This window comes from Lactobacillus amylovorus DSM 20531, from assembly GCF_002706375.1.
Classification (GTDB): Bacteria; Bacillota; Bacilli; order Lactobacillales; family Lactobacillaceae; genus Lactobacillus; species Lactobacillus amylovorus.
On the sequence record NZ_CP017706.1, the window covers coordinates 922,747 to 1,153,432 of the forward strand.

Annotated in this window: 205 protein-coding genes, 10 tRNA genes, 6 rRNA genes, 13 pseudogenes and 1 riboswitch (1 of these 235 cut by a window edge); of the genes and pseudogenes, 75 read left to right on the forward strand and 159 right to left on the reverse strand. The window is 38.5% G+C overall.

The window, feature by feature from the left end; genetic code table 11:
- Window positions 1-76: 76 nt before the first annotated feature.
- The 14 genes from LA20531_RS04860 to LA20531_RS04925 all read right to left on the reverse strand — a co-directional run bounded on the left by LA20531_RS04860 (window position 77) and on the right by LA20531_RS04925 (window position 16,304).
- The gene (locus LA20531_RS04860) at window positions 77-1,711 is read right to left on the reverse strand and encodes a peptide ABC transporter substrate-binding protein (protein ID WP_056939648.1); all 1,635 of its coding nucleotides are present in this window, start codon (window positions 1,709-1,711) and stop codon (window positions 77-79) included.
- Window positions 1,712-1,783: 72 nt separating this feature from the next.
- Window positions 1,784-3,415 (reverse strand): peptide ABC transporter substrate-binding protein, encoded by a 1,632-nt coding sequence (locus tag LA20531_RS04865; RefSeq protein WP_056939647.1) that lies wholly within the window; start codon window positions 3,413-3,415, stop codon window positions 1,784-1,786.
- 169 nt (window positions 3,416-3,584) lie between these two features.
- Window positions 3,585-4,238: an HD domain-containing protein gene (locus LA20531_RS04870; RefSeq protein WP_056939646.1), complete on the reverse strand. Its 654-nt coding sequence runs from the start codon at window positions 4,236-4,238 to the stop codon at window positions 3,585-3,587.
- On the reverse strand, window positions 4,238-5,551 hold the full coding sequence (locus tag LA20531_RS04875; protein WP_056939645.1) for a C1 family peptidase: 1,314 nt from the start codon (window positions 5,549-5,551) through the stop codon (window positions 4,238-4,240). Before LA20531_RS04875 ends, LA20531_RS04870 begins: the two co-directional genes overlap by 1 nt.
- Window positions 5,552-5,622: 71 nt before the next feature.
- Window positions 5,623-5,695 (reverse strand) — tRNA-Thr (locus tag LA20531_RS04880).
- A gap of 138 nt (window positions 5,696-5,833) precedes the next feature.
- Window positions 5,834-6,181 (reverse strand): hypothetical protein, encoded by a 348-nt coding sequence (locus LA20531_RS04885; protein ID WP_056939644.1) that lies wholly within the window; start codon window positions 6,179-6,181, stop codon window positions 5,834-5,836.
- A gap of 426 nt (window positions 6,182-6,607) precedes the next feature.
- Window positions 6,608-7,870: a tyrosine--tRNA ligase gene (tyrS, locus tag LA20531_RS04890; RefSeq protein ID WP_013437047.1), complete on the reverse strand. Its 1,263-nt coding sequence runs from the start codon at window positions 7,868-7,870 to the stop codon at window positions 6,608-6,610.
- A 259-nt stretch (window positions 7,871-8,129) separates the two neighbouring features.
- Window positions 8,130-9,224 (reverse strand): hypothetical protein, encoded by a 1,095-nt coding sequence (locus tag LA20531_RS04895; protein WP_056939643.1) that lies wholly within the window; start codon window positions 9,222-9,224, stop codon window positions 8,130-8,132.
- 97 nt (window positions 9,225-9,321) lie between these two features.
- Entirely contained in the window at window positions 9,322-12,312 is a 2,991-nt protein-coding gene (locus LA20531_RS04900) for an LTA synthase family protein (RefSeq protein ID WP_056939642.1), read from the reverse strand.
- A 41-nt stretch (window positions 12,313-12,353) separates the two neighbouring features.
- Complete coding sequence (locus tag LA20531_RS04905) at window positions 12,354-12,971, reverse strand: glycerol-3-phosphate acyltransferase (protein WP_052542736.1); 618 nt, start codon at window positions 12,969-12,971, stop codon at window positions 12,354-12,356.
- On the reverse strand, window positions 12,971-14,068 hold the full coding sequence (locus tag LA20531_RS04910) for an LCP family glycopolymer transferase (RefSeq protein ID WP_056939641.1): 1,098 nt from the start codon (window positions 14,066-14,068) through the stop codon (window positions 12,971-12,973). The genes LA20531_RS04905 and LA20531_RS04910 overlap by 1 nt, the downstream gene beginning before the upstream one ends.
- A gap of 101 nt (window positions 14,069-14,169) precedes the next feature.
- Window positions 14,170-14,730, reverse strand: coding sequence for an aldose epimerase family protein (locus tag LA20531_RS04915; protein ID WP_056939640.1), 561 nt, complete (start codon window positions 14,728-14,730; stop codon window positions 14,170-14,172).
- Between the two features lie 63 nt (window positions 14,731-14,793).
- On the reverse strand, window positions 14,794-15,396 hold the full coding sequence (pcp, locus tag LA20531_RS04920; protein WP_056939639.1) for a pyroglutamyl-peptidase I: 603 nt from the start codon (window positions 15,394-15,396) through the stop codon (window positions 14,794-14,796).
- Between the two features lie 215 nt (window positions 15,397-15,611).
- Complete coding sequence (locus LA20531_RS04925) at window positions 15,612-16,304, reverse strand: 2,3-diphosphoglycerate-dependent phosphoglycerate mutase (protein ID WP_013437040.1); 693 nt, start codon at window positions 16,302-16,304, stop codon at window positions 15,612-15,614.
- 168 nt (window positions 16,305-16,472) lie between these two features.
- Here LA20531_RS04925 and LA20531_RS04930 point away from each other — a divergent pair, with 168 nt between their 5' ends.
- The 3 genes from LA20531_RS04930 to LA20531_RS04940 all read left to right on the forward strand — a co-directional run bounded on the left by LA20531_RS04930 (window position 16,473) and on the right by LA20531_RS04940 (window position 19,102).
- A complete protein-coding gene (locus LA20531_RS04930; RefSeq protein ID WP_056939638.1) occupies window positions 16,473-17,237 on the forward strand; it encodes a DUF6612 family protein in 765 nt (254 codons plus the stop codon).
- 73 nt (window positions 17,238-17,310) lie between these two features.
- Window positions 17,311-18,126 (forward strand): hypothetical protein, encoded by an 816-nt coding sequence (locus LA20531_RS04935; protein WP_056939637.1) that lies wholly within the window; start codon window positions 17,311-17,313, stop codon window positions 18,124-18,126.
- Between the two features lie 10 nt (window positions 18,127-18,136).
- Window positions 18,137-19,102: a Gfo/Idh/MocA family protein gene (locus LA20531_RS04940; RefSeq protein WP_056939636.1), complete on the forward strand. Its 966-nt coding sequence runs from the start codon at window positions 18,137-18,139 to the stop codon at window positions 19,100-19,102.
- A 194-nt stretch (window positions 19,103-19,296) separates the two neighbouring features.
- On the opposite strand, the gene LA20531_RS04945 is transcribed toward LA20531_RS04940, so the two are convergent.
- The 3 genes from LA20531_RS04945 to LA20531_RS04955 form a co-directional block, all read right to left on the reverse strand.
- Complete coding sequence (locus LA20531_RS04945) at window positions 19,297-21,156, reverse strand: monovalent cation:proton antiporter family protein (RefSeq protein WP_056939635.1); 1,860 nt, start codon at window positions 21,154-21,156, stop codon at window positions 19,297-19,299.
- 90 nt (window positions 21,157-21,246) lie between these two features.
- Window positions 21,247-22,356 carry an SLAP domain-containing protein gene (locus tag LA20531_RS04950; protein WP_056939634.1) on the reverse strand — a complete coding sequence of 370 codons (1,110 nt, stop codon included), beginning with the start codon at window positions 22,354-22,356 and terminating at the stop codon, window positions 21,247-21,249.
- Between the two features lie 14 nt (window positions 22,357-22,370).
- Entirely contained in the window at window positions 22,371-23,600 is a 1,230-nt protein-coding gene (locus LA20531_RS04955; RefSeq protein WP_056939633.1) for a glucosaminidase domain-containing protein, read from the reverse strand.
- A 476-nt stretch (window positions 23,601-24,076) separates the two neighbouring features.
- Between LA20531_RS04955 and LA20531_RS04960 the strand changes: the two genes are divergently transcribed.
- Together LA20531_RS04960 and LA20531_RS04965 are read left to right on the forward strand one after the other, a co-directional pair.
- Window positions 24,077-25,585 carry an SLAP domain-containing protein gene (locus LA20531_RS04960; protein WP_236704134.1) on the forward strand — a complete coding sequence of 503 codons (1,509 nt, stop codon included), beginning with the start codon at window positions 24,077-24,079 and terminating at the stop codon, window positions 25,583-25,585.
- 129 nt (window positions 25,586-25,714) lie between these two features.
- Window positions 25,715-26,236: a hypothetical protein gene (locus LA20531_RS04965; RefSeq protein ID WP_236704133.1), complete on the forward strand. Its 522-nt coding sequence runs from the start codon at window positions 25,715-25,717 to the stop codon at window positions 26,234-26,236.
- Window positions 26,237-26,392: 156 nt separating this feature from the next.
- Here the strand turns inward: LA20531_RS04965 and LA20531_RS11560 are convergent, their stop codons facing one another.
- The 4 genes from LA20531_RS11560 to LA20531_RS04985 all read right to left on the reverse strand — a co-directional run bounded on the left by LA20531_RS11560 (window position 26,393) and on the right by LA20531_RS04985 (window position 29,413).
- On the reverse strand, window positions 26,393-26,737 hold the full coding sequence (locus LA20531_RS11560; protein WP_236704132.1) for a hypothetical protein: 345 nt from the start codon (window positions 26,735-26,737) through the stop codon (window positions 26,393-26,395).
- A 289-nt stretch (window positions 26,738-27,026) separates the two neighbouring features.
- Window positions 27,027-28,349, reverse strand: coding sequence for an S-layer protein SlpH (gene slpH / locus LA20531_RS04975; protein ID WP_056939632.1), 1,323 nt, complete (start codon window positions 28,347-28,349; stop codon window positions 27,027-27,029).
- A gap of 528 nt (window positions 28,350-28,877) precedes the next feature.
- Window positions 28,878-29,147 carry a DUF2922 domain-containing protein gene (locus LA20531_RS04980; protein WP_056939631.1) on the reverse strand — a complete coding sequence of 90 codons (270 nt, stop codon included), beginning with the start codon at window positions 29,145-29,147 and terminating at the stop codon, window positions 28,878-28,880.
- A gap of 50 nt (window positions 29,148-29,197) precedes the next feature.
- Window positions 29,198-29,413 (reverse strand): DUF1659 domain-containing protein, encoded by a 216-nt coding sequence (locus LA20531_RS04985; RefSeq protein ID WP_014565523.1) that lies wholly within the window; start codon window positions 29,411-29,413, stop codon window positions 29,198-29,200.
- A 333-nt stretch (window positions 29,414-29,746) separates the two neighbouring features.
- Here LA20531_RS04985 and LA20531_RS04990 point away from each other — a divergent pair, with 333 nt between their 5' ends.
- The 5 genes from LA20531_RS04990 (at window position 29,747) to LA20531_RS05010 (ending at window position 34,228) form a co-directional block, all read left to right on the forward strand.
- Window positions 29,747-30,898, forward strand: a complete 1,152-nt coding sequence (locus tag LA20531_RS04990; protein ID WP_056939630.1) for an RNA-guided endonuclease InsQ/TnpB family protein — start codon at window positions 29,747-29,749, stop codon at window positions 30,896-30,898.
- Between the two features lie 197 nt (window positions 30,899-31,095).
- Window positions 31,096-31,509 carry a hypothetical protein gene (locus LA20531_RS04995; protein WP_056939629.1) on the forward strand — a complete coding sequence of 138 codons (414 nt, stop codon included), beginning with the start codon at window positions 31,096-31,098 and terminating at the stop codon, window positions 31,507-31,509.
- 124 nt (window positions 31,510-31,633) lie between these two features.
- On the forward strand, window positions 31,634-32,911 hold the full coding sequence (locus tag LA20531_RS05000; RefSeq protein WP_056939628.1) for an AAA family ATPase: 1,278 nt from the start codon (window positions 31,634-31,636) through the stop codon (window positions 32,909-32,911).
- On the forward strand, window positions 32,892-33,506 hold the full coding sequence (locus tag LA20531_RS05005; RefSeq protein WP_056939627.1) for an RloB family protein: 615 nt from the start codon (window positions 32,892-32,894) through the stop codon (window positions 33,504-33,506). The genes LA20531_RS05000 and LA20531_RS05005 overlap by 20 nt, the downstream gene beginning before the upstream one ends.
- A gap of 284 nt (window positions 33,507-33,790) precedes the next feature.
- Entirely contained in the window at window positions 33,791-34,228 is a 438-nt protein-coding gene (locus tag LA20531_RS05010) for a hypothetical protein (protein WP_056939626.1), read from the forward strand.
- Between the two features lie 73 nt (window positions 34,229-34,301).
- Here the strand turns inward: LA20531_RS05010 and LA20531_RS11840 are convergent, their stop codons facing one another.
- From LA20531_RS11840 to LA20531_RS05020, 3 genes and pseudogenes are all read right to left on the reverse strand, one after another.
- Complete coding sequence (locus LA20531_RS11840; RefSeq protein WP_257790272.1) at window positions 34,302-34,433, reverse strand: hypothetical protein; 132 nt, start codon at window positions 34,431-34,433, stop codon at window positions 34,302-34,304.
- A 9-nt stretch (window positions 34,434-34,442) separates the two neighbouring features.
- On the reverse strand, window positions 34,443-34,628 hold the full coding sequence (locus LA20531_RS05015; RefSeq protein WP_056939625.1) for a hypothetical protein: 186 nt from the start codon (window positions 34,626-34,628) through the stop codon (window positions 34,443-34,445).
- 480 nt (window positions 34,629-35,108) lie between these two features.
- A pseudogene (locus LA20531_RS05020) lies at window positions 35,109-36,097 on the reverse strand (RNA-guided endonuclease InsQ/TnpB family protein).
- A 297-nt stretch (window positions 36,098-36,394) separates the two neighbouring features.
- Between LA20531_RS05020 and LA20531_RS05025 the strand changes: the two are divergent.
- Window positions 36,395-38,413 carry a KUP/HAK/KT family potassium transporter gene (locus LA20531_RS05025; protein ID WP_056939624.1) on the forward strand — a complete coding sequence of 673 codons (2,019 nt, stop codon included), beginning with the start codon at window positions 36,395-36,397 and terminating at the stop codon, window positions 38,411-38,413.
- Between the two features lie 486 nt (window positions 38,414-38,899).
- Here the strand turns inward: LA20531_RS05025 and LA20531_RS05030 are convergent, their stop codons facing one another.
- The 13 genes from LA20531_RS05030 to LA20531_RS05085 all read right to left on the reverse strand — a co-directional run bounded on the left by LA20531_RS05030 (window position 38,900) and on the right by LA20531_RS05085 (window position 53,522).
- A complete protein-coding gene (locus LA20531_RS05030; protein WP_056939623.1) occupies window positions 38,900-40,852 on the reverse strand; it encodes a M13 family metallopeptidase in 1,953 nt (650 codons plus the stop codon).
- An 84-nt stretch (window positions 40,853-40,936) separates the two neighbouring features.
- Window positions 40,937-42,154: an MDR family MFS transporter gene (locus tag LA20531_RS05035; RefSeq protein WP_056939622.1), complete on the reverse strand. Its 1,218-nt coding sequence runs from the start codon at window positions 42,152-42,154 to the stop codon at window positions 40,937-40,939.
- 98 nt (window positions 42,155-42,252) lie between these two features.
- Complete coding sequence (locus LA20531_RS05040) at window positions 42,253-43,461, reverse strand: DUF438 domain-containing protein (protein ID WP_056939621.1); 1,209 nt, start codon at window positions 43,459-43,461, stop codon at window positions 42,253-42,255.
- Complete coding sequence (locus tag LA20531_RS05045) at window positions 43,461-44,042, reverse strand: iron-sulfur cluster assembly protein (RefSeq protein ID WP_056939620.1); 582 nt, start codon at window positions 44,040-44,042, stop codon at window positions 43,461-43,463. Before LA20531_RS05045 ends, LA20531_RS05040 begins: the two co-directional genes overlap by 1 nt.
- 70 nt (window positions 44,043-44,112) lie before the next feature.
- Entirely contained in the window at window positions 44,113-44,826 is a 714-nt protein-coding gene (nrdG, locus tag LA20531_RS05050) for an anaerobic ribonucleoside-triphosphate reductase activating protein (protein ID WP_056939619.1), read from the reverse strand.
- Window positions 44,810-47,005: an anaerobic ribonucleoside-triphosphate reductase gene (nrdD, locus tag LA20531_RS05055; protein ID WP_056939618.1), complete on the reverse strand. Its 2,196-nt coding sequence runs from the start codon at window positions 47,003-47,005 to the stop codon at window positions 44,810-44,812. The genes nrdG and nrdD overlap by 17 nt, the downstream gene beginning before the upstream one ends.
- Before the next feature lie 108 nt (window positions 47,006-47,113).
- Window positions 47,114-47,449 (reverse strand): hypothetical protein, encoded by a 336-nt coding sequence (locus tag LA20531_RS05060; protein WP_056939617.1) that lies wholly within the window; start codon window positions 47,447-47,449, stop codon window positions 47,114-47,116.
- A complete protein-coding gene (locus LA20531_RS05065) occupies window positions 47,397-47,876 on the reverse strand; it encodes a BspA family leucine-rich repeat surface protein (RefSeq protein WP_082589000.1) in 480 nt (159 codons plus the stop codon). Before LA20531_RS05065 ends, LA20531_RS05060 begins: the two co-directional genes overlap by 53 nt.
- Before the next feature lie 75 nt (window positions 47,877-47,951).
- Entirely contained in the window at window positions 47,952-48,110 is a 159-nt protein-coding gene (locus LA20531_RS11135) for a hypothetical protein (RefSeq protein ID WP_156399024.1), read from the reverse strand.
- A 116-nt stretch (window positions 48,111-48,226) separates the two neighbouring features.
- Window positions 48,227-49,495, reverse strand: coding sequence for a carboxylate--amine ligase (locus LA20531_RS05070; RefSeq protein WP_056939615.1), 1,269 nt, complete (start codon window positions 49,493-49,495; stop codon window positions 48,227-48,229).
- A gap of 21 nt (window positions 49,496-49,516) precedes the next feature.
- Entirely contained in the window at window positions 49,517-51,466 is a 1,950-nt protein-coding gene (gene asnB, locus LA20531_RS05075; protein ID WP_056939614.1) for an asparagine synthase (glutamine-hydrolyzing), read from the reverse strand.
- A 117-nt stretch (window positions 51,467-51,583) separates the two neighbouring features.
- A complete protein-coding gene (locus LA20531_RS05080) occupies window positions 51,584-52,981 on the reverse strand; it encodes a metallophosphoesterase family protein (protein ID WP_056939613.1) in 1,398 nt (465 codons plus the stop codon).
- Between the two features lie 55 nt (window positions 52,982-53,036).
- Window positions 53,037-53,522, reverse strand: coding sequence for a hypothetical protein (locus LA20531_RS05085; protein ID WP_014565506.1), 486 nt, complete (start codon window positions 53,520-53,522; stop codon window positions 53,037-53,039).
- A 150-nt stretch (window positions 53,523-53,672) separates the two neighbouring features.
- On the opposite strand from LA20531_RS05085, the gene LA20531_RS05090 reads away from it, so the two are divergent.
- Window positions 53,673-54,245 carry a DNA-3-methyladenine glycosylase I gene (locus tag LA20531_RS05090; RefSeq protein WP_056939612.1) on the forward strand — a complete coding sequence of 191 codons (573 nt, stop codon included), beginning with the start codon at window positions 53,673-53,675 and terminating at the stop codon, window positions 54,243-54,245.
- Window positions 54,246-54,292: 47 nt separating this feature from the next.
- Here the strand turns inward: LA20531_RS05090 and phnE (LA20531_RS05095) are convergent, their stop codons facing one another.
- From phnE (LA20531_RS05095) to LA20531_RS05115, 5 genes are all read right to left on the reverse strand, one after another.
- On the reverse strand, window positions 54,293-55,105 hold the full coding sequence (phnE, locus tag LA20531_RS05095) for a phosphonate ABC transporter, permease protein PhnE (protein ID WP_013436996.1): 813 nt from the start codon (window positions 55,103-55,105) through the stop codon (window positions 54,293-54,295).
- Window positions 55,105-55,896 carry a phosphonate ABC transporter, permease protein PhnE gene (gene phnE / locus LA20531_RS05100; RefSeq protein WP_013436995.1) on the reverse strand — a complete coding sequence of 264 codons (792 nt, stop codon included), beginning with the start codon at window positions 55,894-55,896 and terminating at the stop codon, window positions 55,105-55,107. Before phnE (LA20531_RS05100) ends, phnE (LA20531_RS05095) begins: the two co-directional genes overlap by 1 nt.
- The gene (gene phnC, locus LA20531_RS05105) at window positions 55,896-56,669 is read right to left on the reverse strand and encodes a phosphonate ABC transporter ATP-binding protein (RefSeq protein ID WP_056939611.1); all 774 of its coding nucleotides are present in this window, start codon (window positions 56,667-56,669) and stop codon (window positions 55,896-55,898) included. The genes phnE (LA20531_RS05100) and phnC overlap by 1 nt, the downstream gene beginning before the upstream one ends.
- A gap of 29 nt (window positions 56,670-56,698) precedes the next feature.
- Window positions 56,699-57,628: a phosphate/phosphite/phosphonate ABC transporter substrate-binding protein gene (locus tag LA20531_RS05110; protein WP_056939610.1), complete on the reverse strand. Its 930-nt coding sequence runs from the start codon at window positions 57,626-57,628 to the stop codon at window positions 56,699-56,701.
- A gap of 353 nt (window positions 57,629-57,981) precedes the next feature.
- Window positions 57,982-58,467 (reverse strand): universal stress protein, encoded by a 486-nt coding sequence (locus LA20531_RS05115; protein ID WP_056939609.1) that lies wholly within the window; start codon window positions 58,465-58,467, stop codon window positions 57,982-57,984.
- 144 nt (window positions 58,468-58,611) lie between these two features.
- On the opposite strand from LA20531_RS05115, the gene LA20531_RS05120 reads away from it, so the two are divergent.
- Window positions 58,612-59,415 (forward strand): tyrosine-protein phosphatase, encoded by an 804-nt coding sequence (locus tag LA20531_RS05120; RefSeq protein ID WP_056939608.1) that lies wholly within the window; start codon window positions 58,612-58,614, stop codon window positions 59,413-59,415.
- A gap of 3 nt (window positions 59,416-59,418) precedes the next feature.
- Here LA20531_RS05120 and LA20531_RS05125 read toward each other — a convergent pair whose 3' ends face one another.
- Window positions 59,419-59,922: a PTS sugar transporter subunit IIA gene (locus tag LA20531_RS05125; RefSeq protein WP_056939607.1), complete on the reverse strand. Its 504-nt coding sequence runs from the start codon at window positions 59,920-59,922 to the stop codon at window positions 59,419-59,421.
- 120 nt (window positions 59,923-60,042) lie between these two features.
- Between LA20531_RS05125 and LA20531_RS05130 the strand changes: the two genes are divergently transcribed.
- Window positions 60,043-60,519 carry a nucleoside 2-deoxyribosyltransferase gene (locus LA20531_RS05130; RefSeq protein ID WP_056939606.1) on the forward strand — a complete coding sequence of 159 codons (477 nt, stop codon included), beginning with the start codon at window positions 60,043-60,045 and terminating at the stop codon, window positions 60,517-60,519.
- A 388-nt stretch (window positions 60,520-60,907) separates the two neighbouring features.
- Here the strand turns inward: LA20531_RS05130 and nagA are convergent, their stop codons facing one another.
- Entirely contained in the window at window positions 60,908-62,062 is a 1,155-nt protein-coding gene (gene nagA / locus LA20531_RS05135) for an N-acetylglucosamine-6-phosphate deacetylase (RefSeq protein ID WP_056939605.1), read from the reverse strand.
- A gap of 156 nt (window positions 62,063-62,218) precedes the next feature.
- On the opposite strand from nagA, the gene LA20531_RS05140 reads away from it, so the two are divergent.
- Window positions 62,219-65,233, forward strand: coding sequence for a TIM-barrel domain-containing protein (locus LA20531_RS05140; RefSeq protein WP_056939604.1), 3,015 nt, complete (start codon window positions 62,219-62,221; stop codon window positions 65,231-65,233).
- Window positions 65,234-65,288: 55 nt separating this feature from the next.
- The gene (locus tag LA20531_RS05145) at window positions 65,289-66,110 is read left to right on the forward strand and encodes a helix-turn-helix domain-containing protein (protein WP_056939603.1); all 822 of its coding nucleotides are present in this window, start codon (window positions 65,289-65,291) and stop codon (window positions 66,108-66,110) included.
- Between the two features lie 595 nt (window positions 66,111-66,705).
- Here LA20531_RS05145 and LA20531_RS05155 read toward each other — a convergent pair.
- The 5 genes from LA20531_RS05155 to LA20531_RS05175 all read right to left on the reverse strand — a co-directional run bounded on the left by LA20531_RS05155 (window position 66,706) and on the right by LA20531_RS05175 (window position 71,383).
- Entirely contained in the window at window positions 66,706-67,527 is an 822-nt protein-coding gene (locus LA20531_RS05155; protein ID WP_056939602.1) for an alpha/beta hydrolase, read from the reverse strand.
- Window positions 67,499-68,284 (reverse strand): YibE/F family protein, encoded by a 786-nt coding sequence (locus LA20531_RS05160; protein ID WP_056939601.1) that lies wholly within the window; start codon window positions 68,282-68,284, stop codon window positions 67,499-67,501. The genes LA20531_RS05155 and LA20531_RS05160 overlap by 29 nt, the downstream gene beginning before the upstream one ends.
- Entirely contained in the window at window positions 68,281-69,414 is a 1,134-nt protein-coding gene (locus LA20531_RS05165) for a YibE/F family protein (protein ID WP_056939600.1), read from the reverse strand. Before LA20531_RS05165 ends, LA20531_RS05160 begins: the two co-directional genes overlap by 4 nt.
- A gap of 109 nt (window positions 69,415-69,523) precedes the next feature.
- Window positions 69,524-70,273: a MerR family transcriptional regulator gene (locus tag LA20531_RS05170; protein ID WP_056939599.1), complete on the reverse strand. Its 750-nt coding sequence runs from the start codon at window positions 70,271-70,273 to the stop codon at window positions 69,524-69,526.
- Between the two features lie 27 nt (window positions 70,274-70,300).
- Entirely contained in the window at window positions 70,301-71,383 is a 1,083-nt protein-coding gene (locus tag LA20531_RS05175) for a D-alanine--D-alanine ligase family protein (RefSeq protein WP_056939598.1), read from the reverse strand.
- Between the two features lie 150 nt (window positions 71,384-71,533).
- On the opposite strand from LA20531_RS05175, the gene LA20531_RS05180 reads away from it, so the two are divergent.
- Window positions 71,534-72,775 (forward strand): CAP domain-containing protein, encoded by a 1,242-nt coding sequence (locus LA20531_RS05180; protein ID WP_056939597.1) that lies wholly within the window; start codon window positions 71,534-71,536, stop codon window positions 72,773-72,775.
- A 33-nt stretch (window positions 72,776-72,808) separates the two neighbouring features.
- Here the strand turns inward: LA20531_RS05180 and LA20531_RS05185 are convergent, their stop codons facing one another.
- The 9 genes from LA20531_RS05185 to LA20531_RS05225 all read right to left on the reverse strand — a co-directional run bounded on the left by LA20531_RS05185 (window position 72,809) and on the right by LA20531_RS05225 (window position 81,360).
- Window positions 72,809-73,546 (reverse strand): amino acid ABC transporter ATP-binding protein, encoded by a 738-nt coding sequence (locus tag LA20531_RS05185; protein ID WP_056939596.1) that lies wholly within the window; start codon window positions 73,544-73,546, stop codon window positions 72,809-72,811.
- Complete coding sequence (locus LA20531_RS05190; RefSeq protein WP_056939595.1) at window positions 73,539-75,023, reverse strand: ABC transporter substrate-binding protein/permease; 1,485 nt, start codon at window positions 75,021-75,023, stop codon at window positions 73,539-73,541. Before LA20531_RS05190 ends, LA20531_RS05185 begins: the two co-directional genes overlap by 8 nt.
- A 129-nt stretch (window positions 75,024-75,152) precedes the next feature.
- Entirely contained in the window at window positions 75,153-75,977 is an 825-nt protein-coding gene (locus LA20531_RS05195) for a hypothetical protein (RefSeq protein ID WP_013436978.1), read from the reverse strand.
- Window positions 75,978-75,989: 12 nt separating this feature from the next.
- Complete coding sequence (locus LA20531_RS05200; protein ID WP_056939594.1) at window positions 75,990-76,673, reverse strand: TetR/AcrR family transcriptional regulator; 684 nt, start codon at window positions 76,671-76,673, stop codon at window positions 75,990-75,992.
- Window positions 76,674-76,832: 159 nt separating this feature from the next.
- Complete coding sequence (locus LA20531_RS05205) at window positions 76,833-77,819, reverse strand: ribose-phosphate diphosphokinase (RefSeq protein ID WP_056939593.1); 987 nt, start codon at window positions 77,817-77,819, stop codon at window positions 76,833-76,835.
- An 86-nt stretch (window positions 77,820-77,905) separates the two neighbouring features.
- The gene (locus LA20531_RS05210; RefSeq protein WP_056939592.1) at window positions 77,906-79,006 is read right to left on the reverse strand and encodes an ATP-binding protein; all 1,101 of its coding nucleotides are present in this window, start codon (window positions 79,004-79,006) and stop codon (window positions 77,906-77,908) included.
- Between the two features lie 145 nt (window positions 79,007-79,151).
- On the reverse strand, window positions 79,152-79,790 hold the full coding sequence (locus LA20531_RS05215; protein ID WP_046432985.1) for an NAD(P)H-binding protein: 639 nt from the start codon (window positions 79,788-79,790) through the stop codon (window positions 79,152-79,154).
- An 83-nt stretch (window positions 79,791-79,873) separates the two neighbouring features.
- Entirely contained in the window at window positions 79,874-80,530 is a 657-nt protein-coding gene (locus tag LA20531_RS05220) for an alpha/beta fold hydrolase (RefSeq protein WP_046432982.1), read from the reverse strand.
- Window positions 80,531-80,541: 11 nt separating this feature from the next.
- On the reverse strand, window positions 80,542-81,360 hold the full coding sequence (locus LA20531_RS05225) for a glycosyltransferase family 2 protein (protein ID WP_056939591.1): 819 nt from the start codon (window positions 81,358-81,360) through the stop codon (window positions 80,542-80,544).
- 150 nt (window positions 81,361-81,510) lie between these two features.
- Here LA20531_RS05225 and LA20531_RS05230 point away from each other — a divergent pair, with 150 nt between their 5' ends.
- Window positions 81,511-82,470 carry a DUF1002 domain-containing protein gene (locus LA20531_RS05230; RefSeq protein ID WP_056939590.1) on the forward strand — a complete coding sequence of 320 codons (960 nt, stop codon included), beginning with the start codon at window positions 81,511-81,513 and terminating at the stop codon, window positions 82,468-82,470.
- A 45-nt stretch (window positions 82,471-82,515) separates the two neighbouring features.
- On the opposite strand, the gene LA20531_RS05235 is transcribed toward LA20531_RS05230, so the two are convergent.
- Window positions 82,516-83,280 (reverse strand): ribonuclease H family protein, encoded by a 765-nt coding sequence (locus tag LA20531_RS05235; protein WP_056939589.1) that lies wholly within the window; start codon window positions 83,278-83,280, stop codon window positions 82,516-82,518.
- Window positions 83,281-83,372: 92 nt separating this feature from the next.
- Between LA20531_RS05235 and LA20531_RS05240 the strand changes: the two genes are divergently transcribed.
- Together LA20531_RS05240 and cls are read left to right on the forward strand one after the other, a co-directional pair.
- Entirely contained in the window at window positions 83,373-84,299 is a 927-nt protein-coding gene (locus LA20531_RS05240) for an alpha/beta hydrolase (protein ID WP_056939588.1), read from the forward strand.
- A gap of 18 nt (window positions 84,300-84,317) precedes the next feature.
- Window positions 84,318-85,775 carry a cardiolipin synthase gene (gene cls / locus LA20531_RS05245; protein WP_056939587.1) on the forward strand — a complete coding sequence of 486 codons (1,458 nt, stop codon included), beginning with the start codon at window positions 84,318-84,320 and terminating at the stop codon, window positions 85,773-85,775.
- On the opposite strand, the gene LA20531_RS05250 is transcribed toward cls, so the two are convergent.
- A complete protein-coding gene (locus LA20531_RS05250; RefSeq protein ID WP_056939586.1) occupies window positions 85,776-86,252 on the reverse strand; it encodes a hypothetical protein in 477 nt (158 codons plus the stop codon).
- Between the two features lie 87 nt (window positions 86,253-86,339).
- Here LA20531_RS05250 and LA20531_RS05255 point away from each other — a divergent pair, with 87 nt between their 5' ends.
- From LA20531_RS05255 to LA20531_RS05265, 3 genes and pseudogenes are all read left to right on the forward strand, one after another.
- Window positions 86,340-87,044: an NAD-dependent protein deacylase gene (locus LA20531_RS05255; RefSeq protein WP_056939585.1), complete on the forward strand. Its 705-nt coding sequence runs from the start codon at window positions 86,340-86,342 to the stop codon at window positions 87,042-87,044.
- Between the two features lie 51 nt (window positions 87,045-87,095).
- Window positions 87,096-87,604: pseudogene (locus LA20531_RS05260) on the forward strand (methylated-DNA--[protein]-cysteine S-methyltransferase).
- Window positions 87,591-88,382: a TerC family protein gene (locus tag LA20531_RS05265; protein WP_056939583.1), complete on the forward strand. Its 792-nt coding sequence runs from the start codon at window positions 87,591-87,593 to the stop codon at window positions 88,380-88,382. Before LA20531_RS05260 ends, LA20531_RS05265 begins: the two are co-directional and overlap by 14 nt.
- A gap of 156 nt (window positions 88,383-88,538) precedes the next feature.
- On the opposite strand, the gene LA20531_RS11565 is transcribed toward LA20531_RS05265, so the two are convergent.
- The 3 genes from LA20531_RS11565 to LA20531_RS05275 form a co-directional block, all read right to left on the reverse strand.
- The gene (locus tag LA20531_RS11565) at window positions 88,539-89,045 is read right to left on the reverse strand and encodes a transposase (protein ID WP_236943789.1); all 507 of its coding nucleotides are present in this window, start codon (window positions 89,043-89,045) and stop codon (window positions 88,539-88,541) included.
- A gap of 3 nt (window positions 89,046-89,048) precedes the next feature.
- Window positions 89,049-89,897: a transposase gene (locus LA20531_RS11570; protein WP_236943790.1), complete on the reverse strand. Its 849-nt coding sequence runs from the start codon at window positions 89,895-89,897 to the stop codon at window positions 89,049-89,051.
- Window positions 89,898-90,086: 189 nt separating this feature from the next.
- Entirely contained in the window at window positions 90,087-90,446 is a 360-nt protein-coding gene (locus tag LA20531_RS05275) for a DUF488 domain-containing protein (RefSeq protein ID WP_056940221.1), read from the reverse strand.
- Between the two features lie 68 nt (window positions 90,447-90,514).
- On the opposite strand from LA20531_RS05275, the gene LA20531_RS05280 reads away from it, so the two are divergent.
- The 4 genes from LA20531_RS05280 (at window position 90,515) to LA20531_RS05295 (ending at window position 94,860) form a co-directional block, all read left to right on the forward strand.
- On the forward strand, window positions 90,515-91,147 hold the full coding sequence (locus LA20531_RS05280; RefSeq protein ID WP_056940222.1) for a DNA-3-methyladenine glycosylase: 633 nt from the start codon (window positions 90,515-90,517) through the stop codon (window positions 91,145-91,147).
- Window positions 91,148-91,194: 47 nt separating this feature from the next.
- A riboswitch (Lysine riboswitch) is annotated at window positions 91,195-91,368 on the forward strand.
- Window positions 91,369-91,478: 110 nt separating this feature from the next.
- Window positions 91,479-93,092, forward strand: coding sequence for an ABC transporter permease subunit (locus LA20531_RS05285; RefSeq protein WP_056940223.1), 1,614 nt, complete (start codon window positions 91,479-91,481; stop codon window positions 93,090-93,092).
- Window positions 93,092-93,847, forward strand: a complete 756-nt coding sequence (locus LA20531_RS05290; protein ID WP_056940224.1) for an amino acid ABC transporter ATP-binding protein — start codon at window positions 93,092-93,094, stop codon at window positions 93,845-93,847. The genes LA20531_RS05285 and LA20531_RS05290 overlap by 1 nt, the downstream gene beginning before the upstream one ends.
- A gap of 80 nt (window positions 93,848-93,927) precedes the next feature.
- The gene (locus tag LA20531_RS05295; RefSeq protein ID WP_056940225.1) at window positions 93,928-94,860 is read left to right on the forward strand and encodes a DUF805 domain-containing protein; all 933 of its coding nucleotides are present in this window, start codon (window positions 93,928-93,930) and stop codon (window positions 94,858-94,860) included.
- Between the two features lie 98 nt (window positions 94,861-94,958).
- Here LA20531_RS05295 and LA20531_RS05300 read toward each other — a convergent pair whose 3' ends face one another.
- Both LA20531_RS05300 and LA20531_RS05305 read right to left on the reverse strand, forming a co-directional pair.
- The gene (locus LA20531_RS05300) at window positions 94,959-95,873 is read right to left on the reverse strand and encodes an HNH endonuclease (RefSeq protein ID WP_056940226.1); all 915 of its coding nucleotides are present in this window, start codon (window positions 95,871-95,873) and stop codon (window positions 94,959-94,961) included.
- Window positions 95,874-96,518: a YfbR-like 5'-deoxynucleotidase gene (locus tag LA20531_RS05305; RefSeq protein WP_056940227.1), complete on the reverse strand. Its 645-nt coding sequence runs from the start codon at window positions 96,516-96,518 to the stop codon at window positions 95,874-95,876. It abuts the gene before it with no gap.
- Window positions 96,519-96,743: 225 nt separating this feature from the next.
- Here LA20531_RS05305 and LA20531_RS05310 point away from each other — a divergent pair, with 225 nt between their 5' ends.
- Window positions 96,744-97,850 (forward strand): OFA family MFS transporter, encoded by a 1,107-nt coding sequence (locus LA20531_RS05310; RefSeq protein WP_056940228.1) that lies wholly within the window; start codon window positions 96,744-96,746, stop codon window positions 97,848-97,850.
- A gap of 39 nt (window positions 97,851-97,889) precedes the next feature.
- On the opposite strand, the gene LA20531_RS05315 is transcribed toward LA20531_RS05310, so the two are convergent.
- The 6 genes from LA20531_RS05315 to LA20531_RS05345 all read right to left on the reverse strand — a co-directional run bounded on the left by LA20531_RS05315 (window position 97,890) and on the right by LA20531_RS05345 (window position 103,819).
- Window positions 97,890-98,951, reverse strand: a complete 1,062-nt coding sequence (locus LA20531_RS05315; RefSeq protein WP_082589027.1) for a family 8 glycosyl hydrolase — start codon at window positions 98,949-98,951, stop codon at window positions 97,890-97,892.
- An 81-nt stretch (window positions 98,952-99,032) separates the two neighbouring features.
- A complete protein-coding gene (locus LA20531_RS05320; protein ID WP_056940230.1) occupies window positions 99,033-100,286 on the reverse strand; it encodes a glycosyltransferase family 2 protein in 1,254 nt (417 codons plus the stop codon).
- Window positions 100,287-100,499: 213 nt separating this feature from the next.
- Entirely contained in the window at window positions 100,500-101,351 is an 852-nt protein-coding gene (locus LA20531_RS05330; protein ID WP_056940231.1) for a hypothetical protein, read from the reverse strand.
- 103 nt (window positions 101,352-101,454) lie between these two features.
- Complete coding sequence (locus LA20531_RS05335) at window positions 101,455-101,595, reverse strand: hypothetical protein (RefSeq protein ID WP_099202282.1); 141 nt, start codon at window positions 101,593-101,595, stop codon at window positions 101,455-101,457.
- A 60-nt stretch (window positions 101,596-101,655) separates the two neighbouring features.
- Window positions 101,656-103,407: a glycerophosphoryl diester phosphodiesterase membrane domain-containing protein gene (locus tag LA20531_RS05340; protein WP_056940232.1), complete on the reverse strand. Its 1,752-nt coding sequence runs from the start codon at window positions 103,405-103,407 to the stop codon at window positions 101,656-101,658.
- A gap of 10 nt (window positions 103,408-103,417) precedes the next feature.
- On the reverse strand, window positions 103,418-103,819 hold the full coding sequence (locus tag LA20531_RS05345) for an iron-sulfur cluster biosynthesis family protein (RefSeq protein WP_013436950.1): 402 nt from the start codon (window positions 103,817-103,819) through the stop codon (window positions 103,418-103,420).
- 197 nt (window positions 103,820-104,016) lie between these two features.
- On the opposite strand from LA20531_RS05345, the gene LA20531_RS05350 reads away from it, so the two are divergent.
- The 3 genes from LA20531_RS05350 (at window position 104,017) to htpX (ending at window position 106,678) form a co-directional block, all read left to right on the forward strand.
- Window positions 104,017-105,123, forward strand: a complete 1,107-nt coding sequence (locus tag LA20531_RS05350; protein ID WP_056940233.1) for an SLC13 family permease — start codon at window positions 104,017-104,019, stop codon at window positions 105,121-105,123.
- A gap of 98 nt (window positions 105,124-105,221) precedes the next feature.
- Window positions 105,222-105,782: a LemA family protein gene (locus LA20531_RS05355; RefSeq protein WP_056940234.1), complete on the forward strand. Its 561-nt coding sequence runs from the start codon at window positions 105,222-105,224 to the stop codon at window positions 105,780-105,782.
- 11 nt (window positions 105,783-105,793) lie between these two features.
- Window positions 105,794-106,678, forward strand: a complete 885-nt coding sequence (htpX, locus tag LA20531_RS05360; protein WP_056940235.1) for a zinc metalloprotease HtpX — start codon at window positions 105,794-105,796, stop codon at window positions 106,676-106,678.
- Window positions 106,679-106,722: 44 nt separating this feature from the next.
- Here htpX and LA20531_RS05365 read toward each other — a convergent pair whose 3' ends face one another.
- Window positions 106,723-107,664, reverse strand: coding sequence for a helix-turn-helix domain-containing protein (locus LA20531_RS05365; RefSeq protein WP_099202372.1), 942 nt, complete (start codon window positions 107,662-107,664; stop codon window positions 106,723-106,725).
- Window positions 107,665-107,828: 164 nt separating this feature from the next.
- Between LA20531_RS05365 and LA20531_RS05370 the strand changes: the two genes are divergently transcribed.
- Genes LA20531_RS05370 through pepI form a run of 3 tightly spaced genes read left to right on the forward strand, consistent with a single transcriptional unit; the run spans window position 107,829 to window position 110,724 of the window.
- Window positions 107,829-109,178, forward strand: coding sequence for an ATP-binding cassette domain-containing protein (locus LA20531_RS05370; RefSeq protein WP_082589028.1), 1,350 nt, complete (start codon window positions 107,829-107,831; stop codon window positions 109,176-109,178).
- A gap of 2 nt (window positions 109,179-109,180) precedes the next feature.
- Entirely contained in the window at window positions 109,181-109,834 is a 654-nt protein-coding gene (locus LA20531_RS05375; protein ID WP_056940238.1) for an energy-coupling factor transporter transmembrane component T family protein, read from the forward strand.
- A gap of 8 nt (window positions 109,835-109,842) precedes the next feature.
- A complete protein-coding gene (pepI, locus tag LA20531_RS05380; RefSeq protein ID WP_056940239.1) occupies window positions 109,843-110,724 on the forward strand; it encodes a proline iminopeptidase in 882 nt (293 codons plus the stop codon).
- Between the two features lie 33 nt (window positions 110,725-110,757).
- Here pepI and LA20531_RS05385 read toward each other — a convergent pair whose 3' ends face one another.
- The 13 genes from LA20531_RS05385 to yycF all read right to left on the reverse strand — a co-directional run bounded on the left by LA20531_RS05385 (window position 110,758) and on the right by yycF (window position 123,195).
- Window positions 110,758-111,372, reverse strand: a complete 615-nt coding sequence (locus LA20531_RS05385) for a sugar O-acetyltransferase (RefSeq protein WP_013436940.1) — start codon at window positions 111,370-111,372, stop codon at window positions 110,758-110,760.
- An 89-nt stretch (window positions 111,373-111,461) separates the two neighbouring features.
- A complete protein-coding gene (locus tag LA20531_RS05390) occupies window positions 111,462-112,145 on the reverse strand; it encodes a hypothetical protein (RefSeq protein ID WP_056940240.1) in 684 nt (227 codons plus the stop codon).
- A 67-nt stretch (window positions 112,146-112,212) separates the two neighbouring features.
- The gene (locus LA20531_RS05395) at window positions 112,213-112,854 is read right to left on the reverse strand and encodes a helix-turn-helix domain-containing protein (protein ID WP_056940241.1); all 642 of its coding nucleotides are present in this window, start codon (window positions 112,852-112,854) and stop codon (window positions 112,213-112,215) included.
- Between the two features lie 50 nt (window positions 112,855-112,904).
- The gene (locus LA20531_RS05400) at window positions 112,905-114,269 is read right to left on the reverse strand and encodes an SLAP domain-containing protein (RefSeq protein ID WP_056940242.1); all 1,365 of its coding nucleotides are present in this window, start codon (window positions 114,267-114,269) and stop codon (window positions 112,905-112,907) included.
- Window positions 114,270-114,380: 111 nt separating this feature from the next.
- A complete protein-coding gene (locus LA20531_RS11575) occupies window positions 114,381-114,869 on the reverse strand; it encodes an Rgg family transcriptional regulator (protein WP_233995095.1) in 489 nt (162 codons plus the stop codon).
- Entirely contained in the window at window positions 114,860-115,261 is a 402-nt protein-coding gene (locus LA20531_RS11580; protein WP_224429940.1) for a helix-turn-helix domain-containing protein, read from the reverse strand. Before LA20531_RS11580 ends, LA20531_RS11575 begins: the two co-directional genes overlap by 10 nt.
- A gap of 52 nt (window positions 115,262-115,313) precedes the next feature.
- Window positions 115,314-115,793 (reverse strand): 23S rRNA (pseudouridine(1915)-N(3))-methyltransferase RlmH, encoded by a 480-nt coding sequence (gene rlmH / locus LA20531_RS05410; protein WP_025015279.1) that lies wholly within the window; start codon window positions 115,791-115,793, stop codon window positions 115,314-115,316.
- A gap of 466 nt (window positions 115,794-116,259) precedes the next feature.
- Window positions 116,260-117,507 carry a S1C family serine protease gene (locus LA20531_RS05415; RefSeq protein ID WP_056940243.1) on the reverse strand — a complete coding sequence of 416 codons (1,248 nt, stop codon included), beginning with the start codon at window positions 117,505-117,507 and terminating at the stop codon, window positions 116,260-116,262.
- 71 nt (window positions 117,508-117,578) lie between these two features.
- The gene (locus tag LA20531_RS05420; protein ID WP_056940244.1) at window positions 117,579-118,376 is read right to left on the reverse strand and encodes an MBL fold metallo-hydrolase; all 798 of its coding nucleotides are present in this window, start codon (window positions 118,374-118,376) and stop codon (window positions 117,579-117,581) included.
- Window positions 118,377-118,385: 9 nt separating this feature from the next.
- Window positions 118,386-119,210: a two-component system regulatory protein YycI gene (locus LA20531_RS05425; RefSeq protein WP_056940245.1), complete on the reverse strand. Its 825-nt coding sequence runs from the start codon at window positions 119,208-119,210 to the stop codon at window positions 118,386-118,388.
- Between the two features lie 4 nt (window positions 119,211-119,214).
- Window positions 119,215-120,570 (reverse strand): YycH family regulatory protein, encoded by a 1,356-nt coding sequence (locus tag LA20531_RS05430; protein WP_056940246.1) that lies wholly within the window; start codon window positions 120,568-120,570, stop codon window positions 119,215-119,217.
- Window positions 120,560-122,416, reverse strand: coding sequence for a cell wall metabolism sensor histidine kinase WalK (walK, locus tag LA20531_RS05435; protein WP_056940247.1), 1,857 nt, complete (start codon window positions 122,414-122,416; stop codon window positions 120,560-120,562). Before walK ends, LA20531_RS05430 begins: the two co-directional genes overlap by 11 nt.
- 62 nt (window positions 122,417-122,478) lie before the next feature.
- A complete protein-coding gene (gene yycF / locus LA20531_RS05440) occupies window positions 122,479-123,195 on the reverse strand; it encodes a response regulator YycF (RefSeq protein ID WP_025015284.1) in 717 nt (238 codons plus the stop codon).
- Between the two features lie 135 nt (window positions 123,196-123,330).
- On the opposite strand from yycF, the gene LA20531_RS05445 reads away from it, so the two are divergent.
- From LA20531_RS05445 to LA20531_RS05465, 5 genes and pseudogenes are all read left to right on the forward strand, one after another.
- Window positions 123,331-123,403, forward strand: a tRNA-Lys gene (locus LA20531_RS05445).
- 119 nt (window positions 123,404-123,522) lie between these two features.
- A complete protein-coding gene (locus LA20531_RS05450) occupies window positions 123,523-123,744 on the forward strand; it encodes a hypothetical protein (protein WP_056940248.1) in 222 nt (73 codons plus the stop codon).
- 139 nt (window positions 123,745-123,883) lie between these two features.
- Window positions 123,884-124,892 (forward strand): annotated as a pseudogene (locus LA20531_RS05455) (IS30 family transposase).
- Window positions 124,893-125,053: 161 nt separating this feature from the next.
- Window positions 125,054-125,126 (forward strand) — tRNA-Lys (locus tag LA20531_RS05460).
- A gap of 170 nt (window positions 125,127-125,296) precedes the next feature.
- Complete coding sequence (locus LA20531_RS05465; RefSeq protein WP_056940747.1) at window positions 125,297-126,025, forward strand: SLAP domain-containing protein; 729 nt, start codon at window positions 125,297-125,299, stop codon at window positions 126,023-126,025.
- A 56-nt stretch (window positions 126,026-126,081) separates the two neighbouring features.
- Here LA20531_RS05465 and LA20531_RS05470 read toward each other — a convergent pair.
- The 8 genes and pseudogenes from LA20531_RS05470 to LA20531_RS05505 form a co-directional block, all read right to left on the reverse strand.
- A pseudogene (locus tag LA20531_RS05470) lies at window positions 126,082-127,215 on the reverse strand (SLAP domain-containing protein).
- 122 nt (window positions 127,216-127,337) lie between these two features.
- Window positions 127,338-127,769, reverse strand: coding sequence for a hypothetical protein (locus tag LA20531_RS05475; protein ID WP_236704203.1), 432 nt, complete (start codon window positions 127,767-127,769; stop codon window positions 127,338-127,340).
- Window positions 127,770-128,065: 296 nt separating this feature from the next.
- Window positions 128,066-128,350 carry a hypothetical protein gene (locus tag LA20531_RS11585; RefSeq protein ID WP_099202284.1) on the reverse strand — a complete coding sequence of 95 codons (285 nt, stop codon included), beginning with the start codon at window positions 128,348-128,350 and terminating at the stop codon, window positions 128,066-128,068.
- Window positions 128,351-128,422: 72 nt separating this feature from the next.
- Entirely contained in the window at window positions 128,423-129,427 is a 1,005-nt protein-coding gene (locus LA20531_RS11360; protein WP_099202286.1) for a transposase, read from the reverse strand.
- A 164-nt stretch (window positions 129,428-129,591) separates the two neighbouring features.
- Window positions 129,592-129,981 (reverse strand): annotated as a pseudogene (locus tag LA20531_RS05490) (SLAP domain-containing protein); the annotation flags it as partial.
- 131 nt (window positions 129,982-130,112) lie between these two features.
- Window positions 130,113-131,024, reverse strand: coding sequence for an SLAP domain-containing protein (locus LA20531_RS05495; protein WP_013436928.1), 912 nt, complete (start codon window positions 131,022-131,024; stop codon window positions 130,113-130,115).
- Window positions 131,025-131,109: 85 nt separating this feature from the next.
- A complete protein-coding gene (locus tag LA20531_RS05500) occupies window positions 131,110-132,048 on the reverse strand; it encodes a helveticin J family class III bacteriocin (RefSeq protein ID WP_056940606.1) in 939 nt (312 codons plus the stop codon).
- A gap of 20 nt (window positions 132,049-132,068) precedes the next feature.
- Window positions 132,069-132,392, reverse strand: coding sequence for a hypothetical protein (locus tag LA20531_RS05505; RefSeq protein WP_003628386.1), 324 nt, complete (start codon window positions 132,390-132,392; stop codon window positions 132,069-132,071).
- A gap of 303 nt (window positions 132,393-132,695) precedes the next feature.
- On the opposite strand from LA20531_RS05505, the gene LA20531_RS05510 reads away from it, so the two are divergent.
- Both LA20531_RS05510 and LA20531_RS05515 read left to right on the forward strand, forming a co-directional pair.
- Entirely contained in the window at window positions 132,696-133,049 is a 354-nt protein-coding gene (locus tag LA20531_RS05510) for a helix-turn-helix domain-containing protein (protein WP_014565477.1), read from the forward strand.
- A complete protein-coding gene (locus LA20531_RS05515; RefSeq protein WP_056940605.1) occupies window positions 133,046-133,468 on the forward strand; it encodes a M48 family metalloprotease in 423 nt (140 codons plus the stop codon). Before LA20531_RS05510 ends, LA20531_RS05515 begins: the two co-directional genes overlap by 4 nt.
- Window positions 133,469-133,544: 76 nt before the next feature.
- On the opposite strand, the gene LA20531_RS05520 is transcribed toward LA20531_RS05515, so the two are convergent.
- Complete coding sequence (locus LA20531_RS05520) at window positions 133,545-134,216, reverse strand: hypothetical protein (RefSeq protein WP_082589048.1); 672 nt, start codon at window positions 134,214-134,216, stop codon at window positions 133,545-133,547.
- A gap of 154 nt (window positions 134,217-134,370) precedes the next feature.
- Here LA20531_RS05520 and LA20531_RS05525 point away from each other — a divergent pair, with 154 nt between their 5' ends.
- Window positions 134,371-135,612 (forward strand): RNA-guided endonuclease TnpB family protein, encoded by a 1,242-nt coding sequence (locus LA20531_RS05525; RefSeq protein ID WP_056940604.1) that lies wholly within the window; start codon window positions 134,371-134,373, stop codon window positions 135,610-135,612.
- 155 nt (window positions 135,613-135,767) lie between these two features.
- Window positions 135,768-136,526: a lysophospholipid acyltransferase family protein gene (locus LA20531_RS05530; RefSeq protein ID WP_056940603.1), complete on the forward strand. Its 759-nt coding sequence runs from the start codon at window positions 135,768-135,770 to the stop codon at window positions 136,524-136,526.
- 55 nt (window positions 136,527-136,581) lie between these two features.
- Here LA20531_RS05530 and LA20531_RS05535 read toward each other — a convergent pair whose 3' ends face one another.
- Entirely contained in the window at window positions 136,582-136,977 is a 396-nt protein-coding gene (locus LA20531_RS05535) for a hypothetical protein (RefSeq protein WP_236704187.1), read from the reverse strand.
- On the reverse strand, window positions 136,974-137,114 hold the full coding sequence (locus LA20531_RS11590) for a helix-turn-helix domain-containing protein (RefSeq protein ID WP_236704186.1): 141 nt from the start codon (window positions 137,112-137,114) through the stop codon (window positions 136,974-136,976). Before LA20531_RS11590 ends, LA20531_RS05535 begins: the two co-directional genes overlap by 4 nt.
- Before the next feature lie 95 nt (window positions 137,115-137,209).
- Here LA20531_RS11590 and LA20531_RS05540 point away from each other — a divergent pair, with 95 nt between their 5' ends.
- From LA20531_RS05540 to LA20531_RS05565, 6 genes are all read left to right on the forward strand, one after another.
- Window positions 137,210-138,046, forward strand: coding sequence for a glycosyltransferase (locus LA20531_RS05540; RefSeq protein ID WP_056940602.1), 837 nt, complete (start codon window positions 137,210-137,212; stop codon window positions 138,044-138,046).
- A gap of 17 nt (window positions 138,047-138,063) precedes the next feature.
- On the forward strand, window positions 138,064-139,020 hold the full coding sequence (locus LA20531_RS05545; RefSeq protein WP_056940601.1) for a glycosyltransferase family 8 protein: 957 nt from the start codon (window positions 138,064-138,066) through the stop codon (window positions 139,018-139,020).
- Between the two features lie 13 nt (window positions 139,021-139,033).
- Window positions 139,034-139,981, forward strand: a complete 948-nt coding sequence (locus LA20531_RS05550; RefSeq protein WP_056940600.1) for a glycosyltransferase family 8 protein — start codon at window positions 139,034-139,036, stop codon at window positions 139,979-139,981.
- Window positions 139,978-140,847 (forward strand): lysophospholipid acyltransferase family protein, encoded by an 870-nt coding sequence (locus LA20531_RS05555; RefSeq protein WP_056940599.1) that lies wholly within the window; start codon window positions 139,978-139,980, stop codon window positions 140,845-140,847. The genes LA20531_RS05550 and LA20531_RS05555 overlap by 4 nt, the downstream gene beginning before the upstream one ends.
- Window positions 140,848-141,263: 416 nt before the next feature.
- Window positions 141,264-142,418 (forward strand): IS110 family transposase, encoded by a 1,155-nt coding sequence (locus tag LA20531_RS05560; RefSeq protein ID WP_236943792.1) that lies wholly within the window; start codon window positions 141,264-141,266, stop codon window positions 142,416-142,418.
- A gap of 101 nt (window positions 142,419-142,519) precedes the next feature.
- Window positions 142,520-142,726, forward strand: coding sequence for a cytochrome b5-like heme/steroid binding domain-containing protein (locus LA20531_RS05565; RefSeq protein WP_082589071.1), 207 nt, complete (start codon window positions 142,520-142,522; stop codon window positions 142,724-142,726).
- Between the two features lie 79 nt (window positions 142,727-142,805).
- On the opposite strand, the gene LA20531_RS05570 is transcribed toward LA20531_RS05565, so the two are convergent.
- Entirely contained in the window at window positions 142,806-144,659 is a 1,854-nt protein-coding gene (locus tag LA20531_RS05570) for a flavocytochrome c (protein ID WP_201779582.1), read from the reverse strand.
- 126 nt (window positions 144,660-144,785) lie between these two features.
- Between LA20531_RS05570 and LA20531_RS05575 the strand changes: the two genes are divergently transcribed.
- A complete protein-coding gene (locus tag LA20531_RS05575; RefSeq protein ID WP_056940743.1) occupies window positions 144,786-145,709 on the forward strand; it encodes a LysR family transcriptional regulator in 924 nt (307 codons plus the stop codon).
- Window positions 145,710-145,795: 86 nt separating this feature from the next.
- On the opposite strand, the gene LA20531_RS05580 is transcribed toward LA20531_RS05575, so the two are convergent.
- The 13 genes from LA20531_RS05580 to LA20531_RS05640 form a co-directional block, all read right to left on the reverse strand.
- Window positions 145,796-145,868 (reverse strand) — tRNA-Asn (locus tag LA20531_RS05580).
- A gap of 13 nt (window positions 145,869-145,881) precedes the next feature.
- Window positions 145,882-145,998 (reverse strand): 5S ribosomal RNA (rrf, locus tag LA20531_RS05585).
- Window positions 145,999-146,067: 69 nt separating this feature from the next.
- A 23S ribosomal RNA gene (locus LA20531_RS05590) occupies window positions 146,068-148,975 on the reverse strand.
- 118 nt (window positions 148,976-149,093) lie between these two features.
- Window positions 149,094-149,166, reverse strand: a tRNA-Ala gene (locus LA20531_RS05595).
- A gap of 52 nt (window positions 149,167-149,218) precedes the next feature.
- Window positions 149,219-149,293: transfer RNA gene (locus tag LA20531_RS05600), tRNA-Ile, on the reverse strand.
- A 131-nt stretch (window positions 149,294-149,424) separates the two neighbouring features.
- Window positions 149,425-150,988: ribosomal RNA gene (locus LA20531_RS05605) — 16S ribosomal RNA — on the reverse strand.
- A 1,173-nt stretch (window positions 150,989-152,161) separates the two neighbouring features.
- Window positions 152,162-152,234: transfer RNA gene (locus tag LA20531_RS05610), tRNA-Asn, on the reverse strand.
- Window positions 152,235-152,247: 13 nt separating this feature from the next.
- A 5S ribosomal RNA gene (gene rrf, locus LA20531_RS05615) occupies window positions 152,248-152,364 on the reverse strand.
- Window positions 152,365-152,433: 69 nt separating this feature from the next.
- Window positions 152,434-155,341, reverse strand: a 23S ribosomal RNA gene (locus tag LA20531_RS05620).
- A gap of 118 nt (window positions 155,342-155,459) precedes the next feature.
- A tRNA-Ala gene (locus LA20531_RS05625) sits at window positions 155,460-155,532 on the reverse strand.
- A 52-nt stretch (window positions 155,533-155,584) separates the two neighbouring features.
- Window positions 155,585-155,659 (reverse strand) — tRNA-Ile (locus tag LA20531_RS05630).
- A gap of 131 nt (window positions 155,660-155,790) precedes the next feature.
- Window positions 155,791-157,354 (reverse strand): 16S ribosomal RNA (locus LA20531_RS05635).
- Together the 16S, 23S and 5S rRNA genes with 6 tRNA genes alongside form the textbook arrangement of a ribosomal RNA operon.
- 562 nt (window positions 157,355-157,916) lie before the next feature.
- Window positions 157,917-158,330 (reverse strand): peptide deformylase, encoded by a 414-nt coding sequence (locus tag LA20531_RS05640; RefSeq protein ID WP_056940293.1) that lies wholly within the window; start codon window positions 158,328-158,330, stop codon window positions 157,917-157,919.
- Window positions 158,331-158,394: 64 nt separating this feature from the next.
- Here LA20531_RS05640 and LA20531_RS05645 point away from each other — a divergent pair, with 64 nt between their 5' ends.
- Window positions 158,395-159,618: a DUF2075 domain-containing protein gene (locus LA20531_RS05645; RefSeq protein ID WP_056940294.1), complete on the forward strand. Its 1,224-nt coding sequence runs from the start codon at window positions 158,395-158,397 to the stop codon at window positions 159,616-159,618.
- 207 nt (window positions 159,619-159,825) lie between these two features.
- Window positions 159,826-160,839, forward strand: a complete 1,014-nt coding sequence (locus LA20531_RS05650; protein ID WP_201779577.1) for a serine hydrolase domain-containing protein — start codon at window positions 159,826-159,828, stop codon at window positions 160,837-160,839.
- Window positions 160,840-160,876: 37 nt separating this feature from the next.
- On the opposite strand, the gene LA20531_RS05655 is transcribed toward LA20531_RS05650, so the two are convergent.
- From LA20531_RS05655 to LA20531_RS05665, 3 genes and pseudogenes are all read right to left on the reverse strand, one after another.
- Window positions 160,877-163,702 carry a DEAD/DEAH box helicase gene (locus LA20531_RS05655; RefSeq protein ID WP_056940296.1) on the reverse strand — a complete coding sequence of 942 codons (2,826 nt, stop codon included), beginning with the start codon at window positions 163,700-163,702 and terminating at the stop codon, window positions 160,877-160,879.
- A gap of 66 nt (window positions 163,703-163,768) precedes the next feature.
- Window positions 163,769-164,801, reverse strand: a pseudogene (locus tag LA20531_RS05660) (amino acid permease).
- 68 nt (window positions 164,802-164,869) lie between these two features.
- The gene (locus tag LA20531_RS05665) at window positions 164,870-165,697 is read right to left on the reverse strand and encodes an exodeoxyribonuclease III (protein ID WP_056940297.1); all 828 of its coding nucleotides are present in this window, start codon (window positions 165,695-165,697) and stop codon (window positions 164,870-164,872) included.
- 624 nt (window positions 165,698-166,321) lie between these two features.
- Here LA20531_RS05665 and LA20531_RS05670 point away from each other — a divergent pair.
- Window positions 166,322-167,335 (forward strand): D-2-hydroxyacid dehydrogenase, encoded by a 1,014-nt coding sequence (locus tag LA20531_RS05670; protein ID WP_052543307.1) that lies wholly within the window; start codon window positions 166,322-166,324, stop codon window positions 167,333-167,335.
- A 59-nt stretch (window positions 167,336-167,394) separates the two neighbouring features.
- On the opposite strand, the gene LA20531_RS05675 is transcribed toward LA20531_RS05670, so the two are convergent.
- Window positions 167,395-168,000: a histidine phosphatase family protein gene (locus tag LA20531_RS05675; protein WP_056940298.1), complete on the reverse strand. Its 606-nt coding sequence runs from the start codon at window positions 167,998-168,000 to the stop codon at window positions 167,395-167,397.
- 26 nt (window positions 168,001-168,026) lie between these two features.
- Between LA20531_RS05675 and LA20531_RS05680 the strand changes: the two are divergent.
- Window positions 168,027-169,129: pseudogene (locus tag LA20531_RS05680) on the forward strand (endonuclease/exonuclease/phosphatase family protein).
- Window positions 169,130-169,156: 27 nt separating this feature from the next.
- Here LA20531_RS05680 and LA20531_RS05685 read toward each other — a convergent pair.
- The 3 genes from LA20531_RS05685 to LA20531_RS05695 all read right to left on the reverse strand — a co-directional run bounded on the left by LA20531_RS05685 (window position 169,157) and on the right by LA20531_RS05695 (window position 172,790).
- Entirely contained in the window at window positions 169,157-169,975 is an 819-nt protein-coding gene (locus LA20531_RS05685; protein WP_056940299.1) for a Cof-type HAD-IIB family hydrolase, read from the reverse strand.
- Window positions 169,976-170,093: 118 nt separating this feature from the next.
- A complete protein-coding gene (locus LA20531_RS05690) occupies window positions 170,094-172,019 on the reverse strand; it encodes a GTP-binding protein (RefSeq protein WP_056940300.1) in 1,926 nt (641 codons plus the stop codon).
- A 63-nt stretch (window positions 172,020-172,082) separates the two neighbouring features.
- Window positions 172,083-172,790: a YjjG family noncanonical pyrimidine nucleotidase gene (locus tag LA20531_RS05695; protein ID WP_056940301.1), complete on the reverse strand. Its 708-nt coding sequence runs from the start codon at window positions 172,788-172,790 to the stop codon at window positions 172,083-172,085.
- Between the two features lie 363 nt (window positions 172,791-173,153).
- Here LA20531_RS05695 and trpX point away from each other — a divergent pair, with 363 nt between their 5' ends.
- The 4 genes from trpX (at window position 173,154) to LA20531_RS05715 (ending at window position 176,401) form a co-directional block, all read left to right on the forward strand.
- Entirely contained in the window at window positions 173,154-174,146 is a 993-nt protein-coding gene (gene trpX / locus LA20531_RS05700) for a tryptophan ABC transporter substrate-binding protein (protein WP_056940302.1), read from the forward strand.
- Complete coding sequence (locus LA20531_RS05705; protein ID WP_056940303.1) at window positions 174,143-175,042, forward strand: ABC transporter permease; 900 nt, start codon at window positions 174,143-174,145, stop codon at window positions 175,040-175,042. Before trpX ends, LA20531_RS05705 begins: the two co-directional genes overlap by 4 nt.
- A complete protein-coding gene (locus LA20531_RS05710; protein WP_056940304.1) occupies window positions 175,039-175,800 on the forward strand; it encodes an ABC transporter ATP-binding protein in 762 nt (253 codons plus the stop codon). Before LA20531_RS05705 ends, LA20531_RS05710 begins: the two co-directional genes overlap by 4 nt.
- Window positions 175,801-176,044: 244 nt before the next feature.
- Window positions 176,045-176,401, forward strand: coding sequence for a hypothetical protein (locus LA20531_RS05715; protein ID WP_056940305.1), 357 nt, complete (start codon window positions 176,045-176,047; stop codon window positions 176,399-176,401).
- Window positions 176,402-176,488: 87 nt separating this feature from the next.
- Here the strand turns inward: LA20531_RS05715 and LA20531_RS05720 are convergent, their stop codons facing one another.
- Entirely contained in the window at window positions 176,489-177,772 is a 1,284-nt protein-coding gene (locus LA20531_RS05720; RefSeq protein ID WP_373282151.1) for an SLC45 family MFS transporter, read from the reverse strand.
- 255 nt (window positions 177,773-178,027) lie between these two features.
- Between LA20531_RS05720 and LA20531_RS05725 the strand changes: the two genes are divergently transcribed.
- On the forward strand, window positions 178,028-178,210 hold the full coding sequence (locus tag LA20531_RS05725) for a hypothetical protein (protein ID WP_013436886.1): 183 nt from the start codon (window positions 178,028-178,030) through the stop codon (window positions 178,208-178,210).
- Between the two features lie 40 nt (window positions 178,211-178,250).
- Here the strand turns inward: LA20531_RS05725 and LA20531_RS05730 are convergent, their stop codons facing one another.
- Both LA20531_RS05730 and LA20531_RS05735 read right to left on the reverse strand, forming a co-directional pair.
- A complete protein-coding gene (locus LA20531_RS05730) occupies window positions 178,251-178,823 on the reverse strand; it encodes an SGNH/GDSL hydrolase family protein (RefSeq protein WP_056940306.1) in 573 nt (190 codons plus the stop codon).
- Window positions 178,820-179,857: an AI-2E family transporter gene (locus LA20531_RS05735; RefSeq protein WP_056940307.1), complete on the reverse strand. Its 1,038-nt coding sequence runs from the start codon at window positions 179,855-179,857 to the stop codon at window positions 178,820-178,822. Before LA20531_RS05735 ends, LA20531_RS05730 begins: the two co-directional genes overlap by 4 nt.
- A 258-nt stretch (window positions 179,858-180,115) precedes the next feature.
- Between LA20531_RS05735 and nrdJ the strand changes: the two genes are divergently transcribed.
- Genes nrdJ through LA20531_RS05755 form a run of 4 tightly spaced genes read left to right on the forward strand, consistent with a single transcriptional unit; the run spans window position 180,116 to window position 183,857 of the window.
- On the forward strand, window positions 180,116-182,350 hold the full coding sequence (gene nrdJ, locus LA20531_RS05740) for a ribonucleoside-triphosphate reductase, adenosylcobalamin-dependent (RefSeq protein WP_056940308.1): 2,235 nt from the start codon (window positions 180,116-180,118) through the stop codon (window positions 182,348-182,350).
- A 17-nt stretch (window positions 182,351-182,367) separates the two neighbouring features.
- Entirely contained in the window at window positions 182,368-182,766 is a 399-nt protein-coding gene (locus LA20531_RS05745; RefSeq protein ID WP_056940309.1) for a DUF4430 domain-containing protein, read from the forward strand.
- A gap of 3 nt (window positions 182,767-182,769) precedes the next feature.
- The gene (locus LA20531_RS05750; RefSeq protein ID WP_056940310.1) at window positions 182,770-183,294 is read left to right on the forward strand and encodes an ECF transporter S component; all 525 of its coding nucleotides are present in this window, start codon (window positions 182,770-182,772) and stop codon (window positions 183,292-183,294) included.
- The gene (locus tag LA20531_RS05755; protein WP_025015541.1) at window positions 183,294-183,857 is read left to right on the forward strand and encodes a cob(I)yrinic acid a,c-diamide adenosyltransferase; all 564 of its coding nucleotides are present in this window, start codon (window positions 183,294-183,296) and stop codon (window positions 183,855-183,857) included. The genes LA20531_RS05750 and LA20531_RS05755 overlap by 1 nt, the downstream gene beginning before the upstream one ends.
- An 18-nt stretch (window positions 183,858-183,875) precedes the next feature.
- Here the strand turns inward: LA20531_RS05755 and LA20531_RS05760 are convergent, their stop codons facing one another.
- From LA20531_RS05760 to LA20531_RS05770, 3 genes are all read right to left on the reverse strand, one after another.
- Window positions 183,876-184,673 carry a putative ABC transporter permease gene (locus tag LA20531_RS05760; RefSeq protein WP_056940311.1) on the reverse strand — a complete coding sequence of 266 codons (798 nt, stop codon included), beginning with the start codon at window positions 184,671-184,673 and terminating at the stop codon, window positions 183,876-183,878.
- A gap of 93 nt (window positions 184,674-184,766) precedes the next feature.
- A complete protein-coding gene (locus tag LA20531_RS05765) occupies window positions 184,767-186,137 on the reverse strand; it encodes an LPXTG cell wall anchor domain-containing protein (RefSeq protein WP_056940312.1) in 1,371 nt (456 codons plus the stop codon).
- Between the two features lie 189 nt (window positions 186,138-186,326).
- The gene (locus LA20531_RS05770; protein ID WP_056940313.1) at window positions 186,327-187,727 is read right to left on the reverse strand and encodes a C69 family dipeptidase; all 1,401 of its coding nucleotides are present in this window, start codon (window positions 187,725-187,727) and stop codon (window positions 186,327-186,329) included.
- Window positions 187,728-187,873: 146 nt separating this feature from the next.
- Between LA20531_RS05770 and LA20531_RS05775 the strand changes: the two genes are divergently transcribed.
- On the forward strand, window positions 187,874-188,353 hold the full coding sequence (locus LA20531_RS05775) for a hypothetical protein (protein ID WP_236704160.1): 480 nt from the start codon (window positions 187,874-187,876) through the stop codon (window positions 188,351-188,353).
- Between the two features lie 167 nt (window positions 188,354-188,520).
- Here the strand turns inward: LA20531_RS05775 and LA20531_RS05780 are convergent, their stop codons facing one another.
- Window positions 188,521-189,852, reverse strand: a complete 1,332-nt coding sequence (locus LA20531_RS05780) for an RNA-guided endonuclease InsQ/TnpB family protein (protein ID WP_099202288.1) — start codon at window positions 189,850-189,852, stop codon at window positions 188,521-188,523.
- Window positions 189,853-189,950: 98 nt separating this feature from the next.
- Between LA20531_RS05780 and LA20531_RS05785 the strand changes: the two genes are divergently transcribed.
- Window positions 189,951-190,799, forward strand: coding sequence for a restriction endonuclease (locus LA20531_RS05785; protein WP_236704199.1), 849 nt, complete (start codon window positions 189,951-189,953; stop codon window positions 190,797-190,799).
- 78 nt (window positions 190,800-190,877) lie between these two features.
- Here the strand turns inward: LA20531_RS05785 and LA20531_RS05790 are convergent, their stop codons facing one another.
- Entirely contained in the window at window positions 190,878-191,480 is a 603-nt protein-coding gene (locus tag LA20531_RS05790; RefSeq protein ID WP_056940726.1) for a sugar O-acetyltransferase, read from the reverse strand.
- A 191-nt stretch (window positions 191,481-191,671) separates the two neighbouring features.
- Here LA20531_RS05790 and LA20531_RS05795 point away from each other — a divergent pair, with 191 nt between their 5' ends.
- Window positions 191,672-192,496 carry an AAC(3) family N-acetyltransferase gene (locus LA20531_RS05795; RefSeq protein ID WP_056940725.1) on the forward strand — a complete coding sequence of 275 codons (825 nt, stop codon included), beginning with the start codon at window positions 191,672-191,674 and terminating at the stop codon, window positions 192,494-192,496.
- 55 nt (window positions 192,497-192,551) lie between these two features.
- Here LA20531_RS05795 and LA20531_RS05800 read toward each other — a convergent pair whose 3' ends face one another.
- Complete coding sequence (locus tag LA20531_RS05800) at window positions 192,552-192,752, reverse strand: hypothetical protein (protein WP_046434019.1); 201 nt, start codon at window positions 192,750-192,752, stop codon at window positions 192,552-192,554.
- Window positions 192,710-192,928, reverse strand: coding sequence for a DUF3923 family protein (locus LA20531_RS05805; protein WP_046434020.1), 219 nt, complete (start codon window positions 192,926-192,928; stop codon window positions 192,710-192,712). The genes LA20531_RS05800 and LA20531_RS05805 overlap by 43 nt, the downstream gene beginning before the upstream one ends.
- A gap of 206 nt (window positions 192,929-193,134) precedes the next feature.
- On the opposite strand from LA20531_RS05805, the gene LA20531_RS05810 reads away from it, so the two are divergent.
- Together LA20531_RS05810 and LA20531_RS05815 are read left to right on the forward strand one after the other, a co-directional pair.
- The gene (locus LA20531_RS05810; RefSeq protein WP_056940724.1) at window positions 193,135-194,394 is read left to right on the forward strand and encodes an ISL3 family transposase; all 1,260 of its coding nucleotides are present in this window, start codon (window positions 193,135-193,137) and stop codon (window positions 194,392-194,394) included.
- Between the two features lie 237 nt (window positions 194,395-194,631).
- Window positions 194,632-195,844: pseudogene (locus LA20531_RS05815) on the forward strand (IS110-like element ISLhe4 family transposase).
- A gap of 423 nt (window positions 195,845-196,267) precedes the next feature.
- Here LA20531_RS05815 and LA20531_RS05820 read toward each other — a convergent pair.
- The 6 genes from LA20531_RS05820 to LA20531_RS05845 all read right to left on the reverse strand — a co-directional run bounded on the left by LA20531_RS05820 (window position 196,268) and on the right by LA20531_RS05845 (window position 202,321).
- Window positions 196,268-197,107, reverse strand: coding sequence for a DUF4145 domain-containing protein (locus tag LA20531_RS05820; RefSeq protein WP_007125833.1), 840 nt, complete (start codon window positions 197,105-197,107; stop codon window positions 196,268-196,270).
- Between the two features lie 96 nt (window positions 197,108-197,203).
- Window positions 197,204-198,061 (reverse strand): IS982 family transposase, encoded by an 858-nt coding sequence (locus LA20531_RS05825; protein ID WP_099202290.1) that lies wholly within the window; start codon window positions 198,059-198,061, stop codon window positions 197,204-197,206.
- A gap of 266 nt (window positions 198,062-198,327) precedes the next feature.
- The gene (locus tag LA20531_RS05830; RefSeq protein WP_099202292.1) at window positions 198,328-199,698 is read right to left on the reverse strand and encodes an IS4 family transposase; all 1,371 of its coding nucleotides are present in this window, start codon (window positions 199,696-199,698) and stop codon (window positions 198,328-198,330) included.
- Window positions 199,699-200,038: 340 nt separating this feature from the next.
- Entirely contained in the window at window positions 200,039-201,250 is a 1,212-nt protein-coding gene (locus LA20531_RS05835; RefSeq protein ID WP_007125835.1) for an MFS transporter, read from the reverse strand.
- The gene (locus LA20531_RS05840; RefSeq protein WP_007125836.1) at window positions 201,247-201,984 is read right to left on the reverse strand and encodes a HesA/MoeB/ThiF family protein; all 738 of its coding nucleotides are present in this window, start codon (window positions 201,982-201,984) and stop codon (window positions 201,247-201,249) included. Before LA20531_RS05840 ends, LA20531_RS05835 begins: the two co-directional genes overlap by 4 nt.
- A 64-nt stretch (window positions 201,985-202,048) precedes the next feature.
- Window positions 202,049-202,321 carry a MoaD/ThiS family protein gene (locus LA20531_RS05845; protein ID WP_007125837.1) on the reverse strand — a complete coding sequence of 91 codons (273 nt, stop codon included), beginning with the start codon at window positions 202,319-202,321 and terminating at the stop codon, window positions 202,049-202,051.
- Window positions 202,322-202,788: 467 nt separating this feature from the next.
- Here LA20531_RS05845 and LA20531_RS05850 point away from each other — a divergent pair, with 467 nt between their 5' ends.
- Window positions 202,789-203,646, forward strand: a complete 858-nt coding sequence (locus LA20531_RS05850; protein ID WP_056940763.1) for an IS982 family transposase — start codon at window positions 202,789-202,791, stop codon at window positions 203,644-203,646.
- Between the two features lie 117 nt (window positions 203,647-203,763).
- Here LA20531_RS05850 and LA20531_RS05855 read toward each other — a convergent pair whose 3' ends face one another.
- From LA20531_RS05855 to LA20531_RS05915, 12 genes and pseudogenes are all read right to left on the reverse strand, one after another.
- Window positions 203,764-204,597: a helix-turn-helix domain-containing protein gene (locus LA20531_RS05855; protein WP_007127152.1), complete on the reverse strand. Its 834-nt coding sequence runs from the start codon at window positions 204,595-204,597 to the stop codon at window positions 203,764-203,766.
- A 112-nt stretch (window positions 204,598-204,709) separates the two neighbouring features.
- Window positions 204,710-205,568 (reverse strand): annotated as a pseudogene (locus LA20531_RS05860) (IS982 family transposase).
- 69 nt (window positions 205,569-205,637) lie between these two features.
- Entirely contained in the window at window positions 205,638-206,543 is a 906-nt protein-coding gene (locus LA20531_RS05865) for a hypothetical protein (protein WP_056940691.1), read from the reverse strand.
- Complete coding sequence (locus LA20531_RS05870; protein WP_056940690.1) at window positions 206,543-207,601, reverse strand: DNA methyltransferase; 1,059 nt, start codon at window positions 207,599-207,601, stop codon at window positions 206,543-206,545. Before LA20531_RS05870 ends, LA20531_RS05865 begins: the two co-directional genes overlap by 1 nt.
- Window positions 207,602-207,633: 32 nt before the next feature.
- A complete protein-coding gene (locus LA20531_RS05875) occupies window positions 207,634-208,863 on the reverse strand; it encodes a tyrosine-type recombinase/integrase (protein WP_056940689.1) in 1,230 nt (409 codons plus the stop codon).
- Window positions 208,864-208,908: 45 nt separating this feature from the next.
- Complete coding sequence (locus tag LA20531_RS05880; RefSeq protein ID WP_056940688.1) at window positions 208,909-209,088, reverse strand: helix-turn-helix transcriptional regulator; 180 nt, start codon at window positions 209,086-209,088, stop codon at window positions 208,909-208,911.
- A gap of 1 nt (window position 209,089) precedes the next feature.
- Window positions 209,090-209,473 carry a hypothetical protein gene (locus LA20531_RS05885; RefSeq protein ID WP_056940687.1) on the reverse strand — a complete coding sequence of 128 codons (384 nt, stop codon included), beginning with the start codon at window positions 209,471-209,473 and terminating at the stop codon, window positions 209,090-209,092.
- Window positions 209,473-210,294 (reverse strand): replication initiation factor domain-containing protein, encoded by an 822-nt coding sequence (locus LA20531_RS05890; protein WP_003624854.1) that lies wholly within the window; start codon window positions 210,292-210,294, stop codon window positions 209,473-209,475. Before LA20531_RS05890 ends, LA20531_RS05885 begins: the two co-directional genes overlap by 1 nt.
- An 86-nt stretch (window positions 210,295-210,380) precedes the next feature.
- Complete coding sequence (locus LA20531_RS05895) at window positions 210,381-211,175, reverse strand: FtsK/SpoIIIE domain-containing protein (protein ID WP_003624855.1); 795 nt, start codon at window positions 211,173-211,175, stop codon at window positions 210,381-210,383.
- Between the two features lie 178 nt (window positions 211,176-211,353).
- On the reverse strand, window positions 211,354-212,211 hold the full coding sequence (locus tag LA20531_RS05905; RefSeq protein ID WP_056940763.1) for an IS982 family transposase: 858 nt from the start codon (window positions 212,209-212,211) through the stop codon (window positions 211,354-211,356).
- A 79-nt stretch (window positions 212,212-212,290) separates the two neighbouring features.
- Window positions 212,291-212,689 carry a hypothetical protein gene (locus LA20531_RS05910; protein WP_236704190.1) on the reverse strand — a complete coding sequence of 133 codons (399 nt, stop codon included), beginning with the start codon at window positions 212,687-212,689 and terminating at the stop codon, window positions 212,291-212,293.
- A 17-nt stretch (window positions 212,690-212,706) separates the two neighbouring features.
- On the reverse strand, window positions 212,707-213,147 hold the full coding sequence (locus LA20531_RS05915) for a hypothetical protein (RefSeq protein ID WP_056940629.1): 441 nt from the start codon (window positions 213,145-213,147) through the stop codon (window positions 212,707-212,709).
- Between the two features lie 182 nt (window positions 213,148-213,329).
- On the opposite strand from LA20531_RS05915, the gene LA20531_RS05920 reads away from it, so the two are divergent.
- The 3 genes from LA20531_RS05920 (at window position 213,330) to LA20531_RS05930 (ending at window position 216,597) form a co-directional block, all read left to right on the forward strand.
- Window positions 213,330-214,046 (forward strand): helix-turn-helix transcriptional regulator, encoded by a 717-nt coding sequence (locus tag LA20531_RS05920; RefSeq protein ID WP_056940630.1) that lies wholly within the window; start codon window positions 213,330-213,332, stop codon window positions 214,044-214,046.
- A gap of 179 nt (window positions 214,047-214,225) precedes the next feature.
- Entirely contained in the window at window positions 214,226-215,587 is a 1,362-nt protein-coding gene (locus LA20531_RS05925; protein ID WP_056940631.1) for an IS4 family transposase, read from the forward strand.
- Window positions 215,588-215,790: 203 nt separating this feature from the next.
- The gene (locus LA20531_RS05930) at window positions 215,791-216,597 is read left to right on the forward strand and encodes a hypothetical protein (protein WP_007125838.1); all 807 of its coding nucleotides are present in this window, start codon (window positions 215,791-215,793) and stop codon (window positions 216,595-216,597) included.
- 204 nt (window positions 216,598-216,801) lie between these two features.
- On the opposite strand, the gene LA20531_RS05935 is transcribed toward LA20531_RS05930, so the two are convergent.
- Window positions 216,802-216,874 (reverse strand) — tRNA-Thr (locus LA20531_RS05935).
- Window positions 216,875-217,037: 163 nt separating this feature from the next.
- Here LA20531_RS05935 and LA20531_RS05940 point away from each other — a divergent pair.
- Window positions 217,038-217,739, forward strand: a complete 702-nt coding sequence (locus LA20531_RS05940; protein ID WP_056940632.1) for an MgtC/SapB family protein — start codon at window positions 217,038-217,040, stop codon at window positions 217,737-217,739.
- Between the two features lie 60 nt (window positions 217,740-217,799).
- Complete coding sequence (locus LA20531_RS05945) at window positions 217,800-219,032, forward strand: DUF2974 domain-containing protein (protein ID WP_056940633.1); 1,233 nt, start codon at window positions 217,800-217,802, stop codon at window positions 219,030-219,032.
- A 77-nt stretch (window positions 219,033-219,109) separates the two neighbouring features.
- Here LA20531_RS05945 and LA20531_RS05955 read toward each other — a convergent pair.
- The 5 genes and pseudogenes from LA20531_RS05955 to LA20531_RS05980 all read right to left on the reverse strand — a co-directional run.
- Window positions 219,110-219,544 (reverse strand): annotated as a pseudogene (locus LA20531_RS05955) (replication initiator protein A); the annotation flags it as partial.
- A 630-nt stretch (window positions 219,545-220,174) separates the two neighbouring features.
- On the reverse strand, window positions 220,175-220,354 hold the full coding sequence (locus LA20531_RS05960; RefSeq protein ID WP_236704191.1) for a hypothetical protein: 180 nt from the start codon (window positions 220,352-220,354) through the stop codon (window positions 220,175-220,177).
- Window positions 220,355-220,356: 2 nt separating this feature from the next.
- Complete coding sequence (locus tag LA20531_RS05965) at window positions 220,357-221,706, reverse strand: ParM/StbA family protein (RefSeq protein ID WP_211138012.1); 1,350 nt, start codon at window positions 221,704-221,706, stop codon at window positions 220,357-220,359.
- A gap of 46 nt (window positions 221,707-221,752) precedes the next feature.
- Window positions 221,753-222,340 (reverse strand): recombinase family protein, encoded by a 588-nt coding sequence (locus tag LA20531_RS05975; RefSeq protein ID WP_056940758.1) that lies wholly within the window; start codon window positions 222,338-222,340, stop codon window positions 221,753-221,755.
- 261 nt (window positions 222,341-222,601) lie between these two features.
- Window positions 222,602-225,517, reverse strand: coding sequence for a starch-binding protein (locus LA20531_RS05980; RefSeq protein ID WP_099202294.1), 2,916 nt, complete (start codon window positions 225,515-225,517; stop codon window positions 222,602-222,604).
- A 283-nt stretch (window positions 225,518-225,800) separates the two neighbouring features.
- Between LA20531_RS05980 and LA20531_RS11595 the strand changes: the two are divergent.
- Window positions 225,801-226,381: pseudogene (locus LA20531_RS11595) on the forward strand (IS5 family transposase); the annotation flags it as partial.
- An 84-nt stretch (window positions 226,382-226,465) separates the two neighbouring features.
- On the opposite strand, the gene LA20531_RS05995 reads toward LA20531_RS11595, so the two are convergent.
- From LA20531_RS05995 to LA20531_RS06025, 8 genes and pseudogenes are all read right to left on the reverse strand, one after another.
- Entirely contained in the window at window positions 226,466-226,651 is a 186-nt protein-coding gene (locus LA20531_RS05995; protein ID WP_010620892.1) for a hypothetical protein, read from the reverse strand.
- A gap of 46 nt (window positions 226,652-226,697) precedes the next feature.
- Window positions 226,698-226,979, reverse strand: coding sequence for a type II toxin-antitoxin system RelB/DinJ family antitoxin (locus LA20531_RS06000; RefSeq protein WP_003660204.1), 282 nt, complete (start codon window positions 226,977-226,979; stop codon window positions 226,698-226,700).
- 225 nt (window positions 226,980-227,204) lie between these two features.
- Window positions 227,205-227,813, reverse strand: a pseudogene (locus LA20531_RS06005) (replication initiator protein A); the annotation flags it as partial.
- A 51-nt stretch (window positions 227,814-227,864) separates the two neighbouring features.
- Window positions 227,865-228,035, reverse strand: a pseudogene (locus LA20531_RS11905) (GlsB/YeaQ/YmgE family stress response membrane protein); the annotation flags it as partial.
- A gap of 48 nt (window positions 228,036-228,083) precedes the next feature.
- Entirely contained in the window at window positions 228,084-228,275 is a 192-nt protein-coding gene (locus LA20531_RS06010; protein WP_056940277.1) for a CsbD family protein, read from the reverse strand.
- A 145-nt stretch (window positions 228,276-228,420) separates the two neighbouring features.
- Window positions 228,421-229,299: an ROK family protein gene (locus tag LA20531_RS06015; protein WP_056940278.1), complete on the reverse strand. Its 879-nt coding sequence runs from the start codon at window positions 229,297-229,299 to the stop codon at window positions 228,421-228,423.
- 118 nt (window positions 229,300-229,417) lie between these two features.
- Window positions 229,418-230,347: a DegV family protein gene (locus tag LA20531_RS06020; RefSeq protein WP_056940279.1), complete on the reverse strand. Its 930-nt coding sequence runs from the start codon at window positions 230,345-230,347 to the stop codon at window positions 229,418-229,420.
- A 103-nt stretch (window positions 230,348-230,450) separates the two neighbouring features.
- On the reverse strand, window positions 230,451-230,686 hold the 3' portion of the coding sequence (locus LA20531_RS06025; protein WP_056940280.1) for a phosphate/phosphite/phosphonate ABC transporter substrate-binding protein. Its footprint extends 712 nt past the window's final position; the window shows 236 of its 948 coding nt (coding positions 713-948); the start codon falls outside the window, past its right edge; its stop codon occupies window positions 230,451-230,453.

Here is a 230,686-nt window from a genome sequence, read left to right on the forward strand (position 1 = left end):
GGTAAAAATAAAAGCAGGCTGAATTTTTTCAGTCTGCTTTTCACTTAAGAGAGGAGTTTATTGGTTATTAAAAAGATTAGTTTGCAATGTATGCTTCCTTAAAGTTGTAAGGAGCACCGGCACCGTTGTAGACAACGCCCTTGACGGTTGAACGAACCATCCAAGCTTCTTCTGGGTGGTACAAAGGAGTAACACCCTGAGTGCTGATAATTCTTTGTTCAGCCTTAACCAAGTCGTTCCAACGAGTGGTTTCACTAGGAGTTACCTTAGATTCTGCGACAAGCTTATCATAAGTAGAATCTGAGTACTTTTCCCAGTTTTGAGAGTTCTCAGAAGTGTTCAAGTCCAAGAATGAAATTGGGTCTGAGAAGTCGGCAGTCCAACCCATCAAGAAGACATCGTAGTCACCGCTTCCGGCGTGGTCTAAGGCAGTCTTCTTAGGAATGCTTTGAACTCTGACGTTGACACCCTTCAAAGCGGATTCGATTGAACTTTGCAAGAATTCGCCACCCTTCTTTGAAGCATCGTCATCGTAAGTCAAGATTGAGAAGCTTACGCTCTTCTTGCCCAACTCTTTTTGAGCCTTCTTCCAGTAGGCTTGAGCTTGTTTCTTGTTGTAGGTATTAAATTGCTTAGTAGCAGTACCTCTAACAAGGTTGGTGTAGTCTTTACCCTTCACTTCGGTCATGTTTTCTGGAGAAAGCGTGTCGGCAGGTTCTGCGGCCCCACCAACAGAGTTAGCCAATTCTTTTCTATTGATTGCTAAAGAAAGAGCCTTTCTGAAGTTTTCGTTGTTAAATAGCGCTTTCTTTTGGTTCATTTCAAGGTAAATCGTAGATGCAGTCTTTCTCAAAGTGTAGCCCTTTTGATTCTTCAATTCCTTTGAAGCTTGAGGACCAAGCAAAGCTGCATCAAGCTTGCCTGATTGGTACAAGTTGTAGTCGGTTGATGGCGTCTTTTGCACGCTGTAGTTAATCGTATTCAGCTTGACGTTCTTCTTGTCCCAGTAGTTTTTGTTCTTAACTAACTTCCAGGAAAGGTTTGAACCAGTCCAGCCCTTTTGCACAAATGGACCGTTGTAGACAGTTGTCTTGGATGAAGTACCGTAACTCTTGCCGTATTGTTCAACTGCCTTTTGGCTTTGTGGGAAGAACAACGGGAAGCCCATCAACAGCTTGAAGTATGGAATTCGCTTGTCCAAAGTTACGACCAATTTGTCATCGCCGACAGCTTTAACACCCAAAGTATTTGGCTTCTTTTTACCGGCTACGATGGCATCGGCGTTTTCAATGCCGGAGAACAAGTATGAATATTGTGAACCGGTACTTGGGGTAACGGTTCTACGCCAGGAGTAGACGAAATCTTTCGCAGTTACTGGATCGCCGTTTGACCACTTATCGTCTTTACGCAAAGTGAAGGTCCAAATTTTGCCATCTTTACTGGTTGTGGTCTTTGTTGCCAAGGCATTTTCAACTTTAGAGTTTTTGCCTAAACGATAAAGACCTTCCATCGTGTTGTTCAATTGGGTAAAACTAGTGGCATCAGTAACTTTTGAGACATCCATGCCTTCAATTTCAGTTTTATCCATCCAGTTTAAAGTCTTTTTACTGCCGCCGGCTGATGAGGAACTACTGTTGTTGCCACAGGCTGCAAGTGCAGCTCCGGCCAAAGTTACAACACCGGCTGCCATTAATTTTCGGAATTTACTCATTTTCTTACCCTCCGAATGTGCAAAAAAGAGTAGCCGTCTAAAGCTACTCTTTTTCTGTCAATGTACTATTGATTAGTTGCCTGATACGTAAGCTTCCTTGAAGTTGTAGTTCAAACCAGCACCGTTGTAAACGATGCCCTTGATGTCTGGACGTACAAGCCAAGCTTCAGTCTTGTAGTAAAGTGGTGCAATACCTTCTTCATTAAGCAAGATCTTTTCTGCCTTTTCAAGGTCGTTCCAACGCTTAGCAGTGCTTGCTGTAGTCTTAGAATCAGCAATCAACTTGTCGTATTGAGCGTTGCTCCACTTACCGTTGTTGTTAGCGTTCTTGCTAGTGAACAAGTCAACGAATGAAATTGGATCGGCGAAGTCAGCTGACCAACCTGATACTACGAGGTCGAAGTTACCGTTAGTTGAACGGTTCAAACGAGTCTTAAATGGTACGTTTGCGACAGATACCTTCATGCCCTTCAAGTTTTCTTCTAATTGACTTTGAAGAGTTTCAGTAGTCTTTTGACCTGCATCAGTATCGTCTGAAAGGATTGAGAATGAAACGTTCTTTACGCCTAATTCCTTCAAAGCCTTCTTGTAAAGCTTCTTAGCTTCAGTTGGGTTGTAAGAAGCACTTTCCTTATCGCCAACTACTGAAGCCCAATCCTTACCGTCGTGGTTAACGACACCCTTAGAAGTTAAACTATCGGCTGGAGTGTTTGAACCACCTAAAGCGTTAGACAAAGCTTTTCTGTTGATTGACATTGAAATAGCTTTACGCAAGTTTTCGTTCTTGAAGATCTTTCTTCTTTGGTTAAATTGAACGTAGAATGTTGCAGCTGTGTCACGCAATGTGTAGCCTGCATTGTGTTTCAAGTTCTTAGTTTGTTGTGCGTCCAAAACAGTTGCATCAAGCTTGTTTGATTGGTACAAGTTGTAAGCTGTTGAAGGAGTCTTTTGAACACTGTAGTTAATGGTGTTCAACTTAACATTCTTCTTGTCCCAGTAGTTCTTGTTCTTAACTAACTTCCATGAAAGGTTTGAACCTGTCCAGCCCTTTTGTACGAATGGACCGTTGAAAGCAGTGGTGCCTGATGAAGTACCGTACTTAGAACCGTTAGCTTCGACAACCTTTTGGTTTTGTGGGAAGAATAGTGGGAAGCCCATCAAAAGCTTAAAGTATGGAATACGCTTATCCAATGTAACAACTAACTTGTTATCACCAACGGCCTTGATACCTAAGCTGTTAACTGGGGCTTTACCAGCTGAAATTTGAGTGGCATTATGAATTCCCTCAAATAAGTAGGCATATTGTGAAGCAGTCTTTGGGTTGACAGTTCTACGCCAAGAATATACGAAGTCCTTAGCAGTTAACTTGTCACCGTTTGACCATTTTGAAGGACGTAAAGTAAAAGTCCAAGTCTTGCCGTCTTTAGAAACCTTGGTGCTAGTTGCCAAAGCATTTTCAACCTTGGAGTTCTTGCCTAAACGGTAAAGACCTTCTTCAACGTTACCCAATTGGTTAAAACTAGTAACGTCGGTAGCCTTTGAAATATCCATAGTTGGAATTTCGGCTGAATCCATCCAGTTGATGCTTTTCTTTGCAGAAGAGTTGCCTGATGAACTGCTGTTACTGTTGCTACCACACGCTGCTAGTGTGGCACCAGCGATAAGAACTGTTGCCCCTGCAGCAAATAATTTTGTAAACTTCATATTATTGCCCCTCTCATTTATGAGAAAATTAATAAAATCTCTTAAGTTGTTTATAAGTATATATTATCAATTTTTAATTTGCAAGTTTTTTTAATCTTTAGTAAATATTTAAGTAAAGAAATAAGCCTCGATGCTACAGCATCAAGGCTTATTAATTATTAAACTTTTTTCAGACATTCCACTCATCCATGAACTCTTGAACGAAATTACGCATGTAATCGGTCCGTCTTTCAGCCTCTTTTTTAGCGGCTGAGGTGTTCATTAAATCGGTTAAATGAAAAAGTTTCTCATCAAAGTGGTTAATCGTTGTCTCGACATGACCACGATATTGGTCATGACTCACTAACTTGACTGGCTTAATCTCAGGATCATAGATTTTGTTACCATGCTTACCACCATAGGTAAAAGCACGAGCGATGCCGATGGCACCGAGACTTTCCAAGCGGTCCGCATCTTGAACATACTTGCCTGACAGAGGCAAATTATAGTGATGTTCAATATTGGCAGAAAAGGACATGTGCTGGATCGTAAACAAGATGTCCCAGATTTCCAAATCATTAAAGCCCACTTTAGGCAATAATTCTTTAATCTCGGCAACGACCTTTTCTGGATCGGCACAAATCTTTTCATCAATCGTGTCGTGCAAGTAGCCGCCAGTTTTAATAATGGCCACTACCCGGCTATCCTCATGAGCATCAGGATGATCTTCCAGATACATCTTGCTAGCCAAGTTAGCTACACGTTGACCGTGATAAAAATCATGGCCGGTTTTTTCGTCTTTTAAATGATCCTTGGTAAATTGAATGACTTGATCGATGTCCATTATGCCATTGAGTCCCATGCTTCTACTGGGGTAGCTTCGCCTTCCCAGATCTTAACCAATTTTTCTGGTACGTATTGCTTCTTTACGACCACCTTGAAGAGGTATTCGTTGAACCAATCATCGTCCATGACGAAGTAGCCTTTTTCGCCGACTTTTGTGCCCCATGAGTTTTCGATCTTCCATTGACGAGGCTTGCCGTCAACAACATCGACACCAACCAAAGTCATAGCGTGAGTTGAACCAGATGCCCCAGTTTGCAGGCGCTCTTTTTTATTCAACTTAGTTTCAATGTTGAAAATGGCATCAGTTTGGTAAAGGCCTTTAGATAAAATACCCTTTTGACGGTCGCTGTCTTTATCAACATCACAACCGAACCAAATAGTTTCACCGGCTTCAAGTTGCTTAATTGCAGCTTCCTTCAAGTTATCGATTTCGGTGTTCAAGAATTGAACAGGAGTGCCACCTTCGACGTTGTCTTCAAATGGCAGTGCGTAAAGCTTGTCGAATTCATGATCTGGAGCGTTGAACAAAACAACATAGTCATCGAGATCATCAGTGAAGTAATTGTGGAAGAAATCAAGTGGAGTCAAATCACCATCAAAGTGATATTTGCCATCGTCATCCTTGAATTCAAGGTCAAACTTTTGGACAGGTTCACCGAAGGCGATCACAGCCATGCGGTAAACTTCGCTCAAGAATTCTTGACGCTTAGTTTCAATTTCAGCGAATTTCTTTTCTTGATAAAATTTACGCAAAACCAAACCATCTTCACGCAGCTTCATGTTCAAAGTACGGTTAAACATGGCGGTGTTGTTGGCAGAAAAGCTTTCGTCTTGAGCATAGGTTGGTACTAAGCCGTATTTTCTAATTAAGGAAACGGCCATGGCCCATTGACCACCATCGGTGTCGGGACCTTGCATGTAAGTGTGCACTGTTCTGTCATCAAGTGGACGATCAGCAGTATTCAAAATATTATCGAAGAAAATATTTGCACGTTCTACTCTGTCCCAGAAAAAGAGGTAATTTTGAGAGAAGGTAAAATTCTTCACATTGTACTTTTTAGCAAAGCCATGACGCAAAGTATTGAGTGCCGCAAACAACCAGCAACGACCTGATTGCTTTTGATCAGTGACGTTGTCAGTTGGAATTTCAATTGAAAAAGTGCGATTTAATTTTCTTACGCCTTCGTTGTTAAAACTAGCCTTTTGCACACCGTTATTAACAACAGCAAGTTCAGCCACGCGGTTTTGTGGCTGCGCTTCATAATCTTTTTGGAATTTGGCAATTTCTGCCATTGTCAGCTCGTGTTTCATATGAGATCCTTTCTCGTTAAAATCAATCACTACATTGTCATCATTTTAGCATTATTTTGCCCACGAAAAAAAGCCGCTTCCCAGGTTTGAACTGGGAACCTCCTCCTTACCACGGCGGTGCTCTACCTATTGAGCTAAAGCGGCGTCTCTATTGTAACAAAAAAGACAAAGACAATCATTTCGAATGTCTTTGTCTCTTTTTTCATTTTCCTAATCCAAGAGTTTGAAAATAAGAAATAGTTTGAGATTATTAAATTGTAAAGTAGCTAGATTGAGTTAAATTTAGTTCTTAACAACGTCCTTGCTGTTCAACCATTGACTCTTGTTGATCTTAACAATCTTCTCCTTCTTAACTGCCTTAGCGGTGTAAGTTGAACCCATGGTAACCTTAGCACCGGTCTTCTTAGCGTTTTGGTTGTAAACAGCAACTTTTTGATTATTAGTATCTTTTACAACTACGAAGATCTTGTCGCCTTTCTTAATTGAAGGGTCAGTTGGAACAACTTCTGCAGTTCCTAACTTAGGAGCAGTGAATAAAGTAGCTTGTGCAACACCACTGCCGACACCGACAATACTTAAACCAATTATCAAACTTGAAATAACTTTTAAAGTTTTTCTTGATTCTAGCATTTTAATAACCTCTTTCTATTTACTCGTTTTCTCTTTACACTTTTACTATAACACCTTTTATGAAAAATAAAACAACATAGTTGTTGTTTTCACAAGGTTTAATAATAAGGATATATCTTTAAATATTGCTTTATAACGCTATTTTTAAATCGTATACATGTATATTTTCTACGGAGCATTATTTATGTTTCTATTATCGTATAGGCATCATGTGAATTTGTGAGCAAATTTCACGAAAGCTTTTGGAAATAAATAAAATAACAGGCAGATTTTCAGTAAATTATTCCACTTTTTAGGCAAAATTAGACCAATTTCAGCATAAAAAATCTTTTTTAAATATCGTATAGCACTAAAAAAGACAAAAAAATAGAGGGTTTTAACACTCTATTTTCGATACTATATTTTGCTTTAAAAATATATTTTTAATTATTTGATAGTTACCAAAGTGTACTTTCTCTTACCCTTACGGATAATTACGTACTTCCCATCAAAGGCGCTTGATGGATCAACGTCGAAGTCTACGCTTTGTTCACGGTCACCGTTAACGTAAATAGCACCGTTCTTGATGTCTTCACGAGCTTGACGCTTTGAAGGTTCGATCTTGGTATCAACTAAGAAGTCAACCAAGTTCTTCTTTTCGCTACCTGCTTCAGCACTTGGAGCATTCTTCAAACCTTGTTCGATTTGAGGTACTGATAAGTTCTTGATGTCACCTGAGAACAAAGCGTCGGTGATCATTTGAGCTTCCTTCAAACCAGCTTCACCGTGAACGAACTTAGTAACTTCTTCAGCAAGTTTCTTTTGAGCAGCACGCTTCCAAGGTTCCTTTTCAGTCTTTTCAGCCAAATCTTCGATTTCTTCATGGCTAAGGAAAGTGAAGTACTTAAGGTACTTAACAACGTCACGGTCGTCTTGGTTAATCCAGAATTGGTAGAATTCGTAAGGACTAGTCTTTTCTGGGTCAAGCCAGACAGCACCACCAGCTGACTTACCAAACTTAGTACCGTCAGCCTTAAGCATCAATGGAATGGTCAAACCAAATGCTGGACGATCTGCACCTTCAAGCTTGTGGATCAAGTCGATACCAGCGGTGATGTTACCCCATTGGTCACTACCACCAATTTGTAATTGAACGCCATCTTCCTTGTTCAAGTGGTAAAAGTCGATGGCTTGCAAAATTTGGTAAGTGAATTCAGTGAATGAAATACCATTTTCAAGACGGCTAGCAACAACATCCTTGTTGATCATGTTGTTAACTTGGAAGTACTTACCGTAGTCACGCAAGAAGTCGATCAAATTAAGCTTGCCAAGCCATTCTGCGTTATCACGAATTTCGAAGTTTTCAGTACCAAACAACTTCTTCATTTGGTTAGTCAAACTTTCTTCGTTGTGCTTAACTTGGTCAGCAGTTTGAAGAACACGTTCAGTCTTACGACCTGATGGATCACCGATTGCACCAGTACCACCACCGATTAAGATTACTGGGTGGTAACCTGCCATTTGGAATCTCTTCAAGATCATGAATGGAATAAGGTGACCGATGTGAAGTGAGTCACCAGTTGGATCAGTACCACAGTAAAGGGCCAAATCATCGTGTTCAGCCAAGTACTTTTTTAAGCCTTCTTCGTCAGTTTGTTGGTTAATGGCGCCGCGCCACTTTAAGTCTTCTAAAATATCAAATTTTGCCATATTTTTCCTCCAATAAAAAACGCCCCTCGAGAATAAATCTCAAGGGACGACTAATTATCATCTTTAGCCGTGGTACCACCCACGTTCATGCCTATTCGGCATCTCTATTGGTTGATAAAGAAACCACCCTATCAGTATTTCGTCAAAATCGACCTGTCTAGCTCACACCAACCGCTAGTTCTCTGAACGCTGAATCGATTTGCTACTTATCGTTAAGTACGATCTTAACTAGAAAAACGGTTTTAGTCAACCGTTTAATTTAATTTTTAGGTGCATGGTAGGTAAATTCATATGGATCTGACCATTCACCTACTGGTGTTTTGTCTGCATCGATTTGACCACGATAAGTGTCACTATTTATGCCACGTACACGCACTAAATATGTTTGTCCATCAACTGGCTTAAAAGTCATGCCGTATGAAGGATTATGAAAAACTGGATCAGTTACTATTGTTGTGCTTGTACCTAATGCTTGACCTACAAGTCTTTCATTTTGGAATGGAATACCAATAGTGGCATTACCGTTAGTTGCCTTTTGGGTGAACATTAATTCATATTTCTTGGCATTATCCGCTTGAGCTACATTAACTCGTACAGCATCCTTTTCATCGGTAACTGATTCAATCTTAGATGCACTTGGGACAGTATCACTACCATCTTCAATCTTGAAATCAAAGTTATACCGACCACGTAGATTAGACAATCTTACTGTATAAGTACCTTGAGGCAAATTGTAAACAATTTTTTGGCGCTTGTCCTTAGTAAAGATGTTCAATGGATAGCCGTTACTATTAAGTTCCCAGCGCAAACTGTAATATTGGTAATGGCCTGGGTAGATTGGCAAAGCATTAACGTCAAAAGTTACTTTGGAAGGCTCATCCAATTTAAACGTATAAGCATCAGTTTCATCGTAGTTGTAGAAGCCTAGCATCCCCTTGATATGATCACCACTCTTGATTTCCATTGGATGATTTACATCATTGACGTTCTTCTTAGTCTCAACTACTGTTTCAAAATCTTTGCGAATCTTAGTTAAATTCGTAAAGTTAGAGTTAACGCTAGCCGTATTAGTTGGGGTTAAATAATAGTTACCCTTGCGCAAATAAAATACTTGGTTCTTGCTTGAACCATAGTTGGCAATTTTATTGCGTGAACTATTGGTCATCGTAAACTTAGCATTACCGTTAATTCGGACACGACCAGCTGCATTAATGTAAAAATGATATTTTTGGCCTTTTTGTAAAGTTTGTCGTTGGCCAATTACCATGTTTGGTTTGCTTGCAGCATTAACTGGAGTAGTCATAAAAGCTAAACCAGCAGCACTAGCAAGTGCCATTGCTAAAATTCTCTTCATTGTTTTCACCTTTTAATCTTTATACTCATATCTATTATTTTATCATTACATAAACAAAAAGGACTAAAGCAGTGCTCTAGTCCTTTTCTTATTTATTTTAATTGTTCATCTTGTAGAAGCCCTTAGCCTTCAAACCATAAGCTTGACCAGCGGTCATATCATATTGAACCATTTCGTAATCGTTCAATATAGCTTGTTGTTCTGAAGTCAACTTCTTAGGATCTACAAAGTGACCCTTTTGGTCAACCAATTGGAAGCCCTTGTCACCATTGAAGTTAATGGTAATTGCAGGAAGCTTCTCGTGAACTTCAGTCAAAAGCGCTTGGTAAGGAGTTACCTTAGTGTTTGTTTGTTCAAGCATCATAGCAGTGAAGTCACTAGTGTTGACGAAGTTAGTGTTGTGGGTCAACTTGTTCTTAGCACCATGTTCTCTTGCGTACTTGTTTGAGTAAATGAAGTAGCGAGTTGAGTGCATTTGAACTGGATACTTGCCAGTGTAGTTTTGTGACAAGATGCTTGGGTAGTGGTCACCGTAGAAGACAATAGTAATTGGCTTCTTGATCTTATCGATTTGACCAATAAACTTCTTAACTGCCTTGTCGGTGTATTGCGTACCCTTGATGTAAGTTGCCATTTGTTCACGAACGGCAGCAGTGTTGAAGAGTTCACCAGATACCTTGCCCATGTATTCGTTGTTTGGATACCAGTTGTTGTAAGGCATGTGGTTTTGAATTGAGATCAAGTTAATGAATTGACCACCCTTCATGCTGTTGATTTGTTTCAAACCGTTAGCATAAGCAGTGAAGTCAGAGTTGTAAGTACTCTTACCAAGTTTCTTTTGATCAATGATCTTGTATTTAGAACCAAGGTAAACGAACTTGTTAAACTTAAATCTCTTGTAGTCTTCTATTCTTGAGTAGTAAGTACCAATGAATGGATGAACAGCTGACTTGTAGTTGAAGTCCATACCAATGGTTGGGTAGAAGTCGTAGTTTGGTACGATTTGTACATATGGAGTCAAGGTTGACTTGAACATACCCATGTTGAATCCGGTCAAAGTTTCCCATTCCATGTTGGCAGTACCACCACCGTAACCGGCACTAAGCATGCTACCGTATGTGGCACGTTTCTTCATTGATTGGATAAACTTAACTGGGTTTGGAGTTTTTGGATCAATCTTAATTGTTGGGAAAGTATATGGATCAACAAAACTTTCACTCAAGTTGTAGACAATAGTTTGATCCTTTAAAGTATTCTTTCTTGTCTTGTTAATTTTATCAGCAAGTTTGCTGTACTTTTGGTCCAAATGCTTGATTGTAGATTCTGAATAGTTGGCTGGCTTGTTCATAATTTGCAAGTCGAAGTAGTTCAAGAAGTTCAATAATGGACCGTTAATTTGAATATCACGTTCAGGGTTTCTGAATGATTGCTTGTTGTCAAAACCACGGTTGATGTGGTAGATCATACCGCCATCGTGGTTAAAGCGCATTGGTGTCATGAATAAGAGCAAGCTGAGTAATGCCCAAATACCACGACGTTTCCATGAACCCTTTTTCTTAATTGGAAACTTGATTTCAAGGAAGACACATAATGCAATGATAATGACCAATGCAACGGCAACCATAATGACTGTCTTTTGACCAACCATTGGAAGCAAGGTCTTCCAGTTTACGATTTCGTCAATTTCGGTTGGGTAAATTGGTTCACCACGAAGGTTCAATTTAATCTTGTTGGCAATAGCCCAACCAATAGTAATTACGCTGACTAAAACTGTTGAAGTCCAGTAACGCGTAGTAATGAAGTAGAAGATCGCAAACATTGCATCGAGGAAGATAGCCGTCAAAATGATGGCGAAGAATCTAGTCCCGAGCAAGAAGATAACTGCGTTGATGTCTGTAGCAGTAGTAATTTGAATACGTAAATTGTCTGATTCGATCAAGAATGAGACGAAACTCAAGATGTAGAACCAACCCCAAGTAAGAAGTCTTACTCTGTTTTCTACAACCCAAGCAGTAAACTTGCCCCAGAGATCTTCGACAATTTGCGCCAGATTATCATGTTTATTAAAGAATGTAATTGCATTTTTGACCGGCTTAAATTTGAACAGATATCGTTCATACAGATAGTCCAAAATAAAGGCCGCAATCGTCATGATGATAATCATCAAGAACTTGTTAAATCCGGCGCTGTTAGTGAAGCGGAATGATCTTACAAAGCCGCCGATAATTGGGGCATCCATAAAGATTACAACCGGAATAAAGAAGCGCATTTCCTTAGCAGAGAAACTAACGATTACTTTTCTAAAAATCAAAAATGCGGCAAGAACCATTAAGAATAGAAATGGTGATGTAACGTTGCTTAAGAATCTTGGATTCCAAGAATAAACACCACTACGACCAGATAAACGTTGGTACCAGTAAACACCGTTAAATCCGGGAACACCGATGAACATTACAAAGAATGATACGATGCCGGCACCAATCGTCCAGCCAAATACCTTCTTAGGGATTTTGACATTAGCTAAAAACATACCCCATGCGAAGTACAAGATTAGGTAAACACCATAGATGGAGTAGTTGAAAATCATTGTACCAGCGTTAGTGGCAAATCCTACCAAAGTCAATGCACTAAGCAAAAGCAAGTTTTGCTTAGTAGTAATGCGATGTTGCAGTTCATAGATGTATGGCTGAGCCAACATACTGAAGATTAATCCAGCAAGTAGTACTGATGTACTAGTTAGTACTGGGAAAAATACGCCCCACAACTTCCACATATTAAAGCTGCCTGGTCGCTTCATAAAGTTGACCAAATACAGCAACACTAGTGTGACAACTGCCATAATCCAGAATCTGAAAGCCTCAGTTGGATGGACCTTCTTCTTGCTGTAGACAGCCCCAAAGACCATTGGCACAAGCACCATCGTGCTGCAGTCTAGCAGTCCAGGGATGTATCTCATTAAAGTGCTGAGTGGAAGTCTACCAAACAGGCTACTCCATGAGAACATTTGCACTAGCATGAAAAATGCTGCCACAATTATACAGATAATTTGGACAACACCTAGTGATTTTTTTTTCTTAATCTCACTCATTTTCTTAGTCTATGTCCTTACTAAAAAATTCTTTTTTGCCATTACTTACTCTTGATCCCCAGCTTCTTCTTGATCGAGTATAAAATATCGACCTTCTTGCCGTGTCCGGTAAAGAAATCTACAATATCCTTCCAAAACTTGAAGACCATGATTAAAGTAATCACCATGAAGATAATTCCTGCCTCTTGGTTTTGCAGAAATTCATAAACACTGAATAAAAGCATAAACACTAAAGGCGGAATCGTCAAATTTTGCATGATTGCTGTCAGCACGAGGGCCACCAGCAATGTCGCAAAACCAGCCTTCCAATCATAGAACACTGTGATCTGAGCTGCAACCGCAACTCCCTTGCCGCCTTGGAAATGATTCCAGAATGGGAAGCAATGTCCTAAAATCAAGCCTAGTCCGGCAAAAGCAATATTAATGTGACCTGGAAAAGCAAAGTAAACAATAAATAAGGCAATTAAGCTTTTAAGCAAATCACCGAGACATGTTAAGATGCCCCATTTTTTACCAAAAACAGCACCCATATTGGCTGTTCCAGGATTATGTGAACCATATTGAGTAGGATTTATTTTCAAAAAGATTTTTCCGACAACCATCGCAGTCAGAAAATTACCAAAGAGATAACCGATCAGCGTCGCATAAATAGGCGTCATCAATTATCATCATCTCCCGTGTAGTCATAAATATGGTAGTCTTGCGTCTTACCGCTCTTGAAACTAAAGCCATGAGCAATATTGCGCTTATTTTGGTAAGTTTCGTTATTGCTGATGGTTTCTTTTTCAAGACCTAGTTCTGTGCGAACCTTATTAGAAATTCGTTGCAATTCACTGGTTGGCTGTACTTGATATGCGGCATCGTCGATCATCGCATTATAGCCGTGCAAGTAGTCACTAGTAGACGTCTTGGCACAGCCACGATAATTCGTCGCGATCTGTTGCAAAGCGCTGAATGGCAAGTTAGTCCGCACGTTACTTGAAACTGACGTTAAGATTGAATCCAAGTTTGAAAGCGAGCTGACAGAGATAGCCTTTTTAATCAAAGTCGTAATAACTTGACGCTGTCTTTCTTGTCTGCCGTAGTCGCCTCGTGGATCATCGTAACGCATTCTTGAATAGGCCAGTGCACCAGCACCACCCATGTGCGTTAACTTACCCTTCTTAAAGATATAACCGCCATATTCAAAACTGAGCGTTGGCCGAATGTTAATACCACCAACATAACGGATCATCTTCATGATTCCGCCCATGTTAACCACGGCATAATACTTAATCGGCACATTAATCAATTTCGAAACGCTGTCCATTGACATCTTGGCACCGCCGAATTCATACGCGGCATTGATCTTTTCAGTTTGGAAAGAATCGGCACCAATCATCTGTGCCATCGTATCACGCGGAATAGAAATCAGCGTGTAGCGCTTCTTTGCAGGGTTAACTACAGCTAAAATCATGGTATCGGTTCTACCCCGCTTCTCCGTTCTATCCAAGGCGCCGGTATCCGTACCCATCAGTAAAACGGCAAAATGTTTCTTTCCATTAAATTCACCTGTAGTTTTCACTGCAGTATGGGGATCATAGGTCTTATCAACTGCATTCTTCGTTTTAAAGTAAACAGAAGTAAAGTACGCAATTGCTGCGCCAACTGCAGCTAGCACAACTAAACCAACAATCCGCGGCCAAATGTGGTATTTTCGATATTTATGATTTTGCACTCGCGTGCTTTTCGGATGATATTGTCTTTTTTTCTCCATAAGTCATACCTATATGTAAATTCACATTGAGTGTATTATAACAAAAAAGGCAAATCATCGCTGACCTGCTTCCTATATCTTATTAAAATCGTTACTTATTTTTACTTCAAAGTCAAGTTTAAAGCAAAAGTCTTGCTACTTTCTGCTTCAAGCTTGATCTCATCAATAAATGCGGTAACATGATCTTCTTCTACATTTAATTTAAAATCAGTTGAAGCAACATCAATTTCATGTTTTCCATTATTTAAACTAATTTTGTTAATCCCCTCTTCAGTAGGCCAATTATTTGGTAGAACAAAACCTAATGAAAATGGCATTTCTTTATGCGAAGAGTTCTTTAGAAAAAAGGTTATCTCGACTTGATTGCCCTCTAAGGCATATGTAGTCATCACTTCAAAGTGATACGGGAATTTCTTATAGCTTTCCGGTGTATCAATTAAAGTCAAACTCACTCGAGTATCGCCTTTATCAACGACAGTCCAAGGCATTTTGCTGGCCCAGTCATTATCATGATTGATCACTGGAAAAGCAATTGCCGTACCCTCTTTAGTCCCTTCTTCGCCGAGATAATCATAATTATCAGTTACTGATATTAAGTGGGCCACCATGGCCCCATTCTCATCGACAGAGACTTGAAAGAGAGAATCATCAATTGTTTGCATATTTTTCTCCCAACTTTAATTCCAAAGACAAAAATAGCACTTGAAAGGGGTCACTGTCAATTTTTAGTCAGCTACTGCCACTTTAATGGAAGCGGTTAGCCCTTCTACCATATCACTTAAATTCATGGATGGACGACGACCATTTTTCGCTTGGCTAGGCAAAAATGGAATGTGAATGAAGCCGGCTTTTAGGTTAGGAAATTCGCGTGCGCGCATGTATTGCACCTCGTAGAAAAGGTGGTTGCAGACGTACGTGCCAGCGGAATTTGAAACTTCGGCAGGGATGCCTATTTTTCTCATGGCAGTGACCATCTTTTTAATTGGCAATTGGGTGAAGTAACCGTCGGCACCATCTGCTTCAATTTTGCCTTCTTTTGGACCCTTGCCTGAATTATCGGGAGTTGAGCCCGCTTGAAAATTAATGGCAATTCTTTCAGGTGTAATGGCAGCTCGGCCACCTGCTTGGCCGACGTTGATGACCATGTCTGGTTGATATTTTGTTATTGCTTCTTTAACTACCTTGGCGCTTTGATAAAAAATCGTCGGTACTTCTAGTTTAATGATTTGATTGCCGTCGATTTCATCTGGCAGCTTCTTTACGGCTTCGATAGCCGGATTAATTTTTTCACCGCCAAAAGGATCGAATCCAGTTACTAAGATTTTCATAATTTTTGCCTCTTTCTTAGAAAAAAATGGCAGTTTTTCTTTGTTTATAATATAATATACTTGTTTCAAAAAATATGAAATAGAATAATATATTAAAATTTTTGGAGCAAGTTGATGAAAATGGGCATCCCTTCCGGGGATGTCTTTTTTTACCCTAAAAAATAAAAGAACTCCGAAAATTCGAAGTCCTTTTTGTGTGAATAACCACTATTTAATTAGTCGTCCAACTTTTCCTTGTTAACAACATCAAGGTTTTCGTCGAATGTGTAAACAACTGGTTCACCAGTCTTCATTTCGAGGTTCATGATGTCGTCGTCAGAAATGTTTTCGATGTACTTAGTCAAAGCACGAAGTGAGTTACCGTGAGCTGCGATAATTACATTCTTGCCGTCAAGTAAGTCTGGAGCAATGTGATCTTCCCAGAATGGCATTACACGGTCAAGACATACGTGTAAGTTTTCTGCCTTAGGCACGATGTGTGGGTCCAAGTTTGCGTAACGACGGTCGTGAGCTTGGCTGTACTTGTTGTCGTCATCAATAGCTGGTGGCAAAACATCGTATGAACGACGCCAAATGTGAACTTGTTCATCGCCGTACTTTTCAGCAGTCTTCTTCTTGTTCAAACCTTGAAGAGCACCGTAGTGACGTTCGTTAAGTCTCCAGGTCTTAGTTTCTGGAATCCAAAGTTGGCCACTTTCTTCAAGTGCGTAGTGCAAAGTCTTGATAGCACGAGTTAATAATGAAGTGTAAGCTTGGTCAAATTCAAGACCGTGTTCCTTGATTAAACGACCAGCCTTCTTAGCTTCTTCAACACCTTTTTCTGAAAGGTTAACGTCAACCCAACCAGTAAATTGGTTTGAAAGGTTCCATTCACTTTGACCGTGACGGATTAAAACTAATTTTGACATGAAATATCTCCTTTTAAATTCAATGTTTCACCCATATTTTACACATTTCGCAGTTTTTTTCATAGAGATATGACAAAAAAACATTAATTTTTAGACATTGTTTCAAATATTTACCCTTTTGTGCTAACTTAGAACAGAAAATATTAATCAAAAAAGAAGTGCGGAATTATGGTATTCAAAAATAAAAAAATTATCATCGGCCTCATTGGCATTTTTGTCTTGCTGTTAGCAGGCTGTTCAAATAATAAATCTACTACTAAAAAAGAAAATACTTTGCCAAGTGCCAAAACGATTTTGACTAAGGCGCAAAAGACCAAGTTCGATTCGATGCATACTACTTGGAACGAAACTGAAAATGGGCAAACGATTCAAAAAGCAGAAGCTCAATACGTTAAGGATCCAACAGTCATCTACGCTAATGTGGCCACAGCTTCCAACCACTATAAGATGTGGATTGAAGGTAAAAACAACTACATCCAAATGAAAGGCACCAGTTCTAGTCACTGGTTTAAGACCAAACTAGGCAAAAGCAGTTCATATGCTGTATTAACAGACAGTTTAGACAACATGCTTGATCCATTCGTTGCTACCAGCAAGAGTTTTAAAGTTAAACCAAATGGCAACGATTATGTCCTCTCTTATAAAGGAAACAATAAGAAAATTTGGAATGCCATCGTCTCCGATTCTGCGATCACGGCTTTGATCGGCATCGATTTAGACAACGTGAAACCAATCAACAACGAAATTTTGATCGACGTTGATAAGAGCTACCACATCACTGATGTGAAGGTGGTTTCTACCTATAAAGATGAAGGCACAAAGAGAACCTTTACCATGAATGCTGATCAAATTGACCAGATCAAGAACTTAGAGGTTCCTGCCAATGTTAAAAAAGGCGCAGTCGATTTAGGAAAAATGAGCACGAACAATTAATACTAAGTCCGAATCCGAAGAGATTCGGGCTTTTTTCGTATATAATAATAGGTGTAACTATAGGAGAAAAATCATGAATACAAAACTTAAAAAAGCATTTATTGGTATTTCACGCGCTACCCTATTCTTACTGGGTGGCTGCAGTCAGCAAAAGAAAAACACTGCCGACCCAGTTTTAACTAAAAGTCAGGTAGTGCAAAAGGCTAAAAAGAGCTTCAGAAGTGGCCAAGTCATCCAATCTGTTACCTTGGGCACTGACACTTCTAGCCAAGTAGCCTTGGCAAGCACTACCTTTGGTGGCGAATCAACTGTCTACCATATTACTAACCAAACAACCAGCAAGGGCAAGACTCGTTCAAGCGAAGAATGGGTCAACCTGAACAACGTCTACATCAATGGTCGTGATACTTGGTACAAGGCTGATCTTGAAAAATTAACGGGTCACTCATACGCAGATTTGACTGACGCGATTATGAATAATCGTTTGATCCATAATCCAAGCGACACTTTGGTTAACGCCTACAAGATGAAGCGTAATAAGAAGGAAAAGACTTACACTTTGACTGCTAATATCAAAGACAAGGACTTAATGAAAAAAGCAGCAGCGCCAGTCTTCAATACTGTGCCTCAAAGCACTAACCAAGCTAGAGTTTTCAAGCAAATTCAAAAGTATGGCAAGTACAAGGACATGACAGTTAAGGCTGTAGTAAGAGACAACAAATTGGCTGGCTTCAACGTCTTCGTGAACATGAAGCTGGGCAAGATGATGACGGTTAAGGTTGGTCAAAGTTACGGCAACTTTGGCAGCCACGACTTCTTAAAAGTACCAACTTCCGCAACTAATGCTAAGCCATTGCCAACAACTGATAATAATAGTAAGAAAAAGTAGAGGTTGAATTATGAAATTAGGAATTATCGGAAGTGGAATGATCGTCCACGATTTTTTGAAGACTGCTGATAAGATCAACAATCTAGAACTCACAGCAATTTCATCAACTGTCCGTAGCAAAGATATTGCCCGGGAATTAGCTAACCAATATGGCATTAAGAAAACCTACACTGATAACGAAAAAATGATGGTAGATCCAGATGTCGATACGGTTTACGTGGCTGTGCCAAACTTCTTGCACTATGAGATTGCCAAAGAAGCATTAGAGCATGGTAAAAACGTAATCTGCGAAAAGCCATTTGTCGAAAGCACGGCGCAAGCAAAAGAATTAAAGCAACTTGCCGACGAAAAAGATTTGATCATCCTTGAAGCAATCACCAACCTTTATGTAGAAAACTTCAAGGCAATTCAAAAAGAGATCAAGAATATTGCACCAATTCATATCGTGAACATGAACTACACGCAATACTCAAGCCGTTATGATGCTTTCCTTAAAGGCAAGATTGCACCAGTCTTTGATCCAAATAAAGATGGTGGTGCTTTGATGGACTTAAACATTTACAACATTCATCTTGTAGCGGCCTTGTTCGGCTTGCCTGATAAGGTGCAATATTACGCTAATATGCAAAAAGGCGTTGATACATCAGGCATCTTGCACTTGTCCTACCCTGACAAGCAAGCATCCCTCACCGCATCAAAGGATAGTTACGTAACGCCACGTTCATTCATTGAAGGTGAAAAAGGCAGTATCTGTATCGATGGTTCAACTGGCGAACTTAACAACTTTACAGTACAAATGCGAGGCAAAGAACCTAAGCGTTACAACTTGAATAAATACGACCACCGTATGACGAGCGAGTTTAATGCGTTTAGTGAGATCATCGATAATCATGATACGGTGAAAGCTGATGAAGCATTTGTGAATACGCTTGAGTCAATGCAAATTTTGACTGCTGCAAGAAATTCTGAGGAATAAAAAATCAAACTAAAAAAGATTGATTGTCTTCGTTACAAAAAAACGTTGATAATCAATCTTTTTATTTTTGTCTTACTTTTGTTTGGAATATACTCCAATAAAACCTGATTTTTAGTATTTATTTGGAATACTTTCCAAATAAATACCATTTTTGTCTCTCATTTGGAATACATTCCAAACAAAAAGGAACCATCTTATGATAGTTCCTTCTTATCTTGATCATGACTACTTAACAAATTCCGTACCTGATCAGCATCCTTGAATTCACCAGAGAAGACCAAAACATCCCCCGGCTCAATCACAGTCCAGCCGTGCGGAGCCAGCCACTGATCTCCACGCCAAATTCGACTGACCGTAATCTTGTCGATAAAGTCCAAATCGGCCAAAGGACGCCCAGTGTAATGCGTATTCGTAACCTTAACTGAGTAAAGAATATTCTTCGTATCCGTAATAATCCGGTAAACGGTTGGCGATTCAATCAACGCACGCATCAAGGCAGAACGAATATTGGTAAAGTTAAAAATTTCAATATCTCTTTGGTTAAATTCGTCAACAATATCGCTATCAACCTGACTGAGTCGTGCAATTACACGCTCTACTCCAGCTTCTCTAGCATCCCTTGCCAAGTCGGCATTGTTCTCATCCGTGTGACTGGCAGCCACAAAGATATCACAATCATATGCGCCGGCCTTCTCCAAGGTCTCCTTATTCAAATCAGGCAACAAGGTAATATTATCAACGCGGCTATCATAAGTTTCGTAGCCGACTTTGTTAGCAGTATAAATCTTGACTGAGTACCAATTATCGTGCAAGTCGTGGGCAACCGGCACCGTGAAGGCGTTGGCCCCAATAAAGGTAACGGTCTTCTTGATTCTGTCTTCCGGTGACAAAACGAAACTCGAGTTAAAGACGATCGGACTCAAAATACATACGATAACTGCGGCCAAAATAAAGGCATCGGATTGTGTTGAAGTAATGGCGTGCAATCTTCTCGCAACTTGCAAGGTTGGCAAAACAATCGTAATGGTTGTAGCAGTTAAGAAGCCGCCGGCAAAAGCATTGCGCTTTTCAAAGAATCTCATGTAGGTTAAAACAACCGGCAACTTGGCGAGCAATAAGAAAATAACCAAGACTGGCAAAAGCATTAAGGCTGAGGGATGGGTCAAGAATGAACGCAAATTCAATCTTACCCCTGTCATAATGAAGAAAATAGGAATAAAAAAGCCATAACCAATTGAGGTCAACTTATCCTTAGTTGCTTCACTTGGTTCAAGCAGCTTCATGACCATCCCAGCCAAAAAGGCACCTAAGATGTTCTCAGCCCCAACAGTTTCGGCAACAGTAACTAGTGCAAAAATTAAGAAAAATGCCAAACGAATATCTAGTTGCGTCGTTGACTTCGTCACCTTGGCAAACCACAAATATGGTTGCTTAAATCGACGCAAAAGAATAATTGCGGCCAAGAACAACAAGATGATCAACCATAATTGTCCTGCGTTACCACCGTTGATTGATGCATAAATGGTAAGCAAAAGCAATGGAATAACTTCACCAAGCACAGCTGTTAACAAAATCGTCTGGCCAATTGGCCGACCCAAAATGTCCTTTTCCTTCAAGGTGGCAATCACCACGCCGAGAGCAACGGTCATCAAGATAATCGCAGCCAGCATAACTTCGCTGAACAAACCGATCCATTTCAAAACAAAGGCCAGGGCCACAGCCATGACGACGATTCCACTAAAGGCAATCACGGCTGTCTTCAGCGGATCAACCATTTTTCCGGCTTGTGATCTACCCTTCGGATTATTCTTTCTTTGCAATAAATCGAAGTCGATTTCCATCCCTGATAAAAACATCAGTAAGATCACGCCCAGATTAGACAAAAAAGTCAGATCGTGCGTCGAAGAAATCAGGTTGAAACCACTCGATCCCATGATAATCCCCACGATAATTTCGGCTACCGCGGTTGGGACATTGCTAATTTGAAAACGAGCCATAAATATTGGAATAATTAATGCCAATAATACGACTAAGAATAGCGATAATTGTGCCATACTCTTCCCCTTTTTTCATTCAATCAACATGCATTATACAAAAAAATATGCCTCATTCCCATCGTTTTAGGAATAAGACATATTTTTCTCTTAATTTACGTCACTTGCTAAAACATATTGTGTAGCATTCAGTGCATAGTACTTTTGACCTTTAATAGTAATCTTGCTGCCGTAGACTAATACTCGGCTGCCCTTCTTGACCTTGTTTTGCTTTTCGATCTCACCAGTGCGAGTACGTAAGTAAGTATCCTTGTTCACGGTTTTAGGCGTTGCGTCGATGTTTGAAGCAACTACGTATTGGTCCTTGCCAATCTGGTAGTACTTCTTGCCATTGATCATCTTGTAACCCATGACCACAACAGGACTGCCGGCGTACTTGAGCTTCTTGGTGTTCTTGCCCTTAGCATCATAGATGTAGGCATCGTGACCTAAAGTTACAGCACCTTGAACAACTGGAATTTCTTCCTTAGTCTTGTTTGGATCCTTATCCTTGTCCTTCAAGTTAGATTGAGATTGAGTATTCTTCTTTTGCAAGTCGTAGTAATACTTAATCAATGAATAAAATTGATCCATGCTGTAGCCCCATTTTTCAAAATAGCCATCGGGGTCAACGTGGTCAGTGCCACCAAGGAAGTTGCTGACGGCGTGGTGCGACCAAATCGTACCTTGACCATCATCGCAGGCATTGTCCGGCTGCAAATCGTAACGGTGTAAAAGCTTAGCAATGTAGATCGCATCATTATTAATTGACTTAATAAATGCATCCCTACTATCTTCTTCACACAATTCAACTTGAATAAATCGGTTGTTCGCCTGCTGACCCGCACCCCAGGTACCCATGTCGGGTGAGCGCATCTGAATTACTTGCTTACTGTCGACGAAAGCATGAACATAGGCCTGGATGTTCTGCCATTCACGGTTGAAGTAAATTGCTTCATCGTGGGCAGTGGCACCAGGGTCATCGGTTTCGTGAACGACAATTCCCTCTGGTTTACCATTTTGGTATTCAACGCCAGGGAATTTGTTGTACTTGATACCCTCAAGTTTGAGCATCTTGTATAAATAAGTAACACCGCTGTACTTATATTTCTTAGCTTCAGTGTTAATCGATGCCGCTTGAGTTTCTTCATTATTAAAACTAAACGTATCGATTAAACTGATGGCCGCAATAAATGCGATCGTTAATTTCTTTAGCTTCACTAAACCATCCTTTATTACATGAAGTTAGATTTCTTGATGTATTGACGGATACCAACTCTGTAGTACTTGGCACCGTTAATAGTTACGGCGCTACCGTAGGTAGCAACTTGTTCGTTCTTCTTGCGCTTCAAGTTGTTGTCGCGGTTGCCATATTGGTTGTAAACGTAAGAATTACGCTTCAAGAACTTAAGGGTACCGTCGATGTTGCCGGCTGCGATGTATTCATTTTCGCCAATACGGTAGTAGCTCTTGCCCTTGATGGTCTTGGTGCCGTAAGTGTTGATTAACTTAGCGCCTTCTTCGTCGTTAACCTTGAACATCTTGCCAGCGAGCTTCTTGCCGTTCTTGTCATATACGTAGGCATTGTGCATCAAGTTCTTTTGGATCTTGGTTACACCCTTTGGAGCTTGAGTGATTGGTTCACTGCTACTGCTCTTCTTGCCCTTGCCAAGAGCACTGCCGTTGATCCAGCCCTTGCCGTCGATATACATTCTGGATGAGCCATTATTATAGGTAATGGTCTTGGTCACAGTAACCTTTTCGCCTTGCTTAACTGAGCCGACTGGACTAGCAACTGAGTGGTCGGTTGGCCAGTTGTAGACTGAGCCGCCCTTTTCGACGGTGTAAACCTTAGCAGTCTTAGTGACAACTGGATCATACTTGCTCAAATTGTGAGCGGTGATTCTTGAGTTAAGTGCGGAATCATATTGGGTATCGGTTGCGTAAGTACCGGTCAAAGCCTTGGTAGCTTGAGCATAGTTATCGGCGTTTTCGATCCAGGCACCCTTGTAGCGAAGTGGTTGCCAGGACACACCTTCACGCAACTTTTGTCCGTTGTCTTCGAATGATTCTTCCAATGTATTGTATTTTCTAAATTTAGCGGTGACGTAGTAACTCTTGCCGTTCTTATCTTCTTCACGCGTCTTAGAGGTATAAGTGGCACCAGTCCAACTATCATCAGCCTTCATACCAAAAAGATTGTTCGCATTAACTGCCAATCCTGATTGGCCCCAGCCGCTTTCAACGATGGCTTGAGCAATCATGACTGATGGATAAGTACCGTACTTCTTAGCAGCTCTTACTGCTTGCTTGGCGGCCTTATTCAAAAATTCTGCTTGTTCATCGGTTGTTGCTGCGGAAACTTTTTGGCTATGAACAATATTTATAGCATTGCTTACAACTGGCGTAGCTACTGAAGTCAACATAACTGCGCTAGCAATGCTGGTCAAAAGTCTCTTCTTCATAAGTTGGTTCCTCCTATTATTAACAGTTCTATTGTATCTAGCAAGTTATTTTAAAACAAGGGATTCGGCTGATTTGTATGATAAAAGTAATATTTCAATTATGTTATTTTAATAGAAATAAAACATGCATATTTGCACTTTAATTTTGAGGACGATGTTATTGTTGGAAACCTTTTTTGTTTTTGCTGTGCTCTATTCACAGCTAGCGAAAAGCCGCGGCGGAAAGAACCCACTCAACCTCCCCTTAGCAAATAAGAGGAAGGATCACTCCCACACCACACCTACTCTAGTATCGCGTACTCAATATACGTGCTTCAGGCGTGCAGCCTGTTGATCCTTCAGCAAGATTACTACCTCGCGAGAGTTATAAACTCGTGGATCTTGCTTTGAATGATTTTGTACATTATAGGCTCCTATCACCATGCTGAACCTATGGCCTATTACATTTTTTTATATTTCAAGGAGGAAAAGACCACATGAAGAAAAATTTAAGAATTGTTAGCGTTACTGCTTTATTAGCTGTTGCTCCAGTTGCTGCTTCTGCCGTATCTACTGTTTCAGCTGCTGACGCTGCTACAACTACTACTGCTACTCAAGTAAAAGATCTTGGTACTTTAAAGGGTACTATTGTGCTTGACCGTGGCTCAAACACTCAATTTAGCGTTAAGTTAAGCGATGCTCAAAAAGATGCTATCTTGCAATTAGGTGGTGCTGATTTAAGCAATGCTAAGCCTGAAGACATGAAGGACATTGCTGTTAAGTCAGCAACTGGTCAAAATGCAAATGGTGTATTCCAACAAACTATTACATTTACTGTAAACAACAAACCTTACCAAGTTACTGTAAATGCTAAGTTTGCTAGCCAACAAGGTACTCCTTACTTCTACAACAAAGATACCAACACTGTTGTAAATGATGGTAGCACTGTTTCATTAAATGAAATTGCTAACGGCTTTACACCAGATTCACTTTTGACTGCTATTAAGAAACACTACGCTTGGAAGACTAGTGATCAATCAAACGATAACATTGAAATGACTACTACTGCTTCAGATGTTGAAAGCCAATTAGTAGCTCAAGACTTGAAGCGTGCTTCAAACGGTAGCTTTGATTACCCAGCAAACGGCTTCAACCTTAAGTTAACTGCTAAGACAGAAAATGGTAACACTGCTTCAATCACTGTAAGAATTAACGCTTCAGTAAACTACAACGCACCAGCATTTGTATTTGATGGAAATGTTTACTACAATGACAACGTTATGTCAAACGGTAAGACTTCTGGCAATTTAGTACTTAAGGATACTGATAAGACAAAGGTTATTGTAAACGGTAAGTTTAACGATGCTATTGTAACTGATTCTGTCAAAACTTACGTACAAAGCGCTTTTGGTACTACTTTTGACAAGACTGCAGCAGACTTAGCTGCTCACCAACAATTAATTAACCCAAGCAACATCAAGATTGATTCAAGCAAGGTTAATGCAAGTGTTGCAGGTTTGTACCCAGTAACTATTACTGCTACTAACCCAGCTGGCTTCACTTCAAAGCTTGTTGTTTACGCAATTGTAATGGGTCCTACTGAAAAGGCTCCACAAGAATACGTAAAGGCTGATAACACTAAGGTTTACAACATTAACGGTAACGTTGTTTCAGAAGCTGCTAATATTTCAACACTTTCAAAGGGTGCAACTGTTTACACCTTCGGCAAGGTAACTGTTAACGGTGTTGAATACACTCGTATCAACAAGGAAGGCTCAAACGAATTCGTAAAGAGCTCAGACTTAACTGCAACTAAGCCAGACACTACTGTTCCAAGCCAAAGCAAGACTATTATGCACAACGCATACGTTTACAAGTCTTCAAAGAAGCGTGCTAACAAGGTTACCTTGAAGAAGGGTACTGTAGTAACTACTTACGGTGGTACTGACACATTCAAGATCGGTAACAACACTGAAAAGACTTACGTAAAGGCTTCAAACTTTTAATTAAGTCTTGTAGGACACACTGATAAATAAGAAAGGCAGGGCGAAAGCTCTGTCTTTTTTTGGAGAAAATTATAATGAAAAAACGTTTTAAATTTACCAGGATTATTCGCTACAGCTCCAGTGTTTTCATTGAAAACTAGTGTTCCCAACACTACTCAAGCTGCATCGACTATAACTAAAAAGAATGTTATAACTCATCTTCTTGGTGAACGAAATGTATATATTAATAGCACTAAAATTAACGGCTCTGCTTCAATTAATAATATTAGTTTAGTCAATAATTCTGGAACTGAGATTGAAACAAATGATACTGTTTTAACCGATGGTAAATATACTTTGAAAGCTCAGGCAACAGTAATAGGCTTGACACCCACTTCAACTGATCGATCAATTATTATTGCGAATAATAATGGCGAAATTCTGGGATCAGCGAATGTTAGTGCACACGGTGCCATTGCACAAGGCGGAATTGAATTTGATTTTACTATTAAAAATGGTAAGTTAAGTTGTACAAGTTTAGGAAATGTTGCTAAAAATACCAAGAAAACCACTAAGAAAAAAGCCAAAAAGAGAAATAAAAAAGTAACACATAAGAGAAGTCACAAAAAAGCTCATAAGAAAGTTGCCAAACATACTAGAAAAAGAAGATAGGATTTTATAGTACAACTAATAAAATCCATTACTCAACCGGAATTCGAGTAATGGCCTTTGTTTGCACTTTTTTGAATAAAATGCAGTTTTCTTAATATAACCTACACCTAATAACGTAATTTTTTCTGTATAGTCTAGCACCTAGTTCATTGTTTACTATTTTTCCATTACATTACGCAGCTTCTGCAATAACTGCTTCTTCAATCGTTTCAACGCAATGCGTGGCACGCCACATTCTTCGACTAATTGCGTGATCGTCTTCTTCTCAAGCAAATGTTCAAACAGAATTACCTGTTCAAGCTGACTAAGCTTCTTAGCTTCATTCTTTAATGCAACAAGGTTATCCCAAGCTGCGGCTTCACCGAGATCATAGACGAGATACTGCGCTAGTTGTGAGTCGTTCTCAATTTTCCACTTAGTAAGGTCCTTGGACCAATTACGATATTCTATGTCAGTGGGCAAGCTGATAACCCCCATGTTACGACGCTTGTAGGCTGACATATTCATCACACTCCCTTATGTCTAAATATATCTATATTTATTATATTTCTAATAATTATATACATATTTTATAAGATATATGTTATTAAACTAGAAGAAAAAAGTATAAAACATTGGCTTTTGTCATCTATAAGGTGTACCGTGATGATAGAAGGCATGGCAGAGTAAAATGATTTAACCTAAAAAATACCGTAGCCAAATTAAGCTACGGTATTTTTAGTACTATTTATTAGAGCAAAAGGAAAACGAGGCATTTGCCTCGTTTTCCTTATATACTACTTAGACTTAATTAAAAGTTTGAAGCCTTTACGTAAGTCTTGTCAGTGTTGTTACCGATCTTGTAGTATTGCTTACCGTTCTTGAAGGTGTATGAACCACCGTAAGTAGTTACTTCAGTACCCTTCTTAAGAACAACCTTGTTAGCACGCTTCTTTGAAGTCTTGTAAACGTATGCGTTGTGCTTCAAAGTACGCTTAGTACCATCGATGTTGTCTGCGTTGATGTACTTGCCAGTTGCCTTGCCGTTTTCGATTACTTCGTAGTATGAAATACCGTTAGCAAGCTTAGTAGTGTTCATAGCAACAGTTACAGTGTTGTAACGAGTTACCTTGTCAGTACCAACACGCTTAGCGTCCTTGTCGTAGAAGTATGCGTTGTGCATAACAGTCTTGCTTTGACTTGGAACAACAGGTTCTGCAACGTTAGGAACAGTTACAGTTACTGGTAAAGTAGCTGACTTACCGTTAATTTTTGAAGTTGCCTTAACATTAACAGTGAAAGTATGTGGAGCCTTGAAGTAACCTACTGGGCTTACTTCAATCTTTTGAGCCTTTAAAGCATCCTTGACAGCAGTTTCAGTGTTAAATGTAACATTATCCTCAGTCAACTTCTTATCAGCATATTGTGCTGCAAAGTACTTAGAATTAATTGCAGCTACAACAGATGCAGTGTTAAGTTGACCTTGGTTGTCAGCGTCAATAGAAACAGCACCAGTTGTTACAATAGCACCAGTTGTTACATCGTAGAAGTTTACATTGCTGTTGTAAGTAGTGTCAATTGCGTAAACATTCTTAATTTGTACACTTGAAAGCTTAGCAACACCATCTTGGTCTAACGTAACCTTTACAGTTGAAGCAGGTTGGTCACCTTTATCTTTAGTAAAGGTTACATTTGGGTTAGCTGAACCAATAGTAATATCCTTACCTGCATTTTCTGAACCAAAGTTAAATGAAACACCAGGAACAGTTACTGTGTAAGGCTTGCCAGCTTCTAATGCAGCTGGCTTAACAGTCGTATTATTACTATCGGTAATAGTAGCATTTTCTGAATCCGTTGGTAAGTTAGCAGTGTATGACTTACCATTGTAACTTGCTGAAATACTACCAGTAAGGCTACCTGAGATAGCTGGCATAGTATCGCTCTTAGCAACTGCAGCAACAGCAGATATGCTTGGAGTTACGTCAACATCGTACTTAGCATTAGTATTAGTATTGATAGCTGAACCAGCGTTAATAGTAGTAGCAGCGTTAACTGGCATAGCAGTTGCAACAACAGGTGCAACAGCTAATAAAGCAGCAGCAGCAAAGCTAACAATTCTTGAATTTTTCTTCATGTGGTCTTTCCTCCTTGAAATATAAAAAATGTAATAGGCCATAGGTCAGCATGAGAAAGGAGCCTATAATGTACAAAACTCTTCAAAACAAGATCCATGAGTCTATAACTCTCACGAGGTAGTAGTCATTGCTGAAGAATCAGCATGCGTACAGGCGTCATGCCTGAAGTACGTCCTATTACTTACCACGGTTCCTATTTTACTAACCTGAGCAAAAAATAGCAAGTTAAATAAACTGAAATCTTTCTTTTGTAATATTTTTCACCTTTTCCGTCACATCAACGTTTAACCGACCTCTTTTTTAATAAATAGCCAAATCCTAGCTATAACAAGAAAAAGGCGGACTCCAGTCCGCTTTTTTCTTTAAGAATCTTTACCTTTTTTTACAAAAGTATAACAAACTTCAGCAAAAAAGTAATATTTGTATTAATGTTTCTACAAAGATTTCGTATTTAAACTAGTGTGATACTTCACTTTTTAACAAGTTTGTTTTTCAGTAAATCTATGACCTCAAATAACAACTCAAGATTAGTCTTGCTCGTCTGCAGATTCTGCTTGATCAGCATCCCCATCGTTAAAGATGTCGCTAACAGTACGTTCAATATATGAAGCATATTGAGGAGTAACGTAATTCTTAACACCGTCTTTCTCAAATACGTTAGCTGACGCAATAGTAGTCATCGCACCGCGAACTTGTTCTGCAGTAAAATTATCCATTGCATCCCCCAACGTAACACTTGTCTTCTTGTTCTTACCATTCAAAAAAGTTAACTTCAAAGTCTTAGTAGTCTTAGCCATTTAAATTTTCCTTGTTTTCCTTATTATGTTAACTAACTTATCTTGCCTAATTATTCAGCTGCTTCGACAATACGTCTTCTCTGAATTAAGATCGCATCATCAAGTGAATCGTCTTGAAGACTTGCAATTGCCTTACCCACATTTTGAAGGGCATCAGCTTGCGCATCCTTAGACACATTCTTGAAGCTACGGTTCTTAAGTCCGCTCTTGTATTCCTTGTTACCGAAAGTAAATTGGATTGATTGTTCAGTTAATTCAAAATTCATGTTTAATTTCTCCCCATCTTAATATTTGTTAAATTTTGAGCTTTTTGTAATCAACCTGCCGGCCAGATGTCTTACACTATTACTAACAATTTGAAACCTAAAAATGGGCCAAATTTGTTGAAATAATTTTTCTAATCAAGGGAGAGGAAGTAAAGAATAATAATTCAATATAATAAAGGAATGAAGTGAAACTAAAATATAAATACTACCAAGTCTATTCAGAAAGATAAAACATAGAAGTAGACTTGTGGCCTACTAAAGATTTAATATTTTGTTCGCTTGTTGACACATCTCTCCTTTGCTAAACTTATGTTTGCATTGGAGGTGAGACAATTGATTAAGACTCAAGTAGTTGAATTAAGACCAAATAAAACGATGAGAAAGCAATTGGATAATCTTTGCGATTATCGTAGATATTGTTGGAATCTAGCTTTGGCTACCTGGCAGACAATGTATGATGCTCATACTTTAAATAAGACTGATAATCCCAGTCCTAATGAGCGACGAGTTCGAGATGAACTTGTTGCAAATAAAGCAGATTGGCAATTTTCTTTGTCTGCTAGATGTCTGCAACTAACTGTTAAGGATCTAGCAAATGCTTGGAAGGCCTTCTTTGATAAAGCTCAAACTGATTGGAGTAAGCCACAGTTTAAATCAAAGAAAAATATTAGACAAGGCTTTAAAACCGATCGAGCTAAGGTAATTAATGGCAAGCTTCGATTAGACAAACCGAAAAATATTTCGTCTTGGTATAATATTTCAACCTATGAGAAGCTTAAAATGACGCAGATAAAAATTGCTAGTATCTTCAGAGAAAGACACCATTATTATGCAGCCCTTTCTTACGAAGAAGACATTCCAGCTAAAACAAAGACTGGCACAAAAACAGCTATAGATGTTAATGTTGGTCATTTTAACTATACCGAAGGTCAAATCAGTGTTTTACCAACTAAATTGCAGAAAATATACAAACGAATCAAGCATTATCAAAAAGTGCTAGCAAGAAAAAGAAAGATCAATGGTAAATTAGCTACTCAAAGCAATAATTATGTACAAGTGAGAACCAAACTTCAACGTGATTATCGCAAGGCGGCAAATATTCAAAACGATCTTTTGCAAAAATTTACTACTTATTTGGTAAATAACTACGATCAAATTGTTATTGAGGATCTACAAGTTAAGAAAATGATGATGTCGCATGTTGCTTCAAAAGGAATGCAAAGATCGTTATTTGGTAAATTTAGGCAGGTTCTAACATATAAATGTGAGTGGTATAAAAAAGGGTTAATTTTAGCTGATAAAACATATCCTTCAACACAAAGATGTGCTAAATGTGGTTATGTTAAAACAGGTGACGAAAAGATCACTTTATCTGGTAATAAAAAATATGGTACCAAGCACAACGAATATGTATGCTATAAATGTGGTTATCAAAATGATCGCGATGATAATGCAGTATTAAATCTTTTAGTTTTAGCAAAATAAGAATTATTTGGGGATGGCTAAGCCCTTAAGCTGCAAGAACTAGTCAATGCGGCTACTCCTTAATTGGAATGTTGGAATACTAGTGTAGACGGCAGTAAATAAAACGTGGAAAGGAAAATATATTTCTTTCTGGTATGTAAGAAATATAATTATCTCTTACATATTTCTGTGTTTTATATAGCAGAGTTACTTTTACAATGAAGAAATTAATCTTTTGGGGTGTTATTTTTGCGCTATTCGTCTTAGGTGGAGGCGGCGCCGGTGCTTACATTCACCACACCAACGCTGTGCAACACGAGAACACTACCAACACATCCGGCTCCAGCAAGGGTCAGAATCCTAAGTCCGGCCCTGCCGATAATAATGGTAAGAACAATAATAAGGAAGATAATTCTTCTAGCGATTCTAATGCAAGCAAGTCATCTGATAGCAGCAATTTTTCCAGCTCCAGCAGCGACAAGAAGCAAGACAAGGATAAGAACAGTTCTGCGCAATCATCTTCAAGCGATGACGACAAGCAACAATCTAGCACCACGCAATCTTCTACTCAGTCATCAACCCAATCTTCAGCCGCTCAATCTAACACCCAAAGTGGCAAGACTGGAAAATAAGCACCATTCTTCATCTTCGGATGAGAAATGGTGTTTTTTATTACATTTTAGTACAGAATCACATTTTTATGTGATCTTAGTACAAATGATGCTAAAATTTAAGTAACTACATGAGGTGAAGACAATGCTAATAGAATTCAGACTAAAGAACTATGCTTCCTTTAAGAACGAAGCAATTTTATCCGCTCAAACCGGCGAAAGATTATATAAGTACAAGGACACCAACACATTCCAAGGCAAGGATGTTTCTCTGCTCAAGAATCTCCTGATCTTCGGGCCTAACGGTGCCGGAAAATCTAGATTGCTCCGCGGACTAGATGTAATGAAGCATCTTGTTCTCAATGGTGGCGCTAAGGCTGTGACCGATCCCCTAATATACACCCCATTTATTTTTAACGAGAGGAATCAACATGAAGACACAACCTTTGGTATTGTCATTCAATTCAACAAGCAGATCTATGACTATTCTTTCAGCTATAATAATGAACAGATTTCCACTGAAAAGCTTGTACTCATCAACGGCGACAAGGAAGAAACATACTTTGAAAGAACTGGGCAAGATTTTTCAATTATTCCTGATAATCTGAAAGATCTCATCCCTCGCCTAAGGAAGAATGCCCTCTTCTTGTTCTTAGCCCAGCAAAACAACGATAGCCCTGCAAGTGATATTTACAAGTGGTTCGCCGAAGATTTATCTATCATCCTGTCTGGCAACCACGTAATCATCGACAAGGAATTCGCAGAGCTATTGAAAAATAAGCAAATAAAAGATGAACTACTCTCCTTCTTGCAAGCTGCTGACTTTAACATTTCTGACATCACAGTAAGAAACATTCCATATTCAACTGGTAGTGATCCTTTAGACACCAGTCCTAGAACCGTCCCTATGCTTTTCACCAGTCACAAGGTCTACAACGATGACGGTGACTTGCTAGGGCAAGCCGAACTTCCATTAACTGAAGAATCCGACGGAACCAAACGCATTTTGTACATTGCCTTGGTAATTCTGGATGCTCAAATGCATGGTAATCACAGAACTATCTTGTTTGACGAATTTGATTCTTCATTGCATCCCGAACTCGCCAGAACATTAATCCAAATCTTCAACTCAAAAGAGAATTTGAATCAGTTCATTTTGACTACTCAAGATGTGCAACTACTAGATAATCCAATCCGAATCGACCAAATCTATCTCGTCGACAAGAACTTCCAAGGCGTCAGTGATTTGAAATCAGTCTTTGACTTTAGCAATCCCCGAACCAGTGGCAGACTCGATGTCAACTTGGCCAAGAAGTACATCGAGGGCAAATTCGGCAGTATGCCTGTAGTTGATACAGAAGGATTGATGGATATTTTGCAAGAGATTCATAAAGGAACCGACAATGAGAAAACGAAAGAGTAAAAAGTTAGACCTACGTCCAACAATTAGAATTTACTGCGAAGGCAAAACTGAAGAGAATTACTTCAACATGCTCAAGCAGAAATATCATCAAAGCAATGTATCCGTAAATTCACGCTACTCTATCAAAGTAAAATCAATGGCTCGTTCAGGAATGGCTTTGTTGCACGATGTGCTAGAAGACCCTAAATTAAATAAGCAAGACAAGATATTTTTAGTTTTTGACCACGATGAACACACTCCACAAGAATTATCGGAATGCTTTGATCAAGCCAAAAAATCTAGATATGATATTACGATTCTATTCTCAAACATTTGCTTCGAAGTTTGGATCTTAATGCACTTTGAACCAGTAACTGCTGCTTACACTAGAAAACAACTTTTTGCTAAATTATCAGGCGAGAAATATTTCAATGAAGAATACTCTAGAAACAAAGGACAAAAGATAAACATCCTTCGTGATAGAATATCAACCGCAGTTAAGAATGCTAATCGAATTTCTTCACCTAGTGATGAATCTACTAAGATCATCAAGAAAGATCCTTACACCAACGTAAATTTATATCTAAAAGATATTTTCCAAACGGAACAATATTAATTCTCACATCATTGCCCCAATTTTCATCCCATACATACGGTAGTTTGCTTTAAAGTTCAATATCTATTAGAATTATAGAAAGATCAATCCCCTTGCTCTAATGGATACGTCCTATCGCAAGGTTTTTTTATTGCTTTAGAAAGTTCCTACTTTATATAATCCAATATTTCCCCACATCATCCTAACAAGTGTAGTAAAATAGATTAGTTGCTTTTATTTGCAAAAGTAGATAGAATTATTATTGACTTTGTACTACTTATTTTCTAAATAAAGGGGTAACAACTTTGACTGAAGAAGAAAAAAACGCACAAGCTCAAGCAAATAAAGAAAATGAAGAAGAAAACGACGAACTTAAAGTCGTAATGCCAAAAGCTAACAAGACTACCATGCCAGCTGAAGAATTCAAGGAACAACCTGACTACTTGAAGGTTTTCGCTAACTTTTACATCGCTGAATTCGATGAAGACGATCTTGAAGTAATCAACCTTTACGATACTAACCACAACATGGTTGATATCAACGGCTACCTTTTGAACAACATTCACTTCCCACGCAAGAAGTTGGTTGACCACGTATTGCAATACCACGACTACAACTTCAAGAACTTGCTTAAGGTGATGGCTGAAAAGACTGGTGTTAAGCCAGAAGAAATGCTCACTTACGAAGCATGGGAAAAATGGGATGAAGATCAACGTAGACAAATTCCTTCATCACTTTCATAATTTGCTATTGAAAAAGCTCCCGATTGGGAGCTTTTTTTTGTTACTTTTCAGTCTCACGCATTAACTCTTCAAATTATTCTGGAGTTAACGCCCTTTCTTTTTTTACTTGATGAATTGATTCCATTAGGTTTTCTCTATTTGCCTTATTACCTAACAAGTAGTTCGTTTCCTGAATGGATTTAAGTTCTTTCTCTGAGATTGCCATAGTATCACTTCACCTATCTTTCAAAGCATCAAAAGCTTCTTTATGCTCTGCTATAAACTTCTTTGCAAAATCGCTGGCTGCTTGATCGTCTTCTAGTTCTTTCATAAGATCACTATGCTCATTGTAAAATTCATTCATAAACTCTTTCACTTCGGGATCTACTGCATCCCCTTTTTTATTTTTATCTTCTTTCATAGTTTTTAACCTTCACCTTATATCAAAAAAGCCCTGCTTTCGCAGAGCCTTAATTCGAATGAATTTCCAATTCACTCTATCAATAAATGCTAGAAGGAGTTCCTTCCATGATCCATTTTTAGTTTCTTATTCGTTTATCATATCATAGCACATTTCGACAAATATTTTTGGGTAACGAAAAAGGCTGGTTCAACAACCACCCTCAAGACGTCTTTCGGTAAGTAATCAGCTCACCTTTGTTGCGCACCCGCTCAACATACTTTAATTGCCACTAATTATTTTACTATGCTATTTCTCCAGGGTGTTCGATATACCGCTGAACTACACTGATACTAAAATATCGGGTTTCTGGGAACACTAAGTAGTGTTTAGGATTTTACTAGCCTTAATGCTATACCTAACCCACAGAACTCAGCTATTTACCAAGGCCAGTTCCTGACCAGTTGGCTCTTCTATGTCTATGCTATATAAACTAAATTTTTATAACGTAGACATTGCTCTATTCAAGATATTAACTGCCGCATTAATATCTCTATCGTGATGAACTTGACATTTAGAACATGTCCACTCACGAATATCCAGTGTTTTTTCACCGCTATTATGACCACAGCTAGAACAAATTCTAGAAGTATTTCTAGGATCAACGATAATTAATTTTTTACCATACCATTCACATTTATATTTCAACATCTGACGAAACATACTCCAAGAAGCATTGGCAATTCCTTTAGCCAAGCGGTGATTTTTTTGAAGATTTTTGACTTTCAAATTTTCAATTGCAATCACATCATATTGCTTAACTAAGTGTGTTGTCAGCTTATGGAGATAGTCTTTTCTCTGTGCAGCTACTTTAGCTTGATAAGTAGCCTTAGTCTTTTGAGCTTTTTTCCAGTTAGAAAAACTGTTCAAATTTCTAGGGCAAAGAGCCTGGCGATATTTATCTTGCAAACAAAGCATCTGAGCTAAATGCCTTCTACGCGAATACTTTTTCTGCCAGCTAATTACTTTCTTTTCATAGTAAGCACTTTTAAAAGAAGGGTACTTAAGACCATTAGATAAAATAGCTAAATCAGCTAACCCAACATCAATTCCCACTTTTTTACCAGACTGTTCGAAACACCCAACTGGTTTAGTTTCCACTTGCAAGCCTAGATAATATTTTCCAGTTGGTTCAAGCACAATAGTATAACGCTTAATCCTAGTCTCCTTTAAGATATCTGTCTTACTGGTTTTAATATATCCTAGTTTAGGTATTTTTAGATATCTTTTACCGGTTACATGGACGACTGCTTTGCCTGTATAAGAGAACCTTAAAAAGATAAAAACGGTAAGTCTTTATTGTTTTTATAGCGCTCCTTCATCATGCCAAGCATTTGATTCCAAACGAAACGATCATTACTAAATATTTGCCAGAGTTGATCTTGTTGATTGTGGTTGGGATATAGTCGTAATTTTATTCCTTTTAGCACGTTTGTTCCCCTCCTTTTGATAAAAATTATATCAGAGGGATAAATAGAACACCAGTTTTTTAAAAGTAATCAATAAAGTTTATTACTAATAATGTGCCTTAAAATTTGATAATCCATAGTAAAATTTCTTTTTTCCTTTACACATTTTACTGAACTGTCGAGTAACATTAAAACATAATTATTTTCCTTGCAATGTGACCTCAAATGGAAGAAAATGGGTTTATCAAGAAAATGTCAGCGTGGCATTTTCTTTTTTTATATTAATGCTACAAATTATTTTGTGGGAGATATTTGATAATGAATAATACGTCCAAACGCATGAGTGCGGCTGGCTTACTTATCGCCATTGGTATCGTCTATGGTGATATCGGAACAAGTCCGTTATATGTAATGAAATCAATTGTGACTGAAAATGGTGGGATTGCCAACGTTAATCGAGAATTGATCGTTGGTTCAATCTCGTTAATTCTTTGGACAGTAACTTTGTTGACTACTGTCAAATATGTCATGATTGCTTTGAAGGCAACTAATCATGGCGAAGGAGGAATCTTCTCTCTTTATGCTTTAGTTAGAAAAAGAGCCAAATGGCTGGTCATCCCGGCTCTGATTGGTGGTGCAGCTCTGCTTGCCGATGGTACTTTGACACCAGCAGTGACCGTTACCACTTCGATTGAAGGGTTAAAGAATATGCGCTTTGGTGATGTGATTCCGGTTCCTTCTCAAGAAGTTGTAATTATGATTACTATCATCATTTTGGTAATTTTATTCTCAATTCAGAGGATGGGAACCAGCGTTATTGGTAAAGCATTTGGTCCAATTATGTTGGTATGGTTTACCTTTTTAGGAGTAGTTGGCATTGCTAACTTGAGCCATGATTGGAGTCTTTTGGAAGCGATTAATCCCATTCATGCTATTCGAATTTTGTTTAGTCCAGCTAATAAAGTCGGGATCCTAATTTTGGGTTCTGTCTTCTTGGCTACTACTGGTGCTGAAGCGTTATATTCGGATGTTGGACACGTAGGTAAAGCGAATATTATAGGCTCTTGGCCATATGTATTTGTTTGTCTTTCATTAAACTACCTAGGCCAAGGCGCTTGGATTTTGCATAATGCTAGCTATCATACTGGTAATGGTGACTTCAATCCATTCTTTGAAGTTGTTCCTAGCAATTTGCGTCTTTTTGCCATCGCCTTGGCTACGATCGCAGCTATCATTGCTTCCCAGGCATTGATTACTGGATCGTTTACTTTGGTCGCTGAGGCCAGCAGTTTAAAGTTTTTACCAAGAATGAATATTATTTATCCTTCAACTGAAAAAGGACAAATTTATATTCCATCAATTAACAAAATGATCTGTGTGGTAACTGTAGCAATTGTGTTCTTATTCAGAACTTCACACCACATGGAAGCAGCATATGGTTTGGCAATTACTGTCACTATGTTGATGACTACAATATTATTGTTTGAATACTTGGGTAAAAAAGGCAAACCACTTTACTTACGCTTGATCTTTTTGATTGCATTCGCTTTTATTGAAGGGATGTTCTTAATCTCCAGTTTGACTAAATTCTTACACGGCGGTTACGTAACTGTTTTAATTGCTGGCTTTATCTTGGCAATCATGTACGTTTGGTACTACGGTAACAAGGTTCGTGACAAGCGTGAATCACGCAATGCCTACGTTCGTCTTGACGAATACACCGACATGTTGACTAACTTGAGTCACGATGAAGATTACCCTACCTACGCAACTAACTTGGTTTACATGGCCAACGTTAAGTACAACAAGTTCATTAAACGTGAAATCTTGTACTCAATTTTGGATAAACATCCCAAGCGTGCGAAGGCTTACTGGTTCGTCACTGTTAACGTAACTAACGAACCATTTACCGCCGAATACGCAGTAAATACGTACGGTACTAAGAACGTAATCAACGTTCAGCTTTACTTAGGGTTCAAGAAGCAGACTAGCGTTAACGTCTACTTACGGCAAATTGTTCATGAATTGATTGCAGATGGTACGATTGAGGCTCAACCACAAAGATTCACTACTACTCCTGGTAGAGATGTAGGTGACTTCTCATTCGTTATTGTTAACGACGTCATCAGTCCACAAACCCAATTGGTTGGTTATGAAAAGTGGTTGGTTGAAGCACGTGTTCGTTTGCAGAACTTGTCATCCAACCCTGCCTCATGGTTCGGCTTGGAATATGCGGACACTGTGATCGAACGTGTTCCATTGATCTTAGGTCGTCCAAATCCATCTTACATTAAGAGAATTAAGCCTAAGGATTATTCCAACGCTAAAAGTAAATAATAGATAAATCAAAAAGGCACCCGTGATGGGCGCCTTTTTTAGTGCAATAAACTTATTATATGGGTAGTAAGTAAGTTATAAAGACTTCAGCGTAGTAGCGGCACTGCAATCAACTCTATTATAGTGTTGAAAATGTAAAATGGCTAACATTTGTGCTTTTTAATATTAATAAAGAGTAAATATTATAGTTGTATTCAATTTTCTAACGACAGAAAAAAGCGGTCTTTCGACCGCCCACAATTCTTTCGAGTCGATAGCTAGTCGACTCTCAACACACGTTATAGTGTATCATCTCTTCATACTATTACTATTATAACATGATGAAAAAAGCTCTGCACAACGGCAGAGCCACTTGCAAGTTATCGTCTTGCATGCATGCATCCATGATCAATGAGATCACAACACTTATTCTACAATATTTTACCATGACAAAATAAAAGCACGAAGTTCTAAATCAAAAGAACCTCGTGCTTATTTTTATCTAAACTACCAAATCACTACACGTTTTTCAGGATCAAGCCACATACCGTCGCCTTCCTTAACGTCAAATGCCTTGTAGAATTCTTCTTGGCATTGTGATTGGACGTTAGCACGTTCTGGACCAGGTGCGTGAACGTCAACTGAAACTTGCGTCTTAATAGACTCAGTAAGTTGCTTATTAGCCCAAATACGAGCAAAGTTTTCAAACAACTTCTTCATATCGCCGTTTTCACCCTTGTTAGCTTGAACAGCAGCAGTCAAACCACCTTGGTCAGCAATGTTTTCTGAAACAATTTGCTTACCGTTCAAAGTTACAGGACCATACTTGATGCCGTCGAACAAGTCGATTTCAGCTTGCGTACGCTTCTTGAATTCTGCGTAGTCAGCGTCAGTCCACCAGTTCTTCATGTTACCGTATTCGTCGAATTGCGCACCGTTGTTGTCGAATGCGTGTGAAACTTCGTGGGCGATAACAGTACCGATACCACCGAAGTTTTCAGCACGATCTTGCTTCAAGTCGTAGAATGGTGCTTGCAAAATTGCGGCTGGGAAAGTTAAGTCGTTTCTTTGTGGGTCGTAACAAGCGTTAACCAAGTTACCTGGCATGAGCCATACACTACGGTCAACTGGCTTGTGCAGCTTCTCTACGTTGTACTTAACTTGTTCAATTTCAGCAGCTCTAGCGTTTGAGTAAAGGCTACCACCTTCGCTAGCTGGGGTTACGTGCAAACGATCGTAGATTTCTTCAATCTTGTCTGGATAACCGATCTTCAAGATCAAGGCACGTAACTTAACGATTGCCTTGTGCTTAGTTTCTTCAGAAAGCCAGTCATTGTTCTTGATACGTTCTTCGTAAACATCAAGCATCTTGTGAATCATTGATAAAACGTCTTTTTTAGCGTCTTCGCCAAAGTAAGTCTTACCGTAGTAAACACCAACAACTTCACTAAAGATGCCGTTAGCAAGGTGGTATGCTTGCTTTTCTTGGCTTTGAAGTTCTGGTTGACCTGACAAAGCTTGGCTAAATGGGAATGATGCTTCACGGAAGTCTTGTGACAAGTAGCTAGCAACACCATTGATGAACTTAACGATCATCCAACCCTTGATTTCATCGAAGTTGTCCTCGTTAATCAATTCATCGAAGTGATCCAAGTAGCGAGGTTCTGCGACGATTACGCGGTCTGGAACTTCACCCAAAGCTTCCTTCAAGAAGTAGTCCATCTTGAAGTTAGTAATCTTCTTTTCAAAGTCTGAGATTGGCATTGGGTTGTACATTGCTGGGTAGTCTGCCCATTCTTCAGATGACTTAACTACCTTAGATACCTTGTCATCGAACTTCATGGCATCGTCAACGTATTCTTCAGCTTGACCTGCTGAAAGACCTGCCATCTTAAGAAGCTCAATTGATTGCTTCTTCAAAACGTCGAGCAATTTTTGTGCCGCATCAGTCTTATAAGTAGTTGTATCTGGCAAGAAAATTGATGAACCGAAGAATTGCAATACATTGATCTTAGTGTTCTTCATATCGGCATCAACGTCGAAGCTGAATGGCAATGCAAAAGCCGCCTTGAACAAGTCTGGAGCCTTCAAGTTGAAGTCAGCAAAGTCACGAATACCTTCAAGCAAGGCTAAATCAGCTTGGATAGGCTTAGCACCATCTTCATCACGACGCTTAAAGTCACGCGCTAACTTGTAAAGTTCAACTGCCTTCTTCAAGTTAGGTACATCAGCAACTTCTTTTTTACCATCGGCAAAATCTGCGAAGTCCTTCATCAACTTCTTTTCAACATCAAGGTCAATGTTGTCGAAGCTGGCAATTCTTGAACGGTCTGATGGAATCTTGACGTTTTCAAGCCATTCAGAGTTAACTGCTAAGTATAAATTATCTTGTGGACGAGTACCTACTTTTGGTTCGAGGATGTCGCCGGCACCGCCGCGAACGGCCATTTTATTATTCATTCAGGAAAATCCTCCTTTTTTGGTGTCTAAAAAATTAAATCAAGCTAATTATATCATTTTAATTTAATTTTGTATGCTTTTTACTTACTTATAAATAGTTAATTCTTTGTGCACTCTCATGTAAGTTGGAATCATGACTACGATCATCAAGGCAATCACGATAGCGGCTACCCAGAAGAATGGAATATAACCAGCATGGTCGATGATTAAACCACCAAAGAGCGGTCCAAACGCACGCCCGATCCCGGAAGCCACCATGTTGGCACCTTGGTACTTGCCTTTACTGGTGAGTGGTGACAAGTCGTTGACGTAAGCAGGAATAGCTGGGAACGCGGTTGATTCACCCAAGGTCAAGATGAACATTGATAAAGCGAAGTGCGCGAAGTCTTTGGCAAAAACTAATGTGATAAACGATAGTGAGAACATGCAGATCCCAAAGATGATCTGATGGAAGAGATTTTTAAAAATATTAGGAAAACGAGCCAGGATCCCTTGCATGATGACGATAACGCCGGCATTAAGGGTCCAAAGCAAGCTGTACAAGTGGAATGGAATTCCAAGTGAAACCATGTAAACGGACAAGTTGGATTCCCAGTTCATGTACATCAACCACGTTACGCCCAGGGTGGTGAAGAAGACCATCGTCATAATGAAGTTGCGCTTTGGCATTGGTTCTGCCTTGTGCTTTTCGCCCTTCTTATGCTTGGCCATTCTTTCCTTGTGGAAGGCGATAATTGGCTTGTAGTTGAAGACTGCATTGATGAAGGCAATTACAAAGAGTAGTGCCGCAATCACGAATAGAAGCGTAATTGAGAAGTCGTAGAGGTATCCTACGATCAAAGTACCGGTTACCACACCCAAGTTTTGTGAGAAGTACAAAACGTTGAAAACGTAGCGGCCCGGATATTTTTTCAAACTAGTGGCAACGGAGTTGATCAAAGTTCCGTTCCAGCCGCCCAAGAAGCCGGTCAAAGTCAGCCAGACCCAATATTCTGGCCAGCCATGAAATGCGGCCATCAAAAATAAGACTGCGGCATCTAGACCTAAGCCCCAGAGCATCAATGGGTACGGATTGTATTTATCATAAAGACGTCCTGAAATAATTGAGCCGAGGATGTTGCCAGCACAGTTACAGAACAGGACCACACCAATGATTGACAGACTGATGTGCAGCTGTTTGTTTAAGTAAACAGAAGTTAATGGCCAAATGAAACTAGCACCGATCCAAGTAGCTAATACACCTACGATCAGCCAAATTAACTTAATTTCATCAGTTTTAATTTTTCCATGTGCATTTTTCATATTTGCCTCCCTAATGTTCTTTTTCTCCATTGTCTAGCTTATCAAGAAGTACAAAAAAAGAACAGTGCCAAGCTGACACTGTTCGTAAACTATTTAACTTATTCTGTTTTCTTTTGTCCCGTCAATTTTTCAATGTCGGTGATATCTTGCGCCACCTCGAGGCATCCCAGATACTGATCATCGTCATCATGGACGGCGTAGTAACGCAAATAGAGCTTTCTACCCATCTTTCTTGGCGTGAACCAATATGAGATCTCGTTCTTCTTACCTTCATGAAATTCCTTGAAGATCTTCTCGATGATTGGCTTGCTGGCCGGTGTGTGGCAGGAGAAGACGGAGTTGCCGATCGCGTTTTTAGAATGAGGGAAAATATTCGCACCGCCGCCAAAGTAGGCAACTTTGTCGTTGGCATCGACGAAAGTTAAAGCAAATGGCAACATATCTAAAATTGCGGACAGTTGTTTTAGATTCAATGATCCTTCCTTGAAGTTAATGAACAAGCTGGAAAGATTATCAACCGAAATTGGGCCGGCAGCCTTTGGTTCTGCTTTTGGCTTCCAATTCATTGGTGGGTTGATCAAGGTGTAACCGATTTGCTTTTCTTCTTGCTTAACGTTTTCCCAATCTTCGGGGGATGCCACTTCATCGATCATTGGAATCATGATGTCTTCTTCTTTGAAGATCATCTCGAGTACTTCGTGGCTAGTTTCCTTGATTGCCTTATCTAATTTTTTTGCATCAATTGGATCAGTATTAGCAATCTCATTTGCTTGTTTAATTAAACGTCTAATCTTGTCATCCACGCCCCACATTACTTGTGGCGGAGCAGTGATGCCGTACTTGGTCATTAGTGGAAAAAGCGAGGTCTCTTTTCTCGCATAGTGCTTATCGATCGTGGCTAAATCAGACAATGCTTGTTTAATTTTATCTAAGGTTTCATCAGATTTGTTATCTTTCCACTTTTTCAAGTTAGGCAATAAAAAGTCATTGACCAGCGACTTGATAACCACGTTTTCCTGCTTGATTGTGTTCACCGGATGACCTGGCATGGAAAAATCAGGATTCTCCTTGTTTTCCTTGATATTGCCCCTAAACACATCAGCGTGAACGTTACACAAATATTGAATCTTGCGTGGATCCAAACCTTGTGCGATTAATTCCCGCTCTGCTGCCGTAATTTCAGATACGTCGACCTTATCGAACGCCTCCTGAAACATCTTCTTCGCTGTCGCAAAATCGCCGCCATCTTGGATATAATGCAAGATCTTGAGCAGTGCCTCTTGTCTTTCTTTACTTAAATTCGCCATTATTCAATCACCTTGTAGCCCTTTTCTTCAAAAGCCTGTTTAATCTTGTTTAAATCGATCTTCATTGCTTGTGCACCAAGCGGAATCGTCATTACTCTACCTACTGTGCTGAGCAAGCCTGGAATCTTAATTCTGGTAAAACCGCAGTCATACATAATCTGGATAAAATCAGGATATTCATCAGCCAGCTTTTTAATTGGCACAGAAAAGTCGATGACTTTTTGTTCTCTTTCAGTATCTTCGATCTCTTCTTTTTCACTTTGATCATCAAGCATCCCCAGCTGCTTCTTAGCGGCCTCAGTCATCCTCTCAGGCGACCAAACAGGATACCAGACTAATTGTACCTGACATGAATCAATGCCGTTAACGGTCAATACAGCCTGTTTAATGTGATCTTGCAAATAAGTAGAAAGTGGACAGCCACTGATCGTCAAAGTCATCTTTACCGTGGCCTTCGTACCATCAATATCAATGCCGTAGATCAAACCCAAGTTAACAATGTCAACCTGCAATTCTGGATCGATGACCTCTTGCAAGGCCGTCATAATCTGATCAACTAACTCTATTTTTTCTTCTTTCATCATTTTTCTCCACAAAATAAGGGTAACTGTAAATCTAATTTTACAATTACCCCTTGTTTTTATCTATTATCTATCTTTGCAATTTGTCCCAAATAACAACTTTGCCAGTCTTCAATGACTTAGGCACGTCGATAATTCGTTGGTTGCTTGAACCTCTAAACTGCAAGGTCAAATCCTTCTTTGCTTCAAGGAATCGTCCATCAACTAAGATATCGATCTTTGACAGCATCTCTTTTTTATCAGGAGTTTCCTTTTGCAGTTCATCCCAAGTGTAGCCGGACCAAGACCAGATGTCCTTGGTATGACCGAATTCTTTTCTCACCCGATTGATAATTTTTAAACAAACCCAGGTGTTCAAGAATGGTTCGCCGCCCAAAAGGGTTAAACCTTGGACATAAGGTTGTGACATATCTTCGATGATTTTGTCTTCAAGATCTTGCGTATAAGGCTGACCATAGTTGAAGTTCTGCGCAGCCAAGTTGTAGCAGCCCGGACAATCAAACAAACATCCCGATACATAAAGACTGCATCTTACGCCTTCACCATCAACGAAGTTGAATGGCTTGTAGTCCGCAATCTTGTGCAAACTATGTTCTTCGCTCTTCCATTCTTGCGGCTTAGGGTTCTTTGGCATTGCCCTTTGCTTAAGCAACTTCTTTGCATGATCGACCTGAGGCTTATATTGATTTGAGTCAACAAATACCGTATCGCCATCAATATTAACCTTGATCAAACTGCTTCGAATGTCAGGGCCTTCTTGATCGTTTTTATCTTTCTTTGGCATTTTCTTCGATTTCCTCTTCAGCTTCTTCGCGTACCAAGCCCATGGTCATGTGCTTTACTCTGTGAGCAATTTCTTCATGACGACCGTGAACCATAGGTCTCTTCAAAGGATTACCAAGGTAGCCGCAGGTTCTCTTTACACAGTCACAGGTACGTGGATCGTGGTTGCCGCAGACTGGGCATTGGAAGCCTTTAGCAGTAGCCTTGAATTCACCGGCGAAACCACACTTGTAGCACTTGTCGATTGGGGTGTTGGTACCAAGGTAGCCTACCTTGTCGTAAGCCCAGTCCCAAACGGCTTCAAGAGCTGCTGGGTTTTGCTTCAAGTTAGGGTATTCGCAGTAGTGGATGAAACCACCGGCAGCGTATTTTGGATAATCCATTTCGAAACTCAACTTTTCAAATGGAGTTGGGTGCTTTCTAACATCGTAGTGGAATGAGTTAGTGTAGTATTCCTTGTCAGTGATGTCCTTGACCTTGCCGAACTTAGCAGTATCAAGTCTGCAGAAGCGGTCGGTCAAACTTTCACTTGGAGTTGAGTACAAGCTGTAGTGGTAGTGGTTAGGATCGTCCTTTTCCCACTTAGCACATAAGTCATGCATCTTCTTAACGATCTCAACAGTGAAGTCGTGAGCTTCATTGTTGTGTTCCCAATCGGAACCGTAGAAGACAGTACCTACTTCGTAAAGGCCGATGTAGCCCAAGGAAATAGTGGCACGCCCGTTCTTGAAGAGGTCGTTAACGTTGCCATCTTCTGAAAGACGCTTGCCAAATGCACCGTATTGGTAAAGGATTGGTGCGTTGACTGGCTTAGCTTCGGTTACGCGGTGAGCCTTGAATTGTAAGGCTTCGTGGCAAGTTTGCATTCTAACGTCGAAGATCTTCCAGAACAAGTCCATATCGCCGTGACTTTCCATAGCGATTCTTGGCAAGTTAACAGTGACAACACCTAAGTTCATTCTGCCTGAGTTAACTTCCTTGCCGTTCTTGTCCTTCCAACCTTGTAAGAATGAACGACAACCCATTGGACACTTGAATGAGCCGGTGATTTCTTTAATCTTGTCGTAGCTCAAAACGTCTGGGTACATCCTCTTGGTTGAACATTCGATGGCAAGCTTCTTAACATCGTAGTTAGGATCGCCTGGGTGCAAGTTAAGCCCTCTCTTAAGAGTGAAGAGCAGCTTTGGGAAGATAGCAGTTCTGTGTTCTTTACCCAAACCAGCAATTCTGATTCTTAAGATGTCTTTTTGGATTTCTTTTTCAATCCAAGAAGTACCAAGACCGAAGCCCAAGCTAGTAAATGGTGTTTGACCTTGGCTTGAGAACATAGTGTTGATCTCGTATTCAAGGCTTTGCATAGCGTCGTAGATGTCTTTCTTGGTACGCTTCTTAGCAAAAGCATCTGCTTTTTCTTCATCGTCAATTAATTCTTTAGCATCCTTTAAGTGCTTTTCGTAGTTCTTTTGAGCAAAAGGAGCTAAAACTTCATCGGCACGGTCGAATGAACAACCACCGTATTGGCTTGAAGCAACGTTAGTAATGATTTGGGCAACTTGACTAGTAGCAACGCCGATTGAGTTAGGACTTTCCATGTAGGCATTACCAATCTTGAAGCCGTTGGTAAGCATTTCTTTGAAGTCGATCAAGCAGCAGTTAGACATTGGTGAAAGTGGCGTGTAGTCTAAGTCGTGCCAGTGAATGTCGCCGCGAAGGTGGGCTTTAGCGATGTGTTCAGGCATCATGGTCAAACCAACGGTCTTACCTACTGTACCAGCGGTCAAATCACGTTGGGTACTGAAGACATCACTATCTTTATTTGCGTTTTCGTTAACGATGGTTGGGTCTTTATGAACTAAGCGTTCCAAACGGCTCTTAGTATCAATTTGTTTTTCCCATTCGGCGACGTCGTGCTTGCGGTAAGCAACATACTTTTTGGCAGCTTCAATATAGCCCAGTTCATTCAAGCTTTGTCTAAATGCGGTCGCAACATCTTGTGCCGTTACGGTGTCATCATCAAGCTTGTCCATAATCTTGCTTAAAATAATTGTCTTAACATCATCTAAGCCGAGAGCGTGAATAACCATTTCCAATTTGAATAATTCGAACGGATATTTAGAGCCGTCACGCTTAACGAACATTGTTGGTGTTTCTAGCTTTTGCTCCAATTCTTGCTTTAACATAAAGATCAACCTCTCTAAATCTATGAATCAATCTTACCATAAAACACAATATCTTGTATTCTATACGTATAAAGACATCTATACCTTGTATTTAGCAAAAGGCTGCTGTTAAGAGATTTTGAGCACGAAAAAAAGTTGGGAGAAATTTTTCCCAACTTTTTTAGCACCTGTTTGTGGCAAAGTCTTTTGATTTTGTTTCTTGTTAGCTGACACTACATCTTGTGGTTTAGCTGTTGCTTGAGGATGTTGTTTGGTTTGTGTGTTATTCAATACGGTACCTTGTGGCTTAGTAGTGTTCTTTACTGCAGCTGCTGGAGCGTACTTTCTACCATGTCTGTTGGTTGCATTTTCTGCGTGTGGCTTGACGGTCTTACCGTTGTCCTTAGTCTTGTTAGGCTTGTTTTCTGGTTTGACTGGAGCCGTGGTTGGTTGAGCCGGAGTCACAGGAGTTTCTGCTAGTAGCAATTTCACCCAAATGCTTTTGAATTTCGTTTACAGCTTCTTCAGCAGAGTTAAATGCTTTAACTGGAAGTGTTTCAACAACTTGGCCGTTGATTTCTACTTTGTATAAGTAGTGTTGGGCATTATCTTTGCCAAAAACATCAGTACCTCTATGAGCATTATCTTGAATTTCCCAGTTACTTAAGTTAACCAAACATTGAATCTTATAATCACTTAAGAAATTAGAAGTAAAATTAGTTACTTTAGAAACATCCCAATTTTCCAAACCATCGATTTCAACCAAATTATGATCCATCGCAAAAGTTTGAGCTATCCTATCGACGCCAGTTGTATCCAAAGCACCAACATCAAGCTTCTGCAAGGTACCTGAACTAGCAAAGGCATAAGATAAATCAGCAGTGTTTGGAATGACTACATCGCCAACATAGGTAACGCCAGTCTTTGTCTTTACTTCAACATTGCCATCGCTTAAATTACCATAGTCTCAGTCATTAATATTTACTGCTCTTCCGGCTAAATAACCATTAAAAGAACCCCAAAAGGCATCTGAATATGGGCTAGCTTGTACATTAGTAGCTGGTGCCGCAACAGAAATCCCCATAATAGCTGCTGTCGCAATAATACCTAACTTTTTAATTTTCATCCTTTTTTCCTCCTTGAAAAAATTCATTGTCATTATATAACCAATTATTTATTCCAAAGATAGAAACAAAAATAAAAAAGCTTGGAAATAACTTCCAAGCTTTCTTAAATATTCAATTACTTATTTTTCTTGAAGTATTGACCCTTGTTTACTTCGTAGTACTTCTTGTAACGAGCGTAGTAGTTGTGGAACATGTACTTCATCAAAAGCCAACGCTTAAAGTTGCGGTCTTTGTCGTAAAAGACAGTAGTACCATAACGACCTTCGTGAATTAATTCTTCTGCAGTGTCCTTAGCTTCGTTTTCAAAGGCGTATTCCTTAAAGATCTTAACTGGTACACCCATCCATAAAACGTGCTTAGACTTCAACTTATTGCCGTATACGGTGTCCTTATCCTTCAAGCTGTCTTCAACGTAATCGTCGATGTACCACTTAGCCAAGTTGTAACCGTTCAAAGTTACGTAGAAGCTTGAACGACCTTGACGCAAGTTGATTTCGAAGAACTTGTATTGGCCGTCACGAGTATCGTACTTGATATCGAAGTTAGCCATACCAGTGTAGTTCAACTTTTCAAGGAAGGCTTGAACTTGTTCGTATAACTTTTCGTCGTATGCTGGCAAGATAGTCATGTAGTTACCGATTGATTGTGGGGTTGGGTCTTCCAATAATGGGTGACCTAAGCACATCATCTTAACTTGGTGGTTCTTGTCAACGTAAGCATTCAAGGTTCTCATGTTTGAGTCATCACCAGGGATGAAGTCTTGCAAAATAAGGTCTTCAGTATAACCATTGGTGTAGATCTTGCCTACGATATCCTTGAATTCATTTTCATCGTGGATGGTGAAAGTCTTCTTACGACCTTCGAATTGGCAGTTAAGCCATGAAACTGGGTCTTCTGGCTTAAGTTCTACTGGGAATTGGAATGGCACATCAGTGTACTTGCCTGACTTGTAATCATCCATAGTGATGATCTTAGTCTTCGGATACGGCAAACCATATTCTTCGGCAACTTCGTAGAAGCCTTCCTTAGAAATTAACTTTTCAAGCAAGTCGTAATCGATGTAAGGTACGATAAATACCTTGCTCAATTCTTCCTTGTGCTTTGAAAGAAGTTCCGCATAACCATCACCACAAGCAATCAAAATTACTGGTTCCTTGTGATCCTTGTAGATTTCCATCTTTTTACGCATAACATCCATAAAAGTTGGATCTGCGCTAAAACCATGGTGAAGTTCTACGTCAACAATCTTTGAATAACGGGTTGCGGCAAGTTGGGCATCAGCCATTGCCTTAACCTTGATGCCATATGCTTCGTTGAATGAACGAGCCATACCATAAACGTTAATGTCACTACCAAGTAAAATTGGTGTAAATTTCTTAGTCATTATCTTCAATAATCCCCTAAATTAAAGTAACTTACCTTGCTTAATCAAATTAGCAACTTCAGGTTGAACATGTTGGTACTTCTTAACAGTGTTTTCGTAATCTACGAAGAACAACTTGTACCAAACAAGGAAGGTGTAGATAACCCAGATTTGTCTTCTGTGTGAGCCATCGCCTTCGTAGTTGTCATCAAGAAGCTTAATGATCTTCTTTTGATCGAAGATATCATTTACGAATTCTTCTTCGAACAAGCTGCGTACTTGCTTGTAGAAGCGTGGTTCCTTAAGCCATTGTTTGATTGGCGTTGGGAAACCAAGCTTTGGACGCTTAGCCCATTCGTCAGGCAATACCTTTTCTGAAGCCTTACGAAGTGCGTACTTGGTATCATGACGGTTTACCAAGTACTTAGTTGGGATTGAGTTAGCTAATTCTGCGATCTTCTTATCAAGATATGGCACACGAACTTCAAGTGAGTGAGCCATTGAGATCTTGTCGGCCTTTTGTTCAATATCGTTAAGCATGAAGTGGTGCAAATCGATGTATTGCATTTGCTTAACGTTGTCGATGCCCTTAACCTTCTTGAAGTCCTTTTGGTAAATGCCGTTAACAGTCAACTTGTTGCGGTAAGTTGGCTGCAAAATGCTGTTGGCATCCTTTGAGGTAAAGATAGTTGGGTAATCCATGTCGTAAATTACTGATTGACCAACGTAGAATTCACTTGGTTCAGCCAAATTGGTGTACATGTGAACTTTACCTGGGAAGTTAGGCATTTTCTTAATCTTGTGAGCCAACTTAACTTGCTTATTCTTAGGCAACTTCTTAAGTTCGCTAGTGAAGACCTTGATCAAATCATTATGGGTGTGCATCCCGTAGTTAACATAACCGGCAAACAATTCGTCGGCACCTTCACCAGAAAGCGCAACAGTAACGTGCTTACGAGCCAACTTACACAAGTACCAAAGTGGGATGATTGATGGGTTGGCATCAGGTTCATCCATGTGGTATTGCATTTCTGGGAAATCACGCATAGCTTCATCGGCGTCAACCTTGTCACTGAAGAACTTCCAGTGGTTGATGTCAGCTAAAGCCTTAGCCTTTGAAGCTTCATCGTAAGTTGAGTCGTCAAAACTTACTGAGAAAACGTCGTCTGGGTTAAGCAAAGTGGTCAAGTATGAAGAGTCGATACCTTCTGACAAGAAGGCACCAACCTTAACGTCGGCGTTTCTGTACAAGTCAACAGTTTCCTTCAAGTCATCGTTGATGCGCTTCAAAGTTTCTTCAAAGCTTAAGCTGTTTTCCTTGTATTCAGCATCCCAGTATTGGTGGGTCTTCATTTCGCCATCTTTGTATTCGAACCAGTGACCTGCTGGGAATCTGTAAACACCCTTAAAGAAAGTTTCTTCAAGGTCGTTGTATTGGTTCATGAGGTATGGCTTAACAGCTTCAACGTTCAATTCACGCTTGAACTTTGGATATTCCAAGAAACTCTTAAGTTCTGAACCAACAAGCAAGTGGCCATCTTGGTTGCTGTAGTACATTGGCTTGATACCAAAGAAGTCACGTGCACCATAAAGGGTCTTGTTGTTGTCATCCCAGATAAGGAAGGCAAACATACCACGTACCTTCTTAAGTAAACCATCCATGCCCCATTCTTCATAACCGTGAAGCAATACTTCAGTATCGGCCTTGGTAGTGAAAGTGTGGCCTGCTTTAATTAATTGTTCTCTTAATGGCTTAAAGTTGTAAATCTCACCATTAAAGATAATTGCTCTAGTTTTATCTTCATTATAAATAGGTTGCGTACCCCCACGAAGATCGATAATTGACAATCTTCTGAAACCAAGGGCAACCTCATCGTTAGTGTAGTAACCGTCGGAACTAGGTCCACGGTGCTTGATCGTAGCCATCATTTTGCCAATAACGGCTTGTTTTTCGTTTATTTTTGGATCATAAAATGCGACAATTCCGCACATATTTAAACTTCCCCTAAGCTAAATTCTCTCTACTTTATCTATACATATTTTTCTACGTTAACTTTTTTATTATAAGCTAAACACTTGTAATAGCCAAATAGCTTTACTCTTCTTTAACTAAATAAAATATACTCGCCGTCTTGCGGCAGCGCCATAGCCAAAGACTTGAATGCGGTGGCGTTTCAAATCAACGTTAACGATATAACCGGCCGCTTCATTGCTGTGGTCGATCTGCCGCTTCAAGTTCTTATTGAATTTGGTTGTTAAAGAATGTTTTGGCCCCATTAAGGCTGAGCAATTAAACAGAATATATTGGATACCATTGATGCGATATTGATCTTCGCGGTGACGGTGACCGCAGAAGTAGGCAATGATGCGCGCATTCTTTACGTGCGTGAAGTCGAAGTCATTGGACAAACGGAATTCTGCTGGTTCACCATCGCTAGCATGCATGCGGCCCTTTTCTCTTTGATTAAAGGCAACGAGCAATTCATGCAAAGATCTACCGTTATATTTAAGGGCGTTACTGCCCTTGCGGTTAATTGGGTTGGCATGGCTCATGAAGATAATCTTCTTGTTTGATGATCTAGTCAGAATTTCGATGATCTCTTCAATTTGGTCTTCACGCACGGCCAAAGTAATCTTGGCATCGTATTTCTTTTGTCCCTTATTATTCAAAACATAAGGCAAATCCGACGTATTAACGGAAATGACGCGGATATCATCGAAGTCAAAATATGCTACACCATGTTGGCGTGAAATATAATGGATATTCTTTTGCCGGTACATGTCAGGCCACATGATATTTTCAAACTCATTTTCTGGGAATGAAGCCTTCAAATCATGTTGCTCGTCAAACTTATCATTTTCATCGTGGTTGCCCTTAATATTTAAGTAAGGAAGCGTAGCAGACTTAAACGAATTGTTTAACTTGATCAGTTCGCTTTCACCAAGTATACCAGCATCAGAGCCATCGATCCAATCACCTAGGTGGGCCTTCATGTTAAGCAAACCTGATTTTTCAAGGTAAGAAAATTCTTGTACGTGCTGCAAACCATTCCAGCCGTAAAAATCGATACTATCCTTGTCTTTAAAGTGGGTATCGGTAATCACGCCGATATTCACTGAGTTTCTACCCTCACGAATATGCTTTTTTACTTCATTGGTAAAATCATCAAGATAATCTTCTACTAAATAGCGACGGCCCGTCTTTTTATTTCGGAAAGCACGAAAACGCCCCAGCTTTTCATTATATTTACGCACGTATTCTGGTGCGAGTTCTGCTGTATTCTCAGAGCTTAAGCCTTGATGCAAAACACCATCCTTGTCTTGATAAACGGTCAAGACAAACTTCTTGCCATCAGGCGTACCATCTTCTGGTCCCACATGGTATTCGCCAATGGTCGTGTATTTTTGCATCGGATCGAGCAAGCCCCCTCCTTTCTCGATTGCGGAACGCTTTTTTGCTCCGATGATCCTATCAACTATCCCTTTTGTTTGTTTAAAAAGATTCATTCTTTTCGCCTCAAAGACAAAAAAAGCCGGCCCAATACGAACCGACTCAAATAAATTATGCGTTGTGTGCTAAAGCGTAAGCAGCAAGTCCTATTGATAATACAGCGTCTTTAGATAATACTTCTTGTAAATCCTTGGCAGCGATTGCTTGGACTGCGCCAATAACCTTCAAGCTGTACACAATAACCCGGTAATCAGTTGCTGGGTCGTATAAATCATCTTCATATGGATCTTCATGGTTGTAAGTTAAATTGATTTCGTCCTTATCAACGTAGCCGTCAACGTGGTTCGTTAAAATACGATCATGCAAATCAGTTAACTTGTTTGCCATCTTAATCAAAGTTAATTTATGATCGCTTTCTGCTTCGTAGTATTGTTCTTCGGTCATATCGAAATAATCCTTGATCGGATTATTTAAAACGCCTAAGTTGTCGATCACCTTGTAAACAGCTTCGGCATCAAAGTCTTGTTCACCATTCAAAATCTTGTCTTGTGATAAGGCTAAATCGTCAGCCAACATCATGGTATCTAATTTTTCCATATGATCCTCCTTAAAATTCAACCCTAATTATAACAAAAAAAGCTATTTAGGCCCCTATTTCATGCATAAAAATAAAATTTCTTAGAAAAAAATTGGTATTTTTTGCGTAATAAATAATGTAGGGTAAAAATATAGATTGAGGAGAAAAATATGAACGATCAAATTATTAGCCGCTGTCCATGGGGCGACGTTAAAGACAAGGCAATGCAAGAATACCATGACCACGAATGGGGCAAGCTTAATTTAGATGAGAAATATCTCTATGAGATGCTGGTGCTTGAACTTTTCCAATCAGGTTTGAGCTGGAGCACGATTTTGCATAAACGCGAGAATTTTAGAAAAGCATTCAAAGACTTCAATGTGGAAAAAGTGGCGCAGATGACCGATTACGATGCGGGGATGCTCATGCAGGACAAGGGCATCATTCGTAACCATTTGAAAATAAACGCCGCAATTAAAAATGCGCGAGCAATTTTAGCAGTAAGAGAAGAACATGGCAGTTTTGCCAAATACCTGCAAAATTTCATCCCTAGCCAAATCATGCATCATCCCGAAACCGTTGATGATGTCCCTGCTTCAAACGATCTTTCCAAGAAGATTTCTAAGCAAATGAAAAAAGACGGCTTCTTCTTTGTGGGGCCAGTTATCGTTTATTCATACCTGCAAGCGATCGGCTTAATCAACGATCATTTAGAGCGCTGCAATTTCAAATACCTGGCATAGAAAAAAGAGCGAAGAATTATCTTCGCTCTTTTTGAGTTCATTAACAATTAAACTAACTTCTTACGGATCCAACCTGAAATCCAGTCAATAATGACAACCATAATGATGATACCAAGTAAGATGATACCTACACGGTCCCATTGACGATATTGAAGTGCAATGATCAATGGGTAACCGATACCACCGGCACCTACCAAACCAAGGATAGATGCAGAACGAATTGAAACATCAAAACGGTACAAGGTGTTAGAAATCAAAGCTGGCATCAAGTTAGGCATCGTTGAAAACATGATTACGTGGAACTTAGAACCACCGGCTGCGATCACAGCTTCGTTTGGTCCCTCTTCCAAGTTTTCAATGGCTTCTGAGAACAACTTGGCAAGCATACCAACTGAGTGGAAACCTAATGCCAAAACACCGGCTGCAGAACCAGGGCCCACGGCCTTGATGAACATCAAAGCAAGAACAATTTCAGGGAATGAACGGATAATTGCTAAAACAATTTTACCGATTCTCGAAGTGTACCAATGCTTGTGTCTAGTGTGAGCTGCCCAGAAGGCAAATGGCAATGAAATGATTGCGGAAATAAATGTACCTAAGAAAGCGATACAAATGGTTTGCCATAATTGTGAGATCAAGTCTTCACCTGAGCCATTGTAAACATAGCTCCAGTCCGGATGGAAAATGCCGGCGAAGATCGCACCAGCAATTTGACCAGCAGTAGCTTTAATACCACCGAAGTTAATGCCGGTACATGACCAAACGATAATTACAACAGTCGCAATCGCAATCAGCCAATGCGCTGCTTGTTTCTTACGGTCAACGGGTTTAGCGGGTAATTTTTTCATTGTAGTATCCATTATTTCATTAACGCCTCCCGTGACTTAGATGATACATAGTCGATCAAAACAACAACTACGATGATAACGATGATAATCGTACCAGTTTGAGCGTAATTGAAGACTTGCAAAGTTTGTTGCAAGTTAAGACCAATACCACCGGCACCGATATAACCAAGGACTGTTGATGCTCTGACGTTGATTTCAAATGCGTATAAAACATATGAGATGAAGTAAGTGATGATTTGTGGCATAACTGCGTAATGGATAATTTGCAGCTTGTTTGCACCTACAGCAGTCAAAGCTTCAATTGGACCTGGATCAATGGTTTCGATTGCTTCGTAGAACAACTTAACAACCACACCAAAGGTGAAGACTGCCAAAGCCAAGATACCGGCAACTGGGCCGATACCTACGATAGCTACGAAGATCGCACCAAGAAGCAAGTCAGGAATAGTTCTGACGATATTCATAATGACACGAAGTACGCCAGTTACAGCCTTATTCTTAACAATATTACGGGCAATCAATAATGAGTAGATAAATGCAACAACAGATCCAATTACCGTACCCAAAACAGCCATCTTGATGGTTTCAATCAACTTAGGCCAAACAACGTTCAAGTAGCTCCAGTCTGGGTGAGACATTTGCACGAAGATATCAGCAAATTGGTCCCAGTTTTCAAACAAGACGCTAATGTGCGTGTTAGTGACGTTGATTGAAATAAATAGTCCTGCAATCATGATGATTGTCCAAACCAAGTTCATGACTTTGAACTTGCGCTTAGGCAATTGATTTATTTGTTCAGGCATTATTCTTCCTCCTCGCTGCCGTTACCACCATTGTAAATATTAGTGAAGACAGACTTAGGAGTATCTTTCATCTTGCCATCGTAAACCACTTGACCGGCACGAATACCGATTACTCGTTCACCAAATTGTTGTGCAAGTTCGATACTGTGCAAGTTAGCAACTACGGTCATGCCATATTTTTCATTAAGCATCTTCAAGTCGTTCATGACTCTCACTGAAGTCTGTGGGTCAAGTGATGCAGTTGGTTCATCGGCCAAGATGATCTTTGGATTTTGCATAAGTACACGCGCAATCGCTACACGTTGTTGTTGACCACCTGATAACTCGTCAGCACGTGCATAAACTTTATTGGCCAAATCAACTTGTTGCAAAGCTTCATAAGCCTTTTGTTTATCTTCTTTACTGAATAAGTTAAAAGTAGTCTTCCAAGTTGGGTAGTAAGCTACGCGGCCTACCAAAACATTGCGCAAAACGCTAGAACGTTTAACCAAGTTAAAGTTCTGGAAAATCATACCAATATCGCGACGTAATTCACGCAAATTTTTGTCCTTGGCACTTGTAATTGATTTGCCGTCAATCAAAATATCGCCTGAGGTAACATCGTGCAAACGGTTGATTGAACGCAGCAAAGTTGACTTACCAGCACCAGACAAACCAACAACTACTACGAATTCGCCTTTATTAATAGTTAGGTTGATGTCCTTTAAACCGACAGTACCGTTGTCGTAGATCTTGGAAACATCTTTTAATTGGATCATTGGCTTATCTGCCATTTAATCGTTAACTCCCTTAATTTGAATTATTATTTCTTAGTTGATTCAACAATCTTGTCGTATTTACGAATAATGTTGAAGTCGCTATCCTTTGCGTATGCGTAACCTTCGTGGCTATATACGCTTTCGATAACCTTCTTACCTTCCTTTGACTTACCTACAGCGATGAATGCCTTAGCAAGCTTCTTACGGAATGACTTAGACATACTTGGAATTACTGAGATAGTGTCGTTAGGAATTGGCCTAGTAAAGTAAATTGGAACAACTTGACTCATGATCTTTGGATTGTCCTTCTTAACGATGTTACGTGCATCTTCAAAGACGAAAGCTGCATCAGTATCGCCGTTTAAGACGTTCAAAACAGCTTGGTCGTGACCAGTTACAGTAACCAACTTACAATCCTTAGTTACGTCCAAACCCTTTTGCTTAAGTTCAGCAACTGGGAATACGTAGCCAGCAGTTGAAGTTGGGTTTTGAACTGAGATTGACTTACCCTTTAAGTCTTTCCAGTTCTTGATCTTTGAACCCTTCTTAACAAGGATTTCTGCACGGTAGCTCTTTACTAATTGGTTAGTTGCTTTACCACCTGGTTGCTTAACGCCGTAACGTTCAGCTTGCAAAAGCAAATCAGCTGCACCTTGCTTGTGAGCTAAAACATAACCATCTGGTGGAAGGAAACCTACATCAACTTTTTTTGATTTCATAGCTTCCACAACAGTGTTGTAGTCAGTTGACATAGAAACGTGAACAGGAATACCCAATCTCTTTGAAAGCATCTTTTCAAGAGGCTTTGCACGAGCTTGCAACTTAGTTGCGGCTTGACTTGGCACAAATTGAATAGTCAATGACTTTGGGGTATAGCCGCCCTTAGAACTATTGCTCTTGTTTGAGCAGGCAGTTGCGACTACTGCTACAAGAAGAGCAACTACTGCTACCAAGATTCTTCTAAATCTCTTCATCTTAATTTATGTCCTCCATAAACATAAAAAATAGTGATAAAACAAACTACCAACGTCACAAAAAAAGACTTAATTACGGGTCGCCAAAGACGATCAATAATTAAGTCTAATTGATAACGTTTCTAATAACTAAACGAACAGAAAAAACGTCTTTTCGAGCAAAAGACACATCATTCATTACGATAAATTGTTCTGATTGCATAAACACTGTCTTTCACTCCCCCTTAATACATTTCCACGTTCATTTTATAAAATAATACCAGAAACATTCGTGTTCTATCAAGGTGTTTTGCAACTTTTTTCAAAAAAATAATCGCCAATGACTTTAGGATCATTTGACGATTATTCTTATATTAGTTCTTTTTAATAGTTGGCTTAACTGGATTGTTGGCCATATCGGTTTTAACAATCAAAACATCAGCCAAAGCGTGTTGGTTTACGTATTCAGTAACTGAACCCATCAACATTCTTTCAACGGCGTTCAAACCTGTAGCACCCATTACGATTAAAGTATCGTGGTGGTCCTTGATGAAGTCGTAAGAAATAATTCGTTTAGGACTACCATAACGAATGTGGTAATCAACATCATCAAAGTTGAAGTTGTCATGTGCCCATTTCTTCAAGCTCTTCAAGTATTCTTCAGAGTCTTGGGTCATTTGATAAATGGTGTCGCCAGAAATCAAGGTATCTTGCATTTCACCCATAAATTGACGTGTATCGATTACGTTTAATACATCAACATGAGCGCCATCTCTTTGGCCGATTCTAACAGCCTTATCAAAAGCTCTTTCAGCTGATTCTGAACCATCTACTGGAACTAAAATGCTTTCTTTTGCCATAATTTTCATCTCCTAAAAATGCATTAATACTTAATTCTTATTTTAGCATAATTTTGTAAGCCGTTACTTTCTAAATAATTGTTTAGTGTGAGTTTTGTTGATAAAATATTGTTCATGAATAGATTAAGGAAAGGGGAGCAATTTTTGACTAAAAAATTAACTAATCAATTAATCGGCGTCACCAGTGGCCGTAACTTTCGCGAACTTGGAGGCTACGAAACCATGTCTGGCAAGAAAATCAAGATGCACAAATTACTAAGAACTGGTAACTTAGCCGATTTATCACCATTCGACAAGCAATTCTTAACTGATTACGGTGTTAAATACGATGTCGACTTCCGTAGTAAACAAGAAGTTGATAACCAACCAGACCGTGTGCTAGATGGCGTAGAATACATCTACGATCCCGTCTTTAGCGAAGACTTGACCAATTCATCCAAGAGTTTAAACGACTTAAACAAGCAAGCTCATGATGATGCAGACTTCGGTTTCAACCATATGCACTACGCATACGAAGACATGATTGAAAGTGAATCTGCCCAAAATGCTTACCGCAAGTTCTTCGACGTTTTGCTTAAAAATACTGTCGATGGCGAAAGTGTAATCTTCCACTGTACTGCTGGTAAAGACAGAACCGGTTTTGGTGCTTTACTTGCTCTTAGTGCACTTGGCGTACCATTTAGCACTATCAAGAAAGACTACCTTTTAACCAACATCACGACTAAGGACTTCGTTGACAGCATGATCGAACATGCCCGTCAAAATGGTCGTAACGAAAATGTTTTGCAATCTATTCGTGATATCCAAAGCGTTCGTGCAGAATACCTTGACCACGCAGTCAAAGTTTTAAACGACGAATACGGCAGTATCAACGACTACTTGCGTGATGTCATGAAGCTTTCAAGTGCCGACATCATGGAATTACGTGATATTTACTTAGAAGACTAATTTTTAGTCTTCTTTTTCTCTGTCCTCAAATTTTTGCTTCAAAAAAGCATAGATTGCATGCGGATCGGTGAAGTTAAAAACTTCGCGCAATTCATTGGCTGGCGTGTCGGCCAAAAAGTCCATAACACTGGCCAACAATTCGGCTTGACCATCAGGATCATTGTCTAGCAGCATGAATAAAAATTTTACTTCAAGCGGTTGTTCTGGATTAATCATATTGTGAAAAACAACTGGGGTAGTCAATGAAACTGGAACAATCAGTCTGGTATTGACGAACTCCCCTTCCGTGTGCGGAATTGCGATATTAGGAATATTTTTACCCAAGGTTGAAGTGTCTAAACCTGTAGGAAAATTGTGCTCCCGTTCAACAATGTGGGATAAAAAGTTGCCCTTTACGTAGCCTTGTTCAAGCAAGTTGTCGTAGACTTCTTTTAACACTAAATCTTGCTTAGGCTGGTCTGACACGAAGACGGCGTTAGGTGCGAAAAGTTTTTTTGAATTAGTCATTGAAATTTCCTCTCTAAATGTGGAATTAACATTTTCACCATAAGTTAACAAGACGTTTTTTTCAACCAAAAAGATGATAAAGTTAACTTATATAGTTGTTTATTTTTTAGGGAGAATATCATGACAAAAACAAAGACTTTATATTTCGGTGCTGGTTGGTTCAACGAAAAGCAAAACAAGGCTTACAAAGAAGCCATGGAGGCTTTACAGAAGAACCCTACTGTTGACTTAGAAAACAGTTACGTACCACTTGATAACCAATACAAAGGCATCCGCGTTGATGAACACCCAGAATATTTACACGATATTGAATGGGCATCTGCTACCTACCACAATGACTTAGTTGGTATTAAGTCTTCAGACGTAATGCTCGGTGTTTATTTACCTGAAGAAGAAGATGTTGGCCTTGGGATGGAACTTGGCTACGCATTGTCTCAAGGTAAATACATCTTGCTTGTCATCCCTGACGAAGACTATGGTAAGCCAATCAACTTGATGAGTTGGGGCGTTTGCGACAACGTAATCAAGATCAGCGAATTGAAAGACTTCGACTTTAACAGACCTCGCTTCAACTTTTACGATGGCGCTGTCTATTAATTGAAAAAATAAAAAAGACAAAATAAATGACCCCTCGCAATTTCACTTGTATTACGAGAGGTCATTTTTTATTAGAATTTGTCATGTATCTTTTGTCTTTCTACTACAGATTACATACATTCTTCAAGCGACTGCCAAATTATCATTACTCTATGTCCACCTTACAAGGTCCGGACCACTTATATTAATTATTCGTCACTTGGTGAGAAATTATTACTGTTCAATTTACAATGCCCATCGGTATCACAAACCTTTCAACTAGTAATTATTTTTCTCTTCACCAACACTATACCACCTTTTCCCAAAATTAAAAACGCTTACATAAAAATAATTATAAAAAAATGACGTTAGCTTTCTAACGCCATTTTTCTATATCTTTTATCACTAATTAAGCCCTGTATCTTGATTCACCATTCATGTAGGTTTCACTCAAAGTCATATCAGGGTTCAAGATCAAGAAGTCGGCATCTTTATCTGGAGCAATAGTACCGCACTTGTCTAAGATGTGAGCACTCTTAGCTGGAACGTAGCTGGCCATCATTACTGCTTCTTCTGGAGTTACGATGTTCCAATCAACGACATTCTTGATAGCTTGCTTCAATTGCAAAATTGAACCAGCCAAGTTGTCGCCGTCCTTAAGACGAGCCATACCGTCTTTTACGTAAACTGGAAGTTCACCCAACATGTAGTCACCATCTGGCATCATACCAGCTTCCATACAGTCGGTGATTAAAGCAATGTGTTCTGGACCTACTGCATTGATCAAGGCCTTAGCCATTGATGGTTGAACGTGGTGACCATCACAGATCAATTCGTCAGTTACGTTGTTCAAAGCCATTGCAGCGTTTGAAATTGATGGAGTGTGGTGGCTTGGATCTGGCATCCCGTTAAAGGTGTGAGTAAACATAGTTGCACCAGCTTCAACGCCTTCAACTGCTTCTTCAAAGGTTGCGCTTGAGTGACCTAATGAAATAACTACGCCTTCCTTAACAGCTTCGCGGATAAATTCCTTTGAACCCTTTCTTTCAGGAGCCATTGAGATCTTGCAAAGCATGCTGTCTGAAGCATCGCGCCACTTGTTAAATTCGTTGATGTCTGGATCCATCATGTACTTAGGGTTTTCAGCACCAGCGTGTTCTTCAGTAAAGAAAGGTCCTTCAAAGTGAATACCTTGAATCTTGGCACCAGTTTCTTGACCCTTGTGGTCTGCGAACATCTTGCAGATTCTAGTCAAAGTATCGCTACCGGCAGTGATTGTAGTTGGCAGCCATGAGGTTACACCTGCGCTAAGAAGACCATTAGAAATCTTGTTGATGCCTTCCCAGTCACTCTTCATAACATCTTCACGAAGTGAACCATGGATGTGAGTATCAACTAAACCTGGAGCAACCCACTTGCCCTTGTAGTCAACGATCTTACCTTCTGGCTTTTTAGACTCAGGATAGAAAAAGCCAAACTTGCCGTTGTCTTGAACTTCAAGATAACCGCCATTTTCTGTTCTGTTTTCTAAGAAAAACTTGTCTGCATGAATGTAATAAGTCATATGTATCTTCTCTCTTCAAAAAAATAATAATCGCTTTCAATACCTTTATTATATCCGATAAAATTGGTCAATACCAGTTTTAATATAATTGAACAAAAAGTTTTCTATTTTTTCGTTATAATATAAGGTAACAAGTAAAATTAGGAAGAAAGCAATATGACACAAAATACTCAAATAGAAAGACACCAATTAGGTCAGCTTATCGGTGCTAATAAACGTGATCATTATTATGAACTCCATTATTCCACTGGAGAAGTTGCTCGTCTTTATATTTTAGCTGAGGGAATATTCCGTTATTTCCTTGATCCTGCTAAAAATTTTGACGAGAATCACTCCTCTTTTGTTGACCTGGCTCAATTTGATAATAGTTACTTTGAAAAATCTAAGCCTAAGGCTACTAGCGATTCATTAATTATTCAATCTGGCAATTACCAGCTTATTTTTCAGCAAAAACCAGCCGTGATGAATATTTTTGATGAGACTTTGCACCGCAACCGCGTAATGCAGCTTAGTCCGCTTGAGCTCGATCAAAATCAAACAACTGAGATTTTGAAGCAACATAAGAATGAATTTTACTTTGGTGGCGGTATGCAAAATGGCTACTTCAGTCATAAAGGCAAGGTCATCGAAATTAAGCGTGACAAGATTACGGGTAAAGGCGGCGTACTAAGCCAAATCCCATTTTTCTGGGCTAACTCAGGTTTTGGTGAATTGCGCAACACTGAATCAACTGGTAGCTATGACTTCGGTAAAACTGAAGCTGATGCCACGATCTTGAAGCACAACACTAACGTGTTTGATACCTTCTATCTTTTGGGCAATTCTCCTAAAGATATTTTGGCTAAATACTACACTTTGACTGGCAAGCCATTGATGCCACCTAAGTACGCATTAGGTTTGGGCCACATCGGCAACTTTTTGACCACGCTTTGGCAACCTGGCGAAGCCAAGGAAAGAAACGCCACCGTCTTTGAAGATGGCAACTACTACACTAGAACCGATAATCCGGAAGATTCTAACGGTAAGGCTTCTTTAAATGGCGAAGAAGAATATCAATTCTCTGCTCGTGCGATGGTTGATCGTTATGAGAAGCAACACTTCAAGTTAAGTTGGATTGTGCCTAACTACGAAATTCAAGACGTTAACCCAGAAGCAATGACCAGCTTTAGCGATTATGCTTCTAGCCGCGACGTTAATGCCGGTGTTTGGAGTGGCGACGAAACGCCTAAGACAGCTCCAGATACTCCCTTTATTCAAACAACCAGCAGCAATCCTAAGACTTTAAAAGATGATGCGATTATTTTGCGTGATAACTTAAAGCGCAAGCGTCCGCTTATTTTCTCAAATACGGGAATTGCTGGTAGCCAAAGCAGAACTATTTTAGCCTTTGGCGATATTGGCGGCAATTGGGAAAATATCCCAACTCAAGTTGCCGGTTTCTTAGGTTCTAGTCTTTCAGGCCAGCCTCTAATCGGTAGTGCAGTTGACGGTACCGCTGGTGGCGGCAATGCCCAAATCAGTATCCGTGACTTTGAATGGAAGGCATTCACTCCACTACTCTTTAATTTGGATGACCAAGGCAAATTCAGTAAGACGCCATTTACTTATAACAGCAAGATGACTCAAATTAATCGTGCTTACTTGAAATTGCGTGAACAACTTCGCACTTACATGTACACGTTGATTTACTGCGCACAAGTGGGTGAACCAATTATGAGACCACTCTTCTTGGAATTCCCACATGAACAAATCAACTACACGCCTCAAGTAGGTCATGAATTCATGCTTGGACCTAACTTACTGATTTCACCAATCGTTAATGGTCGTGAAGATGGCAACGGCAATTCTAGAAAAGATAACCTCTACTTGCCAAACCACCGCACAATGTGGGTTGACTTGTTCGACGGTAAGAAATACTTGGGTGGCCGAGTTTACAACAAGCAATCTTACCCATCTTGGCACTTACCTGTCTTTGTTCGTGGCGGTTCAATCTTTGACTTAGGTGAACGCAACTACGTCCTTTACCCACAAGGCCACAGCAAAATGGTTACTTACGATGATAATGGCTACAACGATTACTCAAGAAACCATGTTTCTACCCAAATCAGCAGTGATCTTGAAGCAAGCAAGTTAACTATTACGATTGATCCAACTCAAGGTGATTTCAGTACTTTCCAAACGGAAAATACAACTAACTTGAACATCATGTGTGACGGCTATCCTGATGGTTTAACCGTTAAGATCAATGATCAAGTCATCAACATGCAAGAATATGGCACAGTTGATACTTTTGCCCACGCAAAGGAAGGTTTCTTCTTCAACACCAACTACAGCTGGATGCCTGAATTTGATCAATACCAAGAAAAGAAGCAAACGGCTTTGCAAATTAAGTTGGCTAAGCGTGACATCACTGATTCTAAGATTGAAATTACCATCCGCAACTTTAGATATGGTAACGAAACTTTGGTGCACGCAATTACTGACTCTTTGCTTCGTTCACCAAAACAACCAGCAGTTGATCCTGATAAGATCAGCTCACACTCATTGACGGTTGTTTGGCCACAATTGACTGATAAAGTTCAAATCGAAGTCAATGGTATTTTGCATGATGGCATTGATGGCAGTTCATTCACCTTCCATGAATTGGTACCAAATACTCGCTACACATTGCGTTTGCGTTACGTTGCAGGTAATAAGGTTTCTGAATGGTCAGATCCATTTGGCGCAATTACTAAGCCGGACCCAATGAATTATGCGATTAACAATATCAAGGTCACTAGCAATTTAACCAGTCAAAAAGACCACCCACTTGAATATTTGACCGATTTGAAATTAGCTAGCGAATGGAAAACAGTTAATGGCGTAAGTGAAGATGAACCACTTGAATTGAACTTCAAGTTTAACCAATTAGAGCATTTAAGTCGCATGGTTTGGGTACCTCGCAAGATTGATCATCAAGGTGACCCGGTTGAGGTTAGCGTTGAAACTTCAACGGATGGTGTCAACTTTAAGCCTTATGGCGAACGTCTCACTTGGAAGTCCGACAGCAAGAATAAAGTTGTGGGCTTACGTGATGTGGCTGCTAAGGCAATCAGATTGAAGGTCTATAAGTCATCTGGTCCATTTGTAGCTTCTAAGGAAGTTATCTTCTTCAGAGAAAAGAAGGATTAATAAGAAATCAAATAGGCTCTCATGATGAGAGCCTATTTTTACTTAAAAATACATTATGAAAATATCAGAAGCATTACGAAACTACAGACAAGAAATTGGATTATCACAAAAAGAATTTATTGGAGATATTATTTCTGCAGCACAATATTCTCGAATAGAAAAAGGAACACAAGAAATTAATTTATCAACTACTCTTCTTTTACTCACCTCTAATCACATTAATGTAAGTGATTTTATCATCAAGATTTTACCAGATTACAATAATGATGACGAAGGAAATTTACAAACTATACTGTCACAACAAGTAATGGCAGCATACTATGATAACAATATAGACGAATTAAAAAAGCTGCTTAACAAAATAAACAAATTACACGATGCCACAGATCTTAAGTTAAGAACGAATCTTGCATTAATTTATTTAGAAAAGAAAGAAAATCAGCTTGATCCCAAATTCAAAAAACAAATTATAAATGAATTTATAAAACGTGATAATTGGACAGAAAGTCCGACTACTCTCCATCTTTTAGAACAATCAATGTTAGTATTTGACTTTGATCAAATTTCTTTACTAACAAATTCGATATTTAAACGATATCAAGATATTCGAGATCAAGATTTCTTAACTCAAGATAGAGTTGCCGGTATTTGTATCAACTATTTATATATTTGTTATCAAAATAAAAACAAGTCAGCGGCTCAAAAAGCATTTAATCTTTTAGATAAATTACCAAAAATACCTGAATTATTTACATACCAGTTTTTGATCAAATATTATAAATATTTATTCAAATCTGACTTTAACCAAGCCGAAGAAATAAAAAATATTTTAGCTACATACGGTTTAACTAACTTAGCTCAAAGATTGCCCAATTAATTTCATATATGAAATTACATTTCTTTTATAAAAAAAGAAAGATAAAATAATTAAATCGATTAATAATTACATAGTAATCTACGTTACAAATTGAGGTTTTTTACATGATTTATACATTACCGGTAATTTTAAATTAGTTTTAAAAGGAGACCAAGATTATGTCTATGAATAAAAAGAACATAATTTTGGTCCTAATATTGTCCTAATAAAGTAGATGAATTTTATGCATAATCATGATATTTATCACGCAATTCTAAAAAATCGGAAAATCAATCGCATAATTTTGTCAATCGAAGCAATTTACTGCGTTTGGTTGGCTATGACTTTAGTTTTTAATTTTAAATGGTTCGCCTATTCTATTGATACACAATTTGTGTTGATCAGCCTTTTCTTTTTTATTGGATGGATATTTAATCTAATTAAGAAAAGAAAATCGCATAAATCAAAACTAAAATAAAAAATTTTTCCTCAGTTGATTATTAATCAGCTGAGGATTTTTTAGCTTCTCTTATTTTCTTTTCATGTATCTCTTGCTAGTATCTTTCAAATAGAAAAGCGCCTGTAAAGGCGCTTTAGCAAATTATCATAACTTAAATTATTCTCCCCACTCACTTTTCAGCCATTCCATTGCTAAATTAAACCAATGAGCTGCGTGCGGATTTTCTTGCCATTCACGGCCCTTAGTCTGCACATTGTGTCGTGCCAAAGAAAAGCCATGATAACCATGATTAAATAAATGCGCCTCAGTTGGTACCTTATTTTTGTTTAAAGCACCAAGATATTCGATCGAATTACCGATCAAAACAACCGGATCATCCCATGCCTGGAAGATAAATGTATCTGGTGTTTCACGTGTAACACCTAATGCACTATCCAAAAGATCCTTCTCTTCTGGCATCTTATTCTTTTGATCTTCTGGAATAGGAAAACCAATCTTTTCAATATTGATTAGTGGATATCCCAAAATCGTCTTATTAGGTAATACATCATCTTTTTCAAAACCGTATTTTTTTTGATACAAAGGACTAGTTGCCATATTGTTGGCTACACTGACAACATGTCCACCAGCTGAAAAACCAATTGTCAAAATGCGTTCAGGATCTAAATTATATTCTTCCGCATGATCTCTAAAGAACTTTACAGTTGATAAAACATCAAGACCCGCATCAGGATAAATCTTGCCCTCATCGTGCACTAAGTTATATTCCATTACCACGCTATTAAAACCTTCATTGTTAAACGCTAAAGCAACTGGCTCACCTTCTCTTTGAGACAAGTGTTCAAAGCTGCCGCCCGGAACCACAATTGCCAAAGGACGTTTTTGTTCCACCAGCTCCGGATTTTGATCCAGCACGTAAGTATGAATTTTGAATTCACGCTGATTAAAATTAGTTAGCGTCAGATTTTCTATCTTCATGTTTCAGTCCTTTCTTACCCATTCCTCTAGATAACATAAATGATGAAAGAGGTACAGTTAATATAACCCCAATTAAAGAATACATGATAATTAATGCTTCATTAACAAAAAGTTTTTCATTAACGACTTCACCTGGTGTATAACCTAAGCGGAAATACCATAAGAACAAGGATAAGAAACTACCAAACATTCCGAATAAAATAGTGTTCATGGCTGTACCTAAAACGTCGTTACCGATCGCCGTACCACTATTCATTAACTCTTCTTTGCCAATATCAGGATTGTGCTTCTTAATTTCAAGCAAACCTGAACTCATCGCTACGGCTGCTTCCGCAATCGCACCTAGAGTTGAGAAGATGGCTACAGTTACCGCGATCATTGGGTAACTCAAGCCTGGCATCTGTGACAAACCTACCAGCAGTTCTCCTGCCTCTGGTCCAAGTCCTGCAGCTTGTGCCAAATATTGGCAGCCCCAGATAAACAAGCTCACGATCAAGCAGACCAAGAAGGCAGAATAGAATGAATTTTTCGCTACAGTATAATCGTGCGTTCCTAGGAAAATGATCGTCACTAGTTTTAGCGGAATGAAGATCAACGTCAAAATTGCAATATTGATTCCCCATGAAATCAGCATCGCTACCAAGATCAGTAGCAAGGTGTTAATCAAAACACTAAAGAAACTACGAATTCCAGTTTCACCGCCGACAATCATCATCAAAATTGCTAAAACGATGATTAACGCCATTAGCGTACTCATTTATTCTCACCTTCTTTTTTAAACAAACTCTTCCAATCTCTATTCTTCAAGAAGAATAAACTACATCCCGTCGCAAAAATGACCGTCAAGACAATCCCAATCGCAGAAATTACACTCTGTGTGGCTCCTAGCGACAACGTAAAGCCGAAAGTAGATGCAAACGTGTTATTGTCCCGCAAGTACAAAATCGTCTCAGGCAAGGCTCCAGCGATGAAAATCAAAACCAAAACATTGATCAATGGCCCCATGATTTCTTGTCCCATGGTACGACCACTCTGGATCAATTGCTTCGTTGTGATATCCTTCTTCGTTTGAATCAATTCGTACAAACTAGAAATGATATCCGTTGCTTCATCCATTACCGCACCCAAAATTCCGATCAAGGTTTGGGCTAAAAACAATCCACGTGGATCCTGCGTTGCGTAGTCCCCAGTTTCATACTTCATTTCAGATTCGCCGGTTAACTTCATAATGACATAGCACAAGGCAAAGGAGACGAATACTCCGAGCAGTGTGGCCAGCCACGTAGCCAGCATCTTTTTATTAAAGCCTTGCACAATTAATAGACTCACGAATGAGAAGATAATGTCGGCTAGGCCAAACAATAAAATGATGTGTGCACCATTTAAATGAACGTCCCAAACAATGATCAAGTAAAAGGTAATCCAACTGAGGATCATCGAAACCACCAGTGAGATTGAATGCTTACCTGATACAGCCACCATCAAGGTCAAAGTAATCGTAACTACTAACACCAATACCCAATCACGTTTAGGATTTACGATTGCCGGATCACCTTTTTTGATGTTCACGAAAATTCGTTGCCGCGGCCGGAACTTCTGAGTCGTCAGCTGTGAAGGATAGTACACGTTTTTCGTGGTGTACGTCTCCCCTTTATTCTTACCTGACAAAATCTTCAAGTGCAAAATTTGCTGTCTGGTTTGATCCTGATTCTTATAAACGTCTTCGTTCTTTTCGATCAGCGTATCTTTGATTTGGGTATCTGTAATAAGTGCTACTTCATCCTTATGATAGATGTCTGTTGCAAAGTAGGTCAAAACCGTAAAAATTGCTCCCACTACTGCAACGATAATCGCTGCAGTATAGCGTTTTTTCCATTTATGCTTCATTATTACAACTTCCTATTTCTTTGATACTTTTACTGTAAAACAAAAGGCGGCCTAATGTTAGGTCGCCTTTCAATTCTTTAGATTTTCAATAAAATCTTTAGACTTTCGTTTAAAATTTAAAAATTCTTTGCCACCAATGTTCCTTTCTTTCTGGAAGTTGCATATCTTCTAGAGTTCTGTGAACATTTGCAGTTGCACGCTTTTTAGCATTTTCTTTGGCCTTAGAAATAATTTCGTCATGCATCTCTTCTTGACTCTTATGCATGTCTTCTTTTACTTCTTCGCGCTTTTGCTCTGCATCCTTCTTAGGTTCAGCGTCATCGTCGCTAACGACACCAGAAATATCCGGCAATGCGGCGATCTTATCAGAATTATCCTTAGGTGCAGCAAGCTGCTTTTGGGCCTCAATTAAATCTTGATTCTGCTTTTGAATCACGTTCAATTGCCTTTGCAAAGAACTAATAGCCTCATTTTGGTTAGAGATAGTTTGTTGAAGAGTGTTGAGTAATTTTACTACTTCTTTAGTATCCATTACATCACTATTGGTGTATGGAGCTACCTTCTTTGGCTCTTCTTTTGGTCTTTCGTCTTTTTTATCACTAACTGCATAAATTTGACGAGCAGCTTCTTGCAAAGTCAAACCGCTATTCTTAGATAAACGGTGGAAGGCCTTCAAGTCATCAATATCTTTTTGATGGTATAAACGAGCCTTTTGCTTAGTACGAGCAAAGTAGTTAGTATTGCCCGTTACCTTTTCCACGATTAAAGAATATTTCCTTAATGTGGCTACACTAATACCTAATTCTTCTGCGGCTGTTTTAGGTGCAGCTAACTCCTCAAAATCACGCGTGTTAGTCATTACAATCTACCTCTGTACTTTTCGGCATTAATCGTGCTTGTGAAGCAAAGTCTTCTTGTGGTCGAATCTTTCCATACCTGCTTCGATCAAGCGAGTAATCAATTCAGTGTAAGGGATGCCAGCTTCTTCGAACAGCTTAGGATACATACTGATGTTGGTAAAGCCAGGAAGAGCATTAACTTCAGTTAAAACAACCTTGCCACCTGGGGTAAGCATTGAGTCGATTCTAGCCATACCGCTACATTCAGTAACTTCGTAAACCTTACGAGCGTTCTTTCTAACTGTATCGATAATTTCATCTGGCAAGTCTGCTGGAATTTGCAACTTAGAAGTTGAGTTGTCATCGTACTTGTTTTCGTAAGTGTAGAATGAGCCTTTTGCATTGGTGATTTGACCAACACCTGCTACAATTGGCTTGTCGTTACCCAAAACGGCTGTTTCAACTTCAGTACCTGGTACAGTTTCTTCGACTAAAACTTTATCATCGTACTTGAAGGCTTCTTCTAATGCTGCAGCGTATTCATCAGCGTTAGTAACGTGGTTTACACCAACTGATGAACCTTGGTTGGATGGCTTAACGAACATGTCACGGCCAAGCTTTTCAGCAACCTTTTCATAATCAAGTTTATCATTATTCTTGTCATCGTATTCAAAGCGCTTGATTGAAATCCAATCAGCAACTGGAACACCAACTTTTTGAGCCAAGATCTTGGTAAATTCCTTGTCCATAGTTACGGCAGCGGCTAAGACGTCGTCACCAACGAATGGCTTGTTCATTAAACGGAATAAACCTTGCAATACACCGTCTTCACCTAAGTTACCGTGAACAATTGGGAAGAAGACATCAATTTCTGGTAAGTTTTCTAATTCGATTAAGTTAGAAAGGTTGTGAACCTTGTGTGGATTCTTAACTTGGTATGAAGGATCTTCCAATACTTTGAAGCTTTCTTCTTCGTTTGCAAAGTAGCCTTCATTAGTGATCCAGATTGGGTGCACATCAAACTTATCCTTGTCAATCGCTTTATAAATGTTGTGCCCCGAAACAATTGATACTTCATATTCTGATGAGTTACCACCAAAAATTAATCCGACTTGTATTTTTTTAGTCATTGTTTTATACCTCTTTTAAATGTTCCAAACCTTTATTATACGCAAAGAATACCAGAAAAACTCAAAATAGTGGAATATTTTTCATTAAAGCCTTTTCACAATAGTTTATAATTAATAATATATTAAGAAAGCCCCAGAAGGGAGTTAAACATGCTTTTACGAAAATTCTCTATCACGGCTATCGTAGCATTGTTATTCGTGCCGCTTGTGAGTCAAGATGCGCAAGCCGCCACTTTTACTACTCAAGAAATTAACGAAATCCATAATTTTCAAAAAGAGTACACTAGTTTAGATAAAACTAATTATAGCGCTTCAAACATTTATGCCGTTAAGCCTCATTTAAGCAAAAAATTTAAAGCTGGTCGCTTACGTTCTAAATACATCAATACGCAAGTCGACTACATCAACTACTATCGCTCATTATTCGGCCTGTCGCCTGTTACTACTAGTGACTCTTCAAATAGTGGTGCGCAAAAAACAGCAGCCGTTATGGCCGCAATCAATGCCAATCCTTTTATCAATCAACACGGTTTGCCTAGTGAAAAAAGACCAAGCTTTATCTCTAAAGCAACTTGGAAATTAGCAAAAGAAACCTCTGAAAGTTCCAACTTAAACTTTAATGTATCACGTCAATCGGCCGGCGAAGTAATTACCGACTTGGTTACCGATCACTATAACTTAAGCGGAACAGACACCGGTCACCGGGCATGGCTGCTTTCTACTCGTTTGACTACGACCGGAATCGGTGCCGCCTATGGCAATAACGGTTATCGCTACTCCGTGCAGAAAGTGCTCAACGCTAACGATATGTTCCGCGCAGCTAGTCAGCCAGTGGTTACCTACCCTAGCGTCCGGCTCTTTCCTTCAGAATTGGCCCAAGGCAAGAACATCGTTTGGTCAATTTATCTATCTAACAGAGTCGTCAGAACTACGCCAACGATCACCATCAGGGATTTAGATACAGATATCGTTACGAATGGTACGCACGTAAGAAATTATAGTTCTGGTGGCTATGGCAACTTCAAGACGATCATTACCTACTCACCTGGTAAAACGGTTATTAGATCAGGCCATGAATACGAAATTAACATCAACGGTGTCTACAGATACAGATTTAAACTCTTCAAACAAGATGCCACTAATGACACTACTATCTATGCCACTCAAGAAGAGCAGCAAGCTAACCAAACTAATCAGACTAACACTTCTTTAGATAGACAAACTGAAGTACAGTCACCGATTTTATTGCAAAATAAAATCTTGAATGCGGCAATTGATACCAAAACCGTATCACTGCCAACTAATTCAAATAATTTATTTGATCAATTAACTAAAAAAGGCAAATGGAAACAAAACTTCTTTGTCAAAACCATTCGCCTTCAAAAGCATTAAAAAAAGGCCAAACATTGTTTGGTCTTTTTTCGTTTATAAAACTTTGGATAAGAAGTCTTTTGCTCTTTCACTTGTAGGATGTTCAAATACTTCTTTAGGCGTACCTTTTTCCTGCAAGTAGCCGTCAGCCATAAACCAGACTTCGTCGGCCACTTCACGTGCAAAGCCCATTTCGTGGGTTACGATTACCATCGTCATCCCTGAGCTAGCCAGATCCTTCATGGTCTTCAAAACTTCGCCAACCATTTCAGGGTCAAGTGCACTAGTTGGTTCGTCAAACAGCATCACTTCTGGGTCCATTGCTAAAGCTCTAGCAATCGCCACACGTTGCTGTTGACCACCTGAAAGACTAGTTGGGAATTGCTTTGCTCGATCAGCCAAACCTACTTTTTCTAAAAGAGCTAGGCCAGTTTTTTCGGCTTGCGCTTCGCTAATTCCTTTAACCTTCATTGGTGCCAACTTAACATTTTCAATGACATTCATATTTGGAAACAGGTTAAAGTTTTGGAAAACCATGCCCATTTTCTCACGCAATTGATCTAGTTCCTTGCCATCCTTTAAGCTAGCTAGGTCTGTGCCATCAAAAAGGATTTTTCCGGCTGTAGGATGTTCAAGCACGTTGAGGCAGCGCAAAAAGGTACTCTTACCAGATCCTGAAGGACCAATAATACAAATTACTTGACCCTTTTCGACAGAAGCTGAAATATCCTTTAACACTTCGTTTTTGCCAAAAGTCTTTTTAAGATGTTGAATATCGATCATTTTAGTCATTGTGCTTCATCCTCTTTTCGAAGTAGTTAAGTAATCTAGTTAAAGTAAAGGTCATGATGAAGTAGATGATCATCGCAATAAATAATGGCAAGACGCCACGGTAAGTTGAAGTTTGAATAAGTTCAGTTTGGTACATCAATTCGGTTACCCCGATAACTGAAACTAATGAACTGTCCTTCAATAAGGTAATAAATTCGTTCCCCAAAGCTGGCCAAATATTCTTTAAGGCCTGAGGAATAATGACGTAGCGGTATGCCTTGGCCTGACTAAGTCCAAGTGATCTTGCGGCTTCAGTTTGACCCTTAGCAACAGAAGCAATACCCGATCTAATGTCTTCGGCAACATAGGCACCTGAGTTAAGCCCGATCGCAATAATACCTGCAACTACGGCTGATAAATTAGAAATTAATGCACCAACACCGAAGTAAACAAAAAGAATTTGAACCATTTGCGGTGTACCACGAATGAATTCGATGTAGCAAACAGCAATCCAGTGGAGCAACTTGTTTCTGGACAAACGCATAAGAGCAAGTAACATCCCCAGCACAATACCGATTAATACTGAGAAAACAGTAATCACGATCGTGTAGCCGACACCTTTAACAAAGTATGGTGCATATTTAGCCATCGTGTTGGTCTTTTGCGCCGTCTTCATGTACTTGGCAGCTTCTGGCAAGTATTGCTTGTCGATCAAGATTTTCTTTTCTACACGGTTAATCGTCTTGTTAACTGCCTTAACCAAGTCGCCTTGACCCTTTGCCACAGCAACTGCGTTACCAGCTTGTTGTTCACGCAAGTCGCTTCTTATGGCCAGCAAGCTATTGTCGTTTTGCGCATAAGCTTTAGCAGTCAATTCTTCCATGACTACACCAGACATTTTGCCTGACTTTAAGGCAAAAACTAAATTGTTGATCTTGCCTAAACCTTTAACCTTGGACTTCTTCATTTGTGATTGGATCAATTGGTATTGGATACTCCCTGTTTGAGCACCAACGGTTTGACCAGCGAAGTCCTTGATCTTTCTGTATCTAGATTGATCACGTTTATTAATTAAAAAGTATTCGCCGCTTGGCTTGTAGTAAATCTTAGAAAAATCGACGCTCTTTTTTCTTTCAGGGTTTGGCGTCATGGCTGAAATAACCATGTCGACCTTGCCAGTTTCAAGGGCAACAAGAAGTGAGTCAAAGCTCATGTTCTTGATGACCAACTTGGCGTGCAAGTCCTTTGCGATATCTTTAGCTAATTCAATATCGATCCCAACATATTTAGTATTTCCCTTCACACTAGTAGTAAATTCAAGTGGCGGATAGTCAGCAGAGGTACCCACGACGAGCTCTTTTGATTGCTTAATCTTCTTCATGACTGTGCCGCTTTCGACCTTTTTAGTGGCCGCAAAAGTTGGTTGATTAAACAAAAAAAGAGTTGAAATTAGTGTAATGAAAGCAAGAAACAAATGGATTATCTTTGCTTTTTTCATATCAATTCGCCTAACTCTTTCGTTAAATACATATAAAGATTATTAATTATTTTTTAATTGTAAAGAAAGAATAAGCTTTGTGCAAGAGAAAAAACGTAACCACACTGCGTAATTACGTTTTTCACATTACTATTTAGCTGATGTTGCTTGCCAAGGAATGGCACAGATCACGTACATAACTACCCCCGTAATTACGTACTCTAAGAAGACGCTGCTGCCAATTTCTAGCAAGAAACCCAACTCAATATTATCAACGTCAAAAATAACTGGCACTACTGCTAACAATCCTGAAATCAAAATCACCCAGAAACCAGCCCACATGCCAGCTGCCGCGATGTCGTGAATCAACATGCGTGTTGCCGACTTAGTTCTCATATCATTGAGCAGTGAGAACAAAGTAATGATAGTGACAATGATGATAATGATATTAACAATCACTAGCAGACAAGCAATATTGGCACCTAACGTTACTACGCTTAGATTAAATGCCTTAGCTACCGCATATGGTGCGTTAGTCCCTTGCTTTTTCAATTTACTGTCGATTGTTTGGGCTCCACTAGATGAACCCTTATCAATTCCCTTATGAATATCTGTCAGAATCTGATTAGCCAGATCTAGATTATTAACCTTAAATCCATGAATGCCTAGCGAGTAGTCAATAACATGGTCGGCAATGGGTTGAGTTTGCGCATTAGCAAGCAAATTTGCATCATCTTCGCTTCTTGCCCCTACCAAATCAGCAAGATTATCAAAATTTTTATTAATTTGTCTGACAACAACAGCTTGATTGGAGCTAGTTCTAATCTGACCTTTCATAAAAATTGGATTCAGAAAAGTAGCTGTGATTAGGGCTAATGCCGCAATCAAAAAGATTACGAAAGCAAGCGTTCGTTTATACTGATTGTTTTGCTCATGTCCCATTCGTCGCAAATCAGCTCTTTTGCCTTCAACCATGACGATTCCCCTTTAGCTGAAAATTTCTTTACCTTCGTCAAACATCGTATCAATCGCACGGTGAACGACTTCCATATCAGCTGATTCAATAATTTCGTGTCCTTCTTTTAAGGCATGATCGATTTCATCAGAAGAACAATGCAAGAAACTGAACATCAATGCACTAGTTGCGTAGTCAGCCAATGCTTCAGCTGTTAAGTGATGCTTCTTACGGTCATGGTACAAGCGACCAATACCGCTGGTAACAAAAGCAATCCCAGTTTCAAGCTCTTTTTCATCAACATCGATGTCATCAAACAAATGATTAGATTGAATCCAGTTGTTGAGCATTACGCCCCAGTTATCCAAGGTAGCATTGCTTACGAAAGCTTCTGAGATGATTCTGTCTAACCCTTCATCGTGCATCCCCAAAATAGCAATTGTGTAAATAAAGGCCTTGGTTCTAGCGTATGGAGCGCTACTGTTTGCCATGTCGTAATTATTTACTTGTTGACCTAACGTATTAAAAAGATTGCGGATGATATCATTAGTCAACTTGGCTTTATGCGGATAATATGATTGCAACAGGGATTTGGAAATGCCTGATTTTTCTGCAATCATTTGCAAAGAAACATTATCCATTCCATTTTCTCTGATCAGATGGAAAGTATTGCCAAGAATAATTCTCCGTCTCTTCATGTTTTTCCGTCGTGCCATGTCTATTCCTCTAACTTTCTCTTTCTATACAACTTACATCAATTATATCAATCATTGCTATTTATGAATAGTTTTATGGTTTATCTACTCAACTTTTTAACACAAAAAATAATCCTCAATGTTGATGAGGATTATTATATATCAACTTTGGATTATATTTTACTTTAAGCGATTTTGTTCATCAAAAATTTGGTGAATTGAACGGTCATTGTAAACATAATCAATACCACGAGCCAAAAGTTGATCAACAGAGATACGAACCATTCTGTCTGGGTAACGAGTGTGCTTGATAGTATCAGTTACAACGATTTGTTCAATTGGCAATTCGTTAAGTACTTCGGTTGCATTCTTTGAAAGAAGTGCGTGAGTTGCTGCAACGTAAACCTTCTTAGCACCTGCAGCTAAAACTGACTTGGTTGAAGATGAAATGCGTGAACCAGTATCGATCAAATCATCAACAATGATACACTTCTTGTCCTTTACATCCCCAATAATATCGTGAACTTTGGTGTCGTAGCGTGCACCACGTTGGTCAACAATAGCAATTGGAGCATTGAAGTATTGACCAAAGTTACGAGCAAGCTTAGCACCTGAGTGGTCTGGTGAAACAACTACGATATCATCGTCTTCCTTGGTAGCAATACCGTTGTCTAAGAAGTATTGACCAAGAAGTGGAATAGCGTGTAAGTGATCTACAGGAATGTTGTAGAAACCTTGAATTTGTGAAGCATGCAAATCAACGGTGATCAAACGATCCATACCAGTTAATTGAAGCAAGTTAGCAACAAGCTTAGCAGTAATAGGTTCACGTGAACGAGTCTTGGTGTCTGAACGTGAGTATGCCAAGTATGGAACTACTACGTTAATGGTATGAGCTGAAGCACGGTGAAGTGCATCCAACACAATTTCAAGTTCCATGAAGTTTTCGTTAACTGGATCTTGAACAGATTGAATAACGAAAACGTCACAACCTCTGACAGATTCACCGATGTTAACTTGGATTTCACCATCGCTAAAGTGATGAACTGCAGTTTCGATTAGTGGTTGATGCAAAATTGAAGCAATCTTTTCATTTAATGCGGGATTACCACCTAACCCGATCACCTTCATTGGGTGTAATAATTGATGGAGTTCTTCCTTGTTCATAACGACCTCTTCTGAATTCTAAAAATTATATACAGGTCTATTATATACAAAAAAACACCTCTTAGAAATAAAAGAGGTGTTTATTTCTACTTTGATCTACGATACTTAGTGCCACGACCATTGCCAATCTTTACTACATAGCCCTTTTGGATTAATTCTTCTAAGAGATTCAGAACCTTATTTTTACTAAAAGAAGTCTCTTGACTAATGCGAGAACTTGATAACGGTGCACTTTGTAAAATTGAGTATACTTCATTGGCATCTTCTGAAACACCCTGAAGTTCCATTTTAACCACTGGCCAAACAATCTTAATTGAGTTTTCGAAAATCGAAAATTGTGGTTGAGTCTTGCTATCAGCATAAGCAGCAAGAATTCTCTGAATTCCTGTACTAAATCGTTCAATTAAACCTAGTCTAAAGAAAATATTCGCAATAATTGGATTACGTAAAATAGATAATTGACCAGCTAAATATTCTTCTTTACTTAGGCCCTTGGGCAAACCACCAGGAGATGTTACTTCAATTCGATCATCAAACATTGCGACCTTGATTTGAGCATTAACATCCCAAGTTCGATGAACAATCGCATTAGCAATCGCTTCTCTAAAGGCATCTTCAGGAATTTGCTCATTTTTTCTGCGGTATGCCCCATCGATTACCTCATTTTGATAATATTGTCGATACTTTTGCAATGCATCTTGATAAAGTTTCAATACTGACACCTTTTCTATCTGAGCGCGATCAAGCATTACATTAATGTTGTCACCGAATTTAACTAAGTCAATGCCTCGATAATCATTTTCATCTGCAAATAATGCACCAGCGTTAGTATATTTTCCATTTTTCTCTCTCAAGCCAAGCGTAATCAATAAATCTGGCGTAAGTTTTTCAATACCAATCTTTTTTTGTAAAGCTTTTTCCAAAATAGAAAAGTGTAGATTTGATGCATGAGATGGCAAACTATCGTATGAACAATTTTGTCCTTCTAGAATAAGACGTGATAATTCTAAAGAATCTACTGGTACAGATGCACTATCATTTCTTTTGTAGGCTTTTTCTTTATAGAAATATGGAGGATATAATCCTTGAAAAATTTTCAATGTAATTACATTAGTTTGTTCATCAATATGTAAACGATAATCAACTTGTGGTCTAATTGAATCATTGATTTTATTCTCAATATTCAAACATGTTTGAACTGGATCTTTTACTCCAACTACAGTTCCATCATCTTTAAAACGTAAATTTCAGATTTTACGTCCAAAAAAGGACGTAAAAAAGGACGCATTTTTTTGCGTCCCTTTTTACGTTTAAAATGAAACGTAAATTCACTTAATACCAGCTTGGTTTGTCGCCTTCAGTACCTGGTTTACCTAAACCGATTGACTTACCAATATCTTCCTTAGGATACTTGATCAAATGGTAAACGTAAGCTGCGACAGATTTACGTGAAACTTCGGTGTCCTTGATTGGCTCGCCTTTTTCACTCTTTTCGTAGTCAACTTCGTTTTTATCGGTCATCCAAGTTGGACGAATAATCGTGTAATCCAAACCCGATTCTTCAATTCTCTTAGCAGCCTTAGCATATTCAGTAATGTAATCGCCTAAAGTTTCCTTATTCCATTCACCGAACTTGCCAGGAACTTCGTCATAAATGCCTAAAGTTGAAATCCAGATCAGTCTCTTTACGTGGGCATTCTGCATTGCTTCAACCGTAGCTTCAGCTTCAAGATCAATATCATCCTTGCCGCCTAAGTTAGCATAAACAATATCTTGACCCTTCATTGCCTTTTCAAGTTGAGCAGCATCTGTTGCACTACCTTCAAAAATCGTAGCTTGATTCTTCTTGTCTGCCATACGAGAAGCGTTACGTAAAAACAATGATGTTTGAACGTCTTTATCCGCAAATAAAAACTTTTCTACAATTTGGGCTACTCGTCCGTGAGCACCAAGTACTACAACTTTAACCATAATTTTCTCCTTTTTAATCTAGTCAAAATTCATTATGCATTATTCTATCTACATACTAGACCAAAACGAAAAAATAAGCTAATTTACTTACAAAAATCCTTAATTAAATCAAGCATTTTTAGGCTTCTAACCGCATAACTATTATGTGTTTGGCGGGGCATAATTACTAAGCGCGCATTTGGCATTAATTGACTATACCAACGAACGTGTTCAACTTTTATCCAGTCTTTTTCACCGACCACGCACAAAGTTGGTGTCTTGATTTTCTTCAAATCGTCTTCTGAAATAAATGATTCAGTCAATTCAACGCGGCTATCACGATCTAGCTTCAAGAAACGATGAAATCCTTCAGTGAGGTAGTGATATGGGCGAATTCCTGCACCATTTACAAAAACGCCGGCCACAATCATTTTCTTAAAGATATTAGGATGCTGCTTGGCAAGCATCATGGCTACTAAGCCGCCTGCATCAAAGCCAAAGCAGTAACATCCCTCAATGCCGACTTGCTTAATAAAAGCATAAACGTCTTCGACTTCGGTCTGATAGTGTTCCGCAATATCACCTTCACTCAGTCCATGACCACGCATATCCAAAACATAAACTGAGTAGTATAGCGATAATGGAGCCACGATCTTATCGAACATGCCGCCATCTAAATGATGTCCATGAAGAAGAAGCAAAGGTGCACCTTTGCCTAATTTATGGTAATAAAATTCAACACCGTTGACTTTTTCTTTCATAAAACCCTCTCTTATTGAGCGTCGCTGTCGCGCAAAGCCGGATTATCATCCATCTTCTTACGCAGCTTCTCATCTTCACGATCTTTAAGCATGGTCTTGATAATCTTATGCCATACTCGATAATTGCCACGGAAATTATCTGCTACCTTCTTGATGTTAGGTTGGTGAATAATACTGCCTTTTCTTTGCCAGTAGTGGTAGTAAGGCTTTTGCGTGTAATATACACCCTTGCAGACTGAGATGTACTTTACGTTAAAAATTTGATCTTCAAGCAGTGAAATATCACAATCAAATCTTAAGTGGTACTTCTTAATAATTGCCATCTTATAAGCTTTGTTCCAGCTGTAGCCCTTCATTGGCGAGCCGAAAACATTGGTCAATTTAAGGTAAGTTTCACCGCGTGTTAAAAGACCACCTTCAGGATGACCAACAACATGAGATTTTTTGTCAGGATAATCCATCCAGTAGCCACAAGATACCAGACTGACATCTGGATGTTCTTCAAAAGCTCTGATAAAGAATGCTGTGTAACCTGGATCTACCCAATCATCACCATCATGAAAGGTGACATATGGCGTATCGATATATTTCATACCGACATTACGTGCGTCGGATGGGCCACCATTTTTCTTTTTGATTAATTTGAAGTATGGAAAACGTTTGGCGTAGCTCTGTGCTACCTCAGCCGAATTATCTGTTGAGCCATCATCTACCACGATTAACTTAAAACTCTTGTCGACTTGCTTGAGCAGAGCTTCAAAAGCACGTGGCAGGTATTGTGCCGTATTATAGACCGGCATAATGATAGTTAACTTAGGCACTTGTAACATATTGTCCCCCTTTATTGCTCTTAATTATACCATCTTCGAGTTTTAGGTTGAAATTAAGAAAGTTTTAGGAGAAGATTTACATTCCGTTCAAAATTATCTAGTATAATATTTCGTATCAAACAGAATAAACATTCGATAAGAGGAAAAAACATGAAAAAAACTATTAAAATTTTAACAGCCATTTTTTTTAGTGCTGTCGCGACAATCGTAGTTGGTCAAAACAATCGTGTTTTAGCTGACGATGAAACTCCCGTGGTAACACTTGGTACCTCATTAACCGACTCACAAAAAGATGGTACATTAAAGATTTTGACTGCCCCATTAAATGGCGGCAACTACCAAACCATCACTGTTACCGGTTCTGACTTGGTTAGATATTTGAATCCATCTGGTGACAACTTCACTACTTCTTCTGGCGTTTGGTCCAGTGCCATGATTCAAAAGACCAGCAGCGGTAGCGGAATTAACGTTAAGATTTTGGACTATAACGGCAAAAACAACATTACAACCATCACTGCCAACCAATACAAAAACGCGGCTTTAACTGCCGGTATCACAGACGCTAACATTTACGTTACTAGTGCTATTCCAATCGACGGTTCAGGTGCCTTGGCTGGTGTTTATGCTGCATACGCTAAAAACGGCAATGCTTTGAACCAAAAGCAAGTTAATGCAGCTCAAGACGAAATGAATACTTTGAGTGGCATTACTCAAGACAACAAAGATAAAAAAGGCTACTCTGACGCTCAATTGAACAACGCGGTTGCTGGTGCCAAGAGTGAAATGGCTAAGCAAGGTCAAAACATTTCTGACAGCCAAATTCGTGATATTGTAAATAACCAAATCAATATCAATCACTTGGGCAACACCATTAACAACAATCAAAAGAACCAAATTGTTAACCTGTTGATTGAAATCCGTGATTCTGGCGCCCTTAAGAGCAGCAGTTTCAAGGGTCAAGCTTCTAAGCTTTCTAGTCAAATCGAAAATAGTGCTAAGAACATCTTTAACAAGTTCAACACGCCAGAAAATCGCAGCTGGCTACAACAATTGTGGGACAGTATCGTGAACTTCTTCAGCCACATGTTTGGCGGAGTTATTTTAGGCTAAAAAATTAAGGCCATGATTATCAATGATAGTCATGACCTTTTTTAATTACATATGCTCATCCATGTAGCGATTCAATGCGTGATCGACATATTCGTTGCCGCGGTTATTGGCGTGGCCTTTAGTCCATTCAAAGGTGCTGTCAGGGAAGGATTGCAACAAGCGGTCTAGTTCTTTCCATTCAGGCACATTCTTTAATGAACCTGATGAGCGTTTCCAGCCGCGTTTCTTCCAACCTTGGAGCCAGTGCTGATTAATAGCATTTAAAACGTATTTTGAATCAAGCACAAACAACAAATGCTTTTCGTTAAAGCCAAGCTCAATTAGCTTTTTCAATGCATTGATCAAAGCAGTCTGCTCCATCTTGTTGTTGGTTGCGCCGTATTCGCCACCAGAACCATCTTCAGAGCCGCCATCCCACTCAATTAAGTAGGCCCAGGCAGCCTTATCTGTCTTTTTAACGTGGCCGCCCTTATAAACACCGGTATTTCGGGTACCGCCATCAGTATAAGTAGTCGCAAAATACTCACTAGATTGGGTATTTTGCTTTTTTGTTTTCTTATTTTTGGTTGCCTTAACCGGCTTTTTACTGTTATGCTTTATTTTTTCGATGGCATTTTCTAGCGTGTCATCTTTGCGGTTGATTGTTTCTTCATGTGACTTTTCTTGCCAGCCCAAATAATCAATTGCATCGGTGATATTCTCAAAGGATTTATATTCAGCGCCGGAAAAACCATCCACTTGTTTTTTGGCCTCATCCCAATTGCGATAAACGCCTGGAACGCGACCTTTTTTTACTGCATAAATTTTCATAGCTACCTCAAAATCAAAAAACTTCCACTAAATGTTAAAATGTACTTGCTACTATTCACATTATATAGAAAAGAAATGAAGGTGAGCAAAAGTTGTTTTTCAATACTAAAAAATACGCTGAAGAAGCGGAAAAGAACCATAAACATGATCTAAAACAAGAACCAACCATGTTTAACATGATTTCATTGGGACTACTGGCAACTTTTGCCCCAACCCGTATTTTCTTGCGCATGCATAAGCGCCATATTACCGATAATGTGGTCGTTGAAGAAAGCGACGTCGAGCAAGTGCCGATCATTTATTTCCACGGTTTCCGCGGCGGTGACTACACCACCAATGTCATGGTGCATCAGGCAACTAAAGACAAAGGAAACGAGAAATTTTTAAAGGTTACTGTCGATTTACTCGGTAATTTTAAACTTGAAGGTACCTGGACAGGTGACGAGCATCCCATCGTGCAAATTGCCTTCCGGCAAAGAATCATCGGCATCTATGGCATCGACTATTACCTGAGTTTTGTCCTGCCATTTTTATCTAAAAGATACCACTTCAAAAACTACATCGCAGTGGCCCACTCACTTGCTTGTCCTTGCATCATTAGAACCGAGATGAAGCATTCTTCAAGTAAAGCTTTTCCGCATTTAACTAAATGCGCTCTTATTGCTGGTCCATTTGACGGGGTAACTTATCTTGGCGACATCCCTAACGTTAATGTTTTAAACGAAAACGGACGTCCAAGCATGATGAACCCACATTATCTCTATCTTTTATTCAACCGCAGAAAATTCAATCCTAACATTTCCGTCTTAAATATCTACGGCAACGTCTTGGACAATACTAATACAGATAAATTTATTTCCGTCGTCTCAGCTAAAAGCATTCGCTACATTTTGGCTCCTAAAGCTCATTTCTACCAAGAAGTCGAGGTCCGTGGCAAAAACGATGCGGAACACAGCTGGATGCACGATAATCCTTTCGTAATTGACATTATTAATAAATTTCTTAACTTAAAAAAATAGTTTCTATGGAGGAAGAAAATGATTTGGTGGCATGATTTTATCAGAATTATCTTTATAACTAATACGATCTTAGCCTTCTACATCGTTTTCCACCGGAAGCGTTCAGTTTCTACAACTTGGGCTTGGCTGATTATTTTGCTTATTCTGCCAGTAATCGGTATTACCCTTTATGCCTTTTTTGGTCGAGGTATTTCCCAGGAAAACATTTTTGCCATCAATAAACAGAAACACATCGGCCTGCACAATGTTCAGGAGTCAATTACTGAGGCCCCTAAGCATGTCAGCCCTTCTGATACGTCAAGTGCCGGTGAGATAGCCATCCGCTTTTTTAACCAGGATGATGAATCTCCTTTGACCAAAAACAATAATGTTGAGCTTTACACGGAAGGCGAAACCTTCTTCCACGACATGCTCAAAGACATTGTTCGCGCTAAAGAAACTATTAATATCGAATTCTACACTTTTTACAGTGACAACATTGGTAACCGTGTTTTGCAACTGTTGATTAAAAAGGCCCAACAAGGCGTTAAGGTGCGCGTAATCTACGATGCCTGGGGCTCAATGGGTGCCACTAAAGCCTGGTTTGATCAATTGCGGGATGCGGGCGGCGAAGTTTTGCCCTTTATTACTTCTAAAAATATGATCACCAGATACCGTATCAATTACCACTTGCACCGCAAAATCGTGGTCATTGACGGTAATATTTCTTGGACTGGCGGTTTCAACATTGGTGATCAATATTTAGGTAAGAAAAAGAAATTCGGTCATTGGCGCGACAGTCAGGTACGCATTGTGGGTTCTGCCTCTCTGCTTTTACAAGAACGTTTCGTGATGGACTGGAACGCTTCAGTTAAAGAAGCAGATCAGATCATTCGCTTTAACTCCACTCTTTTTCCAGATCTTGATGAAACCAACATTCATCAGGGCGACATCGCTACGCAAATCGTCTCAGATGGTCCCGACCGTTACACGCCATACATGCGCAATGGCATGATGCGACTCATGCTACTGGCTCGAAAGAGATTATGGATTCAAACACCTTATCTGATACCAGATGACGCCGTTTTTGCGGCATGGCAAACGATCGCTGCATCGGGTGTCGACGTGCGCATCATGATTCCTTGCAAACCGGACCACCCATTCATTTATCGCGCTACGCAATGGTACGCTAATGAGTTAACTCGTTGCGGTGTCAAAATTTATATTTACGAAGATGGCTTTTTACATGCGAAAACGACTATCATCGATGACAAATTTTCTAGCGTCGGTTCAATGAACCAAGACTATCGTTCATACGATTTGAACTTTGAAGACAACGCTATTTTTTACGATAAAGATTTCAACGAAAAAATGGCTCAGGTCTTTGAAGAAGATATGAAGAAATCTCATTTGCTCACACCTGAGGAAATAAAAAAGCAAGGTCGTTTATTACGAACCTTGCAGAGTTTTTCTAGTATGCTATCACCAATTTTATAATTATTGGATTTCGACTGAGACATTTTTGCCCATATATTTTTGAAGGGCTGGTACAACTTCATTCACTTGATTGCGGAAACGCATCATGTATGACTTGTTGTCCTTCGTTCTAAAAATAGCCACAATCAATGGCTTTCTTTGATTTGGCATATTGATCAAAGTGATGTCAGCAATATCTTCATATTTGACAGTGCGTTTGAAATAGCCGGAAACGACTAATCTCTTAGGACTGAAACCTGAGAAACCATCAACGATACTGATTAATAGGAATAAAGCTAGGAAGACGTTTAAGCCTGGATCACCTTTTTCAATGTAGTTCCAGGTGAAGCCTAGCCAGATAAAAATGACGGCCCAAACAATTGAGGAAGCACGGTAGTGACCACGGAATTCGACCTTTGCTTGCCAGTACCAACTGTAACAAGCATAAGCCAACATTAAGATGTTAATTACTATATAAAAGTAGGACATGTATGTCATAAGAATTCTCCTCAACGTTTTATTTGTTCTATTATAACAAAAAGTCGATATATAATTATACATAGTAATTCTTTCAGAGGTAAAATAATGAATCATGATGATTTAACTGAATTGCAGCAAGATTTAGATAATGCAAAACATGTTGTCTTCTTAACGGGAGCCGGTGTTTCTACACACTCAGGCATCCCCGATTACCGCTCCAAAAACGGTATCTACAATGGCGTACAGGAAAGTCCCGAGACGATTTTAAGTGAAAGTACACTCTATAATCGCCCCGAATTTTTCTATCATTTCGTGATGGACAATATGTACTTTCCCGATGCCAAGCCAAATCTAATTCATGAAAAAATTGCGCAAATTTGCAATAAAAAAGGCGATTTGATCACGCAAAATATTGATAGATTGGATACGAAAGCTGGCAATGAACACGTAACAGAATTCCACGGCAATTTGTATAATATATACTGTACTAAATGTCATCAGCCAGTTTCCTATGATGAATACGCCAAGTGCTACATTCATCAAAACTGCGGCGGAATTATTCGTCCAGGAATTGTGCTTTACGGGGAAGCAATCAATCCCGAAACGCTAAACAATTCGGTCAATGTTATGCAAAAATCCGACTTAATTATCATCAGCGGTACTAGTTTTGTGGTTTATCCATTTGCCCAACTATTGGCCTACCGCAAAGAAAACACAAAAATTTATTCGATTAACAAAACTGAAATTCCGGCTCCTGGCGTAAAACAAATCATTGGAGACGCGCTTGATGCATTTAAACAATTGAATTAGAATTTTTGTTTTATTATTCTTATAAACAATAACTATATGGGTGTTGAAAACATGGCAAATGTTTTTTATTATGATTACGTCACGATTGAGCCGAGAACTTATTTTTTAACGGCTTCAGAGTTCGGTTTAACATATGTAGGGCTTAAACTATTTCTCCTATCTTCAGTTTCTATCCTCACCGGATGCTCGTGCGTGATCCTAAAAGATTGGCACCATATGTTCAGCAGCTAAAAGAGTATTTCGCTGGAACAAGAAGAGTATTCGACGTTCCGATTGATATTTCAGAATTTGGAACCGAATTTCAGCGAAGAGTTTTGCAAGCGGTGCAACGAATTCCTTATGGAATGACTATCAGTTACGGAGGTGTAGCAACCAGTATGCCTGATGCAAGTTCTTATCGCTCAGTTGAACACGCTGTTGCTCTTAATCCGGTATTATTTTTCATTCCAGACCACAGAGTTGTTTTATCTAACAACCAAGTGGGCACCTATCGTTTAGGACAACAAGAAAAAATCAGATTAATTAAACTAGAAAAGAGTCATTTGCATGGCAATTCTTAAATTGTACGCACCCTTTTTCGATGGCAATAACTGGTTGCACGTTTTAACCAGTGGCAAGGACTGGATGATTATTCTTACTTTAATCATCATGGAATGTCTGCTCTCAGTTGATAACGCAGTAGTGTTAGCGGCTCAAACTCAAGTATTACCTACTAAAGCTGAAAAGGAAAAGTCCCTGATCTATGGTCTTTGGGGCGCATACCTTTTTAGATTCATCGTTATTGGGATTGGTACTTATTTGATCAACTTTTGGGAAATCAAATTAGCCGGTAGTATTTATTTGTTCTACCTATCATTCAAGTTCTTCTATGATCAGCGCCACCCTAAGCAAGCAGCTGAACACGAAAAAGAAAAGGAAGAGCGTGAAGAAGCACGTCATAAAGGAAAGAAAAAGAAGAAAAAACACGTCCTTTCTCTTTTCTGGCGGACAGTTATTTCGATTGAATCAATGGACATCGTCTTTTCAATTGACTCCGTTCTTGCAGCTTTGGCTATTTCAGACAACCCAGTAGTTGTTTTAATTGGTGGTATGATCGGTATCCTCTGCATGAGAGGTGTGGCCGAAATTATCATTAAGTTGATGGACATTATTCCGGAATTGCAGCCAATGGCTTATGTTTTGATCGGAATTATTGCACTTAAGTTGTTATTGGCTTTGCCACCACTAAGATGGGAAATGCCTAATACAGCATTCGCAATTCTCGTCTTTGCAATTTTAGGTATAACCATTATTTTCCACTTCTGGCGCATCAGAAAGCATGGACATAAACATTTATAGAAAGCAAAAAGCTTATCTCAATTGACAATGTCATTAAGTTAAGACATTGACTAATCTGATGACACTTTTTGAGACATTTATCGAATTATTTTATTCGATAAATGTCTTTTTTTGATAGCACAAATAAGCCATCTTAAGATAGCCGTTTAAATTAGTTCAAGCTGCTAGACGATAAGGAAAGCCAACTACTAATTTAACTTTTAGATTTCGTTTATCTTTTCTTCCTGGTCGAATGGGCGTTAAATAAAATGCCACATCCAGCAGTAATTGTGTGAAGTTTTTATCTGAATTATCACTTATACTAAAATATCGTCGCCAGATACAACAGGCCATTTTAAAATCTATTTGATATTGATATTTTCCCTGAGTATACGGTTTGGAGCTCGCAATTATTGATAAACTCACGGCATTATACATTGCAAAATGGGCGTATATTTCCATATAAACAAATTGATCTTTTTTAGAATGAAACTGTATGCCGCTTAAGTCATATTTAAGCTCCCTAAAAGAAGTTTCTATTCCCCAGCGAAGATGATAGATCTCTTTCATTCTAGCTAAAGGATATTCATTTCGATCTAAATTGGTGATGAGGACTTCCCACTCATCGTCTGAACCTGGTGGATTGATTCTAAACTTACAAACTCTAAATCTAACATCACACATATCCTAAAAATCCCAGCGTTGATCTCTGGTATTTTTAGAACGAACAGCTTTATAGTGATGCTTTTTGTGAAGAATCAGGTGAAGAAACTTTTCTGTATCTTTATGGGTGACATAATAATGTGACGAAGTTACTCTGCATGATAAGTCAATATCGTATTCATGATTCGACATAGCTACAATTTCTTTAAAAGCACCATCTCCGGATTTTGATCGCATAACATAGTGGCAATGTTTTAATCGATTGCAATTTTCAATTAAATTAAAGCTAATGTAGCCACGATCCATCAGGACTAGAAAATCTTTTTCTTGCTGGGCTAATTTTTTTATCATGGTTAAAGCTGCCTCACGTTCATCCATTTTTTGTCTAGGTTGGATAACCATGTCTAAATATAATTTATTCAAGACATCATAAAGAGCGTTTACATGGATCTGGCAATATATCTGATCATTTTTGCCTTTAAAAATATTCTCTGATTTAGGATTAAACGGCTGATCAAAATCAGATCCATCAATCGCGACAACTAAGTATTGATTATCTAATAATTGCAGTGCATTATTTGCCCGGCTAAGTTCTAACATAATTTCTTTAAAGCATTCAGGCTTTAATTTAGCCTTTTGTTGTTCAAAAGCCGAAGCAGTCATTCTAGAATTTATGTCAGGAAAAGCATGAAAAATTTCCGAATTCAGGCTGCCAGCTCCCATGTTAAGAATTAACTTAATCAAATCAGTGGAATTGAGCTTACGACAGCGAGTAAAAGCTTGATCAGATACAGAGAAATCGTGAATGTTGTCAGCGATTTTATTGATAATACTATCCATCAGTTTTAAAATATTTGAGTGAAGGGATTTCATAAGAGGCACAGCTTTCTATGAAAGACCAGATAATATGACGAAAGTGAGCAGAAGGGCAAATAAACTTTGCTCACTTTTTATTTTAAAAAGAAAAAGACCGAATCAAAATGATTCGATCTTTAAAGACTGTCGATATAATGTCAATGTCTTAACTTAATGACATTGCTCAATTGAGGTAAGCTTTTTTAGTTACATTTTACTTTCAACATATTCCTTAAGCACAACTGCTTGATTATGTTCCCTATTTTTAGCACCATAAAGAAACAGAACATCACCAGACTTTAACTTATCCTTTACTGTCTCAATAAATTCAGGCGTAAAGTCATTTTCATCCAATTCCTTGATGTACTTTTCTTTAAATTCGGGAAATTTTTCATCTTCATGGTTAAACCATTTTCTTAATTCGTTTGTTGGGCCAATCTGCTTATCCCATTCACCCAAGTCTGCCTTAACTTTACTCATACCACGTGGCCACATCCGATCAACTAAAATTCGGTAGCCTTCGGGTTGTTCATGATCATAAATTCGTACTAATTTAATTTCTGTCATTTGAAATTCCTCGCTTCTTTGTTTTAGTGTATTACTAAAAGCAAAAATTAGAAACAACGAGGCACTTTATGGATTACGTAGAATATTTTACTAACCGTCCCACTGACGAAATCACCCGCGATTTAATTGGACGACCACTCACTTTTAATAATGGAACAGAAAAACTTGGCGGCTATATCGTAGAGGCCGAAGCTTACATAGGAAAACTCGACCGTGCTGCCCACTCTTACGGTGGTCGCCGCAGTCCCTCTAACGAAGGCCTTTATCGCACTGGCGGCACCATTTATATTTATGCTCAACGGCAATACTTTTTCTTCGATGTTGCCTGCCAAGAAGAAAATGAACCACAAGGAGTTTTGATTCGCGCAATTGATCCTGTTTGGGGCATTGATACTATGGTTAAAAACAGAAATGGTAAAAGCGGAGTTCTCCTCACCAACGGTCCTGCTAAAATGATGCAAGCTTTTGGTATCCACGATAAAAACTGGAATCTACATTTTCTTTCAGATTCGCCATTTATCATCGATTTAGACGATAATCATAAACGTATTGCCCAGAAAATAATCGCAGATAAACGCGTCGGGATTAATCAATCTGATCCTGTCTGGGCTAACAAAAAATTACGTTTTTACGTTGCTGGTAATCCTTACGTTTCAGATATGAAAAAAAGAGATTGTGCTTACAGCAACGTTTGGACTTGACAAAACTTCATTTTTCTTTTAATCTTTCTATCAGTTAAATAATTTTCCAATGCAATAGAGGTTGCGACAACCACAAGATAATTCAGAGTCCGCGAAGACAATGAAGGTTATCTTAGGGCTACCGCCGAAATAGATTTAACATTCGCGTGTTGATCTGTTGGGCTATAGAACAATATTCTATAGACTGTCCTGGTTAGTCCCCAGGGAGCGCTATAAGATTTGGTTTAAATACTGATGATTATGACCCTCGTTTGTTTTGGCAAACGAGGTTTTTATTTACGCTTTATTGTATTGGCTTTATGTTAAAACTATTTTTTCGGAGGTTTTACAATTGAAGTCAAGATTTAGATGGATCGCTGCATTACTTACAGTGCTCCTCAGTATATTTATCGGTTTCAGCTTTAGTAGTAATTCGACTCAAGCTGCTAAAAAAGATTCCGGCACATTAAAGATCGGTATGGAAGCTAACTACCCACCATATAACTGGACTCAACCAACCAAAACTAATGGTGCGGTTCATATCGATGGTTCTAACTCATACGCTAACGGTTATGATGTTCAAATTGCCAAGATCATTGGTAAGAGACTTCATAAAAAGGTTATCGTTGAAAAGACCCAATGGGATGGACTTTTACCAGCTTTAACTTCAGGCAAAATTGACTTGATCATTGCTGGTATGTCACCTACTCCTGAAAGACGTAAGGCCATCAACTTCTCAGAACCTTACCGTAAGAGTACTTTCGTTGTTATCACTAACAAGGCAAGCAAGTACTCAAATGCTAAGAAATTAACTGACTTTAAAGGTGCTAAGTTAACCGCTCAACAAGGTACTTTGCACTACAACTTAATCAAGCAATTAAAGGGTGCTAAGCGTCAACCTGCGATGCGTGACTTCTCAGCTATGCGTCAAAGTTTAGCTTCAGGCACTATCGACGGTTACGTTGCCGAAGACATCGAATTTGAAAGTTACCACAACGTTAACCCTAACATCGTTGCCATTAACTTGAACAAGATGGCCGGCTTCAAGGTTGACCACGACGATTCCGTTACTAGTATCGGTGTCAAGAAAGGCAACACTAAACTTTTAAACGAAGTTAACGCTACTTTGAGAACTATTTCTAACAAAAAGCGTGATCAATTAATGTCACAAGCCGTTAAGGAACAACCTAAGGCTGGTAACCAAACTAAGAAGGAAAACTGGCTTGCTACTACCTGGAAGCAATACGGTGGCATGATCATGTCAGGTATCGGCATGACTTTGCTCTTAGCTTTAGTTGGTACTATCGTTGGTTTCTTCATCGGTTTGCTCGTTGGTATCGTTCGTACTATTCCAACACCTACTACTCGCGGCAAGCGCTGGGCATTAAACTTTGTTAAGTGGTTATTATCAGTTTATGTTGAAATCTTCCGTGGTACTCCAATGATGGTTCAGGCAGCCGTAATTTACTACGGTATCGCTCAATTCTGGCACTTGAACTTGAACAGAACCGTTGCCGCTTTGATCATTGTTTCAATCAACACTGGTGCCTACCTTGCCGAAGTTATCCGTGGTGGTATTATTTCTACACCAAAAGGACAATTTGAAGCGGCTAGTGCACTTGGTATGACCCACAACCAAAAAATGTGGCACATTATCTTGCCTCAAGCTATTAAGAACTGTTTACCATCAATTACTAACGAATTTATCGTTAACATCAAGGATACTTCAGTATTGAGTATCATCTCAGTTTCTGAATTGTTCTTCGTTGGTACAACTATTGCCAGTCAATCATTTAAGTTCTTCCCAACTTACTTAATGATTTCAGCAATCTACTTAATTTTGACATTTACTATTACCAGAATCTTCAACTTTATCGAAAAGAAGCTTGAAGGTAAAAAGAACTACAACTTGATGGCTAACCAAGTTCAAGTTAGTACTCCAAAAGATGCGGAGGCAAATAATTAATGACTGAATCAAACGAAGTAATTTTAAGTTTAAAGCATATGCAAAAGGCATATGGCAATCACCAAGTATTAAAAGATATTTCATGCGATATCAATAAAGGCGAAATCGTTACTATCATCGGGCCATCTGGTGGTGGTAAGTCTACTACTCTTCGCTGCATCAATTTGCTTGAAGAACCAACTGGCGGCGAGATTGATTTCCACGGTGAAAATATTTTATCTCCTGGCTACAACCGTAATACTTTCAGATCAAAGGTTGGTATGGTTTTCCAGCAATTCGACTTATTTGAAAACAAAAATGTTTTGGAAAACTGCATGATTGGTCAAGAATTAGTGCTTAAACGTTCTAAAGATGAAGCACGCAAGATCGCTATGGAAAACCTTAGAGAAGTTGGTATGGAACCTTTCATCAAGGCTAAGCCACAACAATTATCAGGTGGTCAACAACAACGTGTTGCCATTGCTCGTGCTATTTCAATGAATCCCGAAGTATTACTCTTCGATGAACCTACTAGTGCCCTTGATCCAGAAATGGTTGGCGAAGTACTAGACGTTATGCGAAAATTAGCTACTACTGGTTTAACAATGGTCATTGTTACCCACGAAATGGGTTTTGCTAAGAGCATTTCAGACCGTGTATTGTTCATCAGTGACGGTATCATTACTGAACAAGGTTCACCTGCTCAAATCTTTGATCATCCAAAGAACGAAAAGACACAAAAGTTCCTGAGTAACTTCAGAAAAATGGACTTTTAAAATTTTAAAAGCAGAGAAGTTTGATTACTTCTCTGCTTTTTTAGTTTATAATTAATTAAAAATTAATTGGAGGGATATTTATGAATGAAAGAGTGTATTACTTCGTCAAATCGTATGATGAAGATTTACCAAAACCACCCGCAGAAAGTTTTGGTCAAATTTTAAACGAAACCTACTTGCATCCCTTCGATTGGAGCGCAAGAACCACTCGTAAATCCTACTGGTGGAGCGTCTTAACCAACTTCATTATTGCCATTTTAGCTATTGTAGTTGGCTTCTATGCTTTCAATGAAGGCCTTAATCCAGGTATCAGAGTAATCGACGCTGTGGTTGCGATTGCTATCTATGTCTGGGTATTTCTAGCTGGCCTTGGTCAAATGATCCGTCGTTTGCATGACGTTGGCTACAGCGGCTACTGGTACTGGGCTACCTTCACTGGTTATGGCACAATGTTTATGTTTTACTTAGCACTTCAACCATCTGTCCAACACAAGGTTAAATGGGGCAAGTACTTGTTCAGCGATCAAGATTATCCTGAGAGCGGCGCAAAAAGTAATGTTCCTGTACCAACTATTGGTCAAATCTTGAAGGAACACTTCTTTGACTGCTTCAAGTGGGATGCTAGATCTACTAGAACCTCATTCTGGGTAGGTACTGCAATTAGCCAAGTTATCATGACAATCGGCGTACTTGCTTGTTACCTACTTGTTTTCATGCTTTTAGCTCCTTTCAGCGTTACTGAATTTGATTCTGGCGATGCCAAGGTAATCGGTGTAATCTTCATCATTTTTATTATTTTCTTTATTGCAGTAGCTATTTGGGCCTTTTTAGCACAATTGGGTCACACTGTTCGTCGTCTGCACGACGCAGGCTTTAACGGTGGTTGGTGGTGGCTGGGCGTAATTCCTTACGTTGGTCAACTGTTGCTAGCATTCTTGCTCTTCCACCCTACTGTTCAAAATGAAGTTAAATGGGACAAATATTTATTTGATCCAGAATATCGAATTAGATAGATCAAAATTAAAAAGATCATTGCCTATATGGGGATGATCTTTTTAAAACTAATTTTCTATTTTGAATTGAGTTTACAAAAAATAGCGCTTTTTACGTTTTAAATAATATCCTTATTTTCCTTAATGCGAGCTAATTTCCAGCCCGTATCAAAATACGTCTTGCGCGTTTGACGCAAATCATCATAATCACTTTGTAAACTATCAATAGCATCCTGTAAGCTCTTATTTTGCTTTCTAATCGCATTTAGCTCAGGATCATTGATCACACCCTTAAGGTGTACTTGAGCCGCTAAATAGCGCCGACGATGCTCAAATTCTTCTCTCAAAGTACTCAGCGCATCTTCATACTTAACTAGCTTTTTATTGATCTCAGAAATTTGATCATTCAGTTGAATAAACAACTTATAAGGCATATCCGACTTAATTCGGTTGCATTCCGCACAAGCTAAAGTTAAATTATCTAAACTGTTGTTGTGACTAAGAGAAACAGGATCCTTATGATCTACGCTGTGGCCACGTCTGCCGCAATATTGGCAGTGGTATTTATACTTGGCCCGAATGCGTTCACGATCAATAAAATCAACTTCGTTTAACTGGAAATTGATCTCCAAACCCATTCCCTTTAAATTTTGCTCAAAAGTTACGCCTTGGTTAGGCACATAATTAAGCTTGCCATCTTCGCTTTTAATTACCGCCAAATTCAAATCAGACCTTTTAATCTGTTGGCGGGCGATTTCATTACCATCATAATCTTGTAAAAAGGCTTCGTATTTTTTACGGTCCTTTTTATTTTTCACAATAAAACCTGATTGATCTTGTTTCTTTGCACCGACAAACGTGTAAAGCAAGCTTTGAGCAAAAGTTGCGACCGCATCATTTGCGTAATCTTCCGGATTCAGGTTGCGCGTGATACAAATGTCGCAAATACTGGTCAACTTAGGATTCATTAACCCCTCTTGCTTAAAATGCAAAGAGTCCATGCGCAGCCCGCATGAACTACATTGAAATTTCACCTAATCATCCCCTAACAATAGAATGCTAAAAGCTATTCGTTGCATCTTATCCTTTCCCGCGAAATCACCTTTAAAAAGATCTGGCAAAATTTTCTTAATAAAGTATTGTACGCAAACTAAATCGTCGAATTTCTTGATCGTTTCAAGACTTTCCTTGAACATTTGCATATAAACCGGGTTAGGATTACCTAATTCGATTTCTCCATAAGCTTCATATAACAAATCTAATTTATCACAGATTGATAAAATTTTACCCTCTAAAGTATCATCTTTGCCTTCTGAGAGACGTTTAGTATAAATTTCTTGAAATTCTTCTGGAATCTCATCCTTAATGAACTTAGTGGTCATTGTTTCTTCAACATCACCAATCATCTTTCTAAGTTGAGGAGTAGCGTATTTAACTGGTGTCTTAATATCACCGATGAAACGTTCAGTATAATCATGATTCAAACTCTTTTCGTAAAGGGCCTTCCAATTGATCTTCTTATTGCCGTGAACTTCTTCGATATCAACCATCATTTGTGCGAGTTCAGCTGTTCTGAAGCAGTGATCAGCTACTGAGTGGTAGTGGTACTTGAAGTAACCTGGTGCACGATCGATTGACTCTAAACTGTTAAAACCGTGAATGTATGCATTTAATCCCATTTTTTGTCCTCCTCTTAAAAATTTATTGCTAAAAATGTTTAAAAATTTTTACTATGTTATCAAAAATCAAAATGAGATGCAAATATAGCTGGATTTTGGCAGCATTGTTCGTGTTTTATATAAAGTGTTTCTCTTGACTAGATAATAACTAATAATTTATCTTTTAGATGACTAATAAATTATTTAGTTTCATCAATATTTGTTCATGTTTTGTGGAGAGAATCAATGATAAAAACTAGAAATAGGTACGTTATCGCCTCAGCCGGGATCACACTGCATTTAATGATCGGCTGCGTCTATGCCTGGAGCGTTTTTACCGGTCCGATTGTTAAACAAACCGGTTGGGCAGAAACCTCCGTTTCTTTTGCCTTTAGTTTAGCTATTTTCTTTTTAGGGATGTCAGCAGCCTTTATGGGACGTTTAGTTGAAAAGTTCAGACCCACAATCACTGGTACAATTTCTAGTGTTTGTTACGGTTGGGGTATCTTTTTAACTGGGATTGCAATTAGCAACCAACAACTATGGCTACTTTACTTAGCTTATGGTGTAATCGGCGGATTAGGCCTTGGAGCAAGTTACGTAACTCCTGTTTCTACAATCATCCGCTGGTTTCCGGACAAGCGTGGCCTAGCTACCGGTTTAGCCATCATGGGCTTTGGCTTTGCGGCTTTATTGACAGGTCCGATTGCTCAAACTCTAATGGCAAGTTTTGGTGTTTCCAGCACCTTTTATATTTTGGGTATCTTTTATTTTCTGGTCATGATTATAGCTGCCCAATTTATTAAAAAGCCGCGTCAAATTGAATTGCCAAAAGCAGTGATCAAAAAAGCAAGTCATTTCAGCCTAACTGGTCAAAACATGACAGCAAATACCGCTGCCATAATGGTCGGTATCCTAGGTTTATTCAACGGTTTTGGTCGTTTAATTTGGGCAACTTTATCAGACTATATTGGTAGGCCTAGAACTTACAGCGCCATCTTTATTTTGGATATCGTCATGTTAATCACCTTAATCTTGTGCAAAGTACCCGTGATTTTTGCTCTTGCCCTTTGCCTACTCTTATCATGTTACGGTGCTGGCTTTTCAGTAATTCCAGTATATTTAGGCGACGTTTTTGGTACTCGTGAATTAGGAGCAATTCATGGATATGTCTTAACGGCATGGGCCGCAGCGGGAATGGTAGGTCCAATTTTGTTATCCTACACTCACCAAATACTGCACAACTACTTTGTGACCCTAGTCGTCTTCATCGTCATCGATCTTTTAGCTCTAATTGTTTCCCTAGCTTTGCAACGAGCATTTGCCGGGATGCAAGAACAAGTGAATAAATAAAAACAAAAATAAAAAAAGTCCCACTTTTGTGGGATTTTTTTATAGCTTATCAGCATCTAAAGCAGCCATTGTCGTCAATGCGGCATCATAATAATTATTTCGCGGTAAATGACGCGTAAAAATATACTGCTGAGACATGAACAAATCGTCATAGCCTTCATTTCGATTGAACGATACGGCATCGAAAATCGGTGCACTGAAGCTGGCAGACTGGTACTTGTTTAATGGCTTGCCTTTTAGAGTATAGCCTGCTGTTATGGTGTTTTGCTTACTAAAGAATTTAAGCATCCTCTTTAAAGTGTTCTGTGCTGAGCGATCATTGCATCCCGCCAGCATCATCGGAACACGACAAGCATTAGCATAATAGTAGCCATCATTTTCCGTTGAAATAGTCTTAGGCTTAACCGGTTGGGCGTCATTTTTGCTTACCCAAGCAAAATCAGGCACTAAGCCAGTTTTATTTTGATGACTGAGCTGGTTAAGTCGCTTAAGCATCGTATTTTTGATCACGAGCCAGCGCTTATCATCTGTTTCTTGATAAAAGTTGTCGAAGAATTCCGGCATCACATCAGAAGTCCGCATTAAATTGTAGTACTTGGACTTCGAATCAGCCCAGTCTCCGACAGTCAGCGTTTCAGTATCAAGATTGTACTCATAGCGCAAAATATCTTGCAAAATGGCATGCGCTTCTTTTTGATACTTATCATCATGCCACTGCTTGCTGGCTAGTAATAATGCCTGGGCAATAAATAAGTCACCGTCTGTGGCACTATTTTTATTAATCGTCCAGTGACCATTATTTTCAACGGCACGCCAAGACATTAATGCTGTCTTGTCTTTATTAATCGTTTCGCGGTGCTTGAGATAAAAATTATTCAGTTGATCAAAATATTCTTTCTTGCTCCACTTTCTTTTAGCAGACAAAACAGCAATATACATGCCGTAGCCTTGCCCTTCAGATAGCGCGGTTCTGGTTTCTGTTTTTGGCGTCGTATCAATAAAACTCTCTTGTTTATTAACTTTAACAACGTAATCTTTGTGCCATTGTCTATAAAAATTGTGGCGCAATTGGCTACTGTTTTGCAATCGTACATATGCCATAATCCCTGAAAAAATAGCGATAATCACTATAAAATACAGGGATAAATGATGATTATGATTTAGTCTCTTCATTTTTCTTCCTTAATCGGCAAATCTCTTCGTCTTAACCCACTTAGTACTATCACGGTGGAACAATCTATCGGCCGTAACTGAACATACTGCATGAACGGAAACTACGATAAACAATTGCGAATATGAGAAATATGAGGCCAAGGCTAGCCAAATTTGCCCAGTAGTTGCCTGACCAAACTGCGTACACATGGCCGCATAAATTTGCAAAATATAAAGCAAAATCATCAGTAGCCAATTAAACAACAAAATCTGTGCCAGCAAGATGTTGCTTGAAGTAATTGTGAATGGTAATTGCACTCCTGGCTGCCAAATGTGGACGATCATTGCAATCACATTGGCTAAGAAAATAATGTCAGACAAAATAATTGCGGCATTAAACCAGAAGAAAGTACATGAGTAATAAAACGTTTCTAGTTTTACGCGCCAATTGCTTCGATCAAACAAATGCTTGAAGTTGTTGATGACCACTTCGTAGTTGCCTTTAGCCCAGCGCAAACGCTGGAAGTAATAGTCCTTCAATCTTTCTGGTTCTTGCTGGAAAGCTTCAGAGTTATAAGCCAGTGCAATCAATTTGCCTGAGCCCATAATCTTAAAGGAAATATCGGTATCTTCGGTCAAGGCACCATTACGCCAGCCACCGATTGATTCTACATATTCTTTATTAATAATGAAATTAGTACCTGGAATTCGGCCAATTTTGAATAATTGCCAAATACCGCAGTGTTGAACTCGCTGCGTTACAACGATCTCTTGGTTGATACATCTAGTTAAAAAGTTCTGCTTAGCGTTACGCGTTTTATTTCTACCAAAAGCCGCCATATAACGCTTAGGATTTTCCAACACTTTTCGAACTAAAAAGTACAGTGCATTGCTTTCAGGCATGGCATCCGCATCATAAACGCCTAGGTATTCACCGTGAGCAATTTTCAAGGCATCGTTTAAAACTCCGGCCTTACCACCGGTACCAGTTCGTCTAATTACTTTAGCGTTACGATTTTTAAACCTTTCTTCTGCTAAAACACTGTCTAGAACATCAGCAGTATGGTCCTCACAGTTATCCGCGTAAAATAAGACTTCTAATTTATCCTTAGGATAATTAAGATTCAAAATTGCTGTCGCCGTATTTTTAATTACCAATTCTTCGTTATGGGCTGGGACAACGATCGTCACTTTAGGATAACGAGGAAGCGGTGTAATTTTAACTAAAACCTTGCTGTGCTTTAGCCAAAATGCAATTGCCCCACTTAGAGTAACCATCGACATGAGCTGCTATAGCCAAATCGAAATCAACGTAATTATCTGCATTACATCACTCATTGTCATTCTTCCTCTTCGATGTCATTCTTCCTCTTCGATTTAATCAAAGTCTGTTCCACATTACTTAAAATTTTTAATGTACAAAAGAAAATGATGAAAAAGCAGATGATAAAAATCAACGTAATACCAACTGCCAAAAAGTAAAACCAATTAGTCATTTTAATCATCCTTCAAATATTCCACAATGATATCTGTTTCTAGGCCTCGTTCCAAATGCTTAAGGAGCTTGTCCAGATCAGAAAACTTTTCACAGTTTTGCAAGTCTACACTCTGAGTTGCTACCTTAAGCATCAACGGAATTCCGGTATCCAATTTTTGCAAAGCAATGTAATCTTGCTCATCTAATTCCTTATACATCTCATCTGTAACTCTAGGTGAAAGGATCAAGAATTTACCATCGCCAGTGTAATAGATAAACTCGCTTTTTAGGCGTGTCTTCTTTAAAATCTTGGCAATCTCACGTAATAACTTGGCATGATATTGTGGATGGTGCTCTTCGACTTGTTGGTGATGTTCCCAACTGATCAATTCCGCATTAACCCACATATTCATGTCAGGGTAACGTTTAATCTTTCTCAGACCATCTTCATAGAATTTACTTGCATTGTAATAAGTCTGCAGCTTCACGTTTAAATTATAGTGGCCTATCAAGCGCTTAGCATCGCTTTCACGACCAGAGACAATACTCCAGTCCAAAATATGGTGTCGCACTACACTTAATAAACTTGCTTCAACCGGAAAGGCAATAATCAAGAATGTCTTTTCAGTACTTGTCATTACCACATACCCCAGCAGCAAAAAAGCAACTGCGACTGTAGTCAAAATAATAATCAGCCAACTAACTAAGTATCTAGCTGAAAATAGGCCAACGAAGATTGCTAATACAAAAATCATTAACAAACCGTTAATCACGTTAATTTGGAAAGAATCCGCTAGCCAAAATGTAATAATTGGAAAAAGCAGTGCTGCCAGCAGTGCAAAATATACTAGTCTAATATATTTTTTATTCATAACCTAACCTTCTCAAAACTCCCATTGCATGAAAAAAAGGCTACTAACAAATCTAACGATCTCTTAGTAGCCCTCCTCTGTTTCTTAATTTTAAAAAACAAAATTACTTGTTTTCGTCTTTTTCGGCCTTGTTAAGAAATGCAACAACTGCTGCTACGTGAGCAACACGCTTCTTTGCGTTTCTCTTGTTCTTAGGTCTTTGGTTTGGTTCACAACCAGTGTTGTAGTTTTCACCTTTACGCATAGTACTATACTTCCTTTCAGATTTTCGAAAATCTAGTATAGTTTACCATGATCAAACGCGTTAATCAAGTATAGGAAAGGCAGTCATGTAATTTAAGAGTCGTTCCGCATAACTTTTACGCCCTTCAAAGTCTTCAATCGTAGTATTTAACTTAGCCACATCATAGGTAATAAAGCCATCGACGTGTTCATACATCATCTTTTTCATTTCGGCAGTATTATTGACTGTCCAAGCATATACCACGTGATTTTGTAAATGAGCTTGCCAAATGAAATCAGAACTTAAAGTGGAATATTCCATGGAATAGCCATCGGCCGCACTGCGCGGATAAGTTAGGTTGTAAGGCTGAATATATAAAACTGGGATTTTTGAATTAAGCTGGTGCATTTTTTTGACAGCAGTGTAATCAAGCGACTGCACTTGGTACTTATTCTTCAAAATTGTTTGACCGTACTTTTTATTAAAGTTCACCACAAAGTTCTTGGAATCATGCTGTGTAGTCTTAATCTCTATCAGCAATTTTTGCTTTAACTTTTTAGCGGCTTTTATATATTGATCTAGACTAACAACCTTGCCACGATGGCCATCTTCTTTAGCAGTTAACTGAGTTAATTGTTTTACGGTTAAATACTTCGGCTCTTTGTCTACCCCAGTCAGCTTTTTCAGATTTTCATCGTGCATAATGATAAATTGATTATCTTTAGTTTCATGGACATCAATTTCTACATAGTCCGGCTTAAATTTGGCTGTCTTCTTTAAAGCCTCGATCGTGTTTTGCACACCATTTTTATCATTTACTCCCCTATGGGAAATGGTGACTGGCGCATGGTCGTCTATCCCCGTCAGATAAAAAACATTCTCGACTCCGTTGACGATTATGGCAAAGATCCAGATGATCATGATTGGTGTCACGATTGCTTTATTGTGGGATGCATTAGGTAATTTTTCTTCTTTTGTGGTAATTTTAATTAAAAATAATAGTGAAATAGCACTAGTCCAGATCAGCAGTAGTTCACTGATCACTTGAAAGAGCGATAGATTTATCGTAGCTAGTATTAAGGCTAATTTCCTGGGAAATATGTCCCATAATAGCTGCAGTAAATATGCCAGCACGCTGTTAATTACCATGGCCAAAATAGCGATTATTTCCAAGGTAATAAAGAAGCCCAATACCTTGCGCCAACTCTTTTTCATTAAACTGGCGCTTTTCTTCATTGCCTCTCTAGTGGTCGTTTTATCCAGCACCATAATGGGCAAAGTGAATAAAAAGCGAAGTGCCAAAATAAAAATCACGACATAAAAGACAACTAAAGCCGTCAGTAAAATCCAATCTCGCGTCATGTAGTCCACAATAAACTGTGGAATTTTTAGCTTGGCTAAAAGTGGCGTTCTAAAGACAATATTGGCAAAAGGTATAATTAACAAAAAATAAATTGCCAATAAAAGTAGTGAGCCTAATCGAAAGTGTTTCAAGCATTGCCCGTACTCACTGAGGCTCTCTTTTAAATCAAATTGATTTTTGATCACCAAAATAAGCAGCGCAAATTGACTGTAAATGACAAATAGCAATGCAGCTAACTCAATTAGCAATGCTAAAGCCACAAAGGGATGCTTAGTTAAAATGATTTCTAAATTAGAAAGCGAAACAAACGGAATGGCACCCTTTTGCAGTACAAATGTAGTGATATAACGAAAAAACGGAATAAAAACAAACTGGTTTAATACACTAATGCCCGTAAAAAGGACTAAGTATTGTAACCAATTTTGTTTAAATTCCGCTGAAAAATTCTTTATTTCATTAATTGCTTTCATTACCTAATGATTAGCAAGTTTTACCCTCTTGCATTTCCTTCTTAGTTAATTCTTGCGGTGTGTATTTATCAATTGATACCGCTCCATCAAGAATGCCACTATCATCGGATAAACTCAATGTATAATTTCTTGCGTTGACTACTAGGCCGCCTTCAAAGAAGCTAACTTCGTCTGGTGAAGTCCATAAATCAAAACCGGCATTGTTTTCTACTTTAATAGTATATTTAGGATCCTTTTCATCAAGAATCACGAATTGAAAGTTGGCACCAATTGTACAAGTACCGCCAAGTCTTGAATACTTGTTTGAACCATCATTTAAAGCTAATAAAAGTGGCTTGTTTTCTGGATTTTTCTTTTCAATAATTTCTTTTGCTTCTGGTTTGATGTTAATTGAAATAGTTTCTTGTGTCATAGTTGTGTCCTCGCTCTAATCTGTTACGTTTACTCATTTTCTTAAGTATAGTATTTTTAAGCAAAATCCCCTATTAAAATGCTCAAAAGTGCCTAAATCTTTAGTTTTTTCAAATTTATCATTGCAAGCTATCCTAAAAAAGCTCAAAATGATACATAGGGTTTTTAGACGATTGTAATACGTAAGGGGGACCTTTTATGACCGCCTTAAAGAATATTGCTAAAGATAGAATTTTACAGATTACAGTTTTAATTACAGTAGTAAGTCTTTTTTTCGCTAGGCCGCGGTTAGCAGATATTAACTTTCACACTTTATGGTCTGTTGCCGCAATGCTGACGCTGATCCAGATCTATGCTTATTTGCACGTTCTGGATGTTTTAGCGTACAAACTTACGAGTATCGCAGATAATACGCGTAAGTTGAACATGCTGTTCACGGTTTTGGCCGTTATCGCCGGTATGTTCTTAGGTAATGACATTACTGTATTAACTTTAATTCCACTTTATTTAAATATCGCTAAGCGCTACAAGCTGCCACAAATTTTGCCTGTTACTTTAATCGGTATGGGCGCAAACATTGGGGCCGCATTTACACCTTGGGGTAATCCCCACAACATCTTTTTAGTTAGTCGCTTCGATGTTAAGCCACTAGTTTTCTTCAAATGGTCAGTACCTTACTTGATCATTTCAATGGCGATCATGATTTTGGTCTTCATGTTTATTCCGAAGAAAGAAATTCCGGTTCAAAAGACTGAACCAATTCGAATCAGCTGGCGTCCTATTATTATCACGACCGCTGTCTTTATCTTCTTCTTCTTTGGAGTTTTCAGAATCGTGAATATTGTTTGGCCAATGTTGATCGCAATTATCTTGGCACTAGCAATTAATCCAAGAATCATGTTTAAGATCGACTATGCGTTGCTCTTAACCTTCACTGGTTTCTTTATCTTTATCAGTGATATCCAACAGATTCCAGCAATCGTGAACTTGATTCATATAACTGTTCACTCTGAGAGCTCAACTTACTTCGCATCAATTCTTACTAGTCAAATTATGAGCAACGTTCCATCAACTATTTTGGTTGGTAAGTTCACTAATTATGCGCAAGCGTTGTTCCTTGGATCCAACATCGGTGGTTTTGGTTCCGCAATCGGTTCAATGGCCAACATGCTGGTAATGAAGACGTTCAACCAACACGCTACAGTCAGCCGCAAGAAGTTCTTTATTCAATGGACAATCATGCAATTTGCTGGCTTGATCATTTTGACAATCGTTGGTTTAGGATTGTTGATTTTCAGAATTTAAGAAATGAAAAAGAATGCTTTCAAAGCATTCTTTTTTATTGTCCAAAAGTATACAATCGGCTAAAATTTAAATAATATAGTGTGGAGGAGGATACAAAAATGTCACCACTTTTATGGATAATTTTAGCCATCATCGTATTAATTGTGGCTATTTACATTACTGCCTACAACGGCTTGCAAAGAGCCAAAGTTTATACAGAAGAATCTTGGAGTCAAATCGACGTTCAATTGAAGCGCCGTAATGACTTGATTCCTAATTTGGTAGAAACTGTTAAGGGCTACGCTAAGCACGAAAGTGAAACGCTTGAAAAGGTTGTGCAATTACGCAACCAATTAAATGAAATCCCTGCTGGCGATCACGAAGAAACTTTGAAGGTTTCTAACCAAATTACTGACTCATTAAAGACAATTTTTGCCTTATCAGAAAATTACCCTGACTTAAAGGCCAACCAAAACTTCTTAAGCTTGCAAGAAGAATTGACCAACACTGAAAACAAGATTGCCTACTCACGTCAACTTTACAACTCAAGTGCTGCTCAATACGACCAAAAGCTTTTGACCTTCCCATCAAATATTGTAGCTAAGATTCACCACTTCACTAAGGTTGACTACTTAGAAACACCAAAGGAAGAAAAAGAAGCACCAAAGGTTAAGTTTTAAAGGATACGAAAATGCTATACCAACAAATTGCACGTAATAAACGCAAAACTGTAGTGGTTATGGCTGCCTTCGTTATCATCTTAACTTTAGTCGGAGCAGGTTTTGGCTATTTATTCAGCAATACGCCATGGACGGGAATTTTTATTGCTTTAATCGGTAGTTTGATCTATCTCTTTTTAGTAATGCGCGATCCTGCCAACATGGTGATGAGTTTAAACCATGCTAAAGAAATTCACGAACAAGACAATCCGCAGCTTTGGCATATCGTAGAAGATATGGCAATGGTGGGTCGCGTGCCTATGCCCCGCGTTTTTATCATTAATGATCCTAGTCCTAATGCCTTTGCGACGGGCCGAGATCCCGATCACAGCGCTGTAGCGGTTACGCAAGGTTTATTAGACATGATGGATCGTGAAGAGCTGGAAGGCGTATTAGGACACGAGATTTCCCACATTAGAAATTACGACATCCGTTTATCAACGATTGCTGTTGTCCTGGTTGGGGTAATTTCATTTCTTTCAGGTCTTGCTAGTCGCTTCATTTGGTTTGGCGGCGGCAGTGATGACGACGATGACAATAACAATGCTTTTGAAATGATCTTTAAAGTTGTTGCGATTGTCTTTGTTTTGATCTTAGGTCCATTATCTGCATCCCTAGCCCAAATGGCACTTTCCAGAAACCGTGAATTTTTAGCAGATGCTAGTTCCGTCGAATTAACCAGAAATCCGCAAGGACTCATTTCTGCTTTAGAAAAAATTGAAGGCAGTCAGCCAATGAAACAAGCCGATCGCTCAAGTAGCGGCATGTATATCGAAAACCCATTTAAACATAGTGGCAGTCTTTTTGATACGCACCCACCTACAGCTGAGCGAATTAAACGTCTACAACAAATGTAATAAAAAAAGAATCCGGAATTTCCGGATTCTTTTTTTAGTTTTAGCTACTTCAAATTGATATTTGCTTGTCTAAACAATTCTTCTCGCATGGCAGCAGGTGTCATGTGATAATATTGATTAAATTTCTTGTAGAAGAATGACTTGCTTGAATATCCAACTCGTCCAATAATTTCCTTAAGTGAAATATCAGGTTGAGCAAGGAGTTCGCGTGCCTCTTGCATTCTTCTTTCATCAACATGATCGACAAAACTCTTGCCTGTTTTTGCCTTAACCATGTTTGAGAAATAATTTGGATTGAAGCCAAAATACTTAGCAGCATCAGCTAGCGATACATCTGCAAAATGTGCATCAATATAATTATCTAATGACTTCTTTTCGAATTTAGTCTTGTCTAAATTAGTTGGAGTAGCCATTCGCTGGGTTCTAATCGAAATGATTAGCATTACGGTCAATTCGGCCTGAATTAAGGCCTTAGCGAATAAATCATTGTTCAAATAACCGCCGATAATGTGTTGCATTACTTGGGATGCACGAGTTATTTGATTGTTCTTTAGCCACAATACGTGTTCATTGCCAAGGCTATCAATAATTTGTTCAATAACCTTGTTTTCACGCTTTCCTTTGTAACTAAAGTACTTGAAGTATTCACGATAGACAAAACCTGGCTTAAACTTTAACTTAACAAGGACTGAGTCTTCTTTTTGACTCTTGACCTCATACTTCCATCCCTCTGTTAACAGAAGCACGTTACCAGACTTCATGGTAATGATCTTTTCACCACTCTTAATTGTCACAGTACCTTTAGCAACATAGAGTATTGTTGATACATCCATCTGATAACGGTGGATTCCAGTATTATGATTTTCAAGGTAGATAGTAAACAGATCAAAATCTGGATTTCCTGCTTCTAGCTTTATTTCATTCCTGTCTGTTGAATTCGACTTTAATATGCTAGCCAGATATTGGTCCAAAGCAACAGCTGCCATATCCATGTCCACCTTCCTTACAATAAATCAAATTATAGTACTATTATAACTATATTATAATGCATTATTATAAGCTATTTGATTACAAATTCGACCATCTTTATAGTGAAAAAATTTCTTTTACAAATTAGACAGTCAAAAAATCATCTTGTACAATCAGAATTATGATAGTAACACTAAATAATATTACTTTTTCCTATGAAAAAGAACCTATAATCCAAAATTTATCATTAAAAATTCCAGCAGGCTTCTCACTGCTGATGGGACCTACGGGCTGCGGCAAATCCACGCTGCTTAAAATTATTGCGGGCCTCTACCCTAAATATGCGGGCAAATTGACTGGCACCGTGGAATTAAATGGGCAAAAAACAGCCATGATGTTTCAGAATGCGGCTGAGCAGTTTACGATGGCGACCCCACGTGAAGAGATCGTTTTTGCCTTGGAAAATTTGCAAGTTGAGCAAAAGGACTACGAAAAAAGATTAGCTAAAGCAGTAGAATTTACACAAATTTCGGACCTACTTGATCAGAAGATCAATACCATGTCGGGTGGCCAGCAACAACGTGTAGCTTTAGCTGTTTTACTCGCTATGAACGTGGACGTGCTTTTGCTTGATGAGCCTTTTGCCAGCTGCGATCCAGATGCACGGAGCTTTTTGATCAGCAAATTGGCTTTACTGGCTAAAAATGGCAAGACTATCATCTTGAGTGACCACGTTTTAGATGATTATGAGCAGGTCTGTGATCACTTATTTGAGTTTAAAGCTAAAACTGTGCAGGAATTGTCAGCTGATGAGAAGGAAAAAATATTTATACAAAATAAGCAAATGCATGCACACGAATATTCATTTTCTTTGCCAACCGGTCAGCCAATTTTCACCTTAAAAAGCGTGCAGATTACGCAAAATAAATTGTTGCTTAAGCAAGCTGATCTAAATCTTTATTCAAAGAGCACTTTGATCACTGGACCTAACGGCGTGGGCAAAACATCCCTGTTTAAGGCGATGACGAAGATGATTCCTTATAGTGGGAGTTTTACTTACCATGATCATGAAATAGCTAAATTGCATCAACGTAAGTATTTAGCTCAAGTTGCGCAAGTCTTTCAAAAGGCAACGGATCAGTTTTTGACCGTGACTGTAAAAGATGAACTCAAGCTCAGTAAGAAAGATCGCAATAGCTTTTTTACGGACCAAAAAATAGAGGAATGGTTGGATAAATTGGGACTAGCTAATCACTTGGATCAGGTCGTTTATACCTTGTCAGGCGGTCAACAAAAAAAGTTGCAAATTTTACTACTACTCATGACCAAACATGATGTACTTTTAATCGATGAACCACTCAGTGGTCTAGATCATAAGTCTGTAAAGCTGGTGTTGAACCTAATGCGAGAAAGCCAAGAGAGGCTCCAGCAGACGTTTTTAATCATCAGCCATCAGATAGACGAGTTAGCTGATTTCTGCTCTTATCGCCTTGTTTTTGACCAGCAGCAGCTTAAATACGTGGAGAAGTAACTATGAATCCCAGTTTAAAATTTATCTTAGCTTTTATTGTTTCGCTGGAAATATCGTTAAAAGCTAGTTTAACTACCAACATTTTAGTAATCGCGTTTGCGTTAGTTTATTTACTGGTCACTAAGACTAAACTCAAAGAATTGCTTTTACTGATCATTTTGCCCTTCATCGCGGCCTTTACGATCTTTGCGACGCTTTATTGGTTCTCGCCTACGCCAGACCCCTATTATGCCTGGAATTTATCAACGCGTGTCTACGTTTATACGTTGACGATTGCCTGCGTGACTCGTAAAGTCACTGCGACGGATTTTGCTCGTTCGCTGGAACGAAATTTGCACCTGCCGAGCAAGTTTGCGTACGGCGTTTTGGCAGCGATCAATATCATTCCGAAGATGCGTATGGCGGTCAATCAAATTCGCATCTCGGCGATGATGCGCGGGATGTACCTTAGCTTTTGGTCACCAGCTCTTTATTTTAAAGCGATCTTAGTTGCGCTAAATTCAGCCGATAATCTGGCCCAAGGCATGGAATCGCACGGCTATGTTGAGAATCAAAAAAGATCTACAATAGTGGCAATTCCACTGACTAAAAAAGATTGGTTGATCTTTTTTACATTGTTAATTTTGGTAAATATCTCATTATTTTGTTTTAAGTAGGTGAAGAAATGGAAATTATCGAAGGAAAAATGCCCTTCATGGGCTATGAAACTTACTACCGCATTGTTGGTAAACGAAGCGAGAAGCCGCCACTAATTCTGCTTCATGGTGGCCCTGGTTCAACGCATAATTATTTTGAAGTTTTTGATAAACTCGCAGAAATCGACGATCGTCGCATCATCATGTATGACCAATTAGGCTGTGGCAACAGCAGCATCCCTGACGATCATCCAGAACTTTATAACAAAGAAACTTGGGTTAAAGAATTAAAAGCTCTACGTGAACACTTGGCCTTGCGCAAGATCCACTTATTGGGCCAAAGCTGGGGCGGGATGCTTGCCATCATCTACATGTGTGATTACCACCCAGAAGGCATTCAAAGTGTGATCTTATCAAGTACCCTTTCATCAGCTTCATTATGGTCAAAAGAACTCCACCGTATGATCAAGTACTTGCCAATTGAAGAACAGGCTGCGATTCACCGCGCCGAATTAACGGATACATTTACCGAACCTGACTACTTGAAAGCCAACGAACACTTTATGAACCAACACGCCATCGACATGACAAAGAAGTGGCCAGAGTGCGTGATGCGTGAGAAAAAAGGTGGTACGGTTGCTTATGAGACTGCTTGGGGTCCTAACGAGTATACCCCTGAAGGTAACTTGCACGACTATGAATACACCGATCAATTGGGCAAAATAAAAGTTCCAACTCTGATTACGAGTGGAACCGACGATTTGTGTACTCCATATGTTGCTAAGATGATGCAGGACAACATCCCTGGCAGTAAATGGAAGTTATTTGAAAATTGTGGTCATATGTCATTTGTCCAAAAGACGGATGAATATATTGCTATGCTTAAAAAATGGCTTGATGCCAATGATTAACAAAAACGCCTCTGATTTTCTCAGAGACGTTTTTTAATAAGGAAAATCTTTAAGACGATCTTTTTCAGTGATCTTTCTAATTACCTTACCAGGTACACCTACTACTAAAGAATTATCTGGAACATCCTTAGTCACTACTGCCCCTGCTCCGATCACACAGCCATTGCCAATCGTTACCCCTGGACACACAGTAACATTACTTGCTAGCCAGCAATTATCGCCAATGGTTATTGGGGCACCATATTCAATATCATCAACTTCACCATCAGCTTGTTTTCTAGGGTTACGTTGTTCATACATTAAAGGATGAAGCGGCGTGATTAAAGAGACATTAGGACCACACATTACATTTTTACCAATTGTAATTGGACAAGTATCAAGAACCGTTAAATTAAAGTTAGCATAAAAATTATCTCCTAAATGAGTAAAGCAGCCATAATCAAACTGAATTGGACCTTGGAGAAAAACGCCTTTGCCATGATCAGGCAATAGCTGGTCTATAACTTTATTTCTTTCTTCCGCATTATCTTCTGGAATTTGATTATATTTTTGACTTAATAAATGAGCTTTTCTTCTCATTTCAGATAAATTACCTTTTCCAGGGCGATACGGTTTACCAGCCAGCATTCTTTTAGTATTTTCTTCCATAAAACCTCTTCCTTTACTTAAGCAATTAACTTAATCTTATCATGAAAGCGGTTTAAGTACCTCTGATTTCTCAGAGACGCTTTTTTAGATTAATATTTATGTTCAAAACGATTATCGGGTAAATCAATAAAATATTTATGACCACCTAAATCATTCTCAACTCGGCGATAAAGCTCAATCAAAAAGTAATAAGCAAGACAGTAAATTATCCCTATCACACAAAAGTAAATGTAATATGCTAGTACATTACAACTCACCAAAATTGCCGCAACCATAATTAACAAAATGGTTCCTACAGATACTATTTCATAAAACCTTTTCCAGTTATTCAACTGGATATGAAAAATCACCAAACAATTTTCAACTGCTCTACTGCCAAAATAGCAAATACTAATAAAGCAAAGACCAGCGGCAAAATGTAAAAAGCTTTGCATTCTTAACCAAGCAAGTAGAATAGTTGCTACCAAAGCTAAAATGATAAAAAGCCACTTTGTTAATCGAACAATATTATCCCTTTGATGAGTGAGAACTTTCTTTTGTGGATCATATAATAATCGATCGGCTAGCCAATTGTAGCTATCAATCCAATAATAAAAGTTTGCAATAAAGCCTAATTCGGTTAGAAACAAAAGAAGACCATACATTATCAATGAAAAAACAAGCAATAACATCCCTAAAATTCCAAACCAGGGAAGAATTGCACCAATTCTACGAGAACGAATGAATCTTTGAGTTCTACTGTCAACTGAAGGAATAGAAGAATGTCTCTCCATATGGTGCCCTCCTTTGGCGAAATTAAAGCACACTATTCCCTCAATTAATTCAACTGTAGTCAATAAACTACAAATTCCAATTTTTCACCATTTCCGCATATCCCAGTTCAAGCAGTTCATCTTTTATCGCGATTCTTTCATCATATTTTTCTGATTTATTTTCTACATTTTTCGCTCTAGCCAACAACATATGCATAAAATACGTTAGTTGCTCATAAGAAAAGACAGGCATTGCATTTGTAAACAATCTAATTGCATTAACATTGCTACTAAATTCGTCATTTTTATCCAATTCATCGTAAATTTGATCCACAACTTCATGTGGTAATTTTTTAATTTTATCTTCTAAGTATGCAATTCCAACAATTACACGTAATTTGAGAATAGGATCATTTAACTTAGATACTTGCTTTAAACAACCATGCATTGTAGCAATATCATGGCTATTAAAAGCAGTTCGAATTTTTTCTTCCAAGTACGCTTTTTTAGTTGTTTCACTTGGAGCATACGTATCTTTTATTTTATTGAAAAATTCATCAATATTGATCTCATGAGCAAACAAGATTCTCACTAGGGCTTCAGATCCAATGTTACGATTCTCTTGTTCTACTCGTGAATAAAATGTAGGATCGATTATTCCTTCCGCCATCTTTCTAATCGATAGCCCTAATTTAAGTCGCTCTTCTTTTAATGCTTCGCCAATTTTCATGTTTTACCTCATTCACAAAAACGCCTCTGATTTCTCAGAGACGCTTTTTTCTACTTAAAATTAGTTACTCTAACATAACGTTTTTGTGTTTTCGTTGCACCTTCAATACGATAATATCGTTTACCATTCTTGAACTTATAAGAACTGCCATACGTTGTAATTTTAGTACCCTTGCGTAAAACATTCTTATTCACACGACGATTACTTGTAGCGTAAATATAAGCATTTTTCTTTAAAGTACGCTTAGTTCCATCAACATTAGCAGCCTTAATGTAATCTGGTGCATTGATCACCTTGTAATATTTAGCATTCTTAATTACATATATTTTCTTTTCAAAAGTCACCAATTTGAAAGCCGAAATTTTTCTCAGCTTACTACCACCAATACTATCGTAAATTAATGCTTTGTGCATCACTCGTTTTGTAATTGCGTCGACACTTTCATGTACTAGATCGCTAGTTTTAATCCAAGTATTATTACTTAAACTGTTGGCATCTACTTGGCTCTTAGTCGATATTCTAGTGTAGCTTACTTTATTAATAATCTGAGTATCATTACCAACATATATAGCATCCCCACGGTTCAGTTGCTCACTCTTCCAAACTCTTCCGTCAGAAATGCGATAACTATCAGTCCAAATATCTACGCCCAATCTTTGCATCCCTTGAGGCACTACATAAACTTCAAAACTAGACGTAGACTTCTGACCTTGGCTATTAGTTGCGGTAACTTTAACTTGACCCCAACTTCCTGGTTGAGATGGATCAACAGTATTAGAATCTACGGTCAATGTGCCTTTATTGGTAGCTGTCAATTTATATTGTTCTTTATTACTTCCCCCAAAATTTAATGGATCAAATTTTGAACCTGAAGCAATCTGAAAGATCAAATTATTGACGTTCAATCTCTGATTCACATTGTTTTGATTGAATGTCACCTGAACTTCGGGTGCATTTTGCGTAACTGTATATGCATTACCGAATGGTACTCTTACGTTTACTACTTGCCCATTATTTCTAGCAGTCAATGTGACATAAAATCCAGTAGTTGGTATTTGAGCAATATTATTTGAATTATCAAGTAACACATTTTGTGATTGTACTTGTCCTCGTAATTCAGATACGTTGGTTGTAATTTGAACACCAGATACACTAAGAGAAACTAAACTTTTAGCCGTATTTAGAACTTTCTCTAAACTATCTCCATTATTTACGGCAATACCTTTTTCCATAGGTAAAATGGCATTATTAGCTAATTTTTGACCATTATATAAAAAATATAAATTATCACTATTTAAAGAACTAGTCGTTGATACATTACTTGCTGCTTTGACATTTGTAGGAGTGCCAAGCAACATACTGCTTGCAGATAATAAACTAACTGCAGTAAGCATAATTTTGGATACTTGTTTCATATTTATTCTCCATTGTCATTTGAATATAATCTGACTTTATATCTTACAGTGTAATTCTATCAAAATTTACAATACTAAAAACCCCCTAATAAGGGATTTTTGACTACTAAATTATATTGAAGTGCTCAAATTGTATATATCTTTGACCTGTTGAAACGCAAACGTCCAACTTTCTTTTAGTTGCTCACTTTCTAAAGAATTTAAGAATTGCTTGATCTGATATTCTTTGCCTGAATCTATATAATTCAATAAAATTTTCAGAAATTTAATTCTTACTCTAGTTAATAAATCATTAGCCGAGAAGTTCAACTGACATGTCGCATTCAACACTTTTCTTGCTTTATCCGGTACTTTTCTTTTTATCAAAACAAACACCGCATTAAGCAAAGTTATGCTGACATTCATTGCTACCAAATCTTTGCCAGACATCTTACTGGCTAACTCTCTAGCTAAACTATAGACAGTAGCACTATCCAGCAACAATTGAATATTCCCGAATAAAACTATTTCTTTTTCAAACCAATAATTAATATTCTTAAAGCACTTAGCCAATTCAGCTTTAAACTCTTTGTTGGTCAAATCTATTTCAGTTAAGTCCAAAAGTAATAATTGGCGGCAGTTGCTGCTCTAATTAAGTATTCTGATCGCAAATAATTATCATTTTCTCGATAATATGTATCAAGCAACTTATTGGTATAATCCTTTAATTCTTGTATCTTATTTTCTTGATACAAAAATTCAACTTTCATGATTACTTGCTTTATTTCTATTTCACTAGTAATTATCTCGTTGTAAGAAATATTCAGACTAGTAAGCAATTTATCGAAAATTTCTACAGGTAGCCCTTCTTCGCCTCTTTCCCAGCGAGATAATGCAGAAGTAGAAGTTACTCCCGTTTTCTGAGCTAATTCTTTAAGAGATACATGCTTTTTCTTTCTAATTTCTTTGAATTTTGGACCAACTAATTTATTAACTTTTGCATTTCTTTTCAATGAAAGGACCTCATTCACAAAAACGCCTCTGATTTCTCAGAGACGCTTTTTTCTACTTATGATATGGACTACCCGAGTTAATCATGAACGCACGATAAATCTGCTCAATCAATACCACCCGCATCAACTGGTGTGGCATGGTCAACTTACCAAAACTGATCAGATCATCCCCGCGCTTATTCACTGCATCGCTTGTTCCCAAGCTACCACCAATGACAAAGGTAATATCCGAATGGCCATACGTTGCCAAATCCTGAATTTCTTTAGCAAATTCCTCACTGCTACGCTGCTTTCCCTTAATCGCAGTAACGTACACGTACTCCTTATCCTTGATCTTGCTTAAAATTCGCTGGCCTTCAATTTCCTTAACCTTTTCGTCTTCAGCCGCACTGAATTTTTCCGGTGCTTTTTCGTCAGGCACCTGCACAATCGATACTTTTGCAAAACGACTTAGTCGCTTTTTATATTCCGCAATCGCATCTTTAAAATATTTCTCTTTTAATTTTCCAACACAAACAATCTTAATATTCATACCCACTAGTTTACTACAAAACTACTCAATAGTTTTCCACATTTATCATGAAACACAATCCATATTTTGTGGTATGATTTTAACTATACTCTATAACTTGTGGCTAAATAAATTCCAAAACTTTTTTGAAAAATACTTTCCCACATTTTTATTTTGAAAGCATTTTTTCACAAACTTTATTTGTTCTTTCCCGATATAACAGCATGAACATTTGTTTTAACAAAATATTTTTACTAACTTTATGAACATTTTACAATATTTTCCCACAGGTGAATAAAACTATAATTCCTTAGTTATGCACAATCCACAAAGTTATCCACACTTATCAACAGGTGTATATCTATTTGACAAATATTAAAGCCGAACTTTTCGGTGTTACACATTTAAATAGTTAGCAAAAAGACTATATCCGCGTTCAAAGCGCATGATATAGCCTTTTATTCTTGTAAACTTTTTACTTTACTTATTAATTGCCTTCAAGTTTAACCTTTAAGCTGACATTTTTACCATTTCTGTTCACGGTTACATTTACGGTATCACCGACTTTGTGACTGTACAGAATGCTGTGTAACGATGCCACATCGTCGACCTTCTTGCCGTCAACTGCAGTAATCACATCGCCGCTCTTCATGCCAGCACGGGCAGCTGAACCGCTCTTGTTAACAGAAGCAACGTAAATACCATTCTTAAGGTTGGACTTAATCTTCAAACGACTTCTGTATGCCTCAGGAATACCGTTAAGTGCAACTACTCTTACACCAAGTTGTGGACGAGTAATTTTACCCTTCTTAACCAACTCATTTACGATAGTAACAACTTCATTTGATGGAATCGCAAATCCCATACCTTCGACAGAAGTACCATCGCTTGATTGAGCAAGCTTCATAGAGTTGATCCCGATAACTTGACCAGCTGAGTTAACCAAAGCACCACCTGAGTTACCAGGGTTAATAGCTGCATCGGTTTGGATAACTGTTTGTTGGTTGCCGGATGAAGTTTCAATTGTTCTAGCAGGAGCTGAGACAATACCTTGCGTTACCGTAGAAGCATATTCACTACCAAGTGGGGAACCTACGGCAATTACAGTTTGACCAGCTTGCAAGCTCTTAGAATCACCAAATTCAGCTGTTTGAGTTACATACTTAGCATCGATTGATAAAACAGCCAAGTCGGTTGTGCTATCTTTACCAACAACCTTAGCACTTACAGTTTTACCATTAGCAAGTTGAACTTGAACGGCATCACTACCTGAAATAACGTGGTTGTTAGTTACGATGTAGCCTTTACCGTTTGATTTCATGTAGACAACACCTGAACCTTCACTGTAGGTTTCAAGCTTGCCGTTCTTTTTGGATGAACCGCCCTCATCATCGCCAAACAAGCTGTTATAGAGCGAATCCGTGCTGCTTGCTGATGATTGGCGCTTTAAATTAATTACGGACACTACAGCGCCTTTAACGTCGTTATAAGCAGTAGTCATGGTGCCACTTGTCTTGGCACTCTTTTGCGAGACTTTGCTGCTGCTCGATGAGACGCTGGTTTGAGCTGCACTATTATTAACTGATGCACTGTTCATTTGATCAGCTGCGTAATATGAAACTCCACCACCGATAAGTCCACCAACTACACCAACAATAGCTGCAGTGGCAATAATTTTACCATTGCCGCTTCTTCTTTTTGGCATTTGACTATTATTGTTTTGATTCTCTGTCATACTTGTCTCCCCTTAATTTTACTTTTTAATATCATACCGATTAAATTTGAACTTTGTATGAAAAAAAGGTGCTAAATTTGAATCAATTTCGTTGGCTTAGCAGGCTCTGTATCAATTATCTTAGCATCATCGCTTAAATCTGCATCCCCTTCAATCAACATTTCCTTCGCCGTCTCATGAGCGAGGTACTCCGTATTATTATGCTGGCTGCGGTGTGCTAAAAAGATGTGCTTGGTCTTCGACGTCACCACGTCCACCAAGGCTTGAGCAGCTTGATCATTAGATAAGTGCCCTACATCTGACAAGATTCTCTGCTTCAATGGCCAAGAATACGGTCCATCCCGCAACATCATCGTATCATAATTAAATTCCATCATGTATGCATCTGCGTCTTCGATCGTGCCTTCAACTTCTTCAGAGACATAACCGGTGTCGGTTAAAAATGCGACACGTTTGCCACCACTAGTGAAAACGTAGTATTGGGGTTCAGCTGCATCGTGGCTAGTCGCAAACGCCGTAACATCTAAATCGCAAAAAGTTTTTGTCTGTCCCGGCTCAATCGTGTTCATCTGCTCAGCCGGCAATTTGCCAATTTTTTGTGTATCAAGCAAGTACTGCCACGTGCCGCTGTTGGCAAAAGCATCAATTCTAGGATAGCGTCGCATTAACACACCAAGGCCGCCACTATGGTCCGTATGATCGTGGCTTAAAAAGGCCATGTCGATGTCATTGATGTCTACTCCGACATCTGCTAGCAAATCTTTAGTCTTTTTACCAGACAGGCCAGCATCCATAAGGATTTTATGCTGGCCTGTCACTATCAAACTGGTATTTCCGGTTGAACCACTTGCCAAAACGGAAACTTTCATTATTTACTTCTACCTTTCTACGTTATAGGTACTCGATTGCAGCATTTGTGCTGTATAAGCATTCACACGCTTTAAAGTAATATTCTTAGTCGTCTTGTTTTCTACCCAAACTAACCAAGTTGGTAATAGAATCGTGCTGCCGCGAACTTCAGTTAACTTAGAATAGCCTAACTTAATGCGGGCAACGCGAGAATTGTTGGTCAATTCACGGTCGGTGTACATGGCACGAATCGCACGCCAAGCACTGATGGTTGACTGCAATTCACGCACAGGACTAGCTGGCCCCATGTAAGTTTCGGTGTAGTTAGTAATCTGATTGTCCTTGACACTGATTGTCAATTGAGCCACATTGGCATAAATTTCACCATAGTCAGAAGTTTGAACAAACATGTAGTTGTCGGCACTCGACATATCCGGTTCATACTTGAACTGCTTGCCATAAGGCACGTTTTTCGGATCATTTTTAAACTCATTAACCTGCTTCAACGCGGTCTTTTCATTCTTAGACAAAATTGTAGCTAGCTTTGGTGTAGCGTAAAGCGTATTGTCAGTCTTTGAGTAGCGTGCAGTAACATTAGTTAAATCACTTACCTTAGAAGACAAGTAATCTCTATTTTTAGTGGCTAAATAGTAGCCTGAATCCGGCGTATTCGAAATTGATTCGGGTAGATCGATATTGTCCGACTTCATCTCTGAGCGAATGCTGGCCACACTTTGCATTGTGGTATCCGCATTGCTCAAGTTAACAGGTGAATGCAGAATTTCGATTCCTAAATAAATATCAATTAGTAAGAAGACAATGAAAAACAGCCATTCAATTCGTTTATAGTCCATTGAATTACTTCGCCTCCCCGCTAGTTACGGATTCGCTAAATTTACGGTAAGTGGTCAAATCTTGCTTTTCCCACTCGCTAACGCTCTTCCATTCATCATAGGCCTTCACATAATAAGTTGGCACTAGGTTAATCAAACCATGACGACTAGAATCTTTTTCAGTCGTAAAGCCAATCACGATTCTTTGAATATTGTCTTGCTTCAAGCCGTGTGATGCCAATTCATCAACTACGTCTTGCGTCGGCTTAATCGTTTTGGTCTGTCCATCAAATGGAATTGGAATCTGAAAGTTGACGCTGTTAAAAGCTACATTGATTGAATCCGTTGAGAAAGTAGTTTTAACTTGTAAATCATGCTTATTCAAGAAGACTGGAATTCCTTCGATGTAGTTCAAATAGCTGACGTTTGAACCATCTGCGTCAAAGAAACGCAAATCTTGTTCGGTCAAACCAAGTTGGTGCACATAGTAGACACTATCGAGCAAACGACTCGTTGCGGAAGGAATCTTATTCTTTTCGTAATGAGTGTAAAGATAGTTATGCTCGCCGGACTTAGGAGCCGGCACCTTCAATCTGGTGTAGTAGCTAAGTGAATAAATTGTTTGACCGTTTTTATTCGTCTTACTGGTAACACCAGAAGTACCTAACAAACGTGAGACAAAGTAAGAATATGATTGATGGTTAGTCAAATAGCTATAAACCTTACCATCGATTTCTCGACTATAAAATGGTGAGTAACCTTCTCTTAAACGTACCAGACGTACTGGTGACTTGCTTTTGGCATTTTGCGCATATTTACGCAAACGATCAAAGTTAGCGCCCTTGATTTTAATCTGGTAAATTTCGTTGTTTTGGTCATTGCCCAGATAAATCCAGTGATTGGATTTGGAAACGAAGAAACGGTTGAATTCACGATCATCATTAGCAGATTTGTTCAATTGGTTAAATAAAGAAAAGGTAATCTCATCTGGATAAACCAATTGCACGTATTCTGGGCTATTCAAGTACTCTTGATATCTGGCTTGTGAATGAACGATTTTCTTGATCTTGTTAACAGCCTTAGCCTTCTTGATTTCTTTAGTAAACTCCAAAGTTAAGTTGTTCTTGGAATCATAAAGCTGACACAAGTTGCCGTTAGAAAAACCATAGGAAGTCGTTGGAATATACAGATCATAAAGAGATTTTACGCTGCGGTTGCGTACCTGCTCCTTAGTCGTTGTATTTTCTTGATTCTGTTGACCGATGTTACTGAAGCGTTGGTCACTGGTCATAATGAAGATCCACAACACAATGGACAAAGCTATGACGATAAATGTGCCTAAGCCCAATAAAAAGTCGCCTAGCTTGAATCTAAACTTCATCCCAGTCGTCCTCCTCTGTCATTGGTTCATAAGGTAAGGAAATGTAGAAGGTAGAACCTTTGCTTTCGCTACTGTCAGCCCAGATACGACCATGGTGGGCTTCAACGATTTCTTTAGCAATCGCCAAACCCAAACCGGTACCACCTTGAGCACGTGAACGAGCCTTATCGACTCTGTAGAAACGATCGAAGATCTTGCCCAAGTCTTTACGTGGAATACCCAAACCTTGGTCGGAAATACTCAAGATGACGTGGTTTTTGTTTTGCGTCAAACGAACCGTAATTACACCACCATCTGGTGAATATTTAATTGCATTGTTCATGATATTGTCGATTACCTGCATCATCTTGTCGGTATCGATTTCTACCCAAAGAGCTTGATTGCCTAATTCACGCTTGATCGTGTATTTCTTCTTTTTATCCTTGTTTTTGTCAGTCTTAACGATCATGTCGAATCTATTCAAGATGTGGTTAACAAAATCGTTCAGGTTAACAAATTCAAGGTCCATCTTTGAAACGCCACGGTCCATTCTGGAAAGACTGAGCAAGTCGTTGATCATACGAATCATTCGACTAGTTTCTTGTTGCGTTACTTCCAAGAATTTTGGCGCGATGTTTGGATCCTTCCAAGCCCCTTCGTTTAAGGCTTCAATGTAGGCTTGCAAACTAGTAAGTGGCGTTCTAAGTTCGTGCGAAACGTTAGAAACGAATTGCTTTTGTGAATCTTCGTTCTTTTGTTGTTCCGTTACATCGTGCAAAACGCATACACTACCGGAAACAAAGCCCGTTACTCGCTTAATCAAAGAGAAGCTAGCATGCAGGATCATTTCGTCACGCGTATTTGGATCGATTGTAACGACAATTTCTTTTTGACTAGAAATTAAATCTTGTGAGGAAGTATCCTTCAAGCCAAGGACTTCCGCGATTGGTTTGTTAATGACGTCTTCTTCTTTAACATTTAAGAAGTTCAAAGCCATCTGGTTAACAACGCTGACGTTGCCGTGACGATCGGTAGCCAGCACCCCATCGCTCATGTGCGAAAGCACGCTGTCCAACCTGCGTCGTTCACTATCGGACTCTTCTTGCGAGCTTTCGATTCGAACAGACAAAGTATTAAAGGCACGACCTAATTGACCCAATTCATCGTTTGAATAGATCTTTACCTGGCTAGAATAATCACCATCGGCAATATGCAAGGCCTGCTTCTGCATTTCTTCGATAGGCTGCGTAATTGCCCGGGAAATGACTAACGCCAGGAATGCGCCAAGCAGTGCCGCAATTAAGGATGCAATCAAGAATGTTAATGAAATCTGCCGCAGGTTGTTAAAGACATCCTGCATGCTGGCTTTCACATAGATCGCTCCGACGTTGTTGTTAGATCCATTTCCACTAGTTAGTGGAGAAATCTGGATCATGTAATTGCCGTGGTCATCGATTACCTTGTTAATCTGATGCCCGGTTGAAATTACTCGCTTAACATCGGTGTTGTTGATTCTTTGACCGATCTTGCTTTTATCATTCAAATTAGAAACGGCACGAATCGTATCCTTGTTGTCAACAACGATAATTTCACTGATCGCATCATTATTGTAGTCATTAACGATCTGGTTCAAACGGTCGTTGGCATTTTTACTGTCACTGTTCAGTTGATTAGCTAATTGATTACTTACAACCGTCTGAATTTGAATTGACGATTGAAAGTTCTCAATACTAGTTTGTTCAAGCTGTCTGGTAAAATAAGCTCCAATAACTTCGATTGTTGCCAGCAGCATCAGCATGAACACGATCGCTAATTTCATATTGATGGAATTAAACGTATCATTTAACTTTTTTCTGAGTCTTTTCATTTCTCACTCAACATCTAAAAAAAGAAAGCCACTTACTTCTTCAGTTCTGTGGCTTTCTTTAACTATCCCTCACTTGGCTGTTTTACGTAATAACCTACACCACGGCGAGTAACTAAAACTTGAGGTTGAATTGGATTATTCTCAATCTTTTCTCTTAAACGGTGAACGGTTACGTCAACAGTCCGCACATCACCAAAATAATCATAGCCCCAAACAGTTTGCAATAAGTGTTCACGGGTCATAACTTGTCCCATATGTTGTGCTAAGTAGTAAAGAAGTTCAAATTCACGGTGAGTAAGTTCGATCTTCTTGCCATTCTTTTCAACAATATAGGCATCTGGCATGATTACTAGATTGCCGATCTTAATATTCTTATCGGGCTCTTCTTGGTTAGCAGCCTCAGCCTTCTTAACGATATCACGGCGACGTAAGTTAGCCTTAACACGAGCAACTAATTCGCGGTTAGAAAATGGCTTAGTTACGTAATCGTCTGCACCCATTTCAAGTCCTAAAACTTTATCAATTTCAGTATCTTTAGCAGTTACCATGATAATTGGCATATCGTGCGTTTGACGAACTTCACGAGCAACCTCGAGTCCGTCTTTCTTTGGTAACATCAGGTCCAGAATCATTAAATCTGGATCATATTCGTCAACTTTTTGAACAGCTTCTTCGCCATCATAGGCAGTGTCGACGTCAAAGCCCTCCTTAGTTAGGTTAAATTTGATAATATCAGATATAGGCTTTTCATCGTCGACAACGAGAATTTTTTTTGGCATCGGGAATGCCTCCTTTGCTCTTACATTATACTGAATTTTGTAACATTAGCCAAAAAATTTGAGTTTTTTTCAAAAAAGTCTTGCATTTTTTTACGTTTCAGAGCATAATAATATCTGTTGGTTGATTCAACACATGGGTGGCTAGCTCAGCTGGCAGAGCAACGGACTCTTAATCCGTGGGTCCAGGGTTCGATCCCCTGGCCACCCATAACTGTAAGAGATATGACCGAAGTCATATCTCTTTTTTTGTTCATTCATTTGATTAGCGCTTGTAAGCTCTTTCTTGGTAAAATAGAAGAAAAGAACTTATTCAAGGGGGGCTTTACTATGAACGAAGCTGTATTTTTCAATCCGGGGGATGCCATTGCATCTTCACACGACTTCAAGGAAGCACGGCGCAGTGCACAGATTATTAAGGCAAAACGTCCGACTGGCCGTCAGATTGTCATTGCCGAGAATGATAAAAATGGCGTGTACGCTGTCTACTATGCCGATAGTGCAAACAAAGATCAAAGCGGAATCGCCCACCACATTAAGGATCAAATTTAAGAAGAAAGTCACTTTTTGTGACTTTTTTTATTTTCGCCGATTGTAAAATCAAATTGAACACTTTAGAAAAATAAAAAGTCCATTTGGACCTGTTTGATAGAATGTTAATAATCACAAAAACATCTATTGGAGGTCACAAATGGACTCTTTACATTCTATCATGCCTAAGCACCAAAAGAGAAAGCATTTATCATTTGAGCAACGGGTTGTTATTCAAACCCGTATTAAAGACGGTTTCTCTCTTAGGGCTATTGCTCGTGAGCTTGATTGCTCTCCTTCTACTATCAGTTATGAGGTTAAACGTGGTACTGTTTTGCTTTATCATGGTAAGCAAAAACGCTATAAGGCACAACAAGGTGATAAAGCTTACCAAATACATCGTAAGAATTGCGGTCGTAAATCAGATTTCTTAAAGAAATCTGACTTTATCAAATACGTTAATAAGCATTTCTGCGAAGATGGCTGGTCTCTTGATGTATGTGCCAATCGCTGCTTAGCTTTAGGAGAATTTTCTCGTGATCAGGTAGTTTGCACTAGAACCTTGTACAACTATGTAGATCAATGCTTAATGGGTATGAGATATTCTGATTTGCCAGAAAAGTTAAAGCGCAATACTAAAATACATCGCAATTCGTAAAAATAAGAAAAAGCTTGGCCGAAGTATTGAAGAACGTCCCAAGGAGATCAATGATCGTAAGGAATTTGGCCACTGGGAATGCGATTTAGTCTTAGGACATAAAACTAAGGATGATCAAGTACTGCTAACTTTGTCTGAACGAATGAGCCGTGAATTTTTAATCTTGCGTATTCCTGATAAGACAGCCGCCAGTGTGATGACTGCTTTTCAGGCTCTGCGCAAACAGTATAGTGAACACTGGAATGACATCTTTAAGACAATTACAACTGATAATGGATCAGAGTTTGCGGATTTATCCAATCTGGAGACAGTTTCAAAAACCCTGGTTTACTATGCTCATCCATATACTTCTTGTGATAAAGGCACTGTTGAAAGACACAATGGCCTTATTCGCAGATTTATTCCCAAAGGTGATTACATCAATAACTATTCTCTTCAAGATATCATTAATATTGAAACCTGGTGCAATTCGCTACCAAGAAAGATCTTGGCATATCATACTCCAGATTAAATCTTTGAGAAAGAATTAGATCATATCTATCAAGCAGTATAAATGTTCAATTTATTATTGCAATTTACGCTTTTTTTATTTTTTCAAAAAAAGGGTTGTCAAAACCTATTTCAACTGGTAATATATTTAACTGTCAGCACGAGAGCTGATGAAACAAATATGGGTGGCTAGCTCAGCTGGCAGAGCAACGGACTCTTAATCCGTGGGTCCAGGGTTCGATCCCCTGGCCACCCATAATATGAAAAGGGCACTGCGAGGAGTCGGTGCCTTTTTTGTGCTTAAAATTTGATATGTGAAAAAGGCGGCTTAATAGCCGTCCTTTTTGGATCAGTGTGAATTATTGTACCCCCCAATTTATGTGCTTTAATATGGTTAACATTCGAATATTAATGAGGTGTTAACACATGAAAAAGAATAAAACAATATTTACTATTTTCATCGCTATCTTTTTAGGCATCGTTTCACTAAGCATAAATTCCAGCCCAGTTAAGGCAGCCAATACTGTGAAGTTGTATTTAAACAGTAACTCCTATGTATACAACAACAAAGGTCAACGTTTACATGGTAAAAGTAACTACCTTAAGAAGAATAAAGTTGTTACTGCTCCAGGAAAATTGCAAAAAACAAATTCCGTGAAGAGATATTACATAATGAAAGATAATAGTTCAACAGGTGTAATGAATTCTAAAGAGAATTTGTTTAATTATTTATATTGGCTTCCATATAAAACAATTAAAAAGCAAGAATACTACAAAATAGGCTACAACAGATATATCAAGTGTATAAACGTTAAATCTATTTACAGTAAAGATCCATATGCAAATAAGGCGAATGAACTAATAACTAATCAAGCAACTGTTGTAACAAAAGATCCTAAGACAATTAACCAAAAACATATTTATGCACTAAAAGAAGTTTCTAAAAATAAAGCAGAAAATGCATATGTATTACCCAAAAATAAGAAATTAGTCGTAGATGATACTGCGGGATTTGATAATATGTACTCTGAAGCATACCATATTAAGAATACGAAATATTATATTTATGCTGGTGATATAGTTAAAAGACCTAAGCATACGGTATATTCTCATCCTTACAAGTCCATCATCAATGGAGTCAAAACTTTATACTAAAAGTTATTACAATACGAAAAATCCTGCCCTAATGGACAGGATTTTATTTATATATCTTACTTTTTCGCAGCAGCTTCTGCTTCAGCGGCTGTGTTTGATGGAGTCAGCTTTACGCTTCCATCAATAAATTTAACATCGCTAGCTTTTACATAAGCATTATGCCCAACATTAATTGTGCTCCAATGAACGGTTGGCGTTGTACTTGCATAAAAGCTTGTACCTACCAAGTGATAGAATAATTCCGCCTTATTTTCACTTGGTACCCAAATATATACTAACTTGTCTACTTTCAATTAGCCTTTTTGTTTACTTATTTTTTGACCGTTATGATCTTGGATAGTTCCGTCTGCATTATACACATCAGTATCCTTAGGGAATGTAATGTATGAGAAGTTTTCAAAGAAATAGTCATGTAGTGGAATACTCTTAGCAGCTTTCACATCAGAAGCATTAATCCACTGATTAGTACCTTTGATGTGATAAAAATGGTCGTCGTTTTCACTTCTCTTAGAAAGTTCATTAAATTCCAAACGATCAACTGTAAATTTTGTTCCTACAGGAGTAATATGAGCCGTTCCTTTATAACCACTACTGGTTTGAGTAATTAAATGAGTTGGAGTGGTTACAGTGACTGTTGTTTCTTCCAAATTAGTAGATGTTGATGATGAACTAGATCCATTCACTGAAGTATTAATTTTAATAACTGGTCCTAAATTTGCTGATTTAATGTATTGTTTGCTGGGACCACCAATTCTGAAGTAGAGCTTGCCATTTTTGAATTTGTAAGAACCACCATAAGTAGTGACTGTTTCACCTTTATAAAGCTTCCATCTGCCGTTATACGAAGTACGACCATTGGAAGACTTATAAACATAAGTGTTATGCGTTACTTTACGCGTTACACCATCAATGTTAGTAGCTCTTAAATAGTGATTTAATCCATTTACTTTGTAATACAAATTGTCATTTATTTTTACAGGCTTAGTCATTACATCAACGGTCTTGTATGCATAATATTTGGTACCTGTGCTCTTACCATCTCTGTTATATGCTATTGAAGTATGCATGATCGTTTTAGTAATAGTAGTATCTGCAGCTTAAACCGTATGAGTTTGTGAGCCAAATGAAAGCATTGGACTTACAGCCATCAAAGCTGCAACCGAAGTTAAGATAAATTTATTTTTCTTCATTTTAATCATCCTTCTGTTAATATCTCGCTGATACTTCTATTATCTCCCCCCAATTTTTAAGTCAATCAACACAATCTGAATTTTTCCAGCAAAAAATCCTGCCCCTACGGACAGGATCTTTGTTAATTATTTAATTTATCTAAATCTACATAGTATGGTAAAAGATTCGATATTTTAGTTGTTGATCCCTTTATATTTGAAGCGCTGATAAATGTATGAGTACCTTTGATTTGATACTTATATTGTGGTCCAGCAGTCTTAGCATTAACAGTTACGGTTGTACCGCTAGGAATACGTTGGCCTAAAATCATACCTCCAGCTCCAACATTAACGGTCTTACCATCAACAATAACTCTATGAGCATTAACGCCATTAACTTTAACGACTCCAGGCAACACCTTCCCTGTTTTTGCATCTGAAGAATCATTCACAACATAAACTGGTACTGTTTGACGACCAGGGGCTGTTACCGTAATCTTTTCGCTATTAGAGCAATTCTGCAAACCATTAATTGTGGCAACGTTTCTAACGTTGATATATCTACCTTTACCCAATGAGTAATAGTAACTATTCTTTATTTTCTTATAAGGCAAATAATATTTTTCAGTACTAGTTGTATAAGCTTGAGAGTCTATGTTACTCTCAAGCACATAATATCTTTTATCTTGGCTAGTTTTTCTTAAACTGCCTGAAAAATAAACTGGATATCTATAAGATCAATGTCATTAAGTTAAGACATTGACAAATCTGACAATATTTTTTGAGACATTTATCGAATTACTTTTCTCGGTAAATGTCTTTTTTTGATAGCACAAATAAGCCATCCTAGGATAGCCACTTTTTAATTAATCTAAGCTACCAAACGATAAGGAAAACTGATAACTAATTTTGCTTTTAAATTACGTTTATCTTTTCTTCCCGGTCGAATTGGAGTTATATAAGATGCCATATCAAGCACTAATTGTGCAAAGCTTATATCTGAATTATCGCTTATCATAAAGTATCGTCGCCAAATACAGCAGGCCATTTTAAAATCTATTTGATATTGATATTTGCTTTTAACATATGGCTTTGAGCTGGCGGCTACTGATAAGCTCACTGCATCATACATTGCAAAATGGGCGTATATCTCCATATAAACAAATTGATCTTTTTTAGAATGAAACTGGACGCCGCTTAAGTCATATTTAAGCTCCCTAAAAGAAGTTTATATTCCCCAGCGAAGATGATAGATCTCTTTCATTCTAGCTAGTGGGTATTTGTCCCGGTCTAAATTGGTGATCAGAACTTCCCACTCATCGTCTGAACCTGGTGGATTAATTCTAAACTTACAAATTCGAAATTTAACATTGCATATATCTTCATGGTCCCAGCGTGAATCTTTGGTATTTTTTGAGCGTACAGCCTTGTAATGATGTTTTTTATGGAATACCAGGTGAAGAAACTTTTCCGTATCTTTGTGAGTTATATAGTAGCGATGCGATGCAGTTACTTTACAGGAAAGCTCACTATCATATTCATGGCCTGACAATGTGGTAATTTCTTTAATAGCGCCATTCCCAGCTTTTGTTCGAATAACATAGTGACAATGCTTTAGCCGATTACAGGTTTCAATCAAATTAAAACTACTATAGCCACGATCCATTAAAACTAAAAAATCTTTTTCTTGTTTATCTAGATTCTTTAACATTGTTAGTGCCGCTTCACGCTCATCCATTTTTTGTCTGGGCTGAATGACCATATCCAAATATAATTTATTCAAAACATCATAAAGAGCATTTACATGGATCTGACAATATTTTCTACCATCTTTGCCTTGAAAAATATTCTTTGATTTTGGATTAAAAGGCTGATCAAAATCGGAACCATCAATCGCTACAACTAAGTATTTGTCATCTAGTAATTGTGGTGCATTGTTTGCCTGACTAAGCTCAGCCATGATTTCTTTAAAACATTCGGGTTTTAATTTAGCCTTTTGTTGTTCGAAAGCCGAAGCGGTCATTCTGGAATTTATGTTAGGAAAAGCATGAAAAATTTCCGAGTTCAAACTGCCGGCTCCCATGTTTAGAATCAGCCTAATCAAATCAACGACATTGAGCTTACGACAACGGGTAAAGGCCTGATCTGAAACAGAGAAAGCATGAATATTAGTGGCGATTTTATTGATAATATTATCCATCAGTTTTAGAATATTTGAGTGAAGGGATTTCATAAGAGTCACAGCTTTCTATGAAAGACCGGATAATATGACGAAAGTGAGCAGAAGAGTAAATTAGACTCTGCTCACTTTTTATTTTACGTAGAAAAAGAACCGAATCAAAATGATTCGGTTCTTAAGGTCCCATCTTCGTCAATGTTTTAACTTAATGACATTGATCTATAAGATAAGCTACCTATCTTTTTACCACTAGCATTGTAAATATAGCTATTATTTAACAAACGGAAAGTATTTCTTCCATTTACTTTGCCAATAGAATCCAATGGAACATATTTGCCTTTACCAACATTGTAGCAGACATATTTTTGCCCCTTAATAAGCCGTGGACTACCGTAATATTTCATAGTAGCGTTGGTCTTAATTCCACTCGATAAGCTTTTCCCGTTTACGTTATAACTTAAAGCTGTACTTTTGATACCAGCATAATAATTAGTATGTATCGTCTTTTGCGCAGCTTGAACTGTGTGAGCTTGTGAGCCAAATGAAAGCACTGAGCCAATAGCCATCAAAGCTGCAACTGAAGCTAAAATAAATTTGTTTTTCTTCATTTTAATCATCCTTCTATTAATATCTCACTTATACATCTATTATCTCCCCCCAATTTTTAAGTCAATCAAGGCAGTCTGAATTTTCTCAGCAAAAAATCCTGTCGATAATGACAGGATTTTCCTACTTTTTCTTAATTTTTATTCTCTGCAGCCGCTTTAGCTTCTGCCTGAGTGTTACTTGGCTTAAGTTTCAAACCATCAAAGTATTTCATATCACTGGCCTTAACATAAGCATCAGAAACTTTAAGCTTATCGCTTGTTGACGAAGTTGTATAAAAGCTTTTAGCAATCAGATGGTAGAACAACTCAGCCTTATTTTCACTCGGAAGCCAAATGTATAATAGGTTATCAGCTCTGAACCAATTTGCTTGCTTTCTCACTTTTACTCCATCAGCGTTCAGCTTTTCACCTTGACGATTATATACATCTGCGTTGTTCTTAAATCTTACCAAAGAATAATTGGTACGGGCATTTTCAAATTCTGGATCAAACAAAGGAATCTTTTTATTAACTTTAACAGCAGAGCCCATTATCCATTGATTGCTGCCTTTAATATGATAAAATCCATCGTCGTTAATCATTCCTGCTGGGAAGTTATCACTAAATGAAGTTACCTCATGGCGATCAACTGTCAATTTTGTTCCTGGCTTTAAATTCTTACGGACAGTATTGCCTTTATTATTAAAAGTTCTAGCAAGCCAATCAGCGTGTGGCTTTATTACAGCAGTAGCAGTCTTGACAACAGGTCTAGCTTTGAAGTTAGCTACTTTGACGTACTTATTTGATGTTGGACTAATTTTATAAAATTTTTGACCATTTTTAAGTGTCTGTCCATCACCATATGTAGTTACTGATTGCCCCTTGTATAATTTCTTTTTATTTTTATATGAAGTTCTCTTATTGGTTGAATTATAGATATATGCGTTTCTTGTGACTTTTCTAGTTGCAACAACAGAATATGCTGCTTTTACTTGTTGAGTAGAAAATACTCCAATAGCCATCAAAGCTGCAACTGAAGCTAAAAAGTATTTCTTATGATTCATTTCATTTTCTCCTTTATTAACTCTTAACGTTATTATACTCGGATAGAAAAAAAGCGCTTGAAAATTTTTCAAGCACTTTAAAATATTAATCCCATTCAATTTCATAAATTCTATTTAAAATTGTGAGATTCTTATTATTAACAAGCTTATGATACGCAACTGTTAAATAACCATGATTTTCACCAATAATCTGAATTGATTCTACCTCTGAGTGCATTCCTTTTCCGCTAATATTAACAGCAGATAATCCGACTTCTTCCCATTGTGAGGTCTCTTCATGCGCATAATAAGGAATCTTTTTAATCATTTTTGGATAATACTTATGATCTTCCATATTCGGTTTATGTTGACTAGTAATATAAATATTCCCTGCGTTATCTAAATCATAACCCTGTACAGAATTATTCATTAAATCATCAAAATTAGAAATAGTAAAACTATCTTCACATGGATATTTTTGCTTATCGCGTAAATCCACATAATCAATACTTGTATCATCTAAAGCTTGATTAATCATTTTTGCATTATAGATAACAAAATGTCCAGTTCCATCATTTTCCATTGTAGCAATTAACATTTTTGTATAGTCTGGAGATAGTGCTGCTTCTGCCCTCTTAAAGTTTTCAGGACTTTGACAGTAATCTTTAGGTTCTCTAGCTTGATCTAAGTATGCAATTCGTGGAAAAGCAGTATTACTATCGTACGTTTTACTTGCCTTTAAAGATCTAATATCTACACGAGCAATTTGCTTAGCCCAATGTTCCTTAGTAGGTTTCACGCCCACAAACCATTTACCCGATTCGCCTGAAAACTCCCAGGTTTGTGTATGCCCTGCAGCTTGTCCCACTAACTTTAAAACCAAATTAGTTAAATTGCCACGAGTCCCTCTAAATACATATGTATCTAACTGATCACGCCATAATTGCAAACCATAATCATAAGTTTCACCAACATTACCTTTTTGTATAACTGACTTATGTCCTGTACTTACATCAAATTGATTCAAAATTCTAGCATCAACCATAATAAAACCTCCGAAAAAATCTACTTATCCTGAGTCTCATGCAAGTCATTCATTTGCTTTGCAACTTCCGCAAAAATGTCCTGCACTTCTTGTTCACTCAACTTAAAGCCCTTAGCTTGCAAGCCATCAACTACTGCATTGCCAACTCGATTGATCTTCTTTTCATCAGATAAATTCTCTTGGTCATACATGTTGATGTAGCTTTTCATTAGATTGCTTGTAACAATACGCAATCTTTCTAGCCTTTTGTTCTTAAAGTGAACATGACTCAAGATACCAACACTTACAACACTAATAACCCAAAACGCTAGAGCTATTAGTTCAACGTAATCATGAATATCCATGATTTCTTCTTCACCTCTCTTTTTACTTATTGCACAGTCATTGGCACCACCTCTTTGAATAAAATTCATCAACTAGATACTAATATTTATTGACTTATATTAGTATTTATACTAATATAACGGTATAAGAAATAACCTTAAGCACATGATTCCTTTCTTACTTACACACGTGTTTCTAGGCTTTTTCTTATTTCTTTCATATCTCGTTGACAGTTCTTATACTACGTCTAAAGACTAATGCTGTCAATGCATTTTAGTAAAAATGCTTATTTAATAATTTAAAATATTCGGAGAATGCTTGCCATGATTGAATTAGAGCGTACTAAAGAATTAGCGAAAAAATATAAAATGAACTTACGTGAAGTGAATGATAAGGCTGGGTTAGGTACTAATTCTATCTATAATTGGAAGAATAAAAGACCTGGTGGTGATGCCTTAGAAGCCGTTGCCGAAGTACTAAATACTTCAATCGACTATCTAAAAGGCAAAACCGATGATCCTACTCCTATACCTACCAAAGGACAACCAACTTCTATCCCATTAGATGAGGAGAAGCCTTATTCATATCACGGCTATAATGTTCCTGAGAGATATCTCAATATGATTCGAGGACTAATGGAAGATGACATTAAGGAAGGTCGTGCAGACAAGAAATGAGAAACTTAGGCAAAGAAGAGTTAATTGAGTACTTACTCAATTATGCTTTTAAGCACGGTCTTTCATACATCTTGGTTAAAGGAGAGCCATACGACCCAGCACTTTCATTTAAGAATGCTCATAAAATGGTAATCAATACTAATTGGCATAATCCTAATGAATTGCCTTTTATCATTGGCCACGAAATTGGTCACTTAATGCTAGGTGATTCAGGCATCGCCTATTGGCCTAGTTTTTCAGGGCAAAACTCAGAAGAAGAGGAAGCAGATCTATTTTCTCTTAAGATTATTTACGACTATTCCTGCAAAAATGGTGACTACATTCAAGAACCAAGAACCTTTATGCAGAACTATGGCATCCCCGAAAGAATGACCGCTGCAACCAAGCAACTTTTTAAAGACAATGACGACCTAATATAACAAAAAACTGATGCTTCTAGCTTCATAGCTTAGATGCATCAGTTTTTCTATATTCTTTTAACGTATTTTTTTCACTTTAAAAACCAAACAAAAGCAAGTTGTCGCCTTCAACGCCAATATTGTTATCTTTCTTAAGTTGCTTCAAAGAATTTACAACAAACTTCTTCTGACTACCCTTAAGCTTATTAGCAGCCTTCATCGCTGCATTAAAGTCACGTTTATTTTGTTTATTCTTTAGACTAATAATGTTCTTATCAGCGCTTCTATTAGCAATTCTCTTCAATGGATTCACTACTCCGCGCATCCCCTTACTGTTGAAGTAATAATATTGAAGCATTGCTTGTGTAGTCCAGCAGCTGTACTTCTTATCCTTAGAAACCACCAAGTATAATGGAGCACCACTAATCTTGCCGTGGAATCTGACTACCTTTTCAACTCTAAATTTAACGTTTTGGACCTTAGCTGGACTAATCGTCTTGCCCTTAAAGGTTTCATAATGTGTTAAAGCATACTTGTAGTTGTTTTTGCCCACATAAATAGGATCTGCATCTTTTGAATTCTTAATTCTTAAAACGTAGCCTTGTTTAGTTAACTTAGAGCTATTTTCAATTACGGCCTTAGGATTAACATTCGTGGTCTTAGGTGCACTGCTAGCAGTACTTGCAGCTTGAACAGTAGCAGGTGCAACGCTTAAGAGAAGTCCTGCAATAACAGCAGAAGAAAACAACATTTTTTTGTTAAGGTTCATTGAAATTTTTTAGGGCTGATTAAGCAAGGATACCTCATGATTTTAATCTGGGGAAGAATTGCACTTTCAGCCCCTTTTTTGCTTTTTATTATTTATTCACTAGACCACTTATGATATTATTGCTAGTGAATTAGTTTAAAAAGAGGTGAATTAAATGGATCAGACAGTGACCGTTAAGGCAAAACTGCTCAATATTGATGAAGAAACCGCACATTCCTTTATGCAAACGATGGTTAAATATAAGGATGCCTGCAATTTTATCTCGCAATATGTTTTTAACCATGCTTTTGAATTAAAGCAATCTAAGCTGAACAAGGCTCTTTACCGTGATCTTAGAAATAAATTCGGTTTAAAAAGCCAAATGGCGCAGTCTGCTATTAAAACTGTTATTGCTCGCTATAAGACTGTTAAAACACAGCTAAAGCAAAAGCCATACCGCTACGATACTGGGAAAAAGGACGGCAAGGGTCACGCTATTTGGGCACAGACTTTTCGTAACCTTAGCTGGCTCTGGTACCCGATCCAATTCAAGCGTCCGCAATTAGATTTACAGCGCAATCGGGACTGGTCTTACCTAAGCGCTACCAAGCAAATATCTTTAAACACTTTGCAAGGAAGAAAAAAGGTTGATTTTGTGTGCAAGAGCTTCGATCAGTACCTTGATTCAGATAAATGGAAATTCGGCACGATTAAATTACTTAAATTTAGGAACCAATGGTACATGCACCTAAGCGCTACCGTCTCTTTGCCGGAATATCAGCCGGAAGAAGCTGAGCATGTTGTCGGGATTGACCTTGGCTTGCGCTTTTTGGCTTCCTGCTACGATGAAAAAGGCAAAACCTTGCTTTTCAACGGTCAAAAGGCATTAAGAACCAGACGCAAATACAAAAAACTGCGTGCCCAGCTTCAAGCCAAAGGCACCAAGTCCGCCAAACGAAGACTTAAGCAGATCGGTCAAAGAGAGAACCGCTGGATGAGCGATGTCAACCATCGCTTGACTAAGACACTCGTTGACCATTATGGCGCTAATACCCTTTTCGTTTTGGAAGACTTGACCGATGTCCGCTTTGCTACTGAAAAGACAGCTAAAGACAAACGCTATGAAATGGTTTCTTGGGCTTTCTATCAGTTTGAGCAGTTCCTTACCTACAAGGCTAATCTGAACTCGTCAGCGATAGTAAAAGTCCCTGCCAAATATACCAGCCAGCGCTGTCCCAAATGCGGACGGATTCGTAAGGAAAACCGTGATCATCAACTGCACTTGTATGTTTGCGATAGATGTGGCTACAAGTCAAACGATGACCGGCTTGCGTCAATGAACATCCAGTTCTTAGGGACACTCTATCGAAGCGGTGAGGAAGCACCGCAGTTTAACAAACAAGCATCTGCCGAGTAAATCTTGGCAGGTAAACGGGCATTGTCAACTGTCCGATGATGTAGTCTCGAAGGTGAGAGCCGAAAGGCGTTAAGATTACTATTCCACGTGGAATGAGAACTACAAACCCCAGAATTGATTCTGGGGTAGTTGATAACTATCTTGAAGGAACACGAATGAAACGAATCTACTATTATCACAAAACTACCGATGACGTGGTCGACAGCCACGATCAAAATTTTAGCTTACCAGATGATTACGTAATTTTGCCCAATTCTCGCGGGGCCAAAATCTGGTCCGCCATTGCTCGTCGCCTCGCTGCAGGCTTTGGCTGGCTCGTCTTCCGCTTTTTCGACAACGTTAAGGTAATTGGCAAAGAAAAACTAAAGCAAGTCGACGGCGGCTATTTCATCTATGGTAATCACACCAGACCAATGGGTGACGTTTTTACATCCCTCACGATTTTTCCCATTAAGAATTTCTACGCCATCGCAGGTCAAGCCAACTGGGGCATCCCTTTCATTGGCAAATATCTAGTGCGCTACGGTGGCCTTCCCGTTGGTAAAGACTTAAAACAGTCGGTCAAGCTGATCAAGGCTATCAAAACCGTGATCAAGGATAAAAAAGGTGAAGTTCTAATCTACCCAGAAGCCCACGTTTGGCCCTACTACACTAAAATTCGTCCCTTTGACGCAACCAGCATGCACTTTCCTGTTCAACTGAACGCACCAAGTTTCGTTATGACTAAAACTTACCATAAAAGACGCTTTAGCAGCCGTCCTCGCGCCGTTGTTTATATTGACGGACCATTTTACCCAGATCAAGCTTTAAGCCGTAAGGAAGCGCAAAATAAGCTCCACTATGAAATTCAAAAGACATTAATCGACCGAGCTAAGCTTAGTGATTATGAATATTGCCAATATATCAAAAAATAAGGTTAAGAAACGTTTTTGCTTCTTAACCTTATTAGTTTGTCTTTAAGAGTTTTAGTTACCTAATTAACATCATTACTAAAGGTGTGACATCATTTAGATTGTCTTTTCGAATAGAATTACTCAAAAGTACAATCGCATTTTCATCATTCATCCATTCTTGATGCTTAAAAAAGTCATGCATAGCTTGTTTAACTGCTGCAGTATCTGTTTTATCATCTTTTGAATTTAGTGCAGCTATGATCAAGTTTGCCCTATCTCTTAATTCTGTTGACATATGTTTAGTATTCAAAATTTTCAGCTTTAACTCTTTGGCTTTTTTTACATCATTATCATAAAAAGCTTGATTTAATTCTTGAGATATTTGGGAGTAATCTATGTTATCATTTGATGGAAAATACTTTTTAAAAAATTGAGTAATTGATATTCCACGTAACTGTAAAATTAAAATCAAATCATCAATAAAAATTCTATTTTGTCCATTTCCATTTTAGAATAATGGGTAACAGATATTTTGCTTTCCTTAATCATTTGACCTTGTGTTAATCCTAATGATTTCCGTTCTTTTCTCAAAGCTTCTGAAATTTTCATTGACTTCATCCCTTCACTCAGAAAAATGCATTCTACATGGTATCATATAAAATATACAGATTAGTAAATTCGAATACTACTAAACAGGAGCAATTATGAATATACTTTTTTGCGGGGACGAAAACGCAGAAGACGGCGTTTTAATCTCCACACTATCTTTATTAAAGAACTCTGGTGCAAAGGAACTGCACCTCTACATTTTAACCATGGAAGCTCACAGCGATAAACGCAAGTATCATCCTTTCTCTAAGCATGCCGCAGATTTTATTCGTTCTTTATTAGTTAAAGCAAACCCTAAAAATACGCTGGAGCTGATCGACTGTACCGATCTATTTATCAAGCAGCCACCTACAGCCAACATGAATACGCGTTTTACGCCTTATGCCATGTTGCGTCTTTTTGCGGATGAATTGCCACAGATCCCTGATCGTATTCTTTACCTGGACGACGATATCGTTATTCGCGGCGACATTACTGCTTTTTATAAGCAAAACATCAAGGGTATCGAACTCGTCGGTGTACTCGACTACTGGGGCAGATTCTTCTTCCACAATGTCAAAACTAAGCGCGTCTTTGATTACCTAAACTCTGGTGTCTTACTTTTGAATATGGTTAAGATCAAGCAAACTGGTCTTTTTGCCAAAGTCAGAGACATGATGCAAACCAAGAAGATGTTCTTACCTGACCAGTCAGCAATTAACAAACTTGCCGTTGCAAAACGTGTCGTACCTCGTCGCTACAACGAACAATATCGCCTGCAAAAAGATACCAAGATTCAACACTTTACCACTAGTTTTCGTTTCTGGCCCTACTTCCATACCCAAACAGTTAAGCCATGGGACGTAGCTCGTGTGCACAGCGTACTGCATCTACACGAATACGATGGTTTACTCAACGAATATCTCAAAATTCGCGATAACTTGAAAGAATAATACTTGGAGGAACTATTTTGAAAACCATCCCTGTTTTTTACACTATCAGTGATAACTACACACCATATGCATTTGTTTCAATTCAATCATTAATTGATCATGCCGATCCTAAGAAGGACTACACCATCACTCTTTTGGTTCAAGAAATTTCTGATGAACATAAAAAAAGCCTAGAAGGCATGTCTACTGACAACATTCATGTTCACGTCTTCCATATTGATGATGACATGGTTAAGCCAATTCACAAGGGCAAGGAAAACTACCTGCGTGCCCAATTCTTTACCATGTCCATCTTCTACCGCCTGTTCATCCCTGAATTATTCCCACAATATGACAAGGCAGTTTACCTAGATGCTGATACCATCATTTGTACGGATATTGCAGATTTATACGACACCGAAATCGGCGATAACATGTTTGCCAGCTGTCCTGACTTGTCTATCCGCTACATGCCACTTTTACAAAAATACATCAAGGAATGCCAAGGCATCTTACCTGCCGAAAAGTACATTAACAACGGCGTCATTTTGTTCAACATGAAGGCCTTCCGCGATAAGCACTTCGTCGACAAGTTCTACTACTTGATGGGCAAGTACCATTTCGACAACGTCGACCCAGACCAAGCCTACATGAACGAAATCTGTGAAGACAAGATCTACCACTTGCCTAAGGAATGGGACGCTATGCCTAACGAAAGCATCCCCGAAATCGAAAATCCTAAGATCGTGCACTACAACCTGTTCTTCAAGCCATGGCACTTCGAAGACGTGCAATACGCTCACTACTTCTGGGACGTTGCCAAGACCACGCCTTACTATGACGAATTAAAGCAGCAACTTGCTGACTTTACTGACGAAGATCGTAAAAAGGCCCGTGCCGATCTTGAATGGATGGCCAAGAAAGTTGACATGATCGTTGACGAACCTAACACCTGGGCTAAGGTCAAAAAGCACGAATCCGTTAAGATTGACTAAGAAAGGAAAATTTATGACAGTACCAGTTTTTTACAGCATTAGTGATGACTTCACTAAATATGCGGCAGTATCACTCAATTCTTTGGTTAAACATGCCAGCCCTGATACAGACTACACCGTGTATTTCTTAAGCCAAGATTTGTCTGATGAGCATAAAAAAGATTTAAGCGATCTCGGCAATGAAAATGTACACGTAAAGTTTTTCCATATTGACGACAAGTTGGTGAAGCCGATTCAAAACCGAAAGGAAAACTTCTTGCGGGCCGACTTCTTCACCATGTCAATTTTCTACCGCTTGTTTATTCCTGAATTGTTCACGCAATACGACAAGGCAATCTACATCGACAGCGACACCGTTGTTAACGACGATATTGCTAAGCTTTACAATGTAGAGCTTGGCGACAACTTATTTGGTGCCTGCACCGACTCTTCAATTCAATTTGTGCCTAAGATGGTGAAATACATCAAGGATGTTTTAGCACTCGATCCTAAGAAGTACATCAATTCAGGAATGTTGGTCATGAACGCTAAGCAATTCCGTGACAATCTTTTTATCGATCACTTCATGGAACTGCTTGAAACTTACCACTTCGACTGTATTGCACCCGATCAAGATTACTTAAACGAAATGGGCGAAGGCAACATTCTTCACCTTGATCCACGCTGGGATGCTATGCCTAATGAAAATACCGAACCGATCAAAAATCCTGGTTTGATCCACTACAATCTTTTCTTCAAACCATGGCATTTCAAAGGCGTGCAATATGAAGATTATTTCTGGCAAAGCGCTAAGGAAACCAAGTTTTACGACGAACTAAAGGCTGAACTCGATAACTACACCGATGAACAACGTGCGGCCGATCGTCAAAAGCTGAACCACATGCTTTTAAAGGAAGACAAAACAGAAAAAGACCCTAACAATTGGGCCAAAGTTAAGGAACGTGAGGCAGTTAAATTATGATTTTTGGTGATAATCGAGAAGCAGTAATTAAAAATATCAAAAAAGCTGCCAACGACCGTGATTTTACGGCTAAGGTTGAAATCGGTGACCCACAAATGTCGCTTGATGAAAGATTGAAGCTAGTTAATGACTACTGGGAAAACCGTAAAACTTTTTCCAGCAAGATCAACAACCGCATCGGTCATGTGATTTTTAATACTTTGGCTAAGACAATCGCTGGCTCAACCGAATTCGAAGGCCTAGAAAAATTAAACAATTTACCTATTGGTGGCGCGATTGTTACTTCCAACCACTACAATCAAGTCGATTCGCTTCCAATTAAGCTCCTCGCTGACAAAATGCACTGTCAACTTTCAATTGTTATTGAAGATACCAACCTGATGTTGCCCGGCTTTTTCCGCTACTTGATGAACTATGTCGGCACCATTCCTTTGGTTCAAAGCCCTAGTTACATTGCCAACGAATTTCCAAAGCATTTGAGCCAAGCATTGGATCAAAACAACTGGGTTTTGATTTATCCTGAACAAGAAATGTGGTGGAACTACCGCAAACCTCGTAAGTTGCAACGCGGTGCCTACTATTTTGCCGCTAAGCAAAACGTGCCAGTTATTTCCACTTTTGTTGAAATCAAGGATTTGCCTAAGGTCGAAAAAAAGGACGCCAACTTCTACGAAACTAAGTACATTGTGCACGTTTTAGACCCCATTTATCCCGATGTTTCCCTAAGTGCTAATGAAAACGCCCACCATATGATGGAACAAGATTACAAGCAAAAAGTAGCTGCTTACGAAAAGATCTACGGTAAGAAATTAAACTACGATTTCTTAGATTGGGATATTGCCGGCTGGCGTGGCCACCTTTCATAAAAAAGATATAAGAAAAGATAGACCGCTTCTATTAAAAGTGACACTATGTTACTATTAACCTATAGTAGTTTTATTTTAGAAAGGAGCTTCTCGATATGAAAGAATTCACTAAAGAAACTCTGTCAAACACCCTAAAGTATAAAGGTAGATAGAAACATGACGATGTTTTTATCTACCTTTTTTCTTATACTTAGATTGAGGTTGAGGTCGACAACAGAATGGAATATTAAATTCGACTGTCAAACGGGCCCATAAATGTTTATTTTCAATCAAACTAGATTAAGGGTGTGGATCTCAGAGATCGTATAATCAAGAAATGGAGCTGAAAATAAATATTTGCCTCAATTGATTTAAAACGGGGTGATTAGGTGAATATTATTGGTATTGATGTTAGTTAAGGTGAAAGTCATGCCACTTTGATAACAAAAGAAGCGGAAGAAATAGCTTTTAAATTTAAGCATAATAAGAGCGGTTTCCAAATATTAAATTCTTATATTAAACCCGGTACAATAATAATATTTGAAACTACAGGTGTTTATTCGGCTCAGCTTACTACTTATTTAAAAAATAAAAAGGTCAAATTTTATGAGCTAAATCCCCTAGAAGCAAAATTAAGAATGGCTTCTTTGAGAAGAAATAAAACTGACAAGAATGATTCATTTAAATTAGCTTTATTGGGTAAAACTCAATTAGCGGAAATAAAGAATCACTGTAATAAACAATCTAATTCGTTGTATGAATCTTTACGGATTTTATCTTTGAGATATAAGCAGTTAATTAAATGTAGAACCAGAATACTTAATTTCCTTCGTTCTAGCTTAGAGCTTACTTTCCCAGAACTAAATCAGATCTTTAAAAAGGCTTATGCAGTTTTAGCTCTTCAAGTATTTAGAATGTATTGTCATCCTGACTTTTTGGTAGGATTAACTCTTAAAGAAATGACCACTAGAGTTTACCAATCTGTTAGCAGGCGAATACATAAAGATGTAATTCAAAGTTATTGTGCTCAAGTTTGGTTAGCAGCTAAAGACTCTTATCCTGCTGTCCCAGCAGATTCTTTAGAAATTGAAATTATTTCAGAATACTGCGACGAAATAGAAAGTTACAATAAAGAAATAGCCTATATTCAGAGCAAATTAATTAAGACAGCTGTTGGATTAGATGATTTCAAAGTTATTTCCAGTATTCCTGGAGCAGGTCAATTAAATAGCGCTTTATTACTGGGCTTTACTGGTGATATTGCTCGCTTTGATAATTATAAACAACTCAATGCTTTCCTAGGACTAGATCTAAACAGATATCAGTCTGGTAAATACGGTAAGGGTGATACTATTAACCGCAGAGGCAGTAGTCAGGGCAGAGCTGTTGAAACAGATATGATTCGAAGCATGTTAAGAAATCAGGGTAAAATTCAAAATCATTTAGTTGACTACTATTACAAATTAAAAAAGCCACCTTTCAATAAGCATGACAAGGTAGCTTTAATAGCGTGTGCCAATCATTTGAATCGCACTATTATAAATTTGGTCCACACACATCAACTTTATAATTATTCTAAGGCAATTCATTAATAAATGCTTAGCACGCAATAAGTGAAAAACTGCCAAAAGACTAGTCTTTTGGGGTTATGTTTAGTATACTCTTTTTTCTCTATAATAATGATTGACATTCTATAAGAAATTATGATGGCAAAAACGGTCGTCCAGCTTATATTGCCGTAAACGGCGTAGTCTATGACGTAACCAATAACTCTCACTGGGTTAACGGTGAACATCATGGCATGCGTGCAGGACGAGACGTAAGTTTTGATTTAACCAATACATCCCCACATGGGGCAAAAGTTTTAGTTCACGCCAACAAAGTTGGTACTTTTAACTAAATAAAAACTTTGATCCGAAAAATGAATCCACCAAAAAAGTGTCTAGGAATTGTTCCTAGACACTTTTTGTTTTTAGTAGTTAATTATTTTTTTCCGCAAAAGCAGTGTTAGCTGCGATTCTACCAAAAGTAAAGATATCAGCAAGGGAATTACCGCCAAGACGGTTGCCGGCATGAATACCACCTGCAACTTCACCTGCAGCGTAAAGTCCCTTAATTACAGCACCGTCTTTATTGATCACGCTGGCCTTGGTATCGATCCTAAGACCACCCATTGTGTGGTGAATAGCTGGTTTACGAGGGGTAGCATAGAATGGGGCAACTTCACACTTCAAGTTGAAGGCACTCTTGCCAAATTCTGGATCTTCACCGGCATCAACGTAAGAATTATATTTCTTAATTGTATCTTCAAGCACCTCTGGCTTCATACCAATTTGCTTGGCAAGGTCGGCTAAATTATTTGCCCTGAAAAGCGTTCCTGCCTTCACCTGAGCGTCGATTGACTCTTGGGTAGTGTTATAGGCAGTGGCCTTAATTTTATCGTCAGCGATCAAATAGAAGAGTCCTCCGTTGGCAATTGCAGCTTTGGCCAGCGTATCACGTTCCGCAAATTCATTTACGAAACGTTTACCTTCTTTATTTACCATAATGTAGTTCTCAGGTGGCGTCTGCAAACCAGTGAATAATTCACCAGTCTTTGGATCAGACACAGGCATCAATTGAATAAAGCCCATGCCGACCAAGTCTGCACCAACTTCTTTTCCTAAACCGATCCCATCACCAGTTATCGCTGGAGAGTTAGTCGTTGGCATGTCGCTATCGATGTGTTTCCAATAAGTGTTGTACTTTTGGACCATCTTCATGTTGGCGCCAAAACCACCTGAAGTTAAGATAACTGATTTAGCGTGAACGGTAACCTTGGAGCCGTCGCTCTTTTCAGCAACAACGCCAACTACTTTATCGCCATTCACAAGCAAGTGCTTAGCGCGAGTTTCAGTCAAAACAGTTGCGCCATGGTCCTTAACCCAGTCGCCCAAAACATGAATATAAGCATAACCCATTGGTTCAACTGGCTTGTGACCTCTACGCCAAAGAGCACCAACTGGCATTGTTACTTGGCTATCGTAAAATTTCACGCCAAGTTCTTTAAGCCAGTTAACTGAATCGAGTGCATTATCAACTAATTCCTTAACTAAAGCGTAAGTGCCGTGAATCTCGTGTCCATTCAAATCGGTTCGCTTACCACCAACATAGGTTTGAATTTCATGCAGTAATTTTGAATCAAATAAATAATTTGCGCCTGAATCAACGTATTCCTTAATTTGTTTTTGCAATGCCTCAAAGTCGGAACGATATTCTGGATCAATCTTTTCAATTGGTGTAGCGGCTAATTTTTCCAAGTCCTCTTTTTCACCAGCTAAAGCCTTAAACTTCTTTTGCCATTCAGGCTCGGCCGCATTCATTGGACCACCAGCACGAGTCGTATTGCCGCCAATTTGTGGGAATTTTTCAAGTACGACAACTTTTCTACCATGTTGGATACTGCGCGCAGCTGCAGCCAGCCCAGCACCACCGGCACCGATAACTACTACATCAGTAGTATATTCTTCATCCTTTGTCGCATGTGCCTTGCTAGGCTTAGCACGCTTTTTCCATTCTTCGGCGTCTCCGCCGGCTTCAGTGATTGCTTCCGCAACCCCATCGATTACACCGTGGCTAGAGATAGTGGCACCACTGACTGCATCAACGTTTAAAGTTTGATTGTCGACAATTAATTTTGGCAAACGGTTGAACACCTCATCAGCAACGCCCCTAGTTTCACCGCTTGCATCGACATTAATATTTTCAATTTTGTCTTCAGATAATTTAACTTGCATTGGCATGTAGCTTGAGCCATGCCCTTTTGCTTTTACATCGTATGTACCTGGTTTCATAGCCATAAAAATCTCCCTCTTTTTGTATGTAAAGGCTTTCTTTTTATTTTAATGGGGAATCTGGCTTAGGGGAAATAGTTTTCTAGCTAATGAGTTATAATAATTTTATTATTGGAGGTATATTTTATGAACGATCCCGAAGCATTATTGCATTATCTCGACGTATTACTAAAAGAAAACAATTTTACCAAAGCCGCTCGCGAGTTATATATTTCCCAGCCTTATTTAACTCAACTCATTAAAAGAATTGAAAAGCGCCTTGGTACGCAAATTATCAACCGCGATCACGTGCCTTTTTCGCTGACTGAAGCTGGAATGATTTACTACAAATATTTAGAAAACATTTCCTACAACGATCAGCAGCTCGAGCGTGAACTTGCACCCTTTACCCAACCTAATAAAGAGATTATTAAGGTGGGCATTTTAGAGAGCTTAGGTACTTTTTTATTACCTCGACTTCTTCCAAATTTCTTAAAAGAAAATCCTACAGTTGAAATTCAATTATTTGAAAATTCACCTCGTACAAATGAAACTAAATTGCTTAATGGTGAAATTGATTGTTACATCGGTCAAACACCTAAAACCATTTCTCGTGATTTAACTTATTCTGTTAAAGATGGTGAACAGTACTATGTAGTCATTCCTCAGAGCTCGTCATTTTTCCAATCTGGCAAGTTTATTTTGGAACCAAGTAGTCTGGACCTGAAAGAAGTTTTACAGGATCCTATGGTCTTAAGCTCCTCTGAGTCGGCCATTCGCCATCAAGTTAACGGGCTTTTTCAAAAGTTCCATATTAAGCCTAATATTGTATTAGAAAGTAAAAGTATCATCACAACTACCGAATTAGCATTGCGTGGTGTAGGCTTAACTATCTCTTCAGCTAGCATTTTAACCAAAATGCGGCAAACACCGATCAACTTACTACCTATTGATGAAAATCTGATCTACATTCAATTCTTCATTGCCACTCAAACAAATAAAGATTTGTCTCCTGCACTACAAAGATTAATCACTTGCTTTAAAAAACTTAATCTTAAATCAAGCATCTAAAAAAAGACCGAGGATAATTCCTTGGCCTTTTACTTACTACTTATTTAGATACCCAAAAAGAGGCCCGGCGGCCTCCTTCTTCCGTGCTCCGGCTGTCAGACTCGAACTGACGACATCTTGATTAACAGTCAAGCGCTCTACCAACTGAGCTAAGCCGGAATATTAAAAAAGAGCACGGCAGCTTCCTTTCCTCGCAGGCAGTTGCCCACCAACTACTTTCGGCGTTAAGAAGCTTAACTTCTGTGTTCGGCATGGGAACAGGTGTATCCTTCTTGCTTTCGCCACCGTACTCTTTTGAGCTACTACGCTCAAAACTAAACATAATCTTTCGCAAAAAAACTTTTCAGATCGCTTCGCTTTGGTCAAGTCCTCGACTGATTAGTACTGGTCCGCTCCATTCTTCACAGAACTTCCACTCCCAGCCTATCTACCTCATCGTCTCTGAGGTGTCTTACTGCTTACGCAAAGGAAATCTCATCTTGAGGGGGGCTTCGCACTTAGATGCTTTCAGCGCTTATCCCTTCCGCACATAGCTACCCAGCGATGCTCCTGGCGGAACAACTGGTACACCAGCGGTGCGTCCATCCCGGTCCTCTCGTACTAAGGACAGCTCCTCTCAAATTTCCTACGCCCACGACGGATAGGGACCGAACTGTCTCACGACGTTCTGAACCCAGCTCGCGTGCCGCTTTAATGGGCGAACAGCCCAACCCTTGGGACCGACTTCAGCCCCAGGATGCGACGAGCCGACATCGAGGTGCCAAACCTCCCCGTCGATGTGAACTCTTGGGGGAGATAAGCCTGTTATCCCCAGGGTAGCTTTTATCCGTTGAGTGATGGCCCTTCCATACGGTACCACCAGATCACTAAGCCCGACTTTCGTCCCTGCTCGAGTTGTCTCTCTCACAGTCAAGCTCCCTTATACCTTTACACTCTGCGAATGATTTCCAACCATTCTGAGGGAACCTTTGGGCGCCTCCGTTACACTTTAGGAGGCGACCGCCCCAGTCAAACTGCCCACCTGACACTGTCCCTGGCCTGGCTTACAGGTCGAGGTTAGAGCATCCTTCAAACAAGGGTAGTATCCCAACATTGCCTCCTGCAAGACTAGCGTCCTGCATTCCTTGGCTCCTACCTATCCTGTACATGTTTAAAAGATACTCAATATCAAGCTACAGTGAAGCTCCATGGGGTCTTTCCGTCCTGTCGCGGGTAACCCGCATCTTCACGGGTATTATAATTTCACCGAGTCTCTCGTTGAGACAGTGCCCAAATCATTACACCTTTCGTGCAGGTCGGAACTTACCCGACAAGGAATTTCGCTACCTTAGGACCGTTATAGTTACGGCCGCCGTTTACTGGGGCTTCAATTCAAACCTTCGCTTGCGCTAAGCTCTCCTCTTAACCTTCCAGCACCGGGCAGGTGTCAGCCTCTATACGTCATCTTACGATTTTGCAGAGACCTGTGTTTTTGATAAACAGTTGTTTGGGCCTATTCACTGCGGCTAACCACTCTCATGGCCAGCACCCCTTCTTCCGAAGTTACGGGGTCATTTTGCCGAGTTCCTTAACGAGAGTTCTCTCGCTCACCTTAGTGTTCTCCACTCGACTACCTGTGTCGGTTTGCGGTACGGGTATGTTCTCTCTGGCTAGAAGCTTTTCTTGGCAGTGTGACTACATCACCTTCGCTACTTTTACTTCGCTACTCATCACAGCTCATGTTGCTGGTTAGAAGCATTTGACTCTTAACCGCACTCGCTGCTTGAACATCGATCCAGCTCGATGCGTGTTTCGCCTCCTGCGTCCCTCCATTGCTCATAACGATTGAACACAGTACAGGAATCTCTACCTGTTATCCATCGACTACGCCTCTCGGCCTTGCCTTAGGTCCCGACTTACCCTGGGCGGACGAGCCTGCCCCAGGAAACCTTAGTCTTTCGGCGGATAGGATTCTCACCTATCTTTCGCTACTCATACCGGCATTCTCACTTCTAAGCGCTCCAACTATCCTCTCGATTAGCCTTCGCCGCACTTAGAACGCTCTCCTACCACGTGCTCTTTAAAACACATCCACAGTTTCGGTACTATGCTTAGCCCCGGTAAATTTTCGGCGCAGCGCCACTCGACTAGTGAGCTATTACGCACTCTTTGAATGATGGCTGCTTCTGAGCCAACGTCCTAGTTGTCTACGCAACTCCACATCCTTTTCCACTTAGCATAGATTTGGGGACCTTAACTGGTGATCTGGGCTGTTTCCCTTTCGACTACGGATCTTATCACTCGCAGTCTGACTCCCGTGTATGGATATATGGAATTCGCAGTTTATCTGGATTCAGTAACCCCTGACGGGCCCCTAGTCCAAACAGAGCTCTACCTCCATTATCCTCTCCACGAGGCTAGCCCTAAAGCTATTTCGGAGAGAACCAGCTATCTCCAAGTTCGTTTGGAATTTCACCGCTACCCACAACTCATCCCCGCAATTTTTAACTTACGTGGGTTCGGCCCTCCAGTGCGTTTTACCACACCTTCAGCCTGGTCATGGGTAGGTCACTTGGTTTCGGGTCTACGTCAACTAACTTCTCGCCCTATTCAGACTCGCTTTCGCTCCGGCTCCGTCTTTTCTGACTTAACCTCGCTAGTTAACGTAACTCGCCGGTTCATTCTACAAAAGGCACGCCATTGCACTTTAATGTGCTTTGACTACTTGTAGACACACGGTTTCAGGTTCTCTTTCACTCCCCTTCCGGGGTTCTTTTCACCTTTCCCTCACGGTACTGGTTCACTATCGGTCACTAATTAGTATTTAGCCTTGCGAGATGGTCCTCGCGGTTTCAACCGGGATTCCTCGTGTCCCGGCCTACTCAGGATTCTGCTAGGCGCGCTTGCAATTTCGCTTACGGGGCTCTCACCCTCTCTGGCTTACCTTCCCAGATAATTCTGCTATCACTTACGCTGCCACGTCGCAGTCCTACAACCCCAAATGATAAATCACTTGGTTTGGGCTCTTTCCTCTTCGCTCGCCGCTACTAAGGAAATCGATTTTTCTTTCTCTTCCTGCAGCTACTTAGATGTTTCAGTTCACTGCGTATTCCTTTGAATGACTATCTATTCATCATTCAATAATGCATCGCTGCATTGGGTTCCCCCATTCGGACATCTCCGGATCTTAGCGTACTTACCGCTCCCCGAAGCTTTTCGTAGTTCGTCACGTCCTTCATCGGCTTTTAGTGCCTAGGCATTCACCGTGCGCCCTTTTCTACTTGACCTTACTCAAGAATTCTCTTCTCGGTCGCTCTACAATCTGTTCTCTTTGATTGTCTCGGTTTTTTGCTTGGATTATATTCAGTTTTCAATGTACTAACTCCTGACTTCTTTCGAAGCCAATGGAGGCTAACGGGTTCGAACCGATGACCTCCTGCGTGCAAAGCAGGTGCTCTCCCAACTGAGCTAAGCCCCCAAGCATTTTTTAAGCCAGACATAACTGTAACTCTTTTTGCTCGTTATGTCAATGGGCCTAAATGGACTTGAACCATCGACCTCACGCTTATCAGGCGTGCGCTCTAAACCAGCTGAGCTATAGGCCCGACTAACGCTTGGCGTTTATTCTTTTTCTGAGGTACTACCCTCAAAACTAAACAAAGTTTCTCAGTGTGCTTCCGCTTGCTCTGGATACTTCTCTTAGTATTTCTACTCTCCATATCCTTCGCTTCCTTAGAAAGGAGGTGATCCAGCCGCAGGTTCTCCTACGGCTACCTTGTTACGACTTCACCCCAGTCATCTGCCCTGCCTTAGACGGCTCCTTCCCGAAGGTTAGGCCACCGGCTTTGGGCATTGCAGACTCCCATGGTGTGACGGGCGGTGTGTACAAGGCCCGGGAACGTATTCACCGCGGCGTGCTGATCCGCGATTACTAGCGATTCCAGCTTCGTGCAGTCGAGTTGCAGACTGCAGTCCGAACTGAGAACAGCTTTCAGAGATTCGCTTGCCTTCGCAGGCTTGCTTCTCGTTGTACTGCCCATTGTAGCACGTGTGTAGCCCAGGTCATAAGGGGCATGATGACTTGACGTCATCCCCACCTTCCTCCGGTTTGTCACCGGCAGTCTCATTAGAGTGCCCAACTTAATGCTGGCAACTAATAACAAGGGTTGCGCTCGTTGCGGGACTTAACCCAACATCTCACGACACGAGCTGACGACAGCCATGCACCACCTGTCTTAGCGTCCCCGAAGGGAACTCCATATCTCTACAGATTGCACTAGATGTCAAGACCTGGTAAGGTTCTTCGCGTTGCTTCGAATTAAACCACATGCTCCACCGCTTGTGCGGGCCCCCGTCAATTCCTTTGAGTTTCAACCTTGCGGTCGTACTCCCCAGGCGGAGTGCTTAATGCGTTAGCTGCAGCACTGAGAGGCGGAAACCTCCCAACACTTAGCACTCATCGTTTACGGCATGGACTACCAGGGTATCTAATCCTGTTCGCTACCCATGCTTTCGAGCCTCAGCGTCAGTTGCAGACCAGAGAGCCGCCTTCGCCACTGGTGTTCTTCCATATATCTACGCATTCCACCGCTACACATGGAGTTCCACTCTCCTCTTCTGCACTCAAGAAAAACAGTTTCCGATGCAGTTCCTCGGTTAAGCCGAGGGCTTTCACATTAGACTTATTTTTCCGCCTGCGCTCGCTTTACGCCCAATAAATCCGGACAACGCTTGCCACCTACGTATTACCGCGGCTGCTGGCACGTAGTTAGCCGTGACTTTCTGGTTGATTACCGTCAAATAAAGGCCAGTTACTACCTCTATCCTTCTTCACCAACAACAGAGCTTTACGATCCGAAAACCTTCTTCACTCACGCGGCGTTGCTCCATCAGACTTGCGTCCATTGTGGAAGATTCCCTACTGCTGCCTCCCGTAGGAGTTTGGGCCGTGTCTCAGTCCCAATGTGGCCGATCAGTCTCTCAACTCGGCTATGCATCGTCGCCTTGGTAAGCCGTTACCTTACCAACTAGCTAATGCACCGCGGGGCCATCCCTTAGCGACAGCTTACGCCGCCTTTCAAAAGCTGATCATGCGATCTGCTTTATTATCCGGTATTAGCACCTGTTTCCAAATGGTATCCCAGACTTAGGGGCAGGTTCCCCACGTGTTACTCACCCATCCGCCGCTCGCTTTCCCAACGTCATTACCGAAGTAAATCTGTTGGTTCCGCTCGCTCGACTTGCATGTATTAGGCACGCCGCCAGCGTTCGTCCTGAGCCAGGATCAAACTCTCATTTTAAAAAGTTTGAAATGACTTCATTTCGATTATTTAAGATCTTTGTCTCAAATTTATTGCTTGCGAATTGACTTCGCTTTTTGTTTGGGTTTTTACACCCGCACACTTTTAGCGAAACTTTGTTCAGTTTTCAAAGTACTACCTCCGTCCGGTTCAACCAGACGGCTTTTATATTTTATCAAACCCTCAAGCCCTTGTCAAGAACTTTTTTGAATTTGTTTTTCGTCATCCGCTCGAGTTATTCATCTCTTGCCTGACGACATTTAAATATATTACCAGCTTCTTCTCCCCTTTGCAAGTACTTTTTTCATTTTATCGATTTTTCCTTTGCTCAGGCTTCTTATTCAAGCTGTGCCGCTTCTCTCGAAACGACTTTATTAAGTTACCCTATTTCTGCTCTTTTTGCAAGTTTGCCCCTTCGTTCGCGTTAATCTGGATACACTAGGATGTGTTGTAACTATTCTTATTCTTCTTCTTTCGGATTTTACTAATTTAATTCCCTTATTCAGAATTTTTAAAATATACTGTTCGGATTTTGCTCATTTTTTGATCAAAATAACACTAAAATTTTCTCAAATTTTTTCAAAAAAATACAAAAAACACCTAATTTTCACTTTTATCTGTGAAAACAGTGTACTTTTTTATTGCTTTTTATCTATTTTCCTTTTTAATTTGTTTTATCATTCAAATCTATCAACACAATATAATTATTTATACTTTATATTTATTATTTCTAAAAGAGGGCAATCAAGAGTAGATAACGACGAATACTCGTCTCAGCATTTTTCTACTGAGACCATTCAATATAATCTAATTTAAAATTCCTAATACCTTTTTAGCCTAAATCATTTTACTTAAACAACTTCATGCATGTTTAAAATTCTTCTTTTCAAATTGGCCTTCAAGTATTTTACTTTACCCCCACTGTTTTTATGCCTCTGGGATCAAAGTGATTGGAATACATAGTCAATTTCGATCAATCCATTAATTCATAAAATTGATCGACCAATCATATCCTCATTATTAATTAAACTTGCCTGGTTTATAGTAACCGTGTCTTGTTAATTATTGGTCTGCAAAAATCTATATAAGTATTAATACTTAGATGCGAGCCTCGCCACAGATTAACTTTATTTGAAAACAAAAAAAGAGGCCCGGCGGCCTCCTTCTTCCGTGCTCCGGCTGTCAGACTCGAACTGACGACATCTTGATTAACAGTCAAGCGCTCTACCAACTGAGCTAAGCCGGAATATTAAAAAAGAGCACGGCAGCTTCCTTTCCTCGCAGGCAGTTGCCCACCAACTACTTTCGGCGTTAAGAAGCTTAACTTCTGTGTTCGGCATGGGAACAGGTGTATCCTTCTTGCTTTCGCCACCGTACTCTTTTGAGCTACTACGCTCAAAACTAAACATAATCTTTCGCAAAAAAACTTTTCAGATCGCTTCGCTTTGGTCAAGTCCTCGACTGATTAGTACTGGTCCGCTCCATTCTTCACAGAACTTCCACTCCCAGCCTATCTACCTCATCGTCTCTGAGGTGTCTTACTGCTTACGCAAAGGAAATCTCATCTTGAGGGGGGCTTCGCACTTAGATGCTTTCAGCGCTTATCCCTTCCGCACATAGCTACCCAGCGATGCTCCTGGCGGAACAACTGGTACACCAGCGGTGCGTCCATCCCGGTCCTCTCGTACTAAGGACAGCTCCTCTCAAATTTCCTACGCCCACGACGGATAGGGACCGAACTGTCTCACGACGTTCTGAACCCAGCTCGCGTGCCGCTTTAATGGGCGAACAGCCCAACCCTTGGGACCGACTTCAGCCCCAGGATGCGACGAGCCGACATCGAGGTGCCAAACCTCCCCGTCGATGTGAACTCTTGGGGGAGATAAGCCTGTTATCCCCAGGGTAGCTTTTATCCGTTGAGTGATGGCCCTTCCATACGGTACCACCAGATCACTAAGCCCGACTTTCGTCCCTGCTCGAGTTGTCTCTCTCACAGTCAAGCTCCCTTATACCTTTACACTCTGCGAATGATTTCCAACCATTCTGAGGGAACCTTTGGGCGCCTCCGTTACACTTTAGGAGGCGACCGCCCCAGTCAAACTGCCCACCTGACACTGTCCCTGGCCTGGCTTACAGGTCGAGGTTAGAGCATCCTTCAAACAAGGGTAGTATCCCAACATTGCCTCCTGCAAGACTAGCGTCCTGCATTCCTTGGCTCCTACCTATCCTGTACATGTTTAAAAGATACTCAATATCAAGCTACAGTGAAGCTCCATGGGGTCTTTCCGTCCTGTCGCGGGTAACCCGCATCTTCACGGGTATTATAATTTCACCGAGTATCTCGTTGAGACAGTGCCCAAATCATTACACCTTTCGTGCAGGTCGGAACTTACCCGACAAGGAATTTCGCTACCTTAGGACCGTTATAGTTACGGCCGCCGTTTACTGGGGCTTCAATTCAAACCTTCGCTTGCGCTAAGCTCTCCTCTTAACCTTCCAGCACCGGGCAGGTGTCAGCCTCTATACGTCATCTTACGATTTTGCAGAGACCTGTGTTTTTGATAAACAGTTGTTTGGGCCTATTCACTGCGGCTAACCACTCTCATGGCCAGCACCCCTTCTTCCGAAGTTACGGGGTCATTTTGCCGAGTTCCTTAACGAGAGTTCTCTCGCTCACCTTAGTGTTCTCCACTCGACTACCTGTGTCGGTTTGCGGTACGGGTATGTTCTCTCTGGCTAGAAGCTTTTCTTGGCAGTGTGACTACATCACCTTCGCTACTTTTACTTCGCTACTCATCACAGCTCATGTTGCTGGTTAGAAGCATTTGACTCTTAACCGCACTCGCTGCTTGAACATCGATCCAGCTCGATGCGTGTTTCGCCTCCTGCGTCCCTCCATTGCTCATAACGATTGAACACAGTACAGGAATCTCTACCTGTTATCCATCGACTACGCCTCTCGGCCTTGCCTTAGGTCCCGACTTACCCTGGGCGGACGAGCCTGCCCCAGGAAACCTTAGTCTTTCGGCGGATAGGATTCTCACCTATCTTTCGCTACTCATACCGGCATTCTCACTTCTAAGCGCTCCAACTATCCTCTCGATTAGCCTTCGCCGCACTTAGAACGCTCTCCTACCACGTGCTCTTTAAAACACATCCACAGTTTCGGTACTATGCTTAGCCCCGGTAAATTTTCGGCGCAGCGCCACTCGACTAGTGAGCTATTACGCACTCTTTGAATGATGGCTGCTTCTGAGCCAACGTCCTAGTTGTCTACGCAACTCCACATCCTTTTCCACTTAGCATAGATTTGGGGACCTTAACTGGTGATCTGGGCTGTTTCCCTTTCGACTACGGATCTTATCACTCGCAGTCTGACTCCCGTGTATGGATATATGGAATTCGCAGTTTATCTGGATTCAGTAACCCCTGACGGGCCCCTAGTCCAAACAGAGCTCTACCTCCATTATCCTCTCCACGAGGCTAGCCCTAAAGCTATTTCGGAGAGAACCAGCTATCTCCAAGTTCGTTTGGAATTTCACCGCTACCCACAACTCATCCCCGCAATTTTTAACTTACGTGGGTTCGGCCCTCCAGTGCGTTTTACCACACCTTCAGCCTGGTCATGGGTAGGTCACTTGGTTTCGGGTCTACGTCAACTAACTTCTCGCCCTATTCAGACTCGCTTTCGCTCCGGCTCCGTCTTTTCTGACTTAACCTCGCTAGTTAACGTAACTCGCCGGTTCATTCTACAAAAGGCACGCCATTGCACTTTAATGTGCTTTGACTACTTGTAGACACACGGTTTCAGGTTCTCTTTCACTCCCCTTCCGGGGTTCTTTTCACCTTTCCCTCACGGTACTGGTTCACTATCGGTCACTAATTAGTATTTAGCCTTGCGAGATGGTCCTCGCGGTTTCAACCGGGATTCCTCGTGTCCCGGCCTACTCAGGATTCTGCTAGGCGCGCTTGCAATTTCGCTTACGGGGCTCTCACCCTCTCTGGCTTACCTTCCCAGATAATTCTGCTATCACTTACGCTGCCACGTCGCAGTCCTACAACCCCAAATGATAAATCACTTGGTTTGGGCTCTTTCCTCTTCGCTCGCCGCTACTAAGGAAATCGATTTTTCTTTCTCTTCCTGCAGCTACTTAGATGTTTCAGTTCACTGCGTATTCCTTTGAATGACTATCTATTCATCATTCAATAATGCATCGCTGCATTGGGTTCCCCCATTCGGACATCTCCGGATCTTAGCGTACTTACCGCTCCCCGAAGCTTTTCGTAGTTCGTCACGTCCTTCATCGGCTTTTAGTGCCTAGGCATTCACCGTGCGCCCTTTTCTACTTGACCTTACTCAAGAATTCTCTTCTCGGTCGCTCTACAATCTGTTCTCTTTGATTGTCTCGGTTTTTTGCTTGGATTATATTCAGTTTTCAATGTACTAACTCCTGACTTCTTTCGAAGCCAATGGAGGCTAACGGGTTCGAACCGATGACCTCCTGCGTGCAAAGCAGGTGCTCTCCCAACTGAGCTAAGCCCCCAAGCATTTTTTAAGCCAGACATAACTGTAACTCTTTTTGCTCGTTATGTCAATGGGCCTAAATGGACTTGAACCATCGACCTCACGCTTATCAGGCGTGCGCTCTAAACCAGCTGAGCTATAGGCCCGACTAACGCTTGGCGTTTATTCTTTTTCTGAGGTACTACCCTCAAAACTAAACAAAGTTTCTCAGTGTGCTTCCGCTTGCTCTGGATACTTCTCTTAGTATTTCTACTCTCCATATCCTTCGCTTCCTTAGAAAGGAGGTGATCCAGCCGCAGGTTCTCCTACGGCTACCTTGTTACGACTTCACCCCAGTCATCTGCCCTGCCTTAGACGGCTCCTTCCCGAAGGTTAGGCCACCGGCTTTGGGCATTGCAGACTCCCATGGTGTGACGGGCGGTGTGTACAAGGCCCGGGAACGTATTCACCGCGGCGTGCTGATCCGCGATTACTAGCGATTCCAGCTTCGTGCAGTCGAGTTGCAGACTGCAGTCCGAACTGAGAACAGCTTTCAGAGATTCGCTTGCCTTCGCAGGCTTGCTTCTCGTTGTACTGCCCATTGTAGCACGTGTGTAGCCCAGGTCATAAGGGGCATGATGACTTGACGTCATCCCCACCTTCCTCCGGTTTGTCACCGGCAGTCTCATTAGAGTGCCCAACTTAATGCTGGCAACTAATAACAAGGGTTGCGCTCGTTGCGGGACTTAACCCAACATCTCACGACACGAGCTGACGACAGCCATGCACCACCTGTCTTAGCGTCCCCGAAGGGAACTCCATATCTCTACAGATTGCACTAGATGTCAAGACCTGGTAAGGTTCTTCGCGTTGCTTCGAATTAAACCACATGCTCCACCGCTTGTGCGGGCCCCCGTCAATTCCTTTGAGTTTCAACCTTGCGGTCGTACTCCCCAGGCGGAGTGCTTAATGCGTTAGCTGCAGCACTGAGAGGCGGAAACCTCCCAACACTTAGCACTCATCGTTTACGGCATGGACTACCAGGGTATCTAATCCTGTTCGCTACCCATGCTTTCGAGCCTCAGCGTCAGTTGCAGACCAGAGAGCCGCCTTCGCCACTGGTGTTCTTCCATATATCTACGCATTCCACCGCTACACATGGAGTTCCACTCTCCTCTTCTGCACTCAAGAAAAACAGTTTCCGATGCAGTTCCTCGGTTAAGCCGAGGGCTTTCACATTAGACTTATTTTTCCGCCTGCGCTCGCTTTACGCCCAATAAATCCGGACAACGCTTGCCACCTACGTATTACCGCGGCTGCTGGCACGTAGTTAGCCGTGACTTTCTGGTTGATTACCGTCAAATAAAGGCCAGTTACTACCTCTATCCTTCTTCACCAACAACAGAGCTTTACGATCCGAAAACCTTCTTCACTCACGCGGCGTTGCTCCATCAGACTTGCGTCCATTGTGGAAGATTCCCTACTGCTGCCTCCCGTAGGAGTTTGGGCCGTGTCTCAGTCCCAATGTGGCCGATCAGTCTCTCAACTCGGCTATGCATCGTCGCCTTGGTAAGCCGTTACCTTACCAACTAGCTAATGCACCGCGGGGCCATCCCTTAGCGACAGCTTACGCCGCCTTTCAAAAGCTGATCATGCGATCTGCTTTATTATCCGGTATTAGCACCTGTTTCCAAATGGTATCCCAGACTTAGGGGCAGGTTCCCCACGTGTTACTCACCCATCCGCCGCTCGCTTTCCCAACGTCATTACCGAAGTAAATCTGTTGGTTCCGCTCGCTCGACTTGCATGTATTAGGCACGCCGCCAGCGTTCGTCCTGAGCCAGGATCAAACTCTCATTTTAAAAAGTTTGAAATGACTTCATTTCGATTATTTAAGATCTTTGTCTCAAATTTATTGCTTGCGAATTGACTTCGCTTTTTGTTTGGGTTTTTACACCCGCACACTTTTAGCGAAACTTTGTTCAGTTTTCAAAGTACTACCTCCGTCCGGTTCAACCAGACGGCTTTTATATTTTATCAAACCCTCAAGCCCTTGTCAAGAACTTTTTTGAATTTGTTTTTCGTCATCCGCTCGAGTTATTCATCTCTTGCCTGACGACATTTAAATATATTACCAGCTTCTTCTCCCCTTTGCAAGTACTTTTTTCATTTTATCGATTTTTCCTTTGCTCAGGCTTCTTATTCAAGCTGTGCCGCTTCTCTCGAAACGACTTTATTAAGTTACCCTATTTCTGCTCTTTTTGCAAGTTTGCCCCTTCGTTCGCGTTGTCATTAGTTCAGATAACTTTTTATCGTTTCATCCTCTTCAGCATAGCAAAAATGCTACCATTAAAATTAATGATAGTATTTTTATTAGCTATAATCCGAACCATCTATTCAAAATATTTTTTCAAAAACTTTATTTTAAATCAAAATTCCTTCGCAATGATCTACTTCATGCTGAATTACCTCCGCAATAAAATCCGTAAACTCTTGCGTCTTTGTACTAAGATTCATGTCTTGATACGTTACGGTAATCGTTCTATAGCGTTTAGTCTTTCGTTCGCCACTCAATGAAAGGCATCCCTCTTCAGTCAAATACTCACCACTCTTTTTTGTAATTTGCGGATTAAGCATAACTAATGGAAGAGGTCCTACATAAAAAGCAATGATTCTTTTATTTTTACCAATCATATTGGCTGCTAGTCCGACGGCCTTATCTCTATTCGCCAAAAGAGTATCTCGCAAATCTTCCGCAACTTTCAAATCTGCACGATTTGCACTCGTCGACTTTTGACTCAAAAAGAGTTGGTCATGAATAATATTTTGCGCTGTCATAAAATCACCTTGTGTCGTTAATATTTTTACTAATTATAATAGATATTTTGGAAGTGAATAAACAGTGAACAACCAAGCATTTCAAAAATTATCGCCTAATCATCCATTAACTAATGAACAAAATAGTTTGATTAACCGAATTATCAAGTTTGCGGCTGCGCATTTACAAAACAAAAACATCCCGGCTGTTTTTACTATCTATGGTGATGCTGGTACTGGCAAAAGTGTGATTCTCTCATCGCTATTTGATCGGATTCAAAAACTAAGCCGCAACAATACTGCACCATTTTCGGGTACGCAAAATTATTTTTTAGTAAATCACCCTGAACTGCTTAAAGTCTATAAACAAATCGCGGGGCCACTACAAGAACTTTATAAAAAAGACTACATGCGGCCTACTTCATTTATTAACCAATTAGATAAAAAGCAAAAGACAGCGGACATCGTAGTAATTGATGAAGCGCATCTGCTTTTATCGCAGCCAGATCATTACAATAACTTCTATCATAATAATCAGCTTGAAGAGATTATTAAACTAGCCAAAGTTGTCGTTCTTGTTTTTGATGAATATCAGGTGCTGCGCATGAAGAGTTTTTGGACTAAAGAGCGTTTGAAACAAATTACGCATCGCTACGCCCACGAAGAATATGTTTTACATCATCAATTTAGGATGACGGCTCCGGATAATCTGATCAACTGGTTTGATGCTTTTACTCAAGGAACTTTGCGGCCACTAGATAAAACCATGTGGCAAAATTATGATTTCCGTATTTTTACCGATGCCGAAAAAATGCGCCAGGAAATCATTAAACGAAATAATGAAGAAGGTCTAGCGAGGGTTCTTTCTACATCCGGCTATCCTTCCACCTTAGACGGCGGCAAACATTACATTAAAGAAGGTAACTTCAAAATGCCGTGGGATCAGTACAATTACACGTCAACGCCATGGGCCGAGATTCCTGAAACCATCAATGAGGTTGGTTCTATTTATACTTGTCAGGGTTTTGATTTAAATTATGCCGGCATCATTATTGGACCGCCAATTAGCCAGGTTCCTCATACTAACAAGCTGCAGGTTAATTTAGACAAAATCACCGATACAGAGATGTTTAAAAAGCGTAACGATCTGACCGATTCTCGAGCTAAGCTTAAATATGAAGAAAAAATGGTACTAAATTCGCTAAATGTTCTTTTCAAACGTGGTATCAAAGGCACTTACCTCTATGCCCATGATCCATATCTGCGACAAACTTTAAATAGCTTGTTCATTCAAGCAAATTGTATGTAAGCCTTTTTGTTTACATTTTCTTAATAATTTTGAACTTGTATGGACCAAGTATCGCGCTAAAATGGAGATTAGGCATGTTTAAGGGAGGCCCTCAAAATTTTTAAGAAAACAATTATCGGGATGGCTGCTGTCACTTTGCTAGGCGTTACAGCACCTACAGTTAAAACAGCAACTCCTGTTCAAGCGAGCACATATCCCAAAACAGAAATGCGCAGTTTTGTACGCAATGTTTTTGCTCAAAACAATAGTCGCGGCAGTGCTGTAATTATCAAAAATGGTCGTCCGCAGCAAATTAGCTACGGCTGGGCTTGGTACGGCAAAAAGATCGGTAACGGAAACGAACAAGTAGTTTATCCAACTGGTTCTCTGCAAAAGATAATTACTGCAGCCATGGTTATTCAATTAATGAATGAAAAATGGCACACCAGCGAGCGTTTTACTCAAAACACCAAAATATCACGTTGGTTCCCTAACCTTAAAAACGCCGACAACATTACAGTCGGTGAATTAATGACCCATACTTCCGGCATTACTGCAACAGGTACCGAAACTGACCGCGGCAGCGATAGTTCCGAAGAAGAAGCCATTAATTGGGCTATCAATAATGCAAATTCCACTGATCCCGGCACTCCCGGAACTTATTCTTACAATAATACAAACTATATTTTGCTTGCCGGCATTATCAGAAAAGTCAGCGGCCAATCTTATGAAGAAAACTTCAACAGACGCATCATTAATAAATTAGGTTTAACCAATACTTATCTTTACCAAAACATCCCTAGCGGAAAAACAGATCCAATTTCTTACACTTGGGACAACGGCAACAACTATCAAGATCCACAATATATAAAAAGATCTTTAGCATCTCAACTTCCAGGTGCAGGTAACATGTTTACCACTCCAATGGATTATTACGAGATTCAAGTTGGTTTAACCAATGGAACCATTTTAAGTAAGTCAGATTTCCATTACCTTACTCACTTAGACAGTAAGGTTAATGATTATTCTGGCGGTGTACATATTGAAAACAACGATACTATTAAATCTGCTTACGGCAATTTAACTGGTACTCACTTCGGTATGTGGTTCGAAATGACAACTGATAATCGCAACGGTTTGATTATGTTCTTAAATCAAACTTCAGGCGATGAAGATGCGCAAAAAGCAATGGGCTTGCAAATTTTGAATCATATTAGGGCTAACACTTTTACAGATGATTAAAACAAAAACAGCTTTCTACAACAGAAAGCTGTTTTTCTTATGCAAATAAATATGTGTACATCTCACTAGTGAGCGGCGTTTCGAATAATAAATTCATCCCTACGGCTGGCTTTTTCTTAGCACCAATCAATTCTTCCTTAACCGACTTAGGATCAATTTTTGCCTCACCTAAATAGAAGAACTGCTTGCCTTCCGCATCACTTCTTTTAACAAACAAGTGAATGTGCATCCCTTCAGTATGTAGCAAGCGCTGCACTTCTTCCGAATTTAAATGACGTGGCACTCTTGTATACCAACGCAAACTTCGACCATTTTCTAACGTATTATTGTAGATTGCGTTGCGCTTTTGATCATCATTCTTCTCATAAGTGATAAACATTGGCGTATCGTGTTCACCAACGCGATAGCCATACATTGGAGCAGAAACATCTTTGGGCCAGTTTAATAAACGGCAAGCATCTTTACGATCATATTGTTGATACAGAGTAAATTGATGCAGATTGTCATACGACTCATTTAATTCCAGCCCCGTTTTAATTACGTCTTCTGCCAATCGTTTAAACCAGTTATTTTGTTTAAGTACGGCGGCTAATTTTTCATTCAGTTCATAATCAAGCAGATTGCTATGCTCAATTAGCGGCAGATCGCCATATTGAGCTTTTTTCGTTGTCTTGCCCTGCTTAACGTCGAAAAATGACAAAGATAAAATGTCTTCAACTGACTGCAACACTGCTTCATTCACATAACCACATTTTTGCAAAAGACTGACGTAGTCTTCTTGCTTTACTTTGCCGTTTTTGAAAAGCAAATCTAGCAAAAGCAATTCATGTATTCTTTTACCATTTAATAATTCCTTGGTCAGAAAAGTTAATACCTGATTTTCATATTTGCTTAGCTCAACAGATTCACCCATTTTTTGTAAAAAGGTCGCATAGTCGTCCAAGCCATGATTATTCGCAAAAACAAGTGGTGATACTGAACCATATTGGTAAAAGTCATACAAAAGCGGAATACGACCAATTTTATTTTTCAATTCTTGATAGCTCTGCCGCAATTCACGCAGGCCATCGAGTTTTACCTGATCTAGCGATGCCAAAATCTTTTCAGAGGCCACTTTACTGAAGTTAATCGTTGAAACATCGATCAGATTTGGCAAGCGAGTCTCTCTTTTAGCTCGGTCTTTGTCACGCGAAGTATCCTGATTTAAGGCGATCGGGATCAAATAATTATTTTTATAGTTACCGATAAAATCAAGCGCCGTCACGAAGTTTTTACCAGGATATTTCCTAAGCCCTCTCCCTAATTGCTGCGTAAAAACAATACTCGACTGCGTGTTGCGCAACATAATAATCTGATTCAAAGACGGAATATCAATCCCTTCATTGAACAAATCAACGGCAATAATATATTCGATTTTTCCGTTAACCAGTTTGGCAATAACTTCGCTCCGGCGTTTTTCACTATCTTCATTAGTCAAAGCAATTGCTGGATGACCTTTTTTAGAAAACAAGTCAGCTAATTCTTTGGCCTCATCCTGTCTGCTGCAAAATACCAATCCTTTGGCTTGCTTGCCGCAATAGCCATAATAATCAATCTCTCTTAAGACATAATCCACACGCTGTTCAGAAACTAAGTAGCGTAAGCCCGTCGTTTCATCAATCGTCTCGCCATCTGCTTCATAATCCTGCACGCCAACATAATGAAACGGCGCTAGCATCTTTTCCTCTAGTGCATCCCGCAAACGAATCTCATAGGCCAAATTATAATCAAAAATTTGGTACACATTTTGTTCATCCATTCGCTCAGGAGTGGCCGTCATCCCTAGTAAAAATTGTGGCTTAAAGTGCGCCAATATCTTTTGATAGCTTGGCGCCGCTGCTCTGTGCGCTTCATCAATCAAAATATAGTCAAATTCATCTTCAGCTAAACTAGCTAACACATCTGGCTGACTTAAAGTCTGTACTGTCGCAAAAATATATTTTCTGTTTAATTCATGATGACTGCCGCTAAGCAAACCAAAATCTTTTTTCGAACCACCAATTACCTTGTAAAAACTTTCAAGCGACTTCTTCGCAATCTGTTGACGGTGGACAACATACAAAAACTTTTTCGGCTTAAAGTCTTTTACAGCAAAAGCACCTAAATAAGTTTTACCCGTTCCTGTTGCGGAAACTACTAACCCGCGCTTTTCGCCGTTAGCAACTAGTACATTCAAATTCTTTAACGCTGCTTGCTGCATCTTATTCGGCGTAATCTTTTCAACGCTTTTACGGACAACATTTGCTTTAGGCTTTACCCAATTTGCTTTGTATTCTTCCAGCCATTCGCTAGTGATATCAAAACTATTTTGCTCAAGCAAAGCAATCTTTTGTGCAAACTGCTTGGTTAAATTCGCTTGTTTATTCGAACTAACTTTTAGCGCCCACTCATAATTATTAAGCAAAGCTGACCGAGTAAAGTTGGCACTGCCTACAACGACAGTTTGGTAATTTTCATGTTCAAATAAATAGCCCTTAGCATGAAAGCCTGCTTTTGTCGCAATTTTAATTTTTAAATTCGGTATCTTCTGCAGCTCTTCAAAAACACGGGGATTATTGAAGTTAAGATAATCGCCTGTAATAATCGTGCCTGAAACGCCCTTATCAGCTAAATCGGCTAGCACCACTTTAAGTGGTACGAGCATATCCTGTGTGATAAAAGCTACTGCCCAAGTAAAACTCCGGCAGCTAGATAATTCTTCGCGTAAAGTAAACCAGATTTTTTCCTGTGCATCATTACCTAAAACTCTCGGTCCAAATAATTCACTGCCAGGATATCGCTCATCCTCAAAACCGTTTAAAATTGCATCCCGCATCACCGTCATGTTTTTCACCTCGTTAATTGATTCTACTAAAAAAGCACTCGCTTTTTAAAAACGAATGCTTCAAGTTTATTGATTTTGCCATTTTTCATGCCAGCGATACAAAATCAGTGGCAAAACTGATACGATCGCACACATGCCAATCAAAGTCCAAACATAAACACCATGTAAGTAACTTGGAGTTCCTTATGCTGGAACGAAGGTAACGAAGAATGCAATTACGGTAATAATTAATGCCAAAATTGCAATCGCAATACTGGTGTTAGGATTCTTCGACATGTAATACATGCGGTGATAGTCTTCGTGTCTTATCTTTAAAATAATGTAAGCGATCAACATGATCATATAAACTATCAAGTACTGAGCAGTAGTTGCGGCCAAAGAAACATTAAAGGCAAAGTCCACATTGGCACCACTAGTAAATGTAATCAAAAGCGCAGAAATAGTAACAATGCTTGATTGCAAGATCATGATTCTAATTGGCACACCATGCTTAGTGGTCTTGGCAAAGAATTTAGGCATGTAGCTTTCCCTTGCGGCTTCATACATCCCTTGGTTAGGACCAGCGATCCAGTTACCAAGTTCACCGATGATTCCGCAGGCGAGCATGATTCCCACAATCTTTTGCAATATATCACCAGGAAGACCAATTGAAGTAAGCAATTTACCATATGTGTAAACAAAGCCAGTACTATTTTGGGATCCTTAGGTACAGTCATTCCAATTGCATACTACCTAACAGGTCAAAGCAGATAGCTGTAATGAAAGCAGATAGCTATAATGGCCAAAGCAAGCATAACTTTTGAATAAGAACGAGGATGGTCCAGGTTTTTAACGTGAGGAACTGAAGCTTCCCCACCGCAGAATGCCAACATAAATGGAACAAAGGCAACAATGTTGAACCATTCAACTTTGGTATAAACCAGGCAATACCAGTAATCAATAAATAAAACAGCGCTGTAGCACCAGTCTTACCAAATGAAGCTAGTTCATCAACAGAAATAACCATTGAGCTAGTCATCGCAAACAGCTTGAATGCAGTCAGACGATTGTATTTCAAGTCCTGCTCCAGGGCCCAATCTTCTTTTTTCTCGTTATTCAAAAAATTAACCTCTACTTTTCGAAAAAAATATTTTTTTCGAAAGTAATTATACTAGTGTTTTGATTATTTTACAGGTTAATTTCGAGCAAAATTGGACAGTGGTCTGCTCTTTTTCCGGTATCCATCATTTCTGACCGAACCACCTTATCGGCTATCCGATTAGATACTAGCCAGTAGTCGATTCTCCAGCCAGAGTTGTTGGCCTTGGCGGTTCTAACGCGTTGAGCCCACCAAGAATAAACATCTGTAATATCGCCGTGAACTTTTCTAAATGTGTCTGTAAAACCTGCATTTAATAAATTGGTAAAGTCCACTCTTTCTTCATCAGTAAAGCCGGCTGAATGGTGATTATTTTCGGGATGCTTCAAATCGATTTCAGTGTGAGCACAATTGTAATCGCCACTTGCCAAAACTGGCTTTTCTTGATCTAGCTTGTGTAAGTATTCAGTATATTTCTCATCCCAAACTTGGCGATCAGCTAAACGCTTTAAGCCACTACCTGAATTGGGCGTATAAACTTGTGTGACAAAGAACTTATCAAAATCAAGCGTAATAATTCGGCCTTCCGCGTCCATCGTATCTGGTGCACCAATAGTTGGATATGAAGCTTTTGGCGTTAATTCTTTTTTATAAAGATACATTGTTCCGGCATAACCTTTTCTGGCCGGTTCTTCTGAAGAACGCCAAACGTAATCATATTCAGGAAACTTTTCTGCAAGTACTGTTTGGTGCTTCTTAGTTGGACCCGTTGCACGCAACTTGGTTTCTTGAATTGCAATAATATCAGGATTTGCGTCATGAATTTTATCTAACACCTGACGGGTTTCTTCAGCTCTAGCTGATCTTCCAGTCAAAGCCGCATTAAGTGAATCAATATTCCATGAAATTAAAATCATTGCTCTTTCTCCTTTTTTCTATTCATGCTAATTATAGCCGAAAAAGAAAAGGACTGGCTTAGATGACTAATCTAAACCAGCCCCTTTAAGGGAGTTGTGTTGAATGAGAATAACGAGATTTTTTTACATTAGCCTACTCATCACTAATGCTGCTAAAACGAATCATCAAGGTTAACAAAAAGGTTCAACGCTTGAGATATGCAGGGGACTTGATTCTTCACTTTCGCAAAAAGGGGATGGGCTTTTTATCAACATTCGCTCTTGCGACCACATAGTCGCTTGAGCTCCCAATGTATGAGTTAATAAAACGTCCAATAGGATGTATTAATAAGGAATTAGAAGATTTGTTACCTTCTTGCAATCTATCTCTATTTGTTGCGTTGTATTTTTGTTATGAGTATATAATACCAGTTGCATGACATGATGTCACTATATTCTCTATGTCTTTATAATTCCTTAAACAATTGCCGTATATAGGAATAATTTATTCTGCTTATTTAGCTTGTTTTATTTTAAATTTTTAAAATTCTCTGCAAAAAATAAGCTTTTTTGTGTTTTGTTGAACAAGTGGAAGTGTATAATGAGGACTGGTCATACTAATAAATTTTACGGAGGTTTAAATTTATGACAAAGATTTTTGCTTACGCTATTCGTAAAGATGAAGAACCATTCTTGAACGAATGGAAGGAAGCTCACAAGGATATCGATGTTGATTACACTGATAAGCTTTTGACTCCTGAAACTGCAAAGCTTGCTAAAGGTTCAGATGGTGTTGTTGTTTACCAACAACTAGACTACACCGCTGATACTCTTCAAGCATTGGCAGATGCTGGCGTAACTAAGATGTCATTACGTAACGTTGGTGTCGACAACATTGACATGGACAAGGCTAAGGAATTAGGCTTCGAAATTACTAATGTTCCAGTTTACTCACCAGACGCTATTGCTGAACATGCTGCTATTCAAGCTGCACGTATATTACGTCAAGACAAGCGCATGGACGAAAAGATGGCTAAACGTGATTTACGTTGGGCACCAACTATCGGCCGTGAAGTTCGTGACCAAGTTGTCGGTGTTGTTGGTACTGGTCACATTGGTCAAGTATTTATGAAAATTATGGAAGGTTTCGGCGCAAAGGTTATTGCTTACGATATCTTCAAGAACCCAGAACTTGAAAAGAAGGGTTACTACGTTGACTCACTTGACGATTTGTACAAGCAAGCTGATGTAATTTCACTTCACGTACCAGATGTACCAGCTAACGTACACATGATCAACGACAAGTCAATCGCAGAAATGAAAGACGGCGTTGTAATTGTAAACTGCTCACGTGGTCCACTTGTTGACACTGACGCAGTTATCCGTGGTTTGGACTCAGGCAAGATCTTCGGCTTCGTTATGGATACTTACGAAGGCGAAGTTGGTGTATTTAACAAGGATTGGGAAGGTAAAGAATTCCCAGACAAGCGTTTGGCAGACTTAATTGATCGTCCAAACGTATTGGTAACTCCACACACCGCCTTCTACACCACTCACGCTGTACGCAACATGGTTGTTAAGGCATTTGACAACAACTTGAAGTTAATCAACGGCGAAAAGCCAGATTCTCCAGTTGCATTGGACAAGAACAAGTTCTAAAAATAAATTAGAATTAATAAAAAATCTCAGCTCAATTGGGCTGAGATTTTTTGTTTGGTTTATAAATTATCGTTATAGCTATCAGACACGTCGTCCGCAGGATTGGCTACTGACTTTAAAGTGAAGTTCTTACCATCATAGTTTAAAACAACGATGCCACAATTGTGATAATGCAGTTTTCCTAGGGGATGTAAACTGTTCAGCGCTTTTCTTAAGAAGTTCATTAAGGCACCACCATGTGAGACAATTAACACGTTTTTACCATTTGGAATATCCTTAAGCAATCTACGAATCGTTTTATCCATCCGCTCTTCTACTTCGACCTGGCTTTCTCCACCAAATTGTTTGAAGAAGTCATTATAAGGTGGCTTAGGATTCAAACTTTCATCGTGGGCTTCATAGCCACCAAAGGCAAACTCCTTCAATCCCTTATCACGCTTGAATGGCATCTTATGTTCCGTTATAATTTCCAACGTATCACTCGCTCTTTCAGAGCTTGAAGAAAAGGCATAATTAAAGTGTACGTGTTTTTCTTTTAAATAATCACGTGTAGCTTCTGCTTGCGCAATTCCTAATGGAGTTAATGGAGAATCGCATCTGCCTTGGATCTTATGGAAATAATTAAAAAAGGTTTGTCCGTGACGAACTAAATATACTGTAATCATTGTCTTCTCCCATATCGAGGTTAAAAATGAAAATACTAAAACGAATTGGGATTAGTTTGCTCAGCTTAATCGGTATTTTGCTTATGGTGATTATCGTTTATGTTGGCTACATGCAAATGCACTATTACCGCATCCCTGACAACCGCAAATTAACAGTAAAAAACAATCAGGCTAAAAAGCTAAGTTTGTATCATCTATATTCTATTATCACTCATAATGTCGGCTTTGGTGCATATAATCATAATTTTGATTTTTCATGGACAAAGGTGAACTTAAGAACGGCAAAAAAATGCAAGGTACCCGCGGTACCGCGTTTTCTAAGCAATCTGTTCTTGATTCGACTGATGGCGTTATTAAGACCATGAAAAAACAGAATCCTGACTTTATGCTCTTTCAAGAAATCGATACTCACTCAACACGTAGTCACTACGTCAATCAAGTCAATTTAGTTGAACATGCTTTTAAAAATTATGATCATGTTTTTGCCCACAACTTTCATTCAGCTTATCTTGCCTGGCCACTTTATGACCCACACGGCAGCGTTCAATCAGGTTTGCTTAGTATGAGTAAATACCACATGCAAAGCGCAGTTAGAAAAAAATATCCTGTTTCTTCCGCATTTATCTCCAAATTTACAGATCTTGATCGCTGCTTCACGGTTATGCACTACCCAATCAAAGGCGGAAAAGAATTAATCGTCATCAATAGCCATATGTCAGCCTATGATAAAGGCGGCAAAATGCGTAAAGCGCAAATGAAGATTCTTTCTAAAGTAATCGAAGCTGAATATAAAGCGGGCAATTACGTCATTGTCGGTGGTGACTTCAACCACGCATTAGGCCGCGACATGCTCACCCACTTTGACCATCAAGAAAAGATTCCTAGTTGGGTATCTGTTTTAGATCAAAAGATGTTGCCTAAGGATTTCATCATGGTTAAAGCAACTAACCGTGAGCGTGTAGCTACAGTTAGATCAACGAATATGAAATATCGGCCTAAGGTTAACTACTAAACAGTTGGCGATGGCTTTATCATTTCAAAAAATATTAAAGCCAAGGCTACCGATATCAACACCGATTATCGTTATGCCGATCACAATCCAGTCAGATTAGGATTTAGCTTAAAATAAAAAAGCCGTAAAACGGCTTTTTTATTTTTATTCAATATCTAAATATTTAGCTAAAACTTTTAAGACACCATTCTCATCATTCGATGGTGCTTCGTATTTGGCAACCGCCTTCGTTTTAGCGTTAGCATTTTCCATGGCATAGCTATAACCACATGCCTCAAGCATGCCGATATCATTTTCACCATCACCAAAAGCAATCAAATCTTTTTGTTCAATGCCATAGTACTTAAGCATATCAGCTACACCTTTGGCTTTATTAATGCCCTTGTGCACCAGATCGATCGTCATATTACCGCTACTAGTACCGCGAACGTAATCACCGTATTTTTCATTGAAACGATCTTGAATAATCGTAGCCAATTCATCATCGGCAGTCAGACAAACCTTCAAAATAGCATCGCTTGGATCGATATCAGTAAATTTATCGATTTCTTCTACCTTACGATAATAAATTCGAATATCGTCTTTAGTTACCTTATCCATGCTCTTCAAGATGTAACAATGATGTTCTGCACTAACCATGATAATTGCTTCTGGATATTCGTTTTGAATAAAGTTGAGTAGTTTTTGAGCAATATCATAGTCAAGCGCAGTTCTTTTGATTACTTTGCCATCGGCTTCTAGAATTGCACCATTTTCAGATACGTAATCAATTCCACTAGTGAATTCTTGAAAGTATTCATGTGAACGAATTAATTGATTACCTGTTGCTGAAATGAAGGGGATGTTATTTGCTTGTAGCTTTTTCAAAATTTTACCAAATAGCTCATGATCAAAGGTCTTTTTTTCTGTTAAAAAAGTACCATCCATATCAACAGCTACGGCTTTAAAGGGTATTGTAGTCATGTGTATCACCTTTCCAATACCTTTATGTTACTATGTAAGCGCTTTTGTTTCATTATTTTTCAGTAAAAATGAAATTTCTTTCACAGGTAATCATATATTTCACTTCATGCAAGAAGTTTTATTTTAAGGGATACGTATATGGAAAATGCGCTGTCTCTGGCACTTTATCCCAAGTTACAGTATGACCTGCACCATGTGAACAAAAGACCGAGTTTGGCGTGTTATCCAAATCTGAAACAGGATCATAATCATATTGTGCAATAATTTCTGCCGCATTGTGACATGGCAAATAGCCTTTGACTACACATTCAAAAATCCCGTCACCATGCGTGTAACTACGTACTTGCGCCGCATAATCCTGCATTTCACTAACAGGAGCTGAACCTTCGATAATAGTGCGGTCACCTTTATTTTCTGGTGTGTTAAATTCGCCATTCATTCTTTGAATATCATTTAGAGCACGACCAACATGTTCTTGACTAACTTCAAGCCGAAAATCATACCATGGTTCAAGTAAAATCAATTGATTCCTCTCTTTTAATTCCATCAAGCCTTGGCGCACTGCACGATAAGTTGCTTCTCTAAAGTCACCACCAACTGAGTGGACGATACTCCCCTTACCACCAAGCAAAGTGATTTTTACGTCTGTAATTGGTGTACCTATTAAAACGCCAAGATGCTCTTTTGATTTAAGAGCAGTCATGATTTGGTGTTGCCAATTTTTAGTCAAAACTTCTAAACTGCATTTATTTTCGAAAACTACACCACTATTTCTTTCACCCGGTTCAAGCAAAAGGTGCACCTCAGCGTAGTGGCGCAACGGTTCAAAGTGGCCTGCGCCTTCTACTGGTTGAGCAATAGTTTCTTTGTATAAAATGCTGCCTTGTTCAAAATCAACGGTTAAAGTAAAACGTTCCTGCAACAATTGTTTTAAAATCTCGAGTTGAATTTTCCCCATCACCTGAACGCGCAATTCTTGCAAATGTTCTGACCAAGTTACATGAAGTTGTGGATTTTCATCTTCTAGCTTTTTTAAGGCCGTTAAACAAGCATGAATATCTTCATCAAGTGGATTAAGCCTGTAAGTTAAAACTGGCTTTAGACTGGCTTCATTTGCATCTTTTGCACCAAAGCCTTGCCCTGGATAAGTTTTAGTTAGTCCAGTAGCAGCTACAATGTCACCAGCTTTTGCTTCAACGACTGTCGTAAATTTTTCACCGTTGTATTCACGCAGCTGATTAATTTTTTCATCTGCTAATTCAGTTTTAGCCTTTAAACTGCCGCCTAAAATTTTTATCCAGCTGAGCCGTTCCCTATTTTTATCGTGAGAAATCTTAAAGCATCTAGCAGAAAAATCGGAAGCATATTCTTTTTCCTTAGTCCACTTATCAAAGCATGTTAAAAATTCTGTGATTCCAGTTAATTTCAATGCAGAGCCAAAATAAACAGGATAAATTTTTCTTTGTGCAATTAAATCTTGAATATCAGAATCTGCGATTTTTTCACCATTCAGATATTTTTCCAACAACTTATCATCAGCTGAAGCTACATTTTCATAGAAATCTTGATTTTCTTGGCTAAAGTCTAAGCAATTTTCACTTAAATTCTTTTGAATATCAGCTAACGCCTGATCTTTATCTGTACCCGCAATATCGATTTTATTTATAAAAATAAAAACTGGCACATTATTTTTCTCAAGCAAATTCCACAACGTTTTGGCATAGCTGGTCACACCATCAGTTGCCGAAATAACCAAAATCGCATAATCTAAAACGCTTAGCACTTCTTCGGTTTGAAAAGCAAAATCGACGTGTCCTGGCGTATCCAATAAAGTAACTTCCGCAACATCCGTAGTCAATTTGGCTTCATGAGAAAAAATAGTAATACCGCGTTTTTTCTCAAGTTGTTGGGTATCTAAAAACGCATCCCCATTATCAACTCTCCCCAAATTTCTAATGTTGCCTGCCCGATACAGCAAAGCTTCAGAAAGAGTTGTCTTGCCCGCGTCAACGTGAGCAATAATTCCTGTTGTAATTTTCTTCATATTTCACCTTAAAATAAAAAAATATCTTATCTCAAAGATAAGATACCTATCGCTTTAATTCAATTAATACTTCTTTTGAAAATCATTCTGCATTAATTTAACAAATTCGGGATAATTCTCTACTTCAAAAATTGGATGCAAATGCAGGGTATTTTTACGGTGGCGGTGATTGTACCAGATACTGTCAAAGCCATATTCTTCCGCACCTAAAATATCAGATTGCAGACCATCACCAAAGAAGACAGTTTCATCGGGGCCAATCTCAGTTCGACTGAAGAAATAGTCAAAAGCATGAGGATTTGGCTTGGAATAATGCGCTTCTTCTGAAGTAACAATTAAATCGAAATATTGTTTTACGCCAGCTAATTCCAAACGGTGATTTTGCATAAATTTTTCACCGTTACTCAAAATAGTTAATTTATAGCCCTGCTTCTTGGCAAACTTCAAAGTATCTTTTGCACCTGGCAAAAGCTTATGCGCTTCACCAAAGTATGAGCGATATTCGTCCATGGCTTTTTTACCATCAATTTCAATCCCAAAATGCTCCTTGATAAAATCGTGGAAAGTCATTTCACTCAACTGTTCATAAGTTAATTCGCCTTGTTCAAGTCTGCGCCATAATCCCTGATTGTAAGCATGGTACTGGCGCTGAAGTTCTTGCGATAGTGGCCAATGATGTGCATTAAAAAGACTATGCAAAGCAAAATTTTCAGTTGCCGCAAAATCAATAATAGTATCATCAACGTCAAAAATAATTTGTTTATAGCGCAATGTAGTTAGTCCTTTCCTTGTTTTCTCGAAAACCAATTATATCAGTTTTAAAAAATTAAATGAAAAAAGTGATTGACATCTTTTTAATAACTCTTTAAAATTTGTGACAACAAGTAATTTGAATGAAAGGAAGATTTAACCATGTTTAAGAATGTAGTAATCAATCGTTGGCAATTCCAGCACTAGAGTTGTTTCTGCACGCTTATTAAGAGCACAGATGCGACTCAGATACTTTTCGCATCTGTGCTGGTATAAATCTTCATGAAAAAAAGTAGCCCGCACGGATTTAATAAACGTGCGGGTTTTGTTTTGGACATTTCCCGTAAAACGGAAATGTCCTTTTTGTTTATGGGAGTCGGAAAAATGAAAAGATTAATCGGAACAATTATTGCTCTCTTCACCTTTTTAATTGCCGCATTTGTAGTGGAATTAAATAAGCAAACCGCAGCTCAAAAAGAAAGAGTCGTGGGTATTTTACAAACAATGAGCCACCCAGCTTTAGATCAAATCCACCGCGGTATCATCAAGGGGCTTGAGGATGAAGGCTATCGTGAAGGTAAAAATATTCAAATTGATTTTCAAAATGCCCAAGGCGATCAAAGTAATTTGAAATCAATGAGTGATCGTTTCAACCAAAGAAATGCGGCAGTGACAATCGGAATTGCGACACCAGCTGTTCAATCTTTGGCTAACGAATCAGGCGACACGCCAGTAATCATGGGTGCAGTCAGTGATCCACTAGGAACGCACTTAGTTAAAAGTTTGAACCATCCTGATGGCAAAGTTACCGGGGTGCAAGATCGTCAGCCTATTCCAGCTCAATTAAAATTGTTGCGGACGATTTTACCTAAAGCTAAACGGATCGGGGTTGTCTACACCTCAAGTGATGATTCATCTGCATCTGAATATCGTGAATTTAGAAAATTAGCTGAAAAAGAAGGCCTCACAGTTCGTCCATACACGATCACTTCTACCAATGATATTGAACAAGTTGCCCAAACCATGGCGGGCAAAGTTCAAGCAGTGTATGTACCTACCGACAACACCGTTGCTTCAGGAATTGCCACCTTGCTTAAGGCAACTAACGAAGCAAAGATTCCTGTTTTCCCAGCTGCCGATACCATGGTTAAGTCAGGTGGTCTTGCCACTAGATGTGTGAGCCAGTTCGACATGGGAGTTTTAACTGGTCACATGGCCGGACAAATTTTGAAAGGTAAAAATCCAGCAGATACACCGGTTAGAAAAGTGACCAGCTATGAAACTATGATTAACCAAAAAGCCGCAAACGAATTAAACATTCATATTCCAGACAGCGTCATCAAGGCTGCACAAAAGAAAGGACGGATCATCAAATGAGCCTTATTACATCAACTATCGGGCAAGGTCTCTTATGGGGAGTCTTAGCCTTAGGCCTATTTCTGACTTTTAGAATTTTAAATTTCCCAGATATGACTGTTGAAGGAACATTTCCCTTCGGTGCAGCGATTTGCGTCAGTGCTTTAGTACACGGCGTTGATCCGGTGCTGGCTACCATCCTTTCATTTTTAGGCGGGATGCTTACAGGATTAGTAACTGGTCTCCTTTACACCAAAGGTAAAATTCCAGTTTTACTTGCCGGCATTTTAACTATGACCGGTGTCTACTCAGTTAACTTGCGAATTTTAGGTAAAGCAAACGTCGGTTTACTCAACAAAGCTACTTTGCTTAACGAGAAGTTTTTACAAAAGTTGCCTACTAACTTCCCTACTATTGTGGTTGGTCTCTTCTTTGCAGTATTGATTATCCTTTTGTTAGCTTTTTTTCTAAATACCGACCTTGGTCAAAGTTTCATCGCAACTGGTGATAATGAAAAAATGGCTCGCTCGCTGGGTATCAACACCGATAACATGAAGATCCTAGGCTTGATGCTTTCAAACGGCTTAATTGGTTTAGCTGGTGGTTTGATCGCCCAAAACGGTGGTTATGCCGACGTTAACATGGGGATCGGAACAATGGTTATCAGCCTTGCCGCAATCATTATCGGCGAAGTCGTTTACGGCAACAATTTAACTTTAACTGCTCGTTTAATTGCCATCATCATCGGCAGTATCATCTACCGTTTGATTTTGTTATTAGTTTTGCAACTAGGCTTCAGCACCAACGACTTCAGATTGATCTCCGCAATCATCTTAGCTATCTGCATGATGTTGCCATTGTTTGAGAAAAAGTTCCATGTACGTAAATTATTGAAAAAAGGAGTTCAAAAACCATGAGCACAATTTTAGATTTACAAAACATTACCACCACAGTTAATGAAGGTACAAACGAAGAAAAGCAAATTCTCAAAAACATCAACTTAAAACTGGAAGATGGCGACTTTGTGACCTTGCTGGGAACCAACGGTGCAGGTAAATCTACCCTGCTAAATATCATCAACGGCTCCATTTTTCCCATTACTGGGAAAGTCCTCTTAAAAGACCGTGATTTAACTCCTTTATCTGAAGTAAAACGTGCCAAGTATATTGCCCAAGTTTTCCAGGATCCTAAGATGGGAACTGCTCCAAGAATGACGGTTGCCGAGAACTTACTTTTAGCTACTAAGCGTGGTCAACATCGTGGCCTGCGCCTTAGAGGGCTCGATAAACACATGAAAGAATTTGAAAAAGAGACTGCTCAGCTGCCTAATGGATTAAATGAGCACTTAAATACTTTCGTGGGCAATCTCTCAGGTGGTCAGCGCCAAACACTCAGTTTCTTAATGGCTACCATCAAAAAGCCAGAATTATTGTTGCTAGATGAGCATACAGCTGCCCTTGATCCTAATACCAGCCGCGATTTGCTCGAATTAACTGATCAAGTTGTACGCGAAGAAAAATTAACCTGCATTATGATCACCCACCAATTAAAAGATGCCATTAAGTATGGCAATCGGATGGTAATTCTGAATAGCGGGCAAATTGTATTAGATGTTAAAGGTGAAGAAAAGAAAGAATTAACTGAAGAAGATATTTTGCAATATTTCACTGATTAGTTATTTTTACTCATATGTTCCGTAAAATAAGCACTATGAAATGGCTTTAATTCTGACTAAAATAAGAATTGAGATCATAATAAAGGGACTTATACTAAGAAAACAGTTATCTAAAATAGATAGCTATTTTTATTTATTTTGCCAATTTTTAACTAAAAATAATTGAAAACGTTATTCTAGCAACATTTGTGAGACTTAAATTATTTTCAAAAAAATTCAAATTATCCCTTGAATTTAATAATATATGTTAGACGCAAAGAAATTAGCTAAAGTTGTTTCAGTCGCAGTTGCTTCAATGAGTTTATTAGGTGTCAGTGCTTCAGTTACCGAAGCTGCTAGTTTCACTGCCCCAAAGTGGGGTGTGGCAGAAGTTGCTCCTACTAACCCAGCTATCAAGAAAGGCGACAAGATCTTCGTTACTGTTAAAGATACCAAGAATCAAAAAGTTGCTGTTTTAAACGCAAACGGTGGAAAGCCCGCTAAGACAGTTTCAATGGGTTCAACTTTCACTGCTAAGAATGTTAAGAAGACTAACGGCAAGAAGCTTGTTAAGATCAGTGGCAATCAATGGTTAGATACTAAGGATGTTGTTAAGGATTAATAAAAATATTCAGATCTAACAAAATGAATAACTAAAAAAATGCACGAAGCCAAATTCTGACTTCATGCATTTTTATTTTGGTCTAAATTATTTTACGTAGGTTTCTTTAATGCTGATAACTGATAAAGCAGCTAAGAATCCTGAAATACCAGTGATTAACATCATAGCTGGCATTGAGTTGCCTACCATTGGGAAGATGATAAAGCTGAGTAATGAAGCGACAATCTGTGGCAAACAAATTGAACAGTTGAATAAGCCAAGGTAGGTTCCCATGTGTTTACCTGATAAAGCGTTAGATACCATAGTCAATGGATAAGTGTTCATCCCTGCCCAGCTGATTCCGATTAAAATGAATGAAAGAATCAGCAGCATTTGTGAATGAACCAAGAAAATTGAAGTGTAGCCAATTGCACCTAATGCCAAACTTAAGCCGTAGCCTAACTTATGACGATTGTTTGGTACTTTAGCCAAAACATATGACCAAATTACAGCCGCAATTGATTGAACAGCAGTCAATACGCCGAACCAGTTACCTGCAATTTGGTAGCCTGCTGAAGAAGCGGAAGTGGTGTTCCATACGTTTTGCGCAATCGCACCAGTTGCATAAGTTGAAAGGTATTGGAATGAAATCCAGCTGAAAAATTGGACTAATGAAACTTGCCAAAATACTTTTGGCGCTTTCTTTAGCAATTCAATCCAACCGCCACCTTCTTTGTTATCTGATTCCTTGATACCGTGGTAACGAGCATAAGTTTCTGGATCATATTCATGAACTCTGAAGATGGTGAACAATGAAGTAATTACCAAAACAGCTGCACCAACATAGAATGAAATGACAACTGATTGTGGCACTACACCCTTCTTAGCGGTGTTGGCAACACCCAAGCTGGTTAGCAAAAATGGGAAGAATGCAGCAATTACGGCACCAAAGTTGGAAAGCATACTCTGAATTCCATAAGCATATGACTTTTGATCGTCGTTGACCATATCACCGATCATCATCTTAAATGGTTGCATCGCCATGTTAGAAGCGACATCCAAAACAGCGATTGCGACAGCACCAAAGATAAGTGCTTCTAAGGATCCATATCCTAAACCGAAACTACCGACGTTGGGCAAAATGACCATCGTGATAACGGCAAAAATCATCCCGATCAATAAATATGGCAATCTTCTCCCGATTTTAGGAATCCAAGTACGATCTGATAAGGATCCGATTCCTGGTTGCACCACCAGACCAGCAAGTGGTGGCAAAATGAAGAACCAACCTAATTTTGTTGGGTCAGCCCCTAAAGTTTGGAAAATTCTACTCATTTGTGAAGTTTCCAAAGTAAATGCAATTTGTACGCCTAAATAACCTAAGCTAATCATCCAAATAGTGGAAGCGGCTAGCGTTGGTAAACCTGATTTTTCTTGCTTCAAGTTCCCTTTCTCCTTCCATCTAAATCGCTTTCATGTTTTAAATGATATCGATTTCAGAAAGAGCTTTCAATATGATTTGCTCTGTTAACGGTAACTTAATTGCATAAACATTGCTTGATTTTTTCTAAAATCGGCATACTTAATCTACGCTCTCTCCATCTATTGGTAGTAAAATATTCTCATAGATTATGGAGGTATGAAACTATGCTTTCACTTTTGTTAACAATTTTCTTGATTTGGCTTTTCTTCAAGTTGGGGGTTGGCTTAATCAAGATTTTCGGCTTCTTACTCATTGCCGGATTGATTTTCGTATTTTGCGCATACTTGCTCATCCCATTCCTGGCTCTGGTAGCCGTGGGTGGATTGTTGTTTGCGGCAATAAGATAATTTAATTGAATAAAAATAAAGAGGCCTTTCGGCCTCTTTTTTACATGCTCTTCAAATTTTTAACAATCAATTTAGCTAATATCTCATAGCCTGCATCCCCAAAGTGCAAACCATCATTTTTCATTCCTTGGGCAGTCTTCTTGATGTCCCCTGCATCTAGCATCGCCTGACATAAATTCGCATATCTAAAACGATATTCCTGAGCTACTTCTTCGACTGCTTTGGCATATTTTTCTACTAAAGCATTATCGCGCACAAGCTGCTTTTCCTCATCAACGGCGGGTGGCGAAACAAGCAAAACATGTGGCGGATAATATGCACAAATTATCGCTGAACAAATCAATTCCATATTTTGCTTAAATTGCGTTAACGGTACCTGCTTATGCGTTGCCAGATCATTAGTCCCAAGTAAAATTACCAAGTTATCGCACTTTTTCACGCTCAAAACTAATTCATTAAGTCTTGCAAAAAACGCACCTGAATTGATCCCCGACACTGCAGTATTTTCAATTTCTACGTCAGGTAACATCTTTTTTAAATTCCAGTTAATATGCGGCTCTTCTTTGCCTTCATTGCGTGCGATGATGCTATCGCCTGTCAGTAATAATCTCATTTTAGAACTGCCTTCTTCTTACTCTTTTTAGTTGGCTTAATGCCTAAAACATCCAAGAAGAAAGTAAAGATTGGCACACCTACGATCAAGCCCCAGGTGCCCCAGAAATGTTCTGCCACAAGCAAAACCAAGAATGTGTAGAAAATTGGTAATTCAGTCTTGCTGGCCATGAACTTAGGATTTAAGACATAGGCTTCAACGGCGTGAATAATCATGATCATAATGAAAATGTAAATCACGTAGCGAATGCCGCCTACTGAGTAGCCCACAATACTTAGCGGAATCAGTGAAATGATTACACCAGCAACTGGAACCAAACTCAAAATGAAGACCATCAAACCTAAGGCGACAATCTGTGGCATTCTCATTATAGCCAAACCGATCATTGTCAAAGCTGTGTTACAAATCGCAATAAAGAATTGGGCCTCAAGCACTACACCAAAGGTATTGGTAAATTTTTTACCGAAGCAACGAATATCTTCAAAGAGCCACTTCAAGTAGCCGCTTTTAACGAATAAACTAGAGAATTCTCTCATCTTCTTTAATTCAATCGTGTAAAAGAAACTTAAGATCAGTGACATAAATGTCGCGATGGTCAGCGTGCCAATATTAGTAGCAGTGTGAAAGGCAAAAGTCATAGCGTGCTTTGCCTGTTCAATCAACTCACCTTTACTAATGTAACGCGTTACGTACGACATCAAACGCGACGATTCATCGCTTTCATAAAATGCCATAACGGACTTCACCATCTTACTGATTTGCACCACCAGCATGGGCAAGTAAACCGTTATAACGAAATACAATAGCGCCAGAATTATCAGATACGTGACTACAACTATTATCCCTGTCGGCATCTTAGGAATGTAGCGCTGTACTAAACGAATCAGGTGCACGATTACGTAAGTAAAAATAAATGTTAACAGAATCGTATTCATCATTGCCCGCATCTCGTACAAACAAGCTACGATTAACAAAAATACGACAACTCTACGCAATGGCACATTGTCTTTAAATTTTTGCCAAGCTGTATTCATGAATCAAACCTCGCTTTTTCCATTATTTTTGATTGTAACATGATAATTTTCTATATTTTTTGCTTTCTAAAGCTATACCACATTTTATCTAAAATTTTTTCTAATTTATTAGCCCTATTCTGATGGGATTTGCAGTTTACAAATCAATGCTATCCGCGATAATTTTCTACAAACCACAAGATATTGTGGTACATTTAGATATGTGCTTATACATAATGTGTTTTGTGAAACAATAATAATCTTTTAGGAGTGAAAAACATGACATCTACTAGAATTGAACTAGATCAAAACTTTATTGATCAAGTGAAACATGAAATCAAACCTCACTGGGGTGAACTTGGCTGGGTAACCTATAAGAGAACTTATGCCCGTTGGCTTCCTGATCAAGATCGTTCAGAAAACTGGGATGAGACAGTTAAGCGTGTGATCGAAGGTAACATCAACCTTGATCCACGTCTAAAAGACTCTCCCTCTAAAGAAGTTATCAGCGAATTGACCAATGAAGCTAAACGATTATTCCGTTTAGTTTATGGCTTATCAGCTACCCCTTCAGGTCGTAACCTTTGGATTTCAGGAACCGATTATCAAAAACGGACTGGCGATTCATTAAACAACTGCTGGTTCATCGCTATTCGTCCTCAAGAATATGGCGACAGTCACATCGTGCCTTCTTACGTTGATAAGAGAGAAAAAGCTGTCTCCATGCCTTTCTCCTTCCTATTCGATCAATTGATGAAAGGCGGCGGCGTTGGTTTTTCAGTTGTTAACGACAACATCAAGCAAATTCCTAAGGTTGATAACAAAATCGATTTAACTGTTGTAATCGATAAAAGCAGCAAGTCACACGATGCCTCAATCAAGGTTGGCGCCGTTGATAAAGTCGAATGGGAAAAGCAAAATCCAGATCAAGACGACGTGATTTACTACAGATTGCCTGATACTCGTGAAGGCTGGGTTCTTGCCAATGCCCGTTTAATTGATATGCACTTTAACCAAACCAATCCTGATCGAAAGACCAAATTAGTTTTGGACATTACTGACATTCGTCCATACGGTGCCAAGATCCATGGCTTCGGCGGTACTGCTTCAGGTCCAATGCCTTTAGTTGAAATGTTTATCGATATCAACAACGTCATTAATGCCCGCGCAGGTAAAAACTTGACTGCTGTTGATGCGACTGACATTTGTAACTTGATTGGTAAAACAGTTGTTGCCGGCAACGTTCGTCGTTCAGCTGAGCTTGCACTTGGTTCTAGCGACGACCAAGACTTTATCAAGATGAAGCAGGATAAGAAAAAGCTTTATCACCACCGTTGGGCTTCTAACAACAGTGTGGCCATTAATTCTAAGTTTAATAATTATGGTCCAATTGCTGACGGCATTTTGCATAATGGCGAGCCTGGTATCGTTAACTTAGATTTGTCACGCAACTATGGTCGTATTGTTGATGGCTATCAACCAGGAATTGACGATGACGTTGAAGGTACTAATCCTTGTGGCGAAATTTCTTTGGCAAATGGTGAGCCATGCAACTTGTTTGAGGTCTTCCCATACATCGCTGAAATGCAAGGCTGGGACTTAAAAGAGGCCTTCGCCTTAGCTACTCGTTTTGCTAAGAGAGTTACCTTTAGTCACTACGACTGGGAAATTTCACGTAAGATTATTCAAAAGAACCGCAGAATCGGTATTTCAATGTCTGGTATTCAAGACTGGCTGCTTAATGACTTGGGCCACAGAGTAGTCACTGGCTTTGAAGATGCCGTTGATGCAGAAACTGGTGAAAAGATTAAGAAACCAATCTATGATTCACAGGCAGTTGAAAGAGTGGATGGCTTATACAAGGCTGTAGTTGACGCAGATAAGGCCTACAGCAAGGAATTAGGCACCCACCCATCAATTAAGCACACCACAGTTAAACCATCTGGTACGGTGGCTAAATTGGCTGGTGTGTCAGAAGGGATGCACTTCCACTATGCTGGTTATTTGATTCAGAGAATTCGTTTCCAGGCTAGTGATCCATTGCTTCCAGCCTTAAGAGAATGCGGCTATCATACTGAACCAGATATTTACACTAAGAACACTATTTGCGTCGAATTTCCATTACGGGCTGCTCACGCCGATAGTAAAAACTTTGCTTCTGCCGGAACGGTTTCAATCGCGGAACAATTCGCGACCCAAGCATTCTTGCAAACATACTGGTCTGACAATGCCGTCAGCTGCACCATCACCTTCCAATCAGATGAAAGTGACGAAATTGCTCCACTTCTTCACCAATACAGACACACTATCAAATCAACTTCACTTCTTCCTTACTACGGTGGTTCACTCAAGCAAGCTCCAAAAGAGCCAATTGACAAGAAAACCTATAAAGAAAGAGCTGCTTTGATTACTGATGATGTTGAAGAAGTATTTGCAAAGCAAAATGATGATCAAAAGGGATTAGAAATTGTAGGACAAACCGACTGTGAAGGTGGAGCTTGCCCAATCAAGTAATTTATTAGGAGATAAAAATGAAGAACAAACACAAATTTAGTTTATTATTTACAATCGTTGCATTTTTAACTTTATTTTTGACGGGATGCTCAAATAATAGTTCAGCCACTGCCAAAAAGAGCTCTAACAATCAAATTACGGTTAACTACACCTTGAAACAAGGCAAGAAAACCGTAAGTGATAAATCCGTTAAGATTCCTAAGAAAAAGGCCAAGGTAATTACCGGTCTTAAGAAAGCATGGAAAGTGCAAGAAACTAAGGGCTTTATTACTTCAATCGATGGTAAAAAGCAAAACCCTAAGAAAAAGATTTATTGGACTTACACAATTAACGGCAAATGGGCAACCAAAGGTGCCGACAAACAAGCTGTTGCTAACAAGGATAAAGTTAAATTTACTCTAGACAAGGTGAAGTAATTTATGGTTACTGAGCGGCTGCAAATCAGACAAATCGCATTACTGGCCATGCTTACAGCAATGTGCGTGGTCTTGCGTATCTTCAAAATTATTCCTATTCCAAACGTACAACCAGTAACTGATATCTTGATGATTGTTACTCTTTATTTGGGTACCGGCTCAGGTATCATTTTAGCTGCTTTGACAATGTTGATTTCTAATATTTATTTGGGATTCGGCATTTGGACTATTCCCCAAATCTTAGCTTATGCTGGTTGTGTATTAACTGTAGCCTTTTTAAACAAAGTTACGCCACTGCAAAATCACTTTTGGTTACAGGTAGCTTTGGCCACCTTTTTAGGTTGGGAATACGGCTTTTTAGTCGACCTGGGGATGACTATTTTCGGTGGTTTGCCTGCTTTCATCGCTTACCTTGTTTCTAGCTTCGCCTTTGATACCTACCATGCAATTGGCAACTTTGCCTTCTACTTTGTTTTATATAAACCAATCACCAAAGCACTTGAAGCCTATCAACGGAGGATAATCTAATGACAATCAAAATCTACACTAAAGTTGGCGACAAAGGGTTAACCAAGCAGGTTACTGGTAAAATGGTGCCCAAATATGACCTGCAAATTGAAGCATTGGGCAATGTGGATGAGCTTCAATCATACCTTGGTGTGGTGATCGCCAACTTATCAAAGAATTGCCGGGAATTACGTGAAGAGCTGGAAAACGTTCAGCGTAATTTATACCAACTGCAAGCCGATATTGTCGTTAAGCACCATCATGAAATTAGTGAGAAAAATGTCACACAGTTAGAAGACCGCATTAATGAATTAACTCCTAAAATACCCACTATTCCTGAATTTATCTTGCCTGGTGGCAAGGTTACGGGTGCTAACTTACAATATGCTAGAACCGTTGCTAGACGTGCCGAAAGGTCTTTAGTCAAGTTGAGTTTAAATGAACAAAAATTAGACGATTGCGATTTGGAGTACATGAATCGCCTTTCCGATTACCTTTTCATCTTAGGACGCTACGCAAATGTACTTGATGGTTATACCGAAATAAAAAGCAAAGTGCGAGAAAAGAACCGTATTAATGGCTAAAAAAACACCGTTGCCGGATTAGGCAGCGGTGTTTTTGTTTGAGCGATTTTCTTTTTCAAGAATTGCTTTCTTTATTTCCATAAACTTAGGTGCATCCAAAACTCTTAATTTAGGGAAGCTCTTAAGCATACGTTTTTGGTTCCAACTTAAACGATTTGGTTTTAATTCGTCGTAGTGCTGAATAACTGAGTGATGCCAGTCGCCAACTTTAAGTCTGCCTTTCTCAGCCATTCTGCTTTCTACTCTGGATCTAACGCGTTCAATAAATTGGTTGATGTGATTGTCCCACATCTTGGTTGTAATATGGAATCTTTCGACACTGATTACAGTTAAGATTGTATCGATTCCCATAACTATCGTGATCCCTACGGCTAACCAACCATGCGTATCTCTTTCCTCAATATTGATAATCTTTTGTACAAATGGCTGGATAAATTTTACTAGTAGGATTACGCCGAAGCCCCAGAATAAGGAAATAACTGGCGCTACACGACCTTGGATGTTACCCCACAATTTTGAGTAATCCCATAATTTAAGATGGAAGAATTTTTCAAGGAATAAACTCGCGACATATTCGAAGACTGTCGCGACAATGATTCCGACGATAAATAGCAAGAAGATATTGTCTTGGACATCTTTAGTACAGATTAAGACTGTAGTAACTGCGAATCCATAGACTGGACAATACGGGCCAAACAAAAAGCCACGATATTCATAATGATGATCTTTGATCGAACAATATATTGTTTCCCATAACCAGCCAATAAAAGAATATGTAAAAAATAAAACAATAATTTCAGAAATAGTGTATGGCATCTTTATATTTCTCTTTCAATATACAAGCTTATATATCCATAATAAGTGAAAGAGAGTAATTTGGCTATCGAAAATATAGATTTTATTAACTATCTACTTTTCCTTTTTTAAGCCCAATGTAAGGGCACCCACAATTAGAGCAAATAAACCGATGATAGACAAGAAAAGTGATGCAGATTCGCCTGCTTTAGGAAGGCTAGCTGAAGAAGTTCTATTTCTGTGTCGATTATGCTTTTTGAAACTAACTTCTTTTAGATCATCATCGTCTAAAATTTTATCTGCGACAGTTTTGAAGTCTTTATCGCTATGTCTAACCCTAGTTGCTTTAGGTGTACTAATTGTAGTTGGCTGATTATCCAAGCCTGTTAAACCCGTTACTGGGAGCTTTAATTCTTTATTTCCTGATTCAGTGTCTGCTTTTTCTTCTCTTCTTCCATCAGCATTTCGAGCCACCAGCATCTCACTTCCGTCTGTCCTTCTAATTCGCGTAGCTTTTTCCCAATATCTATACCTCTTTGTATTCTTCTTTCCAGTCTCTTGCGTCTCGAGAAGTTTGCCAAAAATGCTTGTAATCTCTTCATCTTGAATTTTTCCTCCATAAATATTTTGATTAGTTGTTTCGTCAGTTAATTTGTAGCTAACAGCTACCTGATTCACAGCGCCAAGTGCAGCATAATCCTTAACTTGAGTGGCATAGCTGATACTAATCGGACCACGATATTTTTTACCATCTAAAGTTAGCGTTAAATTATTTTGATTAATCTTTGGATTTTCTTTATCAAACTTAATTTCATGGTTTGCGACTTGGACCTTTAAAGATTTTTCATTCAAAATTAAACCTTCAGGTATAGCATTTTCCACTACAACTTGATCATATTCTGCCTTTTTTGGATCAATCTTGATTTCCCAGGAAATATTGTCTTGATCAAAAATTCCGTTAATATCAACAGAGCTAATTTCTTCTACAGGATTATTTTGTCCTACTACATGAAGAAACTTAGTTACATCACCCGCTTGGATAAACAAGGTCTGACCTCTTTCAGATTTGTTTTTAACTTGCAGATCAAAATCAATTTGAGCAGTTACATTTTCAAAATCCTCTATATTGTCATTGAATAAGACAACTACGCCATCTTGATCAACAACATATTGACCTACTTCATGATCTCTACCTGCTTCATCCTGAATTACGAGTCTATTATTTTCTTTAATCCCTTGAAGCGATGCACCACCTACATTTTCCCACGTAATTTTCATCAGACTGTTAGCAGTAAAAGCCTGTCTTCTATCACTAAACTTGGCCTGCACATGCACAAAATCATCGTTAAACTTGGCTCTCTTTTTATCAACCTTGAGTGAGACAAAATTATCGCTCACATCCATCACGGCTGCCTGAACGGTTCTTACTCCTTGGGCAAAGGATAAAAAACAAAAGAAAGCAATGCCTACAAGAATCTTTCTCATTTTTCCCTCCGTACAACTTTTTTGTTATTTGAAATTATACGGGGATAAACTTGTAGAACAATGCTTTCTTCAATGGAAAAATACACTTTTACAGTTTTGTCGCAATTTAGCAAACAAAACTGCTTTTTTGTTTATTCAATAAACAAAGACTTATCAAAAAAAGCCCACCTTTTGGGTGGACCTTCAAAATTAATAATTTAATCTGATTTGTAATGAACCTGTTTCTACACAGTCGCCCAAGCACTTCATTGCAGCATCGTATGTGGACTTAGCTGTCTTATCGTTAGCCTCTTGAAGTTTCTTTTGCAATTTTTCACCGTCAAGATCTTGGACTTCTTGATCAGTTTCAAGTAAAACATGACGACCAGCAGCTAAAGTACTTTGTTTCATCTCTTCAATTGAAGCACTGTAGCGGAATGGGTGCTCGTCAGCAATTGTTGTAATTGCATGAGTAAGCCAGTACATATCTTGAATATCGAAATGTTCCTTAGTATCGCGATAAGTACTTGGAGTATCAAGAATATTGGTGTAGTAAGGAGCAATACCATTGAAGGCATTTGGACCAAAGGCTACCCATTGAACACCAGCGATTTTTTCTGGAACGTTGTTTCTAATTTGCAAGATTGATAATTCTTGGTTACGTTGAAAACCAATTGGACGGAAGGCATGACGGTCTGCGTCTGTACCCTCTAAGCCATATGGATCGTACTTAGTGTGTTGATAACGTGAAGACAATGCATACTTAAAGTCTTCAATAGTAAGCAAGTGTTCAGGCTTTTTTGCAAATGGTAATTCTGGATCGTCTGGTTCACGAACATCACTTGGGTTAAACAACTTTTGAATATACCATTCACGTGGAATGTTGTATTCATAGTCTGAATCGTCATGGCTACCAAAAATATGACGCAAATTGTATGGATTGCCTTGATGATCGATGTCTAAATAATTATCTTTGATCATCTTTTCCAAATCGGCAGAAGCCATTGTGTCGTCGCTATTAAAGTCAAAGTCGGTAATACTGAACCAGTTAGGTGCAGCAACGTAGCAGTCATCAGGCACACGTTTTGCGGCCCAGTGGTGGCCACCGATTGTTTCCATGTACCAAACTTCGTCCTTATCTGAAAAGGCAACACCGTTTGATTCATAGGTACCATACTTTTCAAGGTATTTACCTAAAAGCTTTACCCCTTCACGAGCTGAATAAATATATGGCAAAACGATGGTAACAAAATCTTCTTCACCGATACCCTTTTTATTCATTGGATCCACGCCCAAAACACGTGAATTAGTGGTGCTAGTTTCAGTAGCTGACATAGCAACGTTTGCGGCATTGATGCCGGCTTCACCCCACCAGCCCATCTTCTTCATGGTTGATTCAAGTTCAGGCACAGCGGTGTAACGCATTGGATCACTTGGCAGATCTACCTTGCATTTTGAAGTTACGGATTGATATTCCTTAGGTTGCTTATCTGGCGTTACAACGATGAAACGCTTAGGGTTAAAAGCGTGACCGTAGTCTTCATTTCTAGCAACTAGAGTTGAACCGTCGGTAGTAGCTTTTTTACCGGCTAAAATTGTTGTACATGGCATAATTGATTCCTCCTATAATTTGTTTCTTATCCTTATTGTAAAACTTTTATAGGTTAAATTATTTTAGTTTTATTTAGTCAAAGCTAAAAGATTACAAAATAATGCTGCTAAAATATCTTTAAGATCAAACAACAGAGGATAAAGTCATGCTATACGTCGGACAAACATATTCAACATCAATCCAAGCTAAGAAATACGCAGAAAAAACTTCTAATAATATTTTAGAAATTAATGATTCCGCACAAAATAATTATTATAACCAAACTCACTTAGGCAGCAGTCCTAAAAACTATAATAATCAGCGCGGTATTACACAATATGGTGATCAAGAATGCATCATAATATCTAGCACTAATCACATTAGAAGTGACGCTTATAATCCATGGGAAGATGAATTTAATGAAGATATCGGCTACATATATTATTACAGCGATAACAAAACAGCAGATAAAGATCCAGCAACTACAACTGGCAATAAACGACTACTCGAACAGTTCAAATTAAGTCACAGTAATGATCCTAAAGAAAGAGCCAAAGCTATTCCAATTTTATTTTTTGAAAGTAAAAAACAAGGCGAACGAACTTTTCACGGATATGGCACAGTTGAATCAAGTCAACTACCCTAGACTGAAGTCTAGGGCTTAGTGGCTCGTTAGCTTGCGCTAACTAGAACACCAACTTGCTTAGATACGGACTTGACTTACCAGCAATAGTCTTTTGACTATTGCCGATAGAGGTCGTCTAATTACCAAAGCCTTTTAAGTCCGCGAGTTGCTAACGGACTGCAGCCTTTCTAGGCTGCTTTTTTTATTTTAGGATTTTGCCACTTGCTTAATCCTTTTTCTAAGATGTTCACTGCCGCATTCCAATCACGAATATGGAGCATTCGACAAATTGGACAAGTCCACTCCCGATCCTTAAGGGTTAATTTCTTATAACCATTTTGGCCCATAATACTGCCACAAGCATGACAGCGTTGAGTAGTATATTTAGGATCAATTGTTAGAAATTCTTTACCATATAGATCTGCCTTATAAGCCAGCATATTCAGGAAACTACGCCAGCCGACATCAGAAATTGATTGCGACAAGGCATGATTCTTTAACAGGTTTCTGTTTCTTAATTCCTCGGCAACTACTAAATCGTGGTTTTTGATTAGTGCAGTTGAGAGTACTTGTAAAAAGTCATTACGCTGTCTTCTGATCTTATCGTGCAGTTTAGCGACTATTAGACGCTGTTTTTGATAGTTTTTTGCTAGCCGCAAATTGCGTCCTTCTTTTTTAGCCCGGCGCTGCCTGCGAGACAAGACACGTTGGGCATGGGCCAGCTTCTTTTTGGTTTTGCGATAAAATCGTGGATTAGCGACCATTGCTCCGTTAGATGCTGTTAGGAAGTTATCTAAATTGAGGTCAATGCCAATTTGACTTTGTGTTTTAGGTAATTCCTTAACAAAAGCAGTATCGCTGCCTAATTGCATAGACAGGTAGAATTGGTCATCAGCGGTCTTTTTTATCGTGACTGTGCCAATTCTAGTTGGAATCTGCTTAAGCAAGCGCTCTTTAATCAGTTTTCTAAAACCAGCAATGCGGACAATTCCCAGCTTAGGCAATTTAATATGTTTAGCATCAATAAATCTAGCTGTCCCGTTATCAAGATAGGCTTCTGACTGCTTAGGATATTGACAGTTGGTCTGATATGACCAGTCGCTGCGTTTTTTGTGAAAAGTCGGAATTCCATAACCAATCTTGCGATAGTTGTTCCAAGCTTTCTGATAATTTTGAATGGCGTTGGCAATAGCGAGGCTATCAATTTCTTTAACACGCAAAAAGCTATAATTATCACGAATATTCCTTGGCTTATCCAATAGTTCGCTATTAGTGACTACTTCTTCTGCCAACCTAGTCTCATAATTATTAAGAATAGAAAAGGCAAAAGGCATTGCTTGATATTGTCTAACAGCTAAGTAGTGCTTAGCATGATAATTGCTTCGATTGCGTCCTACATAAGAGTTGTAAACAAAGCGCTGCGCATCATAGTTTAGCTTGATGATTTTCTTTTGCTTAGAACTAGGATAAAAGCGAAGCTTAACACCAAAATGATAGGCTAAACTGCTCATTCTTTTCATGTATTTCACCTCCTCATAGATTAGATATTTATATTTTACAGGATAAGCGAACATATGTCTCTATTTTTAGAATAAAAAAAGCTGACTGCTAGGTCAGCTTGGCCCTATCCATCCCCGCATTAAAATACGGGGATTTTCGGGCGTTTTTCATTAAATTAGTCACTCAGTATAGCGGCTCCAATAAGAATAAAACTTATTTTTCAAACTATCTTTTTACATTCTGTGTTTTTTCTCTTAAAAAGGAACAAGAAGGCTTCAATTGGGATTGGATCGATGCCAGAAGAGAAAAAGATAAATTCGCTCCTTGTTTAGCACCAAAAGAATGGCAAGAGTGGATTAAAGATGGCGATTTTAATAAAATTAGACGTCACGTTTACGGTCGAAGTACTGCCAACAAAAAGGAACAACTACCTACACCTGGTAGTAAGTTAGATATAATTCTCCAAAAAATATATTCTCACTATCAAAATAATCCTTTTGGTTTTGAATACTTAGCTAAAGATGTAACTCGCCTGTTAATCGAGGACTCTGGCACTATCTGCCACGATGGTTGGGTTACTAAGGCATCTGGAGATGGCGGATATGATTACGTACTAAGAATTGATATTGGAAATCATGGCTTAAGCCAAGTTAGACAGGTAGTTCTCGGACAAGCTAAATGCTACGAAAGAAATAATGGAGTTAGTGGCAAAGATGTTGATCGAATTATTGCAAGATTAAAGAGAGGATGGCTTGCAGCATTTGTAACAACTTCTTATTTTACTAATGCCACTCAACAAGAGATTCTAGAAGATAACTATCCTATCTTGCTAATCACAGGTAAGCAAGTTGCTGAAATTGTTAATAAAGAACTCTATCGTAAAAATATTAGTTTAGACAAATATCTTAAATCCTTAAATATGGAACAAGAATATAAAAATCCAGAAGATATTTTAAAAGAAGAATAATATCAAAACACCTCATAATTACCAAACGTCAATCTAGTAGCTATGAGGTGTTTTATTAGTTTTTCTTTTTCCTATTCTTTATAAAAATCGAGGATCGTTAGGATCAAAGCCGGTTTTATCCTTCTCAGTAATTGGACGAATAACTTTAGCAGGTACACCTGCCGCAATCACATTTGCTGGAATATCATGAGTCACAACACTGCCGGCACCAATAATTGTATTGTCGCCAATCGTTACACCGTGGGTTATTGATACGCATGCACCTATCCAGCAGCGATTACCAATCCTGATCGGCTTAGCAATGCATCCCCCAAGCTTTCTCTCCTTAGCATCAAAAAGGTGATTGCTAGTGTACATACCAACTTTTGGTGCAAGCAAAACATCGTCACCAATCGTTACTGGTGCACCGTCCAAGATTACGCAGTCATAATTGGCATAAAAATTATCACCAACATGAATATTTTGCCCAAATTCACAACGGAAATTTGGATTAACAAATAGTGTTTTACCAGCACTACCAAAAAGTTTTCTGATCAGTTCTTCTTTTTTAGCCGAATTATTTTCAGCATTCAACTTATTAGTATCTTCGGTAGCCTTGTTTCTTGCTTCAATTAACAATGGATCCAAGTCATTGTAAGGCTTGCCTGTTGCCATATATGCGAATTTTTCTTTTAAAGTCATCTTTTTTCTCCTTGAGGATAAATTGTGTATATTTATTATAAAATCATTCTCTATAATATTAGTTAATACGTATTTATTACGAGGAGAAAAAATGAGTAACAAACAAACTATGATTAACAAGCGTGAAATTAAAGCAAGAGTAAGATTTTTCAGACCAAGTCAATAAACTATTTTAGAAAAGGAAACACACTATGTCTGAAAAATTAATCGAAACTATTATCACAAAAAATGATTTTAAGGCTGCTTTTGACAATTTAGGTGTCAAAAGTACAGATGCTTGCATGGTTCATACTGCCATGAGTAAGTTTCAATATTTACCCGGTGGGCCTAAAACAATTGTTAGAGCACTTGAAGAAACTTTATCCGTTGGCACACTAATGATGCCGTCACAGGTTTCAACGAATTGTGATCCAGCAACTTGGGAGTATCCACCCGTTCGTCAAGATTTAATTCAGGTGGTTAGAGATAATATGCCACCATATGATCCAAGGACCTCAGCTACAGAAGGTCTGGGCATAACGCCAGAATACTTTAGGAATTTACCTGATGTAGTTCGCAGCACGCATCCCTATTTGCCAGTTGCTATCTGGGGTAAAAATGCGGCTGAAATTGCCGCACGTCAGCCTTTAAACCTGCCATATGGGATCAACAGTCCACTTGATTATTTGTACAAGAACGATGGCAAAATTATTTTCTTAGGTACCGATTACGAAACCTGCACAATGCTTCACTACGCAGAATCTACGATTCATCGCAAAACTGAAACCTGTTCTGCAGCAACCAGTATCGACCAAGATGGAAAAACGATTTGGACAAATTATCAAAACATAGATTTAGATTCTTATGACGATTTCAACGAATTAGGTGAAGCTTTTGAAAAAGAATTTCCTAATGAAGTTAAAGCACAAAAATTAGGTCAAGGAATTATCAAAGTAATCAACAGCAAATCCTTGATCGATTTTGCCCGTCAATGGTTTAATAAAAAAGATCATCAATTTGGTAATGCAGTAGATTAACGAAGATCAAAAAGAGCAACACGAGATTCTTTCTCATGTTGCTCTTCTTTATTTTCTATTCTTTTTGCGCAGCTCCACTTTCCGCATCTGGCTTGACTTCATCAGTTTTTGAATAATCAAAATCGTCAAGAGTTACCGCACCATCTTCATAGTGCTTTCCATGACGCTCTTCAACCGGTATCCCTAAAGCAATTGACCATTCCTTTGTTTCTCTTAGTTTATATTTTCTTGCTTTCTTTTTAAAACAATAAGCCAAATTAGATAGCCAATAATGACAGGAATTGCAAAAATTAGCCAGATCAGCAAAGTTATTTCTTTTAATTGAGCCGTCTGAGCTACTCCTGCTCCGTCAACATTCCTAAACCAGATAATTGCTGCAATTGCTATCCAGACCAGCAATACAATTAATCCGCTAGTTTTCCATGCTTTCATAATTCTCCTCCAAGAAAATTGTGCTATTAATAAATGTTTTAGTTATAATACAAAAAAGATCTGATTTTTGGCTCTATAATTTTTCCTGTTGATGACTTATCTATATGATAAGCTGTTAACAGGATTTTTTATTGCAAAAAAGAGGACATAGTCCTCTTCAATAAAAATCGTTTCCACACAAATTCTTATAAATAAAGGTGATCTCTATGTCCTCTCTTAATCATTGTATTAAATTCGAGCTTGATGTTAAAGACGAAAATATCGTTTTTAAAGATTATTTCTATAAATCGATCAAACTGCAAAAGCATAAAATCTATGAAGCTGAATTGCTTCAACCTGTTTGTCCTTTCTGCGGCTCCCTAGATCTCTTACACAATGGCCATTTGATTACCAACATTCACTATCCGACAGCTAATGCAAGTTTACCGGTCATTATCAGATTAGCTAAGCAACGAGTTAAATGTCGCGCTTGTGAGCGCTGGTCTATGGCTCAGTCTGAATTGGTAAATAAATACTGTTCTATTTCTAATGCCTCTAAGCTTAAAGTATTGTCAGCTTTAACTGAAGATCGATCTATGACCAGCATTGCCAGAGAAAACAATATTTCAATTAATACTGTTCAAAGAGTACTGGGTAACTGTTCACACCGGTTTATTGACAGCTACGAATATTTGCCAGCTCATTTAGCTTTTGATGAGTTTAAAGGAGTCGACCGCCAGCTGCACTTTATCTGCCTGGATGGTGATAATCATCAAGTCGTTCAGATTCTTAGAACTCGCTACAAGAAGACGCTGCTTAAGTATTTTGGTCGTTTCTCGCCCCAAGCTAGAGCTAACGTTAAAACGGTCACGATGGATCTTAATTTTTACTATCAAGATATCGTTAGAGCTTGTTTTCCTAATGCACAGATTGTCATTGATCGTTTTCACATGATTCAAATGCTTACGCGCTCATTCAACTCGCTGAGGGTCCAAGTCATGAAGACCTTTGATAAAAGATCGCGGCAATATCAGCTGCTTAAGTCTCCTTGGAAATTATACTTGAAGAAGTTTGATGAACTTGAAAAAGTTCATCCTCACTATAACTGGCACTACAAAGACTGCTTAACTCAAGCCCAAGTAGTTACAGAAGGCATCAATACCAGCACTACCTTAGAGAATTCATATAACCTGATGCAAAGCTTTATTCAAGCCGTTGAAACGGGCAATACTCATGAGCTCAAATTATTAATCAACTGCCAAGATCAAATTGGGACTTTAATGCACAAAACACTATTGACCTTTAAACATAACCTAAAAGCTGTGCTTAATGGAGCAAAACTGCCTTATTCTAACGGCTGCCTTGAAGGGTTCAACCGCAAGATCAAACAAATTGAACGAACAGCTTTTGGCTATTCTAATTTTACTAATCTCTTAACCAGAATTCGTTTGGAAGAAAATCTGTACAAAGAAAACATACTAATCTAGTGTTGGATTATGAATCGACGGATTCATGATCTGGCACTTTTTATTTTGTCTAAAATAGAAAGTGAAGATAAAGCAAATAAAGTCTTGGTTCTTTTGGACGTGTAACGTCGCAAAGAAAACGGACTGCTTTACCGCCTATTTATAAGTCTCTTCGAAGTCTGTGGGCACTTGATGCCGAGTTCAGAAAATGAGAATTCATAGGTTGATAAAACTGTTTGTCTTCACTTGGAGGTTAGAATGATGAAACAAAATATTATCTTTGGCATTGATGTTAGCAGTAAATCGTCTACAGTTTGTGTAGTAATTGATCGAATTAAGCAAGGTGAAACCTTTAAGATTACTAATGATTCCTTTGGCTATCAAGATCTATTGGATCGTTTAAATCAATACTTGATCACGCCTTTAGTAGTTTTTGAAGCTACGGGAGTTTATTCATTGAGTTTACAGGCTTTTTTAGAAGATTATCATATCAAGTATTTAAAGCTTAATCCCTTAAAGGCTAAGAAGCTGATGGACAATAATCTAAGGCATAATAAAACCGATAAAGTTGATGCTTATCGGTTAGCTTTAATTCAATTCAATGCGCCACAAAAATTGCGTGCTCCTCAACCTAAGGAATATCATGAACTGCAAAATGCGAGTCGTTATTACGAAGAGCTTACTCAAGCCCTGATAATCAATAAAAATCAGCTCCATCGTAATTTGCAGTCTACTTTTCCTCAGATAGAGAGTATCCTTTCAACTTCATCTGGCAGAGTTTATTGGACGATTGTCAGCTTATTCCCGCATGCCCAATATGTTTTAAATCACAATGAAAACCAGGTCTTTCAAAGTTTGTTGGCCATTTCAGGAATTGGCAGACAAAGAGCTCATTATTTAACAACTAGGCTCTATGCCTTAGCCAGACAAGCTTATCCATATGACAATGAAAGCAGTATTACTATTCGAGCAATTCAGCGTAATATTGCCAATTTGCTTTCTCTAAGTGCCGAAAGAGATAATGTGATCAATTATATGGAAAAGCTTGCTATGCAAGCAAATGCACGGTCTTTGAATATCTATGAGAGTATTCCTGGCATTGCCAAAACTACTGCTGTTAGGTTGGTAGCTGAATTAGGTGATTTAAGACGGTTTGATACTTCAGCCCAAATTGATGCCTTTGTTGGCATTGATCCAGGCCGCTATCAATCAGGTGAGAATAACCAAACATGGCAATCACTTAGCTAGAAAGATTCTTTATCGAACAATTACTCAAATGGAAACTGTCAAAGCTACTCAGCCTTGTCATATCACTGATTATTATGATAAGAAAAAACGATCTTCAAATAGCCGGGGCTATAAGAAAATCGCCATTGCATCAGTTCATAAACTGATACGTACAATGTTTGCTCTTATCAAACATGATCAATTATATGATTACAACGTAGCCACACATAACCAAAGACTTTAGTTGAAATCAAATGATCAACTTCAGTATAACAACCTATGAAAAAACTACAAGTACTCATAGGCTTATTTGTGTTACATATAATTATTAATAAATTTAGTTTTCTAACTTAATTAGCTTCATTCGTACCAATAATTCTAATAAAATAATCTATTAAATTATTGATATTACTTGACTTAAGGTAGAAAAAGAACCAAACAGCCTTTTAATGGTTGCTTGATTCTATTCATTTACTCATTATCAACAGGGTTTGACAAAGAGCCTGATTTTTCAATCAGATCTTTTAAACGTATTTATTAATGCTGACTAGAAGCATAGAAAGCCCAACTTCCTAAGCCTACAATGTCGGCTTCTTTATTGTTTTTCTAAAAACTGTGTGGCAGATATTGTGGGGTAGATGCCTATATATCTGAGAACCTATATTAATTACTCTTTTTTAAATTTTTTATTGCGTTTACTTATTTGATTTTTCTTAGTATCAGGTATTCTTTCATACATCTCATGCGATTTTGCCAATAAACCCATTTGATCACAAATCAAATTTACAAAAGTAAATAACTCTATTACTTGTTCCTTATTTTCAGTTTCATTAATTTGTCTATATCTATCCAATTCATTTTCATGAGCATGTGCATTAGAATTTCCAAAAACTCTAATGTTATCCATCATTTCTGTAATAAATGATGGCATTGTACGACTTAATTGACCTATCATAATGTTTAATGAACTGTTTGCATCTGCTTCCGTATGATTTTTCAATAAAGTTTCTAAAGTGATTCGAATTAATGTGCCAGAGGCTCTCAGTGATTTATTAAATACACTGGCTGCTTCGTTATAAATCTTTTTAACATCTTCTGGCATAGATTCTGAAGGGACTGGCAATATATCAGGTATAGGTGATTCTGGATATATGCATTTCTGCAATAATATCACATTTCTAGCAGTATTAACAGATATACCAGCCTGTGTAGGAGTCGGCACATCCTCTACCATCATTTTATTTTCTACATATATACTCTCACTACCACAATTATTACAAGTAGCTGAATAAAATTCTACACTTCTATTAAGTATTTGTTGATTATTTGAGTCTCCTTTAAAATTATTCTTTTTTGACCAATCGGTTAAAGACACCTTTTTAATACCTTGAGAAGAAGTGTTAAAAATTCTTTTCATATAATGAGATGTGGTTGAACCAGGCTTACAACAAAAAGGGCATCGTAAGCTTCGTTCTCTTCCATCAACAAAAGGTTCAATCTCTTCCATAATCCAATCTTCCCTACTACATCAATTAAGTACATTTACAACTTTTCAGCATATAACATATAGCACATCTATTTATATAAATCCATACGCGTGGTGCTAGTTAAATCGTTCTAGACAATAAGCCAAATTATAAGCTAAAATTGCAATTTCCAACCGGCTTTGAAAGCCTATCAGACTACGTGCTCGATTGTTCTCGGCATTGTAATAGGTCAGAAGCGAAAAGTCGCTTTCAATTGTTCTGCGAATAGCCATCAATTGATGATCATTGTGCTTTTTAGCTCCTGTCATATTTTTACGATATGGTGTCCAAAGTTCGTAACCCATTTGTTTTAGCTGTTGATGCAGTTCTTTGCCTAAATAGCCTTCGTCGCCAAGAAGATAGTAATTAGATGGATGGGTATTTCCCATCAGTTCAACTGTCTCCCTGGCATCATGAACTGATGCCTTTGTTACGACATAATCAAGAATGTAACCGTCATCGCTAACAATGGCATGAACTTTGAAACCATAGAAGTAAATTTTCTTGGTGTCCTTATAACCAATGTTGGCATAACCGCGAAAAATTTTAGCACGATAGTTGCGAATTGGTTGGCAAACAGGTACCGAAAAGCTGTCAATGATCAAGAACTGTCCATTCAGGTCAACCTTTTTATTCATTTCTTGCCGTATCTGATAAATCAATTGCAATAGCTGACGTGAACGCCGATTAAAACGTGAGTGTGATAAACAATTGAAACATTCACAGAATCTTCTTTGTGATTCAATTCCTGTCTTAGCTTGCCAGATAAGTAAAGCCAAAATCAGACTGTCCGTAGTTTTAATTTGATCAATATTTCGCCGATGAGTAAACTCAGCCGGTGCATACAAACGATACCAGTGCCGACAAATTACCACTAAATCTTTAAAACTAACTTGTAAATGGTGGCTAAAACGCTTAAGCTTAAGGCAGTTCAATCAGATCAGACTCTTTTTTTGATACTACAACTTGAGTCTAGTCCGATTGGACTTTTTTATTAACTAAAACGATTTAACTAGCACCATGCGTATTCAATATAACAATTTTACTTTCATCAAGAAGAGAATCTAATCTTTTACGATCAATGTCATTAAGTTAAGACATTGACAAATTATCGACTCAATTTTTAAGATCATTCATTTGCGATTTATCGCATTTGAATGATCTTTTTTTATGTCAAACAAGCCCAAATCTTGTTTAGAAATTAGGCTACACGATATAAATAATATACAGCTGATTTTGGTTTGAAATTTCTTTTGTCTTTTCGTCCTGGTCTGATTGGAATTGTGTAATGACCAATTTGAATAAGAATCTTTTTAAAGATTTTAGTTGAAGAAGAAATTATATACATAGCTTGGATGATAAAGCATGACTGTTTGAAATTAAGCGCATATTGATACTTGCAGTTTTTTTGTGGTATATATGCTTGAGCATCAATTTGACTGACTGCGTTAAACATAATCATGTGGGCATAGATTTCCATTTCGATAAATTTATCCTGCTTGGAGTGAAACTGTACGCTTCCCAAAGCATATTTCAATTTTTTGAATGAAGTTTCAATACCCCAGCGCAAATGGTAGATTTCTTTGATCCTTTTTAAGGGATAATCGGCTCTATTTAGATTGGTTAGAACAACTTCCCATTCTTCTTTGCCTGATTTAGGATCATTAATTCTAAATTTACAAGTGCGAAATTTTATTGTACATAACTCTCCAAAGTCCCAGCTGCCATCTTTGGTATTTTTAGACCGATATTTGATATATTGACGATAATGATGGTTAACAAGATGAACGTTTTCTGTGGCTTTATGGATTTCATAATAATAATTAGAGGTAGTCACCCAGCAAGCTATATCCTTATCACACTCTTGATTAGGCAACTCAGCTATTTCCTTAAATGCGCCATATCCCGTTTTAGTACGTATGACATAATAACAGTTAGGCAGGCGATTACAATTTTCAATCATGTTAAAGCCGGTATAACCTCGATCCATAGTAACTATATATGGTCCGCAATTTAGCTTTTTAAGCATTTGAACGGCGGCTTTACGTTCATCCATCTTTGACTTAGGCTGAAAGATGCAGTCTTGATAAGTATTATTTAACAGGTCATAGAGTGCATTAACATGAATTTGGCAATATGGCTTTCCTTTATGATTGAGATTTCCAACAATATTCTCTGATTTAGGATTCCAGATTTGATTAAAATCAGACCCATCGATGGCAAATATACGATATTTATGATCAAATAACTGGATATTAAACAAATTCTGATTAAATACGGTTAGAATATGCTTAAAACATGCGGGTGAAAGCTGACCTTTGCGTTGGACATAAGCGGAAGTACTGACTACTTTATCGTTATTTTTAATAGCTTTTTGGCCAAAAGCTCTAAACAACTCACTGGTCAAATCTTTTCCTTGCATATTAATAGTAGTTTTAATGACTGTAGCTGCATCTAAAGACCGCTTCCTAGTGAAGGCATGAGGATCATCGATAAAATCATGAATATGCTTTCCAGTATCATTGATAATTTGATCAAGACGATCTAAAATATTTTTATGAAGGGCTTTCATAATTAACACCAGCTTTCTGGCAATAGTTTTGAAGGTTTAATAATTTAATCAGAGGGCGAAAAGGTAGGGTTCTTTTCGCCTTTATTTTATGCAAAAAAAGAACCAAATCATAATGATTCGGTTCTACAGAGATTAGATTCAATTTGTCAATGTCTTAACTTAATGACATTGCTTTTACGATGGTTTCTCTTTTTTTGTTTATGTCTCACTATTATTTTTTTACAGTAGACGTTACCCATTAAAAAATTTAATAAAATTAACCTTGGTTTATACTGATAAACCAAGGTTAATTATGCTTAATAATCCGGCTTTATTAATTTAAAAACTTTATGTTAATCTTCTAGTTAGAGTTTTTTAATATTACTTTATTTTTTAATTCATTTATAGTAATAGCTAACGTTAGAATTCCCATACACAAAGGACATAAAAAATTAGAAGTAGCAGATTCCCCAAATATCATTGGTCCTACAATATTCTGTAATTGTCCTCCCAAATTTATAGCACTTAAATCCAAAGTCAAATATTGAGATCTACTAAATTCAACCATATAAACAGCTAGAGCTGCAGAACTAAATAACTCAGCTATTATTTGAACAATAACTAACAATATTAGTAATATTAAATAAAACTTTTTTGTATTATTAATGTTAGAAATAACTATTCCAAAAAATGATATCCCTAAACAGAATCCAGAAATAATCCAAAAAATATCATAAACTTTCTTTTGAACGGCAATTTTATTTACAAAACCTTGAAAAAGAGCAATAACAATAGTATTACATACAAACGCAGTAGGTGCCATCCATGTTAAGTTAGTAAAATTTTTTACAACTAACAAAGGAATATAAACGTTTAGTAAAGTCCTATGAAATGAAAAAATAAAGTTTTCAATAATCAAATTAAATCTTTTTTTATTTATTAAGGAACTTTCAATTGCTTTAAAAGATGTTAATGGTGAACGCTTAATATTAGCTGACGTTACATCAACATCTTTTAAAGCATAGTTATAAATTAAAACAACTAATATAAAAGAAAAAGCATTAATAATCAAAGCTATAAATAAATTTAATTTAAAAAAACTTATTATTCCACTTATACCAGCACCGATACCATATCCCAGATTAGTTGGTAAAGCCATATTTCCCATTAAAATCGAAGCTTTTTCTTTACTCAACGGTGCAACTATTAAACTTCTAGTTAAAGAGGCTGCGGATCGATCAATTATTCCAAACAAAGTCATAAAAATTAAGAAACTAATATTTCCTTTTATCCCTTGCCATAACAACATTCCAAATGCTCTTAATATATAAGATACCGAAAATATTCTTAATTTTCCTAATCGATCAGCAAGGTATGCAACAGGTACGGAAGCAACCATGCCAGATATTGCTGATAAAGTCAGCCCTATTCCTATCAAAGTTGCACTGACATGACTATTATTCAAAAAGAAAATAGTTGAAATACTAACGAACGAGCCTGTTCCTAAAGAATCTACGCCAGAAGCTAGTAAGGCAGCTCGCTCAATTAATCTTTCTTTATTTATAGCGATCATTTTATTTTGCCACAGGTTGGACAATCTGAAAGTTTAGGGATTGGAATTTTATAATAATCATTTGAAAAACTGGATGCGCAAAGCAGATATCCACGAGCTAAATCTCCTTTTTCCAAGATAATCTTCAAAACTTCATTAGCACCCATTACACCAGCAATACCAGTTCCTATACCCCAAACTGCTACTGGTCCTCTACGACTTTCAGCTAAATCTGGAAATGCACATTGTAAACACGGATCTACTTTAGCATCAAGCATAGTCAGTACATAACCATAGCCATACTGTGCAGAAACATGTACCATAGGGATATTATTATCTACACAATATTTATTGACCATTAAACGTTGTTCTGGACCATCTCCACCTTCTAAAACAATATCATAATTAGATAATAAAGTATTGATATTTTGAGGTGTAACTTTTTCTTCTGAGTCAATTATTTGAATTTCTGGATTTAAATGCCTCAATCTATTCGCAGCAACTTTAGCTTTATATTTTCCAATATCATCAGTGGTATACAATATTTGTCTATTCAAATTACTTAATTCAATTTTATCAAAATCAATGATCTTAATTTTTCCCACTCCAGCAGCTGCTAAATAATAAAGCAACGGTGACTTAACTCCACCAGCACCTACGCTAACTACACTAGCATTACTTAAGCGTTTTTGACCCTCTTCACCTATTTCTGGCATTTGAATTTGTCGATTATATCTAGAATTTTCAAATATCATTTTCTATTCCTTTCTTAAGCAAAAGAGCCTGGATATTTCCAGACCCCCAAAAAAAGCTCTTAAATTAACCGTCACAAGTAACCACACCTACTAATGCAACATTATCAGTCGCATTAATTGTTTGGTTAAACTTGGCTAATTTTCCATTTACTAAAACTCTACATAACTTTCTAGGCTCATTTAACGTGGTATTAAAAATATTATGTTTCAAGTCTTCATCTAAAGATACAACTCTTTGAATCATATCTTTTACTTTTGAACCTAAACGTAAATCATAATCAATATGATTTACTCCCAATCTACCTTCAGCAATACCTCTTAATTGAACAGTAATCATTTGACCTTATCTCTTTTCATTAAAATCAGATTCTAATACTAGACAATGATTATTAATACCGTTTATCCTTACAAATCTGTTTTAAGGATCACAGTATGTGACTTTCTTTATCTTCTTACTAATTTTCAGTTTACTTTAAATAGTGTTTAAAAAGTTTTAACGCTATTTAATAAGCCTCAAATTAACCTAAAAGTACTGGTAATTCCCACCAAATCATTTTTGATGCCCCCCTTTATCTTTATTTGTATTAATAATAAATCAATTAATTAAGATCAAATATTCTTAGTATCATATTTGTTACACATTCTTATTACATACACAATCTATTTAAAATTAATAATCTAAAGAGATACAATTTAAATATTCAAATACGCGTGGTGCTAGTTAAATCGTTTTAGTTAATAAAAAAGTCCAATTAGACTAGACTCAAGTTGTAAGTAATTTAAATAGAAAAGAGTCTGATCTAATTGAACTGTCTCAAGCTTAAGCGTTTTTCTCACCATTTACAAGTTAGTTTTAATCGGTTAAATGTGATTTGTCGCTCGCTATATAAGCTTTATGCGCCTGATGGACTTAAACATCGTAAAAATGTTGATCAGACCATGCTTCCTGATAGTTCTATCTTAGCGATGCTCATTTGGCAAACTGAAATTGGAATTGAATCTCAACGAAGATTCTGTAAATTCTTCGTTGGCTTATCTCATTCTCGTTTTAACCGTCGAGCTCGAATGCTCTTGCCTCTAATTCGTTGTATCCGTCAGGCTTGGAATCAAGAAGTAAAGACAGCTGGAGAATTTTTGATTATTGATAGTTTCCCAGTGCCAGTTTGCCAGCCTGTTCGCAATTATCGTGTCAAGATCTTTCGGGGCGTAGCTGATATTGGTTATAAAGCAACCAAGAAAGTCTATTATTATGGCTTCAAGGTCCACGCAATAGTAAGCGATGATGGCTATCTGCTTGACTATGCAGTTACTAAAGCGTCAGTACATGATGCCAAAGAGACAGTAGAATTGATGATCAATGCTCATCCAGCCAACCATTATCTTTTAGGAGATGAAGGTTATTTAGGCAAAAATCTAGCTACTAATCTAAAGCGCATGGGATATGTGCTTTGGACGCCATATCGTAAAAACATGCAAGGAGCTAGAAGGCATAATGATCATCAATTGATGGCAATTAGAAGAAGCATTGAAAGCGACTTTTCTTTGCTTAGTTATTACAACGCTGAGAATAATCGAGCAAGAAGTCCAGTAGGCTTTCAACAGCGGCTAGAAATAGCTATTTTAGCCTATAATATGGCATATTGTCTAGAACGATTTAACTAGCACCACGCGTACTCAAATTACTAAAAATATAAAAAGCTCTAATTAATCATGTTCATTCTTACCCAACATAATCAATTAGAGTTTTACACATTTACCAAATTTTTATTTAACAATATTTCAATTAGGCCAATTAATAGTTAGCTTTCCATATCCATAATCATTCATATCTGCCTTGATTTTAGTAACTTTTTCTTTATCATTCTTAAATAATGATTTCATATAAATAGCATTTATTCTATATATCATCAAGTGAACATTTGATGATGTTGCATTCGTAATATAGTCAATTATTTCTTCTATATGATTACTATTTTTTCTCATTGGTATCTTTCTTTCATAACAGGTAGCTAAATAATTTTCAAATATTCTTAAATACCTTTCTAACATTAATTCAGTAATATTCTCATTTTTGACTGTAGCCAATAATCGTCCTATAAAAAAATTTAATTCATCTTGCGACCATAATGGCATCGTATTAGCAAAAAGCCTTAATGATTCTGGTCTTTTTGTCCATTTCTGTCCTTCATTAAATTCTATTTTTATTTTCTTTTTAATCCCGTTATCTATCTCATTTAGTTCATTTCTAAAATAAGCAATAGCTACCAATGTTCGTAATTTTATAATCCTATCTCCAGGAACATTCATAATTTTTTTACAGTTTAGTATTAAAGAATCAATATCTTTAGTACTAAATGCATAATCCATTCTTTCTTGCAACTTATTTATAACCCTTCTATTTTTAGTAATATAGGTATCTTGTATAAGTTGACAAAAGTCATCAATTTCAATCTGATGTTTAAATAAGATTTGAAATAAACTTTCTGCATTAATCTTATTTTTCCCACTTTCAACTTTAGCATAAAAAGGTCTGCTAATAATCCCTTCACACATTTGTTGTTGTGTTAATCCGAGTTTTAGACGCTCTACACGTAATGCTTTTCCAATTTTCATAGAATTCCTCAGTAATATACTTAATATAAGATTTCTTCAAAAATATATAATAACTAACAATAATATTCTACTTCAAAAAAGATCTAATTTATAAATATTAATACGCGTGGTGCTAGTTAAATCGTTCTAGACAATATGCCATATTATAAGCTAAAATGGCAACTTCGAGTCTCTCTTGAAAACCTGCTAAACTTCTAGCTCGATTATTTTCAGCGTTGTAGTAAGACAAAAGCGAAAAATCACTCTCGATGGTCCTTCTGAGTGCCATTAAATAGTGCTTATTGTGCTTTTGAGCATTCTTCATGTTTTTACGATATGGTGTCCAAAGCGTATAACCCATTTGCTCTAAGCGTTGATGCAGGTTTTTGCCCAAATATCCTTCATCGCCCAAAAGGTAACGATTGTCAGGATGAGCATTAGTAATCAGTTCTACTGTTTCCTTAGCATCATGAACTGAGGCCTTGGTTACGATATAATCTAGCAAGTAGCCGTCGTCGCTAACAATAGCGTGAACCTTAAAACCATAATAATAGATTTTTCTGGTTGCCTTATAGCCAATATCGGCATAGCCGCGAAAGATCTTTGCTCGACGATTGCGAATTGGCTGACAGACTGGCACAGGAAAGCTATCAATAATCAAAATGTCGCCTGACAGATCTACTTCCTCATTAAGGCCATGTCGAATTAAATAGATCAATGGCAAAAGCATGCGTGCTCTGCGATTAAAGCGAGAGTGAGATAAATTAACAAGCTTTTCACAAAATCTTCTTTGAGATTCAACGCCCAATGAAGCCTGCCAAATAAGCAAGGCCAGAATAGAACTGTCAGATATTTTACATCGATTGATATTCCGTCTTTGCTTTAATGCATCTGGGGCATAAAGTTTGTACAAACAGCGACAAATTATATTTAAACGACTAAAACTAACTTGTGTTAGGATGAGAAAAACGCTTAAGCTTAGGGTAGTTCAATCTAGTCAGACTCTTTTCTATTAATATGTTTACAAGTCGAGTCTAACAAGATTGGACTTTTTTTGTTAACTAAAACGATTTAACTAGCACCACGCGTAAATCCATCAATTGAGATATCAAGCCATAAAATTCATCTGCCCATTTCTTATTATGATCTTCTGTATCAGCTATTTTTTCAAACTGTGATTTAATTTTCTGTTCGTTTACACCTTTTTCATCAAAAAGCTTAAAAAATTTAACCCACCATTTTGCTTCAATTCCTGCAAGCTTATTTTTCATCGTGTCAGAAACCCAATCGTCCATTAATCCGTGTACTCTAGCAACTATACCAAAATTACCACTACTATCATCCTTTGCTATATCAGAATATTTACTTCCTGGATTTGGATATGGATGAGTATCTGGATGAACAACTTTTTTAGCATTAGGATTTCTATGTTCCCAGTAATATGTTCTATAATCAGCGGCGTACTTAGCTTGTTCAATATATGGAATTTCAAGTTTTGGTGTTCCTGAAAGCACGTCAGATAAACTCCAAGGATATACTACTAAAAGATCCCATTCGGTTACTGCATCTGCAGATGCTCTAAATCTAAAAGAAGGCATTTCTTCCTTAGATAATAAATACCATCCTTTTAATTCTATTCCTATTAAAGGAGATTGATCTACGCCTTTCTCTAATCGAACATCCGGAAAACTTTCAGAATATCTTTTAAAAAAATACTCACTATACTTGCCATCTGGATCCCAAATATTTCTCGTATCATTCAAAGCCTGTGTAGTCTGATCTTCAATAGCTCCCCCAAGTAACGTATTCATTGAAAACAAATCAGTTACTGCTACGCCTTTAATATTGACAGGAGACTTAAAATAAATAGGCACCGCATTTAACGCTTTAATTATTCTTTCCCTTAAAATGGTTCTCTCATCACCATCTGGTAATTCATATCTTTCGGGTTTTAAGTCTTTATTCATCAATCACTAAATATTCCTTTTTCATTAAACTCAATACTTGCTTCTGACAGCCTTTCTTCTGCTAATTGTACAAAATTATCATCAATTTCTGCAACATAAGGATATCTACCTAATAAAACAGATGCTACGGATGCTGACGCCAGCCCACCAAAGGGTTCCCAAACTATATCTCCCGGATTTGTAGTTGATCTTACCTGTTCTATCATTAAATCGAGTGGTTTTTGATTTAAATGTGCCGCTGAATATTTAGTCGGTTTATATACCCTAGGCGCGCTTCGTCTCATAGTACCCTTAAGCCGTTCCGCATTTGCTAGCGGAGGTCTACTCCATACATTTGTTATTCCATTCTTATGATGCCAAACCGCTCTTAATTTATCCCAAGATTTAGCATTAACTTTATTTTTACCATCCAATGAAAAATAAGGAATATTTGTTGATTTACCATACTTATTACAATAGTTTGCCATTTTTTCAACTGACTCTCCAGATGGCCAATACCAATGCCAATCTTTAGTTAAATATTTCCTTGTAGCAGCATTTTTTAATCCTGTCGCTTCATTAGCTTTATATAAAGGTAATCCACTCCTACACCATTCATGTCTAAGCCATTCTTTTACACCTAAAGTTTCACCATCACCTGAATTTAAAAATATTTTTCTTCTATATAGTGCTGAAACTTCTGTTACTACTGGTAATTGTCTTATTGTCTTTCCGTTAACATTACCAGCTATATGAGCTAAACCTTTATTCCATATAGCTAATTGAACGAATTCCCAACCTGTTGCTTCTAAATATGGATGCATCGTAGCCCAGCCTATTTCAGTATTCCAAAACCATAAACTAGTGGAAGGTTTAGCTTTTTTAGACCATTCCAAAAGATGGGGCTTATACCATTCATTTAGATCTGAAACATCAGTTACGTCACCATTAAATCCTCTTACGCCATAAGCTCCATCAGATATTATTAGATCAGGAGAAGCCCATTCAGAATATTTTTCTGAAACATTTCCATGAAATAAATTATATAATTTTTTTCCATTTTTCTTAGTCATTCCCATACTTATCAAATCTAAATTACTTATATTCTATTTTACCAATTATTTACTAAATTTAGCATTTCTTCATTTCTATCTTCATCTACATGGACATAAGTCCGCATAAACATCTTTAAAGAATGTCCCAATCTACTTGCCGCCCAAGGATAAGACATACCTGGAGTATTACCTAATTTTGTTGCTACAGTATGCCTACACGTATACATGCTGATATTCAATTCTTGATTATTAATTTCCACTTTCTTACTTAACTGTTTCAACATATCGTTCATGCTTTTTTGAGTAATTGGATAACCTAATGAACACAAATTATAGTCCGTTGTATTCAACATTAACCAATCATTTGAATTAACTAAACTATTTTCTTTTAGAAGTTCTAACTGATGGTGATGAAACTTCTTCAATAACTGCAAAAGTGGTTCAGAAAGAGGGAGGGTTAGTCTAGATTCTCCACGAGGTCTACTCTTCAAATGACCGTTAAGATGTTTTTCTTTTTCATTCCAGGAATCATTTATTTGAAACACTTTAAATTTTCCATCATTAATAATTTGATTCCACTTTAGCGCTTGAATTTCTTGCGGTCTCATACCCGTATCCAATGCTATTAAAATAGCAATCCGTGTAGTCCAATAATTTACTCTACATATTCCTAGTTCTTTATAAATCTCTGCTTTAAGAGCTTCAATTTCACTACTAGTAAAAACATACTTTTTTGTAGCTAAGCTCATTTCATCACGTCTAAAAAATTTAGACAGTGGTTTCATTGGAACGGGGTTTCTCGTAATTCCCACATCATTCAAAGTTGAAAAATATCCCCTCAAATTCTGTAACTGCCTGTCTATCGTGGTATGAGGGGCTACAGTTGTTTTATGCGTCTTAACATAATTTCTAGCGAAATTGCGCATATCTTTTTCCTTAATGTCTTTAACTTTTTTCCTACCGAAATATTGAGAAACAAGTTTAACAGTATATTTCCAATTATCATAAGTAGTAATAGATGACCAGCGTCCCGAAGCTCTCTCTTCTTCAACATAATTATTCAATGCTATCGAAAGTGGCTGATTTAACACATCTAAATTAACTTCTTGACGCGCGCGATATTCAACCCACATTTGTTCTTCCAGTTGCTTTGCTTCACGCTTACTACTTGTCTTAGTTACTCTACTAGGTACGGGTATTGTTTTTCCAGTTTCATTATCAGTCGGCTGAATTCTAACTCTATACTTACCCTCATTTTTTCCTGATTTAATTTGTGTAATTGCCATATTCTTTCTCCAAAAAAGGGGCGTAGCATTTGCCACGCCCTATATTTAACGTTGACTACTTACTAAGAGCCAATCTTGCACTTCTTTCAAAACATAATATTTTCGCCCTTGATTTCCTAATTGATGATATGGACAGCCATTTCTTCTCAACTTAAAAAAGTAAGTATAGCTGATACCCAATTTTTGGGCCACCTGTCTTGCATTGAGTAGTTCCGTACCAAACATACTAATCTCTGCCTTTCTGCTTATCTTGTTCAATTAATTCTTTCCTTAAACCTTTTAAATATTCTTTGAAATCTAAATTTTGTGTAGCATCTGCAATAGTTTTAGTATCTGCATTTATCTTATCCGAATGATAATAATGTCCCCATGTATCAGGATCAGAAACAAAATAATCTAAAAATTGATAAAACTCTTTTAATGCTCTATCACCATAGACTTCTTTAATCATCGAAATAACTCCACTAGCGCCACCGTACAAGAACCAATTAATTTTTCTATTCAGAGAAGCGTCAATTTGAACTTGCTTTAGTTCTTCGAGTCCTTGCCCTTTCGACAATTCTTTTAAAACCTTCCATTCTTTAGAATATTGGATTTTCTCATATACCATTACTCTTCCTTATCGACTAATGACCAGCGTTCTAGTACACAGCCAAGTAAATAAGGATAAATATTGTCTATTGTTAATGTCGCAATATATCTTCCTAAATCTTTGGCTAAACGATGTTTAAATTCTGCTTCTACTCTTACCCAATCGTTACAATTTCTAGCTAGATTCCTATAAAGTCCACTAGCTCGATCCTGTTCAATTTTTTTATTATAAATTCTCAAAAAGGCATCGCTTTTTCTACTTCCAACATATAGAGTCTGGGCTTCTTCATAATTTCCAATTATTTTAAAGCGATTAGAATTAATCTTATTTCCTTGAGTATTCAAGAAAAATGATTCTTCATTCTTTAACCTTTGAATAATCCTATTAACTGAAAATCCGTAATTAATAAGGTCAGTGGCTATATCAATTCTAGATATGTGCCCCATTTTCTCATATAGTTCTTCAATTATTCTCTTCCAGTTAATAGGAATTCCATGTAATTCCGCAAGGCTCTCATATAACGCTTTGCCTGTCGCAGTAAAGTCAACAAGTATTCCCATATCTTTTCTTGTTTCATTCCACATTACGGAAATATTTCCGCCTTGTTCTCCAGATCCAAAATTATATGAAGAAGTATAGCCGTTATGTCCATGACTCACTGTATTAGACTTGAACAACCATGCTAGATGTAACAGGTTATCAGCAACTATAACTTCTTTAGGTAAACCTTGACTATCTTCTACTTGATTGGTCTCATCATAGGGAATATTTAAACGAATTTGGTCGATTTTTATATTATTCATCGTTTTCATGATTAATAATCTTTCCGTTACACCCATATTATTAGGTGGGTGTTGCCAGCCCGCTCACGCTTGAACATTCCATTCGGGCGACTCCGTCACCCGTCAGCTGGCAACTAAATTAACTATAATTGCCAATAATCAGACTCATCATTATACTTGGATGAATCATAATTATTTTCCAACCTAGTAATTACCTTAGGTACATCAATATTAGACATATCAGGTGACACAAACGGAGTAGGATTGCTAATCTTTTGACCATCAGAATAGATAAGACCATACCCCGGTTTATTTGGAACTAATGGTAATGCCTTAATATCATTAACCATGGGATATGCCATGCGATAAGTTTCCGAGTCTGCTTGTCCCATAACGATCCGCGTGCCTAATTGCAATGTGATATCTCTATCTAATATAGTTGCGTCTATCCTTTGACCCGAAATAAGAGTAAAAATACCCGCTTGACGCCCACGGAGAATAATTTGACGTAGTTCACCCATGATCTCTTTTTTATTCTTGCCAGCTTCAGCAAGCATTGCAGATACTTCATCAATAACTAATAGATATGGTCGATATCCATATTCTGAAAAGTCCTGTCCCCATTTACCATCTTTAAAGTGTTCATACCTCGCACTCATATTCTCGTTTAAAACGCGTAATAGTCGTGCTATTTGATTAGTATTACTTGCTACCACTTTCTTACCACTATTAAGATAATTATGTAGACCGTACATATCAGCTCTTTTTGCATCAACAATATAAAGTCCACAATCACACTGAGAAACGGCTTTAAGCATAATATACGTAGTCGTATTAGTTTTACCTGACCCACTACGTCCTACAATGAGAAGTCCTCCTGAACCCTTAAGGCTAAAGTTAGTATTCTTATCTAGCTGAATCTTAAAATTAGAATGCATTATCAGTTACTCCCATTTGTTGCTTATCAACATCTCTTAACAAGTATCTTGTATAAGATAGCTGATGATCTACCGATAAAACATTCATGTTGAATGTTTCTTCTAGCCTATTATTTAGAGTCTGAGTGGCATCACTATTCTTAATGCCATTAGGGTACACAGTAATGTACGCGTGGTGCTAGTTAAATCGTTCTAGACAATATGCCATATTATAGGCTAAAATAGCTATTTCTAGCCGCTGTTGAAAGCCTACTGGACTTCTTGCTCGATTATTCTCAGCGTTGTAATAACTAAGCAAAGAAAAGTCGCTTTCAATGCTTCTTCTAATTGCCATCAATTGATGATCATTATGCCTTCTAGCTCCTTGCATGTTTTTACGATATGGCGTCCAAAGCACATATCCCATGCGCTTTAGATTAGTAGCTAGATTTTTGCCTAAATAACCTTCATCTCCTAAAAGATAATGGTTGGCTGGATGAGCATTGATCATCAATTCTACTGTCTCTTTGGCATCATGTACTGACGCTTTAGTAACTGCATAGTCAAGCAGATAGCCATCATCGCTTACTATTGCGTGGACCTTGAAGCCATAATAATAGACTTTCTTGGTTGCTTTATAACCAATATCAGCTACGCCCCGAAAGATCTTGACACGATAATTGCGAACAGGCTGGCAAACTGGCACTGGGAAACTATCAATAATCAAAAATTCTCCAGCTGTCTTTACTTCTTGATTCCAAGCCTGACGGATACAACGAATTAGAGGCAAGAGCATTCGAGCTCGACGGTTAAAACGAGAATGAGATAAGCCAACGAAGAATTTACAGAATCTTCGTTGAGATTCAATTCCAATTTCAGTTTGCCAAATGAGCATCGCTAAGATAGAACTATCAGGAAGCATGGTCTGATCAACATTTTTACGATGTTTAAGTCCATCAGGCGCATAAAGCTTATATAGCGAGCGACAAATCACATTTAACCGATTAAAACTAACTTGTAAATGGTGAGAAAAACGCTTAAGCTTGAGACAGTTCAATTAGATCAGACTCTTTTCTATTTAAATTACTTACAACTTGAGTCTAGTCTAATTGGACTTTTTTATTAACTAAAACGATTTAACTAGCACCACGCGTAGTAATGTAAATACCCTCTGAAGTTTCTTCATAGATGATCTTGACGCCATATTCAACTTTTTTTTCATTGAAAATGGTAGTTTCTTTTTTCTCTACATAATCTATAAGTTGCTCAGAATGGACAATACTCATCAATCTCTTATAGATTTTATAGTCAATAACATGTAATTTAATCCATTTCCAAGCTGGATACCCTAGAGGTATAATATTTAATAAAAGTGGATATACAAGAGCAGTATAATTACCACTGCTCAACAAGTGCGGTGCGACCTTATATTCAACGCCAATTGATAATGCTAAGGTTGACATCGTTACCATTTTTAAACTGTTAGGATTTCCTAGCGGTTTTTTTGTGTCTAAGACTAATTTCTTAGTTTTCATATATAAGCACCTCAATTCTATAAGTTCATAGCCTCTTGAGGACTCACTTCTAATACTCGCATACCTGAAGCTGATAGTCCTTCATTACCATTGAAATTCCAATGGCTAAGATCATCGAATGCTACTACCTTATTCTTCTCTAACCCTAAGAGAAGTTTTTTATTCTCTTCATCAGCAATTACACTCTCACTACCTTTAATTTTCACCGTTAACACAGTTCCAATTGGTAATCTTGTATTAGAACTAATAACTCGAACCTCATATACAGCGCGTGGAATAGTTTTAGTTTCATCAGTAGAATCTTGAACCTCTTCCGTCGTTCCACTTAATAGTAGGAAACATTTACCAATTGCTTCCACCAATGGTCGAGTTAAAGCAGACTGAATTGGAGTCCTCTTACTGTTGCTTTCATTGAAGGTAGAAAGCAATTCACCTTGTTTGGTTACATTATTAGACATTGTTAATGTCCTCTCTTTCTTTTTACGTTCCAAATATGGTTATTCATGTATTGATGTACCACTTTTGGATACATATAATATACAACTACCTACACTTCAGGTCAACAACTTTGTATCCAATTTTGGTACTTTTTGCTAATTTCGTACCAATTGTATAAAATTAATCTTAGTGAGGTAATAATATGACGCCCAACAGAATTAAAGAATTAAGAGAAAAAAACAACTTTACGCAACAAGATCTATCTGATCTTTTAAAAAATAAAAATATATCAGCTACAAGAGTAACGATAGCAAGATATGAAGCAGGAAGCAGAGTTCCAAATGAAGAAGTATGGAAAGCTTTAGCAGAAATTTTTAAAGTTCCCGTACCTTATGTAAAGGGTGAAGGAATTAGAGGTGAAGAAGTAGAAAGTAAATTAATTAATCTTCTTTTTTCAGCATATTATGATAACAATGAAGAATTGAGTAATATGAAAGCTGATATTTCCCATTTTCTTTCTATAAATGAAGATAAAGAAACTGCTGATTCTTTTGCTAAAAGTGATGAAAATTATAAAAATAAATCATACGTAATAAATTTCTGGAAAGATAAATTTAAATTTCTATTCGATAAAAACTTTGAAGAAGCATTGGAAGGTGCTAATGATCTTAAATTTATTCATGATGTAAGTTTAGTTATTCGTATGCAGTTAGAAGAAATTATTATGAATCAAAATGATAGTGATTTTATTAAAGACTACAAAGAATCAAATACTAGACTAATGAACGAATTCTACAATAGAAATAATGCATATACATTAGTCCCTGCCATGGATCATCAAATAAAAATATTAAAAAAATATCGAAATTTATTCTTAAATCATGGATACTTTGAAAGTAAAAAAAATGACAAGCAATAAAGCAATGTCATTAAGTTAAGGCATTGATATTACTGCTTACTTTTAAAGATCGAATCATTTTGATTTGATCTTTTTTCTTTCTAAAATAAAAAGAGAAAGGCTTGACCTTTCTCTCCCTGCAATAATATAGTTCTGGAACATCATTAATACTACACTACACGAAAAGAGGCAGTATTGCTATGAATATCCATATTAATATTTTAAAGTGCTTAGATAATATAATCAATGATACTGCTATGCACATTCATGATTATATTAAAAATCCTCATGCTTTTACTCGTAAACGTAAACTTGATGCTTTTACTACGATTAAAACGACTATTAATATGCAAAATAATTGCTTAACTAAAGAAATAGATGATGCTTTTGATGATGGTAGTTTTGCTGGCAATAACAATATATCCGTTTCAGCTTATATCCAACAAAAATCCAAGCTTTCACCTAAATGCTTTGAACATATATTTCACGCTTTTACCCGTCAGTTGCCTACTAAAGCTCAACTTGATCATAAATATCGTCTTTTTGCTTTTGACGGCTCCGATTTTAATCAGGTTTGGAATTCTAAAAGTAAAAATATTGTCGATTCTTCTAAAGGCAAATCATATTGTCAAATACATGTTAATGCAATGTATGATCTTTTAAATAATACGTATCAAGACTGTGTTTTCCAGCCAAAGTCGCAAATAGACGAGCGTGGTGCTGCATTAGATATGCTTAGACAGTTAGATTACTCGCAGCCGTATATTGTCATGATGGATCGTGGCTATGAAAGCTTCAATATGATAGAAAACTGCAATCGACTAAAAAATTGTTATTATGTAATTCGCACTAAGATTGGTCAAGGTGGTATCAAAGAAATCAAGAATCTGCCAGACGAGTTTTGTGATAAGAATATATCTTGTCGAATAACTATCTCGAATCATTATTATACTTTGCATCATAAAACTGAAAATCTTCATATAGTTTTCCATCCTAAGCATCATTACAAAAAGAAGTTCGCCAAGGGTACTCAAGATGCTCGTTGGGATTTTGAAGACTTTTGCAATGTAAATTTTAGAGCCTGCAAGATTAGAATAAATGATCCTGATACTAATAAAGAGGAATGGGAGGTTTTGGTGACCAATCTTGATCGTCAGGAATTCCCACTAGAACGGATGAAGGAACTCTATCATTTACGTTGGGGTATTGAAAGTTCTTTTAGGAAATTAAAATATGATTTAGGCAGTGTGCAATTTCACTCTAAACAGGATCATTTTATTGAGATGGAGCTATATGCTCATATGATTATGTTTAATGCAGTCAGTCAGACTACTGTACAAGCATATGTACCACAGCGTCACTGTAAATATCATTACATAATTAATTTCAAAATAGCATGTTTAATTGTTCAAAAAAGATATAAAGTTTCTTCAAATGATCAAAACTTTGCAGGAATATTAGTTAGAATAAGCCGACACACAATTCCTATAAGACCAGGTCGCAAAGACAAACGAAACTTAAAGGTCAAATCTTCGGTTTCATTTATGTATCGTGTAGCCTAATTTTGAGATAGAATTAAGGTTTATTTGGCATGAAAAAAGATCATTCAAATGCAAAAAGATCGCAAATGAATGATCTAAAAAAATACAGTTGTTAATTTGTCAATGCCTTAACTTAATGACATTGAGCAATAAAGCCTGTCATTTTTTAATAAAATATTTTTTACTATAATTAATTTATATTACAAAATCATTCAGGTAAAAATATGAATCAACTCAAATATAATTTTTCAGATTACAACTTAAATATTGCAACATTCATCTCTAAAGAGCAATTTAAAATATATTCTCAGTTCATTAATAAATTAAGTCCGTTAAAAAATATTATTCAAACATATAAGATGACACAAAATCAATATATTGAATTGCAGGCAGTACCCCGTATTATAGAAAATCTTCCAATTTTAAGCGAACAAGGATATGATTTAGCCATTCAAAAAACAACTATTTATATAATACTAAATCGTATGTTTATAGATAATTGTAAAAATTTAGCAATTCAATTAAATGACTTAAATCTTAATGATCCAATTAACTCATGTGATAAAACTAAATGTGAAGAAAATCTACATGTACTACGCAATTATGCAAATCATGCAACTATTCCAATATCTGGATTAACTACAGAATCATCATCTAATGGTGAAGCAAAGATAAGACCTACAATAAAAAGACAAGATTTAAAAGGCAAATTCAATAAACATGATAGATTAATAATTAACACTTGGCCTAAAAATGGAATCGAAATCATGCCAGAAATCACCAAATCTAATACAATCATTCAAAAACTGCTTAAAGCAATTATCCAAAAATTTATTAAAACACGAATAAACGAGGAAGAAATAGAACAAATAAAAGCAGACAAAGAAATATGGAAAAACATTTTAATTCCTCAAAAAACTAGAGGCGTTTTTCCTCTTCCACTATCCAATGAACTAAAAGTTGCATATACAGATTCTTTATTATTAAAGATGGTCGTCTCTCTTATAATCGATAATGTAGAATATAATTAACTACTCTTATTTCAATACTTTATAAACCTTTGCCACACAGATGCCACACGAAAATTTTGTGTGGCAATTTTTGTGGTCAAAATAATTATTCATAACTGTTTTTTAAATATTAACAAATATTCAAAAGTAATAAAAAAAGCCTGTCATCATAAGCTTTTTAAAGCTTCAATAACAGACTTGAAAACTATTAAGTTGTTCGTCTAATGCTGACTAGAGGATTCGAACCTCCGACCTCATCATTACTAGTGACGTGCTCTGCCAACTGAGCTAAGTCAGCAACTCATTTGTTATCTCATCGACAACAGTATTTATTAAACCATATAGATGGGAGTTGCGCAACCCTTTTTTGAAAAAAATTCAAAAAAATCTTCAAAACTATCAAATAAGGCTATTTACGTTAGAATGGAACTAAAAGTGTTAGTCATTCAAGAGGTGATTTTATGGAGACATTCGCTCCCATTACAACTGAACTAGATTGGCTGCTCAGGATTCTCGTCGCCGCCTTTTGTGGTGCCCTAATCGGCTATGAACGAGCTATCCAAAGAAAAACTGCAGGTGTCAGAACGCACATTGTAGTTGCTATTGCTTCTGCCTTGTTCATGATCGTATCTAAATACGGCTTCACCGATCTGCTCAACATGCACGATCTTTCACTCGACCCTTCAAGAATTGCCGCCCAAATTGTCACCGGTATTTCCTTCATCGGCGCTGGTACAATTTTAGTAAGAAAAGAACAAATTTCTGGTCTAACAACAGCCGCTGGTGTCTGGGCAACTGCCGCCATCGGAATGGCCGCTGGTGCAGGCATGTACTTCATCGGTATCTTATCAACCGCCTTGCTTTTCATCATTCAACTATTCTTTCATGATGACGAAATCGTTGATAAACTTACACCACACATTCGTTTCGACATTTTGATAGATGCTATCAATAAACCAGATGTTTTGCCACAAATAAAGCAAGAGCTAGAAAATAATAAAGTTGAAAATATTTCAATCAAGATTCTCGATGTCAGCGATAAAAAGATCGTTCTTTATGTCGATGGCGTTATCAACAATAAAATTGACGAAAATCAAATCATCATGACTTTACGCAAATATCCTGATATTCGAAAAATCAGTTACACACGCGGTGGCTTATAACATTTATTTTTAGAGTAATAATTAGTAAAATGTCATTATTAACCATGAAAGGATGACTTTATGGCAGGAACTCTTGACTATTTACGTTGGCGAGGAGATTTATCATTTAAAGAGAAGCCATTCAATAGTGTAGATGCATCACTCTTCGCCTCATTTATCTATCTCCCTGTAGATAAATCAGCTAAAGGACATACCCTAAGCGAAGTAGCGGAAAAACTTCGCGTTCTCCCCTCTTTCCAAGTACAAATGCACGATGAAAACGGTACCCAGATCTGGCTCCTTCCTAAAAGTCCACGACTAGGAAATGTAGAAATTTTAAACTGGACTAACCGAATGGAGAAAGACCCATATCCATTACAATTTACAGCGGCTACTTTTCAACTAGATAAGAAAACTATTTTAATCGTTTACCGCGGCACCGACAGTTCAATTATCGGCTGGAATGAAGATATGAATATGAACTACATGCCTAAGGTTTATGGTCAAGATGTGGCGGCAAATTATCTTAAAGAAATTGCGGCCAAATATCCTGACGACAAGATCTACTTAGCTGGACACTCAAAAGGCGGCAATTACGCAGAATATGCTTTAAGTGTGGCAGAACCCACCTTGCAAAAACGCATTATCAGAGCACTCAGTTTTGACGGCCCAGGATTTTTCCATCAAGTATGGCGTTCACCCGGCTTTGTTAGAGCACTTCCTAAGATGAAGACTTATCTACCAGAAGCTTCAATCATTGGCACTATGTTAGACCACCCAGAACGAGTATTAATTGTTAAAAGTACTGCACCAATGATCCAACAACACGATCCTCGTCGCTGGAGTGTTGGGCGAGATAGTTTTGTTTTAGCTAAAGGTCTTACATCAGGTGCAAGATCGCTGCGACATTCCCTTATTGACTTTAATCACACTATTCCCGATGAACAACGTGGTGAATTATGGGACGCATTGTTTCAAGCATTCGACGAATTAAATATTACCGATATGTTCCAAATTACTGCTAACAAATTGCTGGGAACTGTAAGATTTAGCCGCGTAATTATGGCTTTAACTCCTGAAACACGTAAATATGTTTTACACATGGTCGGAGAAATTCTTAATGCGATTCGCGGTAATATCAGCTTGCCATTCAACGAAACTGATTTTGCTTTATATCCTAAGAGCAATGATTCTAACAAGGCTCCTATCTTCTTTGAATTTTATGATAAAACTGTGCCAAGCATCTTACCAGAAAAAATTAAACAGCGCTTCAAAGATGATAAAGAACGTGAACAAAAGAATGAGAATAAATAGTTTCACATGAAACAAAAACGCATGCCTATAGGCATGCGTTTTATTATTTATTATGCATGTTTTCGATTAAACATTCCCGTAACAAGGGTTTGCGGCTCTTTTTGGGCATATTCACCGCGTAAATAAACGTCCGTTGATTGCATATCTAGTTCGGCTAGGTAAAGTCGATTGGGTTCATTTTCCCCTGTTTTGGGATTAAAATGCATGGCTTTTTGATAAAGCAAGCCAGCTTTTTCTAGTTCTTTCTTAACGGTGGCTAATTTTCCCTTTGAACAATTGAACAGATCCATTAATTCTTGATTGGTAAAAATAAAGTAGACGTGACCTTCCTCATCAACCCAGTGATTGCGTAAGGAATACTCGAGCCGATCTTTCAGTACCATGTAGACCAATTTGGCTTCACTACTTAAATACCGATATTGTTCGCCGTACATCAATACTTTGGGAAACTGAAAGAACAAGGCCCCATAAACGTTGTCAGCTTGATAAAACTTGAAATTTGTTTGATCCATTATAAAAACTCCCTTTCTTGACTGACACATGCTGTCTCAAAAGAGAGTTGCTAAAACATTTGATTTGCTTTAAAATACAAATCTGATATGCTCTAACTGAATTACAAAGCTTTCATTGGTCTGGTGGCTTTGTAATTCATCAGCATGTGTCTGTTTGTGAGTTGCCCAGTCGGCAACTTTTTTAATTTCTAACAACAAAAAATGGACTAGGTAGCTTCTGTTGGCTACTTAGTCCATTGGATTTAATTTGTTTTTTAACTATCCTTAACTTGTCCTCGGGGACTGGTTTGCGGTATAATTAACCTACAAATTAAGAACAATGTTCAGTCGATTTTTTCCGCCAAGTCAAAGTCGACTGAATCTAAGTAGCTGTATGGTAGCTACTTGCTAAACCTAAAATCCCTGATTCCTCGTGAATCGGGGATTTTTCTGTTTAGCTTGATCTCTTTATTCGGTTGTTAAATTAATCTTAGTCTAGCATAGCGCTTACCTAGCGGCAACTTTATTTGGTTTTGTATATTTTGCCAGCTTTTTTCTAAATATCATCTGAAAAGGCATTAAATCCTCCTTGCAACCGTTCTTTGGAACTAGAAGGCTTTTCTACGCCATTTTTAGGGGCTTCTGGAGTTTTTAATTCATCTTTAACGTAAAAGGATCACCTTGAGCCTTTAACCGTTCAATTTCGTGAATTAAAGCGGTTTTAACAAGCGTGGTTTTAGGAATTAATGATTTATCAAAGTAATCAAGGATTTCTTTGTCGACAATTTTCTCGGGATTTAGTCGGACGTTCAAGGTTTTAACTTTTCCCATGATTACTTGCTCCCTTCGTTTTGAGCTTGTTGACTTAATCCGTACTTATAAAATCCGTTAACATTAGCAACTTCTGTATTTTTAACAATAACTGCGTTAGTGAAAGTAGTATTCAAGATTTTTTGGTTAAGCAAATTGGCTCCACCACCGGTAAAGAACAAAGTATCAATACTATTAAGGTTCTTTAACGTTGAAGTTACATTAGCAACTAAGCGCCGGGTAAACCGCTCAATTTCCTTGCAAACCAAATCAGTAATATCATCTTGACGATTTTTAGAAAATCGGTAGCTCCAATGATGTTGCTGGTTTCCCTTTCGTAAATCTTTTTCTAATTGATAAAGACTAATATCACCATTAATACCGTTGGCAATGGCTTCGTATAGATCATTTACGCCGGTATTAAATTGATGGCGGTTTTTGCCACTAAGTTCAAAGTTTAAAATCGTATCAATTAAAATTGTGCCACCACCTACATCAACAATGCCAACTTTTTCGTCTAGTAAATCTTTGTTCTTGATAAAGCCCTCACCGTCTAATAGCTCGTTATATAAGGTGCCGATTGGTTGAGGCAAAATATAGACTTTACGAACTCTTACCGTCACGATTTTATCGTCAATAGTAACTTGGTGTTGGCCCTCTAAGACTTTTAATAAAGCTTTTAATTGTCCTTGGTCAGCATAATCTCCAGTTGGAAGCCCAGCAGTGACGACTACTTCTAAAACTTGATCTTTAGCCGCTTTGAAATCACTTGCTAGTAATCCCAGCGCAAAATTGGCTAGTAATTTAAATGCTTCACTATCGTATCGAGCACCATACATGATTGTATCCGCTAAATATTCGTCAAGGTGAAGTCGGTCAATATCTCGACCCCATACGTACTTATCGTCGCTAAAAGGGACTGAATAAGTGTGTAGGTCATTATTCATTGTAGAATTGCCAACTGACATCGGCATGTCTGCTTGGTTTAAATATCTTGAAGGCTTTTCAAAATAAACCTTTTTTGATGTGCTGCTTGAATCAGAAGTTCTTACGACACCATTTTGATCATAAGTGGCATCAGCCGTAAAGGTAAAACCAGCCTCATTAGCTGCTGGTGTTTGCTTTGTCCCATCGGTAAAGATAACAGCTAAATCAGAGTCATCTTCATCAGTGTCGAGATCCAATTCATATTCGTCGTTACCTAAAGCGGTCATTTTTTTGCCAGGCCAAGCTGAAGTTATAGCTTTATTCGTATTTTTATTATAAACATAGGCATAAACTCTACTACCCCAACTTGAAGGCAGTACATATTCAGCTTTACTGCTTTTTAATTTGGTCTGTTTGTTTCCTAAATCTAAGCTAAAAATATCCATAAGGCACTCTCCTTTAGTTGCATTACAAAAAGTACCGCTTTGTTAGTCATTTTCGTTTAATCTTGTATTTCTTTCGATACCTGATAAAGGTCGTTCGTTTAATGCCGGTATTGCGGGCAACATCTACATCACTCATACCACCTTGATAGAGCTTAAAAGCATGTTGCAAGTGGAGATCGTCTTGGGTGTATTGGGGTTTACGGCCATGATATTTACCTTGCTGTTTGGCAAGCGCAATGCCTTGTTGCTGACGTTCGATGATCCGCTTACGTTCGCTTTCAGCTTGATACTTATACAATTCAATGATGAGATTAGTCATCAGTTGACGTAAGTTCGGATCAGCGATTCCTGTCATGGACGGCAAATTTAACACATCTAGGGTGGCACCCTTATTTTGAATGGAGTTCATGATCTTAGTCAAATCATGGTTGTTTCTGCCTAAGCGATCTAATTCAGTGACCATTACAATATCACCCTCACGAATATAGGCCAGCATTTTTTGCAGTTCTGGCCGATTAGTGTTAGCCCCACTTAATTTATCCGTAAATAATTTATCAACGTCTTTTAAAGCCGCTAACTGTCGATCTAAATGTTGCTCCTTGGAACTCACACGCGCATAACCGATTTTAGCCATTTCCAGTTCCCCTTTTGGACAGTTCTAATGAACACTTTTAATGCCTAGTATAGCACAGAAATAAAAAAGACCATTAGGGTATACCCTAGTGGCCGTTTCAACAGCAATTGCCTTGAAGACATAATTATCACGTAATACAAAAAATTTAACTGCCAATTGATGTTTAGTAGGTTGGCTAACGCTAGAACTAGAGGAACTAGTGTTACCTCTGGTTTCTGTAGCAGTTACAGCCGAGCTGCTTGATGAACTGCTGGTATCGGCTTACGAATTGCTTGATGTGCTGCTTGAATCAGAAGTTCTTACGACACCATTTTGATCATAAGTGGCATCAGCCGTAAAGGTAAAACCAGCCTCATTAGCTGCTGGTGTTTGCTTTGTCCCATCGGTAAAGATAACAGCTAAATCAGAGTCATCTTCATCAGTGTCGAGATCCAATTCATATTTGTCGTTACCTAAAGCGGTCATTTTTTTGCCAGGCCAAGCTGAAGTTATAGCTTTATTCGTATTTTTATTATAAACATAGGCATAAACTCTACTACCCCAACTTGAAGGCTTTTCAAAATAAACCTTTTTTACGACACCATTTTGATCATAAGTGGCATCAGCCGTAAAGGTAAAACCAGCCTCATTAGCTGCTGGTGTTTGCTTTGTCCCATCGGTAAAGATAACAGCTAAATCAGAGTCATCTTCATCAGTGTCGAGATCCAATTCATATTCGTCGTTACCTAAAGCGGTCATTTTTTTGCCAGGCCAAGCTGAAGTTATAGCTTTATTCGTATTTTTATTATAAACATAGGCATAAACTCTACTACCCCAACTTGAAGGCTTTTCAAAATAAACCTTTTTTGATGTGCTGCTTGAATCAGAAGTTCTTACGACACCATTTTGATCATAAGTGGCATCAGCCGTAAAGGTAAAACCAGCCTCATTAGCTGCTGGTGTTTGCTTTGTCCCATCGGTAAAGATAACAGCTAAATCAGAGTCATCTTCATCAGTGTCGAGATCCAATTCATATTTGTCGTTACCTAAAGCGGTCATTTTTTTGCCAGGCCAAGCTGAAGTTATAGCTTTATTCGTATTTTTATTATAAACATAGGCATAAACTCTACTACCCCAACTTGAAGGCTTTTCAAAATAAACCTTTTTTACGACACCATTTTGATCATAAGTGGCATCAGCCGTAAAGGTAAAACCAGCCTCATTAGCTGCTGGTGTTTGCTTTGTCCCATCGGTAAAGATAACAGCTAAATCAGAGTCATCTTCATCAGTGTCGAGATCCAATTCATATTCGTCGTTACCTAAAGCGGTCATTTTTTTGCCAGGCCAAGCTGAAGTTATAGCTTTATTCGTATTTTTATTATAAACATAGGCATAAACTCTACTACCCCAACTTGAAGGCTTTTCAAAATAAACCTTTTTTGATGTGCTGCTTGAATCAGAAGTTCTTACGACACCATTTTGATCATAAGTGGCATCAGCCGTAAAGGTAAAACCAGCCTCATTAGCTGCTGGTGTTTGCTTTGTCCCATCGGTAAAGATAACAGCTAAATCAGAGTCATCTTCATCAGTGTCGAGATCCAATTCATATTCGTCGTTACCTAAAGCGGTCATTTTTTTGCCAGGCCAAGCTGAAGTTATAGCTTTATTCGTATTTTTATTATAAACATAGGCATAAACTCTACTACCCCAACTTGAAGGCTTTTCAAAATAAACCTTTTTAGTTTCTGTTGTTGTACTGCTGCTGCTTGTTGGATCCCCGTAAAGAACAACAACTTCACGTCCTTGAATTGTACCGGTTAAATAACCATTTTTAACGGTAAATTCATCTGAACCAGCCTTGTTTTCATAAGTCCCATCAGCTAAACTAGTTTTAACATTCAAACTATATGAACTGTCGGAAGCGTTTGCAAAAACAACCCCTTTGCTGCCACGTTCATTTTCAAAAATCTTGGTATTGCCATTTGGATTAGAAATATATTCAGATTGACCAGCCATTGCATTATGGAATTTATTAACAGCTACAACTGCTTTATCATAATACAAACTGCTGCCAGCATCACCAATTTCTGAACTGCCAGGGAACCGAGTACCATTACCACCATCAACTGGACGGTCAAAGAACAGCGGAACACTACCAGAACGCGAAGCAACAACAGCCCAGCCTAATTTAATATCACTATTATTCATCCAAGTCGAAACTTGATCATCGTTAGCATAATTATCATGCGATTCGACCCAAGTTACTAATTTAGAAGCTGGAACACTGATGTTGAAATTCTGCAAAGTACTTGCGGTAAAATCACGATTCTTTAACGCATTGCGAATCGTATTGCCGTAATTTGAAGCTGTAACACTCATGTAATTAGCATAATCTGATTCTTTTGAAATCGAGTCCTGCAAAACTTCACCATACTGAAATTCAGACCCATTATCAGTAATATTTGGCCAGAAATTGCTGCCATAGCTGCCATCATATTGACTTGGAAGTTCAATATGCTTAGCTGCATCATAACGAAAGCCTGAAGCTCCGTCAGAAATCAAGCGTTCCAAATAATTCTTCAAATACGTCTGAACTTGAGAATTTTGAGTATTCCAATCATATAAACCTAACAACGAATTTTGAGTAACATCTTCACGATCACTCCAATTCGAAATTTGTTTGTTACCATGTGTCCAATTTGGAATACTTTTAATTTCATCCGAAATTGCACTATAATCACTTGTTGTATCATTCAGAGTTGCATCGACAATGATCCTGATATTATATTCTTTAGCAGCAGCGCACATTGACTTAAATTCAGCTTCCGTTCCTAAATAATAGTTACCAATACTATATTTAGTTGGCTGATATAGCCAATACCAGTTATTTAATGACTTAGACCCGCTATTTCCAACTTTAACTTCATTAACAGGTGAAGTTTGAACCGCTGTGTAGCCGGCGTCATGAATCTGTTTCAAGTTGTTTTTAATCGTGTTGAACGACCAGCACCATGCATGCAAAATAACACCGTCGCTAACAGAATCAGCTGTATCATTGCTTGAGTGATCAGTTGATGTCGTATCACTAGCCGCTTGAGCAACTTGTTTAGAATGATTGCTAAATCCAAAAGATATAAAGAAAACACTAGCTACTATAACTAAAAAAGAAACAAGCCAGAAACTTTTCTTTTTTTTCACTTTTTACTGCCCCCTTTATTAAAATATTGAAACTGCAGCTTGGCCAAGTGAACAATTTCAAAAGAAATTATATATTTTTGCTAACTTCTTTGCAACCGTTTTCATAAAAATCGAAAATTTTTTTGCTTCTGTTTTATAGTCAGTATTAGTTTTAGTAACTGAAACTTGAAAGCTGATAATCACGCCAAAGGCGTGTGGTTATTGGCTTTTTTAGAAGCTGTTTAGTATCTTTGATTTTGACCAAGTAATTTGATAAACTACTGTCAAAAAAGTTGGTGATCATATGCAACATTTTAGTCATCATTACCAAAGCGATATTTCTCGGCAACAATTCGATTTGATCCGCCAGGATCTGGAAGCTTCAAGAAAACGAACTCATCCAAAACACATTGATCCTTATGATATCTTCTGTGCCATGCTCTATGTCCTTAAAAATGGTTGTACTTGGCGTGATTTGCCGGCTGATTTTCCAAAGTGGTCCACTGTTTACTACTATTGGATGAATTGGTCGAAAGCCCCCACCCCTGATAAACCAGCTTTATTAACTCAGGTTTTAAAAAAATTGTCGCTGATCGAAGATTAAGGCAAGGGCGATCAGCACGAACTTCGTTCGTCATTTTAGACGCCCAAAGTATCAAGAACACCGCTACCGCTGAAAATAAGGGTTACGATGGTGGTAAGAAGATCTCGGGAATTAAACGGCATTTAGCCGTCGACATCAATGGCTTCCCGCAAGCAATCCATATTACCCGGGCTAACATCACTGATCGTGACGGGGCGATTGCACTCGTTACCCTTAATTTAGAGCAGTTTAAATTGGTTCGAACCATGATGGTTGATAGTGGTTATACCGGCCAAAATTTTGTGACTGCTTTTGCACCTTTTCTGGATAAGTAATATTTTGGTTTATCCAAGGAAAATTCCTCAATATATATTGGGGTTTATCTATCAACGGACAAAGTCCTTTCGCTTAATAACCTCATCTTGCCTTTTATCTAAAAAGTAGGTATATAAAGCGTCATATACTTTGCGCTTTTCTGGGTCTGGCTCATGTAATGACTTATCAAGTAAATCTTTTAAATCAGTTTCTTTGGCAATTTCAAAAAAGTCATTAATTGTGATTGTATCTTTCATGTTCATCACACTTCCAAGTTATTAATTTATTTAATCTGATAAGTCATTAGTCCTCATCTGGATCATTGAGCCAATCAGCGACCTCTTTAGCGTCTTTAAACTCGGTGACTGGTGTCTCTTTGGTAGCCTTTAAAAAGCGTAAATTAGCTCGTTCTTCTTCGCTTAAAGACACATTAAAAGGTAAGGCACCATTAGCAACAATCCGCTTATAAAACATATTGATCGCGGTAGTTGGGTTTAGACCTAACTGGCTTAAAACGGCTTCGGTATTATCTGCCAATTCTTTGTCAATCTGGACTTGTACGCGTTTCTTTTCCTTAACTGCCATGATTTTCTCGCCCCCTTTATTGCTACTCACATTATACTAATCTTTGAGTACCATCTCAATTATATAAGTCTTTTAAAAGCTGTGAATTTGAGTTTGCTGCCCCTTTAGCAACAGCAATCAATATAAGGCTTCTAAAACGTCCATAGGAACATTTTAAGACCAGCTTAGTATAATATGCTCTATCTGTTTAAAACAGCTTAAATGGCCTTATATAGCTTTTTAGTTTTAAGCACGCTCATCGTTAGGGTGTTTGGCCGCATATTCTCTAGCCGCTTGTTTATTCCACCAAACGCCAAATAGGTTTTGCATGGTGCCATACAAGTAGTTCTCAACGTTCTTGATGTGCTTCTCATTGCTTCTTAGGGCGTTAAAGTAGCGTCTTAGTGCTTTAGTCATCAAAGGTTTAAGTTCTTCATCATCAAGTGGGATTAGAACGCCAATATCTTTGTGATCCTTCTCAACTCGATACTTAGCATTTAAGATAATGCCAATGAAGCGCCGCATTTGTTGTGGGGTACGGCACAAAAAGCTAAGTAGTTGAACAGCTTCGGGTTCTAAGAAAACTGGTAAGCCACTATCTTCATCAGTTAGGAAGTCATTAGCATGGTTCACCAAATCCTTGTTTTGCTTTTCTAGTTCTGCTGGTGAGAATTGGGCTGTGGAAAAGTCCAACTTTTGAGTATCTATATTGTATCTATTAGTATCTATGTTTTTAAAGTCTTTATATAGATCGTGTCTATTTTTTAGACTTCCGCTCGTAGCAAGGGTTTGCGGGGTGTCGTCAACGGTCTCCCGCGAAGGTCTATTTTTTAGACTTTCGCTCGTAGCAAACGAAATTGCTAATACCAAGATAACTGCCCCTAGTACCGACGGCACTATTGCCATCCCAGCCATTTGCGGTCCCCAGGAGCCAAAGATTGCTTGGCCTAGCGTTGAGCCAACAAGTCCTGCTATGATATTAGCAAGAAAGCCCATTGAACCACCCCTACCAGTTATAACACCGGCAAGCAGTCCTATTATAGCTCCGACAATTAAAACCCAAATCCAATAAATCATAGGATCACCATGTTTCTAACTAAATTAATTTTTTCAAGGATAATCCTATTAGCAGTCTTCATCGATTTGATGGTCTGCCTCTATATCATCTTTTACCTTTTTGGCCTTAGCTTTTACTTTACCTTTTGTCTTTTGCGCCTTGCCTTCTACTTCGCGCAACTTGTCTCCGGTTAATTTACCTTCAACTTCTTTAGCCTTGCCAATTATTTTGTCTTTTAAGCCACTATCCATATTACTCATAAGCGGCTCCTTTCGTTAATAACGTGATACGTTCTATAGTTAATACTACGCTGATTTATCCCTAATTACGTCAAAAAAGACCCAGCTTACGTCTTTCTTAACGTGCTGAGCCTTTTTATTGCTTATTCAAGTAAATCGTGTGTTTTTATTTGAGTAAATTCTTTGCCAATTCAAAGTCGCCAAGAGTTGCGGAACCGTTGTTGGCAACGGCTGGACGAACGATTAACTTGTCCAAATCTGGAGTTGCGACATAGTTGTTGTTAAATTCATTGAAGAACTTTCTAACCTTAACAAGGTCATCTTCATTTAATACAGAACCACCAACAACCATTACATCTGGACGAGCAGTCATGTAAACATTGAAGAGCATTTGTGCGATGTAGTATACAGAATAAGTGAAGACCTTGTTATCACGTGAAAGCTTTTCACCAGGGATACCGGTTCTGCCTTCAAGACTTGGACCAGCTGCCATACCTTCAACACAAGCGTCGTTGTGGAATGGACAGTGACCCTTGTAGTCATCACCAGGATAACGACGAACGAGCATGTGACCCATTTCTGGGTGGTTGTTCAAACCAAGAAGCTTACCTGCTTGAACAATACCTGCACCAACACCAGTACCAACAGTTGCGTAGAAGTAACTCTTTGAATCATCGCGGCCACGGGCAACGTACTCACCGTAACAAGATGCGTTAACGTCAGTCGTCATTGCAACTGGAATGCCAAGTTCTTTTTCAAAGAAGCCCTTAACGTTAGTGCCTGACCAGCCTGGCTTAGGAGTGTCCAAAATGTAACCATAAGTGCGTGACTTAGGGTTGATGTCGATTGGACCAAAAATACCGATACCCAATGCATCAACTGGGTGCTTCTTAAAGAAATCAGCTGTCTTTTGTAAAGTTTCTTTATTAGTTGTAGTAGGAATTCTGTCGCGAGCAACTTCCTTGCCTGTTTCAACGTCTTGAACTGCTACGATAAATTTTGTACCACCGGCTTCGATACTACCGACATATTTCTTTTCTGCCATTTTCTTATCCTTTTCTTGTATGTTTTTATCTCCGAATAGTTTTTGTGCTGATAATATTATAAAGAAAAAAGCCTTTATATGTAAAGGCTTTCATATGTATGTAATTAATTTTGTTTACTTACGCTTTATCTACAACTTCTTCAGAATTGATTTCTTCAATTGGCTTACCATTTTTATCAAAGTAGTCATCAAGATCACGACACCAAATCATTGCCATTGTTCCCTGTCCTACATGGACACCAACTACCGGCCCAATAATACTTTCATCGAACTTATATCTAGGGAACTTAGCACGATAATCTTCAATCCATTCTTCTTTCTTATCAGGATCAAGTGAATCAAAAATTGTGCATTGAATATTGTATGGCATGTTCTTAGTTAGATTGTCAAAATCATTTTGCACATGCTTATATGCACGTTTAGTTTGTCTTTCCTTAGCAATTGCAGAGATCTTACCTTCATCTTGCACATCCATTGAAAGAATTGGCTTAATTTTGAACAATGTTCCCACAAAGCTGGCAGCGTTAGAAAGTCGACCTGTTCTCTTCAAGTGGCTCAAATTGTCCACCATAAAGCGCACATCCATCGTTTTTTGCAAATCAGATAAATCATGCATAATTAAATCAACGTCGGCTCCAGCCTCGACTAGGCTGCCCGCCAGCATAGCATAATCGGCCTCACCAGCACAGGTGATTTTGCTATCGAATGGATGAATCTTGATTCTAGTTTCGCTATTCGCAATACTTTTAACAGTTGAATAATAACCAGAAATACCACTAGACAAGGTAATTACAATCACATCAGTGTAGCCTTGCTCTACATATTCATCTATTCTTTTTTGCAAGTCACCTGGGGAAGGCTGTGAAGTTGAAGGCAATTCACTTTCATCAGCCAATTTTTTATAAAATTCTCCATAGCCAATATCGATCATATCGCGGTAAGTCTTATCGCCCCAGATAATTGGAATTGGCAAAACATCAATATGATATTTTTCTTGTTGCTCTTTAGTTAAATAAGCTGAGCTATCGGTTAAAACAGCAATTTTCATAATTTTTCTCCTTTGATTGTTACTTATATTTTAACCGATTTCAGATAGCTTTTAGCAAAAAATAACCTGCTTTTAAAAAAGCAGGTCTTTTTAATAATCAACTTTAGTTATTATTACTGCTGCCGCCAGTAGCTTTGTTAACGATCTTTTGGTATTGACGCAAAACATCAAAGTCTGAATCTTTTGCATCTACATAGCCGTAGTGGTTGTAGATACTTTCAATGATTTTTCTACCCTTCTTAGACTTGGCAATGTTCTTGAAGGCTTTAGAAAGCTTGGCTCTAAATTTCTTAGGCATATCCTTTCTAACTGCAATGGTATCGTTAGAAATCCACTTAG

Coding starts and splice junctions, on each gene's coding strand:
- LA20531_RS04860 (WP_056939648.1), bottom strand. CDS start 1,711: ATGAGTAAATTCCGAAAATTAATGGCAGCCGGTGTTGTAACTTTGGCC.
- LA20531_RS04865 (WP_056939647.1), bottom strand. CDS start 3,415: ATGAAGTTTACAAAATTATTTGCTGCAGGGGCAACAGTTCTTATCGCT.
- LA20531_RS04870 (WP_056939646.1), bottom strand. CDS start 4,238: ATGGACATCGATCAAGTCATTCAATTTACCAAGGATCATTTAAAAGAC.
- LA20531_RS04875 (WP_056939645.1), bottom strand. CDS start 5,551: ATGAAACACGAGCTGACAATGGCAGAAATTGCCAAATTCCAAAAAGAT.
- LA20531_RS04885 (WP_056939644.1), bottom strand. CDS start 6,181: ATGCTAGAATCAAGAAAAACTTTAAAAGTTATTTCAAGTTTGATAATT.
- tyrS (WP_013437047.1), bottom strand. CDS start 7,870: ATGGCAAAATTTGATATTTTAGAAGACTTAAAGTGGCGCGGCGCCATT.
- LA20531_RS04895 (WP_056939643.1), bottom strand. CDS start 9,224: ATGAAGAGAATTTTAGCAATGGCACTTGCTAGTGCTGCTGGTTTAGCT.
- LA20531_RS04900 (WP_056939642.1), bottom strand. CDS start 12,312: ATGAGTGAGATTAAGAAAAAAAAATCACTAGGTGTTGTCCAAATTATC.
- LA20531_RS04905 (WP_052542736.1), bottom strand. CDS start 12,971: ATGACGCCTATTTATGCGACGCTGATCGGTTATCTCTTTGGTAATTTT.
- LA20531_RS04910 (WP_056939641.1), bottom strand. CDS start 14,068: ATGGAGAAAAAAAGACAATATCATCCGAAAAGCACGCGAGTGCAAAAT.
- LA20531_RS04915 (WP_056939640.1), bottom strand. CDS start 14,730: ATGCAAACAATTGATGATTCTCTCTTTCAAGTCTCTGTCGATGAGAAT.
- pcp (WP_056939639.1), bottom strand. CDS start 15,396: ATGAAAATCTTAGTAACTGGATTCGATCCTTTTGGCGGTGAAAAAATT.
- LA20531_RS04925 (WP_013437040.1), bottom strand. CDS start 16,304: ATGTCAAAATTAGTTTTAATCCGTCACGGTCAAAGTGAATGGAACCTT.
- LA20531_RS04930 (WP_056939638.1), top strand. CDS start 16,473: ATGGTATTCAAAAATAAAAAAATTATCATCGGCCTCATTGGCATTTTT.
- LA20531_RS04935 (WP_056939637.1), top strand. CDS start 17,311: ATGAATACAAAACTTAAAAAAGCATTTATTGGTATTTCACGCGCTACC.
- LA20531_RS04940 (WP_056939636.1), top strand. CDS start 18,137: ATGAAATTAGGAATTATCGGAAGTGGAATGATCGTCCACGATTTTTTG.
- LA20531_RS04945 (WP_056939635.1), bottom strand. CDS start 21,156: ATGGCACAATTATCGCTATTCTTAGTCGTATTATTGGCATTAATTATT.
- LA20531_RS04955 (WP_056939633.1), bottom strand. CDS start 23,600: ATGAAGAAGAGACTTTTGACCAGCATTGCTAGCGCAGTTATGTTGACT.
- LA20531_RS04960 (WP_236704134.1), top strand. CDS start 24,077: ATGAAGAAAAATTTAAGAATTGTTAGCGTTACTGCTTTATTAGCTGTT.
- LA20531_RS11560 (WP_236704132.1), bottom strand. CDS start 26,737: ATGTCAGCCTACAAGCGTCGTAACATGGGGGTTATCAGCTTGCCCACT.
- slpH (WP_056939632.1), bottom strand. CDS start 28,349: ATGAAGAAAAATTCAAGAATTGTTAGCTTTGCTGCTGCTGCTTTATTA.
- LA20531_RS04980 (WP_056939631.1), bottom strand. CDS start 29,147: ATGGCTAAGACTACTAAGACTTTGAAGTTAACTTTTTTGAATGGTAAG.
- LA20531_RS04985 (WP_014565523.1), bottom strand. CDS start 29,413: ATGAATTTTGAATTAACTGAACAATCAATCCAATTTACTTTCGGTAAC.
- LA20531_RS04995 (WP_056939629.1), top strand. CDS start 31,096: ATGAAGAAATTAATCTTTTGGGGTGTTATTTTTGCGCTATTCGTCTTA.
- LA20531_RS05000 (WP_056939628.1), top strand. CDS start 31,634: ATGCTAATAGAATTCAGACTAAAGAACTATGCTTCCTTTAAGAACGAA.
- LA20531_RS05005 (WP_056939627.1), top strand. CDS start 32,892: ATGAGAAAACGAAAGAGTAAAAAGTTAGACCTACGTCCAACAATTAGA.
- LA20531_RS11840 (WP_257790272.1), bottom strand. CDS start 34,433: ATGGCAATCTCAGAGAAAGAACTTAAATCCATTCAGGAAACGAACTAC.
- LA20531_RS05015 (WP_056939625.1), bottom strand. CDS start 34,628: ATGAAAGAAGATAAAAATAAAAAAGGGGATGCAGTAGATCCCGAAGTG.
- LA20531_RS05025 (WP_056939624.1), top strand. CDS start 36,395: ATGAATAATACGTCCAAACGCATGAGTGCGGCTGGCTTACTTATCGCC.
- LA20531_RS05030 (WP_056939623.1), bottom strand. CDS start 40,852: ATGAATAATAAAATGGCCGTTCGCGGCGGTGCCGGCGACATCCTCGAA.
- LA20531_RS05035 (WP_056939622.1), bottom strand. CDS start 42,154: ATGAAAAATGCACATGGAAAAATTAAAACTGATGAAATTAAGTTAATT.
- LA20531_RS05040 (WP_056939621.1), bottom strand. CDS start 43,461: ATGGCGAATTTAAGTAAAGAAAGACAAGAGGCACTGCTCAAGATCTTG.
- LA20531_RS05045 (WP_056939620.1), bottom strand. CDS start 44,042: ATGAAAGAAGAAAAAATAGAGTTAGTTGATCAGATTATGACGGCCTTG.
- nrdG (WP_056939619.1), bottom strand. CDS start 44,826: ATGCCAAAGAAAGATAAAAACGATCAAGAAGGCCCTGACATTCGAAGC.
- nrdD (WP_056939618.1), bottom strand. CDS start 47,005: ATGTTAAAGCAAGAATTGGAGCAAAAGCTAGAAACACCAACAATGTTC.
- LA20531_RS11135 (WP_156399024.1), bottom strand. CDS start 48,110: ATGAAAATTAAAAAGTTAGGTATTATTGCGACAGCAGCTATTATGGGG.
- LA20531_RS05070 (WP_056939615.1), bottom strand. CDS start 49,495: ATGACTAAGAAATTTACACCAATTTTACTTGGTAGTGACATTAACGTT.
- asnB (WP_056939614.1), bottom strand. CDS start 51,466: ATGTGCGGAATTGTCGCATTTTATGATCCAAAAATAAACGAAAAACAA.
- LA20531_RS05080 (WP_056939613.1), bottom strand. CDS start 52,981: ATGAATCTTTTTAAACAAACAAAAGGGATAGTTGATAGGATCATCGGA.
- LA20531_RS05085 (WP_014565506.1), bottom strand. CDS start 53,522: ATGGAAAAATTAGATACCATGATGTTGGCTGACGATTTAGCCTTATCA.
- LA20531_RS05090 (WP_056939612.1), top strand. CDS start 53,673: ATGAACGATCAAATTATTAGCCGCTGTCCATGGGGCGACGTTAAAGAC.
- phnE (WP_013436996.1), bottom strand. CDS start 55,105: ATGGATACTACAATGAAAAAATTACCCGCTAAACCCGTTGACCGTAAG.
- phnE (WP_013436995.1), bottom strand. CDS start 55,896: ATGCCTGAACAAATAAATCAATTGCCTAAGCGCAAGTTCAAAGTCATG.
- phnC (WP_056939611.1), bottom strand. CDS start 56,669: ATGGCAGATAAGCCAATGATCCAATTAAAAGATGTTTCCAAGATCTAC.
- LA20531_RS05110 (WP_056939610.1), bottom strand. CDS start 57,628: ATGAAGAGATTTAGAAGAATCTTGGTAGCAGTAGTTGCTCTTCTTGTA.
- LA20531_RS05115 (WP_056939609.1), bottom strand. CDS start 58,467: ATGGCAAAAGAAAGCATTTTAGTTCCAGTAGATGGTTCAGAATCAGCT.
- LA20531_RS05125 (WP_056939607.1), bottom strand. CDS start 59,922: ATGACTAATTCAAAAAAACTTTTCGCACCTAACGCCGTCTTCGTGTCA.
- LA20531_RS05130 (WP_056939606.1), top strand. CDS start 60,043: ATGACAAAAACAAAGACTTTATATTTCGGTGCTGGTTGGTTCAACGAA.
- nagA (WP_056939605.1), bottom strand. CDS start 62,062: ATGACTTATTACATTCATGCAGACAAGTTTTTCTTAGAAAACAGAACA.
- LA20531_RS05140 (WP_056939604.1), top strand. CDS start 62,219: ATGACACAAAATACTCAAATAGAAAGACACCAATTAGGTCAGCTTATC.
- LA20531_RS05145 (WP_056939603.1), top strand. CDS start 65,289: ATGAAAATATCAGAAGCATTACGAAACTACAGACAAGAAATTGGATTA.
- LA20531_RS05155 (WP_056939602.1), bottom strand. CDS start 67,527: ATGAAGATAGAAAATCTGACGCTAACTAATTTTAATCAGCGTGAATTC.
- LA20531_RS05160 (WP_056939601.1), bottom strand. CDS start 68,284: ATGAGTACGCTAATGGCGTTAATCATCGTTTTAGCAATTTTGATGATG.
- LA20531_RS05165 (WP_056939600.1), bottom strand. CDS start 69,414: ATGAAGCATAAATGGAAAAAACGCTATACTGCAGCGATTATCGTTGCA.
- LA20531_RS05170 (WP_056939599.1), bottom strand. CDS start 70,273: ATGACTAACACGCGTGATTTTGAGGAGTTAGCTGCACCTAAAACAGCC.
- LA20531_RS05175 (WP_056939598.1), bottom strand. CDS start 71,383: ATGACTAAAAAAATACAAGTCGGATTAATTTTTGGTGGTAACTCATCA.
- LA20531_RS05180 (WP_056939597.1), top strand. CDS start 71,534: ATGCTTTTACGAAAATTCTCTATCACGGCTATCGTAGCATTGTTATTC.
- LA20531_RS05185 (WP_056939596.1), bottom strand. CDS start 73,546: ATGACTAAAATGATCGATATTCAACATCTTAAAAAGACTTTTGGCAAA.
- LA20531_RS05190 (WP_056939595.1), bottom strand. CDS start 75,023: ATGAAAAAAGCAAAGATAATCCATTTGTTTCTTGCTTTCATTACACTA.
- LA20531_RS05195 (WP_013436978.1), bottom strand. CDS start 75,977: ATGGTTGAAGGCAAAAGAGCTGATTTGCGACGAATGGGACATGAGCAA.
- LA20531_RS05200 (WP_056939594.1), bottom strand. CDS start 76,673: ATGGCACGACGGAAAAACATGAAGAGACGGAGAATTATTCTTGGCAAT.
- LA20531_RS05205 (WP_056939593.1), bottom strand. CDS start 77,819: ATGAACAAGGAAGAACTCCATCAATTATTACACCCAATGAAGGTGATC.
- LA20531_RS05215 (WP_046432985.1), bottom strand. CDS start 79,790: ATGGTTAAAGTTGTAGTACTTGGTGCTCACGGACGAGTAGCCCAAATT.
- LA20531_RS05220 (WP_046432982.1), bottom strand. CDS start 80,530: ATGAAAGAAAAAGTCAACGGTGTTGAATTTTATTACCATAAATTAGGC.
- LA20531_RS05225 (WP_056939591.1), bottom strand. CDS start 81,360: ATGTTACAAGTGCCTAAGTTAACTATCATTATGCCGGTCTATAATACG.
- LA20531_RS05230 (WP_056939590.1), top strand. CDS start 81,511: ATGAAAAAAACTATTAAAATTTTAACAGCCATTTTTTTTAGTGCTGTC.
- LA20531_RS05235 (WP_056939589.1), bottom strand. CDS start 83,280: ATGAAAATTTATGCAGTAAAAAAAGGTCGCGTTCCAGGCGTTTATCGC.
- cls (WP_056939587.1), top strand. CDS start 84,318: ATGATTTGGTGGCATGATTTTATCAGAATTATCTTTATAACTAATACG.
- LA20531_RS05250 (WP_056939586.1), bottom strand. CDS start 86,252: ATGACATACATGTCCTACTTTTATATAGTAATTAACATCTTAATGTTG.
- LA20531_RS05255 (WP_056939585.1), top strand. CDS start 86,340: ATGAATCATGATGATTTAACTGAATTGCAGCAAGATTTAGATAATGCA.
- LA20531_RS05265 (WP_056939583.1), top strand. CDS start 87,591: ATGGCAATTCTTAAATTGTACGCACCCTTTTTCGATGGCAATAACTGG.
- LA20531_RS11565 (WP_236943789.1), bottom strand. CDS start 89,045: ATGTGTGATGTTAGATTTAGAGTTTGTAAGTTTAGAATCAATCCACCA.
- LA20531_RS11570 (WP_236943790.1), bottom strand. CDS start 89,897: ATGAAATCCCTTCACTCAAATATTTTAAAACTGATGGATAGTATTATC.
- LA20531_RS05275 (WP_056940221.1), bottom strand. CDS start 90,446: ATGACAGAAATTAAATTAGTACGAATTTATGATCATGAACAACCCGAA.
- LA20531_RS05280 (WP_056940222.1), top strand. CDS start 90,515: ATGGATTACGTAGAATATTTTACTAACCGTCCCACTGACGAAATCACC.
- LA20531_RS05290 (WP_056940224.1), top strand. CDS start 93,092: ATGACTGAATCAAACGAAGTAATTTTAAGTTTAAAGCATATGCAAAAG.
- LA20531_RS05295 (WP_056940225.1), top strand. CDS start 93,928: ATGAATGAAAGAGTGTATTACTTCGTCAAATCGTATGATGAAGATTTA.
- LA20531_RS05305 (WP_056940227.1), bottom strand. CDS start 96,518: ATGGGATTAAATGCATACATTCACGGTTTTAACAGTTTAGAGTCAATC.
- LA20531_RS05310 (WP_056940228.1), top strand. CDS start 96,744: ATGATAAAAACTAGAAATAGGTACGTTATCGCCTCAGCCGGGATCACA.
- LA20531_RS05315 (WP_082589027.1), bottom strand. CDS start 98,951: ATGGCATATGTACGATTGCAAAACAGTAGCCAATTGCGCCACAATTTT.
- LA20531_RS05320 (WP_056940230.1), bottom strand. CDS start 100,286: ATGTCGATGGTTACTCTAAGTGGGGCAATTGCATTTTGGCTAAAGCAC.
- LA20531_RS05330 (WP_056940231.1), bottom strand. CDS start 101,351: ATGAATAAAAAATATATTAGACTAGTATATTTTGCACTGCTGGCAGCA.
- LA20531_RS05335 (WP_099202282.1), bottom strand. CDS start 101,595: ATGCGTAAAGGTGAAAACTACAACACTGGTTGTGAACCAAACCAAAGA.
- LA20531_RS05340 (WP_056940232.1), bottom strand. CDS start 103,407: ATGAAAGCAATTAATGAAATAAAGAATTTTTCAGCGGAATTTAAACAA.
- LA20531_RS05345 (WP_013436950.1), bottom strand. CDS start 103,819: ATGACACAAGAAACTATTTCAATTAACATCAAACCAGAAGCAAAAGAA.
- LA20531_RS05350 (WP_056940233.1), top strand. CDS start 104,017: ATGACCGCCTTAAAGAATATTGCTAAAGATAGAATTTTACAGATTACA.
- LA20531_RS05355 (WP_056940234.1), top strand. CDS start 105,222: ATGTCACCACTTTTATGGATAATTTTAGCCATCATCGTATTAATTGTG.
- htpX (WP_056940235.1), top strand. CDS start 105,794: ATGCTATACCAACAAATTGCACGTAATAAACGCAAAACTGTAGTGGTT.
- LA20531_RS05365 (WP_099202372.1), bottom strand. CDS start 107,664: ATGGCAGCTGTTGCTTTGGACCAATATCTGGCTAGCATATTAAAGTCG.
- LA20531_RS05370 (WP_082589028.1), top strand. CDS start 107,829: ATGATAGTAACACTAAATAATATTACTTTTTCCTATGAAAAAGAACCT.
- LA20531_RS05375 (WP_056940238.1), top strand. CDS start 109,181: ATGAATCCCAGTTTAAAATTTATCTTAGCTTTTATTGTTTCGCTGGAA.
- pepI (WP_056940239.1), top strand. CDS start 109,843: ATGGAAATTATCGAAGGAAAAATGCCCTTCATGGGCTATGAAACTTAC.
- LA20531_RS05385 (WP_013436940.1), bottom strand. CDS start 111,372: ATGGAAGAAAATACTAAAAGAATGCTGGCTGGTAAACCGTATCGCCCT.
- LA20531_RS05390 (WP_056940240.1), bottom strand. CDS start 112,145: ATGGAGAGACATTCTTCTATTCCTTCAGTTGACAGTAGAACTCAAAGA.
- LA20531_RS05395 (WP_056940241.1), bottom strand. CDS start 112,854: ATGAAAATTGGCGAAGCATTAAAAGAAGAGCGACTTAAATTAGGGCTA.
- LA20531_RS05400 (WP_056940242.1), bottom strand. CDS start 114,269: ATGAAACAAGTATCCAAAATTATGCTTACTGCAGTTAGTTTATTATCT.
- rlmH (WP_025015279.1), bottom strand. CDS start 115,793: ATGAATATTAAGATTGTTTGTGTTGGAAAATTAAAAGAGAAATATTTT.
- LA20531_RS05415 (WP_056940243.1), bottom strand. CDS start 117,507: ATGACAGAGAATCAAAACAATAATAGTCAAATGCCAAAAAGAAGAAGC.
- LA20531_RS05420 (WP_056940244.1), bottom strand. CDS start 118,376: ATGAAAGTTTCCGTTTTGGCAAGTGGTTCAACCGGAAATACCAGTTTG.
- LA20531_RS05425 (WP_056940245.1), bottom strand. CDS start 119,210: ATGGACTATAAACGAATTGAATGGCTGTTTTTCATTGTCTTCTTACTA.
- LA20531_RS05430 (WP_056940246.1), bottom strand. CDS start 120,570: ATGAAGTTTAGATTCAAGCTAGGCGACTTTTTATTGGGCTTAGGCACA.
- walK (WP_056940247.1), bottom strand. CDS start 122,416: ATGAAAAGACTCAGAAAAAAGTTAAATGATACGTTTAATTCCATCAAT.
- yycF (WP_025015284.1), bottom strand. CDS start 123,195: ATGCCAAAAAAAATTCTCGTTGTCGACGATGAAAAGCCTATATCTGAT.
- LA20531_RS05450 (WP_056940248.1), top strand. CDS start 123,523: ATGAACGAAGCTGTATTTTTCAATCCGGGGGATGCCATTGCATCTTCA.
- LA20531_RS05465 (WP_056940747.1), top strand. CDS start 125,297: ATGAAAAAGAATAAAACAATATTTACTATTTTCATCGCTATCTTTTTA.
- LA20531_RS11585 (WP_099202284.1), bottom strand. CDS start 128,350: ATGGAGATATACGCCCATTTTGCAATGTATGATGCAGTGAGCTTATCA.
- LA20531_RS11360 (WP_099202286.1), bottom strand. CDS start 129,427: ATGAAATCCCTTCACTCAAATATTCTAAAACTGATGGATAATATTATC.
- LA20531_RS05495 (WP_013436928.1), bottom strand. CDS start 131,024: ATGAATCATAAGAAATACTTTTTAGCTTCAGTTGCAGCTTTGATGGCT.
- LA20531_RS05500 (WP_056940606.1), bottom strand. CDS start 132,048: ATGGTTGATGCTAGAATTTTGAATCAATTTGATGTAAGTACAGGACAT.
- LA20531_RS05505 (WP_003628386.1), bottom strand. CDS start 132,392: ATGGATATTCATGATTACGTTGAACTAATAGCTCTAGCGTTTTGGGTT.
- LA20531_RS05510 (WP_014565477.1), top strand. CDS start 132,696: ATGATTGAATTAGAGCGTACTAAAGAATTAGCGAAAAAATATAAAATG.
- LA20531_RS05515 (WP_056940605.1), top strand. CDS start 133,046: ATGAGAAACTTAGGCAAAGAAGAGTTAATTGAGTACTTACTCAATTAT.
- LA20531_RS05520 (WP_082589048.1), bottom strand. CDS start 134,216: ATGAACCTTAACAAAAAAATGTTGTTTTCTTCTGCTGTTATTGCAGGA.
- LA20531_RS05525 (WP_056940604.1), top strand. CDS start 134,371: ATGGATCAGACAGTGACCGTTAAGGCAAAACTGCTCAATATTGATGAA.
- LA20531_RS05530 (WP_056940603.1), top strand. CDS start 135,768: ATGAAACGAATCTACTATTATCACAAAACTACCGATGACGTGGTCGAC.
- LA20531_RS11590 (WP_236704186.1), bottom strand. CDS start 137,114: ATGAAAATTTCAGAAGCTTTGAGAAAAGAACGGAAATCATTAGGATTA.
- LA20531_RS05540 (WP_056940602.1), top strand. CDS start 137,210: ATGAATATACTTTTTTGCGGGGACGAAAACGCAGAAGACGGCGTTTTA.
- LA20531_RS05550 (WP_056940600.1), top strand. CDS start 139,034: ATGACAGTACCAGTTTTTTACAGCATTAGTGATGACTTCACTAAATAT.
- LA20531_RS05555 (WP_056940599.1), top strand. CDS start 139,978: ATGATTTTTGGTGATAATCGAGAAGCAGTAATTAAAAATATCAAAAAA.
- LA20531_RS05570 (WP_201779582.1), bottom strand. CDS start 144,659: ATGAAACCAGGTACATACGATGTAAAAGCAAAAGGGCATGGCTCAAGC.
- LA20531_RS05575 (WP_056940743.1), top strand. CDS start 144,786: ATGAACGATCCCGAAGCATTATTGCATTATCTCGACGTATTACTAAAA.
- LA20531_RS05640 (WP_056940293.1), bottom strand. CDS start 158,330: ATGACAGCGCAAAATATTATTCATGACCAACTCTTTTTGAGTCAAAAG.
- LA20531_RS05650 (WP_201779577.1), top strand. CDS start 159,826: ATGCGCAGTTTTGTACGCAATGTTTTTGCTCAAAACAATAGTCGCGGC.
- LA20531_RS05655 (WP_056940296.1), bottom strand. CDS start 163,702: ATGACGGTGATGCGGGATGCAATTTTAAACGGTTTTGAGGATGAGCGA.
- LA20531_RS05665 (WP_056940297.1), bottom strand. CDS start 165,697: ATGATTTTAATTTCATGGAATATTGATTCACTTAATGCGGCTTTGACT.
- LA20531_RS05670 (WP_052543307.1), top strand. CDS start 166,322: ATGACAAAGATTTTTGCTTACGCTATTCGTAAAGATGAAGAACCATTC.
- LA20531_RS05675 (WP_056940298.1), bottom strand. CDS start 168,000: ATGATTACAGTATATTTAGTTCGTCACGGACAAACCTTTTTTAATTAT.
- LA20531_RS05685 (WP_056940299.1), bottom strand. CDS start 169,975: ATGACTACAATACCCTTTAAAGCCGTAGCTGTTGATATGGATGGTACT.
- LA20531_RS05690 (WP_056940300.1), bottom strand. CDS start 172,019: ATGAAGAAAATTACAACAGGAATTATTGCTCACGTTGACGCGGGCAAG.
- trpX (WP_056940302.1), top strand. CDS start 173,154: ATGAAAAGATTAATCGGAACAATTATTGCTCTCTTCACCTTTTTAATT.
- LA20531_RS05705 (WP_056940303.1), top strand. CDS start 174,143: ATGAGCCTTATTACATCAACTATCGGGCAAGGTCTCTTATGGGGAGTC.
- LA20531_RS05710 (WP_056940304.1), top strand. CDS start 175,039: ATGAGCACAATTTTAGATTTACAAAACATTACCACCACAGTTAATGAA.
- LA20531_RS05715 (WP_056940305.1), top strand. CDS start 176,045: ATGTTAGACGCAAAGAAATTAGCTAAAGTTGTTTCAGTCGCAGTTGCT.
- LA20531_RS05720 (WP_373282151.1), bottom strand. CDS start 177,772: ATGATTAGCTTAGGTTATTTAGGCGTACAAATTGCATTTACTTTGGAA.
- LA20531_RS05725 (WP_013436886.1), top strand. CDS start 178,028: ATGCTTTCACTTTTGTTAACAATTTTCTTGATTTGGCTTTTCTTCAAG.
- LA20531_RS05730 (WP_056940306.1), bottom strand. CDS start 178,823: ATGAGATTATTACTGACAGGCGATAGCATCATCGCACGCAATGAAGGC.
- LA20531_RS05735 (WP_056940307.1), bottom strand. CDS start 179,857: ATGAATACAGCTTGGCAAAAATTTAAAGACAATGTGCCATTGCGTAGA.
- nrdJ (WP_056940308.1), top strand. CDS start 180,116: ATGACATCTACTAGAATTGAACTAGATCAAAACTTTATTGATCAAGTG.
- LA20531_RS05745 (WP_056940309.1), top strand. CDS start 182,368: ATGAAGAACAAACACAAATTTAGTTTATTATTTACAATCGTTGCATTT.
- LA20531_RS05750 (WP_056940310.1), top strand. CDS start 182,770: ATGGTTACTGAGCGGCTGCAAATCAGACAAATCGCATTACTGGCCATG.
- LA20531_RS05755 (WP_025015541.1), top strand. CDS start 183,294: ATGACAATCAAAATCTACACTAAAGTTGGCGACAAAGGGTTAACCAAG.
- LA20531_RS05760 (WP_056940311.1), bottom strand. CDS start 184,673: ATGCCATACACTATTTCTGAAATTATTGTTTTATTTTTTACATATTCT.
- LA20531_RS05765 (WP_056940312.1), bottom strand. CDS start 186,137: ATGAGAAAGATTCTTGTAGGCATTGCTTTCTTTTGTTTTTTATCCTTT.
- LA20531_RS05770 (WP_056940313.1), bottom strand. CDS start 187,727: ATGCCATGTACAACAATTTTAGCCGGTAAAAAAGCTACTACCGACGGT.
- LA20531_RS05775 (WP_236704160.1), top strand. CDS start 187,874: ATGCTATACGTCGGACAAACATATTCAACATCAATCCAAGCTAAGAAA.
- LA20531_RS05780 (WP_099202288.1), bottom strand. CDS start 189,852: ATGAAAAGAATGAGCAGTTTAGCCTATCATTTTGGTGTTAAGCTTCGC.
- LA20531_RS05790 (WP_056940726.1), bottom strand. CDS start 191,480: ATGACTTTAAAAGAAAAATTCGCATATATGGCAACAGGCAAGCCTTAC.
- LA20531_RS05795 (WP_056940725.1), top strand. CDS start 191,672: ATGTCTGAAAAATTAATCGAAACTATTATCACAAAAAATGATTTTAAG.
- LA20531_RS05805 (WP_046434020.1), bottom strand. CDS start 192,928: ATGAAAGCATGGAAAACTAGCGGATTAATTGTATTGCTGGTCTGGATA.
- LA20531_RS05810 (WP_056940724.1), top strand. CDS start 193,135: ATGTCCTCTCTTAATCATTGTATTAAATTCGAGCTTGATGTTAAAGAC.
- LA20531_RS05820 (WP_007125833.1), bottom strand. CDS start 197,107: ATGGAAGAGATTGAACCTTTTGTTGATGGAAGAGAACGAAGCTTACGA.
- LA20531_RS05830 (WP_099202292.1), bottom strand. CDS start 199,698: ATGAAAGCCCTTCATAAAAATATTTTAGATCGTCTTGATCAAATTATC.
- LA20531_RS05835 (WP_007125835.1), bottom strand. CDS start 201,250: ATGATCGCTATAAATAAAGAAAGATTAATTGAGCGAGCTGCCTTACTA.
- LA20531_RS05840 (WP_007125836.1), bottom strand. CDS start 201,984: ATGATATTTGAAAATTCTAGATATAATCGACAAATTCAAATGCCAGAA.
- LA20531_RS05845 (WP_007125837.1), bottom strand. CDS start 202,321: ATGATTACTGTTCAATTAAGAGGTATTGCTGAAGGTAGATTGGGAGTA.
- LA20531_RS05855 (WP_007127152.1), bottom strand. CDS start 204,597: ATGAAAATTGGAAAAGCATTACGTGTAGAGCGTCTAAAACTCGGATTA.
- LA20531_RS05865 (WP_056940691.1), bottom strand. CDS start 206,543: ATGAATAAAGACTTAAAACCCGAAAGATATGAATTACCAGATGGTGAT.
- LA20531_RS05870 (WP_056940690.1), bottom strand. CDS start 207,601: ATGGGAATGACTAAGAAAAATGGAAAAAAATTATATAATTTATTTCAT.
- LA20531_RS05875 (WP_056940689.1), bottom strand. CDS start 208,863: ATGGCAATTACACAAATTAAATCAGGAAAAAATGAGGGTAAGTATAGA.
- LA20531_RS05880 (WP_056940688.1), bottom strand. CDS start 209,088: ATGTTTGGTACGGAACTACTCAATGCAAGACAGGTGGCCCAAAAATTG.
- LA20531_RS05885 (WP_056940687.1), bottom strand. CDS start 209,473: ATGGTATATGAGAAAATCCAATATTCTAAAGAATGGAAGGTTTTAAAA.
- LA20531_RS05890 (WP_003624854.1), bottom strand. CDS start 210,294: ATGGGTGTAACGGAAAGATTATTAATCATGAAAACGATGAATAATATA.
- LA20531_RS05895 (WP_003624855.1), bottom strand. CDS start 211,175: ATGCATTCTAATTTTAAGATTCAGCTAGATAAGAATACTAACTTTAGC.
- LA20531_RS05910 (WP_236704190.1), bottom strand. CDS start 212,689: ATGAAAACTAAGAAATTAGTCTTAGACACAAAAAAACCGCTAGGAAAT.
- LA20531_RS05915 (WP_056940629.1), bottom strand. CDS start 213,147: ATGTCTAATAATGTAACCAAACAAGGTGAATTGCTTTCTACCTTCAAT.
- LA20531_RS05920 (WP_056940630.1), top strand. CDS start 213,330: ATGACGCCCAACAGAATTAAAGAATTAAGAGAAAAAAACAACTTTACG.
- LA20531_RS05925 (WP_056940631.1), top strand. CDS start 214,226: ATGAATATCCATATTAATATTTTAAAGTGCTTAGATAATATAATCAAT.
- LA20531_RS05930 (WP_007125838.1), top strand. CDS start 215,791: ATGAATCAACTCAAATATAATTTTTCAGATTACAACTTAAATATTGCA.
- LA20531_RS05940 (WP_056940632.1), top strand. CDS start 217,038: ATGGAGACATTCGCTCCCATTACAACTGAACTAGATTGGCTGCTCAGG.
- LA20531_RS05945 (WP_056940633.1), top strand. CDS start 217,800: ATGGCAGGAACTCTTGACTATTTACGTTGGCGAGGAGATTTATCATTT.
- LA20531_RS05960 (WP_236704191.1), bottom strand. CDS start 220,354: ATGGGAAAAGTTAAAACCTTGAACGTCCGACTAAATCCCGAGAAAATT.
- LA20531_RS05965 (WP_211138012.1), bottom strand. CDS start 221,706: ATGGATATTTTTAGCTTAGATTTAGGAAACAAACAGACCAAATTAAAA.
- LA20531_RS05975 (WP_056940758.1), bottom strand. CDS start 222,340: ATGGCTAAAATCGGTTATGCGCGTGTGAGTTCCAAGGAGCAACATTTA.
- LA20531_RS05995 (WP_010620892.1), bottom strand. CDS start 226,651: ATGAAAGATACAATCACAATTAATGACTTTTTTGAAATTGCCAAAGAA.
- LA20531_RS06000 (WP_003660204.1), bottom strand. CDS start 226,979: ATGGCAGTTAAGGAAAAGAAACGCGTACAAGTCCAGATTGACAAAGAA.
- LA20531_RS06010 (WP_056940277.1), bottom strand. CDS start 228,275: ATGAGTAATATGGATAGTGGCTTAAAAGACAAAATAATTGGCAAGGCT.
- LA20531_RS06015 (WP_056940278.1), bottom strand. CDS start 229,299: ATGGCAGAAAAGAAATATGTCGGTAGTATCGAAGCCGGTGGTACAAAA.
- LA20531_RS06020 (WP_056940279.1), bottom strand. CDS start 230,347: ATGAAAATTGCTGTTTTAACCGATAGCTCAGCTTATTTAACTAAAGAG.